The sequence below is a fragment of the Ancylothrix sp. D3o genome (assembly GCF_025370775.1).
Lineage (GTDB): Bacteria > Cyanobacteriota > Cyanobacteriia > Cyanobacteriales > Oscillatoriaceae > Ancylothrix.
On the sequence record NZ_JAMXEX010000005.1, the window covers coordinates 57672 to 237045 of the forward strand.

General features: G+C 43.7%; 152 protein-coding genes and 1 tRNA gene (1 of these 153 running past the window's edge). 78 read left to right on the forward strand and 75 right to left on the reverse strand.

The genetic code is table 11. The annotated features are described in order from the left end of the window. The 4 genes from NG798_RS11485 to NG798_RS11500 form a co-directional block, all read left to right on the forward strand. Positions 1 to 575 carry the final stretch of a chloride channel protein gene (locus NG798_RS11485; RefSeq protein WP_261222682.1) on the forward strand. Its footprint begins 1336 nt before the window's first position, so 575 of the gene's 1911 nt are visible here — the last part of the coding sequence; its start codon lies beyond the left edge, outside the window; the stop codon is at positions 573 to 575. A 190-nt stretch (positions 576 to 765) separates the two neighbouring features. After that, positions 766 to 969 carry a type II toxin-antitoxin system HicB family antitoxin gene (locus NG798_RS11490; RefSeq protein ID WP_261222683.1) on the forward strand — a complete coding sequence of 68 codons (204 nt, stop codon included), beginning with the start codon at positions 766 to 768 and terminating at the stop codon, positions 967 to 969. Between the two features lie 155 nt (positions 970 to 1124). Further along, complete coding sequence (locus NG798_RS11495) at positions 1125 to 4433, forward strand: tetratricopeptide repeat protein (RefSeq protein ID WP_261222684.1); 3309 nt, start codon at positions 1125 to 1127, stop codon at positions 4431 to 4433. Between the two features lie 71 nt (positions 4434 to 4504). After that, the gene (locus NG798_RS11500; RefSeq protein WP_261222685.1) at positions 4505 to 4951 is read left to right on the forward strand and encodes an aspartyl protease; all 447 of its coding nucleotides are present in this window, start codon (positions 4505 to 4507) and stop codon (positions 4949 to 4951) included. A gap of 134 nt (positions 4952 to 5085) precedes the next feature. On the opposite strand, the gene NG798_RS11505 is transcribed toward NG798_RS11500, so the two are convergent. Beyond that, complete coding sequence (locus NG798_RS11505) at positions 5086 to 5412, reverse strand: hypothetical protein (protein ID WP_261222686.1); 327 nt, start codon at positions 5410 to 5412, stop codon at positions 5086 to 5088. A gap of 362 nt (positions 5413 to 5774) precedes the next feature. On the opposite strand from NG798_RS11505, the gene NG798_RS11510 reads away from it, so the two are divergent. Further along, entirely contained in the window at positions 5775 to 6299 is a 525-nt protein-coding gene (locus NG798_RS11510; RefSeq protein ID WP_261222687.1) for an HPP family protein, read from the forward strand. A 195-nt stretch (positions 6300 to 6494) separates the two neighbouring features. Here NG798_RS11510 and NG798_RS11515 read toward each other — a convergent pair whose 3' ends face one another. The 3 genes from NG798_RS11515 to NG798_RS11525 form a co-directional block, all read right to left on the reverse strand. Further along, positions 6495 to 9230 carry a protein kinase gene (locus NG798_RS11515; RefSeq protein ID WP_261222688.1) on the reverse strand — a complete coding sequence of 912 codons (2736 nt, stop codon included), beginning with the start codon at positions 9228 to 9230 and terminating at the stop codon, positions 6495 to 6497. 74 nt (positions 9231 to 9304) lie between these two features. Continuing rightward, on the reverse strand, positions 9305 to 10273 hold the full coding sequence (msrP, locus tag NG798_RS11520) for a protein-methionine-sulfoxide reductase catalytic subunit MsrP (protein WP_261222695.1): 969 nt from the start codon (positions 10271 to 10273) through the stop codon (positions 9305 to 9307). A 202-nt stretch (positions 10274 to 10475) separates the two neighbouring features. Continuing rightward, positions 10476 to 10748: a hypothetical protein gene (locus tag NG798_RS11525; RefSeq protein ID WP_261222696.1), complete on the reverse strand. Its 273-nt coding sequence runs from the start codon at positions 10746 to 10748 to the stop codon at positions 10476 to 10478. 430 nt (positions 10749 to 11178) lie between these two features. On the opposite strand from NG798_RS11525, the gene NG798_RS11530 reads away from it, so the two are divergent. From NG798_RS11530 to NG798_RS11550, 5 genes are all read left to right on the forward strand, one after another. After that, on the forward strand, positions 11179 to 12993 hold the full coding sequence (locus NG798_RS11530; RefSeq protein WP_261222697.1) for an AAA family ATPase: 1815 nt from the start codon (positions 11179 to 11181) through the stop codon (positions 12991 to 12993). A 209-nt stretch (positions 12994 to 13202) separates the two neighbouring features. Next, complete coding sequence (gene hrcA / locus NG798_RS11535) at positions 13203 to 14285, forward strand: heat-inducible transcriptional repressor HrcA (RefSeq protein WP_261222698.1); 1083 nt, start codon at positions 13203 to 13205, stop codon at positions 14283 to 14285. 34 nt (positions 14286 to 14319) lie between these two features. Then, positions 14320 to 14970, forward strand: a complete 651-nt coding sequence (locus NG798_RS11540; RefSeq protein ID WP_261222699.1) for a DUF2834 domain-containing protein — start codon at positions 14320 to 14322, stop codon at positions 14968 to 14970. A 188-nt stretch (positions 14971 to 15158) separates the two neighbouring features. Further along, a complete protein-coding gene (locus NG798_RS11545; protein ID WP_261222700.1) occupies positions 15159 to 15479 on the forward strand; it encodes a hypothetical protein in 321 nt (106 codons plus the stop codon). A 238-nt stretch (positions 15480 to 15717) separates the two neighbouring features. Beyond that, positions 15718 to 16419, forward strand: coding sequence for a DUF2834 domain-containing protein (locus NG798_RS11550; RefSeq protein ID WP_261222701.1), 702 nt, complete (start codon positions 15718 to 15720; stop codon positions 16417 to 16419). A gap of 107 nt (positions 16420 to 16526) precedes the next feature. On the opposite strand, the gene NG798_RS11555 is transcribed toward NG798_RS11550, so the two are convergent. The 4 genes from NG798_RS11555 to NG798_RS11570 all read right to left on the reverse strand — a co-directional run bounded on the left by NG798_RS11555 (position 16527) and on the right by NG798_RS11570 (position 19230). Beyond that, positions 16527 to 16979, reverse strand: a complete 453-nt coding sequence (locus NG798_RS11555) for an SRPBCC family protein (RefSeq protein WP_261222703.1) — start codon at positions 16977 to 16979, stop codon at positions 16527 to 16529. Positions 16980 to 17044: 65 nt separating this feature from the next. Beyond that, positions 17045 to 17233: a CPXCG motif-containing cysteine-rich protein gene (locus tag NG798_RS11560; protein WP_261222704.1), complete on the reverse strand. Its 189-nt coding sequence runs from the start codon at positions 17231 to 17233 to the stop codon at positions 17045 to 17047. 113 nt (positions 17234 to 17346) lie between these two features. Then, positions 17347 to 18954, reverse strand: a complete 1608-nt coding sequence (locus NG798_RS11565) for a radical SAM protein (protein WP_261222705.1) — start codon at positions 18952 to 18954, stop codon at positions 17347 to 17349. A gap of 21 nt (positions 18955 to 18975) precedes the next feature. Next, positions 18976 to 19230 carry a SemiSWEET transporter gene (locus tag NG798_RS11570; protein WP_261222706.1) on the reverse strand — a complete coding sequence of 85 codons (255 nt, stop codon included), beginning with the start codon at positions 19228 to 19230 and terminating at the stop codon, positions 18976 to 18978. A 298-nt stretch (positions 19231 to 19528) separates the two neighbouring features. On the opposite strand from NG798_RS11570, the gene NG798_RS11575 reads away from it, so the two are divergent. Further along, positions 19529 to 19852 carry an STAS domain-containing protein gene (locus tag NG798_RS11575; RefSeq protein ID WP_261222707.1) on the forward strand — a complete coding sequence of 108 codons (324 nt, stop codon included), beginning with the start codon at positions 19529 to 19531 and terminating at the stop codon, positions 19850 to 19852. A 59-nt stretch (positions 19853 to 19911) separates the two neighbouring features. On the opposite strand, the gene NG798_RS11580 is transcribed toward NG798_RS11575, so the two are convergent. Further along, the gene (locus NG798_RS11580; RefSeq protein ID WP_261222708.1) at positions 19912 to 21105 is read right to left on the reverse strand and encodes a PP2C family protein-serine/threonine phosphatase; all 1194 of its coding nucleotides are present in this window, start codon (positions 21103 to 21105) and stop codon (positions 19912 to 19914) included. Positions 21106 to 21398: 293 nt separating this feature from the next. Here NG798_RS11580 and NG798_RS11585 point away from each other — a divergent pair, with 293 nt between their 5' ends. The 3 genes from NG798_RS11585 (at position 21399) to cysE (ending at position 23635) form a co-directional block, all read left to right on the forward strand. Beyond that, complete coding sequence (locus tag NG798_RS11585) at positions 21399 to 21875, forward strand: anti-sigma regulatory factor (RefSeq protein WP_261222710.1); 477 nt, start codon at positions 21399 to 21401, stop codon at positions 21873 to 21875. Positions 21876 to 22321: 446 nt separating this feature from the next. After that, positions 22322 to 22810, forward strand: a complete 489-nt coding sequence (locus tag NG798_RS11590) for a hypothetical protein (protein ID WP_261222712.1) — start codon at positions 22322 to 22324, stop codon at positions 22808 to 22810. 72 nt (positions 22811 to 22882) lie between these two features. After that, the gene (cysE, locus tag NG798_RS11595; RefSeq protein ID WP_261222713.1) at positions 22883 to 23635 is read left to right on the forward strand and encodes a serine O-acetyltransferase; all 753 of its coding nucleotides are present in this window, start codon (positions 22883 to 22885) and stop codon (positions 23633 to 23635) included. A gap of 115 nt (positions 23636 to 23750) precedes the next feature. Here cysE and NG798_RS11600 read toward each other — a convergent pair whose 3' ends face one another. The 3 genes from NG798_RS11600 to NG798_RS11610 form a co-directional block, all read right to left on the reverse strand. Next, on the reverse strand, positions 23751 to 24332 hold the full coding sequence (locus NG798_RS11600; RefSeq protein WP_261222715.1) for an Npun_F5749 family FMN-dependent PPOX-type flavoprotein: 582 nt from the start codon (positions 24330 to 24332) through the stop codon (positions 23751 to 23753). Between the two features lie 204 nt (positions 24333 to 24536). Continuing rightward, positions 24537 to 25160 carry a hypothetical protein gene (locus NG798_RS11605; RefSeq protein ID WP_261222716.1) on the reverse strand — a complete coding sequence of 208 codons (624 nt, stop codon included), beginning with the start codon at positions 25158 to 25160 and terminating at the stop codon, positions 24537 to 24539. A 40-nt stretch (positions 25161 to 25200) separates the two neighbouring features. Then, on the reverse strand, positions 25201 to 26514 hold the full coding sequence (locus NG798_RS11610; RefSeq protein WP_261222717.1) for a glycoside hydrolase family 10 protein: 1314 nt from the start codon (positions 26512 to 26514) through the stop codon (positions 25201 to 25203). A gap of 308 nt (positions 26515 to 26822) precedes the next feature. Here NG798_RS11610 and nrdJ point away from each other — a divergent pair, with 308 nt between their 5' ends. The 9 genes from nrdJ (at position 26823) to NG798_RS11655 (ending at position 41141) form a co-directional block, all read left to right on the forward strand. Then, complete coding sequence (nrdJ, locus tag NG798_RS11615) at positions 26823 to 32366, forward strand: ribonucleoside-triphosphate reductase, adenosylcobalamin-dependent (RefSeq protein WP_261222718.1); 5544 nt, start codon at positions 26823 to 26825, stop codon at positions 32364 to 32366. 133 nt (positions 32367 to 32499) lie between these two features. Beyond that, entirely contained in the window at positions 32500 to 32715 is a 216-nt protein-coding gene (locus NG798_RS11620; RefSeq protein WP_261222719.1) for a hypothetical protein, read from the forward strand. Between the two features lie 273 nt (positions 32716 to 32988). Continuing rightward, complete coding sequence (gene fbp / locus NG798_RS11625) at positions 32989 to 34059, forward strand: class 1 fructose-bisphosphatase (RefSeq protein ID WP_261222720.1); 1071 nt, start codon at positions 32989 to 32991, stop codon at positions 34057 to 34059. Positions 34060 to 34174: 115 nt separating this feature from the next. Then, on the forward strand, positions 34175 to 35314 hold the full coding sequence (gene tal / locus NG798_RS11630; protein WP_261223236.1) for a transaldolase: 1140 nt from the start codon (positions 34175 to 34177) through the stop codon (positions 35312 to 35314). A 142-nt stretch (positions 35315 to 35456) separates the two neighbouring features. Further along, complete coding sequence (zwf, locus tag NG798_RS11635; RefSeq protein ID WP_261222722.1) at positions 35457 to 36986, forward strand: glucose-6-phosphate dehydrogenase; 1530 nt, start codon at positions 35457 to 35459, stop codon at positions 36984 to 36986. A gap of 165 nt (positions 36987 to 37151) precedes the next feature. Continuing rightward, complete coding sequence (gene opcA / locus NG798_RS11640) at positions 37152 to 38513, forward strand: glucose-6-phosphate dehydrogenase assembly protein OpcA (protein WP_261222724.1); 1362 nt, start codon at positions 37152 to 37154, stop codon at positions 38511 to 38513. A 208-nt stretch (positions 38514 to 38721) separates the two neighbouring features. After that, complete coding sequence (locus NG798_RS11645; protein ID WP_261222725.1) at positions 38722 to 40164, forward strand: cobyrinate a,c-diamide synthase; 1443 nt, start codon at positions 38722 to 38724, stop codon at positions 40162 to 40164. Positions 40165 to 40201: 37 nt separating this feature from the next. After that, the gene (gene psb28 / locus NG798_RS11650) at positions 40202 to 40555 is read left to right on the forward strand and encodes a photosystem II reaction center protein Psb28 (protein ID WP_261222726.1); all 354 of its coding nucleotides are present in this window, start codon (positions 40202 to 40204) and stop codon (positions 40553 to 40555) included. A 289-nt stretch (positions 40556 to 40844) separates the two neighbouring features. Then, positions 40845 to 41141, forward strand: a complete 297-nt coding sequence (locus NG798_RS11655; RefSeq protein WP_261222728.1) for a DUF3288 family protein — start codon at positions 40845 to 40847, stop codon at positions 41139 to 41141. Positions 41142 to 41196: 55 nt separating this feature from the next. Here NG798_RS11655 and NG798_RS11660 read toward each other — a convergent pair whose 3' ends face one another. Continuing rightward, a complete protein-coding gene (locus NG798_RS11660) occupies positions 41197 to 42642 on the reverse strand; it encodes an MlaD family protein (protein WP_261222730.1) in 1446 nt (481 codons plus the stop codon). A 216-nt stretch (positions 42643 to 42858) separates the two neighbouring features. Continuing rightward, positions 42859 to 43641 (reverse strand): ABC transporter ATP-binding protein, encoded by a 783-nt coding sequence (locus tag NG798_RS11665; RefSeq protein WP_261222731.1) that lies wholly within the window; start codon positions 43639 to 43641, stop codon positions 42859 to 42861. 244 nt (positions 43642 to 43885) lie between these two features. Here NG798_RS11665 and yvcK point away from each other — a divergent pair, with 244 nt between their 5' ends. After that, a complete protein-coding gene (gene yvcK, locus NG798_RS11670; protein ID WP_261222732.1) occupies positions 43886 to 45256 on the forward strand; it encodes a gluconeogenesis factor YvcK family protein in 1371 nt (456 codons plus the stop codon). 239 nt (positions 45257 to 45495) lie between these two features. After that, entirely contained in the window at positions 45496 to 45963 is a 468-nt protein-coding gene (tsaE, locus tag NG798_RS11675) for a tRNA (adenosine(37)-N6)-threonylcarbamoyltransferase complex ATPase subunit type 1 TsaE (RefSeq protein ID WP_261222733.1), read from the forward strand. A 68-nt stretch (positions 45964 to 46031) separates the two neighbouring features. Here the strand turns inward: tsaE and NG798_RS11680 are convergent, their stop codons facing one another. The 7 genes from NG798_RS11680 to NG798_RS11710 form a co-directional block, all read right to left on the reverse strand. After that, complete coding sequence (locus NG798_RS11680; protein ID WP_261222734.1) at positions 46032 to 46220, reverse strand: hypothetical protein; 189 nt, start codon at positions 46218 to 46220, stop codon at positions 46032 to 46034. Positions 46221 to 46326: 106 nt separating this feature from the next. Next, positions 46327 to 46539 (reverse strand): TM2 domain-containing protein, encoded by a 213-nt coding sequence (locus NG798_RS11685; RefSeq protein WP_261222735.1) that lies wholly within the window; start codon positions 46537 to 46539, stop codon positions 46327 to 46329. 147 nt (positions 46540 to 46686) lie between these two features. Beyond that, a complete protein-coding gene (locus NG798_RS11690) occupies positions 46687 to 48246 on the reverse strand; it encodes a CPBP family intramembrane glutamic endopeptidase (RefSeq protein ID WP_261222736.1) in 1560 nt (519 codons plus the stop codon). Between the two features lie 169 nt (positions 48247 to 48415). Then, positions 48416 to 48694, reverse strand: a complete 279-nt coding sequence (locus tag NG798_RS11695) for a type II toxin-antitoxin system RelE/ParE family toxin (RefSeq protein WP_317619588.1) — start codon at positions 48692 to 48694, stop codon at positions 48416 to 48418. Further along, complete coding sequence (locus tag NG798_RS11700; protein WP_317619589.1) at positions 48684 to 48995, reverse strand: hypothetical protein; 312 nt, start codon at positions 48993 to 48995, stop codon at positions 48684 to 48686. The genes NG798_RS11695 and NG798_RS11700 overlap by 11 nt, the downstream gene beginning before the upstream one ends. Next, complete coding sequence (locus NG798_RS11705; RefSeq protein ID WP_261222738.1) at positions 48982 to 49341, reverse strand: DNA-binding protein; 360 nt, start codon at positions 49339 to 49341, stop codon at positions 48982 to 48984. Before NG798_RS11705 ends, NG798_RS11700 begins: the two co-directional genes overlap by 14 nt. Positions 49342 to 49345: 4 nt before the next feature. Beyond that, complete coding sequence (locus NG798_RS11710) at positions 49346 to 49471, reverse strand: hypothetical protein (protein ID WP_261222740.1); 126 nt, start codon at positions 49469 to 49471, stop codon at positions 49346 to 49348. Between the two features lie 179 nt (positions 49472 to 49650). Here NG798_RS11710 and NG798_RS11715 point away from each other — a divergent pair, with 179 nt between their 5' ends. Both NG798_RS11715 and NG798_RS11720 read left to right on the forward strand, forming a co-directional pair. Continuing rightward, positions 49651 to 51015, forward strand: a complete 1365-nt coding sequence (locus tag NG798_RS11715) for a histidine phosphatase family protein (RefSeq protein WP_261223242.1) — start codon at positions 49651 to 49653, stop codon at positions 51013 to 51015. A gap of 247 nt (positions 51016 to 51262) precedes the next feature. Then, a complete protein-coding gene (locus tag NG798_RS11720) occupies positions 51263 to 52522 on the forward strand; it encodes a dihydroorotase (protein WP_261222742.1) in 1260 nt (419 codons plus the stop codon). Between the two features lie 102 nt (positions 52523 to 52624). Here the strand turns inward: NG798_RS11720 and lepB are convergent, their stop codons facing one another. Then, complete coding sequence (gene lepB, locus NG798_RS11725; protein WP_261222743.1) at positions 52625 to 53248, reverse strand: signal peptidase I; 624 nt, start codon at positions 53246 to 53248, stop codon at positions 52625 to 52627. A 420-nt stretch (positions 53249 to 53668) separates the two neighbouring features. On the opposite strand from lepB, the gene NG798_RS11730 reads away from it, so the two are divergent. Continuing rightward, complete coding sequence (locus NG798_RS11730) at positions 53669 to 55018, forward strand: dihydroorotase (protein WP_375338959.1); 1350 nt, start codon at positions 53669 to 53671, stop codon at positions 55016 to 55018. Between the two features lie 41 nt (positions 55019 to 55059). Here NG798_RS11730 and NG798_RS11735 read toward each other — a convergent pair whose 3' ends face one another. From NG798_RS11735 to NG798_RS11770, 8 genes are all read right to left on the reverse strand, one after another. Further along, entirely contained in the window at positions 55060 to 56820 is a 1761-nt protein-coding gene (locus NG798_RS11735) for a diflavin flavoprotein (RefSeq protein ID WP_261222744.1), read from the reverse strand. Between the two features lie 187 nt (positions 56821 to 57007). Beyond that, positions 57008 to 58729, reverse strand: coding sequence for a diflavin flavoprotein (locus NG798_RS11740; protein ID WP_261222745.1), 1722 nt, complete (start codon positions 58727 to 58729; stop codon positions 57008 to 57010). Between the two features lie 187 nt (positions 58730 to 58916). Next, complete coding sequence (locus NG798_RS11745; protein WP_261222747.1) at positions 58917 to 62132, reverse strand: efflux RND transporter permease subunit; 3216 nt, start codon at positions 62130 to 62132, stop codon at positions 58917 to 58919. Between the two features lie 122 nt (positions 62133 to 62254). Continuing rightward, positions 62255 to 63904, reverse strand: coding sequence for an efflux RND transporter periplasmic adaptor subunit (locus NG798_RS11750; RefSeq protein ID WP_261222749.1), 1650 nt, complete (start codon positions 63902 to 63904; stop codon positions 62255 to 62257). Positions 63905 to 64096: 192 nt separating this feature from the next. Beyond that, the gene (locus NG798_RS11755; RefSeq protein ID WP_261222751.1) at positions 64097 to 64666 is read right to left on the reverse strand and encodes a PadR family transcriptional regulator; all 570 of its coding nucleotides are present in this window, start codon (positions 64664 to 64666) and stop codon (positions 64097 to 64099) included. Positions 64667 to 64856: 190 nt separating this feature from the next. Next, complete coding sequence (locus NG798_RS11760; protein WP_261222753.1) at positions 64857 to 65186, reverse strand: contact-dependent growth inhibition system immunity protein; 330 nt, start codon at positions 65184 to 65186, stop codon at positions 64857 to 64859. Beyond that, complete coding sequence (locus tag NG798_RS11765; protein WP_261222754.1) at positions 65183 to 65587, reverse strand: RNase A-like domain-containing protein; 405 nt, start codon at positions 65585 to 65587, stop codon at positions 65183 to 65185. Before NG798_RS11765 ends, NG798_RS11760 begins: the two co-directional genes overlap by 4 nt. A gap of 52 nt (positions 65588 to 65639) precedes the next feature. Then, positions 65640 to 66344, reverse strand: coding sequence for a Crp/Fnr family transcriptional regulator (locus NG798_RS11770; protein ID WP_261222756.1), 705 nt, complete (start codon positions 66342 to 66344; stop codon positions 65640 to 65642). Positions 66345 to 66466: 122 nt separating this feature from the next. Between NG798_RS11770 and hcp the strand changes: the two genes are divergently transcribed. From hcp to sppA, 6 genes are all read left to right on the forward strand, one after another. Further along, entirely contained in the window at positions 66467 to 68107 is a 1641-nt protein-coding gene (hcp, locus tag NG798_RS11775; RefSeq protein ID WP_261223249.1) for a hydroxylamine reductase, read from the forward strand. A 109-nt stretch (positions 68108 to 68216) separates the two neighbouring features. Next, a complete protein-coding gene (locus tag NG798_RS11780; protein WP_261222758.1) occupies positions 68217 to 68660 on the forward strand; it encodes an Rrf2 family transcriptional regulator in 444 nt (147 codons plus the stop codon). 33 nt (positions 68661 to 68693) lie between these two features. Further along, a complete protein-coding gene (cbiB, locus tag NG798_RS11785; RefSeq protein ID WP_261222760.1) occupies positions 68694 to 69713 on the forward strand; it encodes an adenosylcobinamide-phosphate synthase CbiB in 1020 nt (339 codons plus the stop codon). A gap of 182 nt (positions 69714 to 69895) precedes the next feature. Further along, a complete protein-coding gene (gene pyrR, locus NG798_RS11790) occupies positions 69896 to 70435 on the forward strand; it encodes a bifunctional pyr operon transcriptional regulator/uracil phosphoribosyltransferase PyrR (protein WP_261222762.1) in 540 nt (179 codons plus the stop codon). Between the two features lie 88 nt (positions 70436 to 70523). Next, entirely contained in the window at positions 70524 to 71567 is a 1044-nt protein-coding gene (gene fni, locus NG798_RS11795; protein ID WP_261222763.1) for a type 2 isopentenyl-diphosphate Delta-isomerase, read from the forward strand. A gap of 165 nt (positions 71568 to 71732) precedes the next feature. Continuing rightward, positions 71733 to 73541 carry a signal peptide peptidase SppA gene (gene sppA, locus NG798_RS11800; protein WP_261222764.1) on the forward strand — a complete coding sequence of 603 codons (1809 nt, stop codon included), beginning with the start codon at positions 71733 to 71735 and terminating at the stop codon, positions 73539 to 73541. A gap of 142 nt (positions 73542 to 73683) precedes the next feature. On the opposite strand, the gene NG798_RS11805 is transcribed toward sppA, so the two are convergent. From NG798_RS11805 to NG798_RS11820, 4 genes are all read right to left on the reverse strand, one after another. Further along, on the reverse strand, positions 73684 to 74325 hold the full coding sequence (locus NG798_RS11805; RefSeq protein WP_261222765.1) for a metalloregulator ArsR/SmtB family transcription factor: 642 nt from the start codon (positions 74323 to 74325) through the stop codon (positions 73684 to 73686). A gap of 149 nt (positions 74326 to 74474) precedes the next feature. Beyond that, complete coding sequence (locus NG798_RS11810) at positions 74475 to 75212, reverse strand: GDYXXLXY domain-containing protein (RefSeq protein WP_261222766.1); 738 nt, start codon at positions 75210 to 75212, stop codon at positions 74475 to 74477. A gap of 35 nt (positions 75213 to 75247) precedes the next feature. Continuing rightward, positions 75248 to 76711, reverse strand: coding sequence for a DUF2157 domain-containing protein (locus NG798_RS11815; protein WP_261222767.1), 1464 nt, complete (start codon positions 76709 to 76711; stop codon positions 75248 to 75250). Positions 76712 to 77057: 346 nt separating this feature from the next. Beyond that, on the reverse strand, positions 77058 to 78374 hold the full coding sequence (locus NG798_RS11820; protein WP_261222768.1) for a sorbosone dehydrogenase family protein: 1317 nt from the start codon (positions 78372 to 78374) through the stop codon (positions 77058 to 77060). A gap of 286 nt (positions 78375 to 78660) precedes the next feature. On the opposite strand from NG798_RS11820, the gene NG798_RS11825 reads away from it, so the two are divergent. The 6 genes from NG798_RS11825 to NG798_RS11850 all read left to right on the forward strand — a co-directional run bounded on the left by NG798_RS11825 (position 78661) and on the right by NG798_RS11850 (position 84995). Beyond that, complete coding sequence (locus NG798_RS11825) at positions 78661 to 79365, forward strand: dienelactone hydrolase family protein (RefSeq protein ID WP_261222770.1); 705 nt, start codon at positions 78661 to 78663, stop codon at positions 79363 to 79365. Between the two features lie 152 nt (positions 79366 to 79517). Further along, positions 79518 to 80891 (forward strand): serine/threonine-protein kinase, encoded by a 1374-nt coding sequence (locus NG798_RS11830; protein WP_261222772.1) that lies wholly within the window; start codon positions 79518 to 79520, stop codon positions 80889 to 80891. A 168-nt stretch (positions 80892 to 81059) separates the two neighbouring features. Then, positions 81060 to 81392: a DUF6825 family protein gene (locus NG798_RS11835; RefSeq protein ID WP_261222774.1), complete on the forward strand. Its 333-nt coding sequence runs from the start codon at positions 81060 to 81062 to the stop codon at positions 81390 to 81392. A gap of 229 nt (positions 81393 to 81621) precedes the next feature. Next, entirely contained in the window at positions 81622 to 83310 is a 1689-nt protein-coding gene (locus NG798_RS11840; RefSeq protein WP_261223251.1) for an AarF/ABC1/UbiB kinase family protein, read from the forward strand. A gap of 132 nt (positions 83311 to 83442) precedes the next feature. Continuing rightward, positions 83443 to 84204, forward strand: coding sequence for a PP2C family serine/threonine-protein phosphatase (locus NG798_RS11845; protein WP_261222776.1), 762 nt, complete (start codon positions 83443 to 83445; stop codon positions 84202 to 84204). Between the two features lie 593 nt (positions 84205 to 84797). Next, positions 84798 to 84995, forward strand: a complete 198-nt coding sequence (locus NG798_RS11850) for an NblA/ycf18 family protein (RefSeq protein WP_261222777.1) — start codon at positions 84798 to 84800, stop codon at positions 84993 to 84995. Positions 84996 to 85224: 229 nt separating this feature from the next. Here the strand turns inward: NG798_RS11850 and NG798_RS11855 are convergent. The 8 genes from NG798_RS11855 to NG798_RS11890 all read right to left on the reverse strand — a co-directional run bounded on the left by NG798_RS11855 (position 85225) and on the right by NG798_RS11890 (position 92650). Next, positions 85225 to 85306, reverse strand: a tRNA-Leu gene (locus NG798_RS11855). 94 nt (positions 85307 to 85400) lie between these two features. Further along, positions 85401 to 85637, reverse strand: a complete 237-nt coding sequence (locus tag NG798_RS11860; RefSeq protein ID WP_261222778.1) for an NfeD family protein — start codon at positions 85635 to 85637, stop codon at positions 85401 to 85403. A gap of 258 nt (positions 85638 to 85895) precedes the next feature. Beyond that, complete coding sequence (locus NG798_RS11865; protein WP_261222779.1) at positions 85896 to 86087, reverse strand: hypothetical protein; 192 nt, start codon at positions 86085 to 86087, stop codon at positions 85896 to 85898. Between the two features lie 807 nt (positions 86088 to 86894). Continuing rightward, positions 86895 to 87341: a hypothetical protein gene (locus NG798_RS11870; protein WP_261222780.1), complete on the reverse strand. Its 447-nt coding sequence runs from the start codon at positions 87339 to 87341 to the stop codon at positions 86895 to 86897. Between the two features lie 152 nt (positions 87342 to 87493). After that, a complete protein-coding gene (locus NG798_RS11875) occupies positions 87494 to 88645 on the reverse strand; it encodes an anhydro-N-acetylmuramic acid kinase (protein ID WP_261222782.1) in 1152 nt (383 codons plus the stop codon). Positions 88646 to 89534: 889 nt separating this feature from the next. Then, a complete protein-coding gene (ppk1, locus tag NG798_RS11880; protein WP_261222784.1) occupies positions 89535 to 91649 on the reverse strand; it encodes a polyphosphate kinase 1 in 2115 nt (704 codons plus the stop codon). A 61-nt stretch (positions 91650 to 91710) separates the two neighbouring features. After that, positions 91711 to 91917 carry a hypothetical protein gene (locus NG798_RS11885; RefSeq protein WP_261222786.1) on the reverse strand — a complete coding sequence of 69 codons (207 nt, stop codon included), beginning with the start codon at positions 91915 to 91917 and terminating at the stop codon, positions 91711 to 91713. A 127-nt stretch (positions 91918 to 92044) separates the two neighbouring features. Then, positions 92045 to 92650, reverse strand: a complete 606-nt coding sequence (locus NG798_RS11890; RefSeq protein ID WP_261222788.1) for a superoxide dismutase — start codon at positions 92648 to 92650, stop codon at positions 92045 to 92047. 259 nt (positions 92651 to 92909) lie between these two features. On the opposite strand from NG798_RS11890, the gene NG798_RS11895 reads away from it, so the two are divergent. The 3 genes from NG798_RS11895 to NG798_RS11905 all read left to right on the forward strand — a co-directional run bounded on the left by NG798_RS11895 (position 92910) and on the right by NG798_RS11905 (position 98780). Continuing rightward, positions 92910 to 95135 (forward strand): ATP-binding protein, encoded by a 2226-nt coding sequence (locus NG798_RS11895; protein ID WP_261222789.1) that lies wholly within the window; start codon positions 92910 to 92912, stop codon positions 95133 to 95135. A 323-nt stretch (positions 95136 to 95458) separates the two neighbouring features. Next, positions 95459 to 96787: a response regulator gene (locus tag NG798_RS11900; protein WP_261222791.1), complete on the forward strand. Its 1329-nt coding sequence runs from the start codon at positions 95459 to 95461 to the stop codon at positions 96785 to 96787. A gap of 214 nt (positions 96788 to 97001) precedes the next feature. Continuing rightward, on the forward strand, positions 97002 to 98780 hold the full coding sequence (locus NG798_RS11905) for an ABC transporter ATP-binding protein (protein ID WP_317619592.1): 1779 nt from the start codon (positions 97002 to 97004) through the stop codon (positions 98778 to 98780). 112 nt (positions 98781 to 98892) lie between these two features. Here the strand turns inward: NG798_RS11905 and NG798_RS11910 are convergent, their stop codons facing one another. Beyond that, positions 98893 to 99318: a cytochrome c gene (locus tag NG798_RS11910; RefSeq protein WP_261222794.1), complete on the reverse strand. Its 426-nt coding sequence runs from the start codon at positions 99316 to 99318 to the stop codon at positions 98893 to 98895. 211 nt (positions 99319 to 99529) lie between these two features. On the opposite strand from NG798_RS11910, the gene petG reads away from it, so the two are divergent. Beyond that, positions 99530 to 99643, forward strand: a complete 114-nt coding sequence (gene petG, locus NG798_RS11915; RefSeq protein ID WP_261222797.1) for a cytochrome b6-f complex subunit V — start codon at positions 99530 to 99532, stop codon at positions 99641 to 99643. A 17-nt stretch (positions 99644 to 99660) separates the two neighbouring features. Here the strand turns inward: petG and rsmD are convergent, their stop codons facing one another. Then, positions 99661 to 100203 (reverse strand): 16S rRNA (guanine(966)-N(2))-methyltransferase RsmD, encoded by a 543-nt coding sequence (gene rsmD, locus NG798_RS11920; protein ID WP_261222798.1) that lies wholly within the window; start codon positions 100201 to 100203, stop codon positions 99661 to 99663. A gap of 551 nt (positions 100204 to 100754) precedes the next feature. Here rsmD and NG798_RS11925 point away from each other — a divergent pair. Next, entirely contained in the window at positions 100755 to 101015 is a 261-nt protein-coding gene (locus NG798_RS11925; protein ID WP_261222799.1) for a histidine kinase dimerization/phospho-acceptor domain-containing protein, read from the forward strand. A 584-nt stretch (positions 101016 to 101599) separates the two neighbouring features. Continuing rightward, positions 101600 to 102301, forward strand: a complete 702-nt coding sequence (locus tag NG798_RS11930; RefSeq protein ID WP_261222801.1) for a hypothetical protein — start codon at positions 101600 to 101602, stop codon at positions 102299 to 102301. 152 nt (positions 102302 to 102453) lie between these two features. Here the strand turns inward: NG798_RS11930 and NG798_RS11935 are convergent, their stop codons facing one another. After that, positions 102454 to 102708, reverse strand: coding sequence for a helix-turn-helix transcriptional regulator (locus tag NG798_RS11935; protein ID WP_261222804.1), 255 nt, complete (start codon positions 102706 to 102708; stop codon positions 102454 to 102456). A gap of 354 nt (positions 102709 to 103062) precedes the next feature. Here NG798_RS11935 and typA point away from each other — a divergent pair, with 354 nt between their 5' ends. The 4 genes from typA to dcm all read left to right on the forward strand — a co-directional run bounded on the left by typA (position 103063) and on the right by dcm (position 108785). Further along, on the forward strand, positions 103063 to 104853 hold the full coding sequence (typA, locus tag NG798_RS11940; RefSeq protein WP_261222806.1) for a translational GTPase TypA: 1791 nt from the start codon (positions 103063 to 103065) through the stop codon (positions 104851 to 104853). A 157-nt stretch (positions 104854 to 105010) separates the two neighbouring features. Further along, a complete protein-coding gene (locus NG798_RS11945; protein WP_261222808.1) occupies positions 105011 to 106087 on the forward strand; it encodes a site-specific DNA-methyltransferase in 1077 nt (358 codons plus the stop codon). A 20-nt stretch (positions 106088 to 106107) separates the two neighbouring features. Continuing rightward, a complete protein-coding gene (locus tag NG798_RS11950) occupies positions 106108 to 107604 on the forward strand; it encodes a restriction endonuclease (protein WP_261222810.1) in 1497 nt (498 codons plus the stop codon). A 206-nt stretch (positions 107605 to 107810) separates the two neighbouring features. Continuing rightward, positions 107811 to 108785 (forward strand): DNA (cytosine-5-)-methyltransferase, encoded by a 975-nt coding sequence (dcm, locus tag NG798_RS11955; protein WP_261222811.1) that lies wholly within the window; start codon positions 107811 to 107813, stop codon positions 108783 to 108785. 91 nt (positions 108786 to 108876) lie between these two features. Here dcm and NG798_RS11960 read toward each other — a convergent pair whose 3' ends face one another. Next, positions 108877 to 110091 carry a type IV pilus twitching motility protein PilT gene (locus NG798_RS11960; RefSeq protein WP_261222814.1) on the reverse strand — a complete coding sequence of 405 codons (1215 nt, stop codon included), beginning with the start codon at positions 110089 to 110091 and terminating at the stop codon, positions 108877 to 108879. 353 nt (positions 110092 to 110444) lie between these two features. On the opposite strand from NG798_RS11960, the gene NG798_RS11965 reads away from it, so the two are divergent. The 3 genes from NG798_RS11965 (at position 110445) to NG798_RS11975 (ending at position 112508) form a co-directional block, all read left to right on the forward strand. Continuing rightward, positions 110445 to 111623 (forward strand): DUF58 domain-containing protein, encoded by a 1179-nt coding sequence (locus NG798_RS11965; RefSeq protein WP_261222817.1) that lies wholly within the window; start codon positions 110445 to 110447, stop codon positions 111621 to 111623. 55 nt (positions 111624 to 111678) lie between these two features. Further along, a complete protein-coding gene (locus NG798_RS11970; protein ID WP_261222819.1) occupies positions 111679 to 112041 on the forward strand; it encodes a ferredoxin-thioredoxin reductase catalytic domain-containing protein in 363 nt (120 codons plus the stop codon). 86 nt (positions 112042 to 112127) lie between these two features. Further along, positions 112128 to 112508: a DUF309 domain-containing protein gene (locus NG798_RS11975; protein WP_261222820.1), complete on the forward strand. Its 381-nt coding sequence runs from the start codon at positions 112128 to 112130 to the stop codon at positions 112506 to 112508. Positions 112509 to 112633: 125 nt separating this feature from the next. On the opposite strand, the gene NG798_RS11980 is transcribed toward NG798_RS11975, so the two are convergent. Beyond that, positions 112634 to 116218: a DUF4347 domain-containing protein gene (locus NG798_RS11980; RefSeq protein WP_261222822.1), complete on the reverse strand. Its 3585-nt coding sequence runs from the start codon at positions 116216 to 116218 to the stop codon at positions 112634 to 112636. A 639-nt stretch (positions 116219 to 116857) separates the two neighbouring features. Here NG798_RS11980 and NG798_RS11985 point away from each other — a divergent pair. The 4 genes from NG798_RS11985 (at position 116858) to NG798_RS12000 (ending at position 120766) form a co-directional block, all read left to right on the forward strand. Further along, the gene (locus NG798_RS11985; RefSeq protein WP_261222824.1) at positions 116858 to 117331 is read left to right on the forward strand and encodes an LptA/OstA family protein; all 474 of its coding nucleotides are present in this window, start codon (positions 116858 to 116860) and stop codon (positions 117329 to 117331) included. Positions 117332 to 117404: 73 nt separating this feature from the next. Beyond that, entirely contained in the window at positions 117405 to 118133 is a 729-nt protein-coding gene (gene lptB / locus NG798_RS11990) for an LPS export ABC transporter ATP-binding protein (RefSeq protein ID WP_261222825.1), read from the forward strand. A gap of 10 nt (positions 118134 to 118143) precedes the next feature. Beyond that, entirely contained in the window at positions 118144 to 119319 is a 1176-nt protein-coding gene (locus tag NG798_RS11995) for an LptF/LptG family permease (protein WP_261222827.1), read from the forward strand. A gap of 139 nt (positions 119320 to 119458) precedes the next feature. After that, on the forward strand, positions 119459 to 120766 hold the full coding sequence (locus NG798_RS12000; RefSeq protein ID WP_261222828.1) for a hypothetical protein: 1308 nt from the start codon (positions 119459 to 119461) through the stop codon (positions 120764 to 120766). Between the two features lie 48 nt (positions 120767 to 120814). On the opposite strand, the gene NG798_RS12005 is transcribed toward NG798_RS12000, so the two are convergent. Beyond that, complete coding sequence (locus tag NG798_RS12005; RefSeq protein ID WP_261222829.1) at positions 120815 to 122239, reverse strand: NADP-dependent isocitrate dehydrogenase; 1425 nt, start codon at positions 122237 to 122239, stop codon at positions 120815 to 120817. A 388-nt stretch (positions 122240 to 122627) separates the two neighbouring features. On the opposite strand from NG798_RS12005, the gene NG798_RS12010 reads away from it, so the two are divergent. Together NG798_RS12010 and NG798_RS12015 are read left to right on the forward strand one after the other, a co-directional pair. Then, on the forward strand, positions 122628 to 123098 hold the full coding sequence (locus NG798_RS12010; protein WP_261222830.1) for a hypothetical protein: 471 nt from the start codon (positions 122628 to 122630) through the stop codon (positions 123096 to 123098). Between the two features lie 7 nt (positions 123099 to 123105). Beyond that, entirely contained in the window at positions 123106 to 123978 is an 873-nt protein-coding gene (locus NG798_RS12015) for a 3'(2'),5'-bisphosphate nucleotidase CysQ (protein ID WP_261222832.1), read from the forward strand. Between the two features lie 116 nt (positions 123979 to 124094). On the opposite strand, the gene NG798_RS12020 is transcribed toward NG798_RS12015, so the two are convergent. The 6 genes from NG798_RS12020 to NG798_RS12045 all read right to left on the reverse strand — a co-directional run bounded on the left by NG798_RS12020 (position 124095) and on the right by NG798_RS12045 (position 130555). Continuing rightward, on the reverse strand, positions 124095 to 124739 hold the full coding sequence (locus NG798_RS12020; protein ID WP_261222834.1) for a class I SAM-dependent methyltransferase: 645 nt from the start codon (positions 124737 to 124739) through the stop codon (positions 124095 to 124097). Positions 124740 to 124751: 12 nt separating this feature from the next. Next, entirely contained in the window at positions 124752 to 126188 is a 1437-nt protein-coding gene (locus tag NG798_RS12025) for a DUF2142 domain-containing protein (RefSeq protein ID WP_261222835.1), read from the reverse strand. Between the two features lie 7 nt (positions 126189 to 126195). Further along, positions 126196 to 127611, reverse strand: a complete 1416-nt coding sequence (locus NG798_RS12030) for a DUF2142 domain-containing protein (RefSeq protein WP_261222836.1) — start codon at positions 127609 to 127611, stop codon at positions 126196 to 126198. Between the two features lie 61 nt (positions 127612 to 127672). Beyond that, complete coding sequence (locus NG798_RS12035) at positions 127673 to 128629, reverse strand: glycosyltransferase family 2 protein (protein ID WP_261222837.1); 957 nt, start codon at positions 128627 to 128629, stop codon at positions 127673 to 127675. Positions 128630 to 128686: 57 nt separating this feature from the next. Further along, positions 128687 to 129340, reverse strand: a complete 654-nt coding sequence (locus NG798_RS12040; RefSeq protein ID WP_261222838.1) for a bifunctional 2-polyprenyl-6-hydroxyphenol methylase/3-demethylubiquinol 3-O-methyltransferase UbiG — start codon at positions 129338 to 129340, stop codon at positions 128687 to 128689. 93 nt (positions 129341 to 129433) lie between these two features. After that, positions 129434 to 130555: a class I SAM-dependent methyltransferase gene (locus NG798_RS12045; protein WP_261222839.1), complete on the reverse strand. Its 1122-nt coding sequence runs from the start codon at positions 130553 to 130555 to the stop codon at positions 129434 to 129436. Between the two features lie 540 nt (positions 130556 to 131095). Between NG798_RS12045 and NG798_RS12050 the strand changes: the two genes are divergently transcribed. Continuing rightward, positions 131096 to 132406 (forward strand): MFS transporter, encoded by a 1311-nt coding sequence (locus NG798_RS12050; protein WP_261222840.1) that lies wholly within the window; start codon positions 131096 to 131098, stop codon positions 132404 to 132406. 63 nt (positions 132407 to 132469) lie between these two features. Here NG798_RS12050 and NG798_RS12055 read toward each other — a convergent pair whose 3' ends face one another. Then, complete coding sequence (locus NG798_RS12055; RefSeq protein WP_261222846.1) at positions 132470 to 133330, reverse strand: DUF6671 family protein; 861 nt, start codon at positions 133328 to 133330, stop codon at positions 132470 to 132472. A 105-nt stretch (positions 133331 to 133435) separates the two neighbouring features. On the opposite strand from NG798_RS12055, the gene NG798_RS12060 reads away from it, so the two are divergent. The 3 genes from NG798_RS12060 to NG798_RS12070 are packed head-to-tail and all read left to right on the forward strand — an operon-like array spanning position 133436 to position 134824. After that, positions 133436 to 133735, forward strand: a complete 300-nt coding sequence (locus tag NG798_RS12060) for a DUF433 domain-containing protein (protein WP_261222847.1) — start codon at positions 133436 to 133438, stop codon at positions 133733 to 133735. Then, on the forward strand, positions 133732 to 134100 hold the full coding sequence (locus NG798_RS12065; RefSeq protein ID WP_261222849.1) for a DUF5615 family PIN-like protein: 369 nt from the start codon (positions 133732 to 133734) through the stop codon (positions 134098 to 134100). Before NG798_RS12060 ends, NG798_RS12065 begins: the two co-directional genes overlap by 4 nt. Before the next feature lie 37 nt (positions 134101 to 134137). Continuing rightward, on the forward strand, positions 134138 to 134824 hold the full coding sequence (locus NG798_RS12070; RefSeq protein WP_261222851.1) for a hypothetical protein: 687 nt from the start codon (positions 134138 to 134140) through the stop codon (positions 134822 to 134824). Here NG798_RS12070 and NG798_RS12075 read toward each other — a convergent pair. Continuing rightward, positions 134788 to 135975 carry a DNA cytosine methyltransferase gene (locus tag NG798_RS12075; RefSeq protein ID WP_261222853.1) on the reverse strand — a complete coding sequence of 396 codons (1188 nt, stop codon included), beginning with the start codon at positions 135973 to 135975 and terminating at the stop codon, positions 134788 to 134790. The two genes, NG798_RS12070 and NG798_RS12075, sit on opposite strands and share 37 nt — an antisense overlap. Before the next feature lie 317 nt (positions 135976 to 136292). Between NG798_RS12075 and NG798_RS12080 the strand changes: the two genes are divergently transcribed. Beyond that, positions 136293 to 136508, forward strand: coding sequence for a hypothetical protein (locus NG798_RS12080; RefSeq protein WP_261222855.1), 216 nt, complete (start codon positions 136293 to 136295; stop codon positions 136506 to 136508). A gap of 56 nt (positions 136509 to 136564) precedes the next feature. Here NG798_RS12080 and NG798_RS12085 read toward each other — a convergent pair whose 3' ends face one another. After that, on the reverse strand, positions 136565 to 137287 hold the full coding sequence (locus tag NG798_RS12085; protein WP_261222857.1) for a tetratricopeptide repeat protein: 723 nt from the start codon (positions 137285 to 137287) through the stop codon (positions 136565 to 136567). A gap of 115 nt (positions 137288 to 137402) precedes the next feature. Between NG798_RS12085 and NG798_RS12090 the strand changes: the two genes are divergently transcribed. Next, the gene (locus NG798_RS12090; RefSeq protein ID WP_261222858.1) at positions 137403 to 137708 is read left to right on the forward strand and encodes an AbrB/MazE/SpoVT family DNA-binding domain-containing protein; all 306 of its coding nucleotides are present in this window, start codon (positions 137403 to 137405) and stop codon (positions 137706 to 137708) included. Continuing rightward, positions 137701 to 138138 (forward strand): PIN domain-containing protein, encoded by a 438-nt coding sequence (locus tag NG798_RS12095; RefSeq protein ID WP_261222864.1) that lies wholly within the window; start codon positions 137701 to 137703, stop codon positions 138136 to 138138. Before NG798_RS12090 ends, NG798_RS12095 begins: the two co-directional genes overlap by 8 nt. A gap of 35 nt (positions 138139 to 138173) precedes the next feature. Here the strand turns inward: NG798_RS12095 and acs are convergent, their stop codons facing one another. Next, entirely contained in the window at positions 138174 to 140144 is a 1971-nt protein-coding gene (acs, locus tag NG798_RS12100; RefSeq protein ID WP_261222866.1) for an acetate--CoA ligase, read from the reverse strand. A 156-nt stretch (positions 140145 to 140300) separates the two neighbouring features. On the opposite strand from acs, the gene NG798_RS12105 reads away from it, so the two are divergent. The 4 genes from NG798_RS12105 (at position 140301) to NG798_RS12120 (ending at position 141848) form a co-directional block, all read left to right on the forward strand. Continuing rightward, the gene (locus NG798_RS12105) at positions 140301 to 140582 is read left to right on the forward strand and encodes a hypothetical protein (RefSeq protein WP_261222868.1); all 282 of its coding nucleotides are present in this window, start codon (positions 140301 to 140303) and stop codon (positions 140580 to 140582) included. Next, positions 140579 to 141001: a putative toxin-antitoxin system toxin component, PIN family gene (locus NG798_RS12110; RefSeq protein ID WP_261222870.1), complete on the forward strand. Its 423-nt coding sequence runs from the start codon at positions 140579 to 140581 to the stop codon at positions 140999 to 141001. Before NG798_RS12105 ends, NG798_RS12110 begins: the two co-directional genes overlap by 4 nt. Before the next feature lie 146 nt (positions 141002 to 141147). After that, entirely contained in the window at positions 141148 to 141429 is a 282-nt protein-coding gene (locus NG798_RS12115) for a hypothetical protein (RefSeq protein WP_261222871.1), read from the forward strand. Further along, on the forward strand, positions 141426 to 141848 hold the full coding sequence (locus NG798_RS12120; protein ID WP_261222873.1) for a putative toxin-antitoxin system toxin component, PIN family: 423 nt from the start codon (positions 141426 to 141428) through the stop codon (positions 141846 to 141848). Before NG798_RS12115 ends, NG798_RS12120 begins: the two co-directional genes overlap by 4 nt. Here NG798_RS12120 and NG798_RS12125 read toward each other — a convergent pair. From NG798_RS12125 to NG798_RS12155, 7 genes are all read right to left on the reverse strand, one after another. Continuing rightward, entirely contained in the window at positions 141845 to 142114 is a 270-nt protein-coding gene (locus NG798_RS12125; RefSeq protein WP_261222875.1) for a TIGR02450 family Trp-rich protein, read from the reverse strand. The genes NG798_RS12120 and NG798_RS12125 overlap by 4 nt on opposite strands. Positions 142115 to 142128: 14 nt before the next feature. Continuing rightward, positions 142129 to 142287 carry a hypothetical protein gene (locus NG798_RS12130; protein WP_261222877.1) on the reverse strand — a complete coding sequence of 53 codons (159 nt, stop codon included), beginning with the start codon at positions 142285 to 142287 and terminating at the stop codon, positions 142129 to 142131. A 20-nt stretch (positions 142288 to 142307) separates the two neighbouring features. After that, a complete protein-coding gene (locus tag NG798_RS12135) occupies positions 142308 to 142892 on the reverse strand; it encodes a rhomboid family intramembrane serine protease (protein WP_261222879.1) in 585 nt (194 codons plus the stop codon). Between the two features lie 108 nt (positions 142893 to 143000). Next, the gene (locus NG798_RS12140) at positions 143001 to 143261 is read right to left on the reverse strand and encodes a Nif11-like leader peptide family natural product precursor (protein WP_261222881.1); all 261 of its coding nucleotides are present in this window, start codon (positions 143259 to 143261) and stop codon (positions 143001 to 143003) included. Between the two features lie 238 nt (positions 143262 to 143499). Beyond that, complete coding sequence (locus NG798_RS12145; RefSeq protein WP_261222882.1) at positions 143500 to 145434, reverse strand: S9 family peptidase; 1935 nt, start codon at positions 145432 to 145434, stop codon at positions 143500 to 143502. A gap of 94 nt (positions 145435 to 145528) precedes the next feature. Continuing rightward, positions 145529 to 146425, reverse strand: a complete 897-nt coding sequence (gene truB, locus NG798_RS12150; protein ID WP_261222883.1) for a tRNA pseudouridine(55) synthase TruB — start codon at positions 146423 to 146425, stop codon at positions 145529 to 145531. Between the two features lie 131 nt (positions 146426 to 146556). After that, on the reverse strand, positions 146557 to 148251 hold the full coding sequence (locus NG798_RS12155; RefSeq protein WP_261222884.1) for an alpha/beta hydrolase: 1695 nt from the start codon (positions 148249 to 148251) through the stop codon (positions 146557 to 146559). Positions 148252 to 148688: 437 nt separating this feature from the next. Between NG798_RS12155 and NG798_RS12160 the strand changes: the two genes are divergently transcribed. From NG798_RS12160 to NG798_RS12175, 4 genes are all read left to right on the forward strand, one after another. Then, positions 148689 to 153872 (forward strand): AAA family ATPase, encoded by a 5184-nt coding sequence (locus NG798_RS12160; protein WP_261222886.1) that lies wholly within the window; start codon positions 148689 to 148691, stop codon positions 153870 to 153872. A gap of 105 nt (positions 153873 to 153977) precedes the next feature. Beyond that, a complete protein-coding gene (locus NG798_RS12165) occupies positions 153978 to 155243 on the forward strand; it encodes a PAS domain-containing protein (RefSeq protein ID WP_261222888.1) in 1266 nt (421 codons plus the stop codon). Between the two features lie 478 nt (positions 155244 to 155721). Next, entirely contained in the window at positions 155722 to 156009 is a 288-nt protein-coding gene (locus NG798_RS12170) for a hypothetical protein (RefSeq protein WP_261222890.1), read from the forward strand. Next, positions 155999 to 156760 (forward strand): sensor histidine kinase KdpD, encoded by a 762-nt coding sequence (locus tag NG798_RS12175; protein WP_261222891.1) that lies wholly within the window; start codon positions 155999 to 156001, stop codon positions 156758 to 156760. The genes NG798_RS12170 and NG798_RS12175 overlap by 11 nt, the downstream gene beginning before the upstream one ends. A 26-nt stretch (positions 156761 to 156786) precedes the next feature. On the opposite strand, the gene NG798_RS12180 is transcribed toward NG798_RS12175, so the two are convergent. From NG798_RS12180 to NG798_RS12220, 9 genes are all read right to left on the reverse strand, one after another. Beyond that, a complete protein-coding gene (locus NG798_RS12180; protein ID WP_261222892.1) occupies positions 156787 to 157710 on the reverse strand; it encodes a DMT family transporter in 924 nt (307 codons plus the stop codon). A gap of 77 nt (positions 157711 to 157787) precedes the next feature. Beyond that, positions 157788 to 159824 (reverse strand): NAD-dependent DNA ligase LigA, encoded by a 2037-nt coding sequence (gene ligA / locus NG798_RS12185; protein ID WP_261222894.1) that lies wholly within the window; start codon positions 159822 to 159824, stop codon positions 157788 to 157790. Positions 159825 to 160011: 187 nt separating this feature from the next. Then, positions 160012 to 160593: a TIGR04376 family protein gene (locus tag NG798_RS12190; RefSeq protein ID WP_261222896.1), complete on the reverse strand. Its 582-nt coding sequence runs from the start codon at positions 160591 to 160593 to the stop codon at positions 160012 to 160014. A gap of 60 nt (positions 160594 to 160653) precedes the next feature. Beyond that, positions 160654 to 161940 (reverse strand): hypothetical protein, encoded by a 1287-nt coding sequence (locus NG798_RS12195; protein WP_261222898.1) that lies wholly within the window; start codon positions 161938 to 161940, stop codon positions 160654 to 160656. 236 nt (positions 161941 to 162176) lie between these two features. Further along, complete coding sequence (gene mnmG, locus NG798_RS12200; RefSeq protein WP_261222900.1) at positions 162177 to 164099, reverse strand: tRNA uridine-5-carboxymethylaminomethyl(34) synthesis enzyme MnmG; 1923 nt, start codon at positions 164097 to 164099, stop codon at positions 162177 to 162179. Positions 164100 to 164500: 401 nt separating this feature from the next. Continuing rightward, positions 164501 to 165121: a hypothetical protein gene (locus NG798_RS12205; protein ID WP_261222902.1), complete on the reverse strand. Its 621-nt coding sequence runs from the start codon at positions 165119 to 165121 to the stop codon at positions 164501 to 164503. A 150-nt stretch (positions 165122 to 165271) separates the two neighbouring features. Continuing rightward, complete coding sequence (locus tag NG798_RS12210) at positions 165272 to 166300, reverse strand: PleD family two-component system response regulator (protein WP_261222904.1); 1029 nt, start codon at positions 166298 to 166300, stop codon at positions 165272 to 165274. Positions 166301 to 166505: 205 nt separating this feature from the next. Beyond that, complete coding sequence (locus NG798_RS12215; protein ID WP_261222906.1) at positions 166506 to 170849, reverse strand: PAS domain-containing protein; 4344 nt, start codon at positions 170847 to 170849, stop codon at positions 166506 to 166508. A gap of 83 nt (positions 170850 to 170932) precedes the next feature. After that, on the reverse strand, positions 170933 to 175267 hold the full coding sequence (locus NG798_RS12220; protein WP_261222908.1) for an ATP-binding protein: 4335 nt from the start codon (positions 175265 to 175267) through the stop codon (positions 170933 to 170935). Between the two features lie 176 nt (positions 175268 to 175443). Between NG798_RS12220 and NG798_RS12225 the strand changes: the two genes are divergently transcribed. The 3 genes from NG798_RS12225 to NG798_RS12235 all read left to right on the forward strand — a co-directional run bounded on the left by NG798_RS12225 (position 175444) and on the right by NG798_RS12235 (position 177756). Then, the gene (locus tag NG798_RS12225) at positions 175444 to 175794 is read left to right on the forward strand and encodes a hypothetical protein (protein ID WP_261222911.1); all 351 of its coding nucleotides are present in this window, start codon (positions 175444 to 175446) and stop codon (positions 175792 to 175794) included. A 241-nt stretch (positions 175795 to 176035) separates the two neighbouring features. Beyond that, a complete protein-coding gene (gene psbB, locus NG798_RS12230) occupies positions 176036 to 177562 on the forward strand; it encodes a photosystem II chlorophyll-binding protein CP47 (RefSeq protein ID WP_261222913.1) in 1527 nt (508 codons plus the stop codon). A 95-nt stretch (positions 177563 to 177657) separates the two neighbouring features. Further along, positions 177658 to 177756: a photosystem II reaction center protein T gene (locus NG798_RS12235; RefSeq protein ID WP_261222914.1), complete on the forward strand. Its 99-nt coding sequence runs from the start codon at positions 177658 to 177660 to the stop codon at positions 177754 to 177756. 244 nt (positions 177757 to 178000) lie between these two features. On the opposite strand, the gene NG798_RS12240 is transcribed toward NG798_RS12235, so the two are convergent. After that, positions 178001 to 178372, reverse strand: a complete 372-nt coding sequence (locus NG798_RS12240) for a hypothetical protein (protein ID WP_261222916.1) — start codon at positions 178370 to 178372, stop codon at positions 178001 to 178003. A gap of 28 nt (positions 178373 to 178400) precedes the next feature. On the opposite strand from NG798_RS12240, the gene NG798_RS12245 reads away from it, so the two are divergent. Beyond that, positions 178401 to 179374 (forward strand): calcium-binding protein (locus NG798_RS12245; protein ID WP_317619590.1); only part of this gene is annotated, 974 nt, incomplete at its 3' end.

The window sequence follows — 179374 nt, forward strand, 5'->3', positions numbered from 1 at the left end:
TGAAGAAGCCGGCACAAACGGCGGCTTCTACTACGAATTTGCAGCAGATTGGTTTGAATATTGAGGGGGATAATAATAGGGAGGTTTTGGAGAAAATTCGGGTGTCGGAGGCGATGGATAAGTCGCCGTTGATTTTGTCGGGAAATACAGCGGTAGTTGAGGCGGGTTTGCGGTTGACTGAGTTACACCGGCATAGTGCTTTAATAATTAATGAGGCGGGACGTTTAATTGGGATTATTACTTTGCGTGATGTTAATCGGATTTTGTCGCAGGTAAAGGGGGATGATTTGTTGGGGTTGTTGTTGAATAAAAAAATTGCGGATATTTGTACGGCGGAGATTGTTTTGGCGTATGAAGATGAGCCTGTGACTGATGCTTTGGATCGAATGGCGGCGCGGGGTTTTCATCAGTTGCCGGTGGTTGAGCGTGATAATCCTTATGAGGCTTTGGGGTTGTTGAATGAGGATGATGTTTCTTTGGTTTGTCAGGTGGCGATGACGCGGGATGTTTTGCGGGGTTTTTGTGTTGTGCCGGTGGGGGTTTCTGAGGAGGAAAAGGAACGGTTGCCGGTGTGATTTTTGGGGGGTTGCAAATTAATGGTGCCGGCATTCGATCAATGGCATTTGGTGCCGGCATTCGTCACCGGTTAAAACCGGTGCCTACCCGAATAAAACCCCTTCGGGGTTCAACCACTAAAAGCGGCAACTTAAAAAAGTTTTGTTATGCTGAAAATAACAACTAAATTCAAAATACCAGAATCTATCTATGAAACTTAAAATCATTGTCCATGAAGCTGAAGAGGGCGGATATTGGGCAGAAGTTCCTGCTATTCCAGGGTGTGCGACTCAAGGAGAGACTTTTGAGGAATTACTGCAAAATTTGTATGAGGCAATTGAAGGGTGTTTATCTGTTGATCTGGAATCTATCGAGATGACGGATAAAGATAAAGTTATGGAGATTGCTGTATGAATTCTCTGTCCGGCAAAATAAGTCACCGGTTTTAACCGACGGCAAATACCGGCACAAACACCGGCATTTTTACCCGGCACCAACAAACACCGGCACCCCATAAACCTTTTAAAAATTTGCTATTATCTACAATAACGTCTCAATTTTTAACTCCTATGCCGGTACCACATTTAGGGCAAACTTCTATCCGCTTACTGTTGTCTAGTTCTGTCGTTGCTGCCAGTGCATTATGTCCGATAATAGGAGCATCAGTAGTAACAACAACAGCAGCAGCAGCGGTTGCAAGTGTCGCCGGCGGGGTACTTGCCAATGATGTCGGTGAGCATCTAAAATTAGCCCACCGGCTGCGGGAAAAGAAGAATAGTTTAAGAAACCATGACTTGACAAAAGCAGTAGGAAGTGCTATATCAATTGTGCTTTTTGCAGTGGCGGAAGAACACAAAGCCAGAAAAAATGACTGGCATAAAGATTTTGAAAACCTGGCAAAAGCAGCCCCGAATTATTGGAAAAATATTGCTGATAACCGGCAAGATGATTTTGCCGGCATTTGGGAAGAAAATCTACCGGCTGAATTATTTTCTACCAAAGCCTCGGAATTTGCCACAGTAAAAGCCTTAGATGAAAATAGCTGGATTGAGTTTCTCCAGGGGTTGTGTGCAGAAAATAAGGTTGGTTTAGGCGATGTTTTGATCCTAAATACAGCGCAAAAATGGGAGAGCATTTTTCCGAAGGCGTTGCGGGAAGTTTTGAAAGATGATTTTGAGCATGGCGGTAAAGCTTTTGCCTCGCTTACATTGTCGATGATGAGTGAAATTTCCGCCGGCATTAAAGAAAATCAAACAGCAATTTTACAATTGTTGCAAAATCAGGGAATTGCTCAACCTAATCAAGAATATAATGAGATTTTGAGCCGGTTGGATGCACTGGCAAACCAGCAAACAATTACCCCAGAAATTAAAAATGCTCTCAAGCAAGTATCCACGCAGATAGAATCTGGCTTTGAGGAAGTCTTGCGAGAAATGGGGGTGCAGTATGAGGAAATACGCAAAGAAATTGAAACGCTGCGAAATGAGATTTTAGATGCCCTTTCAAATATTTCTTCAAGAAAAGAAGATCAAGACCGGCATATAGAAATAGTAGAAGGCAATCAAAAAATATTAGAAGCGGTTGTAAAAATCACTCCCGCAAATTTGGCTAATTTGGATCATGCTTATCCAAGTATAACAGATTGGGTGGGGCGGGCCGGTGAATTGCAAACAGTGGGCGAATATTTGGCTAATTCAAACATTGCCCTCATTAAAATTATCGGCGTTGGCGGCATTGGCAAATCTACCTTAGCCGCGAAAGTTTTTGAAGTGGAAGGTAGCAAGTTTGAGGGGAAATTTTGGTGGGATCTCACCATCAGCCCCAACTTTACAGAGTTTGTCAGAAATGCACTGAGGCACTTAGGGCGTTTTTCGCTGCAAGATATCCAGCAAATTCCTGAAAAGGATGTCATAGATAGGCTGGTAAATTTGTTGCAAAAACAAGCGTTTTTAATTGTCATAGATAATTTGGAAACTGTGTTAAAAAGCGGCTGGGAGGGGAGTTTATGGGAGAAGTTTTTCTGCCGGTGGTTGGGGTGTGCGGGAAAAAGTAAGATTATTGTGACGAGTCAGGATGTACCAAATTTGACTGAGTTAAAAGGCAAAACTTTGCACTTAGAAGAGGGTTTAAATTGCACTGAGGGAGCCACATTATTACGCAATTTGGGGGTGCTGGGTGAGACAAGAGAGTTAGAGGATTTTGTTGAGTCGGTGGGGGGATATCCGCTGTATTTGATGCTGGTGGCGGGTTTGTTGGTGACGGAAGAGGAAGACGATCCGCAGATTAAATATTTGAGCCGGTATGGGAATTTGTATGAAATTAAGGGGATACACCGGGGTAAAAATTCGGTGAGTGTTAAGGATGTTTTTGAGGAGAGTTTTGGGCGGCTTTCTGATCAGCAAAAACAGTTATTGTTAAATTTGAGTGTGTATCGTTTGCCGTTTGAAAGTGCAGCGGCGTTGGTGATGTATGAGGGGACGGAAAGTGAGGCGGAAAATGATTTGAAGTTGTTGGCGAAACGGTGTTTTTTGTTGAAAGGAAAGGATGCGTCTGGGTTTAAGTTTCAGCCGGTGGTTTTGGCGTATTTGAAGTCGAAGGCGGGGGATTTAACGGAGGTGCATCGTAAGGCGATTGAGTATTATGGTTCGGTTCAAGAATCTGAAGGCTGGAAGACAAAAGAGGATGTTTCTGGATACATTGAAATTTGTTATCATTTGGGTGAGTTGGGAGAGCGTCGTGCTGCGTTTGATACGATTGGGATTTGCGATGAGTTTTTGAACTTTCAGGGTTTTTATGATGTTTTGATAGAAGTTTATGAACTAATTGTGCAAAATTGGCAACCAAAAGATGAGGATGAAGAGAGACTATTTGCTGCTTACCTCAATAATTTAGGTAGCGCCTACAATTCCCTTGGACAATACCAGAAAGCCATAGAATACCACGAGAAATCTTTAAAAATTAGAGAGAAAATTGGCAACCAGCCAGATATAGCCCGTTCCCTGAATAATTTAGGTAACACCTACAATTACCTCGAAAAACACGAGAAAGCCATAGAATACTGCGAGAAATCTTTAAATATTTGGAACCAACTTAACAACCATCAGGAGATAGCAGATACCCTGAATAATTTAGGTAATGCCTACCATTCCCTCGGACAATACGAGACAGCCATAAAATATCACAAGAAATCGTTAGAAATTAGAGAGGAAATTGGCCCCCAGCAGGATATAGCAAAATCCTTCATTAATTTAGGAATAGCCTATTATTCCCTTGGAAAATACGAGACAGCCATAGAATACTTAAAAAAATCTTTGACAATTAATCGTAGAATCGGCCACCAGCAGCAGATAGCCCTTTCACTCAATAATTTAGGGTCAGCCTACGATTCCCTTGAACGATACGAGACAGCCATAGAATACTATAAGGAATCTTTGGAAATTAGACAGAAAATTTGCAACCAGCAGGAGATAGCCCATTCGCTCCATAATTTAGGTTTGGCTTACCGTTCCTACGAAGAATACCAGAAAGCTATAGAATGCTTTGAAAAACTGCTAGAAATTAAACGCCCAACTAACGATAAAGAGGGTGAGGCGAAATGCCTGCAAATTCTCGCGGGTTTATACCACCAAACCGGCCAATTTAAAAAAGGCTATGCTGCCGGTTATCAAGCTAGTCAAATCTTACAAGAATCAAACCTCCCTCTCGATAGCCTGTATCCCAAATGGCTGCAATCTATCATCAAATTTGCTCAAAAAGGTAAAGGGCAATTTGTGTTATGTTTTATCACCGGCCTTTTTGCTTTTCCCTTTGCCCTTGTCTGGATAATTGTTGTCATGCTGTGGCGAATTATCCGCGCCAAAATCAACCGGCCACGATAAAATGAAAGCATTAAAACTTCAGCATCCAAACCACTTTATAACTGCAATAGATGGTAAAGTAAGACTTCATTATGTCAGCCACACAAACAAGCGAAAAAATAAGTCACGTCACCACCACAATTACCATCACTAATCTAGTCGATGAAATCTTAGCCGAACGAAATTTTATCACTTCGGATCAAATTCGTTCCCTCACCTTAGAAAACGTCCTCGTAGACACCGGCAACCCTCGCCTCTGCTTGCCGGCAAATATCATCGCCCAATTAGGTTTAGCTTTTGATACAGAAATTGAAGCAAAAACAGCAGCGGGAGTCAAAAAAATCCGTCTTTTCCACAGATTAAGCCTGACGATAGAAGGTAGAAAGGGAGTGTTTAATTGTTTAGAATTACCAGGCGGACAAGATCCCTTAATCGGTGTTCTCCCTTTAAAAGATTTAGGCTTACAACCAGATTTAATGAATCAAAAATTGATAGTGTTACCTAATCGCGGGCCAAATACCTATCACTTAATGTACTAACATCAGCATTCGTCACCGATTAAAATCGGATGTAAACAAAAATAAAACCCCCCTAGGGGGTTTTTTGATTCGTGTAGACTCCGGTTTCAACCGGCGGCAAATATCGGCGTTAAATACCGGCTTTCTATCATTAACTACCACCAAACGCGATTACCTTCTTCATCCATACGCGCCTGCCTAATAACATCAGAAATCTCATCAGCATCTTTAACGTGATGCAAAGCCTTTTTCTCACCATCCGGGTATTCAACAATAAAATAGGTAGGTACCTTAATATGGTCGCCGGTAATATCAGGAGCATCTACAGCAACCTGTTTCGCCTTTTCTTCAACACTCTTTCCTTCATCTATCCGGTCGCCCGGATTTGCCGTCAAATTTTGTTCTTTTGGACCCGGTTCACTTTTAGAATGCCAATCGACACTAACGGGTTGTAGCGGTTGTTGGTTGGGTTCGCGGCTCATAGTTTTTTATTCCTTTCTAAACTGTGTTTTTACTACTTTCACTATATAAATTAACCCCCCCTCTCTGTATCCTTCAAAGGAAATAATTTCTCCATATTACTAAAGACTATCTTTTCGCTAAACAAATGCCTCACCCCCCTATTTCGGCATTCCTTTAGGATTATTTATCAGATTTATTTCTCACCCTTGCGCCAGAACACATCTCAACAATTGCCCATATAAAGCCAATATTTGGAAAATGATAAGCAGAGGCCGGCAGCACTTCAACATTCAACAAAACCCAGCTAAAAGAAGAGCAACAACACCAGAACGCTTAAACAAAATAAAATAAATGCAACCCTTAAAAAACATTTACCTGCCTTATGACTGATAAACAAAGCTTAAAACCCCTAAAAGGTGCAAACCGCAAAATCCGCCGCCGGCTCACCATTCAAGGTGAACTATTACTCGCCTTATTACCAACCATAACTATACTAGGAGTGCTGGGGATGGTTGAAGTATTAAGCCGGCAACGTTTACTCTTCGCATCCCTCGCATCCAGCGCATTTTTAATATATCTCGATCCCCAACACGGCACCAACGGCATCCGCACCCTCATCACCTCTCAAATGCTTGCCGCCACCCTTGGATTTATCACTTATTTAGTATTTGGGCCCGGTTACATAGGCGCCGGCATAGCTATGATTATAACCATAATTTTGATGATAATTTTAGATGTCGTTCACCCCCCAGCCGTCTCCACATCTTTAAGTTTTGCTTTGCGGGCCGGTAATGAAACAAACATAATTTTATTCGCTCTCGCACTTGCCATCACATCAATTTTAGTTTTGCTACAACGCTGTAGTTTATGGTTACTAGCACGTTACAGCCAACGCCAAAATTCATAGGTTAAAAACCCTTAGCAACTTCTCTGGCCGCCTTTATGTTCAGTGAGGAACTATCTCAAATTCGCCGACTTTTTGCAGAACCAACCTTATCAAATTCCCGTTGTGAGTTTGTGGCTAAAAAATCAAAAACTAACTTGTTTTAAAGTTTTAGCCAAAGTTAATCAAAGCCTAGATGAACAAATTTATCCCTCACAACTATTTAACCGGCCTCTCCTGCAAATTAATAGCTGCAAAATGCTCTAAAAGCAGCCGGTGAACAAAAATATAACCGCCGCCAACCTTTTGTAAAAAAATCTTCCGCACCGCATAATCAAGAAACCGCGAATAATTCCAAGGCATGACGCCACTGGCACACAAAATCACCCGCAAAATAAAATGTTTAATACAAGCCTCTTCCCCACCGGCAGCAAAACCAAAAAGCAACCCAACCACCTGCCACACCACAGAATCCCACTGCAAAATCTTTACAGGTAGCCCCAACAAACAAAAACCAATCGTTGCAAAAAATAGCGAATTCTGGCCGGATTGAATAATACCTTGGTTGGGAAAAGTTTTGCGTTGAATAGCCGCACCCTTAAACCCCTGAATTAAGCCATAAACCAACCCCAAACTCATACCAAAAATAATCCCTCGGCCCAACGATGCAGTTTCCGGAATCACAACAGTAATCATTTTATGGTCTAATAAAGCTAAAAAAGACTCATACAAAATCTTAAAAGGAAAAAGCAGTAAACCCCCCAAGAAAACACCTAAAACTAAATGTTTACCGGCCTTTTTCCAAGACCATTGTAGCGTCTCCACCGGCTCAATTTTATCTAAACCAAAAATCAGCCAAAAAATCCCTGCCCCAAACATCAAAGCCAACGGTAACTGAGTTTTAGGCAACAAAGCATAGCCAACCGCACCCCCCACCGTAAAAAACACCAAAAACAAACTCAAAATATAAATCAACTTTTGGCGTTTTTTCGTTAACAAAATTGGCTGCATTTTCTCAATAAAAAACACAGTTTGAGATTGTTTAGACAAACTTTGTGCCAGCCAACTCAACCAGTAAATTGTTTGCTTTTTGGAATATTTAACATTTCGAGAGGGCTGGTGCAACATTCGCTCAATATAAGCATTAAACAAATGTTGTCGTCTTTCTTCAATCCCGCCAACAGAAAGCAAATCTTGCGCCGGCATTCCCCTATACGCCAAAGTCATAATACTCAACATCAAAGGAGAGTGAGCCAATTCTTGTAAAGAATTATCGTGTTGCAAAGCTGCTTTTAAACTTGTCAATTCTGAAGCTTGTTGTAAATACTCATCAATTTGTTGCAAAGTCAAAGGTTGCAAACAAATAGCCTCTTGCAATTGTAAGCGATTTTGCAAACTTTGATAATCTTTAATTCGACTGCAAACAACTAATTCTGTCGTCCCATGTTCCTGATAAAATCTATTAATCGCACTCACGCAAGCATCTTGCAACTTTGCACTAACCTCATCCAAACCATCCAACAACAAAAGCAACTCACCGCCAACAATCCACCGGCGAGCAATCTCCGAAGAAACTTGATATTGCGTTTTTAACTCAGCAATTAACCAATCTGCCAAAGATTGCTTTGGATTATTCCAAGAAGACAAATTAAAAACCACTGGAATTGTACAACTTGTGTTAGCTTGTGCTTCCTCCAACAAATCCCGCGCTAGTTGCAACAAAGTTGTAGTTTTCCCTGCACCAGGTTCGCCTAAAATTAACAAGGATCTCCCCTCTCCCAAAGCGCGAAACTTATCACTCACCCGCACTCCAGAAGGCAATAACTCGCCTTTTACCCCCAGATTTCCCCAGACAATCCCCCAAGGGCGCTCAATCAAATCTAAACGCGATTCTAACCCCAATTCTATCATCGCCCGACCGTGCAAAGAAGATTCCAAAACCCCCTTAATCCAAAAATTTGTTACCTTATTAATTAAAATCTGCCGGTGGCGTAAATCTGTACTATTAGCCACCAAAATCGGAGCCTTTTTTACCTGCGGTATCTGCGAAGGAAGCGTCAGCATTTCCTGCTTTATTCCAAATTTTAAACCCTGATTATTACTTGGTAAATTTGCTAAAGATTGGGTGTTAATTTTTAGCAAATCTGCTAAAGCCTCAGCCGCATTTTGATAGCGTTCTCGAAAATCATACCGCACCATTTTTTCAATAATTTCGAGAAGTTCAGATTCTACGACACCATTATCTAAACGATTACGCCAGAGTTTTTCTTTTGTCAAAGAATCTTCTGCTAAAAAATGTGGTAAAGTGCCGGTGAGAGCCTGAATAGCCATCATCCCCAACGCATAAATATCACTATTAAAATGAGGTTCCCCCCGCGCTTGTTCCGGCGAAACATACCCAGGAGTGCCGATAATCGTGCTTTGATTTTCATCACCGCCACAATTAACACTTTGTCCCAAAACTTCTTTAACCGCACCAAAATCAATCAACACCAACCGACCATCTTTTTTGCGACGAATTAAATTAGCCGGCTTCAAATCCCGATGAATTATATTACGCTCATGCAGCCAATTTAAAACACCTAAAACCTCGACTAAAAAACCCCAAACCGCATCAACATCCCATCTTTTCCCTGGCGCAAATTCCCCGCGTAAATCGCCACCCTCAACGAACTCCTCAACCAAAAAAAACTCGCCTTCCTCCTCAAAATGAGCCAATAAACGCGGCACAAAATCACACCCACCTAACCCATATAAAACCGTCGCCTCCCGCTCAAACAAACGCCGAGCAGTCTGCAAAAGCTCCCCCGAAAAACCCCCCACCCTCAAAACCTTAACAACACAAAAAGGCTCACCAGGCAAATCCCGATCTCGCGCCAAAAAAACCTCACCAAAACCCCCCGAACCCAAACCACTCAAAACCTCATATCTACCCCGTAAAATCCTCCCCAACATAACCAAAAACCCCCCATCCCTTCTTCTACCTAGCTGTGTTTACCTCCGTGTCCTCTGTGTTTAAAAAAAACACCTTAAACATAGAGTTTACCGACATAATCTTCATAGCCATTATAAAGCAAAGTCGGGCGTTTTTCCCAAGCCAGAGCCGGCCCTTTGCCAACAATTCGCTCCTCCGCTTGCGACCACCGAGGATGAGGCTTATTCGGATTAACATTCGCCTCAAAATCATACTCACTCGCCACTAAAGTATTCCAAAAAGTAGGCGGTTGCTTATCCAAAAACTCAATTTTTACAATTGATTTGGCGCCCTTAAAACCATACTTCCAAGGAATCACCATCCGAATTGGTGCGCCGTTTTGTTTTGGCAAAGAATGCCCATAAATTCCTGTTGCGAAAAACGCCAAATCATTCGCCATTTCATCAAGCCGCAAACTTTCATGGTAAGGCCAAGGATAATCGCCAAAACCCACCGGCCCAGGCGTAATTTTCTCATCATAAAACGATGTAAACCGCACAAATTTTGCCTTTGCAGTTGGTTCCACATCCGCGATTAAATTTTTCATAGCAAAGCCAACCCAAGGCACCACCATCGACCACGCCTCAACACAGCGAAAGCGATAAATTCTTTCCTCTATGGGAAACTTTTTCTGCAAATCATCCAAATCATAAATTTTAGGATTCTTCACCAAACCGGAAACTTCCACCTTCCAATTTTCTGTCGGTAAAGCTTGAGCATTTCGCCAAATACTTTTAGTTCCGCCAAACTCATAAAAATTATTGTATCTTGAGGCGAAACTCTCATCCGTGATGGTGCGGCCCACTTCCTGAAAATTAGGATTAGTCTTAACATCAAGCTTCACGGTTCCCGCAATTGGGTTTTCTTCTTTTTTGCTTTCACAACCAACTAAAGGTAAAGTTGTTGCCGCCAAACCGGCCCCTATTAAACTTTTCATAAACCGGCGCCGGTTAAAAAACAAATCCTCTGGCGTCACTTCACGCTCTGGAATTTCCCAACCCTTAAATTTCTTAATTAGAACCACAATTCATCAACTCCAATTATTAACTATTCTAAACAATCATACCAAATTTTTAGCCATTAGAGGAATTTCGCACTCACGCCGAGGCAAGAAACCGGGTTTTTTAGTCTCTATCTCGCTAATCATCTTCTATCTTTTATAGAAACCCGGTTTTTTTGCTTTAATAGATTAAAAAAGGTTGAGCCGAAAAACCAACCCCAAACTATCAAGAAAAACCCTTATCTTTAAACATCCTTTCACAACAAACCGGCATAACTTCCCTAAAACCCAAACTTTCCAAATAACTCCGCCAGCTTTCCACAGACTCCTCAACCGGCAAAAGCCCCAACACAACCGCCACCTCAGCCACCCAAGGAACCGTAGAAATCTTATAACCTTGCCAGTCCGCCTCAACCGTCAGCCAATCAGGGACAGAGTGCCGATCAAAATCTGATTTTTCATAACTTGCTCTGAAACAGTAGATTATATTCTTAACCATCCTTACACCAAAAATTTCAATGCAACAAACAAATATTTAACCTAAATGCCGATAATTGATGTCACAACCTCTTGACTTAAAGACTAAATCTCATCTTTTGCCAAGCCAAAAACCCCTACAAACACAAAAAACTCGGCTTTTTAGCCGAGCACTTAGGAGCATAAAAAAAAGGACTTCAACTGCAAACAAAACCCAAATACTAAAATAAATTACCAAAAGCAAGCAGTTAGAGAGAGGAGAGTAACTAACTTAATGCTTACAATTAAATATTAAACATCCACTTCAAACTAACATCAATGATCTAAATCGTAAAAACTTGTGATCCTCGTAAACATTATCAGCGATCTCTGTAGCCCCAACCCGTGACCGCTATCACATCCTTACCAAACTTGCTAAACTGAGAATCATCTCCTTATAAAAGCAAAAACCAATGAGCGATATATTTAAAGGCTTTGAAGAACTCCTAGAACTCGCCAAAACCCTAGAAGAAAAAATCCAACAAGGCGACATCAAAACCGATATCCGCATCAACACCGGCACCCTCCGCAGCATCCCCACCCAAGGGAATATTCCCCGCAACACCCAACCGCGATCACCATCCCCAGAAGTCATCATCACCCCCCCACCGCAAACCACCAACAAAAACTCCCAAACTTCCCCCAGCAAACTAACAGAAAAAATCGGAGGTTTAGGAGAAGTCATTAAAGAATTGCGAGAACTCATAGAAATTCCCTTAAAACGCCCAGAACTATTACAAAAATTAGGTTTAGAACCCACACGCGGCATCTTATTTGTTGGCCCCCCCGGCACCGGCAAAACCCTCACCGCCCGTACCCTTTCCGAACAATTAGGAGTTAATTATATTGCCATCACCGGCCCCGAAATTATCGGCAAATATTATGGGGAAGCGGAAACAAAATTAAGAGAAATTTTTGCCAAAGCAACCGCCTCCGCACCTTGTTTAATATTCATAGATGAAATAGACACTCTTACCCCCAACCGGCAACAAGTAGAAGGCGAAGTTGAAAAACGAATTGTTGGGCAATTATTAGGCTTAATGGATGGTTTTTCACCCAGCACCGGCGTCATCGTTCTCGCTGCAACCAACCGGCCCGACAGCCTCGACCCAGCCCTGCGTCGGCCTGGCCGGTTTGACAGGGAAATAACGTTTCGCGTCCCCGACAGACAAGGACGCCTAGAAATCTTGCAACTCCACACCCAAAGCATCCCCATCGATAACACCGTCAACTTATCCGAAATAGCAGACATCTGTGTAGGCTTTGTGGGTGCAGATATCAAAGCCTTGTGCCAAAAAGCCGCCTACAACGCCTTGCGCCGCAGCGTCCCCACGCCCGACAGCCCCACACCCGACAGCCTCAGCGTTACCCACAGCGACTTTCTAGCAGCCCTCAAAGACATCAAACCCTCGGTATTGCGTTCTTTGGAAGTTGAAACCCCCAGCGTCGCCTGGGAAGACATCGGCGGCTTGGAAGCAATCAAACAAACTCTACAAGAATCAATCGAAGGAGCGCTACTCTATCCCGAACTTTACCGCCAAACCCGCGCCAAAGCGCCGCGAGGCATCTTGTTGTGGGGGCCCCCTGGCACCGGCAAGACGCTCTTAGCCAAAGCCGTCGCCTCCCAAGCGCGGGCCAATTTTATCAGCATCACCGGCGCCGAAGTGTTGAGCCGGTGGGTAGGAGCAGCCGAGCAAGCCGTGCGCGAGTTGTTTACGAAAGCCGCCCAAGCCTCACCCTGCGTGATTTTCATCGATGAAATTGATACCCTTGTCCCCGCCAGAGGCGTAAATTTAGGAGACTCAGGCGTAAGTGACAGAGTGGTGGGCCAGTTGCTCACCGAATTGGATGGGTTGCAAGCTTCCCCGGATATCCTTTTGATTGCTGCCACAAACCGGCCCGAAGCCATAGACCCTGCAATCTTACGGGCTGGACGTTTGGAGCTACAAATAGAAGTGGGTTTACCAGATGTAAATAGCCGGATGTCAATTTTACAAGTCCACAACCAAGACCGGCCCCTGCAAGATGTCGATTTGGGCGAGTGGGCCGGTCGTACCGAGGGCTGGAATGGGGCAGATTTAGCCTATTTCAGCAATCAAGCCGCTTTGGAGGCAATTCGCAAATTTCGGGCCGGCGGCGGTTCAAATCCCCAAGAAATCCGCGTAAATCATGCCGATTTTGAGCACGCCTACGCCGTTGTCTGCGGGTCTAAAGGGGGGGATTGGTAAAAGTTGGAAAGGGGGATTCGGAAAATTTTTTCCTTATTCCCAATTTTTAATCTTGTGTTATTTTTGTTACTACTTTTGCCACTACTTGAGTGCAAAACTGCGTTATATTGTATTTTTAATCAATAAAGCTTCTAAGGATAACAATGCCGGTCTCACTCAGACTAACGGCTCCTAAAAAGTTTTTTTTACCTTGATAGAATTGCGATAATATGTCTCAAGTACAAATCCATCTCAATGACCGGCAACAATATATTCTCCGCTGCACTGTGCGGCATTATATCGCAACTGCGGAACCTGTAGGCTCAAAAGTTTTGGCAGAAGAATATAATTTAAACGTCAGTCCTGCTACGATTCGGTCTTGTTTGGGATATCTCGAAAAAGCCGGTTTGCTTTATCAACCTCATACCTCTGCCGGTCGTGTTCCTTCCGACTCTGGTTATCGCATTTATGTAGACCAACTTATCACACCTTCAGAAACGTTATCCCGCCGCATGGAAAATCTACTCCGTGACCGGCTAAATTTTGAAGATTGGAGTTTAGAAGCTTTATTGCGAGATGCAGCGCAACTTTTGGCAACCCTTAGCGGTTATATTACTCTGATTACTCTACCCCAAAGTAATACAAGCCGGTTGCGTCATTTGCAATTAATTACCGTTGATTCTCAGCGGGTGATGTTGATTGTTGTCACCGATGCGTTGGAAACAAAATCAACTTTAATGGAACTGCCAAAAACCCCAGAAGGAGAAGATTTAGACACGGAATTATTAGAGCGAACTTTGCAAATTTTATCGAACTTTTTAAATAGCAAATTGCGGGATCGACCTCTCAGTGATTTGTCTAAATTAGATTGGGGAGAACTTGACCGCGAGTTTCAAATTTATGCAGAGTGGTTGCGTGCTATGATCACAGATTGGACGCGCCGGTTTAAGACTCCAGCCGCCACCCGACTTGTGGTTAGTGGTGTTTCGGAAGTGTTGCGACAACCGGAATTTTCAGAACTAAATCAAGTGCAAACTTTGATGCAGCTTTTGGAAGAAGAACAAGAACAACTTTGTCCCTTAATTTTTGAAAATCCCGAACCAGAAAACTCAGGAAAGCGCGTAAATGTTCGCATTGGTAGCGAAAATCCTATCGATACTATTAGGACTTGTACGCTGATTTCTTCGCCTTATCGACGGGGTGGGGTGCCGGTGGGAAGTGTGGGAGTTTTGGGCCCGACGCGGATGCGATACGAAAACGCAATTGCTATGGTAGAAGCCGCCGCAGATTACATCTCGGAAGCCCTGAGTTAAATTGCTGTCATTTCAAATACAAACTCATAAAAATATGAAAAGAAAAAATCTATTTTGGGTACTTTGGTTAGGCGTGATTATTTATGCGTTTTTTCTCGCCCCGCCAGATAATTATGAAGAAACGTTTGAACTAATTAAAAGACTATCCACTGGCCAAATAGAAGGCATTAATCCTTTGATTGTTTCTTTGTTCAATATCATGGGAGTTTGGCCAATGATTTATGGCTGTGTGTTGTTTTTTGATGGTAGGGGGCAAAAGGTGCCGGCGTGGCCGTTTGCTGCTCTATCTTTTGGCGTAGGCGCTTTTAGCTTATTGCCTTATTTAGCCTTACGAGAACCTAACCCAGAATTCACCGGCCAAAAAAACCTCTTTCTCAAAATCCTCGACTCAAAAATCACCGCAATTTTGCTACTTTTAGGAAGTGCCGGTTTGGTTGCTTGGGGTTTAATTAATGGCGACTGGGCAGACTTTTTTGTGCAATGGCAAAACAAAAGATTTATTCATGTAATGAGTTTAGATTTTTGCTTGCTCTGCCTGTTATTTCCTGCTGTACTTGGCGATGATATGGCAAGAAGAAATTTAAAAAACCCGACATTATTTTGGGTTGTTTCTTTGATTCCTTTATTGGGGCCGGCTGCTTATCTTTGTTTGCGCGGGCCGGTGGCTACCCACACCGATTTATAATGCTGAGTAGAGTACCGGCCTAATACTTAAAAACTGATCAATAAGTGATAATTCTCTTGCCACCATGAGCTTGTCACTCCCTCTACAAGTCAGGTGGCAAAAATAGACAGTAATCTCCAACTTGAGTTAGATTTCAAGTAAAAATAACAGCCTTAAGATATGGGTTAAATAGCATTGAGGCAGAGCAGATGTCGTACCCATTGAACCAAGATTCCGAAAAACTTAAGGCACAGGAAAGCACCTTGTTTGATCGAACTTTTCGAGATAGCTCAGGCAACATTGTCATTGCTCAAGCCCCTAATTTACCCCTTCTAGTGGGGTTGACAGCAACTTTACTTCAATTCGTCCTACCCAGCGGTAATCTCCTGGCAGGATTTGATTTAGTGGCGTTTGGGGCTTTGTTTACCTGGGCATGGCAGGAGTTATTTGAGGGCGTAAACTACTTCCGGCGGGCGCTCGGTTTGGTGGCGTTGGTGGGTATAATCGCCTTCAGACTCCACATTGTTTGAGCTTGAATTCCCTCCGCAACCCGTCGGGGAAACTCCAGCAATTTTAAAGATGCGATTCAAGATTGGCTGGATGTTGCTAATAATTTATCAGCCAAGCCGGCCCTAAAATCTCAGCCTTAAAATCTCACAAACGACAGAGGAAATTTTCTCATCAAACTTCACCCCAGAGAGAGGGAGATTTCCTAACGTTTTTTTAAACTTTACGCTAATTAGGAAAGTTTAAAAGAGCATCAAAAAAATGAGAAAACTGGTTATCTTCTGCATTTGGATAACATTTGTTATCTACACCATAAAAGTAGCGCCCCTCGACCGGCCCGACACCGCAGAAATCGTCAGCAAATTATTAACATTACGCTGGGGAGAACTCAACGCTTACATCCCGGCGCTTTTCAGCCTCATGGGAGTATGGCCGATAATTTATGCCTGTTTAATGTTTGTTGATGGTAAAATGCAAAAAAAAGTCCGAGCATGGCCGTCTTTTATTGGTTCAAACGGGACAGGAATTATTTGCCTAACTCCCTATTTACTGTTGCGAGAACGGCAGCAAGAATTTGTGGGGGTAAAAGACAAATGGTTAGAAATGCTAGACCGAAGAAAAACCGGCCTAGCTTTGTTATTATCGACCATTGGTTGTATAGCCTACGCGGTGATTTTTGGAAGTTGGCAAGAGTATGTTCACCAATTCCAAAACGTTGCCTTTGTTCACCTGATCAGCATAGATTTTTGCTTGATGTGCGTGTTGTTTCCCCTCACAGAATTATTTGATGATGACATGGCAAAACGGGGAATAAAGGACCGGCGAATTTATTGGGCAGTTGCCTTAATTCCGCTGTTTGGGCCCTTAGTTTATTTATGTTTGCGTCCGCCGTTAGCAGAAACAACAAAACTCAGTTTAGAAAGAACCGGTTATCCTAATATATCTTTGCCGTTAGTGGAATAATAACCCTCGCAGTGCAGATCAATTATGCGCTACAGGCTGCTATAGGATGCGGTTTATAATCTCTTTGGTTTCAGGATCACAGGGCAATTTAAAAACAGTAAACCAGTTCAATATCCACCCTCACACTCACGTTTCGTCACCTGATGCCGGTACTTAAACATATCCTCCAAACGAGAATAAACCCACCATCCAATCACACCCTCAGCAACCAAACCCCCTGGTAACTCAAAATCAATCGCATCGCGTAGCTTTGTTCCCCCATTCCTCTCCTCAAAAACGTGCCGGTGAACCCAAGAAACCACCGGCCCCTCAACTTGAACATCCGTAAAAAAGCGATATTTTTCACACTCCGAATGTTCAGCCAACCACCTAACAGGAACTGGCCCCAACCAAAGCCGAAACTCAGAAATCGCCCCCACATCCAAACCCCCCTCCCGACGAATAACCTCAACCGGCTGCCAAGGAGGCGTCAAAACCTGCAAAATATCAGCACGTTCGTGAAAACCCCAAACCACCTCAACAGGAGCATTAATCAGCGTAGAACGTTCAAAATGTAACATAATTTGTGATTTCTCATTTGTGATTAGTTAATAGTCATTTCTTACAAAAGCCGCATTTATAATAATCAGCTTTCCGGTTCCGAATCAATCTCAATCTCAAGCGTATCCTCATCAACCCGAACATATAAAACATTCGGCTGACAACAAACCTGACAATCCTCAACATAAGACTGAGAAAACCCCCCACCAAAATCAACAACAGTATAATTAACCTCCCCACAAAAAGCACAAAAAAACTCAGCCGAACTATCCATAAAACCCCCTCAAAAAACCCCAAAAACCACCTTACCACACCCCAACCCCAAACGAAAAACCCATCCGCGTTAATCCGCGTAGCGCTACGCGCGGCTACGCCTAACATCTGCGGTTAAAAATACTCCATAGCCGACTCCAAATGTTTCTTCAAAACCCCAACCGGCAAAGGCCCATGCAAATGACCCCAAGGCAAAAACCCCTCCACATCCCAATTTTCAAACACATAAAAATCCAACCCCGGAAGCTTCCCCTTCAACTCCTTAAAAGCACGCCGGTAACTTCCCAAAGAATCCCCATAACCTCGCACCAACTCCAACAAAAAAGAAAGCCGTCGATCACCCCGTGAAATCAACCCCTGAATAACAGACCAATTATAACTTTCCGGGCGAAAATCAACCCCAACTTTACCCAAATCCTTATCCAATTTTTTCAAACGTTTCTCAGCATCCTTATTCACACCAAACCACTGAAAAGGAGTATGAGACTTAGGAACAAACGTACTGCAACCAAACGTCAAACGTAACCCCGGCGCCGCCTTTTTTAAATCCCGCATCATCCCCACAGTAGCCGCCAAATCATCCACACCCTCACCAGGCAAACCCACCATTCCGTAAAGCTTTAAGCCACTCAAACCCCCCGCCTTAGCATTCACCGCCGCCTGTATAATCTCCGAATTTTCCAACTTTTTATTAATAATCTTCCTAACTTGTTCCGAACCGCTTTCAACAGCAATCGTTAAAGATTTTGTCCCCCGTTGAGAAAGCGTACTTGCCAACTGTTCAGTCACCGTATTTGTTCTAACCGAAGAAATACTCAACCGCACATCATCAAACTGCGGCTTACTCAAATATTCCAACAAACCATGAAACTCAGGATGTTGAGTAACAGAAGCCCCCAACAAACCCAAACGATTAGTAACTTTTAAACCCCTCTCAATAGCCGGCATTAAACTCGATTCTACACTCGCAGTCCGAAACGGCAAAGTCAAATAACTAGCCAAACAAAACCGACACATTTCCGGACAACTGCGAACCACCTCCACCATAAAAATATTTTCCCAAGCCGCCTTTTCCGTCACCACAGAAGAAGCCGACAAAACATTACCCCGATACGTTTGTTTTTCCACAAAAGCCGGCACATCCGCATCCACCGGCACCACCGACTCCACCGGCCCGGAGGCGCTATACTTCACCTCATACAAACTCGGAACATAAACCCCAGGAACCTTAGCCAAACGCCGTAATTTTGTACCTCTATTGCTATTACGAACCTCCTTAAAAGCCTCAATAAAATTACCTAATAAATCTTCCCCATCCCCCAACAAAACCACATCAAAAAAATCAGCAAAAGGCTCAGGATTTGCCGTCAAAACCGGCCCCCCCCCAAACACCAAAGGATCATCATCCGTTCTCTCAGAACTCCGCAGAGAAATATTTAACTTTTCCAGCAAATTAAAAACATTCACATAATCCAATTCCCAAGACAAAGAAAAGCCCAACAACTCAGGAGAACTCGGCAAACTTTCAGAAACATCAGTAAAAAGTCGGCGCACATCAACATCAGAACGCATCGCCAAACTAGCCCAAACCACCTGATAACCAAGGCTAGTAATGCCAACCGTATATTCATTAGGAAAAGCAAAAATCACAGGAATCGCCCCAGCATCAGGCGTTACCGGGTCAAATAACAAACGTTCAGAAGCAAAAAAAGAAACACTCACAGGGTTTTTATTTTGATTAAATCACTCATATTTAATTTTAAGCCATAAAATAATCAAATTAAAAAACAAAGTCAAAAAATTAGCAAAAATCACCGGCTTTGAAGAAATCAAAATCCCATAAACAAACCACAAAAAAATCCCCAGACAAAACGTAACCAGCATAACCAGAGAGACATCCTTGGCAGATTTTGTTTGCCATACCTTATAAAGTTGAGGTAAAAAAGCAATCGTAGTCAGCGTTGCCGCAGCAAATCCCAAAATATTAATAAAATTCATCTTCTAACATAAGATTTTAGATAACCGCTCTAGCCGGTGTCTCCGCACGCCCGTTATGCCCAGATCGTGAGGGGCAAAATATAATCTTAATCTTGCTTGCACCCAGCATCCGCCCATCGCGGCATTGCAGCCCTTAAGCAATTGTGTCAGTCAAGACTAAACTGAGATAGGCTAGAGTCTCTAACAGGGTAGCACAGCACCGGCTCCCCGTATTTTGGCCGGCCAGTGGCGCAGCAACCCTGTCAAGACAAGCCTATTCAACAATTGCCGACCTATTCACGAACAATTGAAAACAACTATGACACCTGTTGTAAAAATCATTCAACCCTCTGGCCTTTTAGATGGAACAAAAGCCACACAAGTGCGAAAAGAAATTGATGAAATTATATCAAGCGGTGCCAGCCTCGTCTTAATAGATTTGCAAGAAGTAACATTTATAGATAGTTCAGGATTAGGAGCCTTAGTTTCAGCACTAAAAGCCGTGAGAGCCGCCGGTGGAAAGTTATTTATCTGCTCAATTAACGCCCAAGTCAGAATGCTATTTGAATTGACAAGCATGGATCGAGTCTTTCAAATCTTTGCAAACCGAGATGAATTTAATAAGGCGGTTATTTCCAATTAAAAACTTTAAATTTTGGATTTTGGATTTTCCAGACGGAAAATCTAAAATCTAAAATATCCTTATCCAAAACTCACTTTCACAACCGAAAGATCATCCTCAAAAGTCTCACAAGCGCCGGTGCGCCGAACCGCATCCAGCAGCCGATCCAAAGAAGCCTGCTCAGTTTGGCGATTTACCACAAGCTGCTTAATAAAATCATCTAAAGTCCACACATTACCATCAGGCAGATTAAGCTCATAAATTCCATCACTAAACACATACAAAGAACTGCCTGGAGTCAAATCACAAGAATCAAAAACATATTCAGCTTCAGGGAACATCCCAATAGGAAAACCCTGAGTTTTCAGCTTTTTAACTTGAAAATTGGTTGCCGAATTCCCCGACATCAAAACTGCTGGAGGGTGGCCGGCACTAGAATAAACCAACTTTCGCCTCGAACGGTGATAAACCCCATACCAAATCGTAAAATATTTATCCACATAATGATCCAATTGGTGATTCATTTGAAAAGCCTTATTCAGAGCCTTTAAAACCTCATGGGGTTGATAAAAATTAGTATTAGGAAGCGAACGAGAGCGCAAAATATTTAACATAGAAACCGAAAGCAAAGCAGCCCCCACACCATGTCCAGAAACATCCAACAAATAAATAGCCAAGCGCTCATCATCCAGCCAATAATAATCAAAACAATCGCCGCCCAACTGTTGAGAAGGAACAAACCGCCAATCAATCGATGCAGCTTTTCCATTCATAGGAGGAGGTACAAGAGACTGAACATAAAGAGCAGCATCCGCCAAATCCGCCTCTAAAATTTTATTTTGAGATTGTAACTTCTGAGTTAAACCCTCCAAAATTTGATTTTTCTTTTGCAAATCTTGATTCAATTCGTGAATACGAATTCCAGCCCGCACCCGCGCACTGAGTTCGTCAATTTCAATCGGTTTCGGCAAAAACTCATCAGCGCCGGTATCCAACCCCGTCACCCGATCCTCAACATCACCTCGCGCCGTCAGCAAAATAAAAAACGTCGTAGATAACTCCGCATTAGATTTGACCCACCGGCACACCTCCAGACCATCCATCAAAGGCATCATCCAGTCACTAATAATCAAAGCCGGTCGCAAAAGTTCCGCCTGAGAGATACCTTCTTTTCCATCCTTGGCTACGGCCACTTCATACCCCTGCTTTTTTAGAGCCTTAGTCAGCACCAACCGAATTGCCGGATCATCATCAATCACTAAAATTTGAGTCATAAGCGTTCAGCACTGCGAGGAGCCGCTTAAAAAGCCACCAATTAAAACATTAACATTTCACAAAAACCTATCAATGGTCGGGTTAACGAAAACGCCATCCATCGAACCAACCCCACATCGCTGAATGCACACTTATTTTCAAGCAAACTGCAACGCGACGCAGAACGCCAGAACTAAAGTCAAACGCATCGGGCGAGTGCACAAAATCATCGCTCATAATTTACATTTCGTGCAACAGCACATAACTCAGATAAAATTAAAACTATTCATAGCCAAATTTCAGCCACCATGTTATGGAGTCCAATGATTTGAACGATAGCCAACCCAGACGCGAAAGCAGCATTGCACAGTTAATTGAAAAAGCGAACCTTTGCGTGCCGACCCAATTGGGCGAGTTATCCAAAGTTTTATCATGGTTCGACCGATTTAACCATCCCCCACTGCCAAAATCTATTTGGATGGAGTGTCAGCTTGCCCTTGCCGAAGCCTTTACCAACGTCGTGCGCCACGCCCACAAAAACTACCCCCCAGAAGCCCCCATCGAAATTCAAGTAGCCCTCTACCCCCAAAAATTAGAAATTCGCATTTGGGATCGCGGACAACCCTTCAACCTAGACGAACGTCTCCAAACCTTACCCCCCCAAACCGATCACAATGCCGAAGGCGGGCGAGGTCTACCTCTGTTAAGCCGCATTGCGGACGATCTCAGCTACACCCAAACCTCCGATCAACGCAACTGTTTACTGATCGTCAAAAACTACACCCCATAAACCCCACCATAAAGCCTTCCCCCACAATAAACCTGTCAAAAAAGCCCCTCTTTTACATTTACATCTACATCCGCCCAACAGCCCGCTTTACCCCAAAAAACTCCCCAAACTTTTACTCCCCAAAAAACCAACTAAACCCCAAAAAAACTAAAACCAGCAACCCCCACAAAGGAAACTTAAGCCCCCCTAAAAAATAAACCACTGGAAACACAAAAAGCCCCATCAGCAACCAGCCAAGCCCCAGCAAAAATAGTAATAAAAAAACCGCATACATATCTCCATTCCCTCCACAAAAACATTAAAACTGACCTGTGGCAAAAATAAAATTGTCACCAGCCCCCAACTTCAAAAACCAATACCTTGTTAGAACTAAAATAACCTAGCCATCCATAATCCCCATCAGCAACAAAAAAAGAAAAACCCTCAAAAACAATCGGAGGATAGCCATGCGCTCCCAGCCATTAAAACAACTAAAACAGGCAACCATACTCAGCCTAACCCTGAGCCTGACCCTCCTTTTACCCGCCGGCGCAGAAGACCCCATCTTCGGTAAAATCAGCCTCCGCCCCGGCTTCACCCCACCGGCCGGCACCATCACCGGCTACACAAGTGGCTCAACCTCCCTACCCGCCGTCGTCGCCAACAGCGACTACAAAGGCAACAAATGCCTCGGCTTTGCAGACAAAGCCCCAGACTACAAAATGGTTTTAGAGCAAGACTTCCCCAAACTGCAATTCTCCCTCAACAGCGGCGGAAAAGACACAACCCTCGCAATTATGGGCCCCGACCGAAAAATCCGCTGCGGCGACGACACCGGCTCATCAAAAGACGCATCGATCACAGACACAAACTGGAAAGCCGGAGAATACAGCATTTGGGTAGGTTCCATCGACCCAGCCAGCCAGTGGAACTACAAACTCACCGTCCAGCAGTAGCCAAACCACACAGCAAAAACCCCAACAACGGTAATATAAAAAAAGGTCATATTACCGCTGGGTAATCTCTCGATGTTTAAAACACTCGCCGCCGACTTCCGCATCATCTTCGAGCGTGACCCCGCAGCACGCAACCCCCTAGAAGTCCTATTTTGCTACCCCGGATTGCAAGCCTTAGTCTTCTATCGCTTCGCCCACTGGTTAAAAAACCTCGGCCTCCCCTTCATTCCCCGCCTCATCTCTCACATCGCCCGCTTTTTAACCGGCATCGAAATTCACCCCGGCGCCACCATCGGCACCGGAGTTTTTATTGATCACGGCATGGGAGTCGTCATCGGCGAAACCGCCATCATCGGCGACTACGCCCTCATCTACCAAGGAGTCACCCTCGGCGGCACCGGCAAACAAAGCGGCAAACGCCACCCCACCGTCGGCGAAAATGTCGTCGTTGGTGCCGGTGCCAAAGTCCTCGGCAATATCCACATCGGCAACAATGTCCGCATCGGCGCCGGTTCAGTCGTCCTCCGCGACGTCCCCTCCGATTGCACCGTCGTCGGCATCCCTGGCAGAATCGTCTACCGCTCAGGAGTCCGCGTAAATCCCCTCGAACACGGTCAACTGCCCGACTCCGAAGCCGCCGTCATCCGTGCCCTCCTTGATCGTATCGACAGCCTCGAAGAACAACTGCAAACTATGCAAACCCAAATTTATGCCTTAAGTCCCGCCCATGTTTCCGTCCGCCGCACCCACGATCTCCCAATCTCACCCAAATGTCTCCTCAAAGACCGCGAAATCCAAGAATTCCTCGGTGGCTCAGGAATCTAAAATCCCCTTCCTTCCCCTTCCTTCCCCTTCCTTCCCCCTCTTTTTCAAGCCGAGGCTCACAGAGGTTTTCTCGGCCTTTCTCTGTATCCTCGCTTTGAAAAAGAACCTCCTAATCTCAAGGATTAACCTCCTCCTCTCGCCACAGTTTCTCCCCATCTAATTCATAAATGCGCCGGTTCTGCGGTTCCCCCCTCAACTCCAAATGCTCGACTTTTGTAGGTTCGAGCAAAAGCAAACAAAAATGCCCCAAAGGCTCAACAGCATCGGGAAGTGCCGGTGAAAACGCCTCAAAACTCGCCCTCGTCTTCCCCGGCTCAGGCCAAGCAAACTGAACTCTCGCCCCATCAGACAATTCTTGCCAAGCAATTTGACGCGCTTTCTGTAAATCTTCATCCCCATGATTTTCTCCCACTAAAATAAGCTCGCCAAACAGTCGAAACTGCTCTCGTGTTTTCGGGAAATACCAGCAAATTTCCCCCCAAGGATGGCTTTCAATTTGACCGGCTTTTTCGCTGCGAGCATCGGTGACAATTTTTAAAGTATTCGTCTCCCCTAAAAACCCCCGAAAAACAACCGTCCGGTTTGCCGGCATTTTCTCCGCCCTCACCGTTGCCAACTGACAATATCGTGCATTGACTAAACTACGATTGCGATGCAAAGCGCGAGCCAAAAAAGTACGCCAAGGAGCCAAAGACATAAAATTTTAGATTTGAGAATTTCCCGATTTTCAATTTTACTGCTAAACGCTGTTCTAAAAACCCTGTCTCTCACACAAACCCGGTTTTTCAAATAAAGCCTAGACTACAAACAGATAGCCTATCTGCGTTAATCTGTGGGGGGGCATCCTGCCTGTTTTACATCGGCGGTTAAAAAGACCTATTACTCAATCTAAAATCTAAAATCACCACTTACCAAAAACGGCATCTCGTAGCAGAATAATCAAAGCAATTCCTGTAATCGCCCCAACGAGTCCCCACGCTACTGTTAAACCTATCACTTCGGCTACAAATAGGCCGGTTGCTGCTCTCAAAACTCCCCCAAAAGTCCAGCCAATTGCTAACCCAATTGCCCATGCCATAGACATTGCTAATATCCAGCGCCAAGCTTGGGGAATTTGATGTTTTAAAAGCAACCATTGCGCGACTCCAATTGCCCCACCCACGAAAGTCCCATTGACAATTCCGTAAACCATTCTTAGGGGTATAATTTGAGTTTTTGGTGCCATCCAGCCGATAGCGCCGATGCCGGTGAAAGCCACCAACCCCCAACTAGCTATATTTACTAATACCCACCACTCACGACCTTTAAATTTCTTTCTGAGGGCAAAAGATTGAGCCAACCCTATGACTGCACCCCCCAACATCCCCTCAAGGGCATTAATTTCGCCTCGTTCGCCAATTTCAATCAGTAGTAAGCTGAATAAAAATCCCCCCATATTACACCCCACCCATTGCCACCAAAAGCCGGTTCCTAATTCTAATAATTTGACGTATTTATGATATAATGTTTGGCTTGATATTTCCATTTTCCAAAATCGCCGCGATTGGCATTAAAAATTTTTCTGGCTAATTTAAAACCTCCCTAAAAAATTCTAAAAAACCATCTACAAAAAGGCGCATTTGTTGGCTGAAATAGTGTTCTACTTCTGGCGGTGTGTCGGCAAAAGTTTTTTGGAAGCTGTTGCGGCGTTGCTGGGGAGACTCTGGGGTAAGATAACTCCATAAACTTTCCCAATAGAAAAATGAAACACCGGCAAATTTTTTATCTCTTACAATGTTGACTTGTTCTTGAATTTGCTTGACAGGGACGGGGTTTCGCCAAGTGCCGGTGGTGATTCCTATTATTACAGGGATTTTTTTACGGGCTTCTTGAATGGCGGGATCTTCTAATTCTCTGTTAAAACGTTTGATATCGTTGCGGTAAACTTGCAAGATTAATTCATCAACTAAACCTCGATTTACCCACGTTTGCCAATCTTGAAGATAGTTGTTATAAGAAAATCCCTGGGAGTTGGGGGAAAGGGAAATTTTTACATCTGGTTTTGTGGCTTTAATTTCTTTGTTTAGCTTGGCGATAAATTCAGTGATTTTATCAGCCCGCCAGCGCATCCATTCCTTATCTTTTGGGTTATTTGGTGGGTTTTTGCCTTCGTGTTCTTGTTGATAAAGTTTGACGGTAAGAGGATCATAGCCTAATTCCACCGGCATCCCAAAATGGTCATCAATTTGAATTCCTTGGATTGCATAATTATTCACTACTTCTAAAATTAAATTTTGCATAAAAGTTTGAACTTGGGGATGCAGAGGATTTAGCCAAACTTGTCTGACGGCCAACATTTCCGAAGGTAAAGAAAATAAAGGTTTTTGTTTTGCTAATTCTGTGGCTGCTTGCTCATCTAAAACTTCTTTGAAATCTTCTCTATTATCGCGGCGAGTTGTTAACCAGTCGGGATGACGTTTAGCTAACAAAGAATTGGCCGGTGTCATAAATCCATATTCAAACCAAGGAACGACTTTTAAGTTTTTTTCATTACCTTTCTCTACAATAAATTTTAAAATATCTTGAAAAGGTTTTGTCAAACTCAAAAAAGCGTTTTGTTGTCGCCCAGTAATTTGTCTGCCAACTTCGCTCGGATAAAATGTATGACCCCGGTTCCAAACTACGGGATAAATGGTGTTAAAATTCAAATTTGCTAACTGATTTAAAGCGCGATGGACTCCCCAAGGCACAAATAAGACTCCGCTGGCTACATTTGTTAGCCATACGCCGCGAATTTCAGGGCTGGAAGTGGGGGGGATTTGTGAATGGGTGATTGTGGTAAGGGTTAATAGGAAGGCTAGAAGACTGGAAAGGAAAAAAATTGTCCATTTTTTGGGCATTTAAAACTATCTCATTTCAGAAACAGCATTTTTATTTTAATCAATCTGCGGCTGCTCGATAATGGGGAGAAAACTAAACAGAAATAGTTAAACATCAACGCCGACGATTAGAGCAAATTTGCCCGCAATCATTCGCCTTTGGTAGCCCCTACAATTGGGCCGGATTTATATCTGTAGGCTTAAGCTAACAAAAAACCCATCCCTACCACTAGCGCAAAGTGTCCATTTTGACAAGCTTTAAACCCCATATCTAATGGTGTATATTCGTAGTCTACTCTCATGTCAGAACAGGACGAAGCCAAAAAGCAATGGTTCAAGAACTTAGTCTCACAGCCAAGGGCCAATTTCCCGAAAGCGCACCGGCAGCAAATCCGGTATTCTTCAGGACGTACAGCCGGCGTACCCCCCAAGGACGCGAAACCTGGCAGGAAGTGTCACAGCGAACCGTCTCTGGGTTAGCAAAACTTGGCAACCTCACCCCCGATGAAACCGAACTCATTTACCGGATGCAGTGCGAATTAAAATCGCTCACGTCTGGCCGGTGGTTGTGGGTTGGAGGCACAGAATGGATCGAAAAACCAGAGAACTTTTCCGGCGCTTATAACTGTTCATCCACCAATATTTGCGACTGGCGCGCCTTTGGATTATTGATGGATTTAGCCATGATGGGATGCGGCACCGGCGCCGTATTAGAACCCCGTTATATTAATCAATTACCTGCAATTCGTAACCGCATTAACGTCAAAATTCAAGGCGAAATAGGCTCTACCATTGCCCAAAATCGCCGACAAGAAACTGATGTGAAAATAACCGGGAACGAGGTATTAATTAATGTTGGAGATTCGCGGCAAGGTTGGGTAAAGTCTTATCAAACTTTGCTGGAATTGTCAACTGATGAACGTTTTTTAAAAGAAGTAAATGTCATCATTGATGTTAGCGATGTGAGGCCGGTGGGAGAACCCTTAAAAGGATTTGGTGGCGTAGCGAATCCTGTTAAATTACCAGAATTATATAGCCGGTGTGCCGGAATTTTGAATAAGGCAATAGGCCGGCAGCTTAATTCTGTTGAATGTTGTTTATTGATTGATGAAGCTGCGGTAGTTGTGGTTGCCGGTAACGTCAGAAGATGTTTACCTGCGGGGGCACTTGTTCATGCAGAATCAGGCTTAATTCCCATAGAAAAAATCAGAATTGGGGATCGAGTTTTGACGAGCAAAGGCTTTTACCCCGTGACAAACTTTTTCGACCAAGGAGTTCAGCCTTTATGCCGTATCAAAACTCAGGATGGATACTTGGAGTGTACTGCTGACCATAAAGTAGCGGTTTTAACCGATGTTTATGGGAACTACAAAATGGTCAAAGCGAAAGACCTAAAAGAAGGAGATCGCTTAATTTTTGTACCGCAAGCAATACCAGGGACAGCCACCGAATTACCAAGCTTTAAACCCAAAGAGGGTAAGAAAGCTAAATGCCTAACGGTACCAGCTTTAACCACCGAAGTCGCCTATTTTTTAGGTTACTTACACGGGGATGGTTCTGTGGCGTCTGATACATGGCGAGTCAGATTCAGAATTGCTCAAGATTCACCTGAGATTATTGAGAAATTAATCGCAGTTGGTCAACAGTTTGGTTTAGAAACTTATACGCTGCGTTCCCCCGAACAGTGCCAAGCAAAAGCTTTTGAACTGCAATTCAATAGTAGTGCTTTAAATGAGTACCTATCTCAATTCAAAAAGCCGTTTACTTCGATTTCGATTCCTGACTGTATTTTGATGGGAACGGCAGACATTCGTAAGGCTTATTTGGCCGGTTTAGCTGATGCCGATGGCTGTCATTCTCAAGGGGTTTTGGTGGCTTCGGTTTATCCAGACTTCCTCCGACAAGTTCAAACAGTCTATGGGTCTTTGGGAATTACGACACGCCTTTGTTCTTCAGTGCGGAAACGAACAGGTAAATGGGAAGGGGAACTGGTAACGGTAGGTGAGCGTGCTTTTGAAGCAGCAGAAACAATGCTGTTGAGTTATTCAGTATATTTTGCTCTGCGAAAACGCGAACGTCCTAAATCTTTCAAAGATCATGGTTTCCCGAAGGAAATGGTAAGACCTTTGGTGAATAGCTATCAATATGGATGGATCAATCAACAAACACAAATGATTGCTCCTACGTTGAAGAAATTTATCGCTGATGCAACAAATTTAATTCCTGTCAAAGTAGACGGCGTTGAAATGGATGTAAGGACGGCACACACCTATGATATTGAGGTTGCCAGCATCCATGAATTTGTCTGTGAGGGAATTTTAGTGTCTAATTCTGCCGGCATGAGGCAAGGGGTAAGCGATGATAATTTGTTTGCCGGTGCTAAAGAAAATCTCTGGCAGTGCGATGAGGCTGGCAACTGGCGAATTGACCCCGAAAGGGATGCTTTACGAATGGCAAATCATACGCGCGTTTTCCACCGCAAACCAACCCTAGAAGAAACAATAGAGGCTGTACGAAAGCAATATTATTCTGGGGAAGGTGCGATTCAGTGGGCCGGTGAAGCAATTGCCAGAGCTAATATTGATTTGTTGCCGAATCAAGAAACTAAAAAGGCATTTTTGAAGGCTTACCAAGAAGGAACAATTAAAGAATGGTTCCAGACAAACTATCCCAATATGCCCGAACAAGAAATCGAGCATCGGTTAGCCCGTGTGGGGTTGAATCCTTGTGTGACGGCTGATACCTGGATTCATACAGAATTTGGCCCCCGTCAAGTTAAAGATTTGCTTGGCAAGCAGCACGGAACCTACGTCAATGGTGAACTGTTTAGTACGACATCTGAAGGCTTTTTCTATACAGGAAACCAACCGGTTTTAAAGGTAACGACTCACGAAGGCATTTCTCTGCGATTAACCCCCAACCATCAGCTTTTACGCATCACCAGTCAAACCCAGAAACAGCAATACGTCGAATGGACAGCCACCGCAGATTTAAAACCGGGTGATAGGCTCTGTTTGCATAATCACCGGGATATTCAACCCTGGTCAGGAACGGGAACATTTGAAGAAGGCTGGCTTCTCGGCAGTTTGCTCGGCGATGGTTCACTTGCGGAAACTGCTTGGCATGACCAAGGCATTCTCCGTTTTTGGGGTGAATCTCAGGATGAAATGATTGCATTGGCGGTGGCGACGCTTCAAGCAACAGTGACTTGCGGTAGTCATCTAGCTGGGCATTACAACCCCCGCCATCATTTACAGCAAGTAACTTCCAGTGGCTTAGCCGTGCTGGCTGCTCAGTTTGGTCTTCGGAAGGGGCAAAAAGTTGTCACTCCTGAGATTGAGCAATCGAGCTATGCCTTCCACTGTGGCTTTTTATGTGGTTTCTTTGATGCTGATGGCAGTGTTCAAGGCAGCCAACAAAAAGGCATAAGTATTCGCTTGGCCCAAAGCAACCTAGCAACGTTGACGGCGGTTCAACGAATGCTCCTGCGTATGGGCATTGTTTCAACGATTTATCAAAATCGTCGCTTAGGGGGCGTGCGTTTTTTGCCGGATAGCAATCGCAACCCCGCGCCCTATTTCTGCCAAGCGCAGCATGAATTGGTGATTGCCAACGATAACTTAAGCTGGTTCCGAGATCGGATTGGCTTCCGTCAGCCCGACAAACAACATCAACTCAATGACTCACTGAGCAACTACAAACGCAATCTCAACCGTGATCGCTTCAGTGTCACTGTTGCCGCGATCGAACCCGATGGGGTGGAACCCGTTTATGACTGTACTGTTCCCGGCCCGGCACGTTTTGATGCCAACGGTCTTGTTGCTCACAATTGTGGTGAGATTATTGGAGCGAATTTTCACTGTGTTTCAGGAGAAACTCTACTCATTACTCGTGATGGCATCCACAAAATTAAAGATATTGTGGGACAAGAAATTGAAATTTGGAATGGGCTTCGGTGGAGTAAAGTTACCCCTTTTCAAACCGGCACCAATCAAAAGTTATATCGTGTCCGTTTTGGCGATGGTTCCTATCTGGATGCGACAGAATATCATCGATTTTTTGTGAAAGATAGGTTTGGTAAGACTTATAAAGAAGTTCAAACCAAAGATTTGATGGATATCAGCCCCTACGCGATTCACACCGAACCTTTTACTATTGAGTATGAGGATGGTTTGGATATTGATGCAAACTATGCTTATACTTTGGGGGTTGCTGTTGGGGATGGTACTACCAATCGAAATCAAGCTAAAATTCGGCTGTATGATAAAAAGTCGGATTTATTAGTTGCGGGAAATATATCTCCCGTTCGTGAATATGGCTATGCACCGGCTTTTTGTGATGTCACTGATTTAGGGTTTTCTGGGGAGTTTCTCAAATCTCTAAAGACGAATCCTGAAGCGTTGAGTTTAATCGCAAGTTGGAATGTTAAAGCAATTTTACATTTTGTTGCCGGTGTCGCAGATACGGATGGTTCTAATACGGCTGGAAATGGTATTCGCATTTATATATCCGACTACGATCGTGCGTACCGTTTTCAATTGCTGTTGACCAAATGCGGTATCCGTTCATCTCTAAATCTTTGCGCTCATAAGGGTTCTGTAACAAATTATGGTGTCAGAGCGCAGGATTTGTATTATCTACAAATCACAGATTGCCAGAAAATACCTTGTCAGCGTTTGGATACTACGAAGGGACGTAAATCAGTTGCTAAAGGTAAATGGCAAATTGTTCGTTCTGTTGAAGAATTGCCCGGATTGCATGAGACGTTTTGCTTTAATGAACCTGAGTTTCATAAAGGGGTTTTTGGGAATTCTCTAACAGGGAATTGCAATTTGGCGGAGGTTCACCTAAATCAAGTTAACCCGAAAAATGAAAAAGAAATTGAGGATGCTTTCAGCGCCGGCGCTCTTTCGGTAGCAGTTCTCCTCAATCACAAATTTATGGAACCTCGTTACCAATACAGTCGGGAATTAGACCCAATTGTAGGGGTATCATTCACCGGCCTTTTTGATTTCTTTGTTACTGCTTTCGGCGTCGATTGGTTGCGCTGGTGGGAACAAGGCCGACCGGCTACCATGCAAGGATTAGAATTTAAACAACAGGAAGCCGAATATTTAAGCCGGTGGAAAAAAATAGTCCATCGTGTGATTTGGGATTATTGTGATCGACACAATTTAAAACGCCCCAATCGTTGTACGACGGTTCAACCGGCCGGCACAAAATCTTTGCTCACCAGCGCATCCCCCGGCTGGCACCCGCCAAAAGCACAGCGCTTTATTCGTCGCATTACCTTCCGTAAAAATGACCCCGTAGCTTTAGCCTGTATTGACTACGGTTATAATGTCATCCCCTCGCAATCAGATAAAGATGAAAATGGTAATTTACTTAATGATCCATTTTCCGAACGTTGTACAGAATGGTTGATTGAAATTCCTGTCTCCGTTCCTTGGGCCGATTTACCAGGAGCCGATGAAATTGAAATCAGCAAATTTAACGCTCTTGCACAAATGGATTTTTACATGAATGTGCAACAGAACTGGACGGCGCATAATTCTTCAGCCACTATTGAGTTGCGTTCTGAAGAAGTCGAAGCCTTGGGAACGCGGATTTATGAGGCAATTCGGGATGATGAGGGGTATATTTCGGCGGCGCTTTTGGCTCGTTTTGATGACCTGCAATCTTTCCCCCGCTTGCCTTTTGAACCAATCAATAAGCAACAGTATGAGCAATTAGTCAAGGAAGTTAAAGAGCGCCGGCGTACAGAAGATTTCCACGCAGCGTTAGGGCGTTATGATCGCGGGGAAATGCCAGAAGCAGGGCCGGCCGGTTGCGACTCCGATAAATGTATGTTCCCAGAGCAAAAACCTGAATAATGCCCTTTGTCATTGGTCATTTGTCCTTTGCCCTTTGTACAATGACCAATGACTAGACCGGCCCCTTGTCGGTCATCCACCAGCCTTGAGGCGTTAGGATACCAGCAGAACGCTTATTTTAGGAGTTTCAAAAATGTTTCTTGACGAACTCAACCCGGTTTTTAAGGAATTTGTCCAGAATCCCGCTGCTTTTTTAGGGGGGTTCGTTTCTGGAGTTTTGCGCTTAAATCTGTCCGACGAGCCGGTGAAAAGCTGGTTAGAACAACAAACCGGCACTTCATCTTCTAGCTATACTACCGGCCCCGAAACTAATGGTAACAGTGGCCCTCAGTCGATCTCAATTGATTGAGCCGATTCTTAAACGGCCTTTTTGATCTTTCGCTATACACACCGGCAGACCCATCAAATGCCGGTTTTTTTATATCCCTAAGTACAAATACTCCCTCTGAAGAGAGAAGTTTCTTTAGTTGATCTAAAGTTAGAAGCTTTCAGAAAAATGCCTCCCTAAGATAGTAAGAGAAGGACGGTCGGCATCGTAAGCCAGCAGGCGGCCTTGCCGGTAGTCCCACAAAATGGTAGAGACGTTGACAGCAACCTCTCTACATAGAGGGAGGATCAAAAAATGGCAGACATCAAAGAGCCATCTTCTCAAGTACCAAGCTTAGATCGTGACTGTACAACCCTGTCGCGTCACGTTCTCCAACAACTCCAGAGTTTCGGCCCTGATGCTCAGGATCTCAGCGCTATTATGAACCGCATTGCCTTGGCGGCCAAGCTGATATCCCGCAGACTTTCGCGGGCCGGTTTGCTCGAAGGCGTTCTAGGCTTCACCGGCGAGGTGAATGTCCAGGGAGAATCTGTCAAAAAGATGGATGTTTATGCCAATGAGGTTTTCATTTCCGTTTTCAAGCAAAGCGGTTTAGTCTGTCGCTTAGCTTCCGAAGAAATGGATAAACCTTATTACATTCCCGAAAACTGCCCCATTGGACGTTACACCCTGCTCTATGACCCCATTGATGGCTCCTCAAATTTGGATATAAATTTGAATTTGGGATCAATATTCGCCATTCGTCAGCAAGAGGGAAATGATGAAGATGGGGAAGCCCTAGATTTGTTGCAAAATGGACGCAAACAAATCGCGGCGGGTTATGTCTTGTATGGCCCTAGTACGATGTTGGTGTATTCAATTGGCAAAGGCGTACATTCGTTTACCCTTGACCCCAGTTTAGGAGAATTTATTCTTTCTTCTGAAAATATCACCACACCCACACACGGCTCGATTTATAGCGTCAACGAGGGAAACTTCTGGCAGTGGGATGAATCGATTCGAGACTATATTCGCTATGTCCACCGGCATGAGGGTTATACAGCCCGATATGGTGGAGCCTTAGTGGGTGATTTTCACAGGATTTTGTTTCAGGGAGGAGTTTTCTTGTATCCAGGGACACTGAAAAAACCAGAGGGTAAATTACGCTTGTTGTATGAGACAGCACCCTTGGCGTTTTTGATGGAACAAGCGGGAGGACGGGCCTCCACCGGCACGCAAGATATCTTAGATGTAGTCCCTGATAAAATCCATGCTCGATCCCCGCTGATTATTGGCAGTACAGAGGACGTAGCAATGGTTGAGTCTTTTATTCACGAGCGAGCGAGGGAAGAAGCACTAAAAGCACAACCCTCCGCCGTCAGATAGTTGGAATCGTTTAGGGCATTGAATTCATAGTTAATTGTTTTTCTCACAACAAACTTTAACTATTGAATCATCAATACTACCCAGGAATTTTAGAAACAACAAAGAGAGTATGACAATGGCAAACAATCCTTTATTACAGATTGAACAAGATTACAATCAAAGCATCTGGATGGATAACCTGACTCGGAATTTAATTCAGTCAGGGGAACTTAAGGAAATGATCACGACTCGCGGCATCGTGGGGATCACTTCAAATCCGGCAATTTTTCAAAAGGCGATATCCGGTAATGTGGTTTACGATGCTGATATTGAGGCAGGGATTAAGGCCGGTAAATCAGTACAAGATATCTATGAATCTTTGGTGTTTGATGATATTCGCAATGCCTGTGATATTTTTCGCGGCATTTATCAGCAAAGCGATGGTTTGGATGGCTATGTAAGTATTGAAGTGCCACCCGATTTAGCACACAATGCCGAAAAAACAATTGCGGAAGCCAAACGTTATTACAGTGAGATTGGTCGGGATAACGTGATGATTAAGATTCCGGGGACACCGGAAGGCTTAAGGGCAGTAGAAGAGGTAATTGCGGCGGGGATCAATGTCAATGTGACTTTGTTGTTCTCGGTGCAAAGTTATGTGGAGACGGCCTGGGCGTTTATTCGCGGTTTGGAAGCACGGGCCGCTAAAGGCGAAGATATTTCTAATATTGCGTCAGTTGCCAGCTTTTTTATCAGCCGGATTGATATCAATGTTGATGCCCGGTTGGATAAGTTGATTGAGGCAGCCCAAGATGATGCCAAAAAAGAAGAACTGCGGGCGATGAAAGGTAAGTTTGCTATCGCTAACGCCAAAATTGCCTATCAGAAATACAAGGAGATTATTCAGACAGACCGCTGGAAAGCTTTATCGGCAAAAGGCGCAAAAATGCAGCGATTGCTGTGGGCATCCACCGGCACCAAAGATCCAAACTACAGCGATGTATTGTATGTCGATGAATTGATTGGGCCTAATACGGTGAATACATTGCCACCGGCCACTATCGAAGCTTGTGCGGATCATTGCGATGTGGCAAGTCGCATTGAAACCAATGTCGAAGAAGCTTATAAATTGGCTGAAGAATTACCGAAATTGGGCATTAACCTTGACGAAGTGATGGACGAACTGATTATAGACGGCATTGATAAATTTATTCAGCCGTTTGAATCATTGATTAAATCCTTGCAAGAAAAGGTCGATAAATTAATGCCGGTGTAAGCATAGTCATTAGTCATTGGTCAAGAGTCATTAGTGGCGCAGGCGTCCCGCCTGCCAAGGACAAAGGACAAAAGACAAACGACAAAAGACCAATGACTAATGACTCTTGACAAAAAAAGCAATAGAAGGAAAACAATAAAAAATGGTAACACTGTTAGAAAACCCCCTCCGCCTTGGCCTAACCCAAGAACGCACCCCGGAACCGTTGATTTTAGTTATCTTTGGCGCATCGGGTGATTTAACTCAGCGTAAACTGGTACCGGCCCTCTATCACCTCAAACGCGAACGCCGACTGCCTGCCGAAATTACGATTGTCGGTGTAGCCCGCCGGCCCTGGAGTCACGATTATTTCCGCGAACAAATGCGCGAAGGCGTCGAACAATTTTCCGATGGTATTGGTTCCGAGGAACTTTGGAAAGACTTCGCAGAAGGCTTATTTTACTGCTCCGGCGACATCGACAACCCCGAAAGCTACCAAAAACTAAAAACCTTCCTGAATGAACTCGACGGAATGCGGGGAACTCGTGGCAACCGTGTTTTTTATCTCTCGGTTTCTCCTAACTTTTTCCCCGAAGCTATTCGTCAGTTAGGAGGGGCCGAGTTGTTAAGTGATCCCACCAAAACCCGCTTAGTTATTGAAAAACCCTTTGGACGCGATCTGGGTAGCGCCAAATTCTTAAACCGCGTTGTTCAACAAGTTTGTAAAGAAAACCAAATTTATCGAATTGACCACTACCTAGGGAAAGAAACCGTCCAAAACCTCCTGGTCTTCCGCTTTGCAAACGCCATCTTTGAACCCCTGTGGAACCGGCAATTTGTCGATCATGTTCAAATCACCGTTGCCGAAACCGTCGGAGTTGAAGACCGCGCCGGCTACTATGAAACCAGCGGGGCCTTGCGAGACATGGTACAAAACCACCTCATGCAGCTTTTCTGCCTCACGGCAATGGAACCTCCCAACGCCCTCGACGCCGATAGCATCCGTACCGAAAAACTCAAAGTCCTCCAAGGTACTCACCTCGCCGATGTCCGCAACTTAGAACACTCCGCGATCCGAGGCCAATATAGTGCCGGTTGGATGAAAGGCAACCCCGTCCCCGGTTATCGTCAAGAACCGGGAGTCGATCCCAATTCTACGACTCCTACCTACGTCGCTATGAAACTGCTTATCGATAACTGGCGGTGGAAAGGCGTACCCTTTTATATGCGTACCGGCAAACGTCTCCCCAAAAAAGTCTCGGAAATTGCAATTCAATTCCGTGAAGTGCCTTATCTGATTTTCCAATCAGCCGCCCAACAAGCCTCTCCCAACGTCCTCACCCTCCGCATTCAACCAAACGAAGGTATTTCTCTACGCTTTGAAGTCAAAACGCCCGGTATCACCCTCCGCACTCGTCCCGTTGATATGGACTTCAGCTATGGTTCCACCTTCGGCAAAACCTCTGGCGATGCCTACGACCGGCTTTTACTAGACTGTATGCTAGGCGACGCCACTCTGTTCACCCGTGCTGATGAAGTAGAAGAAGCATGGCGTGTTGTCTCACCGGCCCTCAATGCTTGGGACGCCCCGGCAGATCCGGCAACTATCCCCCAATATGAGGCCGGTACTTGGGAACCCGCCGAAGCTGAACTACTCCTCGAACGCGACGGACGCCGGTGGCGCCGGTTGTAAAAAGCGTTTTTTGTCAAACAGTCATTTGTCAAACAGTCATTTGTACGAGTGTGCAATGAGTAATGAGCAATCAGCTAACTGTTTTTTGTTATTTGTACGAGTGACTAATGACTAATGACTAATGACTAATGACTACACCAATAACAAATGACAAAAGGATAAATTATGACAGTACAAACAGCACCAATTTATTCTCTGCAAGCGCCCAAAGATGTATCCATTGCCGACATTGAAGCCGAACTTAGTAAAATTTGGCAAAGTTATAGCGGTATGGGTGATGTGAATAACATCCCCACCGCCACTCGCGCCGCAACTTTTAGTTTACTGGTGTACGAACCTGAAGAAACTCAACAACTTTTAGCTGCTTTGGGTTATTACACCGGCCCTATTGATGGTATTGGTGGCCCGCGTATGGAAGCCGCTTTAGCTGCTGCTCAAAAAACCTTTGGTTTGCCGGTGACAACTAAACCCAATAACGAAACCCTCGTTAAACTTCGGGAAGCGTTTGCTCAAAGCTTCGATGGTGGTGATGGGAAAAATGGAAATGGCAAGAGCCGGTATTCGGCTGATGCCAAAAGTACCATCGCTGACGAAATTGCTTCCCGTAACCCCTGCCGTATTATTACTCTTTGCCCGGTTTCTGGGGAAGATGAAGGTGTCAGCGCTCAAGTTTCGGCCTATTGTCCTATCAATAAACAAAGCAGCAATACTCTGATCTGCTGTGAATACATCACTCTCAAAGGAACTGTAGAAGCTTTGGAACGAGTGGGGGGTATGATTGGAGCTTTATTAATTGGCGAGTTGCCTAAATTCCTGTGGTGGAAAGCAGCCCCGGATATTAATATGGGCTTATTCAAACGCCTTGCTGACGACAGCAACTCGGTTATTGTAGACTCCAGCGCTTTTAATGACCCAGAAGTTGGTGTGCGGCGCGTCCAAGCCCTCATTGATGCCGGTATTGCTGTGGCGGATCTCAATTGGCGCCGGCTGGCCCCCTGGCAAGAATTAACGGCTGAAGCTTTCGATCCCCCAGAACGTCGCTCTGCTATTTATGAAGTTGATCGCGTTACCATTGACTACGAAAAAGGCAATCCTAGCCAAGCTTTAATGTTTTTGGGTTGGCTGGCAAGTCGTCTGGGTTGGGTGCCGGTTTCTTGCCAACAAGAAGACGGCGATTATCAAATTAAACGCATTACATTCCAAGGTAAAGACAACAAAGAAATTGAGGCAGAACTTGCTGCTATCCCCACTGCTGACTGGGGTGATATTCCTGGTGATTTAATTAGTTTGCGTCTGACTTCTACTAACGAACAAGCCGACTGCTGTACTGTTCTTTGCTCTCAAACCACCGGCTGTATGCGGATGGAAGCTAAAGGCGGTGCCCAAGCTTGTCGCATTCAGCAGGTAGCGCCTCGCAGTGACCAAAAAGCTGAAATTCTCCTCAGCCAACAGTTACAACGTTGGGGACGCGAAATGCTTTATGAGGAAAGTTTGGCTGTGACTTCTCAAATTCTTAAGTGTCAATAGTCTTTTGTCCTTGGTCATTTGTCATTTGTCATTTGTAATGTAGGTTGGGTGGAGGAACGAAACCCAACTCTCTCAAGGCTTTGATGGGTTTCGCTTACGCTCTACCCATCCTACAAATAATTAAGTGCTTCTACTTACATCATGTTTACCCTTGACAAAAGACTCTTGAACAAAGGACAAATGACTATGGACTAATGATAAATGACAAATGAGTTTAATTATTGCCGGTGAACGCAGTGGGGCGGGAAAGACTACTATTACTCTGGCGCTTTTAGCTGCTTTGAAATCTCGTGGGGTGCCGGTGCAGTCTTTTAAAGTTGGGCCGGATTATATAGACCCTATGTTTCATCACTATGTTACTGGCCGGCCTTGTCGTAATTTAGATCCTATTCTCACTTCTGAAGATTATGTGAGGAAATGTTTTGCCAAATATACACAAGATTGTCAGAAACCGCCCCAATATGCGCTTGTTGAAGGCGTAATGGGCTTATTTGATGGTGTTAAAACTGCTCACCAACCAGACAAAAATGATTATGCCAGTACCGCACATATAGCTAGAATTTTAGATTTGCCTGTTATATTTGTGATAGATTGTTCGCGGTTGTCGGGTTCGGTTGCCGCCATCGCACACGGATATTGCACATTAGATAGTAGAATTAAAATGGCCGGTGTGGTATTAAATCGGGTGGGAAGTGACCGGCATTTAGAATTACTGAAGGATGCTTTGGAGGGGTTGAATTTGCCGGTTTTGGGGGTGTTAAGGCGTACTGATGAAATTAGCATTCCTGATAGGCATTTGGGTTTAGTTCCTTCTGAAGAGTTAGGGGATTTAGATGCGGTTATTGAGAGGCTTGCTGAGATAGGTAATGAGTGTTTTGATTGGGGAAGTTTGCTGCCGTTATTGGAGATTAAAACCGCAGATGTAGGGCAGGCAAGATGCCTACCCCACCAGTGGGGCGGGCAACATGAGCGCCATTCTACATTTAAGGGATTGGATTTAATAAAAATAGCTGTTGCGCGTGATAAGGCTTTTAATTTTTATTATCAGGATAATCTTGATATGTTGGAGGAGTTAGGGGCTGAGTTGGTGTTTTGGAGTCCGCTGGAAGAGAAAATGCCGGTTGATGTTGAAGGTTTATATTTTGGGGGTGGTTTTCCTGAAGTTTTTGCGGAAAAGTTAAGTGAGAATAAGCGGGGGTTGGAAGCAGTACGGGAGGCAATTTTGGGGGGGATGCCGGTTTATGCTGAGTGTGGGGGTTTGATGTATTTGTGTGAGGAAATTATCGATTTTGAGGGGAAAAATTGGCGGGGGGTTGGGGTTATACCGGCTTCTGCGGTGATGGGTAAAAGGTTAACTTTGGGATACCGGCAATGTGTGGCTTTACAGGATAGTCCGCTTTTAGCAAAAGATCAGGTGGTTTGGGGGCATGAATTTCATCGATCTTCTCTGACACTTTGCTATGAAGGGGAAGAAAAAACTCCCGCACGTTTATTTGAAATCCGGGGTATTTCTGCACAGAGTACAAGCGAGTTGGAAGGGTGGGGGATGCCTAATTTACACGCTTCTTATGTGCATTTACACTGGGGGGCTACGACTGAGTTACCGGCTCGTTTTTTAGAAAGTTGTGTGAAATTTAAGCAGCAAAAATGATAGGCTGGAGATAGGAGTTTATTTTGGGGTGGTTTTTATGCCGGTTGTTTCTGTGCAGTTTATTGATGGTTTGGAAGAGGAAATTAGCGGGGTGAGTTTACGGAAAAATCGCTTTTCTGCTAAAAAAACTGTGGTTTTGACGTTTAAACAAGTTCAGGCTTTGGAAAAGGGGCGCAGTTTTACGAATAAAATTGAAAATCTCTGGCTGCGGGATGAGGAGGGGGCTATTCAGGTTTATCCAAATGGGATTAAGTTTGTTTTTGTGGATGATGATAATTTGTCTGCTGCTGAGTGTTCTTTTGATGTAGAGGGTGAGGAGGCTTTTGAGCGTGTGATGCGGTTTTTACACCGCTATGCTGAGGTTCATGGATTTTCTTTTGAGCAGTCTTGAAAATTGAGGTTTTTTTTGATAAGATGCCGGTTAATTCGTGGCCGGTTAAATAGCCTCTAATTGACCTTTAATATTAATAAATCCGCCTTTACTCGTCAAAAAAACGGCTTTTGAATAATTAGCCAATTGAATTAAGTAAGTCAACTTAATTAAACTCTATATGTAATGTAGGTTGGGTAGAGGAACGAAACCCAACACTCTCGACGCTTTGATGGGTATCGCTTACGCTCTACCCATCCTACAAATAATTAAGTGCTTCTACTTAAAAACCCTCCCACAAAACATCACTATGGCACAATCCACCAATTTAGATCAAAAACACCCCCAAGAAAAAAAAGACAGCGACACCATCGCCACCATCCTAGCAGAAGAACCAAGCGAATATTATCAAGCAGAACTAGCCCGGTTAATCATTCGCTATAAAGGATTTCCCGGCGCCAAAGAAATTAAAAAAAGCCTCCAAGAAATCCTTGATAAATGGGGAATAACCGAAGAAAAACTATTTGAACTCACCCGCGAAATTCACGCCAACAAAAACATATTTAAAAGCTACACCCAACAAGGAGACGAGGAAGAATGGATCTAACACCAAAACTGTAGAAAAAGCCAAATAATTTTTCACCTTTTTTTCTTAATTTCTGTTACTCCTCACCCTGCGGTGAAGGCGTATTCACCGCCGCCCTCACCGGCAAAATCACCCTAACCGTCGGGAGTTGTTGCTTCTTCAAAACAGCCTCCCCGTTATCTTCCACAACATCTTGTGCTAACCTATCAACCGTCAACTGTAAAGGCGCCACACTCTTCGCAACCTCCACCTGCTGCTGTAACTGTTGAGTTGAAGAAACCAAGCCACTCAACCCATTAACCAAGCGGCGAATATTCCCTCGAAACTGCGGATCACCAGTCAACTCATCCAGATCAGAAGTAATCTTTTCAGCATTTTGAAAAACCACCCGCGCCGACTCCAAAGTTTGCTGTAAAGTGATCAAATTAGAAGGATCAGAAAGCTGGCGCAAATTCGCAGAAGCCAAAGCCGCATTCGCCGTCGCCGTCTCAATATTGCGAATTGTTTGCCCCTCAGAAAAAGTGCGAAAATTGGCAGAAGCCAAAGCAGCATTCGCCGATAAACTCTCCAAATTTCTAATAAACTCCGCCCCCTTCACCTGATCCAAAATTGGCGACAAACCACCCACAGCCGTCCGTAATTCCACACTTGTCGCACCCAAATTATCCAACGCCGCCACCAAATTTGAACTATTACTCATCACCAAATTATTCACATTTGTAATCAAACGATCTGCTTGCGCCGCACTTACACGAACTTGATTAGCCGTCAAAGTAAACTCATTCATACTCGAACTAAACTGATTAGTTAATCCCCCCACCTGATTAACAACCTGATCCACCGAATCGCCAATTTGATTAGCCTTCTGCGTCAAATTATTAGCATTTTCAGAAAAACCCCTCAACTCCTGACGAACCGACTGACTTAAACTCGAAAGTTCCCTTGTCAAATCACTCACCCCCGCCGTCGCCGTTGCACTATTTTCTACCAACGTATTAATATTTTTAAACAACTCAGGATTATTCACCACGTTAGTCAACTCAATCGTAGACTCAATCAGCCTCGTAAAACTCACCCCTGTTTCTCCTTGCACCTTAGAATTATTACAAATAATCAAATCCGAGTTACAATTTTTATCCAAAGGCTTAGTCACATTTGACCCCAAAGAAACGGGAATAGTCGAAGTAATATCAATATAAGTATCGCCAATCAAACCCGATTGATTGGAAGTAATTAAAACCCCCTCACGAGGAATCACCAAATCCGATGGAGTCACCTCCACCGTCACCGCTACCGTATTTGGACCCGGATTAATCGCTGTAATTTTACCCACACTAACGCCACGATAGCGAACCTCCGTCCCCACTTCCAGCCCTTCCGCTTCCTGAAAATTCACCACAAACCGATAATAATTTCTCCCCAAAGTCAGCCCGCCCAACCACAAAACCAAAGCCCCAAAACAACCCACCCCCAACAAGAGCAACAAACCCACAGATCCTTCTCGCACTGTTCGGGAACGCATAACTTTTTCCTCTGCAATGTTTTAAAATTAAATTTGTCCTGTGTCTTCTGTCCGGTGTCAACCGTCTTGCATTAATGGTCACTAGCGATAGACCCTGATCTTTTTGCAATCACTCTTGACCAATGACCAAAGACGATTATTTTTCGATGTTAGGTCTTCGCTTCTCCTTATTTTAAAACAAACCAAAATACATCTATCTAAAGATAGAAAATTATGTTAACCGGCAACAACAATCGGGCCGGTGACACTGCCGCTAAAAAATTGTCGAATTAACGGATCAGTTGTCGTATCAATGTCATCAATTGTACCTACCCACTGCACCTTACCTTGATAAAGAAATACAATTCGGTCAGCCGTGCGGCGAATTGTACTATCCTGGTGAGTCACCATCACATAGGTACTGCAACCCCCTTGATTTTGTTGCAAATCCCGAATTAAATCTTCTATCACCGTAGAAGCAATCGGATCTAAACCGGCAGTAGGCTCATCATAAAGCACCACCTCTGGCGTATCACGAGGATTATCAGGGTTACTCAAAATCGCCCTCGCAAAACTGACTCGCTTACGCATCCCACCGGAAAGCTGATCAGGATAGCGATCAGCCACCCCAGACAACCCTACTCTTTCCAAACTTTCCTCCACCAATTCCCGAATTTTATGGCGCGGAAGTTTGGATCGCTGGTAAAGTAAAAAACCCACATTTTCATCAACCGTCAAGGAGTCAAACAAAGCCGCTTGCTGAAACACCATACTAATGCGAATCGGGTCAAAAGCATCGCCAATCAAACCCTGTCGAAGCTGACCCTCCACATAAACCTCGCCGCTATCGGGCGCAAGCAACCCCGCCATAATTCGCAAAGATGTAGATTTCCCCGTCCCCGACGGGCCGATAATGGCCAAAGCCTCACCCCGGTAAACGGTCAGATCGACTTGATCCAAAATCAGATTGTCACCAAACGACTTAGAAATGCCCTTAAGCTCAATTACTCCCTCTTTCATAGAAAAAAACTCAACTTGCTAGTAAGCACCGGCAAACCGGAGATTGATTTTCAAAAATTTAAACGTCACTTTCTGGCAGTATATCTTGAGACAAACTCAATGGCAGTCCTGCCAACTGCAACATTAGACACAGAAACTTTGTCAGATTAACCTTAGAAGCGTAATTATTTTACTTGCCGCTACAGCATCAAAGCCGTGTAAATTGTCTGTTCATAGGTCTTAATCCCTTACACCCCTAAACCGTATGTCAATAGGATTATTCAAACAAGCGCTTTTCGTCCTTACCCACGAATCTCGAAACCATACACCGAACCGACTTAGCCAGTGGTTTAAATGGTTATCTCCGGGGTTATTTGTTAAACGCTGGTTACTAATGAGTGCCGGTGGCGTCCTCCTCACGAGTCTCGGCATTGCCATTTGGATCAAACTCACCCCCATTTTTTACCTGATCCAAATCATCGAAGAGATCCTCGAATACCTCACCACAGTCATTCCCAGCTACATCAGCGGCCCTTTTGTTCTCGCTTTTGGCCTGATCCTAATATTTTGGGGCCAAACCCGGACTGTCGGTTCGATCACCAAAGTTTTGATGCCAGAAGGCGAAGAAGAACTCATCGACTTGTTGATGTCTCACCGCAAACTACACCGAGGCCCAAAAATCGTAGCCATTGGCGGGGGCACCGGTTTATCAACGCTTCTCAGAGGACTGAAAAAATATAGCGCCAACATCACCGCTATTGTGACTGTTGCTGATGATGGTGGTTCCTCTGGCAGACTGCGCCGCGAAATTGGTGTGCTTCCCCCCGGCGATATCCGCAACTGTTTGGCAGCCTTAGCTGATGAAGAAAAACTGTTAACTGAATTATTCCAATATCGCTTTAAAGCCGGTAACGGTTTAATCGGGCACAGTTTCGGCAACCTTTTTCTCACCGCTATGAGTGACATTGAAGGCGATCTTGAACAAGCTATCGCGGCTAGTTCTAAAGTCCTGGCAGTACGCGGCCAAGTTTTACCGGCCACTCTCACTGATGTTAACCTCTGGGCTGTGCTGAGTGACGGAAGACGCATTGAAGGCGAGTCTAGCATTACTGAGGCCGGTGGTAATATCGTCAAAATTGGCTGCACCCCCGCCAACCCGCCGGCTTTACCCAAAGCTTTGCAAGCTATCCGCGAAGCTGATTTGATTATTATTGGCCCTGGCAGTCTCTACACCAGCGTCATCCCTAATTTACTGGTTCCCGAAATTGCCGAAGCTATTGAACAAACTAAAGTGCCCCGAATTTACATTTGCAATATTATGACCCAACCAGGGGAAACGCAAGATTACAGCGTGGGTGATCATATCAAAGCTATTGATAATGCTTGTGGTGGTAAACAATTGTTTAATTCTGTTATTGTCCAGCGAAAAGTACCCTCTGCTCAAGCTTTAATTCGTTATGCTCAAGAAAAATCTACACCTGTTTTTCTTGACCGAGAAGCGATTGCTAAATTGGGCCGACGTATTGTTTTAGCAAATATTATGGAAGAAGACACCGAAACTGGCTATGTTCGCCACAACCCTTACCAGCTTGCTCGCGTTTTGCTGCGTTGGTATAGCCGTGTTCAAGCTTTGTAATTGCTTTTGTCTGTGGCGGCTGTTTTCCTGACAGCTAGATTGGCTCTTTTTGATTATTTTCTGGAAATTTTATTAACTTCCAAGCTTTGATCTGTTTTCCCAATTAGCCTTTTTTTCTGTGAGGAATTTTTGGTAATTCTTTTCATGTTTACTGCTTTTGTGGTATGATAAATATCCTGTAATAAAGTTTATTCTTAGCTTAGTTTTAGAGTGCTTTTTTGTGTTTTGGTTAGTGTAAAATGACCCGAAAATCAACTATTCTAAATCTTCCTACTCCAGACTCAACTTACCGTCTGGGATTTTGTCTTGGCGAAACTTTAAAACCGGGGAGTTTGCTGTTATTAAAGGGCGATTTAGGGGCTGGGAAAACGACTTTGGTTCAAGGGTTGGCTGAAGGTTTAGGTATTGCGGATTTGGTTGTTAGTCCTACTTTTACGCTGATTAGCGAATATACTGATGGTCGTATCCCTCTTTACCATTTTGATTTATACCGGCTTGCGGAGGGGGAAGCGGCGAGTTTATACCCGGAGATTTATTGGGAAGGGGTGGAAGTAACACCGGGGATTGTGGCGATAGAATGGGCTGAGAGATTGTTATATAAGCCGGCTCAATATTTAGAAGTTTGCTTGACAGATTTAGGGGATTGTGGTAGACAGGCGGAGTTACTGCCGGTGGGGGGTTTTGATTTGAAAAATTTGGTTTTTTAAATGTAGCAATACCGATAAATTTATTTAAGTGCTAAAGGTTAAATTACCCTAGAAAAGTTAATGTCTGATTAAAATTCACGTCGGCGCCGGTAATACCCCAGATAAACTAAAGCAAACCCCGCTTGCAAAACCAAGATTAATCCATAGCATTTGAGCAAAACATTGGTTTCCAACTCGGCAAAAGTACCGAAGGCACCGGCACTCACAACTGTCAGCAAAAGTAGAAAAATGAGCTTTTTTGCAGTCAAATCCAGCATAATTTTTTCTTCTTATTTTTAGTGCTTGTTGAGTTGTGCCGGCTTTTTGAAGAGCGGTAAAAGAACGAGCCAAACAACACCCAGGATAAGGAACCAATGATTCTAATTAAACCAAACTGCGGCCCTTACTATCAGGTAGATTATCCAAAACCAACAGTATAAAATCAATTATCCACCAAATACCGAAACCGCCGCCGGTGAGAAGCTGAATCACTCCTATCGTCACATATCCCATGTAAAAACGATGGATGCCTAAAACACCCAGAAAGAAGCACAACAGTAGAGCCGCCGCTTTAGATTTCGGAGAATTATGGCTCATTTTAACCTCTCTTGAAAATCTGCACAGGTTGATTTCCTGTACTATATCTTACGTCTCTAAAATATCCTGCAAAAGACATAAAAATTTAATATTTTCGGTTGTCTACGCAGGAATACTTAGCGTTTTTGAAATAAGTAGCGATTTTTTTTAATTCGCTGCACTCCCCAAAACATACAAGCTCAACAAGGTGCCGCTATTCCATAAACTATGGAGAAACATCGAAGCCAGCAAATTACGAGATCGGCTATAAACGAAGCCTAAAATTATTCCCAGTGTTGCTAAAGGTAGCACTTCAGAAACATTCAAGTGTGCGACTGCAAAGATTAAACCGCTGAGAACAATTGCCCCCCAAACCGGCATATAACGAGTCAGGGATGGTAATAAAAAACCGCGAAACATGATTTCTTCAAAGATTGGTGCGCCGATGGAAGCGGTGAGAAAGAATATCGTCAAAGCCACAGCATCTTTGCTTTCTAAAGCTATGGGTAAAATAGCATTACTGCCACCTTGTCCTTGCCAGATTTTTTGGTTGATTAGGGATACTAAAACTACGAGCGGAAGCGCGGCTAAATAGCCACCTAAGCCCCAGAAAAACCATTTTCCTTTTAAATCAATGCGAAACCAATCTTTCGGCAGGGGAGTAAAGGGTTTGACGGAAAAATAAATGGCTAATATTCCGCCAGCGGCAAGAACAATATAGGTGAATAAGATGTAAATTGCTTTGCCTCGCACATCGAAGGTTCCGGGGTTAATTTTTAATAGTGCGTTGATGGTTTGGAGGAGTAAGGGAGCGGCAATTTGTGAGATAAAGAAGAAGCCACCAACTAGCACTTGCCAGATTATTTCCCAATCCCAGGGAGTTTCCCAAGCGACATCGCCATTGGTGGCTAAAACTGCTTGTTTGCCTTTGATTAATTGTTGAATGAGTAAGCCAATTAGTAAGCCGGTGCCGCCGATAAATCCTATGGTGGGAACTATGCCAATTATGCCGAGTTTGATTACAGCTTGTTCGGCAATTTTTTGTTCGTTTGCTTCGAGGGTGGCGAGGCTGGTTGTGTCTTTTTTAATTTGGTAATATTCGCTTAAGGCTTGATAGCGAAACCAGCCATCTAAGTTTTGTTTAATTACACTTTCTGTTTCTGGAAAAATGCGGGAATTTGCTAAATTTTCTAAGACTTGAGCGGTTTGGACAACCGGCCTTTCTATAGTTTCATTGGAGGCGTATTTGACAATGTTTTGCCAGCTTTGAATGGCTTTATCTTTTTGGTTATTTTTGAGTTGTAAAATGCCTAAGCGTAAATCAATTTCATCGAGGGAATTTTGCTGTTGGTTGAGTATGGATAGCAGTTTTTTTTGTTCTGTGGCGGTGGTTGGTTGCTCCGGCATTTCTGTGGAGGCCGGTTTTAGGGTTTGTAATTGCTGGCGTGTTTTTTGCAAGTTTTTTTCGCCTGACTCGCTGGCTTCTTGGTATTGCTTGAGTGCGCTTCCAAATAGATCGTCACCGAGTAAGGTTTGCTTTGCAGTTGCAATGTCTGCGCCTTCTAAATTTTCGCCTTTCCACTCGGCGGCGTGGAGGATGAGGTTGGTTTGATATAACTCTAAACGGCTTTGGATCTGGGGTTCATTCCAGCTTTCGATGAGGGAAAAGCTGACTAAACCAAGGGTTAAAACTGTGAGGATGGTTAAAATTATTCGTTTTATGGTCATTCGTTGTCTCCGTGCCGGATTTACCCCTATTAATCATACATGGGAGAGACACATAAATTCCTTGTCACTGTACCCACCACCGGCTACTCTTCACCCCCATAAAACTCATCCAAAATCCCCCTAATTTCATCCAAACTAATATCTTGCCGATCCGACTTTGAATAAATCGTTAATAACAAAACACTCGTGGGAGACTCAACAAGACAAAAATAAGCCGATAGCCGCCACTTTTGCCTTTTTGGATATCGCTGTTTTTCACTTGCACTTTCAAAACTTGATTTTCCGCACCCAAACCGGCAATCCGATCTCCGATAAAGTTACCAGCTTGCAGTCCTTGAATAATAGGCTCAATATCAGCGCGAATTCTGCGATATCTTTTGGACAAGATATATAACTCGCGCTCAAATTGATCAGCAAATCTGATGATCACTTCTGATTCATTCTGCATCGATTCTATCCCATAATTCAGAAATTGGCCGGGTTTTACCTTCCTTAGCTTCCTGCAAAGCACAGCGCAAACTTGCCTTTATTTCTTCGGTCGGCGTATCATCAGGATCATCTCCATTTTCCTCAAATAAAACAATCACCCGTACCTCATCAACTCCCGTTACTTTCAAAGGTTCATTTAACAACAACTGACCTTTTTCATCAATCTTGCCGGTGATTTCAATCGCTCTCATGTTTATATCTCCTCTTTTAACTTCTCGTTTGATTATTCTGCCATTATATGTCATTTTAAGCTTGCTCATCCCGCGCTTCTGTTGCAGTCACCGCCTCCTCTTTATCCTGCGAATTAACTGTTACTGTCAACTTCAAACCCAAAGCATTTAACCACAAACCCAACTGATAAATTTCTGCACTACCTTCTCCAGACAAAATTTTATCTAATTTTTGCAAATGTAACAAAGCATCTTCAGGAGACATATTCAATTCTCCCAAAGCTTCCGCCACATCTTGCAACGCGTGTTTTAATAACTCTCGTTCTGGGTCTTTTTCTTCCATTATAGCCTCAAGATAGCCGGCGGCATATTCCGAATCTTTTAAACGCTCAATTAAAGATTTGTGGTAGCTTACACTTTTAGTTGTTGTTTCCATTCTCTTAAATCCTGTAATTTTTCCAGTATTCTATAGCTAGGCGGATATCTTCTTCTGGAGTGCTTTTATCTCCCCCACAAAGCAAAAGCACAACATTTACTTCCTTAATTTCTTCCCAACAAATCATCACCAAACCCTAAAACATCCCCCATTCCTAACCTCAATTGCCTCAAAAAAAAACCAACCCTCGCCAAAATCCCAACACCAATAAATAAAATGGCCCAAAACCAGGTAAAATCAATTTGACCCAAAATAACCGGCCCCCTCACACACCAGAGGGAGAGCAACCGAAAAAAGGAGGACAAAACCCTGGCTACTCGCGTAATCATCGTTAGACACGGCAAAAGCAGCTACAACCTAGAACGCCGCATTCAAGGCCGGCTGGACGCATCCATCCTAACCGAACAAGGACAAGCCACAGCCCGACAAGTCGCAGACGCCCTGCGCGGCATAACCCTAAACGCCATCTATTCCAGCCCCCTCCAACGCGCCAAAGAAACCGCAAACATCATTTTTTCAGACTTACAAACCGATTCTCAAAATCCCTCCCTCGAAACCTCAGAAAACCTCCTGGAAATTGACCTGCCATTATGGGCAGGAATGCTGCGCGAAGACGTCAAAGAAAAATTCGCAGACGATTACAAAACCTGGCAACAAAGCCCCCACGAATTTTGCATGGCAGTGCCAGAAAAAACCGGCCCCCGTGAACACTTTCCCGTTTTGGCAATTTACCAACAAGCCAAAAAATTCTGGCAAGAAACCCTCCCCAAACACACCGGCAACACCATCTTAATTGTTGCCCACAACGGCATCAACCGCGCCCTGATTAGCACCGCCATCGGCATTCCCCCCGCCTATTATCAATCAATCCAACAATCAAACTGCGGCATCAGCGTCCTCAACTTCCCCGACAACTGGACACCCGACAACCCCAGCGAAGGTTTTGTTCAACTTGAATCAATGAACATCACCACCCACGTCGGTGAAAAATTTCCCAACACAAGAGAAGGCCATCAAGGCATCCGTTTATTATTGATCCGTCACGGCGAAACTGAATGGAACCGGCAAAGCAAATTTCAAGGCCAAATCGACGTTCCCCTCAACGATAACGGCAGAAACCAAGCGAAAAAAGCCGGTGATTTTCTCCAAGATGTCCACCTCGATTTTGCCACCACCAGCCCCATGCTGCGGCCCAAAGAAACAGCCGAAAATATTATTAAATTTCACCCTAACCTTACCCTCGAACTCCATGATGGATTAAGAGAAATTAGTCACGGCCTTTGGGAAGGCAAATTTGAAAGCGAAATTGAGCAATCATTCCCCGGAATGCTGCAAGAATGGAAAACTGCCCCCGAAACCGTTCAAATGCCAGAAGGCGAAAACCTCCAACAAGTTTGGGAACGAGTCGCCCCCACATGGCAAACTATCCTTGAAAACGCCACCCCCGGCACCACCGGCATTGTCGTCGCCCACGACGCCACCAACAAAGCCATCCTTTGCCAATTGTTTAATTTAACTCCTGAACACTTCTGGAAATTTAAACAAGGAAACGGCGCCGTGACTGTCATCGACTACCCCAAAGGGCCCCAAGGAAAACCAGTTTTGCAAGCCCTCAACATCACCAGTCACCTCACCGGCAGCATCCTAGACAAAACCGCCGCCGGTGCCCTTTAAAAGTTATTTGTCCTTTGTCATTTGTCCTTTGTCATTTGTCCTTTGTTAATGGTTATTTGCCATTGGCCCTGATCTTTTTCTAGTCACAAATGAGAAATGACAAATTTTGTCCTTAGTCCTTAATCATTTGTCTTTTGTTAATGGTTATTTGCCATTTGCCCTGATCTTTTTCTAATGACAAATGACTCTTGACAAATGACTCTTGACCAATGACAAATGACTCTTGACAAATGACCATTGACAAATTATGACCAGCGAACTACTCCAACAAGTCCGAATTTTAGACCCTCTCACCGGCACCGACACCACCGGCGACGTCCTCATTGTTGATCACATCATCAAAGACATCGCCCCCCAAATATCCAACCCGCCCCCCAACACTCAGCACCACAACTGCGACGGGCTTATTCTTGGCCCCGGCCTCACCGACCTCTACAGCTTGGGCGGCGAACCTGGATACGAAGACCGCGAAACCCTCGATAGCTTCTGGAAATCTGCTTCGGCGGGGGGGTTTACGCGGGTGGCTATGTTGCCGGCTACCCATCCACCCATCGATAACCCCGGAGCATTATCGCTGCTGCAAACGCGGGCAAAAATGCTACAACCGGCCTCGAATCTCTATTTCTGGGGTGCTCTTACCATCGCTATTGCCGGTCAGCAAATGACGGAATTTGCCGAACTCGCCAGCGCCGGCATTGTCGGTTTTGCTGATGGGGTGCCGGTGCAAAATCTCGCCCTCTTGCGTCGCATTCTCGAATATCTTAAACCTCTCAATATCCCCATTGCCCTTTGGCCCTGTGACCGCAAACTCGAAGGGAGCGGTGTCATGCGTGAAGGGCCAGACTCCATCCGCCTCGGCCTCCCTGGAAACCCGGCCATCTCCGAAACCACCGCCCTTGCTGCTTTGCTGGAAGTCGTCGCCACCACCGGCACCCCCACCCACATCATGCGCGTTTCCACCGCCCGCAGCGTCCAACTGATCCAACAAGCCAAAAACCAAGGCATCCCCATCACCGCCAGCACAACTTGGCTGCATTTAACCCTTGACACAAAAGCCATTGAATGCTATAATCCCAATCTTCGCATCGACCCGCCTTTACCGACTCCTCAAGATCGCTACGCTTTAATTCAAGCAATCAAAGAAGGCATTATTGATGCAATTGCTGTGGATCACAGCCCTTATTCTTATGAAGAAAAAACTGTGGCTTTTGGGGAAGCGCCGGCCGGTGCGATAGGTTTAGAATTAGCGTTGCCTTTGTTGTGGCAAAATCTTGTCGATGCCGGTTTACTTACTCCCTTAGAACTTTGGCGCAGTTTAAGCATTGGTGCAGCGGCTTGCTTAAATTTAAAATTGCCGGGGGTGACAACTGGGAAAGCAGCAGAATTGACTTTATTTAACCCAAAACAAACTTGGAAAGTAGAAGAAAAAACTCTGCAAAGTTTGTCGAGTAATACTTTTTGGTTGGGTCAACAAATAGCCGGTCGTGTTATTAAAGTTTGGAGTTAAGTAAAATTTAAGACCGATATTGTAGGGGCAACCCCCCTGTGGTTGCCCCCAACCCCCCTTTTTCAGGGAGATTTAGGGGGATCGAAAATAGAGATATGCAAATTAATTTGTCGGTGCCGGTGCCGGTGAGGGAGTAGAATACACCGGCTGATCGCCAATTTCGCCAACGCGGTTGGGAGGCCAAAAACGCACCACAGCGCGGCCTATAATTTTTTCGCGGGGGACAAAACCCCAGTAATGGCTGTCATAACTGTTATTGCGGTTATCTCCCAAAACCAAATATTGACCCTCTGGTACTGTCACCGGCCCATATTGGTAATTTGGCTCATCGGCAATATATTGTTCCCGCAGGCCTTTATCATTAATAAAAACCCGACCCCCTTTGACTTCCACCTTTTCACCAGGCAAACCGATCACCCGTTTAATAAACGCATCGTGGAAATTTTGCTTTTCCAGGGTTTCGGTTGGATCAAAGACCACAATATCACCGCGTTGGGGAATAGCAAAACGATAACTGAGTTTATCTACGATCAGCCGGTCATTAATTTGTAACGTTGGTTCCATTGAACCTGAAGGGATATAGCGCGCTTCAGCAACAAAAGCACGAATCCCAAAGGCCAAAATAACGCTCAGTCCGACAGTTTTAAATGCCTCTATCCAGGGGTTTTCTGTATTTTGTTGAGGATTGTTATTCGGTTCAGAGACGGGATCTTGCACAGGGGTCATAGGCGTTTAAGCAGGAGTTATTAGCAAGTTTAACAGCACTGGCACGAACATACACCCTAAAAAGTTCCCCACCCCGGACAACTCCAACTCTGTGAGGGTTTAAATTTACCCTTGTTTTTTGCATTCCCCGGATTGAGGAATGGGGGGTGGAGGCGAGGCGATTACTGGCTCTTTGGCTTTTGAGAGTATGAATGATGCCTTTATTGTTCCATCTTAGTCGATATATTTTCCCAGCACACCTCCAAGGCAGCGAAAAGCACGACCGCACCGGTCTGTAATCAATTTATACAAAGATTTAACAATTTTCCTGGCCGGTGATCTTTAAACAAATCTGGCTTGTGGTAATTTATACCACATACCGATGAGGGATTGATGCGGAATGATTGCTCATAGCTGTTCTGTAGAAATCTCTTTGCTCGGATGGAAATTTTACCCTTCACTGCTATGTCTTTTGCATCTAATTCTTTACTGCTTCGTCACGCTCAGATTTTAATGCCAGCAGGAGATTATCTGTTAGGCGATGTTCTCATTCAAGATGGCAAAATTGTTCAAGTTGCACCGGAAATTACCGCTACTGAGGCTTTAGAAATTGATGCTACAAATTTAACTTTACTGCCAGGAGTAATTGATCCGCAAGTTCATTTTCGTGAGCCTGGGTTGGAATACAAAGAAGATTTATTTACGGCGAGTTGTGCTTGTGCGAAAGGGGGGGTGACTTCGTTTTTGGAAATGCCGAATACAAAACCGTTGACGACTACGCAAGAAATGTTAAATGATAAGTTGCAACGGGCGGCGGCTAAAAGTTTGGTGAATTATGGGTTTTTTATTGGGGCGACGGCTGAAAATTTACCTGATTTGCGAACGGCTAATCCTACTTGTGGGATTAAAATTTTTATGGGTTCAATGCACGGGGCTTTGTTGGTTGATCAAGATAGTGCTTTGGAAGCAATTTTTGCTGAAGGAAGCCGGTTAATTGCTGTTCATGCGGAAGATCAAGCCCGAATTAATGAGCGCCGGAAATTATATGAAGGAGAAACTAATCCGGCGATTCATTCGGTGATTCAAGATGAAACGGCGGCTTTACTTGCTACGAAACAAGCGTTATCTCTTTCTAAGAAATATCAGCGACGGTTACATATTTTACATTTGTCTACCGGCATTGAAGCTGAACTTTTAAGAGAAGATAAACCAAGTTGGGTAACTGCGGAAGTTACGCCGCAACATTTGGTGCTTAATACCGAAAGTTATGAAAAAATTGGGACGCTTGCTCAAATGAATCCTCCTTTGCGTTCTCCAGAAAATAATGATGTTTTGTGGAAGGCTTTATTGGATGGGGTGATTGATTTTATTGCAACAGATCACGCGCCGCATACGTTAGAAGAAAAGGCAAAAGGTTATCCAAATACTCCCTCTGGTATGCCTGGGGTGGAAACGTCTTTGCCGGTGATGTTAACGCAGGCAAAAGAGGGAAAATGTACGGTTGCTCAAGTTGCAAACTGGATGTCTACGGCGGTGGCAAAAGCTTATAAAATTCCTAATAAAGGTTTAATTGCTCCTGGTTATGATGCCGATTTGGTGTTAGTTGATTTGGAGAATTATAAGCCGGTTTTGAAAGAAGAATTGCAAACAAAATGCCGGTGGAGTCCGTTTGAAGGGTGGAATTTAACCGGCTGGCCGGTGTTTACGATTGTTGGGGGTAAAATTGTTTATGAACGAGGCAAATTAAATACTGATGTGCGGGGAAAAGCTTTGAGGTTTGAGGAGAATTAAAAAAGGGGGTGGGTTGTTTCCCACCCTGCGGTTATTGATGCTTAATAATGGATGCCGGTTTTGCGATAATGGACGGCAGTTACACCTGTAGATTGCAACAAATGACCGTTATCTACGACTGCATAAACAATCCAATGATCTCCGGCTTCCATACGGTTTTGCACAGTGCATTCTAGGTATGCAAGGGCGCTTAAAATAATCGGACAACCATTTTCTGATTCCTTAGTTTCCAAACCGGCAAATCGGTCTTCGCCAGGGACAAAATTCTTCATAAAATGCTTACGAACTTGTTTACCCTCTGCCAAAACATTGAGGACAAATTTATCGCCGCTGTGGGATAAAGACTCCACTGCGCGGTCTTTTGCCACCGCAATTGTTAACCCTGGTGGGCTAAATGTTGCCTGCGATACCCATGATGCCAGCATCGCACTTGTGACATCGCCGCGCCGTGCCGACATAACACAAAGTGAGCCAACAATGCGACCTACCGCTTGAGCAGTACGGTCTCCCTGGCCGGCAGTTGCCCCCTGACGCGGGGCACGGAGACGCTGAGATTTTTTCAGGGCTTGGGCAAAATCAGTGCCGATTTCTTTACATTCTTGGATAATTGTACCGCTGGGTTTAAATTTAACTCGCAAGGGTTCAAAACCTAACTTATACCCAGAATCTCGCAACTTATCGGCCACTAAATCTACCGCTTCCCCACTCCAACCATAGGAACCAAATACCCCCGCTAACTTATTTTTAGAAGCGGTAGATAGCACAACGCCTAATGCGGTTTGTATCTGGGTTGGGGCATGACCGGCCAGGGTGGGAGTGCCAATAATAAAGCCATCGCACTTTTCCACCGCCGCCTGAATTTCGGAAGGTTCGGCAAACTCACAATTAATCGACTCCACCGCTACCCCAGATTTTGTTATACCTTTGGCGATAGCTGAGGCCAGAGTGGCGGTGTTGCCGTAGGCACTAGCATAAATTAGGGCAACTGTCAAGTCTTTAGTATTTTGATCTTCTGACCATTTGCGGTAGAGGTGCGAGAGTTCAGTGAGGCCATACTGAACCATTGGGCCATGACCGGGGGCACAGAAATTAACTAACATCTTGCCTTCGTTATTTGGCGTCAGGAATTCCGCTAATTTATCGAGGGCTGCGAGGGCTTGTTTGGCTTGAGAAGCGTGTAAGGAATCGTAGTAGAAACGCCGGTCTTCGCTATAAACTTCCCAGCCTTCATCAAATACCTGATCACCGCAAACGTGAGCCCCAAAAAACTTATCCGTAAATAAGATTTTTGTTTTTGGATCGTAGGAGCAAAGACTGTCTGGCCATTTAGGAGTGGCCGTAGTAATAAACTGCAATTCGTGGCCTTGTCCAAGATCGAGCCGGTCTTCCCCGCGCACAATTGCTATTTTTAATTCGATGTTTTCAAAATACTGCCGTAAGCTAATAGCGGCGGGGTTTGAACACACAAAAGTTATCTGCGGTGCTAATTTTAAAAGCGCCTTGAGAGTTGCGCCTCGGTTGGGGTTAAAGTGTCCGAGAATTACATAATCGATTTTGTTTAAATCGATGCGTTTTTGTAAAGCTTCCAGATAAATTTCTGTAAACGATTCACCTGGGGGATCAATGAGGGCAATTTTTTCGCGGATAATGGCAAAACTGTTTGCTGTAGTGCCTTTGGCAAGGGAGTATTCGACTTCAAATTTCAGTCTATCCCAAGTGCGGGAACGCAAAATTAAGGTGTCGGTGCCGAGGTACATTGCTTGTACATCGCGGGGTTTTGTGGCGGTGAGAGTTTGTGGCATAGGTTTGGGTGGGGTGTAATAAACCGCAGATGAATAGCAGGCAAGATGCCTGCCCCACAGATAAACGCAGATGAATAGGATAGATTTATGTCTTGATCTTGAAGTTTGTCTCCCACAGAAAACCCATCAGCGTTTATCTGCGTTCATCTGCGGTTAAAAATCTTTCAGAAAAAGGCCATAAATCACCTTAATAGTGATTACCGACTTTGCGGTGGTGGACTGCCGGCAAGGCGTCGGGGTTGGAAACTCGCCCTGTATCAACAGTCGCATAAACGATATGATGATCGCTTAATTCCATCCGGCTTTGCACTTCGCATTCGAGGTAAGCAACAGCATCGGTAAGAATAGGACAACCGTTATTTGCCGGCTGAGTTTTGATGCCGGCAAAGCGATCTGCACCAGGGGCAAAACGCTTTAAAAAGTGCTTCATTAAAGCTTGATAATTGTCTTCAGCAAGCACGTTTAAAACGAATTTATCACCAACGTGCATTAAGGCTTCAATTGCCCGATCTTTGGCAACAGCAATGCTTAATCCCATCGGTTGAAAACTGGCTTGTGCTACCCAAGACGCGAGCATGGCGCTATTAACTTCGCCTTTTTGAGCGGTAATAATATATAACCCGCCACTAAGCCGGCCCAAGGCTTTATCTAAGTCGCTATCAAGCGATTTCATTTGCTTAACAGCTTTGTCACGAGTCAGCCATTGTCCTAAGTCAGTACCGGCTTCATCGCAAAGCTGATAAGTTGGGTTGTGGGGCGTTTCTTTGATTAAAATTGCCGGGAAGGCTTCTTTTAATCCTAGTTCTTTGAATTTGTTTCGCAAGGGATAAACCGAGAGGTCATCGCCACCGCCCGATTCTAATAAACCAAAGGTTTGTTTATTGTTTGCACTCGCTAAAATAGTGCCGATTATTGCTTCAGCGTTAGTATCGGAAACGGGAGGGGCTGCAATTACAATCCCGGCAGCATTTTGGGCAAGTTCTCGTGCTTCTTGCGGTTCTGCTGCTTTTAAATCCATCATTTCTACTGCGACACCGGTTTTTGTAATACCGTGTGCAATTGCTTGAGAAAGCCGGTCACTGTAGCCGTAATCTGAATAGTAAAAAACGGCAACTGTTGTTTCTGCTTTTGTTTGTTCTTGGCTCCATTTTTTATAGCGTCCTGTTAGTTCAAGCAGGTTATGACGCAATAAGGGGCCGTGTCCGGTGGCAATGGTGGTGATTTCTCCCAAGTCTGCCATGCGTTTCATTGCACCGAGAACAGAGCGAGCATTTGGCCCCATTAAACACTCGTAATAAAAGTGATAATCGGCTTCGATATCGCTGAGGTTTTCGTCAAAGGTTTTATCTGAGCAGTAGTGCATTCCAAAGGCGTCGCAGGTGAATAATATCTGCGTTTTGGAATCGTAGGTAAAGATGGTATCTGGCCAATGTAAGTTAGGCGCTGAGACAAATTCGAGGATATGTCCGTTTCCTAAATCGAGTTTGTCTCCGTTTTTTACTTGGATGTTTTTAAACGGTTGATGTATGAGGTTTTCTAAGAATTGAATCGCAACTTTTGCCCCGACAATTGTTGCTTGAGGTGCGAGGTTTAAGACGTCTTTTACTAAGCCACTGTGATCGGGTTCGGTGTGGCTAATTACGATGTAATCAATGGTGGTGGGGTCAATTTCGCCGGTGAGAGTGTCTAGGTACAGTTGGCGAAATTTTTCGTGGGAGGTGTCTACAAGGGCGATTTTTTCACCGCGAATGATGAAAGAGTTGTAGGTTGTGCCGTTTTTTAGGCCAAATTCAATGTCGAAGCGATCCCGATCCCAGTCTAGGGAACGGATGGCGGTTGTCTCGCTGGCAATTTCGCTTTTTTCGATAGTGAGCCGGCGTTGTTGCACTCGGTCGGTGAGAGCTACCATATTGGCCTCCTTTTGGGGTTTTCGATTAGAGGTCTTTTCACATATTGTTACATAGTTTATTTGCGAAGGCTGATTGTATTTCCTATGGAAATTCCTATGGATTGGTTAAGTTGGACAAAACTCTGGTTATCGGTGGGCCTGGGGGGTACTATGTGAGGTTTTGAGGATATACCCGCGCTCATCGCAACTACATCCGGTTTGGGGGGGTGAGGTTTTTTACTGCTTCTTCTCCTGAAGGGTTTTCAATTTTTTTGCCGTTCAAGGAACCGTCACTTGAGGAATTTTGCGGCGGTTTTTGTTTTTTCATTCTTTCTCGTAAGGAGACAATTACAACATACAAAACCGGCACCACAAATAAGCTTAAAAATGTCGAAACTACCATTCCTCCAGCAATTGCATTTCCTAATGAACGCCGGCTCGCTGCACCGGCCCCTTCAGGATTTATTAACGGTGCTATACCTAAAACAAAGGCAAGAGATGTCATCAAAATTGGTCTTAAGCGTTCCTGTGATGCTTCCACTGCTGCTTTTGTAATCGATAACCCTTCCTGTCTTAATTGATTGGCAAATTCTACAATTAAAATCGCATTTTTGCTAGATAAACCAATCAACATCACTAACCCAATTTGGCAATAAACATCATTTGATAAACCTCTTGCCATCTGTGCCAACAACGCCCCAAAAATTGCCAGAGGAACTGATAACAAAATAATCAACGGATCAACATAATTTTCATACTGCGCCGCCAACACTAAAAACACAAACACTAACCCCATGCCAAAAATAATCGGCGCTTGTCCTCCTGATTCTATTTCTTCTAAAGATGTACCAGACCATTCATAGCCAAAACCCGGTGCTAATACTTGTTTAGCGACTTTTTCCATTGCTTGCAGTGCTTGTCCTGAACTGGTGCCAGGGGCCGGTGCTCCATTGATTTCTATGGAGCGAAACAAGTTATAGTGCGTAATAGTTTGGGCGCCAACTGTTGAGGTAACTTTTACCAAACTACTCAGCGGTATCATTTGTTGATTTTGAGCGCGAACAAACAATTTTCCAATGTCTTCGGGATTTGAACGAAACTGCTGGTCTGCTTGTACATAGACTCGATAATTTCGATCCTGCAAGGTAAAGTCATTTACATATTGACTCCCCAAGGATGTTTGCAAGGTGCTGAAAATATCATTAATTGACACTTGCAATGCTTTGGCTTTATTGCGGTCAACTTCTACTAATAACTGGGGAGTATTGGCGGCAAATGTGCTGAATACTGCTTGCAGTCCGGGGGTTTGATTGGCTTGTTTTAATATGCCTCCCATTGCTTGTAATAATGCTCCTAAATCGCTGCCGCCGCGCCGGTCTTGTAGTTGAAATTGAAAGCCTCCAAATTGTCCTAAGCCTTGAATTGCTGGCGGGTTAACCGGCATCACTCTTGCCTCGGTAATAGCCCCAAATTTAGCGCGTAACTTCCCTAAAATTGCTTGAATTGATTGCTCTTCGTTTTGGCGTTCTTTCCAAGGTTTTAAGGTTGTAAAAATAATCCCACTATTTGCAGTGCTACCACTAAAACCAAATCCTCCTACCGTAAAGGTTCCCAACACTTCGGGGAGTTCGAGAATTTCTTTTTCGACTCTATCCATTACTTGTTGGGTGTATTGCAAGGAAACGCCTTGTGGGCCTTGAATAATGGTCAGAAAATAGCCTTGATCTTCTTCTGGAATAAACGCGGTTGGTACGGTGACATAAAGCCAGGCTGTTAATCCTAAAGAAACAATAAATAAGCCGACAACAAATAACTTAATTTTGGTGAGAAAAATCAGCACTTCGCGGTATTTCCGGCGTGTCCAATCTAACCCATTATTAAATTTCTCAAACAACCAACCAACCGGCCCTGAATAAGTTTTTCTGCGGCGTAACATCAGCGCCGAAAGGGATGGAGTGAGGGTAATTGCCATAAAGGTAGAAATGGCAACGGAAAAGGCAATTGTTAAGGCAAATTGTTTATAAAGTGCGCCAGTGGTGCCGGGGAAAAATGCCACCGGCACAAACACTGCCATTAATACTAAAGATGTCGCAATAACAGCGCTGAAAAGTTCGCGCATTGCTTCGGATGCTGCTTCGCGCGGGTTCATTCCTTGATGAATTAGCCGGTCAATATTTTCGACGACAATAATTGCATCATCCACGACTAAGCCGGTGGCTAAGGTTAAGCCAAACAACGATAAGCTATTAATTGAAAAGTCAAAAGCCTTAATAAAAGCAAAAGTACCAATCAAAGAAATGGGAATTGCAATGGTGGGAATAAAGGTGGTGCGCCAATCTTGCAAAAATACAAAAATCACAATCACCACAAGCAAAATTGCTTCAAACAAAGTTTTCACAACTTCTGCTAAAGATGCTTCCACAAAAGCAGTCGTATCTAATGCAAGTTGATATTTCAATCCAGGGGGAAATCTTGTCGCTAGATTTGCCATTTCGGCTTTGACTGCTTTGGCAACATCTAAGGCGTTACTTCCGGGTAATTGATAAATTCCTAACCCTACTGCATCATTGCCACGAAATCGTAAAAACGAGTTATAATTTTCTGCTCCAAGTTCGGCACGTCCGACATCTTTTAATTTAACTAAGGTGCCATCTTCGTCGGTTTTTAAAACTAATTCTTCAAATTGTTTGGCATCAGTTAACCGGCTCACTGCTCGCAAGTCAAGCTGATACATTTGCCCTTTTGGTGCCGGTTCTGTGCCAATTCTACCGGCCCCAACTTGGATATTTTGCTCACTTAATGCTCTGCTAATATCTTGGGGTGTTAAACCTCTTGCAGCGAGCCGGTTTGGATCTAACCAAACTCGCATTGCATACCGGCGTTCCCCAAAAATTCGCACATCGCCTACACCTTTAACTCGCTTTACTGCATCAGCTAAATAAAGGTCAGCGTAATTACTTAAAAAGATATTGTCATATTCGTTATTTTCGCTAAATATGCCAATTGCTAATAAAATACTCGTGGATTGTTTTGTAACTCGAACTCCTGTTCTTTGGACGGCTTCAGGTAATTGCGGTTGAGCAACAGAAACACGATTTTGAATATCAACAGCGGCAATATCTTTGTTTCTCGAAGCGTCAAAAGTGGCGGTAATTGTGCTTGTGCCATCATTACTGCTACTTGATGTTAAATATTTTAATCCTTCTATGCCGTTGATTTGCCTTTCTAATATGTTTGTGACGGCATTTTCGACAACTTCGGCGCTTGCTCCTGTGTAGTTGGCTGTTACGCTAATTTGGGTGGGGCTAATGTCAGGAAAACGAGCTATCGGCAAGACTGTAATACTAATCGCACCGACGATTACTATTAGCAGGGCGCAAACAGTAGCAAAAACGGGTCTTTTGATAAAAAAATCTGCAAACATTAGTTTTTTTGGTGATTTTTATACTGTTATAAGGGTATTGCTCTGAGGTTTTTTTAACCGCAGATAAACGCGGATGAATGCAGATGGGATATGGGTTTGTTGCTGGGTAATGGGTTTTTTGGTTAGGGGTTTTGTTGGGGGCTAGGTGTTGGGGTTTCGGGCATTATTGGGGCTTTGTCTGTTAGGTTTAAAAGGCCAGAGGTGATGATTTTTTCTCCGGGTTTTATGCCGTCTAACACTTGGTAGTTGTTGCCTTGAATGCTGCCGAGTTTAACCGGCTTTTGACGAGCAATAAGTTGGTTTTTATCATTTGTTTCTGCTACAAAAACAAAGGTTTCTCCCCCCAGTCTGGAAATGGCATTTACAGGTACTACAATTCCGGGCCGGTTTGCCCAAATAATTCTGGTTTGAATAAATTGTTGATTCAGCAAATTACCGTTATAGTTGCCAAAGTTTGCCTTAACTAAAATTGATTGCGAATTGGCGTTTACTTCTGGAGAAATAAAGCTGATGATGCCGGTGGCGCTCGGTTGACCTTGGCTATCTAACATTTGCACCGGCAGCCCTTCGCGCAGTTGTTTACCTCGCTCAAGTGGGACGGCAATTCGTAATTCTAAAGCGCTATTTTGAGTCAGGCTGGTGATTTTATCGCCTTTTCTCGCATAATCTCCGACTTTGACGGGAAGATCGCCGATTTTTCCTTCAAAGGGTGCAACAACGGCGGCTTTTGCCAGCGCGGCTTCTATATTTCTCACTTGGGCTACGGCTTGGGCAACTTGCGCTTCAGCTTGCTCGATTTGTTCGGGACGGGTGCCGTTTTGAATTAAATTTAAGGCTTGTTGTTGTTGTTCAAGGGCTGCTTGGAGGCGCTCAATTTCCGAACCTCGGCTTTTGTTGAGTTCTTCTAGTCGTTTTTGGGCTTGGTTGAGTCTGGCTTCTGCGCTGCGATTTTCTTTGACGTATTGATCGAGGGTGTCTTGGGAAATCACCCCTTCTCCCGCCAATTCTTGATACCGGCTGACGCGCTGGCTCGCTAACTCGGCATCGGCTTTTGCTGATTCTAGTTGCGCTTCGGCTTGAGCGATCTCTGCGGGACGGGCTCCTGTGGTGGCGTCTTGCAGGCTGGCTTCGGCTTGGGCTACGGCGGCTTGGGCTCTGGCAATTTCTTCGGGCCGGCTGCCGGCTTGCAGTTCTCTGAGGCGCGCTTCGGCGGCAGCAACATTAGCTTTTGAGGATCGCAGTTGTGCTTCTAAGTCGTTGCTTTGGAGGCGAGCAATGACGGTGCCTTGTTCTACTCTATCGCCGGCTTTGACATAGATTTGCTGAATGTTGCCGTCGAGTTCGGCTCGCAGGTCTACGGCTTCTGTGGCTTCGAGGGTGCCGGGGTATTCGCTGCTGTCTTCGAGGTTGGTGGTTTGGGCTTCTTGCAGTTTGACGGGGATGGCTCGCGGCATACCGGCAGCGGCTGGCGGTTTGGCTGCGCTTTGGCTACGCTGCCACCAAAACCACCCTCCACCGCCACCGGCGGCTAACAGCAAGGCGGCGATCAGCGCTATCCACCAGTTTTTTTTCGGTGCCGGTTCTGGGTATTGTTCCTCATCATTGGCGGCAAGCTCACGATCCTGTAGGGCCAATTGCTCTGTAGTTTGCTCCAATGACACCGTAGGCACGGGGGTACTACCCCTACTATCCCTGATTTCTGGGTTTGCATTTTCTGCCATTTCAGCGGTGGTTTTATCTTCAGGAGGTAGATACTTTTTTATTTGTGTCATTTTGATGTTTCGGGTGTGTTTTTTAGTTGCGTGTTTAACTTTTATCGGTTTATTTTTCTCTTTTTTAGTTCTTAATTGATGGTTGTTTTATCTATCTGAGGGACTATCTATTAGGAAGATTTTTTGACTGTTGTGCGGAAGTCGGAGTTTTGGCCGGTTTTTCATCTTTGGATCTTAACTTTTAGCCAAAATTTATCGGGCAACTGTTTGTAGTAAATTTTTCGCTACATCAGACGCCGGCACGAAAGAGCGCTCTTTTGCCAGTTGCTCTTTTACCCATTCAATTTCAATCTTCATCTCTTTATAACATCTATTCATGGCTTCTATTTGATAGACTCCCACAGGAGGAAATTCTTCTTCTTGTTCCTGTAAATATTGTTCGCGCAACCGGCATTCTATGAGCCGGTGTTCTAATAAGTTGATGCGCTCTTCTGGTTCTAAGTCATTAAAAAAGAAAAATTTTATATAAAACCGTGAACGGCTATTTACCCAGCTTTCTTGGGGGTGAGTTTGCATGAGTTTACGCCACGCATTTCGTCCTTGTTCGGTTATTTGATACATTTTGCGGCTGGGGCCGGCTTGGGATGCTTCCTCGCCTCCTGCTTCAATTTCGCCGCGTTCTTCGAGGCGTTTCAGCAGGGGGTAGATCGCGCCGTAGTTGACGCTGATGCAGCTTCCCATAAAGACTTCTAGCTGTTTTTTTAGCCGGTAGCCGTGCAGCGGTTGACGTTGCAATAAACCCAAGGCGGATAGTTCAAGCATCTATATCAATCTGTCATAGCTGGAGGTATAAAACCAATCCTACAGGTTTTGCAAAAAATTTCAAGCAATCTTAACAATTCATTAAAATTACTTTCCGGTTGAGTTCGTTTTTTCGATTAGCTCAGGCTGGATTAATTTTTAAACTTGATTTTTTCTCTAGCTTTTCTTTCATAAAAGCCACTTTTTTTTATCAAACAATACAGTTAGGGAGAGATTTTTGACTTGTTTGTTTAAGAAAAGTTTGAATCCAGCACAGCCAATCTTGATAGGATATTCCATCAAAAGTAGGATCGTAGTTGCAGTGAAAGTCAAATAAGAGAATATTTTTCAATTCGTCTTCAGAGAATTTCATCTCAAGTAGTTGATTTATCTCTGTAATAGTTTGCTGTACAGAGATAAATGGTTCATCCTGTAGGTAGTTACGGATAACTCCCTCAGCATTTGGGGCTTCAAGATCCCAGTCTTGATGAAAATATGCGCCAAAAAAATGAGCCAGAGTGGGTAATTGTTCTCTAATCATGGTTGGGGATATGCTGTTAGAATGTAGTATCCCAATGGTAACGTAGAATCTCGCCTAAGTATGACTTCCACTTGGTAGACAAAAATGAGACCACTTGAACCGCGAATTTGACTAACTCCTACCGGAAAAGTAGCAATATATGGTAGAAGTTGCAGCTTTGTTTTGCTGCTACTCAACCAAGATAAAATTAATGGCTGGTTGGCATTGATAGCCTCTGATATTGCTTGTTCTGCTGTGCTACGGTCTCTAAAAGATGAAGCAATCAAAAGGCGAGGGTTAGTTGCCAACCGGCTCGCTAGTTCAGCCTCGGTTTTTCCAACGTGCTTTGCTAAAGTATGGCCTCCCGCTGCTTCGTGTGCGGTTAGTCCTCCGCCTGGGACTAGGTTGCTAAAGTTATTCACTGCTTATTTTTTGCATAATAGCTCCATCGCTTCCTATCATATTAAACCTCTATCAATTTTTAAATTTAATCTTACCCTGCGCTAAATCAGTTAACCGGCCCCGATTTAATAACTGAATTTTTGAGCCATTAATTTCAATTATTCCCTCCTGAGCCAACTTAGCAAAAACCCGTGACAAAGTTTCAGGAATTGTGCCTAAAAAAGCAGCAAGCTGAGTTTTTGTAATATCTAACTCAACCAAATCAGAATTATCCGCAGCCTCGCTTAAATAAAGCAAATAAGCCGCCAAACGCGCCGGCACTTCTTTTAAGGATAAATCTTCAATTAACATGGCAAAACGGCGCAAATGACGGGCAAATACTGCAATAATTTGAATAGCTAGGGTGGGTGTCTCTTCGAGCAATTTCAGGAAAGAAGATCGAGAAAAAAATAACACTTCGGCGGTGTCGAGTGCGGCGGCGGAAGCGGGGAAAGGTTGACCATCAAAGGCCGGTACTTCTGCAAAATGCTCGCCCATTCCAAAAATTTGTAAAATTTGCTCTTTGCCATCAGGCGAACTTTTAAAAACCTTCACTCTCCCAGAAACAACGATAAAAAAACCAACATTAGTATCACCTTCCCAAAAAAGCGTTTCCCCTTTGCGGTAACTTTGCACCTTAGCAATACTTGCCAGCGCTTCAAGTTGGTTGGTAGGTAAACCGCGAAACAGGGAATTTTGGGCCAAAATTAAAGTAATTTCAGGGGTTTTTGGATTCATTGTTAAAACACGCAAACAAACTTAACAAAAAAAATGAGTGAAAATTTGATTTAAGTCAAGGCGACGACAGGGGGGCCGGTCATACAGTGAGGGTAACAAGAAAAAAAGAGGAAATTGACATGATGTTTTGTAGCCAATGTGAGCAAACTGCCAAAGAAGACGCCTGCTTAGTATCAGGTGCCTGCGGAAAAAGCCCCGAAGTTGATGCACTCCAAGATTTACTCACATATACTTTACGCGGTTTAGGACAAGTGGCGCTGGCGGCTCGCCGGTATGGCATTATTAACCCAGAAGCCGATGCCTTCACAGCAGAAGCGCTTTTTTCTACCCTAACAAACGTCAATTTTGATGCTCAAAGATTTGTTGAATATATTTATCGATCCCTCGAATTAAGGGAAACTTTAAAAACCCAACTTTTGACCATTGTACCAGCAATTACATTTCCAGAAAAAGCAGCAAATTTTATTCCGGCAACCACATTAGAAGCCCTAAGACAACAAGGCAGAGATGTCGAGTTAGAATTTATCTCAAGTTCTGGGCAAAATATCGATATTTTCTCTCTTAAACTTACTGTAATTTACGGCCTCAAAGGTATTTCTGCGTACGCTTACCACGCCAAAGTTTTAGGCCAAGAAAGCACGGAAGTATATACATTTTTCTATGAGGCTTTAACTCAGCTTGAGCGCAATGATTTAACATTGCAAGATTGGGTAGCTTTGGCGTTAAAAGTTGGCGAAGTTAATTATAAAGCCATGCAGCTTTTGGATGCCGGAAACACAGAAACCTACGGTCATCCTGTCCCCACACCAGTGCCATTAAATGCCAGAAAAGGCAAAGCCATTTTAGTTTCAGGTCACGATCTCAAAGACTTAGAAGAATTGCTGAAACAAACCACCGGCAAAGGCATTGATATCTACACACATGGTGAAATGTTGCCGGCACATGGCTATCCAAAATTAAAAGAAAAATATCCCCATCTGTACGGACATTATGGCAACGCTTGGCAAAATCAGACAACAGAATTTGCTGCTTTTCCCGGTGCCATTGTAATGACAACTAACTGCTTAATGCCACCCCGTGAAACTTATAAAAACCGAGTCTTTACCTTGGGGCCGGTGGGGTGGCCAGACATGGCACATTTAGAAAATAACGACTTCACCCCAGCCATAAATAAAGCTTTAGAAATGCCTGGGTTTACAGCAGATGAAACACCGCGTCAAGTATTAACCGGCTTTGCACGCAATGCTGTTTTAGGAGTCGCCCCAGAAGTCATCAAAGCAGTTAAAGAAGGAGACATTCGCCACTTCTTTTTAATCGGTGGTTGCGATGGTGCAAAACCAACCCGCAACTACTACACAGAATTAGCTGAAAAAGTGCCAGAAGATTGCGTTATTTTAACTTTAGGTTGTGGTAAATTCCGCTTTTTTGATAAAGACTTGGGCGACATTCATGGTATCCCCCGCTTGTTGGATGTAGGACAATGTAATGATGCCTATTCTGCGGTGCAAATTGCCCTTGCTTTGGCGAATGCTTTTGAAGTTGGCGTAAATGATTTACCATTGTCGATGATTCTTTCTTGGTATGAACAAAAAGCTGTTTCTGTGTTGCTGACGCTGCTTTATTTAGGAATTCAAAATATCCGCTTAGGCCCAACTTTGCCGGCGTTTATTACTCCAAATGTCTTTAAGTTACTCTCAGAAAATTATGGCCTTAAAGCAATCACAACTCCTGATGCTGACTTAGCCGCTTGTTTAGCTCATTAATACGCAGTTATTTTTAAAAAAACACAGAGGATATACAGAAACAAGTCCTCTGTGTTTCTCTTTTTTGAAAATTAAGATATGCTAGAGGCGTTGTGTTTTTACACCGGCCATGAAACTCACCACTCGCGGACATTACAGCGTTAAAGCTTTGCTTGATCTGACGATGCAAAAAAATAAAGGCCCCGTCTCTGTTCGCGCCATTGCCAAAAGGCAAGAAATACCGGCACCTTATTTAGAAAAACTGTTAATTGAAATGCGGCGGGCCGGTTTGGTAGAATCAGTACGCGGTTCCCAAGGTGGCTATCAGCTTGCCAAAAGGCCAAAGCATATTTCGTTAGGGCAAATTCTCGAAGCAGTTGGCGAAACCATTGAACCCCTACCCCGCCTTTCTGCTGATAGTGAACAGGCAGAAGATTGGGTGACATTTACGGTTTGGAACAGGTTACACCAAAAAATTAAAGAAGCACTTTATAGCATTTCTTTAGAAGATTTATATTTTGATGCTCGCAGTTGGCAAGCTTCCCAAGGAGAGGAAGCCAGTTTTGTGATATAAACTCTATTAAATATCAAACTAATTTTAAGAAACGTGAGCCAAATATTACTGCATAATCTCTCTCTTTTACCCCTAGCAGCCACTCTTGATTATGTGATAGGAGATCCTTGGGGATGGCCTCACCCTGTGCGCGTTATGGGTTGGTTTATCACACACTACACACAGCTTATTTTTAAATTACCTATTTCTGAGAAAAATCGATTTTTTTCTGCATTCCGCCGGCTTGCTGGGATAATTTTAGGAATTAGTTTAATTTTCGGTTCTGGTTTTTTTGGTTGGGCGTTAATTTTCCTCAGCAACCGGCTTTCTCCTTGGTTAGGATTTTTGATTGAAATTATCCTTTTAGCTAGTTGTTTTGCTGGTCGGAGTTTGCGAAATGCTGCTGAAGATGTTTTACAACCACTTGCTGCTAAAGATATCATAACCGCCCGCCAAAAATTAAGTAATTATGTAGGAAGAGATACAGACAATTTATCGGAAAACGAAATTTTAAGGGCTGTCTTAGAAACCGTTACAGAAAATGCCGTTGATGGCGTTCTTGCACCGCTATTTTATGCGATTATTGGCAGCTTTTTATTTGGGGCCGGTGGGATAGCTTTTGCCCTTGCTTATAAAGCCGCCAGCACCCTTGATTCAATGGTGGGTTACAAAACAGAACCCTACAAAGATATTGGCTGGTTTAGTGCCAAATTTGAAGATATTATCACCTGGTTTCCTTGCCGGTTGGCTGTTTGTACTCTCGGTTTAATTTCGGGAAAACTTTTCTATGTTTTGCAACTTTGTCAACGCGATGCTATTAAAGATCCAAGCCCTAATTCTGGCTGGAGTGAATGCACCTATGCCGCCATTTTAGGCGTGCAAGTTGGGGGGATTAATTATTACAAAGGCGAAATTAAAGAAAAACCGCTTTTAGGTGAGCCGGTTTCCCCGATCACTCCAGCAAAAATTCAGCAAGCTTTACAACTGACTCGAAATTGTTTTTTGCTGTGGTTATGTTTTAGCATGATTATCCACTTTTTGGCTGCCTACGATAATTTATTTAAAATAACGTAGGGGCCGGTTTCATAAAAAAGAATTGCATAATACCCTAGAGATCATTGATAAACCCGCCCCTACAAAGGCAACCGGCATCAACAGCCCCCAAACACCGATAAAATACTGAAATAATAAAAAAGCCCTGTCAACAAACAACAAATTACGGCATACTAAATAAATATCAAATCAGTTCTTTAATTATGTCGCCAGAAATTGTAGAAATCTTAACAGAAGAAGAATTCCGCCGCACCCTCACGCGCATGGCATCGCAGATCATCGAAAAAGTTAGAGACCTCTCAAAACTCGTCCTACTTGGCATTTACACACGCGGTGTCCCCCTCGCACACCTGCTGGCACACCAAATACAAACCCTCGAACAAATAGAAGTCTCCGTCGGCGCTTTGGATATCACATTTTACCGTGATGATCTCGACCAAATAGGTATGAGAACACCGGCAAAAAGCGAGATCCCCTTTGACTTGGCCGGCAAAACCGTAGTATTAGTTGATGATGTCATATACAAAGGTCGAACTGTCCGCGCTGCCCTCAACGCCGTCCACGAATACGGAAGACCCGAAGCCATTTATTTAGCCGTCCTGGTTGATCGTGGACACCGAGAATTACCCATTCACCCAGACTTCACCGGCAAAAAACTTCCCACCGCCAAAGAAGAACAAGTCAAAGTTTTTTTACAAGAACTAGATGGACGCGACGCTGTACAATTAATTCGGGCTAATTAGTCATTTGTCATTAGTCATTTGTCATTGGTAAAACAACAAAAGACAAAGGGCTTTTGACAAATGATAAAGGACTTTTGACAAAGGACAAATGACAAATATCATTCCCCCAGAAACCCAAAACCGCAAAGCAGAACACCTGCGAATTTGCATCGAAGAAAACGTACAATTTCAAGACATCACCACCGGCCTTGAAAAGTACCGTTTTACTCACACTTGCTTACCCGAAATTAACCGCAGCGAAATTCACATTAGCACTCAATTTTTTAACAAAAAACTCAACGCACCCCTGCTCATTTCTTCAATGACCGGCGGTACCGACTACGCCAAAACTATTAACTACAGACTCGCCGAAGTCGCCCAACATTATAAAATTGCAATGGGTGTAGGTTCCCAGCGCGTCGCCGTCGAAAACCCCGATGTGGAAAATACCTTTGATGTCCGAAAAGTTGCCCCCGATATATTGCTTTTTGCTAACCTTGGCGCAGTGCAACTTAATTACACTTATGGTATCGAAGAATGCCGCCGGGTAGTTGATAGCCTCCAAGCAGATGCCTTAATTTTGCATATTAATCCCCTTCAAGAATGCGTCCAAACCAACGGCGACACAAATTTTCGGGGATTGCTTGACAAAATCAGCAAAATATGCAGTGTGCTTGAGGTGCCGGTGATCGCCAAAGAAGTCGGAAACGGCATCTCCCCCGCAATGGCCCAAAAACTGATAGAAGCAGGAGTTAGCGCCATCGACGTTGCCGGTGCCGGGGGAACATCCTGGGCCAAAGTTGAAGGGGAACGGGCCAAAGATAGCAAACAACAGCGCCTCGGACAAACCTTTACCGACTGGGGAATTCCCACCGCCGAATGTATAACCGGCATCCGAACACATCACCCAAATATCCCTCTGATAGCCTCTGGCGGCCTTAAAAACGGCTTAGACGTCGCCAAATGTATAGCATTAGGTGCAGACTTGGCCGGTTTGGCATGGGCCTTTTTGCAAGCCGCCGCCGAATCACCGGAAGCCTTACACAGTCTGACAGAGATACTTTTTGCAGAAATTACAACAGTATTATTTTGCACCGGCACTCTCAATCTTGAAGAGTTTAAACACGCAAATGCTCTACAGCGAGTAGGATAGAAGGTAATGGGTAATGGTGTATGGGTGAGGAGTTATTTTTGCGTCGTTTTGGGAATATTTAACCGCAGATAAACGCAGATGAACGCAGATTATTGATTGGAAAGGATAAATAGTTACCTTACCAATTATCGGTTTTTGATTACTAATCACATAGAATGGAAACTCATGCGAGATTTTCTTAAATATACTTTTGCTAGTTTACTTGGCAACCTTCTGGGATTGGTGTTAATTTCTAGTTTTGGAATTGGCGGCTTAATTTTTCTCGCTATCAGCGCCGCTAACCGCGAAGAACCAGGCCCAAGAGTTGAAAATAAATCGATTTTAGTGTTTGATTTATCGCTGAATATTACTGATAGCCGGCCCAACTCCAGCACCGGCGAAGCCCTTCAGGAAGCACTCTCTGATGAAAACAGCGACTCCCTGACATTGCGAAGCGTTTTAGACAGCATAGATCGTGCCACCAAAGACAACCGAATTACCGGCATATTTTTACAAGGAACCACCACCGGCAACGCCAATGGTTTAGCCACATTGCGAGAAGTCAGAGAAGCCTTAGAACGGTTTAGAAATAGCGGTAAACCGATCTATGCTTATGATGAAGACTGGTCAGAAGGAGAATATTATCTTGCCTCCGTTGCCAACACAATTTACGTCAACCCCCTTGGCGCTTTAGAAATCAATGGATTTAGCACCCAAACCACATTTTTTGCCGGTGCCTTAGAAAAATTTGGTGTTGGTGTACAAGTCGTGCGCGTCGGCAAATATAAATCAGCCGTCGAACCCTTTGAACGCACCCAAATGAGTCCAGAAAACAGACAACAAACCCAAAAACTTTTAAACGATCTTTGGGGAGAATATCGCGCCACCGTCGGCAAATCTCGGCAACTCACGCCGCAACAAGTCCAGCAAATTGCAGATAGCCAAGGCGTCTTTATGCCAAAAGATGCCCAAAAGCGCAAACTTGTTGATAAAGTCGCCTACTTTGATGAAGTTACCAGCGAACTTAAAAAAATCAGCGGCAAAGAAGACGACGACCAAAATTTCCGCCAAATTCCCATCACTACCTACGCCAAAGTTGGTGAAAATCAACGAATTTCTGCCGGCAGTTCTAACCGCATCGCCGTAATTTATGCGGAAGGCGAAATCGTTGATGGGCAAGGCACTGGGCGCTCTGTGGGCGGCGACAGGCTCTCCAAACAATTGCGCCGGTTACGATTAGATAAAAATATCAAAGCCGTTGTCTTGCGCGTCAACAGCCCAGGGGGAAGCGCCACCGCATCAGAAGTCATTCTCCGAGAAGTAAAACTCACCCGCAAAGTTAAGCCGGTTGTCGTTTCAATGGGAAATCTTGCCGCCTCTGGCGGATATTGGATCTCCACCGATGCTAACCAAATTTTTGCCGAACCCAATACAATTACCGGCAGTATTGGTGTTTTTGGATTATTGCCTAATATTCAAAAAATTGCCAATAATAACGGCATTAATTGGGATGTGGTAAAAACGGGCCGGTATGCAGACGCTCAAAGCAGCATTCGTCCCAAAACCGAACAAGAACTTGCCCTTTATCGCAAAGTCGTTCAAGAAATTTATGAGCAATTTCTCACCAAAGTAGCCGAATCTCGAAACCTCTCCAAACAAAGCGTCGCTCAAATTGCCCAAGGTCGAGTTTGGTCAGGTTTAGAAGCCAAAAAAATCGGTTTAGTTGATCAAATTGGCGGCATCCAAGATGCCATCGCCGAAGCCGCAAAAATTGCTAAATTGGAAAAATGGGAAATTGACGAATATCCCAAAACCCGAAGTTTAGAAGAGCGAATTCTTGAAAAATTCATCGGAGTAAAAACAACTCCCCCAAACCCTCCAGACATGATTACTGCCGAGTGGCAAAAATTCCAAAAAGAGTTAGAAATTATCAGCAATTTAAACGATCCTAAAGGCATTTATGCCCGTTTACCGTTTAATTTTCGCGTTGAATAAACGTAGAGGCTTCCCCCCTCTAGCGCAGGCGTCCCCAGTGGCGCAGGCGTCTCGCCTGCGATTATTGTGCCAAAAGCAGGCGGGACGCCTGCACCACTGGTGATTGCTGTGATTGCTGCGATTGCCCGCCCCACACTAATAACTAATGACCACTAACTCGATACGCACACCGGCGATCACCCTGCATAATATGTTCCACTCGTTCCACAGAAACCGCCGGCCCCAACAAAGTTTTAAAAACCTCCAACTCAGACCGGCATAACAAATTACAATTTTTGGCCGCAGAAGAAATCGGACAATGATTTTCTACCAAAAGCACACTACGATCCGACAATTCAATCATCTCCGCCATATAGCCTTCTTGATTGCGAAACTGCGCCAACAAAGCCACTTTTTCCCGCCAATTTCCACTTTTTCCTAACGTTTCTAACCGCAAAGAATAATTTTGAATTTGCCTTAAAGTTCTTTCAGCCAGCAACTTTTCCAACCCCGACTCACCAAAAAGTACCTCCACACCTCGCAACAAATCCACCATCAAATCGCCATGAGAATCGGGGAAAAAATGCCGGCATTCCTCCGTTAATTGCCATAACTTCACCGGCCGGCCTTGCGGACGCCTCTCCTCCTCATAAGTCACCCAATGCTCAGCCTGTAACACCTGTAAATGTTGACGTACAGCCATAGGTGTCACCTGTAAATGTTCCGCCAGCGCCGTCGCTGTTTGGGCTCCTTGCATTTTCAATAGGCGTAAAATTTGACTTTTTGCTTTTTGCTTATCGTCCATAGTTTTTTTTAAAATTAACCAACTTTCTTTAAACATAGCTTGCCCGAAAAACTTTTAAAAGTATCATTTATAACGACTGGTGATTAAGGATAGGCAAGAAATGAGGTTTAAAAAAAGCCGGCTTCTTCAAAAAACCGGCCTCTACTCCCCTAAAATCGATAATTTCGATCCTTCACCCACAAACTCACCGGCACCGCATGACCGTTTTTATCCACCTTCACCTCCACAACAAAAGGCTGTTTCTGCCGGTTTTGTCCGCCTTGACTTGTGGCTTGATTAATATCATCATTAATCTGCTCACGTTGGTCTTCAGGCATATAATAACTCTCTAACCCATACTCTGTTTGCCATCCCAGATGTTTACCCCGAATTGCAATTTGATTTGCCGGCAAATTTTGCGGCAATTTCTCACTCACCCGCACCGGCTTCCAAGCAAGCGGTAAACCCGACGTTTTTTGCGTTTTTGGTTGTTCCAAAATTACATAAAAAACCGTCCCCGTAGTCACATATTTCTCTGGCTTGCAAGTATTTTTGGCCGGCGGTTTAGGGGCCGGTGGACAAGTGATCATCGTCCCCGGTAAATCATACCAACCAGGCAAAACTTTCAAAGTATTTTGTTGAGAAATATCATAACTAAGCGTTTGATAATACCCCCGCAACAAATCATAAGGATCAACCGGCATCGTTTGCAAAACCACCGTTTTTCCCGTCATAAACGTATAAGCAGACTGCGCCGGCACCGCCGCAATCAAAATCGTTTGCAACACCAAAGGAACCCATAAGCGCCAACTTTTTAAAGCTTCCCTTGGAGCTTCCCAACTAATGGCCGGTTCAGCTATCGGCTTTTCTTCAACTAAATTTTGAGGATTTTCCACATTTTCAGTCATTGACTTTTCTCCTTTTTCAAAAAAAACATTCGTTCTTAAACTTTCCCTTTCTGTTCAGAAGGCATCAAGTGATGCGAATAACGCTCAAACCACAAACCGGCAACAATCACCCCAACCCCACACAAAAAGAACACAAAAGCCTTAAACAACAAACCAGTATCATATTCCAACATTCGGCTGAGAATTTGTAAACTCAAAACCCCCAAACCACCCCAAAAACTGCGTCGATTGCCAATAGCCAAACCTTCTCGAATCAAGCCGGTACCAAGCAAAAACAACAAAACATTATAAAGAAAAATCGCCAAAATTCCAATCGGAAAAACATTAAAATGCCACACCGGCACCAAAGTTGCAATCGCAATCAAACAAGCCACCACATTTGTTGTTAAATCCACCACTTGACGTTTAGGAGATTTGCGTTGCCGGCGGCTTAAATGTAACCATTCATAAATTGTTAAACCTGCCAATAAAACCACCGAAACAAAAGGAGTCCAGCCCAAAACTGACTCAGCACTATTATTAATGCCATCCGTCGTATAATTCCACCATTTAAACGAACCAAAATAAAACAAAACAGCCAAGAAAAACAACGCCAAATTACGGGCAAGTGGTTGAAACAAACGACTGTGAATATTCGGCCACATCACATCATCATACCCCCACAACAGAGCCGGTGGAAGCGCACAAACCGAGACAATAAAAATCCATTCCGGTATATTTATCGAAGCACTAGCCAAAATCGTAATAATCAGCGAATTAACAACCCCAATAGCAGCCAAGAAAAAAATAGCCCGTGAGCGACACCAATAAGCCAAAGGAACAAACGCCAAGCCAGCAAAAATTGGCATATAATCCAGCAAGAGTTTTAAATAGCTAAACTCTTCTTTTGAACTCCAATCACCCACACCCAAAAGATAGCCAAAACCAATTAAAAGAATCGATAAAACCCCCAAAGAAGTTAAGCGCAAACTATAAGCCATTGCCAAAACACCCAACCCCCAAACCAGGTATAAGCCATAAGGAGAGCCGGTGATATGGAACATTTGCGCCATCAGCCCCATATTTGCGCCTAAAATAATCGCCCCTAACAGCAACAAACCGTGACCCAATCTTTGTTTCCAACCGCTTCTTGTCGGGTATATTTTGCCGTTTTTTACCCCATCTTTTCCACCCAAAAACTCAGAAGATTTTGCAGGAGTGCGCCATAAATAAAAACCGGCAGCATTCACCCCAATAAATAAACTTAACAACAAAACTACCCGAAATTCCCGTGACCACGCCTGCCAATTTGCCGCCACAAACGTAATCACCGCCAAACCAACCAAAACCCCACCCAAGCCAATAAAAATCGCAATAAAACGATTTTGCGCCGAAGTTTCCAAAGCATCAAACTGATAGCGTTGAGATAATTGACGAAACAAATCTTCATCAATCACACCCTCAGCCTTCCATAACTTCGCCTCATGGCGTAGCTGGTGGCGAAACTTGTCTGAAGCCATATTATTACCCTCAACGTTTCTGCAAACACAGCAATTTCATTTCATTTATAACCTCTCACATAATTTGTTGCCAGAGCAAAAACCTATGACACCCTGTCGGTTGTCACATAAACTTAATATTCCCCCTTTTAAAATTCCCATCAAAACAGTAGACAACCCACCGACTGCCACAATCAACCAAACTAAACCTAATTATAAATAAGTAACCTATCTGTGGGGCCGGCATCACCGCTGCTTTACAGAGAGGTTAAAAAAATCAAACCTCTTCCCCAAATCCCAAAAAAACCTACTATAAATCATATATTTTATAATTCACCTCCTAAACCATTAAACCAGAAAAAACCCATTACTTCCCTTCATATTGCACCCGATAAATCCGGTTATTTCCCTCATCCGTAAAAAGCAAACTTCCATCAGGTAAAACCAACAAACCTACAGGCCGGCCCCAAGTTTTCGGCCCCTGCGGGTCTACCAAAAACCCAGTTACAAAATCCTCATAAAAACCCAAAGGTCGGCCTTGATTATTAAACGGAATAAACACAATTTTATACCCCGTGCCGGTGTTGCGATTCCAACTGCCACGAAACGCCACAAAAGCACCATTTTTGTACTTTTCAGGAAACGTTTTTCCATCATAAAACTGTAAACCCAAAGCCGCCGAATGAGCTTGAAACAAAACATCAGGAGTTTTAGTTTTTGCCACTAAATCAGGACGCTCACTTTTACCATCACGCATCCGTCGGGGGTCAAGATTTTTAGGAGACAAATAAGCATAAGGCCAGCCATAAAACTCACCCTGTTGAATTCGGGTAAAATAATCAGGAACCAAATCATCCCCCAAACCATCCCGCTCATTTACACTCGTATAAAGTTCCCCAGTTTTTGGGTGAAAATCCAACCCCACAGGATTCCGTAAACCAGAAGCAAAAACTTGATTTCCCCCCCCATCCAAACTCATCACCGAAACCGCCGCACGCGGTGGCAATTCTTCCTCAACATTACTTTCCGAACCAACCGAAACATAAAGCTTCTTACCATCAGGAGAAACCACCACATTTCGCGTCCAGTGTTGATTATAACCCCGTCCCGGTAAATCAGCAATTTTTTCTCCCTTTCCTGTTATTTTATCCTCACCGGCCTTATAAGGAAACCTCCGCACCTCCCCCGTATTGCCAACAAAAAAATATCCCCCAGCAAAAGCCATCCCCAAAGGTAAATCTAAATTATTTTCTCTCGAAGCAAACACCTCCCTAAAATCCGCCACCCCATCACCATTTGTATCTCGCAACAACCGAATTTGATTATCCGGAGTTTCCGTCACCAAAACATCCCCCGTCGGCGTTAAACCTAACCACCGAGGTTTATTCAAATTTTCCGCAAAAACATTAACCGTAAACCCCTGTGGAACCTGTAAAACAGCATTAGCAGGCACCGGCACAACCTGCGGAGATTTAGAAGCACTATTTGTCGCAAAAGGTTGAGGCAAACTCTCCAAACTCACCTCAATCCTTTCAGGCGAAAAAGGCTGAACTTTAACAAACTGATTAGCCGCCATCACCGTTGCAGTTGACTTATCTTCAACTTGATTTTGCTCAACGTTATTGTTACAACCAAAACCCCCTAATAGAACCAAAAAACTCAACCAAAAAAATATTATCCTCATAACTCCTCCTAAAAAACTTGCCAAGCCAAAAAAACCACTTTTCCCGAAAAAGCAGACAAACCATCTGCGTTCATCTGCGTTCATCTGCGGTTAAAAAACTCTTTTCCCATCTTAAAGACCAAAAAGCCCAAAAAAATCCTTTATAAATTGAATTACCAAGCCCTGGGCCTTCCCCCGCACAGCCGGCAGCAACAAAAAAAAGCTTATATTACCCATCATAACCCATAGCCCTTGAAACCCCCGTAAAAATATGATAAAACACCCATAACCAAAACAAAAATCCCCCATGAACAGCCAACAAATAACCATAAAAAGCGCAGATAGCGGAAACTTCAGCGCCTACCTCGCCACCCCCACAACCAGCAAAAAAGCCGGTTTGATCCTCATTCAAGAAATCTTTGGAATCAACGCCACAATGAGACAACTCGCCGACAGCTACGCAGAAGCCGGCTACCTGACAATAGTCCCAGATTTATTTTGGCGTATAGAACCCAACATTGAACTCAGCGACCAAAACGAAAACCACTGGCAAAAAGCTTTTGAACTTTACAACAAATTCGACGAAAACAAAGGCATAGAAGACCTAATAGCCACCCTCAACACCCTCAAACAACAGCTAGAAAACAACACCGGCAAAATCGCCAGCGTCGGATATTGTCTAGGCGGAAAACTCGCCTATCTCATGGCAACACGCTCCCAAGCAGACTGTAACGTAAGCTATTACGGAGTAGCAATAGAAAACAACCTCAACGAAAGTCAAAACATCAAAAAACCCCTCCTCCTCCACCTAGCCGGTAACGACGAATACGTTTCTAGCCAAGCACAAACCCAAATCAGCAGCCACCTCAAAAACAACCCCCTGATCACCCTCCACAGCTATCCCAACCTCTCACACGGTTTTGCACGAGTCGGAGGCACTACCTACAACCCCGAAGCCGCAGAACAAGCCAATCAGAGAACCCAAGCCTTTTTGCAAAAACACTTAAACTAAACCGGCAACAGTACCCAATCCTATCCCAATCCCAAAAAATTGATTTGATCCCATCCAAACAACCCCCACAAGGCGCAAAACCAAGCCAGCGAGGCATTTGCGCGATATATTTTTAACCAAAAAAATCTTAAAATCCCCACAGCAGCAAAAACATGACCATCCCATTAAAAGCTGGCACAGTCTTACAAAACGGCAAATACACCATAGACGCAATATTAGGCACCGGCATCATCCTCACCTGCGAAGCCACACAAACCGACTTAAACTTACCCGTCATCATCAAAACCCTCAATATCTCCTCCCATCGCAGTGACTTTGACCGGCTGCAAACCCAATTTCAATCCCTCAGCCAAAAACTACGACAATGCCAACATCCCAACGTTGTCAAAGTTTTAGACAATTTTTCCGAAAACGGCCAAATTTATAGCGTCATGGAATATATACGCGGTCAAACCCTACAAGAACTCCTAGACACCGGCCTAGAAATTTCCCCCACACTAGCCCTAGACTATATCCGCCAAATCGGAAACGCACTCACAGAACTGCACCACCAAAGCATCCTCCACCGCAACATCAAACCCCAAAACATCAAAAAACGCCAAGGCAGCAACACCGTCATCCTCATAGACTTTGGCATTCTCGATTACCTCCGACAAGCAGAAGGCCATCAACTCATCCCCAAAACAGACACCAACGATGAAAAAACACTCTTTGGCGGATATGCACCCATCGAACAATACCTTCCCCACACCGAACTGACAACCAAAAGCGATATCTATTCCCTCAGCGGCACATTGTATTGCCTGCTCACCGGTTCGGCACCCCTAGCAGCCCCCCTCCGCGAACGCATCACCTCCCCAAAAGCAATCCGAACATTTCCCACAGAAGAACCCTCACCCCCTCCCCTGCGTGAAATCGTCCAATCAGCAAACGCCCTGGGAGTCAAAAGTGCCGGCACCCTGAGAACCTATAAAAATGCCAAACGACTTATCCAACGTCAAAGCCGGATCGAAGAATGGTTACAGAGATGGAATGAATTCCCCTCTAACCTTGACCCCAGCCTGGAAGTAGCCCTAAAACGAGGTTTAGAAATAGACGACCTCAACCGGCCCGCCAGCATCGAAGCCTGGTTAGCCCTATTGCCGCAAACTGAACAAGAAAAGCAAACACCGGCCATCACCATTGAAGTACCCCACTCCAACGAAACAACCAACCCCAACCCACTTACCCCACTTCTTTTTGGATGGCTTAAATCTCCAACCAAACGAGCCTTTGCCCTTACCGCTGTCATTGCCGGTTTTTTTGGCATCAGTTTGGGGTTATCCCTCCGCGTTGGTTTAGTCGGCCAAATTAGTGTAGAAATTTTCGACGTCGAACAATCTTTTCCTCCCCTCGAAGATTGGCCAAGCAGCGAGCCGGTGGAAGTTTATGGAGACTTCGAGACATCCCCAGAGGAAGACTTGCCAACCCAAACAGAACAAGACTTAGAAACTGTTAGAGGAGCGGACTTAGAGACTAATCAATAACCAATCCCCAGTCGTCTCTCTTCCTCTTTACAGGGATCGGGCCTTTCGCCTCTCCAAAGGCCAATCACCCATGACAAATCACAAATGACAAACGACAAAGGACTTTTCAAGCAATCACCGTTGAAACATCGCGTTATAATTCTTTACGGATAGGCGCAATAATTATCTATGAATAATAATTCTTCCGTTCACGCTTTTTTTGTCGGCAGAGCAATCGCTCAGGCTCTTTACCAACAACTCGAACAAAACTTAACCACCGCCCTCAGCGAACTCGGCAAATTTGATGCCGAACAGCGCGAACGTTTGCGCGATTTCGCCACCACTGTTATGCAGCGGGCTGACATGGAAACGCAAAACACCCCCGTTTCCACACCATCCTCTGCCTATTCCCGTACCTCTGCCCCCAACTCAGACCTCCAAGCCACCATTGACGAACTGCGGGCCGAAATTGCCGAAATGCGCGTTCAACTCCAGCGCTACCGCAGCACCCGCATTAGTTAATTGCTCAGCGTCCTTAAACTCTGAACGCTTAACACAACTCGTTTAAAAAGTCAAGTCCCACCAACATTTAGGAAATCTCGTGTCTGCTCTACCTGATGAACCTGCGACCAGCAAGCGTAATTCCGCCGGCCATAACGAGCCGGCGGATCACGCCCTAGGCGACGCAAAGCGAACAGCCGTTGTAAAACCAGGCAGTGTAGCGCTCGCCTCCCCCTCCCGAAACGAACAAATCGGCGGTTTATTGAAATCGAAAGACAAGGCATACCGCTGGAGTCGGGAAAATTACTCGCACAAACGGCGTTTTATCGAGATATGGGCCTTTGTATTAACCTTGATGGCCAGCGTGTGGTGGGACGGCAAAGCCTGGACTTATCCAGGGGGAATGACGGAAGCCAAAAAACAAGCCCGCCGGCGCAGACAAGCAATTTGGATTCGAGAAACTTTTTTAGAATTAGGGCCAACTTTTATTAAACTTGGTCAATTGTTCTCAACTCGCGCTGATATTATCCCCGTCGAGTATGTAGAAGAATTAACAAAATTGCAAGATAAAGTACCGGCTTTTAACTATGAAATTGCTAGGCGGATTATTGAGCAAGATTTAACAAAGCCGGTTAATGAATTATTTGCCAGTTTTGATCCTGTTCCTCTAGCAGCCGCTTCTTTAGGTCAAGTTCACAAAGCTGAACTCCACACCGGCGAAACAGTTGTGGTGAAAGTACAGCGCCCCGGTTTGCGGCGATTATTTAATATCGATTTAGATATAGCAAAAGGTATCGCTCGTTATTTCCAAAACCATCCCCGATGGGGCAAAGGGCGCGATTGGATGGGCATCTATGACGAGTGTTGCAAAATTCTTTATGAGGAAATAGACTACCTCAATGAAGGCCGCAATGCTGATACGTTTCGTCGCAATTTTCGCCCCTATGATTGGGTGAAAGTACCAAGGGTTTATTGGCGTTATGCTTCGGCGCGGGTTTTAACTTTGGAATATGTACCAGGGATTAAAATTAGCCATTATGAAGCTTTGGAAGCGGCGGGACTTGACCGCAAACACTTGGCAAAATTAGGTGCAACGGCTTATTTACAACAATTGCTCAATGATGGCTTTTTCCACGCAGACCCCCACCCTGGAAATATTGCCGTCAGTGCGGAAGGATCGCTGATTTTTTATGATTTTGGCATGATGGGTAGAGTCAGAAATGATGTCCGCGAAAAGTTGATGCAGTTGTTTTTTGGCGTTGCTCAAAAAGATGGCGACCGTGTGGTGGCGACTTTGGTTGAGTTGGGCGCCTTGTCAGCAATGGATGATATGGGGCCGGTGCGCCGGTCTGTGCAATTCATGCTCGACAATTTTATGGATCAGCCCTTTGAAAATCAATCGGTAGCCTCGATTACCGATGATTTGTACGAAATTGCCCATGACCAACCGTTTCGATTCCCAGCCACGTTTACGTTCGTGATGAGAGCTTTTTCAACCCTCGAAGGCGTAGGCAAGGGCCTTGATCCGGATTTTAATTTTATGGAGGTTGCAAAGCCTTTTGCAATGGAAATTATGACAGATGGCAATTCTTTTGATGGCAACGGTTTTCTGGGTGAGTTGGGCCGGCAAGCAGTTCAAGTCAGCAGTACGGCTTTGAGTCTCCCCCGCCGCATTGAAGATACGATTGAAAAGTTGGAACGGGGCGACATTCGCGTTCGCGTTCGTTCAACGGAAACTGACCGAGCTATCCGCCGGCTCAGTAATATGCAATTAGGTACAAATTATGCTCTCCTCGCCACTGGTTTCACTTTGTCGGCTACGATTTTATTAGTGAGTAACTATGCTTGGCTAGCAATCCCTGTGGCCGGTGTGTCAGGACTCCTGCTCCTGGCGTTTTTCCGCCTGTTAATGCGCGTTGACAGATCGGATCGGTTTTGAGAATCTATAATAATCTCTTGGTTGCTGCTTTGCTAAGCACGCTCAGGTAAAAAAGGGAAAATTTGCTGAGTTTTAATGCCTTTTTCCCTATTCCCCCACCGCCCTACAGCATTTAAAAAACGAGTTTGTTACATGAAACGTTATTCTGTCGGTCTGACTGACCAGGGACTCATTCGATCTGTTAACCAGGACTCCTACTACATTGATCCCAAGGGACGCTTTTTTATTGTCGCCGATGGCATGGGAGGTCATGCCGGAGGTCAAGAAGCCAGCCAAATTGCTACCTCTGTGATGCAGGCTTATTTGTCAGACCATTGGGAGTCGGCTTCTTCTCCTATTGAACTGCTCGAAGGCGCTTTTTTTAAGGCCAATCAGGCTATCCTTGATGATCAGCGCACTCACCCTGAACGTTCGGATATGGGAACAACGGCGGTGGTGTTGATTTTTTGGGAAGATCAAGCTGACAACTCTAGTTTAAGTTGGGTGGCTCATGTTGGTGATTCTCGGATCTACCGGCTGCGCGGTTCTAAGTTAGAGCAGGTGACTGAGGATCATACTTGGATTGCTAGGGCTATGAAAGCTGGCCATCTCTCTGTTGAGCAAGCTCGCTCTCACCCTTGGCGTCATGTTTTGTCTCAATGTTTGGGCCGGCAGGATCTTCAAGAAGTCGAAATTCGTTCTCTGGAAGTTAACCCCGGCGACCGCTGGTTACTTTGCACCGATGGCCTCACAGAGGAGTTATCGGACAGTATGATTTTGTCTCATCTTAAGTCGATTCGCGCTTGTGACCAAGCTGCTAAAAATCTAGTTAATGCGGCTAAGGATAAGGGCGGACGCGATAATATTACGGTGGTAATTGTGGCCTCGGAAACTCGCCCTACGGGTGAAGATTAAGGTTTTTTGTCAAAGGTCATGGCTCAAACCTCCTTTTTCCGTTGTCTTTTGTCCCTTTTCTCCCTCTTGGGGTGTTTTTATTCCTTTTGATTGATTAGCCAGCTAACCTAAAATCCGTTGGAAAACTTCTTTTATAAGAAGCCAATCGGTAAGCTTTTTACTAAAAACCTGCTACATTTTAAAGCTATCAATCCTTGCGGTGCATAGGTTATAAAGTTTATATTCGCTTCGTTTTTAAAGTAATTTATTAAACAACCTCTTCATTAAATCTGAGCCAGGCTTCAGCAAATATTTATCGCTGGCCAGAATTTTTGTTCTCTCTGAGCATTTTTACTTAATACAATTTGATACAACCGTACTACCGGAGTTATAAAACCGGTGGAACGACTACACCTTATCACCCGTCAAATTCCCCATTCAGAAGGATGTGCGTTTTGTCAAATGTTTGTTATCTTTTTTAACATAAGAGAACAAACAAACGGAAAGGGCTTGTCCTGATAACGTTTGGACAACTCTGAAACAAGCGTGATAATTCTGTCTTATCCACTGCTGAACTTTAGATCAGCCTAAATTTTCTTAAATACGAGGACGTTATGAGCAACAACATCAATCTCAGCTTAGAGCAACAATTCAGCATCCGCGCTTTTGCCACCCAAGTCCAAGAAATGAACCAGCAACAAGCCCAAGACTTTTTAGTGAAACTCTATGAACAAATGATGATTCGAGAAGCCACTTACCAGCATCTTCTCAAACATCAGTGGGGTTTAGAGCAGGCTACAGGTCTTGAGTAGAAGCTGCCCTCCAAGTGGGCGACCTCCATCTCGTGCTGAGTTCCACGCCTGGAAAAAAGCAAGGGGTGCCGGGGCGTCACTTTAAATACATTCCGCTGTTGGTTTGATTAATTGCAATTTTATCGTTTTGGCGCTGTTGGGGCGAAAGCCACCAGTGATATCTATTGGCTTTTGGAATTGATTAATTTTTATAAGAGGCTTAGGAGCTAATGCTCTCGAAGCCAATGAGTGCGGATGATAGGACTTGAACCTACACTCCTTACGGAACCAGAACCTAAATCTGGCGCGTCTGCCAATTTCGCCACATCCGCAGGCATACCATCATTTATAATAGCACGGCTTTTGATAAACCGGCAACTTTTGGTAGCCAAATTGGAAAATTTTTTTTGCCTGTCGGCTTTCCAGTTAAGGTGTGGAAGCAAAAGGCCGGATCAGCAAAGTCATTTTCTCCATCCCTACTACCAACACCGGCTCGCCTGGTGAGAAAATTATGTGACAGCTAGGGGGGTATAGGCTCGCCGGCCAATATTTTCCAATACATTTTACTCTACCTCGTTTCCCAGGGGCAATTTCCTGCTCAACAATAGCGGGGATTGTTTCGGAGAATAGCTTAATTTTTGCAGAGTCAAGCAAATGTGGCATGGTTTTTTTAGATTTTCGTTGTCGGGAAAAGTTCAAAACACAATCAACCCCCACCCCCTATTTTGGGAGACTTTTGCGCGCAAGTTTTCTCAACAGAATGACTGCTGACTTGCTTTTATGTAATTGGGAAAAGATTGATTAAATTATGCAGATGCACTCGAAAAAATCTGCTATTTCGGTTTGAGGCGTTGTTGAATTCTAATTTGAGCAAACAAGTTTTGTGTTGCTACTCGTGCTGTGTTGATGGTAATGTAAAACCTAGGGACAGACGGTTCCATTCGGGCAAGTAGGTTGACTTGGTGGGGTATTTTCGGCGTTTTTCACCGCAACTTCTATTACATTTGGGGGGAGTTGAAGAGGAGTTGAGGAGGCTGAGACGGCGGTTTTATAGTTGGTAGAAATAAGAGAAACAGTTAAAACAATTGGGAAGATGGCATCTCTGACTGACATGGCTAGAAAACTCCGCTGATCAAGGTTATAGAGGAAAGTTAATTTGCAGAATTTGCCTTAGCATAAGAGAATTTATTTTTATGCTTGAAAAGGCGTTTTCCGTTGTTTGCTTTCTTACTAATTTGTTGGAGTCATCAGCGAGAAATTATGCAGAGTAGCAGTTAAATTTTTTGTGGAGTTTGCCGGTGTGCTTTGCGCCGGTTTAGTTTTGAGGAAAAAATTAGGTTTTTTTGCAGTCTTAAGAGTGGGATGCCATAGGTGAACCTAGTCCAGATCAAGATTAATGGTTTTTGCACCGGCCTCTGCTTTTTGGAGATGGGGCTATATTTGGTTGAAATCACAAATAAAAGAATTGTGCGAAAAGTTAAATTTTTGTATTAATCGCGTAAACGTCGACTACAAGAGAGAAAATCAAATATACAAAACAGATAAATTTCTGGAAGAGGCTTTACTTAACAAAGTTTGTGGGTGGTGTGGTGGAGGGTAGCCGACAAAGGTTGAGTTGTTGAATTTTTTATTGTTGTGGCTGGTGGCTTGTCGGGGGTATTAGAGATGGAGGTTTTAGCTGGGGGTAAGATTGATGGTTTTTGCACCGGCCTCTGCTTTTTGGAGGGTTTTTATATTCGTTGTGAGCGAATAAGTGTAATTTTTGTGTGAAAAATTAAAGTTTTGTATTAAGCGCGTAAACGCATACTTGCTTTACATTAGAAGCTTATACTAAACAGATAATTTTCCAGAGAGGATTAAATTACAAAGTTTGTGTAATCTAGGATAGCGGATAAGGCATGAGGGATGAGGGATGAGGTATTAATTTCTTTGGCGCTCATAGGTAGCTTCCATCGTGCTACTTAAATAATGACCGGCCATGATACCACTCGAATGAAAATATTTATTATTATCAACTCGGTGGAGTACCTCAAAACCGCTGCGGCGTTCCTTGTCTCCCAATACCCAATAGCGTTGAACAATGGTTTGGGGGGCTATCCAGCCTTCGCCTTCCACTTTTCCCAGTTCGCTGTGTTGGAGGACAAAAGTGTAAAGTCGTTCCTCTTCGTCGAGATGTCCGCGATACTGAAACGTAATTTCCTCGCGTTCACTGCCGGGAAAAACCAGCTTTGTCACCATTGTAAACCAGTTATCTTGGTTCCAAGCGACCAAAGTTTTGCCTTTGACAGGGATAGGCATTGCATTACGTTCTAGCCAGGTTCCTTCTAGTGTCCAGCGACCAGGTTCTATTAAAAATGTATGACTCATTGGATGTTAGAGTTTAGAGTTTAGAGCTTAGATTTTAGGTTTTAGATAGATTCAACAAAGGCAGGTAGGGTTTCGGAAATATTGATGATGGCGTGGGGAGGCTGGATGAGTTGGATCGTTTTTGTCAACAGGGGATCACTTGCACGTTGACTTTATTCGCTACCAAAATGAATCTCGCCTAAAAGCACCGATTTTTTTGCGCCGGTGACTTGAGGTAAGTTTCCCACAATTCCTTGATTTCGCCAATAAGCAAGAACAGCAAACGCTATGGCTTCTTTAAAATCTGCGTTTAAACCTACCTCATCTGTAGTCAAGACCGGCACCACTTTTAAATGGTATTCCAGTCTGGATTTCAAGTAAAGGTTACGCGAACCTCCCCCACAGAGCAAGACTTGTTCTGGCATTTGGGGTAAAAAGGTTTGGTAGCTATGGGCAATGGAAATGGCGGTAAGTTCGCTGAGGGTGGCGAGGATGTCTGCGGGGGTGAGGTGATAAGTTTTGGCTTGTTCTAGGCATTGCTGGAAATATTGGGGGCTAAATAATTCTCTGCCGGTTGATTTTGGCGGCGGTTGGTGGAAAAAGGAATGCTGCATCCATTTTTGGATTAATTCCTGGCAGGGTTTGCCGGTGCTTGCCCATTGGCCGTTTTTGTCGTAGGTTTGTTTTGAGTTGCTGAAATGTTGTACGGCTAAGTCGATTAAGACGTTTCCAGGGCCGGTGTCCCATCCTAAAATTTTTGTTTCCCAGGTTTGGTTGTCTTTTGTTTGCGCCGGCAGGTAGGTTGTGTTTCCTATTCCACCCAGGTTTTGTACACACCGGCTTTTGGTAGGATGGCTGAGTAGGTAAGCGTCTACGCGGGGAACTAAGGGGGCACCTTGTCCACCGGCATTAATATCGGCGGAACGAAAGTTACTGATGGTGGTAATTTTTGTTAGGGTGGCGATCTGGCTGCCTCTTCCGAGTTGCAGGCTGTATCCGAGTTGTTCTTTTTCGGGGGGCCGGTGATAGACGGTTTGGCCGTGTGAGCCGATTAATTCGGGTTTCGGGTGGCCGGTGTTTATTTGGATGGCTGCTTTGGCAAATTCTTGGGCGATGTCGTCATCAAGGCTGGCTAGTTCGGCTAAGCTGATTACAGAGCCGCTGCATAAGTCTAGGATTCTCTGTCTGAGGGTTTCTGGGTAGGGATAGGTGTTCGCTTGTAGGAGTTCTATTTTGAGAGCCGCTTGGCTGCCGGTGATTTCTACCAGGGCTGCATCAATTCCGTCTATCGATGTGCCACTCATTAAGCCGATCACTTTTGTCATTATTCTAGGGTTTGGCGATGGGGGGATGCAGAGATTTTAGATTTTTAGGCCGGTGATGGGGGAAAAAATGGCCGTTTTTTTAAGAGTGTTTTTGTCAAAGTTGTTAAATTTTTGTTGATGGCTGGGAGTTTCCTTTGTTGGAGATGTTTTTAGCAAGCGCTCTCATGTTTAGTCCATACCATATTTTTGCTTTTTTGTCAAATGGCCGATTTTTGAGGAAAAAATTTTTTCAGAGGTTTGGGGAGAGAAGCGAAAAATTCGTACACCGGCAACAGGCGTTTTTTGAGGTTTTCGGGCAAAAAGTTACGGAGTAATAAGGCTATTCGGCGTTTTTTCTGCGTTTGCACACACCATGCCTGTGATGCTAGAAATTTCACTTTACCACGAAAACGTTGTTTTTTCGTAAAAAAATTGAGATAAAATCAATAAATCGGGGGGTTCTCAAGCGCTGCTTTTTCTAAAAGCAATACAAATATTTGAATAAAATTCCTTGAACTATTAGTTTAGCTTATATGTTGGCCAAAACACGACCCCTAAATAGCAGACAGACTCGTGTATAGGACAGATGGAGAAAAACAAGATGGTAGGAGTGGGAGAGGTAGTTTTAGGGAAGCTGTAAAAGCGAGGAAGGAAAGAGAGAAGAATTGCCCTGAAAACTGGCTGGCAAGAGAAAGAAAAATCCTAACCAAACCATACCGCTAAGTAGAAGCACTTAATTATTTGTAGGATGGGTAGAGCCTAAGCGAAACCCATCAAAGCCTCTGTTGGGTTTCGTTCCTCTACCCAACCTACAATACATCCTTAGTTTAATTAAGTTGACTTACTTACCAACTCCAAAAAGGGGGAAAGAAAGGGAAAAACCAGCTAAAAGGAAAGAAAACAAAGCCCTTTAAGAATTAGCCATATCCAGCAAAACTTTTTGGCAATTTAACTCACGGGAACGCTCAGGAGAACGGCGCTGAACATAACTTCCATCCGGTTGTAAATCCCAAGCATGACGATGGTCAGCTAACATAATACCGAGAATTTCTTCGAGATCCTTAATAAGTTCCGGGTCTTCAATAGGAGTGATAGCTTCGACACGGCGATTAAGATTGCGAGGCATCCAATCAGCACTACCGATATAAACCTCTTGCTTAGAAGCATTATGGAAATAAAAAATCCGAGAATGTTCCAAAAACCGGCCTACAATACTGACGACGCGGATATTTTCACTAAGCCCCGCTAAACCTGGACGCAGACAACACATCCCGCGAATAATTAAATCAATTTGCACCCCAGCAATCGAAGCCTCATAGAGAGTTGCAATAATTTGGGGGTCAACCAAAGCATTCATTTTCGCCACAATACGACCGGCACGACCGTTTTTTGTATGTTCAATTTCGCGGCGAATTAAAGCAATCATCCGTTCGCGCATATTCACCGGCGCGACTAAAAGCTTACGGTAAGAACGTTGTCGAGAATAGCCGGTAAGATAATTGAACAAATCCGTTAAATCAGCAGCCAAATCATCTCGACAACTTAACAAGCCTATATCGGTATAAATGCGAGCGGTTTTTGGATTGTAATTGCCGGTGCCAATATGAACATAACGACGGATACGGTCTTCCTCACGGCGGACAACCATAGCCACTTTTGTATGAGTTTTTAACCCTACTAAACCATAGACAACATGAACACCGGCTTTTTCTAAACGGCGAGCCCAGTGGATGTTATTTTCTTCATCAAAACGAGCCTTTAACTCCACCAAAACTGCCACTTGTTTACCATTTTCTGCTGCTTCAATCAAAGCTTGAGGAATAGGAGAATCGCCGGTGGTACGATAAAGAGTCATTTTAATAGCTAAAACCGCCGGATCGTGAGCAGCATCAGTAATAAAACGCTGAACTGTCGCCGAAAAAGAATCATAAGGATGATGTAACAATAAATCGGACTGACGAATCAAAGAAAAAATATCCTCGCCCTCATCAGCAAGGGTGCCCGGATCAGCAAGCCGGCGGAAACGAGGAGGGATAGCCGGTGTAAAAGGAGCATCTTTCAAATCAGGTAAAGGCAGAGACATAAAAGACATCAAATCGCCCAAACCCAGCGTCCCATCAACTTCATAAACATCCTTATCCGCCAGAGAAAGCTCTTCTTTGAGCATTTGCAAAACCGGCAAAGGCATAGTAGCTTGAACTTCCATCCTCACTACCGAACCACCAAAACGACGCTTGCGTAACTCTTGCTCAATAGCCACCAACAAATCATCAGCCTCATCTTCTTCTAACTCCAAATCAGCATTACGAGTAATGCGAAAAGGATGATATTCTTGAATATTCATCCCCGGAAAAAGAGACTCTAAATTGTGAGCAATTACTTGTTCAAGAGGAACAAAAACAAACCCGCCGCCCCAATCTTGATCGGGGAGACGAACAAAACGAGGTAACAACTTCGGAACCTTAACACGAGCAAATAATTCCTCATCAGTCTCCGGATCTTTAACAACCACAGCCAGATTGAGACTTAAATTAGAAATATGAGGAAAAGGGTGCCCCGGATCAACAGCTAAAGGAGTTAAAACCGGAAATAACTGCTCTTCAAAATACCGCTGGAGATAGAGCCGCTGTTCTTGATTAAGATCGACATACTCAAGAATATGAATATTCTGCTGAGACAAAGCCGGACGAATTTCCTGTTCAAAATGCAGGTGTTGGAGACTCACCATCGGACGCAATCGCTCGCTGATCGCATCTAACTGTTCAGTTGCCACCCGACCATCAGCGGATAACTTGCGGACTTTTGCTTCAACCTGCTGCTTGAGAGCAGCAACCCGAACCATAAAAAACTCATCCAAATTAGAACTAAAAATCGCTAAAAATTTTAAGCGCTCCAAAAGAGGAGTCCGCGCATCGAGAGCCTCATGCAAAACCCGATAATTAAACTCCAGCCAACTCAACTCGCGGCTGAAATAAAACTCAGGAGCATTCAAATTAAACTCTGTAGCTTGGTTGATCGCGTGCATAACTGTCCCAGGTGGCGTTGAGAACTATTATCTAACGTCGGCCTGACTTTAAAACTACTATTTAAAAAACTTCATCTTCCAGCCCAATCCACCATTCGCCAAGACTCATCAAATCTTTGTGTATATCTGCCAGTTCTGTAGCGTACTGTTCTGTAGAAAGCTCGGCGCGGCGTTCGGCTAATTTTTGTAACCGAAGTTGAGCTAATAGCCAGGGTTTGCTGATGCTGCCGGTTTGTTCAATATAGTTTGCTAGGTCTTTGCTGTTCATTGGTTTAGGTTGGGAGAGTTTGGCGTAAGATTTTAAACCGCAGATGAACGCAGATAAACGCTGATGGGTTTTTTGAAGAGGAAGACACAGAGATATTTATTTCTGTGTCTTCTGTGTTTAAAAAGGGTTAGGAAGCTTTGGCAAGATTTTCGGCTACAAAGTCCCAATTGACGAGTTTATCGAGGAAGTTGCTGATAAAGTCGGGACGTTTGTTTTGGAAGTCGAGATAATAGGCGTGTTCCCAAACGTCGAGGGTGAGGAGGGGAGTTTTTCCGTGTACTACGGGGTTTTCGGCGTTGGGGGTTTTGGTGACTTTGAGGGTACCATTATCTAAAACTAACCAAGCCCAGCCGCTTCCAAATTGGGTAGCAGCAGCGGTTTTGAATTCTTCTTTGAATTTGTCGAAGCTGCCGAAGTCTGCGTTAATTTTGTCGGCGAGGGCTCCGCTGGGGGCTCCGCCACCACCCGGTTTCATGCAATTCCAGAAGAAGGTGTGGTTCCAAACTTGAGCGGCGTTGTTGAAGATGCCGGCTTTGGATGGGTCTTTGTAGGATGTGGTAACGATTTCTTCTAGGCTTTTGTCCGCTAGTTCGGTTCCTTCAATCATTTTGTTGAGGTTGGTAACGTAGGCGGCGTGGTGTTTGCCATGATGGAAGGAAAATGTGTTTGCTGACATCCCTGCCGATTCTAGGGCATCGGGGGCGTAGGGCAGTTCGGGTAGTGTAATTGCCATTGTGTTCTCCTCAGTTTCGGTTTGGCAGGCTTTTTAAGCGTGTTCTATCCTCCGGCATTTTTGGGGCCGGTGGTTTTTTTGCTTAATGATAGGATTTTATATCAAAAGTCCCTTTTGCGAAAGAGATTTGAGGATCTGCCTTGGTTGGACGTTTTTGTTACACTTTGTAAACTTAGGTATTGGAGACGACTGAGGTGGTAAGTCGAGTGTGTCATCTCTAATCTTTAATCTCTAATCTTTAATCTTTAATGCCCTAATTATGAATCAAGAGCAAATTGAAAAGCGTTTACGGCGATTGAAGGAAGAACAGGAACTTATCCTCAATCAAGTGGATAATGCGATTGCTTTGTTTGATTTGTCGGATCATCTAATTTTGTTTAATCGTCGTCTGGCTGACATTTGGGGGATTTCTTCTGAATGGTTGCAAACTCAGCCTCATTGTGATGTACTTTTGGCTAAGTTGGCGGAGAGGGGTTGTTGGAGTTCTGCTCAAGGTCAGCAGCTTAGGGAGGCGATGGTTCAAACGGAAACGGAAAGCGTTTCGTTTTATTTAGAACAGGCTAACGGTATTTGTCTTGAGGTGTATAGCACTCTGACTTCTGATGGGGGGCGTTTGTTTACTTTTCGGGATGTGACTGTTTACCGGCAGTCTCAAGATAATTTAAATGCTGAGGTGCGCCGGTTACGTTTTTTGTTAGGGTTGACTGAACGTTTGCAGGCTTCGGTTGAGTTGCGCGAAATTGGTCATTTTGCTTTGAGTTATTTGGTGGAGGCGATGAATGCGGCGTTTGGCGATGTGAAGGTGATTAATGGTGAGGGTGTTGATCGTTATGCCGGTGTTTTGACTAATCAAATTTCTACTCAGTTTATTGCAACCTATGGCGCGCCGGCGGTTGCTGATATGCAAACTTTACTTAATCAAGGTATCCCCTACGGACAGGGTTTGCTTTGGGATGTGATCGAAAGTGGTGTACCGTTGTTTGTTGATGACTATCAAAATCACCCAAAGGCGGTTAAGGCGTTTCGTCATCCTGCTATTGGTCAGTTGGGGGTTTTTCCGATTCCTTCGCCAACGGGTACGATTATTGGTGTGCTGACTTTGGAGTCTCGTAATCTCCAAAAACTTCAAGATGCTCCGAATCAAGATATGCTTTTGGCTGCTTGTCGGACTTTGGGTGTGGCTATTGAACGGGCTAGGGCTCAAGAACATCTTACTCAAGTGAATAAGGATCTCGAACGGGCTTCGCAATTAAAGTCTGAGTTTTTGGCTTCGATGTCCCATGAGTTGCGAACTCCTCTCAATAGTATTATTGGTTTTTCTGATTTGTTGCAACGCCAAACTGCCGGTTCTCTCACTCCGCGTCAAATAAATCACGTTAAGGCGATTGAAACGAGTGGGCAGCATTTGTTGCAGTTAATTAATGATATTCTCGATTTGTCGAAAATTGAGGCCGGTAAGGTTGAGTTAACTTTAGAGCCGGTTGCTATTCAAGAGTTATGCACTCAGTGTTTGCGAATGATCCAACCGCGAGCAGAGGCGAAAAGTCTGGCTTTGGCTTTGGAGTGGGATTATCGGCTTGATCGGATGTTGCTTGATGAACGCCGGGTTAGTCAGATGTTGATTAATTTGCTCTCGAATGCGGTTAAGTTTACGCCGGAACGCGGTAAGGTTAAGCTGGCCGGCAGGTTGGCTTATGGTGTTCAACTTTGTGAAGATGTCCGTCCTGATCAAAGTCCGGTTAATCCTGGGACTGCTTATTTATGCTTGGAGGTAAGTGATAGTGGGATTGGTATTCCTCCTGAAAAATGGCATTTGTTGTTTCGTCCTTTTCAACAAATTGATGCGTCTCTTTCCCGCCGCCATGAGGGTACCGGTTTGGGTTTGGCTTTAACTAAACGTTTGGCGGAGTTACACGGGGGGACGGTTTCTTTTCAGTCTGTGGCTGGTGAGGGTAGTGTTTTTCGTGTCTGGATACCGATGAGTGAGTTTCTTTCTCCACCGGCTGCTGGACAAAAGCCGGTTTCTCGGTTGAGTATTTCTACTCCCGCCGCAAAAGTGCCGCCAATGTTGTCGAAGCGTATTTTGGTGGTGGAGGATCAGCCGTCCAATCAAGTTTTAATTGCTGAGTTTCTGGAGTCTGAAGGTTATATGGTGGAATTGATATCGGATGGTAATACTATGTTACAAACGATTCATTCGCCTCTGCTTAAGCCTTCTTCTCTGCCTGATTTAATTTTAATGGATGTTCAGCTTCCGGGTGTGGATGGTTTTGAGTTGATGCGCCTGTTAAAGGCTAATTCTCTTTGGCAAACTGTGCCGGTGGTGGCGGTGACTGCTTTGGCAATGTCTCGTGATCGTGAGCGTTGTTTGGCTGCTGGTGCTGATGAATATTTGAGTAAGCCTTTAAATTTGGAGCAGGTGATTTGTACGGTTCGCTCTTTGATTGGTATCGCGCCGGCGCCCGATTCTGGGCAAAAAGATTAATATAGAAAAAACCCACCGATTTAATTTCGTGGCTTTTTTGCTTCTTAATTGCGGCAACTTTTCAGGGGTATCTTAATCATTTAGATTTGAGGTGGCAACAGTTTTAAACATCAAACCCAAGCTGGGTAAGGCTTGGCGTTGTTAAAATTTGTAGCCCTAAAAAAGTGTAACAACAGGGAAAGGTAAGCCAAATTGCTTTTTTTAACTCCGCTAGTTTAGCTTAAAAAGTTAGAAAAAGTGATAGTTTGGCGGTGTATTATTATTTTTGACTGTTGTCAACACTCTCGCGGATGACAAAAATTAATCTATCTTTGATGAGAAGTATGTCTAACTCTACCCCGCGCATATTACTTGTAGATGATGAGCCGGTGAATTTGTTTTTACTTGAAGAAGTCTTGCAATTACAAGGTTATGAAACAATTTCTGCTTTATCGGGTGCTGAGGCTTTGCGTTTGGCGAAAGCTTGCGAACCGGCTTTAATTTTATTGGATGTAATGATGCCAGAGATGGATGGTTTTGAGGTGTGCCGTCAATGTCGTGAAGATCCACAATTGCAAACGGTGCCGGTGATTTTTTTAACAGCACTCGATGATGATGAGTCTCGTCTTAAGGCTATAGAAATGATGGGAGATGATTATATTACAAAACCAATTCAAACTAAATTTTTAATTGCCAAAATCTCAAGTATTTTCCGCTTGCAAGCGATGAGAAATGAGAAATACAAAGCCCAAGTAACGGAAAAAATCCAAGAAAAAAACCAAAAAAGTTTGTCGGCTGCTTGGCAAATTAATCAGGCTTTAACAGAGAAGTTTCGATTATTTGTACCGGAACAATTTTTACAAAGAATTGCGCCGCGAGGAGTCGAGTCTATTGAGTTGGGAAATGCTAATGAAGAGGAAATGACGATTTTATTTTGCGATATTCGCGGCTTTACTTCGATGGCAGAAGAAATGCCGGCAATGGAAACATTCAAATGGCTAAATTCTTTTTTTACGCAAATGAATGAGGTTATTTGCTCGAACTATGGCTTTATTGATAAATTTTTAGGAGATGCGATTTTAGCTGTTTTTGACCGGCCTAATCACCATGCTGAGGATGCGGTAACGGCGGCAGTAATGATGCGTCAAACGTTGCAGGATTTTAATGCCAGCCACGATGCTGTAGCCTGTGAGGGGCCGGTGAATATAGGGATAGGCGTTCATACTGGACGCGGTTTAATTGGCACTTTAGGGGCTGATTCTCGCATGGATTCTACGGTAATTGGGGATGTCGTGAATACAGCTTCTCGCTTACAAGATTTAACAAAAGTCTATGGTTGCCAAGTGATTGTTAGCCAAGCCACGATTTCTGAATTAAATAACCCCAATTCATATTATTATCGATTTATTGATCAGGTCACACCGCGAGGTAAACAAAAAAGTTTATTTCTCTACGAATTGTTAGGCAGTGCTTTACTTCCCCTCGATGAAGCCAAAATTACTAATTTGCCGATCTATGAGTTGGGTTTAGAGGCTTGGCAAAACGGAAAACCAGAAATTGCAATATCATATTTCGCTGAAATAGTCAAGCAAAATAGCGCTGATTCTCTAGCGGTTTTCTATTTAAAGCGCTGTCAAGAAGAGCCGATTCGGGATACCCTAAAAGTGGGATAAAAACAAAAATTTCAGACAAGCTTAATTTCTCAAACTCCTCTGTGGCTAACTCTTGTATCTACTGATGTCTAAAAACGCCTTTTTAACGGGGAATGCGGGTTTGAGCATCCGTTAATTTTACCACGATAAATTATATATTTTTATTTTTTAATTCATCAATACTCTTCTGCTTTAATTATTAATAATACTTCGCTCTGAGATTAGTCTAAAAATGTTGAAACGGCGCTCTAGCTATTGGCAACTTTTGCCTTATATTCGCCCCCAGTGGGCTACAATTTCTCAAGCTTTCGTCTGTACTTTAGGTTTTACTGTATTTTGGCCGGTGTTGGCTGTTCTGGCCGGTCGGATGGCCGCTTATGTCGGCGAAGGAAATTTACGCGCTATTGCCGAATTAGCTGGCTTGGTAGCTGTAATTTTTTTAATCCGGGGAACTGTGCAATATGGTCAAGATTCTCTGATGGCAAAAGCCGCCTTAAAAATTGCCCTAGAATTGCGCGTTAAAGTCTTCTCTCACCTCCAAAACTTGAGTCTGGGTTACTTTGCTTCTGCCCAAACCGGCGACCTCTCTTATCGTCTCACAGAAGATGTTGACCGCATTGGCGAAGTAGTGAATAAAGTTTTCCACCAATTTATTCCCTGCATTTTACAACTGATTGTCATTTTTGCTTATATGATTTGGCTAAATTGGCAACTAACATTTGCCACTTTAATAATTGCGCCGTTGATAGCGGTTTTAATTGGTTGGTTTGGGGAGAGACTGTTGTTTTTCTCTCGCAGCAGCCAAGATCGAATGTCTAATTTATCTTCGCTTTTAACGGAAATTTTTTCTGGTATTCGTTTAGTGCGAGCCTTTGGTGCTGAAAATTATATGCTATCGCGGTTCCGTTTGGAATCAGAACAAAACCGGCAAGCAAAATATTTGGCGGAAAGAATGAAGGCTTTGCAATTTGTGGTGGTCGGTTTTTTAGAAGCCCTAAGTGTGTTATTACTCTTCTTTTTAGGGGGTTGGCAAATCTCAACCGGCAATTTAACCGGCCCAGGTTTTATTAGTTATGTAACTGCTGTGGCTTTGCTGATTGATCCAATTGCAATTACCACCAGTAATTATGGCGACTTTAAACAAGGTGAAGCCTCTTGTGAGCGAATTTTTGAACTTTTGCAAATTCCCCCGGCTGTCATCGAAACCCCCAATGCTTTGCCACTTCCCCCCGTCACCGGCAAAGTAGAATATCGCCATGTCACGTTTGCTTATGATATCCAGCGAGGCGCAGAATCTAAAAACTCTCCCCAACCTTCAATTCCTAATTCCCAGTTTCCTGTTTTAAATAATCTTAATTTGTTGGCTTTACCCGGAGAAGCTATTGCCCTGGTGGGATCTTCGGGCGCGGGGAAAACAACTTTAGTTAATTTGTTACCGCGTTTTTATGACATCCAAGGCGGGGAAATTTTAATTGATGGGGTACATATCAAAGATGTAACTTTAAGTAGTTTACGCCGGCAAATTGGGATTGTGCCGCAAGATGTGACGTTGTTTTCTGGCACGATTGCTGAAAATATTGCTTTTGGCCAAACACATTTTGATTTAAAAGAAGTGCAAAAGGCGGCAGAAATTGCCAATGCTGATCAGTTTATTACTCAAATGCCAGAAGGCTATCAAACTTGGGTAGGAGAAAGGGGTATAAATTTATCGGGAGGACAGCGGCAAAGAATTGCAATTGCGCGGGCAGTTTTGTTAAATCCGCGTATTTTGATTTTGGATGAAGCGACATCGGCGCTGGATTCGGAATCGGAGGCTTTGGTACAAGAAGCTTTGGAACGATTGATGCAAGATCGAACGGTGTTTATTATTGCCCACCGGCTTGCTACGGTTCGGCGTGCCAGCCGCATTTTAGTGATGGAAAAAGGGTGTATTGTGGAAGAAGGAACTCATGCAGAATTGTTAGAAAAAGAAGGCCGATATGCCCGTTTTTATGCTCAACAGTTCAGCCAATAATTAACTTTTTTGAAAAATTGGGAATTGGGATCTAGGGTTGAGGGGGAAGATTTGAAAAGTTTAATTGTTGGCCGGTCAATCACCAGCCCCCTGTCTCTACTTCCCAATTATTTTAAAGCGTTTCCAAAAATCCCAAAAGATCGGCCATTTCTTGAGGGTTGGGTTGAAATTGAGGCATGGGAGGGGTGTCGCCGCTGATGACTTGGTGGATGAGGCTGACACGAGACCGGCGTTTAGAGATGTGCCCTAGACTTGGCCCTACTCTACCTTGGGCTTCTAATCCATGACAGCCGGCGCAATTAATTTGAAAGATGGCGTGGCCTTTGATCGGATCGCCACTGAGGGTTAATACGTTTTTGATGTAGGGATCGGCGGTTTGTAATTGGTAAAAAGCCAGAACGCCGGCGAGGATTAACCCCAAAATCCCAAACGCCCAAAGTACGCCCGGATGGAGTGTTGTTTCGGTTTCAGGCTGCTGCTTGTCCAAATGGTTTGTTTTTAAAGAAAAATGTCGCAAAAGTTTATCGTTTAATAACATACCTTAAAATTTTGAACGAGCGCCGGCAGGTTTGATGAATTTAGCTGTGGCCGGTCAGCAATACTTTGTTACGTTAGCACAACTGACGAAAGCCGGCAGGTAATCTCGAAAACTTCTGTGCCGGCATGATTGATTGGTGCCTTGCAGCTTGTAGGATGAGAAACAGCTAATAATTTTTAATCTATTGCAGGCAAGCAAAAGGAGTCTAATCGTGGTAGAACCTTTACTCTCTGGGATTGTTTTGGGTTTGGTGGTGATCACCTTGGCCGGTTTGTTCTTTAAGGCTTACGAACAATACAAACGCGGCAACCAGTTAGGTCTGTAGGGCCGTTTTTGGTCTTTCTACGGTACGATGGGCCGGTAGAAAGTTAAGGCGGTGTTGCCATAGACTTTCTGCCGGCATATTTCTAGGGCTGTTACCGCCGGCACTTTTTCTTTGCGGTGTTCGACGGCCATCTCGCCGGTAGGACTCAATAACCGATATTCTGCCACTGCTTCTAACACCGGCGCGTATAAGTCACTCGCATAAGGTGGATCAAAATAGATGCAGTCAAATTCTTTACCCTCAAGGCTTTTAATTCTTTGATCTACCGAACCGCGCAAAACCACAAAAGTTTGATTTTCTCCACAAACTTTTTGCAAATTTTCCCGAATTATGCTAATAGCGCGGTTTGATTGTTCAATAGCAGTGACTTCGGTAGCCCCCCGACATAAAGCTTCGGCACTCATGGCACCAGTGCCGGCGCACAAATCTAACCACCGACAGCCGGCTATCGAGTCTTGCCAAATATTAAACAAAGCTTCGCGTACCCGTGCGGGGGTAGGGCGGGTTTCAAGGCCGGGTAAAGTTTTGAGTAGTCGGTTGCCGTAAATTCTCAAACTCATAAATAATAGAAAATAAGAGCGAAGGGTTTAATTTTTCACTGCTTTTGAAGCAGATGTCAAAGACAGCTAAAATCCATGACTGCCTTTATTTTAAACCCTCCTGAAAATTCTCCTCTAACTGACGAGCAATTTTATCAGCTTTGTTTAGCCAAGCGATCTTTAAGGCTTGGAGGGAGGCAAAAAAGAAATTATTAACCAGTCGTGTGCCAACTTTTTAAGGGCTAAGGCAACCTAAAAATTGCTCAACTTTCAGATAATTAGACCGATGCAGATGGCACAGGAATTGCCTTCGATTCGTCCATAGGCTTTATAGTTCCAGATAATGCAAATTATGGGCGGAATGCTGCCGATGACGGCGATGGCTAAAGCAAGATAGGGAACGACCGAACCGAAGAGATTAAGATCACCACTCTAAGTTGATTCTGTCACCCTGCTTAAAAGTTTGCTATCACTCTGATTAGCTTTACTAATCACGCTGGTAGCCGGTGTGTCATCACCGAAAATGCGTTAAAAATTATTGATATTAAAAATAGCCATTCATCCAAACGACCATGCAAACACAAATTTCTGTTTCTCAAGACAACGCCTCCGAAGAGCTTAAGGCTCTCAAATCACGGTTCATTAATAGAATCTCGCACGATTTTCAAGAGCCTTTATCGATTATCATACTTTCAACAGAATTGCTCACGCATCACAGCCATACCTGGGACGCTGAAACAAAGCTTCAGCATTTACACCGCATCCAAGCGGCTGTTTTGGAAATGACGCAGATGTTAGAAGAATCACTGAATCAAAGTCTTGAGTCTGACTGACCGGCAAATTTTGGTTTGACTTCCCCACTCCCCCCTTTTTTAAGCTTGTTGGGGGGGAATATCGAAACTTGGAATTTAGGGAGGCGGTTTTGTATTTTTTGGCAAGACCACCGGCCCAACTCTACCTATTACTGATACTAGCGACCGGTTGACTGGAATTTGTTAAATGTTGCGGTGATATCTTGCGACTGCAAACGTTATTCATTGCTCATTTGTTGGTCTGATCACTTGCTTTTGTGAGGTTCAGGGAAAAGCCCTAAATTTTTTCTTCTCAAATTTTCCGGATTTGTTTATTTAGAACTGAGAAAACCTAATTTTTATAAATAAGTTGGGCGGAGGATTTTCTAATTCAGCAACAAGCCTATTCAAAAAGAGTATAACTTGGCACAAACTAAATCTCTCTGCTGGGAGAGGCGAGAGGGGGCCAAGGTTTTATAGGATGAGAATAGCAGATAAAAGGTGCTTGGCTTAGGAAAATTTCAACTGGGAAAAAAGCTCAAAGGCTGATAATTAAAGCTTTTGATAACTGCAAATAAACTAAGCCAAAAACAAGAAAATTTTGGCAAAAATTGGCGAGGAAAACTATGAAATCTAATGAAGGCAACAACTACGGTAGTAATGTGAAAAGCACGAGCGTCCCAGAGACTCCGGGTGAAATTCACAAGGTCGATACTTCTAAGCAGTCAGCTTACCATGACGGCTATGTTCACGGTCGTGTTTCCGAACACAACCGCGATGTTGTGAGGCAAGAAGTGCGGGATAACGATAATGCAGCGCGTGGCTTGTTGCTGGGCATTATTTTGACTTCGCTGGTGGGATTAACGGCAGGCGCTTTATATTTTATGAACCAGCGCAATAATCAGCCGGTGCCAGCTTCAGCCCCGGTGATAGTACCGGCAGCACCTACAGCCTCACCTAGTCCAGCGGCAACAACTAGAACGGACACAACGGTAATTGAAAGAGAAGTGCCGGTTAGTTCGCCTGAACCGACGATTATTGAAAGAACGGTGCCGGTGCCGGTGCCGGTGCCTTCTAATTCGCCGAATCAGACGACAATTATTGAGAGGGAAACAGTGGTGCCGGTGCCTTCTAATTCCTCACCGGATATCAATATTACGGTTCCTAATGGTCAGTCGAACCCGGCTTCAACTACAGAACCGCGTGGCAGTCTGGAAAAACCGGCATCGTCGGGTGGCGAGTCCAAAGGTTCGTCTCCATCAAGAGCAACTGAGAGTCAAGAAGCCTCACCGGATGGCAATAGCGATACCAGTGGCGAAAACCGTTAACACTGTCTTTGTTGAAAGCCACGTTTTCGGCAGCCCAGATGCCCGCCCTTTAAAATTAATGGTCGATGTCTATTGTGGGAAACTTGTTTGTTTTTTCTTTTTGAGCAATGACCCCTAACTGTTGAGGCGTGCGGGCATCCCCAACAATTCTTTTAGCTATCGACGACTTCAAATAAATCCTCAATCATCACATCAAACGTCCGGGCCAGCTTAATCAGGGCCATCAAATCCGCCATTGCCATCCCCGGAGACACGGCATAAGTTTTAACCGTGCTGTAAGCCACCCCAGATCGATCCGCCACTTCCTTGAGCGTCCATCCCTCTCTGGCGGCCAATTCTCTGATCCGCAACTTTACTAATTTATCTCTTGACATAAAGCTGAGAGACCGGCTGATTTTAAATAACATAGAAGCGACCGCTCTGTGAGATAGCAAGCCAAGAGCGATCTCTGCTGATCAAAGGCCCATTCGGGGTTTGACAGAAATATGATAACAATTCTTCTTGGTGAAGGGACAATCGCCTTTCTGTTGGCTAGACTTCCAAAAAAAGCAAAGCAAAAAACTTTGGTGATTTTAAAGAGTAAATATACTCAAAAAAGTCTGGAAAACCTTTATTTTAACTAACAAGCTGCCGGTTACAACCTTTAAATTAAAAATTTCTTGACAAGGTAGAGCGTCTTAGTGGTTCAAAAATAATATACAATTATTAACATAAGTTCACTTAAACCGCTGCTCAAGAAAAGCAAGTCCAAGACGCAATATATGAGTCTTCCCATTCGTAACGTAGCCATCATCGCCCACGTCGATCACGGCAAAACCACTCTCGTAGACGCTCTCCTCAAACAATCCGGTATCTTCCGCGAAGGCGAAGACATTCCAGATTGCGTCATGGACTCGAACGCCATTGAACGGGAGCGCGGCATTACCATTTTGTCGAAAAACACCGCCGTTAAATACAAAGAAACTCTGATCAATATCGTGGATACTCCTGGCCACGCTGACTTCGGCGGTGAAGTTGAGCGGGTTTTGGGGATGGTTGATGGTTGTTTGTTAATTGTGGACGCCAACGAAGGCCCGATGCCGCAAACGCGCTTTGTGCTGAAAAAGGCTTTGGAAAAAGGCTTGCGTCCTATTGTGTTTGTTAATAAGATCGACCGGCCCCAAGCAGAACCATACAGCGCTATTGATAAGGTGTTGGATCTGTTCCTAGAATTGGGTGCGGATGAAGATCAGTGTGATTTCCCGTATTTGTTTGGTTCGGGTCTTGGCGGCTATGCCAAAAAAGATTTGGATGGCGAGTCTGTGGATATGCAGCCGCTATTTGAGGCGATTTTAGATCATGTTCCGCCGCCGGTGGGTGATGCGAGTAAGCCTCTGCAATTGCAGGTGACGACGCTGGATTATTCTGAGTATTTGGGTCGGATTGTAATTGGTCGGATTCATAATGGTACAATCCGCACCGGCCAGCAAGCGGCATTGGTAACAGAAGACGGTACGATTGTCAAGTCTAAAATCACAAAATTAATGGGCTTTGAGGGTTTGAAGCGCATTGATATTGAGGAAGCGACGGCGGGGTATATTGTGGCGGTGGCCGGTTTTGCCGGTGCGAATATCGGGGAAACGATTACTTGCCCGAATGAGCCGCAAGCTCTACCTTTGATTAAGGTGGATGAACCGACTTTGCAGATGACTTTCTCGGTGAATGATTCGCCTTTCTGTGGCCAAGAAGGTCAGTTTGTGACTTCTCGTCAGGTACGGGATCGTTTGATGCGGGAGTTGCAAACGAACGTTGCTTTGCGGGTGGAGGAAACGGACTCTCCTGATAAGTTCCTGGTTTCGGGACGGGGTGAGTTACACCTGGGTATTTTGATTGAGAATATGCGCCGTGAGGGGTATGAGTTCCAGGTTTCTCAGCCGCAGGTGATTTATCGTGAGGTAAGCGGGCACCCGTGCGAGCCGTTTGAGTGTCTGGTTTTGGATGTACCAGAGGCGGCGGTTGGCGGTTGTATTGAACGCCTTGGTCAGCGCAAGGGTGAAATGCAGGATATGCACGTTGGTGGAAATGGACGGACTCAAATTGAGTTTGTGATTCCGGCGCGTGGGTTGATTGGTTTCCGGGGTGAGTTTATGCGCTTGACTCGCGGTGAGGGGATTATGAATCATAGTTTCCTTGATTACCGGCCTTTGAGTGGTGAGATTTCGGCACGTCGAAATGGGGTGTTGATTTCTTTTGAGGAAGGTGTGGCGACGTATTATGCTTTGCAAAATGCTGAGGATCGGGGGGTGTTTTTCATTACTCCTGGGACGAAGGTTTATAAGGGTATGATTGTCGGGGAGAATAACCGGCCTCAAGATTTGGAACTTAATATCTGTAAGTCGAAGCAGTTGACTAACCACCGCGCTTCTGGTGGTGAGGAGTTGGTTCAGTTGCAGGCGCCGGTGGATATGAGTTTGGAACGTGCGCTTGAGTACATTGGCCCGGATGAGTTGGTGGAGGTTACTCCGAAGTCGATTCGTTTACGGAAGTTAAGTAAGAAGTTGGTTAAACGGTAGATAAATACGGTGGGCTGAAGCTTGCCGGTATTCAGAGATAGCCCGCCTAGGCGGGCTTTTTTTATAGGTAGGGTTTTTTTGGAGGGGGATTAAATGTTTATAAAATTGGATAAATTTAGATGTTAATATGGGTAAGGCTGTTCGTGCAAAAGAGCCCATGAATATTAATTTTGAACCTTACTATACGACGGATTTCGGTGCGGCTTATTTACGAGATAGCCTGGAATTATTAACTAAAGTTCCTGATGAAAGTGTTGATTTAATTTGTACTTCTCCGCCGTTTGCATTGCTACGAAAAAAAGAGTATGGAAATGTTGATGCGGATGAATATTTAGAATGGTTTACACCTTTTGCAAAGCAGTTTTACCGAATTCTTAAACCGCAGGGTTCCCTAGTAATTGATATTGGCGGAAGCTGGATTAAAGGCTATCCGGTGCGTTCTCTTTACCATTTTGAGTTGGTTGTTAATTTATGCAAGCCACAACATAAAGGGGGGTTGGGTTTTTATTTGGCGCAGGAGCTATATTGGTATAATCCTGCGAAATTACCGACACCCGCAGAATGGGTGACTGTGCGGCGGGAACGGGTTAAGGATGCTGTTAATACAGTATGGTGGCTGTCTAAAGATCCCCACCCTAAAGCCAATAATAGACGGGTTTTAAAGCCTTATAGTGAGGCAATGAATCAGCTTTTAAAGAATGGTTATTCGGCAAAGCTTCGTCCTTCGGGCCACAATATTTCTACGAAGTTTCAAAAGGATAGCGGAGGGGCTATTCCTCCTAATTTGATAGAGGGTCGGTTGGAGGAGGATAGAATAACAGAAATGGGTGCGCCGGTTTTGTTTTTTTCTGATGATGTGGAGATGAGTAGTTTTGTTCAACCTGTGAATGTTATTTCTGCTTCTAATACTTCTTCTAATGATTCCTATCAAAAAAGATGTAAACAAATGGGTATAAAACCTCATCCGGCCAGGTTTCCGGCGGCGTTACCAGAGTTTATTATTAATCTTTGTACGGAACCTGGGGATTTAGTGTTAGATCCCTTTGCGGGTTCTAATACGACTGGTTGGATGGCTGAGAAGTTAGAAAGAAAATGGCTGGCTTTTGAGATTAATAAAGATTACTTGGAGGGGTCTAAGTTTAGATTTGAAAAACCAGGGTCGGCTGCTGTTGAGTCGGTGCGGGAATTTCAGCAAGGTAATTTGTTTGATTTGCTGCACCCCGGTGAAAATTAACTGACCAATACAGGAAAAATATGGAAAATTCAAAACCCAAAAAGTTTACCTACGGCCATCAATTTGAGCCAACTAAGTTTGATTTGGGAGAAATTATAGAAATTTGCTTGGAGTGCGAACCAAAGCGAAATAGAGTAGAAGAAGTCATTTCTATGAGATACTTTTCTGAGCATTCGCAGCAAGGAAATAGTCAAGCAAAGGCTGCTTCTAATATCCAAAAGCTGGCAATGAATTGTTTTTTATCGTTGCGAGCCTACAAAATTGTCGAGGATACTGAGGTTAACCGGCAATATAAAGTCACTGAGCTTGCTAGAGAGATTTTAGCAGCTAAAGATAAGCAAGATTTAGTGTACAGGATATTTGCGCGTCATATCTTAACCAATTTAACAGGATTAAGCCTGCTCAAAGCAATAGAGGCTATCAATGCTAGAGGCGAAACGCCGAATTTAGAGATCATTGGGGAAGAATTAAATGCGATGGGTTTTTCTATCTCCCCAAATGCGGTTTATGTCAGTACGATGCGAAGTTGGCTTTCTTTAGCGAAAGTTTTTGAAAGAGAGTTTGAAGTTAACTGGGATGTTGTTAATGATATTCTCGGCATAGATAAAGATTATATAGATGAAATTTACAGCCTAACACCGGCTCAAAAACATTTTTTATTAAGCATGATCAATCTTTCGATCATAGAGTTTACGCCTTGGAATCAAATTGCTAAACATACGACCAGCGTCTATAAGGTGAGGTTAACTTCTAAGCTTTTTGTAAAGCAGATGATTGAGCCGCTTGTAAATTTAGGATTGATTGAAACGCAAAAATCAACGGAGGGGAGAGGAGCAAAGCCTAATTTGGTTAAGCTGAGTGAAAAAGCGCAAGTAGAGTTAGTTCAACCTTTACTGAAAACGATTGCTGATTTAGCACAAATTTCTGAGACAGAACTGAATCGCAGTTTTGATGATGTTCTTGGAGATATTGACAGTAAAGATAAGCATATTAAAGGCAAAGCTTTAGAACTTTTGGCAATTTGGATGATTCGTTTAACGACTTTAAGATTTACAAAATGGAGAAAACGCGATGCGGAAACAGGTCAAGGGGAGGTTGATGTTTTAGCTGCTTCGGATAGGTTTGTTTACAGTCGGTGGCAAATTCAGTGTAAAAATACTAAGAAAGTAGATGTGGATGCTTTGGCGAAAGAAATAGGCATGACTTTTGTTACCGGCGCCGATGTGGTGATGGTAGTAACAACGGGAGAATTTACGAGAGATGCTTACCAATATGCCTATCGTATGATGGAAGTGTCTCGATATTATATGATTTTACTGCAAAAGGATGACCTTGAGCAAATTAGGCAAGATAAAACAAGTATTATTAATATTTTGGATAAGAAGGCGAGAAGAGTATTTGCCAAGAAAGAACTATTGATGATTGATGAGGAGGTTGATGAGATTGAAGAAGAAGAGGATACTATTTCTGATTTGGCGCTTGATAGAGAGGATTTTGGGGAGATGTCTGAGAATTAAGAAACCGGGATTGCTGAATGACTGATGTAGCTTTTCTCAATGGAGTGAGATACTCAGTAAAATTATCATATTATTTTTTTAACCGCAGATGTTAGGCGTAGCCGTCACCGAAGTGCGTACGCAGATAAACGCAGATGGGTTATCGGTTTTACGGGAGGTTTTATGATATATTTTAAAAATGTTTTTTATGGAATTTGGGCGTTAAGATGCGGTTTATCGATCTGTTCGCCGGCATTGGTGGTTTTAGACTGGCGTTTGAAGAGGCGGGCTTTCAATGTGTTTTTTCTTGTGAAATTAACAAACATTGTCGAGAAGTTTATAGCAATAATTTTAATGAAATTCCTTTTGGCGATATTCAAGAGTTAAAACCGGAAGAAATAGCTGATTTTGATGTGTTGGTTGCCGGTTTTCCTTGTCAGCCTTTTAGTATTTGTGGCAAAAAGCGTGGTTTTGAAGACACGCGAGGTACTCTATTTTTTGAAATTTGTCGAATTATTGAAGTTAAACAGCCTAAAGTTATTGTTTTAGAAAATGTCAAACATTTGATTCATCACGATGGCGGCAATACTTTAAAAGTTATTTTAGAGAGTCTTAGAGATTTAGGCTACAACGTCAATTATAAAATTTTGAATGCTAAAAATTTTGGCCTTCCTCAACACCGGGAAAGAATTTTTATTATTGGGACGAAAGGCAAAGAATTTAGCTTTGATAACTTGAAACCTAAAGTTACACCCAAATTAAGAGATTTTATTGATAAAAGTGATGATTTTGAGTTTTTAGATAAATCAGAATACACTTTAATTGATAGTCCGCGCCGGCAAGATTCGGGTTTATTATTTGTGGGTTATAGAAATAAAGGAATTTGGAAAACCGGCATTAGACCAAATACAGAACATTTGTCAAGAGTTCACCGGCAACCTAACCGTATTTACTCTATTGATGGCACCCATCCCACTCTCCCCTCACAAGAAACATCTGGGAGATTTTTTATCTACATTCCTGAACAAGATCAGGTGCGAAAATTAAGTTTGAAAGAATGTTACCGGATTATGGGTTTTCCTGAAACCTTTAAAGTTCATTCAAATGTTAGCGAAAGTTATAAGCAAATTGGGAATTCTATTTGTGTGCCGGTGGCTAAGGCTATTGCTAAAGAAATCACAATAAATTTTGCGAAAACATAGAAATACCAAAATTATTTTAATAAAAAATACCGCATCTGCGTTCATCTGCGGTTGAAATTTAAACCGCAGATAAACGCAGCCTATAGCAGATTTAAGCCCAATCACGGGGAGATTTGGAAGAATCGTAACCGCCGGTTCTCATGCGGCGTTCCAGGTCGTTTGTATCGGGGGAAACTCCTAAAGCATCTTCGATAGTAATGCGACCATTGATGACTTGTTCATAAAGAGCAACGTTCATAATTTGCATTCCTTCAATGGTATCGGTTGCCATTAAGCGGAAAGCATCATCTTCATTACCTTTCATTAGGTAATCTTTCATGGCCGGTGTGTTAATTAAAATGTCGTGAACAGCGGTTCGTTTTCCGTCGGTTGTTGGTAATAATAATTGGGCGATCACCCCAACTAACGATTCCAAAATTTGCACCTTCATCGGTTCTTGTTCTTCGGGCGGATACATATTTAACAGCCGGTTGATGGTGCTAATAGCGCTGCGGGTGTGCAATGTTCCTAAGACTAAGTGACCGGTTTGTGCGGCTTGCAGTGCCGTTCCTATGGTGATCCGGTCGCGCATTTCTCCAATCAAAATAACGTCGGGATCTTCGCGCAAAACGGAGCGTAACGCTGTATAAAAATCATGCGTATGTAATCCTACTTCCCGCTGACTAATCAGACATTTTTGCGAGGCATGGACGTATTCGATGGGGTCTTCAATGGTGACAACGTGCTTGGTTTCGCTTTCGTTTAAGTAGCGCATCATTGCTGCCATTGTTGTTGATTTACCGGAACCTGTCGGGCCGGTGACGAGAATTAATCCTTGATGAGCCAAAATCATTTTTTTAAGGACTTGTGGCAGTTTTAACTCATCAATGGAGGGAATAGTTAAGCTGATTAATCGTAAGACAATGGCCCCGCCGTTAAGGCTATCAAAACAGTTGACCCTACATCTGACTAACCCCGGATAAAAAATTGCTGTATCCAGTTCTTTTGTTTCTGCAAAGGTTTTTCTTTGCCCTGGAGTTAGAAGTTCTGAAAGATACTGCTCAAAAAGTTCTTGCGTGGTTTTGGGGTGTTCTCCTGCTGGTAAGAGTTCGCCGCGAAGCCGAAATCTCGGAACATGACCCACGCGAATATGTATGTCAGAACATTTATGAGCATAGGCATCTTTTACCATTTGCTCAATTGTGGTAGCTGTTGCCGGTGGTTTGGCCGGCGTTCTCATTGGTGGTGGCGGTACTTTCGGTGGTGGTGCTGGTGGGGTGTTTTGTGGTGTTTGCGGACTTGGTGCAGCAGCGTTTACTGGGTTCATTTTTTTCTCTAAGAGGTGTTGGTAAATTGCCTGATTTATTTGAAAAAATCAATACTTTTTTGGCTTTTTTCGTGGGGAATTTCCCCGTCCTAGTTTGCGGTCAAACCTGGTTTAATTATAAAATAGGTTCGGTCTGGTTGCCAAACTATATATTTTTTTGCTGGCCAAAATTTTTTTCTTTTTCTTCACCGGCTGGGGGTTTCAGGCACTAACGGCTTTGAGTGTTTGTTACAATTTTTAATCAACAAAAGCCAAGCCCCTACCAATGACAGAACGGTAAAATTTTTGTGAGGATTTGTTTTTTTAATCTGAAAACGGTTTATCTTAGTAAAAATAACTAAAATGCTGTGTTTATGAATCTGGCTCACCTGTTGGCCGGCTGGCTGAAGAAAATCAACAATCGGCTGGAAACTCGCATCTGTGCCCCCGCCTATGCAGGGTGGATGTTAACTGCTTTGGCATTGTTTTATTTTGCTGCCGGCACAAACACGATGGCGGGATGGCTTTATGTTATCAGTGGCGTTAGTTTGGCGATTTTAGCAGTGGCGGCGACTTTGCCGGTGCGTTCGTTGCGATCTTTACAAGTGCGGCGGCATTCCGTAGAGCCGGTGAGTGCGGGAGATTGTCTGACAGTGGAGGTTGAAATTGAAAATATTTCCGATGAAACCAAAACTTTATTAGAAGTTGCAGACATTTTACCTGCGGTTTTAAGCCGGCCTACTAAAGCGGTTATCGAAAGCATTCCTCCCCAGAGTAAATATTTGTGGGTATATTACCCGGAAACGAAGCGGCGGGGTATCTATCGTTGGGAAGAAATACAATTGCGAACAGGTACGCCCTTGGGCTTATTTTGGTGCCGGCGTTCGCGTTTTGCGAAAGCGTGTGCGGTAGTTTATCCCACAGTTTTATCGTTAAATATTTGCCCAATTATTGATGAAATTGGCAGGCAACAAAGCGCTCAAATTCGCAGCGAACGCCGGTCACAAATGGCAACCGAAGGTATTACCCGCACCTTGCGACCTTATCGTTTTGGAGACCCCACTCGTTTGATACACTGGCGCAGTAGTGCGCGTTATGGAGAGTTGCGAGTCAGAGAGTTGGAATTGGCAACAGGAGGACAGGAAATTATTATTTGTTTAGATACGGCGGGAGTTTGGAAATTTGATGATTTTGAGCAAGCGGTAATTGCGGCGGCATCGTTATTTTTTTATGCCAGCCGGTCACAGTTGCAGGTTAAACTTTGGACAGCAACAACCGGCCTTGTACAATGTCACCAAACAGCTTTGCAAACTTTGGCAGCAACAACTTCTCAAGAAGAAAAAACTGGGGGAGAACCGCCGGAACAGCCGTTAATTTGGCTGACGCAAAACCGGCAAAGTCTTAATTCTTTACCAACAGGAAGCCGTTGGATTTTGTGGCCACAAGAAGATATCCAAAAAGAAGATAAAATGCCTGCCAATTACAATTTAAACGGCTTTGAAATTCAGCCAGAGCAACCGCTAGAATTACAATTGCAACAAACTTTGAAGTAATTTGTCATTTTTCTTGTAAAATTCAAAAAATAAGCTCCCATCCAGAGGCAGATTAATGAACTCAACCGAAACCGCAAGCACATTCAGCGATAAAACCCTAGAGGCGATGCGGCAATTTTCCCAAACCTATGCCCAGCGCACCGGCACTTATTTTTGTTCTGAACCTTCTGTTACTGCTGTTGTGATTGAAGGTTTGGCAAAAAATAAAGAAGAACTTGGCTCACCGTTGTGTCCGTGCCGGCATTATGAAGACAAGCAAGCCGAAGTTGCTGCTGCTTATTGGAATTGCCCTTGCGTTCCCATGCGTGAGCGCAAAGAGTGCCACTGTATGCTATTTTTAACACCTGATAACGATTTTGCCGGCCCCTCTCAAGAAATTTCTCTCGAAACGATTCAATCTGTCAGAAATAGTATGTAAAATTGGTCATTTGTCTAGGGCAGACACAGGGGTACTGCCCCTACATTTGTCCCTTGACGAATGACAAAGGACTTAGGAAAAATGACATGACGACAAATGAATTTTGGCAAGGAGTTGAGCAGTTTAATCAAAAAGATTTTTATGGCTGTCACGATACCTTAGAGGCGTTGTGGATAGAAGCAGAAGAAAGCGATAAAAAATTTTATCAAGGCGTTTTACAAATTGCTGTGGCGATTTATCATCTAGGTAATTCTAACTGGCGGGGGGCCGTGATTTTGTTGGGGGAAGGTATTAGCAAATTGCGGAACTATGAGCCGACATTTTTTGAAATCGACGTAGAAAAACTCATCGATGAAAGCGCAGAATTATTAAGAGAATTGCAGCAAGCTGGGCCCGAAAATGTGGGTGATTTTGTGGAAAAAATGAAAGCCGGAGAGTTGCTTATCCCCTATATTTACAGGTTTTAAAAAACCCAAATCTCACACCAACCCGCTAAACATCTGCCTACATCTGCGTTAATCAGCGTCCATCTGCGGTTAAAAATAAAAACCCAGTAACGCAGAAGTTACCGGGTTTTTAATGCCACAGATAATTATATCAAACTGAAGTCTTGCTGAGTCAGAGTGGTAACATCAACACCGGCAAGCGTTGCCAATAATTCCCCAGTACCGGCAACCCCAATTAAAGCAGTATTGCCACTTTGAGTAAAGCTTAATTGCCCAAAACTTAACCCACTTCCCAAAACCAGTAAATCTTCACCTTTTCTAAAATCCGTAATCAAATCACTGTCTTTTCCAGATACCAGCGAAAATCGATCTAAACCATCACCACCAGTCAGCGTATCATTGCCAATATCTCCTACTAGAAAATCATTGCCCAACTCTCCATTTAAAACATCATTATCTTTCCCGGCATAAACCGAATCATTGCCATCACTACCACGCAGAAAATCAATACCCATATTGCCATACAGCAGATCATCTCCCAGATCGCCATTAACAATATCATTGCCGATGTTACCTTTGAGAGTGTCATTATTTTTGCCACCATAAAGCGTATCATCTGCCGCACAACCATCAATTAAATCATTTTCCGTATTGCCAAAAATCAAATCATTGCCATCTCCCCCACAAATTGTATCTGCGCCAATATCTCCCAACAAAACATCATCGCCAAAATCGCCTTTTATCGAATCATTATCTTTGCCCCCAAAAACTGTATCATTGCCAATTCCAGCATCGATAAAATCATTCCCAGCATTGCCAAAAATTAAATCATTGCCATCGCCAGCTATCACCGTATCAATGCCAATATCTCCCATCAAAATATCATCACCGATATTTCCCAAAACGATATCATCGTCTTTGCCGGCAAAAATCGTATCATTGCCGACACCGCCATCTAAAAAATCAGTGCCGGTGTTGCCATAAAGCAGATCATTGTCATTTCCGCCATTAAAATTGTCATTTCCCCCCATTCCATATAAACTGTCATTTCCACCTAAGCCAATGTAACCTTCACTGATATCAATTCCTACAAAAATATCGTTAGTTTCTGTGCCGGTTAAACTTTGCTGTAGAGTATTATAATTGGCAGGAATAGGGCTAAAACTTGGAGTCGGCATTTCTTCACAAAGACAAGACGGATCTGTTGGTGTGGGTGCCGGTGTGGGTGTGGGTGTGGGTGTTGATGTTGGTGGTGGTGTTGGTGGTGGTGTTGGGGTTACATCCGTAACGTCACCGGCAATAGCAAAATTAAAGGGATTTTCATCACTATCATTTGTCGTAAAAGAAATTTCCCCATTAAAACTACCCACAGTTGCAGCATCTAATTGAACTTGTAAAATAGCTTCTTGTAAAGCAGCAATTGAAGCCGGTAAACTCCCCACCAAACTAAACCCTGCCGGCAATTGCAAATTACTTAAACTAAGCGCCGCATTGCCTAAATTTTTAATCGTAAAAGTTTTAGAAAGCGGTGTACCGGCAGAAGTGCTGCCAAAATTAAGCGCCGTTGTTGTGCCATCTGCAATATCAATTGTGGTTTCTAAAACTTGAATTTCTGGAGTTGCCGCCGGAAATTCATAGGCACCAATATCAGCTAAAACTGTGCCATTGTTATCACCATCTTGAGGACGACTGACACCATTAGCAGAAGTTGCCGGTGCGCCATTATTTGTGCCGGCATCAATAGCAGGACTTCCTAACCCTAACGCCATTGTGGGAACACCGCCACCATTATCTTGCAACGGCCCTAATAAGGGGTCAACTTGCAAAACAGTAGCCGTAATATTACCGTTATTAAAATTATCGGAAATTGCCGGCCATTGTATATTATTTCCCCCATCTGTAAAATAGGGTGCGGGGTTTGCTTGGAAACCTTGGAAATTACTCGCATTTTGCTTATTTCCAAACTGGTTATTAGCGGTGTTGTTGGCAACAATTGTATTTGTGAGGGTGATATTATTTCCCCCAACAATTCCCCCACCTTCACCACCGGCCTGATTATTAGCAATCGTTGTATTGCTAACAGTTACAGGGTTAGAACTGGCAATCAGTAACCCACCGCCCTGACCGCTCGTACCGCTTGCAGAAACCGCTTTATTGCCAAAAAAGGTAGTATTAGTAATGGTGCCCGGCGATAGTTCACCAACCCATAAACCCCCACCTTGACTTTCGGCTATATTATTAGCAAAAGTTGTATTTGTAATCGTATATTGTCCGTTTCCAATTCGCAAACCAGCCCCTAAAGAATCTCCATTTGAGGCGGCGACTACTTGATTATTTTGAATCAGCGTTTTTTCGACTACAATATTATCTGGCGGATAGACATATAAAAACATGGCTCCGCCTTGTCCCCTGCCTTTGTTCCCATCAAAAACGCTATTTCTAACCGTAATTGTTCCGCCGATGCTATCATTCCTTAAAGCACTGGCTCCATCCGTATAAATAGCGCCGCCATAACCATTTGTATTTGTGCCAGTTCCAGTTGTAGTGTCGTTATTAATAAACCTCGAACCATCAACCGTCAGCACTCCTAAAAGAGTGTTAATTGCTCCGCCATTAATGCCTTTGTTGTTGCTAAAAGTAGAGCCGGTAACGGTGAGGCTGCCTTCGCTTTTCGTAGCAATTGCACCGCCGCCGCGTTCTTGGTTGCCGGCGCTGCCATCATTGCCATCAAAGCTACTATTAATAACTGTGGTTTGGCCTCTAAAACCGGCGAATATTCCCCCACCTCCGTAGCTGGCAAAATTATTATTAATTTGGCTATTTTCTACCGTTAAAATTGTGTTAGAAGCCGTTTTAATTCCACCACCGGCCCCGCTTTCATCACCGGCTGTTACCCTACCATTGCTGATAATTAAATTACGCAACGTAACGGTTGATGGTTGAAAGCTGGGATTAGCTATAATTTCAAATACCCGAAAAGCATTATTGCCGCTGATTTGAATTCCGGGTGCCCCGCTACCATCTATTATCAAATTTTTATTAACGGTTAATTGTTGCGATGTCAAAGTAATCGTTTGACCGGCAAGATTAGAAGCAAATTGTATAGTATCTCCCGCTTGTGCATCGGCAATTGCTTGGCGCAAAGAACCGGCACCGCTGTCGCCAGTATTGCTAACAGTAATTATCGCCAAAATTCCTGTATAGGAAGCGAGAGTTTCCGGTTTAAATGCTGTTTTGGTTGTTAAAATACCAGTTCTAAAATCTAAATTCCAATTTCTGCCTTTTTTGCAATTGCCAATTAACTGCGTAGATGCTGCAATAACAGCGCCCGTGTATTCACTGAGTTGGCGGACAAAACCGCTACCTTTACCTTTTGCCACCTCACAACTGTAAAGCAAAATTTCCGCATTTTTACTTAAAATATCTTGCCACTTTTTAAATTGATAATCATAGGCAGGGAGATTCTGCGAATTTAAAACACCAGAACCAAGTTGCAATTCACCGGCACTACCATGAGTAACAATTTGAACAGAATTAATACTGCCATAAAGGCCGACATATTTTTCAAGCGCAGCGCTAATTTGCTCGATACCGTCTTGGTTTGAGTGTAGGGCAATTGCTGTAAAACCCGGTTGGATGCCGGTGGCCAAGGTTTGCCAATTTTCTACGGAACTATCAATAAAAACCAGCCCACAATCAGAATGTGAAGATAAAATTTTGGCAAGCGTCATTTTTAATACTCCCAAGTCATCTATTAACAAATACGCAGATAAACGAGAAAGTCAGGAATCTTTTTATAGTCCTGAGTACATTTTTCCTTACTTAGGTAGTTATAAATTAATTCTGCTTCTCCGCAAAAATACGGAAGCGGCGCTTAAACGCTGCATTAATGGTATTATCTGTCTAAATTAATAAAAGTTAAAAATGGCAATATCTCACCCGGCAGTAGGCCGAGTTTCTCTGTTAATTCACCGCTGCTAAGACAATTTCACTCACCGGCACGTTTGAAACATCTTCCAAGCTAGGATATCTCTATATTCTCTTTTTAACTTTTTTTGATAACCATCTTCACCACAGCTTGCTGGCAAAAAAAGATTGCTTTTTATAAAAAAATATTCTTAATTTTTGAGTATAGCACTACTCAAAGCAGCCCCCATTTTTCAATCAACAATCTCAGCCCCTACCCGCCAAAACTCCGAGGGCTTGGGAAGTTTCGCGGCAACAGCCCATCCCTAGAACCCCCCTACTGCTTAGAAAAGGGGGAGGGGAGAGTTTAAGCCCAAAAAGGGAAACAAAACGGATAGGAGTGAGTATCATAAACTAAGAGCAGTTTTATTTTTCCTGCAAAGATCGCCAAGCCCTCACATCGTATGAAATTGAAAACGAAACTTTCGCGCTTATCCGTTAAAAGTCTTGCACTGGTTTTGATGTTACCGACGGCGGGCTTATTTATGCTGGCCGGCAAAACAATTGCCCAAAACCAACCGGCCACCCTCGACCGGCCTCTAACTTTGCGTTCCGATATCCAAGAAGCGGATGCGAAAACCGGCGTTGTTACCGCAAGGGGCAATGTTCAAATTGATTATCCAGCCCGTCAAATTCAAGCCACAGCCGCCCAAGCACAGTATTTTAGCAAAGAAAAAAGGATTGTTTTGAGTGGCGATGTCTATGTTTTGCAAGAAGGAAATAGCTTGAGAGGAGAAACAATTGTTTATTTAATTGATGAAGGCCGGTTTATTGCCTTGCCGAAAAACAATCGCCAAGTAGAATCAATTTATCTAGTACCAGAAGATAATGCAGCCATCCCCGGAACACAACAACCGGCTGCGCCGCCGGCTTTTTAAAAAAGTCGATAGTTCATTGTCCTTCGTAAATTTTTCCCATGAATGTTGACTAATGACTTTTGACTTCTGACAAATGAAAATAAGGCTGGAAAACGTACATAAATTTTATGGAAAGCGCGTGATTGTTAATCGCGTGAGTATTTCTGTGGGGCAAGGAGAAATTGTGGGGTTGCTGGGGCCAAATGGGGCCGGTAAAACCACAACATTTTATATGACGACCGGCCTAATTAAACCAAATTCCGGCAAAGTTTGGCTGGATGAGCAAGATATTACAAACTTATCAATGCACAAACGGGCGCGATTAGGAATTGGCTATTTAGCGCAAGAAGCGAGTATTTTTCGACAATTAACAGTCAAAGAAAATATTTTGCTAGTGATGGAACAAACGGGGGTGCCAAGACGGCAATGGCAAAGACGTTTAGATTCACTGTTGCGGGAATTTCGCCTCGAAAAAGTCGCGTCAACACTGGGAATTCAGGTATCGGGAGGAGAACGCCGGCGAACAGAATTAGCGAGATCCTTAGCTGCTGGGCTCACCGGCCCGAAATTTTTACTGTTGGATGAACCGTTTGCAGGAGTCGATCCGATAGCGGTTGCCGAAATTCAACAAATTGTGGCCGGTTTACGCGACCGAAATATGGGAATATTGATTACCGATCACAACGTCCGCGAAACCCTTGCCATTATAGATCGAGCGTATATCATGCGCGATGGAGAAATTTTAGCTGCCGGCAGTGGCGAGGAACTTTACAGTAATCCTCTTGTCCGTCAGTATTACTTAGGCGACAGTTTTCAGCGTTAAATTAGGTCAAATGAAATTAACTTTATCCAAGTCTTTTGATTCTCTAAGCTGGCTGACTCCCAGAATTTCGGTGATGGATCGTTACCTGATGATGCAGCTTTTACCGCCCTTTTTGTTTGGGGTGGGGGCATTTTCATCGCTGGGGGTGGCGATTGGAACGATGTTTGATTTAATGCGAAGAGTCGCTGAATCGGGTTTGCCGATGATGATTGCGGTAAAAATTTTAGCTTTAAATTTACCTTTTTTCATCGGTTTGTCTTTTCCGATGTCGATGTTACTTAGCACTTTGCTAACTTATAGCCAGCTTTCCAGTAATAGTGAATTAATTGCTTTACGCAGCACCGGCGTTAGTATTTACCGATTAGTTTTGCCGGCAGTGTTAATGAGTTTGATTGTCACCGGCATGAATTTTGTTTTAAATGAATTGGTAGTGCCGGCGGCCAATTATGAAGCGGCTGTTACCTTAAAAAAAGCGATCAGAGAAGAAGCGCCAGATTTACCAGAAAGAAACATTATTTATCAACAATTTAATAAAGTCCCCCAAGAAAATGGAGAAAAAGAAGATGTCCTGAGTTATTGGCTTTATGCCAAAGAATATGATGGAAAAAAATTAAAAGCCTTAACAATTGTAGATTTATCCCAACCAGATTTTACCCAAATTTTAGTAGCAGAATCGGCAAGTTGGAACCCAGAGAACAATACAGCAAGATTTTTTAATGGAACCAGCTATTTAGTAGCGCCGGATGGGTCTTACCGTAATATTGGAAAATTCAGTGAGCAAGAGCTATTTTTTCCGCGTGCTGCTATTAATTTAGCGAGAAAAAAACGAGAGCCTAACGAAATGAATATTGTGGAAGCTCAAGAGTATTTAAAGTTGCTATTGCCCACCGGCGAAGAAAGAAAAATCCGCAAATTTATTATCCGCATTCAACAAAAGTATGCGCTACCTTTTGCTTGTGTGGCGTTTGCTTTGGTGGGGGCAACGATGGGCACTAAACCGCAACGGACGAGTAAAGCTACAGGTTTTGGGGTGTGTGTGTTGTTGGTGTTTGGATATTATTTATTGATGTCGGTGGGGGATGCTTTGGGGTTAAGTGGGGTAATGTCGCCTTATCTTGCCGGTTGGTTGCCCACGCTGTGCGGTTTTATCATGGGTATGGTCTTGCTGGTAAATTCTTCTCGTTAGCTGCAAGATTATGATATTGGGGATGGTTGAGTGGTGAGAAAGAAAAAAGAAGGATAATAATAAGGTAAGCATCTATAATTCGCAATTCCCCCATCCTAACGGCATCAGCGACCAAATTACCCATTACCAATTACCGATTATGTCACTAAACGAATTTTCAACAAAACTGCGCTATTTCCGAGCTAAGATTCGACCGCTTTCAAAACCTCTGGTTTGGATACCGGCACTGCTTGTTTTGCCGGCAGGTTATTTTTTGACAGAGTATTTGACTTCGCCAGAGGCGTTTTCTTTTTGGGAGGAGTGGCAAACCGAGCAGCAGACGGAAGCTGTTTCTGAGGCGGAAGTGCCGCAGGTAAAGGAGGAAAAACCCAAGGAGCAATCTAAGCAGCAAAATAAATTGCCTGGGGATCAAAAATTGATGGATCAGCTTCGATTGGCAAATGGTCAAGCAGCCGCACGGAATGGCACAAATGCGCCGGTGCCAAATCAATCACAGTCATTGCTGGAGGGGGGACAAGCTGGGGGTTTGGATTCGCTGTTGTTACCTGCGGGCGCTAGTTATAATCCGAGTTTGGGTATGAATGGGCTTTCTGGTAATAAGCAAGCTGGAACGCTGGTGCCGGTGAATCCTTTACAAGCGGCTTTGGAGAGATACCAGACTGTGCCTTCTGAGAATTCGGTGGCGGGGGGGATTCCTGCGGGGGTGGGGGTTTCTAATACGGGTACGGCAACGAGTAACCTGGATGCTACCGGCACGGTTCCTTCGAGTCCTAACCCTAATGGGGCGTCTTATTTGGAAGCTGCAACGGGTATGCCAACGACGCCGGTTTCTCCGTCGAGTCCGGCAATAAGCAGCGAACCGACAAATGCAACGAGTGTAACGACAGGCGCGCAAGGAAATTCTTATTCGTATTTAACCGGCTCTCAACCGGCGACTACTAACCCGGTGATGGCGAACCCTGTGCCGGTGGTGCAAGTTGTAACGCCAGCTTTGCAAAATAGTGGGAGTTTTTTACAGACTCCGGGGAATGCGACTGTCACGCAGCCGTCTGTGAGTGTTCCGCCACAGTCAACGGTGCCACAGTCTACGCCGCCGGTGACGCAGGTGCCGATGACTCCTGTGCCGGTGGGGCCGGTGAATTATGGGCCTTCGGCGGTTTCGGGGGGTAGTGCGCCGGGGATGCCGGGAACTGTGGGCAATTATGGGCAAGGTGTTTCGCCGATGAGTCCAGGTGTTGGGGTGGTGCAGCCGGTGATGCCTGCGGCGGGGAGTTATGGTTCTGCAACGTATCCAAATGTGCCTTCTGCAACGTCTAACCCTGGTTATCCCAGTAATTTCATTAATCCGGGGGTGCAGCCGGTTGTTCCTTCTCAACCAAATGGCCTACCTTCGGCGATTGGTGGGGGAAATATTAATACTTTTTCTAATCCTACGGGCAATCCGTAGCGAACAGAAACCCGGTAACTTTATCGAGTACCGGGTTTCTATGTTTGTTTAGCCAAAATGTTTGATGATGGCGTCGGCAAATTCAGAACATTTGAGGGGAGGTTCCACCGGCGGTTCCATTAAACGGGCTAAATCGTAGGTAACTTCTCGGTTAGAAATGGCATTGCCAAGACCTTTTTTAATTAAGTCGGCTGCTTCTTGCCAGCCCATATATTCTAACATCATCACACCGGAAAGAATGACGGAACCGGGGTTAATGCGGTCGAGGCCGGCGTGTTTGGGGGCGGTGCCATGTGTAGCTTCAAAAATTGCACAGCTATCGCCAATATTTGCGCCTGGGCCCATGCCTAATCCGCCGACAATGGCGGCAGCAGCATCGGAAATATAATCGCCGTTGAGGTTCATTGTGGCGAGGATGGAATATTCCGCCGGCCTGGTTTGAATTTGTTGGAAAATGCTGTCGGCAATGCGGTCATTTACCATGACTTTTTGTTTCCATTTGCCATCGCCGTGTGTTTCCCAAATGCTGTTTAAAACGCTTTCAACTTCTTGGCAAATTTTCTCTTTTTTCTCGGTCGTAAGTGAGTCGTAACCCGGTTCAATTTCGCGGGCGTTGTCTTCTATCGAAATATCAGGATTACGTTCTTTGTTGCTTAAAATCCATGATTCGCGTTCGGTGACGCATTGGCTGCGAAATTCTGTGGTAGCGACTTCGTAACCCCAATCTCGAAATGCACCTTCGGTGTATTTCATAATATTGCCTTTGTGAACTAATGTCACCATTTGTTTATTTTGGGGCAAACGAAGGGCGTTTAAAATGGCACTGCGGACAAGGCGTTGTGAGCCGGTTTTGCTGATAGGTTTGATGCCAATTCCTGAGTCGAGGCGTATTTGTTTATTTTTGTGTTCGGGGGAGTTGGGGATGAGGTCGTTGTTGAGGAGATTAATAATTTTGTCGCACATTTCTGTGCCTTGTTTCCACTCAATTCCGAGATAAATATCTTCGGTATTTTCCCGATAAATAATTACGTCTAATTTTTCGGGGTTTTTGTGGGGAGAGGGGGTGCCTTTGTAGTATTTGCAGGGACGAACACAGGAATAAAGATCGAATATTTGCCGTAAGGCGACGTTGAGGGAACGGATACCGCCGCCGACGGGGGTGGTGAGGGGCCCTTTGATGGCGACGCCGTATTCTTTGATGGCGGTGAGGGTGTCTTGGGGGAGGTATTGATAGGTGCCGTATTGTTCGCAGGCTTCGTCGCCGGCGTAGACTTTAAACCAGGTGATTTTGCGTTGGCCGGTGTAGGCTTTTTCGACGGCTGCATCAAGGACTTTTTGGGCTGCGGGCCAGATGTCGATGCCGGTGCCGTCGCCGCGTATAAAGGGGATGATGGGGTTGTCGGGGACTTGAGGTTGTCCGTTTTCAAAGGTGATTTTTTGGCCGGTTGTTGGGGAAGTTAGTTTTTCGTACATAGTTCTGTCTGATGAATCGTTTTTGATTTTATCGTTAGTTGGTGTCAAAAGCGAGATAGTGGTGATGATTTTTTTGTGGGGATGTTGTGGGGAGAGTTAGGGTTTTTTCTGTTAAAATTGTAACCATAAAGAAAGTTGGGCTATAAAAACAATAGATTTTAAAGGTTGTCTTTTTATAAAAGTACCGATGCTCTAATCCTTTGATACCCAGATATTATCCGACATAATCTGTTTGAGGGGTGAGGGATTTTTAACAATGCTTATAAACCCCAAAAAAGTACCTACATTAGTCCTGTTTATGATTAAATAAAATAAAAATATCTAAACCTAGTGCAAGTTAGGTTTTCTGTTCGGCTATAATAAACAAAATGTTCAGGAAATTATCACGATGGAAAACACACAAACAAAAACCGGCCTCTCTCGTAGTCAGCATCTTTGGATTGCCGGCACTCTTTGGACATTGGTAGGCACCGGCCTATTTATGATGGGTTTAGTATTTTGGTTTCATTTTCCCTATTTGGGGTTTTTAGATTCTAAGCATATTCTTGGCGGGATGGCGGCGTTGAGTGTGGGTTTAATTAAAGGCAAATTTATTTTAGATAAAACTGCCGGCAGAGTGATTGAAAGGGTGGAGGTTTTGCAAGAACCAAATCCGTTTAAAAGCGTGTTTCAAATGTTTGGCGGTAAAACAATTGCGCTGATTTTGGCGATGATTGGTTTGGGAGTAGTTTTGCGAATTGCTGGGGTGAGTTTTGAGGTTCGGGGGTTGGTTTATATTGCGGTGGGGATTGCTTTGTTGTGGAGTTGCCGGCGTTATTGGGTGGCTTCTTTTTCACCGGCTATACAAATAAAGGAGTAATAAGTTAATGAGTGTTTTGTTAGCAGAAAAAACTCTGGCAGAACTTGCAAAAATTGCCGGTTGGGTGGGATGGGGGGCTGGGGAGATTATTTTGGATTATTATTATGGAAGTAAGGAAAAGTTAGGGATTCAAAATAATAAGGATGGGCCGGTGACGGCTGCGGATTTGGCTGCAAATGAGTATATTTTAAAGCAGTTACGAATTGCTTGCGGTTCGCAGGAGTTTGGTTATTTAACTGAGGAGACTTATAAACTAGAAAAAGACAAGAGTTTTTTGCCTTTACCGCAGCCTTTTGTCTGGATTATTGATCCGATTGATGGAACACGAGATTTTATTGAACATACAGATAATTTTGCGCTGCATATTGCTTTGATTTACCAAAATAGGCCGGTGGTTTCGGTGGTGGCGTTGCCGGCTTTGGGTAAGCTTTATTCGGCTTATTTGGGTGGGGGTACTTTTGTAGAAAACCAGGAGGGAATAGCCAGACGTTTACCAGTTTTGGATGGCAAGGGAATTGAGGCTTGTTGTTTGGTGGGAAGTCGGACGCATCGCAATGAAAGATTTAATCAATTATTGAAAAGATTTCCTTGCCAAAATCAAACTTATGTGGGAAGTATTGGCTGCAAAATGACTTTAATTGCGGAAGGAAAGGCGGATGTTTATATTTATTTGTCGGGGAAAACGGGGGCGAAAGATTGGGATTTTGCGGCGCCAGAGTTGATTTTAACGGAGGCGGGGGGCCGGTTTTCTCATAGCAATGGGGGGCCGGTTCTTTATAATACGGGGGATGTGAGTCAGTGGGGTTGTTTGGTGGCGAGTAGTGGTAAGTTTCACGAGGATTTGTGCAGGGAGGCGGAGAAAATTTTGGCGGAATTGTAGGTTTTTTAACCGCAGCCTTTAGGCAGGCAGGATGCCTGCCCCACACGGATAGGGTATCTGCTACAGGCTGCTATAGGATGCGGTTTTTTTTAACCCCCTATAATCAAGGAGATAACTTATAATTTTGTGGCAATAACTGCATAAAATGGATCTCCCCCACCCATTCCTAACATTTGCAAAAAGGCGGGAACGGTGGAAGGGCGAAATATGATTTCGGGTTGGCTAAATCCGGGGACGGATTTAAAATAATTTTTGACTAATTCAACGCGGTTTTGTTCGCTACTGTCTCGCCATGCTTGGATGGCTTTTTGATAAAACATTCGATTGGAAAAGCTGATGATGGCGATTCCACCAGGTTTTAAAATACGGTGGATTTCGTGAAAGATGGCTTCTGGATATTGCAAATATTGTACGGAAACGCAGTTTAAAACGGCGTCAAAATCGGCATCGGGAAGGGGAAGTTTTGGGTTTTCGTTGAGGTTTTGCAGAAAATAATGATTGAGTCGCCGGTTTTTTGCGAGTTCTTCTTCATTCATTCCATGTCCTTCTACATGGGCAAATTCTATGTCGTCTGGTAGGTGTGATACCCAGCTACTCATCATGTCAAAAATGCGGGTGTTTGGTTTAAGACGTTCGCGGTAAAGTTCGGTGAGTTGATCAATAAAGTTTTCGTCAACATGGGTAACAAATCGCGGATCAGCATAAAATTGGGTGTCGTCGGTGTCGTCTAGCTTTGTCCGCTGCGTGGGGTTGAGGTTCATGGTTGTTAAGTTTTATTGCAAATAATATCTCTTTAATAATAGCGTAGCGGTGAGTGTGCAAGAAAAAATGACGTAACTGCTAAGGATGGTGGGCGTAATTTTGAAGTTAAATTTAATTTTTTGGTTATAAAATAGAAGCAGAAAAAGTGGGGCGAGGGGGATAAAATACCGACCTTGGATGCCTTGAATTATTTGGGCACCTACGGGCATCCATGATAAATATAGCATGGTGGCGATGAATATGCTATTGGAAATTAGAATAATTATTAGCAGAATTTTTTGGGGTAAGGTAATAATAATGTTGGGCCGGTTGCTGTTGGTTGCTGTGGCGATTAATAGTATTCCGTAGGTTAGTAAATGAGGTTTTGGTAAGGCGGTGTCTATCCATCCCAGCCGGCCTATGAATTGTTCGAGATAGTCTTTTCCATAGGTGAAGAATGTTCGGAAATTAATCTGGAAATATTGCAGGGGATGGTTGAGAATGTAGGCTAGTTGGCCGGTGGTGGAAACGTTGGCTACTCTGAGGTTTAGGCTGGAAACGTTGAGGTGTTTTACGAGGCTATACCAGAGGAGAATCAGGCCGGTGTTTAATAGCATAATTGTGATGAAAGTTAGCCAGTATTTTTTGGTGTTAGTAAATTTTTTGATGGGAATGAAGAGAAAGATAAATAATAGGGGAAAATATGAGCCAAGTTTGGAGAGAGAAAGTAAAATAGAGATGGCGGTGAGAAGAAATATATCGTTTTTTTGGATAGTTTTTTCTGGGTTGAGGGCTAAATTTAAAATCAGGGAAATGAGGAGGAAAGATAGACCGTTTGTGATGGCGTCGGCGGAGAGGGAGGCGGCTTGAAATAAGGACATTGGCATTAAGGCTAAGAGAAATAGCCATATTTTGCCAAGGGGGGCTATTTTGATGGCGAAATAAATGCAGATTATCCAGATAATAAGGTTTGTTATTCTGCCGAAATATAAAAGGATGACTGGGGGGAGGTGAAAGAGTCTTCCTATGGTGATTCCGATGGCTTGGGGGAGGTAGGAAATGGGGGAATATATGGCGGAGTTGGGAAACCGAACAAAGACGCGATTTTGTGGGTTTAAGGGTATGTTTAGTTTGGCGAGGATGTTGGAGAGTTTCTGTTTTCTTTCGGGGTGATATTCGAGTTGCAGTTGGGAAGTTTGTTTGGCGGTTTTTACAAGGCTTTTGGGTAGCATTCCGCCAACGCATAGGGTGGCAGGTAGATAGGTTTCAAATTGGTGACCGTAGCAGTCTGTAATTTGTTTTTTGGCGATAATTTCTCCTTGGGAAATTTGAAAGGAACGGTAAAAGTGTTGATATTCTGCTTCTGCTTGAAAGGGGGGTGTTATTAAAAGGAAGATTAAGCCAAAAGTTAGGGCGATGGCGACGAGGACGTTTTCGGGGAGTTTGAGGTTTGGTAAGGAAAGTTTCATGGAGATTTTACCAATATCTTTTGAAGAGAATTAAGGTGGTTATGGTAGAGGAAAAGATTGTGTAGGAAGCAAGCAGGAAGGTGGGTAGTTTGAAGGGTATTTTGATTTTTTGATTGTATAGCAATAGGAAAAAGAGGGGGGCAATGGGGATAAAATACCGGCCTTGTACGCCTTCTATGAGTTTTGCTCCTACGGGTGTCCAGGTTAGATACATGGCAAGGGCTATTAATAGGCTGTTGAAAGTTGCTATCAGGAATATGATTATTTTTTGATAGAAAGATAGCAATATTTTGCTATTCAAACTTGTGATAGCAACGAGTAAGAGAATGGTGAGATAAGATGCTATTAAAAATGGGGGCAAAGTGGTATCTAACCAACCTAGCCGGCCTATGAATTGTTCGATGCCAAAGTTTCCGTATTTTAGAAGGGAATTTATTAGGATAGTGGCAAATTCTATGGGGTTTTTTAAGATGGAGGCTAGTTGCAAATTTGGGGAGACTGGAGCCCCCTCATTGAGGGGTACATAAACGGTAGTTTTTACGAGGATAGACCATGCTGCAAGAGGGGTAAAGGTTGTGGTTAAGAGTAAGGCGAAGGTTGTCCAGTATTTTTTGGGGGTTTCAAGTTTGGAAATGGGGATGATTAAGAATAAGAAGAGGAGACTAAAATAGGCGGATTTTGAAAGTCCTAATAAGATGGATAGGATGGCTAAAGCGATAATTTGGCGGGTTTGCACAAACTTGGTTTCGGAAAAGCTAAAGTTTAAAATTGTGGCAATGAATAAAAATGATAGGCCGTTGGTGAAGGCGTCGGCGGAGAGGGAGGCTGCTTGAAATAAGGACATGGGAGTTAAGGCTAGTAAAAAAATCAGCCATTTGTAAAAGGGGATAATTTTAATGGTTAGGTAAATTAGGGTTGTCCATGTTAAAAGGTTAGATAGCCGGCCTAAATATATTAATACAATTGCTGGCTTTTTTAAGAGTCTGCCGGTTGCCATTCCCAAGGCTTGGGGTATGTAGGGAACTGGGGAATATATGGCTGTGTTGGGAAAGGAAACAAAGCGGCGATTTTTTGGGTTTAGGCGGTAGTTTAGTAAGGGAAGAAGATCGGCTGGATCTTGTTTGTTTTCTGGCTGAAATCGTAATTCTACATTTGATGAGTTTTTTGCTGTTAAAAAAACGCCTAGGGGTAAGGTTCCTCCGACGCAAATGCTGTCGGGTTTTGTGGTTTCTCTGCCGTGACAGTCGGTGATGTTTTTTTGGGAAATTAATGTTAGTTCGGAGATTTGATAGGAACGAAAATAATGCTGATATTCGTCGGCTACTTGAAAGGGTGGGGTGATTAGTAGGTAGAGGCTTCCGAATATTACGGCTATTAGGGAAAAGGTTTTTTCTGGGTGTTTGAGTAGGTTGGTTTTTGGCATGGTAGGTTTTTTATTTAACCGCAGATAAACGCAGATGAACGCAGATGAATACTGATGTTTTTTAGGGTTCTAGGATTTTGTGGATGGGGATGCGGGGGATGTTTGTGACGTCGTAGTTTATGGCTGCTAGTAAGGATTGAAAGCCTAGGATGATGGGGAGGGATGCTAACATTACTGTTCCGCTTGTGGCGGGGATGTTTTTTGTTAGGCTGAGATGCCAGTTATAGATGCCAAAAATTGTACCTAGGGTGATTAGAATTATGGCGGCTATGAGTTCAACTGAACCGATGTTAAAGTCTCTTAGAAAGTAGTTATAGAAGATTCTTTTGAATATTCGTTTGATGTATTTTCCGGGGAATGTTAGGATGATTCGGCTGATTTTCATTTGGCTTTTTTCGTCTTCATATTTGGCTGCCATTGGAAGGTCATAGACGACGGCGCGGATGGTGTTTAGTCGAAATAGCATATCGCTTTCAAAGAAATATCTTTTGTCTATTTTGTGGAGGGGAAGCATTTTTAGGACGCTGCTATGTATTGCGGTGTAGCCGTTTGTTGGGTCCATTATGTCCCAATATCCGCTGGCTATTTTGTTGATGAATGATAGGCCGGCGTTTCCTATTAAACGCAGTTTTGGCATGGAGGTTATTAGGTCGAGGTCAAAGAATCTATTGCCTTTTACATAGTCGGCTATTCCGTTTTTTATGGGTTTGATAAATTGGGGTATTAAGGCGGGTTCCATTTGTCCGTCGCCATCGATTTTTATGATGATTTTTGCGCCGTCTGCTATGGCTTCTCGGTATCCTGAAATAACAGCGCCTCCGACTCCTTTGTTTGTGCTGTGGAAGATGATTTTTATTCGGGGGTCTTGGGTGTTTTTTTGCACATAGAGGCCGGTTTTTTCTGGGCAATCATCGTCTATTATGTAGATGTTATGCACATCGGGGGGAATTTTAGAAAGGACTTCTAAAATGTGTTTTGTGACTCGGTAGCAGGGGATGACTACGGCGATTTTTTGCATTTATTTAACCGCAGATGTACGCAGATGTACGCAGATGAATAGGATGGTTTTTTGGGTTTATTTGTTTGGTTTCCAAGCGGTGACAAGAAAGAGGGGAAATAGGTTGAAGTATAGGGGGACGAATGTGCGGCGTGTTGGTTTGAAGCCGTTGGCTTTTAGGTAGGTTTCTACTTGGTAGCCGGTGTGGTAATGATCTTCGGGTTTTGTGATGTTAAATATTTTACGCAATAAGACGTAAACCCAGTTTTCTGTGGGGAGGGATGTTAGTAATATTCCGTCGGGTTTTAACCACCGACTTAAGGCTGTCACCGGCACTGATAAGTCCTGAAAATGCTCTAAGACGTCGGCTGCTATAATTACATCAAAAAACTCATCGGGAATTTCGGCAATGGCTATATCTTGTTTGATAATTTTGACGTTTGGCAGTTGATATTTCTCTACGACTTGTTTGGCTTCGCTGTCTTCTAAGTCGAGAAAAAATACGCGGTTAAATATTTGGGTGAGGGTGGGTAAGAATACTCCACCACCACCCCCAAAGTCTAGGCAGTTATCTTTGGCTACCGGCAATTTTTTGAGGTGATGATGAATCATTTTTAATCGCATCCAAAATACCTCGCGCACCGGCCAGTAATTTGAGTAATATAAGGTAGGGACTCGATCTGAGTCGGTGGCGATATGGCGGAGAAAGTTGCGCTCTATTTCCAGAAACATAAAACGGGCCGGTGGTTGTTGAACTTTGTTAGATAAGTTTTCAGCAGTTTACCATGTTTGCCGGCCTTTTTCTCGATGCACAAGACAAGTTTTTTACTTACTTAATCCCTCAATTGACAAAACCTGTAATTGCGATGCCCAGGTTTGGATCGCCTCCTGATTTTCATATTCTAAAGCGACGCGAGCAAAGGTAAAATTAAGCAACGCTTCCCACTGCACCGGCATTAATTCATCTACTAAACAAATTTCCGGCTCTTCTGTCATATCAAAATCTTCTTGTGAGAGCAATTCCATCGTTATGGCTGATAACATTAACTCGGCATCCTCCCTGGAAATGCCGCTAGTATCCAGCAGCAATGTAATTTCTGCTTTGCGCGGATGAGACAAAATTGTTTTCAACAACGGTGCTAAACTTTCAAACAAATTTTCTTCACTTTGATTCCAGTCGGGAAAGCCAATGAGATTAATTTGGCGCAAATTTATCGTTTCAGGAAGCAGTGACAATTGCTTTTCCACATACATTTTTTTTAGCTGTTGTTGATACCAACTCACTACCCGTGTATAAGTACCAGGATGAACTAAGGTTAACTGATAATTTTTTCGCTGTTTATATTCCTGTTCGAGTTGCGGATAATTTGGCAAAGCTTCTTGGCGCACAAAAAAGAAAAGGTTTTGCGCGTACCAGGCTTTCACTTTTTCATTATTCCAAATTTTATCTCGCAAACAATCAACCACTACATAGCCTTTTTTCTCAAACAATGTCACCCAGTAATCTTGCCATTGTTCATTGATGTGACCGTCGCCTCCTTGAAATGGAATTGCGGCTGAAAATAATACAACTTCTGCCAATTCTGTCAAGGAATATACAAAATTTTCGGCGCAATTTTCAGGTAAATGTTCTGCTACTTCCAGCGAAACTGCTAAATCAAATTTACGGTTAATTTCCAGCGGTTTTTTTAAATCGCGGGCTAAAAATTCAGAGGGAGAAATCTTCAACATAGTCATGTCTACATACTCTCCATCCATCCCCAAACAGTCTTTGACTCCCAACTCTTTAAAAACCGATAACCAAGTTCCAACCCCGCAGCCTACATCGGCCACGCTTTGCGGTTGAATATACTCTAAAACTAGGGGGATTGTTTCGCGGGCCGAAAGTAGAGAACCTTCTTGCTGCCACTCATAAAAATTTTTGGTATAAAGCTCTTTTTCTCTCATTTTATTTTCCCCTAATGTCGCCTTTTTTGTTATTTATTAATATACCTATTTTTGGCGGGTTATGTCAATTTTAAAACTTTCACCTTTTACCGGCCATCGCCCTGCAACTGCGCGAAGAAGCCCTACAAGGCATCTCCATTGCGACCAAAAACCCTTTTCTCACATCCTCAACCAAATTCTCGCTAATCTTTCCTAAGACAGGCCGGCCCTCTGGCTAAAATCCCTCATATAGGTCATGGCGTCGCACCGGCTTTTATGCCAAAATAGTACGCATAAAAACCATTGTTTTTATTTCTTTCTAAAAAAGCCAAAATACTACGCACTCTAACTAAATGCCTGCCCATTCAAAATCTCCGGTTAATTAATTGCACAATTAGTAAAGGATAAAATCAATAATATGCAATTAAACTGCTATCAAGTCAAATTCCCTATGAAACTCCTATTGTGCCGGGGATGTCGGCGGTGGTTTCGGTGAGGGTTCGGTAGGTTTTATTTAACCGCAGATAAACGCAGATAAACGCAGATGAATAGGATGGTTTTATGAGGTTGAGTTTGCAAGGTTTGAGGCCGATTTTGCGCTCTTTTGAGTCTCGAAATTTTAGACTTTTTTTTATGGGGCAGGGCATTTCTTTGATCGGTACTTGGATTACTCAAGTTGCAAGTATTTGGCTAGTTTACCGCCTTACTCATTCAGCTTTGCTGTTAGGTTTGGTGGGGTTTGCTAGTCAGTTTCCTAGCTTTTTTATGTCTCCCTTTGCCGGCATTTTTGTAGACCGCTGGAACCGGCACCGCATTTTAATTATTACGCAAGTGCTTTCGATGTTTCAGTCTTTGGCGTTGGCGTGGTTGGCGTTGACAGGAGTTATTAGCATTTATCAAATTATTATTTTAAGTGTTTTTCAAGGACTTGTAAATGCTTTTGATGTGCCGGCACGCCAAAGTTTTGTCACGGAAATGGTGGAGAAAAAAGAGTATTTGGGGAATGCTATTGCTTTGAATTCTTCTCTGTTTAATGGGGCGCGATTAATTGGGCCGGCAATAGCGGGTTTATTATTAGCGGCTGTTGGGGAAGGCATTTGTTTTTTAATTGATAGCGTGAGTTATATTGCAGTAATTTATTCGCTTTTAGCAATGCAGTTAAAACCCCGAAAAATTGCCCCCACAAATTCCCGCCCCTGGCAACAATTGAAAGATGGTTTTGTTTATGCCTTTGGCTTTCCTCCCATTCGAGCAATTTTATTTCTCTTGGCATTAGTAAGCTTTGTTGCTATGCCTTATACCATTTTAGTGCCGGTTTTTGCTACCGAAATTTTGCATGGAAATTCTCAAACTTTAGGATTTTTAATGGCCGGTTCTGGTTTAGGGGCTTTTTGCGGTGCTATTTATTTAAGTTCGCGGCAAACTGTGCGGGGTTTAGGCAAAATTATCGCCTTTGCACCGGCCATTTTAGGCATAGGATTAATCGGATTTTCTCTGTCGCGTAATTTTTGGTTTTCTTTTCTTATGATGCCCGTCATTGGATGCGGCATTATTTTACAAGTCGCCTCCAGTAATACCCTTTTACAAACCATTGTAGAAGATGATAAACGCGGACGAGTGATGAGTTTGTTTACCATGTCTTTTATGGGAACCGTACCGCTGGGAAACTTAGCTGGCGGCACTTTAGCGCACTATATTGGTGCCCCAAATACATTAACTTTAGGCGGGATTTGCTGTATGATAGGCGCTTTTATTTTTGCTAAACAACTGCCCCGTTTAAAACCTTTCATTTTGCCGATTTATACAAATCTCGGTATTATTCCTGAAAAACCTTCCCCAGAGGTGCCGGAGTCGAAACAAAATATTTCTTAATAGGGAAAGCAAAAAAGCAAATTTTGGCTAAAATAACCGCCAGAATATAACCCAAATTGTACCCTACGGATTGCAATATTGACACATTCCGGGGTCTGCCGTTTTTATGCCATCAGGAAACAATTTCTCTTGACAAAACTCGCATTTTTTGCATTGATAAACTACAGATTTTGTCAGGTGAGTTGGCAAATTACACAAACTGCAAGGTAAGCCTTTTTTGCGTTCGATAATTTCAAATCCAGGGCAAGAACATTGCGGGCAAACTGTCTTAATTTTTTCAATTAAATTCCGCGTGGCGCGTTCAATTGCTCTCATGCGTGTGGGGTTGTACATCGCTCGCATATCCGTTTCAATATGCACAGCACCGGCAGATTTTTTTAAGGCATAATTCACCGCATCGCTGAGGTTTTCGGGCGTGATGATGCCTTTGATAATTTCACCTTGGCCGGTGGCCGATTCGCCAATAATAACTACTAATCCATGTTCCGGAAAACCGGCTTTTTTGGCAAATTTTTCTGCTTCTTCTAAATTGTTGACAAGTTCGTGGCTGTAGTTAGTATCAGTTGTGAATTCTTCTCCGATAATTTCCAGGTTGTTTTCTTTATCTAAAAATAAAACAATTTCCCGGTTATGAGGCAAAAAGGGAATCGCTGGATGGGGGCCAAAACTTCCCTCGCTGGCAATTCCTAGGGATGTGCCGGTTATTTCCATTGCTTTTTCAGCCTTTGCTCTGGCTGCTTCAATTTGTGTTCCCCGGCGTTTCACATCTCTGCTGAAAGTTCCGAACAAATCGGTATTAAAGTTATCAGGAATAACCGTTTTTAAAAGCAATTCTTGTTCCACAAGGGGAGCAATAGCTTGTTCTTTTTTGTGCATCGTGGCGATGACAGCGGTGCGGTTTTTAAATAACGAGAGTGAGGTCATAGCGGGGTAAAATTAAAACATTAATTATTACTATACAAAATTCTTGAAAAATGATAAAACTGAATTATAATACAAGAAACCCATTTGAAAAAGTAGCCAGGAAAAATGACAACGGTAGTAGATATTGGGACGTTGATTGAACGCAGACCAGAAATTCGGGGAGGCCGGCCTATTATTGCCGGTACTGCAACTTCTGTCCGTAGTATTGTTGTATTATACAAGGAAGGTTTAAACGCAGAAGAGATTGTTTCACAAAAAGATCACCTCACTCTAGCACAAGTCTATGCGGCCTTGACTTATTATCATGCTAATCGAGAAGAAATTGAGGAAGATTTGGCAGCAGAGGAGGCGGAGTATTGGCGTTTAGCAGCATTACACGGTAGAAAAAAACACATAAAACTATGACTGAGATTCGTTTATATTTGGATGAAGACTCTAGGCGTAAAGCACTCTTCCAAGCTTTACTCTCTCGTGGCGTAGATGTTATTACTGTATCAGAAGCGAAAATGCTGGGACGCAGTGATGAAGATCAACTAAATTGGGCGTTAGTAAATAATCGTGTGATTTACACCTTTAATATGAGAGATTTTTACCGGCTGCACACGACTATTTTGCAGGAGGGAGGAACTCATGCCGGCATCATTCTAGGCTTCCAGAAAACTTTCTCAGTAGGCGCACAAATGCGGGGAATTATGAGATTAATTGCTGCTAAATCTGCCGAAGAAATGCAAAACTCTCTGGAATTTATAAGTGATTGGATAGAGGATTAAAGATGATGAAAAAACAATCTTTACAGGGAGATAAAAAGTGACCGTTCAAGACGACCGGCGAGAAAAAGAACTCATCGCCTTATTCCAGCTAAAAAAACCTCAGAACGCCACCCGCAGCGGTACTGACGCTATACTCGATTTAAATGGTTTAGAAATACCCTTTGAATTGAAATCCACCACAAGCTCTTCTGTAACAACGGTTCGAGATTTTGGCTTAGATCATATTAAAAAGTGGCAGGGCAAACATTGGTTGTTTGGCTTTTACAATAAGGAAGGTACAGAACTGAAATACTGCCTTTATGCTTCTCCTTTAGCGATGGCTAAATGGATTAGCGAGAAGGAAGCCTATATATTATCGGATTATAAATTAGCCCAAATCACCCCCGAATTGCTTACCATTGATATTCTTTATGAAATTATCGGACAAAAAGATTCGTACACTCTTGAAGACGCTAAAAGTATCCAAAAAAAACAGTACACAGCCCAGCAGTATCGTGCAAAAATGGATTTGCCAAACGCCTACTCGCCTCAAAAAATGCTTGCCATTTTAAAAGATAGATGCCGCTATTTAATTGAACGGGGATCAACTTTAAATAATCCGCACATTTTAGCATCTTATTTTCAAGGCTGGGAGCAAATTACAACCAATCACGCCCAACGTTTGCGAGAACTTGTCCGCGATGCACTTCAAGATAATACCCCCCAAAGAGATCGCGCAACCTGATAAGCCATCGGCGGAGGAACGGCATTACCAATTTGACCTAAAGCCATATAAACTGCACCGGCAATCGGCCAAGAATCAGGAAATCCTTGCAGAATTGCACAGTCAGGAACAGACAATCTAAAATGATTATTCTCTGGAACAAATAAACGCGCTTTTTCACGATCTAGCGCTACTCCATTCGGCCAAATTTGCAATTTTTCCCAGATTTTTTGAGCCGAAACACTGCTTAAAATAGACGTCGTATGACGCGGGCCGGTTAACGAACTCCGCAGCGTCGGTGCTAAAGTATCAAATCCGATATCTGGCAATCCTAATGCTTCGCGTACTCCCATACAACGCTTTAAAAGCTGTGACTCAGTGAGAAAAGAAAATAAATTCAGTTGCACTGATTCTTGTCTCTGAGAAGCCGCTACATTTTCCCAAGCATAAGTTGGTTTTGGTATCTCATATTTTTCTGCAATTTTTTCATCTCGAAAACCCACAAAGAAAACCCGTTTTCTAACTTGCGGTATTCCAAAATCCGAAGCATTAAGAATAAACTTAGTTAACTTATATTTGCCGGCCAGTGGTGCTTCTATAACTTCCTTCACATATTGATTAAATTTTTCGCTTGCCAAAGCTGTAACATTTTCCGCAACAAAGGCGAGAGGTTCAACTTCCAAAACAGCACGAATAAACTCAGGAAACATATCGCGGCTGTCTTCCCTTCCTTTTTGACGACCGGCAATTGAAAAAGGCTGGCAAGGTGGGCCCCCTTGGATAACATCAACTAACCCCCGATATGGCCGCCAATTTACTTTTGTCACATCGCCTTCTTCCCCAGCAAATACTTTCCAATTTGGGCGAACATTACGCAAAGTCACCCCAGCGCCGGCCAAAATATCGTAAGAAGCAACATGAGAAAATCCTGCTCTCTCAAAGCCAAGATCCAACCCGCCACCCCCGCTGAAAAGCGACAGCGCACGAATTCCATTTCTAGGCAATTGTGGCATTAAATCTTCAGGATTTAAGCGCGGAATATTAACAGCATGAATTGGCTTTTTCCCTTCTCCCCGCAGCGCGTTTGCTTTAGCTTTGCTTGATTTTTTAGAACGCTGTCTGTAAATCTCTCTTTGCTCTTCTGTAATTTCCCAACCCTGATAAGCTGACATAATTCAAACCTCTTTACTCAACTTTCCTTTACCCAACATTTTATTATTTCTTCGGCTCGTTCCATCGCTTTATCTAACAACCTAACACGACATTTTTAACATTGCACTATTCCCGAACCCACCCCAACCACCCTGAAACCCATCATAGTCACTGGTTCTTCAAAAAAAACACCGGCCTCTGGTATTATTTAAGACAAAATATGGCAAAATATTCAGTATTTCTACTGGTGCCAAAATGAATAAGACAGGTGACAATAAAAAACAGTTAAGCAATTATTTGACATCTATCTATGGATAGAAAAACGCCTCGCCTTTTTATGTTTGTCCTCGCTTGCAGTGCTGTGGGAGTCGTCCTCGGAGGAACTGCCAGCCAAGCCGAAATCAACCAATGTCAAGCGGCTCCCAGCCTCAGCAATGAATGCCTCACCCAAGATCCTCTCTACAAAACTGTGGAAGGCATGAGCGTAGGTTTATTGGCAGGTGCCGGTGCCGCCCTGGGTGCCACCGTCGAGATATGGAAAAAGAAAATTTGAACTAATATAGCATTCCTAACCTCACAGAAACCCGTTTTATTAATCAAGCGGGTTTCTTAACTTTTTGACGAGACCGGCAGCCCAGAAATTTCTTGCTTATCTTTGTACACTTGTTCCAGCAGTTTATCAACCTGCCGAAGCTCAGAAAAACGACCGCGTTCTTTAAATAAATTTTTAGCTTTTTCTAAAGGCGGGATCGCTTCATTTGTTTTACCTTGTTTCCACAAAGCCACGCCCAAATTATAAAGCGCATCTGGATAATTCGGATTAATTTCTGTGGCGCGGCTATAGTGTTTGGTCGCTTCTTCCCACCGGCCTTGTTCTGCGCTAACACTTCCCAACGCATTATAAGCCACCGCATAATCAGAATTCAAACGAATTGCCTCTTGATATTCCGTCACCGCCTCCTCAAATTTCCTTTGAGCCGCCAGAGCATTTCCTAACTTATAATGCCAGATTGGATCATTTTTTCTTAGTTCGAGAATCTGCCGAAAAACGGCCTCAGCCTCCGCATATTTATTTCTCTCAAAAAGGTCATTGCCTTTTTGAATCAAAAACTGTAATCGCTGTTGAGGATTAAGTTTTTCCAAATCAGGATCTTCTTGTTCTTCCTGCTTAGGTTCTTCTGGCTTGGCGTTTTGTTTTTGAGTATAAAATTGAGACTCCACCGGCACCGCAAAAACCGGCAAAACCGGCCCCATCACCCCCCAAGTTATCCCTCCCCACAACAGCGCCACTGCGGGAAAGAAAATTGATTTTTGTTTGTAATTTCGCTGCATAAACCCCTCAGACTGAACCATTTATTTTATGATAGCGCCCTTGTTGCCGGTTGTTTTTTCCAAAAATGATAAAATATAGCTGATCAAAAAACAACCCTCATAAAAGTTTAAGCCGGTGACACCCACAACAGAAAACGCCAACTTTGAAACGAAACTATTTCCCGTTGTTTTACAAGAAGAAGGACAGATATCTCTACCTGCCGCAGTGCGGGAACATCTCAACCTCAGCCAAGGAGATAGACTAACCATTATTCAAGTCGGCAGACTTGTATTGCTGACCGCAAAACCGCCTCAAGTTCCCCAACTCATCGATCAGATTGTAGATTTAATGGAAAATGAAGGTTTAGAGTTGAGTGATTTGTTGGCCGGTTTAGAAGACGAACGAAACGCGATTTGGCAAGAGCAGCAAAATAATGCGTAGAGTTTTTGCCGATTCTAGTATTATAATCGCTGGGGTCGGTTCGCGCACGGGTGCGAGTCGGGCTGTGCTGACAATGGCTGAAATAGGCTTATTTAAACTTCTGGTTTCCCAGCAGGTTTTAGAGGAGTGTAAGCGTAATTTACGCAAAAAATTACCCGCAGCTTTACCCGATTTTACCCAGCTTTTAGATGCTATAGATCCAGAAATTTTGCCGAATCCACCCCAAATAGAATCGCAACAGTATCATCCTATTATCGAAGCAAAAGATGCCCCAATTTTAGCGGCGGCTGTCTTAGCTAACCCTGACCGGCTACTTAGTTTAAATACAAAAGATTTTACGGCTGAAGTCGCAGCCCAAACTAACTTAATTATTCAAACCCCGGCTGAGTTTGTAAGAGAAATTCGCTCAATTGTAGAAAGGGAAATGTAGCAGGTTAGATTAATTAACCCAACCTGCTGATTTCCTTAAGCGCCTTCGCGTAACTTATCTAAAACGCTGCGATCTTCGAGAGTAGAAGTATCACCGGCCACCTCTTGACCAGCAGCCAGACTCCGCAAAAGCCGGCGCATAATCTTACCAGAGCGAGTTTTTGGCAACGCCTCCGTAAAGCGAATTTCACCCGGACGAGCTATCGCCCCAATCTCACTCACAACGTGCTGCTTAAGTAGCTTATTCAACTCCTCACTAGCCGTCGCGTTGCCTTCCAACGTAACAAACGCTACAATTTCCTCACCCTTGAGGTCATCCGGTTTGCCCACCACAGCCGCCTCAGCAACCGACGGGTGAGAAACCAAAGCAGACTCAATTTCCATCGTCCCCAGACGATGACCGGCCACGTTAATCACATCATCCACACGGCCCATCACCCAGAAATAACCATCCTCATCGCGCCGTGCCCCATCACCGGCAAAGTATAAATACTGCCCATCCTTCGGCGCAATATGTTCCCAATAAGTGCGACGGAAACGATCCGCATCTCCATAAACAGTCCGCATCATCCCCGGCCAAGGATGCTTAATTGCTAAATACCCGCCTTCATTGTCACCCGCTGGGTTGCCATCAAGATCCACCACTTCCGCCAAAATACCAGGGAAAGGAAGCGTCGCCGAACCTGGTTTCGTAGGAATAGCCCCCGGCAATGGGGTAATCATAATACCCCCGGTTTCCGTTTGCCACCATGTATCAACAATCGGACAGCGCTCACCACCGATAATCCGATGGTACCACATCCAAGCCTCCGGGTTAATCGGTTCACCAACCGTACCCAGCAAGCGTAACGAAGATAAATTGCGCTTATTCGGGTGATGCTCACCCATTTTGATAAAAGCACGGATGGCGGTCGGAGCAGTATAGAAAACCGTCACGCCGTATTTTTCAATTACATCCCAGAAACAGCCAGGGTTTGAGGCTCGCGGTGCACCTTCATACATGACGGTGGTGGCACCGTTGGAGAGAGGGCCATATATAATGTAGCTGTGGCCTGTGATCCAACCCACATCGGCTGTACACCAGTAAACATCCGTATCTTGGAGGTCAAAAATCCACTTGGTCGTGATGTGAGTATATAAATTATACCCAGCGGTGGTATGGACAACGCCTTTGGGTTTGCCGGTGCTCCCAGAAGTATAAAGTATAAACAGCAAATCTTCGCTGTCCATTGGTTCAGCGGGGCAGTCGCCAGAGACGCCTTGCTGCAAGTCGTGCCACCAATGGTCGCGTCCGGGTTCCATGTGGACTTGCTGGCCGGTGCGTTTGACCACGAGTACATCTTTGACGCTGGGAACGCCTTCGGAAAGGGCTTTATCCACTTGCTCTTTGAGGGGAACGGTGGCATCTTTGCGCCAGCCGCCGTCTGCGGTGACGACGAGTTTGGCTTCTCCGTCAATGAGGCGATCCCGCAAGGCTTCCGCGCTGAAACCGCCAAAAACAACGCTGTGGGGAGCTCCAATGCGGGCACAAGCCAGCATGGCAATGGCGGCTTCGGGGATCATCGGCATATAGATCCCGACGCGATCTCCTTTTTTGATGCCGAGTTGTTTGAGGACGTTGGCAAACTGGCAGACTTCGCGGTGCAGTTGGGCGTAGGTGAGGGTGCGCGAGTCTCCGGGTTCGCCTTCCCAGATGAGGGCGGCTTTGTTTTTGCGCCAAGTGGTGAGGTGCCGGTCGAGGCAGTTGTAGGATATGTTGGTTTGGCCGCCGGTGAACCATTTGGCGAAGGGTGGGTTTTCCCAGTCGAGGACGCTTTCCCAAGGTTTAAACCAGTGTAGTTCTTTTTCGGCGAGTTCTGCCCAAAAGGCTTGGGGGTCGGCTTTGGCTCGGTTGTAGAGTTCTTGGTATTGTTCTAGGCTTTTGATGTGGGCGTTTGCTGAGAATTCGGGGCTGGGATCGAAGTGCCGTTTTTCTTGGAGGATTGATTCTATTGTCGGTTGTGACATTTTTGTTTTTTTGGATCTGCGGTTTCTCTTTTTACTATTTTTTGCACCTTTTGCGACAAAAATATTTGAAGTTTTTTAAAGTTCTCTGGGGTTGGGGCCGGCTGTGGGGGTTGGGTTGGTTTGTGTTAACATTGTAGTTATATTTTTGTTTAAAATATGGGGTTTAATTTTATGGAAACCGGCATCGCTAAAGTAACGGCTGATAGAAAATTAGAGTTGCCCGAAGAATTGCAGCAGAAACTTAATCCTTTAACGGAGTATGAAGTTTCCCTCAGCGATGATGAAATTGTTTTGAAAAAAATTGAAAAACCTGTGGTAGATTTAGATAAATTTCTGCTGGAACTTGAGCAACTTGAACTTGATCCCGATCAACCGAGTTTAGAAGAAATTAGTCAAATTGTCAAAGAAGTGAGAAAGGATTTATGGTCTAAAAAATGAAAGTTGTTTTAGATGTTAATGTGTGGGTTTCTGCTTTGCTGTGGGGGGGTGTGCCGGCTCGAATATTTGCTTTAGCACGAAATCAACAAATCACTATATTTGTTTCTGAACCTTTGTTGATTGAGTTAGAAACTACCTTGAGGCGCTCCAAATTTCAGCAACGAATAGAACAGCGAGGCTATACTGTGGAGTCTTTGCTGTTTGTAACAAAGGCTCTTTCTCAAATGTGTCCGACAATTTTGGTGGAGGTTCCCCAATTGCGGGATCAAGATGATGCGAAAATATTGGCTGCGGGGGTGGCTGCGGGGGTGGAAGTTATTGTCACCGGCGATCTTGATTTACTCACGCTTATTGAATTTCAAAATATCGCTATTCTCACCCCGCATCGTTTCCTAGACTGCTATTTTAGGCCGGCTTAACATTCCAATAATTGCCCTTTTTACTCTTCAATTTTGCACGTTTGGCGACAAAAATATTTGAAGTTTTTTAAAGTTCTCTGGGGTAGGGGCCGGCTGTGGGGGTTGGGTTGGTTTGTGTTAATATTGTAGTTATATTTGATTGAAATATGGGGTTTAATTTTATGGAAACCGGCATTGCTAAAGTAACGGCTGATAGAAAATTAGAATTGCCCGAAGAATTGCAACAGCGGCTTAATCCTTTAACGGAGTATGAAGTTTCCCTCAGCGATGATGAAATTGTTTTGAAAAAAATTAAAAAGCGGTTGACTTTGGATGAATTATACTGGCGTATCGACGCATTAGAACCCGATCCCAATCAGCCGACTCTCGAAGAAATTAGCCAGATAGTTAAGCAAGCACGACGCGAAGAAAAAACTCAGAATCTATGAGAGTTGTACTGGATGTAAATGTCTGGATTTCTGGCTTACTTTGGCGAGGAATTCCGAGTCAGATTTTATTTTTGGCTCAAAATCAGCAAATTACTGTTTTTGCTTCGGAACCGCTTTTGTATGAACTTAAAACAAGGTTAGTTCGCCCGAAGTTTGCTTCTAAAATTATGGCTTTAAATTTAACGGTAGATGATTTGATGGAGGTGGTAGAATACTTGGTGCAAATGTGTCCGACAACTTTGGTAGAGGTTCCCCAATTGCGGGATCAAGATGATGTGAAAATATTGGCTGCGGGGGTGGCTGCGGGGGTGGAAGTTATTGTCACCGGCGATCTTGATTTACTCACGCTTATTGAATTTCAAAATATCGCTATTCTCACCCCACAGGATTTAATCGACCGCTATTTTAGGCCGGTTTAACATTCCAATAATTGCACATCTTCCTCTTCAATTTCGTTCATTTCTTGCAAAGTTTGCCAACCGGCCATCCATTGCGCTCGGTCTTTTAAAGATTTGGCATTTAACCAAAAACGCACATTTTCATCACAAGAAGCAACCATTTCCGCAAATACCCATTCCCCCTCATTTTTGCGGTTGACAACTTGAAAATGCCGCCATCCCCAAGTTTTTTGTTTTGCTGTCCATTTTGAACCGACTAAATGCGGAAATTTTTGCTTTTTTGGCATTGGTGCTTACTCCTTTAAGTTTCTGTTGGTGGGTCTTCGGTTTCGGTTTCTGTGGGCATTGGTTCTTGTGTTTCTTCGGCTTCTTGGCTGTTGACTTCTTCCATCTTTTCTTGCCATTCGGACAGTTTTTGAAACAAAGATTGGTTAACGTTAAATACAGGTTCCTCTGTCATAGTTTCGTCCTCTTTTTTATTTAAACTCGCTTACGTTTGGGCAAAATGCGGGCTGCTAAAATGCCGCCTATGAAGCCAAATAAATGTCCTTCCCAAGAAACTCTGGGCATGGAAGGTAAAACGCCCCAAATCAATCCTCCGTAAAAAAAGGCTACAATTAATGATAACAAAATTGAAGAAAAGTTGCGCTGAAAATAGCCGCGAAATAGCAAAAAACCCAGATAGCCAAAAATGACGCCACTGGCACCAATATGAACGCTATAAGGTGCGCCAAATAACCAAACGCCTAAACCACTAACGAGGATGGTGATGGCAGAAACTACAAAAAAATAGCTGATTTCTTGCAGCATTACCAGCCAACCGAGGATTAAAAACGGGCCGGTGTTGGTGGCTAAGTGTAAAAAATTTCCGTGCAGAAAAGGTGCAAACAAAATGCCACGCAACCCGACAGGACTGCGTGGGATAATTCCGTAACTATTTAATGCGCCGCGATAAAAAAAGATGTCGATAATTTCTATAATCCAAAAGCAAGCTACTAACCCGCCTAAAATAAGGGCTTGGGTTTTAAACTCACCGACCATTGTCTTAAATTCACCGTTACTCATCTATGTACCTCTGGGGGTAGTGCGTACAGGTTGTACTCCCAGAGTAATATAAATTTTAAGTTTCCGGCTACAAAAAAGGGTCAGAAAGAGAGATTTTTTTAAAGAAGGTTAAATCCACTTGACACTCCGCAGCCACCGCCAGACGCCGGTTTGCCTTCTAACTTTTACGCCTTCGCTGTTTTCTTTGACAACGGCTTTTAATTCTTCGGGGGTGAAGTCAAACCCCAAGGCTTCGGCAATTTGCATAAACTCTTGAGCGTTGGCCGCTTGTTCAAATTTCTGCTGAAATTCTCGGTCGTGGGCTGCTTGGGATAAAAATTGATAGGCGCTTTCTGTTGACATGGTGATAATCTCCTTTTTAATTGCCATTGTTGGGTTTTTCGAGCAGAAAAATTTTGCTTAACTGCCTTTAAACCGGCCTATAATCTAGTTTAAGAAAAATTTTTCTGGATTTGGGCTAATTACTGACGGGGCTATCTTTATAAGATAGCTTGTGGGGTTGGGAAATGGAAAGAGGGAGGGCAAAAATTTAAGGTTTATTGATTAGGCGTTTCCCCCCGTGACGGGGGGATTTTTGCTATCTAAAAAAGCGGATAGCAAGCAAAGTCTACAAGTTAAATATTTCTACCGGCTCAATATTATCTGCCGGCAAAAAACCAAAAACCCGTGAATAGAAATAAAATTCTCCATCCAAGGCGCGTTTTATGTTTTCTGCACGGCGAAACCCGTGTTGTTCTCCTTCAAAAGGTACATAAGCAACGGGTAGTTTTTTAGCTTTTAAAGCTTCTACCATGCTTTCAGCTTGATTGGGGGGGACGACTTTATCTTCGAGCCCTTGAAAGAAAATTACGGGGCAGGAAAGCCGGTCTGTATAATGGATAGGTGAGCGTTGTTGGTATAAATCTTGGCGGTCGGGATAGGGGCCAATGAGCCGGTCAAGATAACGGGCTTCAAACTTATGGGTATCGCGTGCAAGGGCTTCTAAGTCACCAATGCCATAGTAACTTGCACCGGCCTTAAAGACATTGTAAAAAGTGAGAGCGCAAAGTGTTGTATAGCCTCCCGCACTACCGCCGGCAATGGCAAGCCGGTTGTTATCAACTATATTTTGTTGGGCTACATAGCGAGCGGCATTGACGCAATCATCGACATCCACAATCCCCCAAGCGTCATCTAACCGCCGGCGGTAGTTGCGTCCGTAGCCGGTGCTACCTCCATAATTGACATCTAAAAATGCAAATCCGCGACTTGTCCAATATTGAATGCTTAAACTGAACCGACTACTGGCGGCTGAAGTTGGCCCGCCATGACTTTTGACTAATAACGGCGGTTTTTCGCCATCTGGGGCTTGATAGTCGCGGTTTTGTGGTAAATACAAGAAAGCATGAGCGGTGAGGCCGTTTTCGGTTGGAAATTCTATGGCTTGCGGCTTGGATAAGTAGCCAGAATCCAGATTAACTTCACTAGAACGGCGCAACACTTTAATAGAGTTGGATGTGAAATCAAGCTGCACGATGGCTGTGGGTTCCACTGCTGAACCGGCCAGTAATAAGGCAGTATTGCCTACCACCACCAACTCAGTAATGTCGCTATAGGTTGTATCAACCGGCTGTAACTGTTTTGTGCCGGTATCCAAAATTGCCAGATGCCAAAGGCCGTTTTTTGTATAGGTACAAAGAAGCTGCTGAGGCGCGATGAAAGTATAAGTTTGCATCCCAAAAATCCATTGAGGCCGGCCAAACTCAGCTTCCATTTCGCAGAGAGGCTCTATTTTTTCGTCAACGTAGCGATACAAATTCCACCAGCCGGTACGGTCACTCACAAAATATAGAATTCCATCGGGCGACCATTCTGGCTGAAAAATCGACTCTTCGCGGCCACCGGCAATCAATTGTTTTTCTGCCAAACTGCCATCAGGGAGAATTTCTGCTACCCATAATTCGGTTCCATCCCAAGGTAAATTAGGATGATTCCAACTTATCCAACACAGTTTTTTTCCGTCTGGACTTAAACGCGCTGAGGCATAAAAATCATCGCCAGAAACTAATATTTTGCCACTATTCTCGGTGTCTAATGTTATGCTGACAATTGTATTAACAGGTTCGTGACTGTTAGCGCTGTGGTCTTCGCGGACGCAAATTAAGCGGTTATTTTGCTTATCAAAAATTGCATCTGCATACCGCAAGTTTACGCCTTCGGGTGTCAGGGGTTGCGGTTGAGTATCGCTGGTTTGTTGATAAAGCCGGCCATCGGCAAAGTTAGAAAAAAAGATGTTTCCTTCTGCTACTAAACAAGCACCGCCGCCGTATTCGTGAACGCGACTCCGAATGTTAAAACCTTCGGGGGTGAGGTCTGTGGTTGTTCCGTCGGGGGTGCGTTTAACTAGGACGTTTCTCCCGCCTTCTTTTGGCCGGTTTTCTATCCAGTAAAGGTTTTCACCTTCCACAGCAATTCCCCCTAAACCGATGGTTTCACCAACAATTAAATCGCTGGTGATGGGAGATTTCCATGAACCGTAAGAGGCAATTTTTGCTTGAGTCATTTTTTTAGCTTTTTTTGATTCCTTTTCTATTATAAATTGTAGGCTGGGTTGAGCGAATGCGAAACCCATCTTTCTGTTTTATGGAATATTTAATTTAATTAGCTTCCAGTACAACTTCAGGAATTAACACCGGCCCATTTTCCCTCACCTCAATTTTTCCAATCCCTAACAAAGTTGAATTTTCATTATAAACCTGTACAGGAAAGTTGTTATTTTCGCCTTCAAATTCAACAATTTTCTGACCTTGGCACCAACGCCGGGCCGGTGTTTCTGCGAGGGTAATGGCGGCTAAATGCGAGAGAACTTTGGCGGGAGAAATTAGTTGAAAATTTCCTTGATTGAGTGATTCTTCTATTTTTTCAAAAGTCACACTTTCTGTTATCTCAAATCCGCTGCTTTCTGTCCGAGTTAAATGAGCAAGAGTTCCGCCAACTTTAAGGGCACTTCCCAAGTCGCGGGCAATGGATCTAATATAGGTGCCAGGGCCACAAGAAATGCTGATATCAATTTCTGGATAATCTGCCGGTCTCCAGTCTAAAATTTCAATTTTATAGATATTTACTTCGCGGGCCGGTACGTTTATTTCTTCTCCTTTTCGCGCTAAATCATAAAGACGTTTGCCGCCAATTTGAATCGCGCTGTAGTTGGGGGGAATTTGCTGGATTTTGCCTATAAAGGACTGATTTAAAATGTCTTGGATAGTTTCTAAACTTAAATTATTAACCGCTATTTGGGAAATAATTTCTCCTTCGAGATCGTCGGTAGTTGTTTGCACTCCCAGGCGAATTGTAGCGCGGTAGGCTTTATCATCGCGCAAAAATTGTAAGAGTCTGGTTGCTTTGCCAATGGCGACCGGCAAGACACCAACGGCGGCGGGGTCTAATGTGCCGGCGTGACCAATTTTTTTGATGCGTAAAAGCCGGCGTAGTTTGGCTACACAGTCGTGAGAAGTCATTTGTAGCGGTTTGTTTAAGTTTAAAAATCCTTGCACGGCCCCAATTTTAAAAAAGCAACAACTCTCCTATTTTATCGCACTGTGCTTATCTCAGCATTCACTCCAACCCTATTTTCTTGAAAAACCTAGGTTTTTTCTTAGAATTTTTGCTGATAATTTTTCTCTCGCTATCTCCCTTGAAAAGCTTGCAATAACTGTTCTGCTGTCAGAGATTGAATCAGACTTAAAGGCATAGGTTCTCGGCTGATTAATTTGGCATAAGAGGCTTGTAAATAGGGGCGATATTCTTCACGATTTGCCAAATATGTTTGAAAAAAAGCTAAACCCAAAGCTTGCACATAACGACGGGCTAAAGATGGGGAAGGGCCAATCACTTCTGAGGGAATTGGGACGACTCCTCCCCCCCCTGGTAAGTCTGCTTCTGCTAGGGTAGAAAAGTGGGTACTGTTGTTAATTAAAACTAAATATTTGTTGATGGTTTTTAACCAGGTAAACGGTTCGATTTGTTCGGGTAAAGCGGGGGCTGCGGTATCGGCACTGCCAGCAATTAACATCACCGGCACTTTGATTTGTTCTATGCTTTTTTGTCCCAAAACACTGCTATTAATGGGGTTGATAGCAATAATAGCTTTAATTCGGGAATCATTCAGCGAATACTCGGCGGGGGGCAATATTTGGGCGCGACATTGCAACAGTAAAGAAATATTCCAGCTTTCGTTAGGAAGTTCGCAGTCTTTTTGTAGTTCTTGAAAATCTATCGGTGCACCGGCTAAAGCTAAGGCAGTATAACCTCCAAAAGATTGCCCCACCACACCAACTTGCTGTAAGTTTAGTTTGCCGGTGAGGCTGAAATCGGTTTTTTCTAAGCTGGTGAGGCTGTCGAGTAAGTATTTAATATCAAGGGGCCGGTCTAAAAATTCGGTGGGTTCTGCTACCTCAGAAGCGGTACCATTAATTAAGGCTTGTAATTGATCGACATCGCTACCGGGGTGTTGGGGAACTGCAACAAAAAAACCATAAGATGCCAGATGTTCTGCTAAGTATTGAAATGTCTTTCTGGCAGAACCTAAACCATGCGAAATGACAATCACGGGGGCCGGTTGATTTAAGCCTTGAGGGATATAAAGATCGACGGGAAAAACTCGATTTCCCTGGGCTGTTGGTGTGGTACGATTTTGGACGCTGATATTAATTGATTGAGTTGTCCAATTCACCGGCCCCTGTTTGGATAAGTCAAGGGGCAAATTTTTGGCAGCCGCTAGATCGGTAGATGAAATAGCTGTCAATGGCAAAAAGGGATTCGCCGCTGCTTCGGCTGTGGAAAGCCGGTTAATTAAAGCCGTTGCTTGATTGGTTTGATTAACGATTTGTTGCAGTTCTCTTGCAATTTGGGAAGCGCGGGTTAAGTCAATGCGGATGCCTTCGGTAGGAAATTTTTTCAAGAAATTTAAAAGCGTTAAACCTTCTGAATCAGAAGCAGCTAAAATTAAAGCAGCGCGAATTGCATATAAACCCGGTTGTCGCGTCCCTGTTTTAATCACTTCCCCTAATCTTTGCAGGGCTATTTCTCCTTGAGGGGTATAAAGAAATTGGGAAATAATAACTGGGTTAACATCGGCTCGCAAAAGCAATATATTTCGCAATTGTTCAAGCTGTTCTGGTGTTGCATACTGAGCATAAACGGCTAAGTCTTCATCGAGAATTCCTTGTTTAGCATAGGCTTCCAAGGAGGCTACAGAAATGGAACGCTCAACGACAGCATAATTGGCAAAAATTCGTTCTGCTGCCAAAGTTTGAGCCGGCATCAGCAAATTAAATGCCAATAATAAAAAGTAAAGGACGTTTGGTGTGTTTTTTGTCATAGTGAGAGGGTATTTTTTCAGCTTTGATAAAACAGAATTAGAGCAGTTCATCTTTAAAACCTCTTCTAAAAATTTAACATTCAAGAACCTCCTCCTAGCCTTCCCCTTGCGTGGCGAGGGAATAATCTTCTGCCCCTCCCTTACCTGGGGAGGGGGTTGGGGAAGAGGTGGTGGAAGGTAGTTTTTTATTGATTATCTCTGGTTTTTCCCCTGGTTGCCAACTGTTCTTTTCTTCTTTTGTCCTAAACCTCTGCTTTTTTGCCCCCGCAACTATGCCTCAAACAACCAGACGCTCCCCTTTTTAAAGAAAATTTAAAGACCCTCTTCTTGAATTTTTTACCTTAATTTGCTAAAATTAGATAAACAGATATTTTAATTTTAGTTTCTGGTAGAAAAAATTTCAACACTTTTATAAACATTTAGAAGGGGTTAAGAGTATGTCAGCCTACAGCATTAGCGAATTACTCCACGAAACGGCAAAAACCCTGGTTTATCGCGGCTACAAACAACCAAATCGGCAACCAGTTATTTGCAAAATTATTAACAGCGAGTTTCCGACTCTCGAAGAAACAAGCCGACTTAAGCAAGAATATCAAATTCTCAGCCAACTTAACCTAGCAGGAGTAATCAAAGCCTATGCTTTAGAAACTTTTGATAGCCGGTTAGGTTTGGTTTTAGAAGATATTGGGGGAAGTTCGCTGAAAAGTTATTTAAAACACCAAAAAATCACTTTACAAGATTTTTTAAAAATCTCCATTCAAATTACGGAAGCGCTTTCGGGACTGCATTTAAACCACATTATTCACAAAGACATCTCGCCAAAAAACATTATTTTAAATCCTGATACATTTCTCTTGAAAATAACCGATCTTGGCATTGCTTGCCGGCTTTCTAAAGAAAATCCTCTTCTGAGCAATACTAATTTTTTAGAAGGAACAATTGGCTATATTTCTCCTGAACAAACAGGTCGAATGAACCGGCCAATCGATTATCGCACAGACCTTTATTCCCTGGGTGTAACATTTTATGAAATGCTCACCGGCCAACTGCCATTTCACGGCAACGATCCCCTCGAATTAATACATTGTCACATCGCCATCACCCCCAAACCTCCCCACCTATTAAACCCAGAAATTCCCGATGTTATTTCTGAAATAATAATGAAACTGTTAGAAAAAAATCCCGAAGACCGATATCAAACAGCATCGGGAATAAAAGCAGATTTAGAAAAATGCCTTGCCCAACTGCAATTAGCCAAAAAAATTGAGAACTTTCCCCTGGGTAGAGAAGACGCATCAGGACAGCTTTTAATTCCTCAAAAACTCTACGGAAGAGAAGCAGAAGTCGCCGAATTAATAGCAGCATTTCAAAGAGTTTGTCAGGGGGCCGGTGAAACGCTTTTAATCAGCGGATATTCTGGCATTGGCAAATCTGCCTTAGTCAACGAAATACACAAACCAATTGTCGGACAGCGGGGCTATTTTATTGCGGGTAAATTTGATCAATTCAAGCGAGATATTCCCTACGATTCCTTGATCCAAGCCTTCCAAAACTTAATGCAGCAATTGTTAGCAGAAAGCGCGGAAAAACTCAAAATTTGGAAAGAAAGAATCCTCCTAGCTCTTGGCAATAACGGACAAGTTATTATTGAAGTCATACCCGAAGTAGAATTAATTATTGGCAAACAACCAGAAGTGCCAATACTGGGGCCGGCGGAATCGCAAAATCGATTTCATCGCGTTTTTCAGGAATTTATGAGAGTATTTGCCCGCGAAGAACACCCTTTAGTATTATTTTTAGATGACTTACAATGGGCCGATAGCGCTTCCTTAAAACTCATTCAAACTGCCCTGGCCGGTGCCAAAAACCCCTATTTTTTGATGTTGGGAGCCTATCGAGATAACGAAGTCAATTCCTCCCATCCCCTCATGCAAACATTAGAAGCAATTAAACAAACCGGCACCCCCGTCAAAAACATCACCCTCACTCCTTTAAAACCCCAGAACATCAGCCAATTAATAGCCGATACCCTCAACCATCCCCCCCAAATTCAACCGCTTGTGGATTTAATTTTTAACAAAACAAATGGCAACCCGTTTTTCTTCACACAACTTCTTCATTCACTTTATCAAGAAAGCCTCATTACCTTTGATTATTCCCAGCAAACTTGGCAATGGGATATCCAACAAATTCAAGCAGTGGGAGTCACCGATAACGTCGTTGATTTAATGATAGGTAAAATTCAAAAACTCCCCCAAACAACGCAAAAATTACTTAAATTGGCCGCTTGTATTGGCAACAAATTTGATTTGCAAACCCTTTCAGTTATTTATGAAAAAATATTTATAGAAACCGCCTCAGACCTGTGGCCGGCCCTCCAAGAAGAACTAATTTTGCCCCTCAGCAAAAGCTACAAAATACCCCTTGTTGTAGGCGAAGACACCGCCGCCGCCTTTGAATTTGATACACGAGTAACTTATAAATTTTTGCATGACCGCGTTCAACAAGCAGCCTACAGCCTCATTCCCGAATCAGAAAAACAATCAACCCACCTAAAAATAGGCCGTTTATTACTGCAAAGCCTCACAAACGAAGAACAAAAAGAAAACATTTTTGAATTAGTCAATCAACTTAACTACGGCGTAGACTTAATTCAATCGCAAGCCGAAAAAAATCAACTTGCCCATCTTAACTTAATTGCCGGTCGCAAAGCCATCTCCTCCACCGCTTATCAAAGCGCAGCCATCTATTTAAACACAGGTTTAAAACTGCTCGCAACCGATAGTTGGCAAACTCAATATGACTTAACCCTCGACCTTTACGACACCGCCATTGAAGCCGAATATCTAATCACAAACTTTCAACAATCAAAAGCCCTCATTGATATTGCCCTTCAAAAAACCCAAACCGCTTTAGACAAAGTTAGAATCTATAAACGCCAAATCCAATTTTATATCAGTCAAGGCGACTTGCCCGCTTCCATTGATACGGCCTTAAAAAGCGTAGAAATTCTCGGAATTCCCATTCCAACCGACCCCGAAACCATCAAGGAATATTGTGGAGAATTGCAAAAAAAATTACAGTTTGAAAAATATCAAATCGCTGAATTTATTAACCTTCCCCCCATCACCGACCCCAACAAACAAGCAGCAATGGAAGTCTTAAACACCATGCCGGGGCCGGTTTACATTGCTAAACCCGAACTTCTTATGCCCATGATGATGACCTTAACCAGTCTATCTATTGAATACGGAAATTGTGGGCCTTCCTCCTATGCTTATATCATTTATGGATTGCTTTTAGTCGGAGCTTTCAAGCAAATTGACTTGGCATACGAATTTGGACAACTTGCCTTAAAAGTCCTCGAAAAATATAACGAAAAAATTTTTAAAAGTAACGTTTTAAAAGTTTATGCCAGCCACATACACAGCGGCAAACATCACCTCCGCGAGGCGGTTGACTATATGCAAATGGCCATCGAAAGCGCCCAAGAAATCGGCAATCCAGAATATATTGGCTATGGATGTGCGGAATATGTTATCTACCTATTTTTTAGCGGCGAAAACTTGGAAATAGTCAATCAAAAAGCCGCTGTCTATGCCGAATTAGTGGAAAACTATAAACAACCTTTAGGCAATTTTTATATCAAAATAGCCCATCAAATTGTCCTCAACTTACTCGATCAAGCACCCGACAAATTAAACCTCATCGGCAGCAGTTTTGATGAAAAAACTATGCTTAGCCCCGTTAAAAAAGCCGGTTGGGCAACCTTAATGTTTTGTGTTCTTTTGTTTAAATTAATCTTGGCTTATCTATTCAAAGAATATGACAAAGCCACCGTCCACGCAGCCGAAGCCCCAATTTATTACAGCGGTGTCGCCGGCATGATGATGGATCACGAATACAACTTTTATCACTCCCTGCTTTTGCTGCAAACTTGTCCTGACGACTTCCTCAATCAAATTGAAGCGAATCAAGCAATTATGCAGGAAAAAGCCCATTATGCCCCCATGAACTTTTTACATAAATATCACCTTATAGAAGCAGAAAAAGCCCGTGTATTGGGGCAAAAACTTGAAGCAATGGAGTATTACGACCAAGCAATTCAAGGCGCAAAAACCCAAGGATATATTCAAGAAGTCGCTTTAGCGAGTGAACTTGCCGGCGAATTTTACCTTACCCTGGGGCGAGAAAAAATAGCAAAAACTTATCTCACCGACGCTTACAAAGCTTATCAAAGTTGGGGTGCAAAAGCTAAACTACAAGATTTAGAAAGCCGGTACTCCCACTTAATTATGAAACGAATCTCTCTGCCTTATTCTAACACAAACGGCCCCATAAATGCCACCGCCACATCCACCGGCATCTCAGACCTACTCGATTTATCCACCGTCCTCAAAGCCTCCCAAGCCATTGCCGGCGAAATTGTTTTAGACAAACTTTTAGACAAATTAATGAATATTGTTTTAGAAAATGCCGGCGCTCAAACAGTCTTCCTCCTCTCTCCCAATAACGACAACTGGATCGTCAAAGCCAGCTACTCAATTGAGCCTAATAAAGTGCTTAATTCTCACTGCCAAGAACGCAACTCGGATCTCCCCCTATCTCTGATTAATTACGTTGAAAGAACCGCGCAAACGGTCGTATTAAGCAACGCATTAGAACACGACATTTTCAGCAGAGATCCCTACATTCAAAATCGCCAGCCGAAATCTATTTTATGTATGCCGGTGCTGCATCAAAGCCAACTTAGAAATATCCTTTATCTCGAAAGCAATATTCTGAGTGCTTTCACACCCAAACGAATCGAAATCCTCACCTTACTCTCTACTCAAATCGCCATTTCTCTCGAAAATGCCCAACTTTATAGCAACCTTTCAGAAGCCAAATCTCAACTAGAAGAATACTCCCGCACCCTTGAAGAAAAAGTAACAGAAAGAACCCAACAATTACAAAGAGCCAACCAAGATTTAAGCGATTTTGCTCACGTCGTTTCCCACGATCTCAAAGCACCCCTCCGCTCAATTTCTACCATCGCTCAATGGTTAAAAACCGACTACAACGACCAACTCGACGACGATGGACGCGAACAATTAGACTTTTTAAACGAACAAGTCAAACGAGCCCAAAACCTCATAACCGGCATCCTTCAATACTCCCGCCTTGGCAAAAACAAAAGCGAAAACATAGAAATAAACTTAACCGAAATTGTCAGCGGAGTAATTCAAAGTTTAAGACCCCCCGCCCATATTTCCATTACCATTATAACCCCACTTCCCACCCTACTTTGTGACCCTATCCAAATGCAGCAAATTTTTCAAAACCTAATCAGCAACGCCATCAAATACCACAACAAACCTCAAGGAAAAATCCTTATTGCTTGCACAGAAACAGAAAAATTCTGGCAATTCAGCATCACAGATAACGGCATTGGTATCGAATCAAAACACTTTGACCGCATCTTTAAACCCTTCCAAACTGTCAACACCACACCCCAACCAGACAGCACCGGCATCGGACTTGCCACCGTCAAAAAAATTATCGACCTCTACAGCGGAAAAATCTGGGTAGAGTCTCAACCAGGCGCCGGTTCTACCTTCTTCTTTACCCTAGCAAAATAACGGCCACCCTGAAAATACAACTTTCATCCTACCTGTTATAATCACCCCTAGTCTCAGCAAAAAGCTCAAAACAAAATTACCCATTCCCAATCTTAAATCACGGCGATGCAATATAAAGTATTAGTCATAGAAGATAGCAAAATAGACCAACTTATCTTTAAACGAGTCGTCAAAGAAAAAAAACTTCCCTACGACTACACCATCGCTAGTTCAGTCAGCGAAGCAAAACAAATCTTAGCCCAACAAAAATTTGACATAATTCTCACGGATCACCAACTCGGAGACGGCACCGGCCTCGAAATATTAAGCTTAAAAATAAACGCCCCCGTCATAATGATCACCGGCGGCGGTAACGAAGAAATTGCCATTCAAGCCCTGCAACTCGGCGCTTACAATTACCTCCTCAAAGACACCGAACAAAACCACCTCAAAATTTTACCCCTCACCATCGAAAACACCCTCCAAAGATGGAAAGCTGAGGTAACATCAGCCTTGCTATCTGAAGCCATGATCAAAATTAGAGAAAGCGTATATATTATTAACTGCGAAGACGACCAAATTATTTTTGTCAATCAAGCATTTACAGAAACCTATGGCTATCAAATCGAAGAAATAATCGGCCAAACCAGCAAACTATTATGGGCAGAATCTCCCTGCAACGCTATCGAAAAAAACCTACCTTGCACCACCGGCATATTACAAGAACGAGGTGAATATAACCACAAGCGCAAAGACAAAACAGAGTTTCCCGTTTCCCTATCTTGTTCGCAAGTCGAAACCAATGGCAAAACTGTTCAAGTCTTCGTCACCCATGAAATTACATCTCGAAAACAAGCCGAAAGGGAAATTCAACAACTCAACAAACAATTACAGGAACGCAGTCAACTTTTAGAAACCGCCAACCAAGAACTCGAAAAAGAAATTAAGCTCCGCAAACAAACCGAAGAAACCCTAAAATCTACCCTATCACTACAACAAGCCATTTTAGCAAGCGCCGGCTATGCCATTATTTCCTATACCCTTGATGGCGAAATAATAACCTTTAATAAAGCCGCCGAAAATCTCCTTGGATACAGTGCCGAAGAAGTGATAGGTCAAAACGCTCTCACCCTTTTTCACGACCCCCAAGAAGTCAGCACCTACATCACGGAATCATCAAAAAACTTAGAAATAAAAAGCGAAATATTAGGCGAATTATTTTGCCACCAACTCCGCATCAATCACCCCATAAAACGCGAATGGACTTATCTACGCCCAAATCAAACAAAAGTGCCGGTATTGCTTTCGGTTAGCGCCTTGCGCGACCTGCAAGAAAACATCATCGGCTGTTTAATAATTGCCAGCGACATTAGCAAAAGCAACTACCCTTAAAAAGAGCGACAAAATTTGTTTACCTCGTTTAAATTTTCATTCAACACAGACATTTTTAACGCTTTGGAAACATCAATATCAGCCTAAGCCTAGAGATTGGCTGCTGCAAATTTGCTTTTCAAACATCAAATATAGCCGTTTTCAGTGCCATTAACTAGAGTGCGTCCGGTCTTTAAACTACTCTATAAAGTCGGGTTTTTCCTGTACGCAGTTCGATAAAAAACCCTAGCAATTATGAAGCCAATTGCTAATCACGTTTCTCTAACTTTTTTAGGGAAATTTAAAAAGGCTAATCGCTTAGGAAATGGTCGTAATTTGCCTTATTTAATCGCTGTGTTTGGCTATTCGTATATTCCTGGCAATTTCTTTAAGTTTTGTCCAAAAAATGCGCCTATTTGAGTAGAGACAACACCAGAGATAGAGCCTTAAAATTATTAATAGATAACTTAAAGCATTTTCATCTGCTTTGCCAACAACTATGAAGTATTTTAAAGGTTGTTACCCTTCCTTAAAAAAAATTGCTCATCATTTAAGCATTCGCCCAAAAACAAGCTTTCTTTTTGGGGTAATGATGGTGGGCAGAATGGCTGGCCGGTTGCTAGAAAATAGCTCTTGGCAAAACCAAAAGCAGCATACAGAAAAAAGCGACCGACAAGGGCAGTTGTTGATGGAATTGCAGGCGATTTTATTGCAAGTTAAACACACCAGACAAAAATTAACAACTTCAGCAGATAATATCAGCCAAGGTAAATTTTATGAATACTGACTTCTCTCAACAACAAAAATATAGCCCTAGCAACTCACCCTCAAACTATGATCTGATCAATGATGATTCTCTCAATCAACTTTGCCACGAACTTCGCACCCCTTTAGCAAGCATGAAAATGTGGCTTGTTTTCTTAGAAGCAGCCTTAGAACAAGAAGACTTGTTTGATGCAAAAACTTGCGAGCGTTTGCCAGTCCTAGACAAACTAATTTTTTATCTCGAAAATTTAAAACAACATTGCGACGATCAGCTTAATTTAATTAATAACTGGCTAGAGTTACAACGCTTAGAAAACGGCACCGAACCTTTAATGTTAAGCGAAATAAAATTGCAAAATTGGATTCCTTATATGCTGGAGGTGTGGAAGGTACAAGGCAACTCTCAGAGGCAGCGTTTTCAAACCAAAATTAAGGAAGCACTCCCCACATTTGTCTCAGATGTCTCCTATTTAGAAAGAATTTTAACAGAGTTGCTCAAACACGCTTGTAAGAGCAGTTCACCCAACGCAGAAATAACCATTAGCGCCAGCGAAAACAAAGGCAAAATAAGCCTAAAAGTAAGTTATTCTCGGTTTCAAGAAAGAGGTTTTAATAAAATTTATCCCTTTCCCAAGCAAACCAAAATCGGCAATGAAAGCGCCAGTGTATTCCCCTTAGCCAAAAAATTAGCTAACTATATCGGCGGTTCAATTTCCGTCATAAACAACCTAGATAACACTTGTTTAATGGTAGAAGTACCCATCAAAATGTAGACAGTTGCTTTGCCCACCAAAAAAGATTACCGGCTTTTTCCTAACGCAATCGTCATCGAACCGGCAACCACAAAAACAGCCCCCAAAACGGCTAAAATTGTAATACGTTCCACCGGCAACAAACCAGGCACCCAAAACGCAACCAGGGAAACAGAAATTAAAGTAACAATGGGAGTCAAAGCCAAAACAGCACTAACCCGCGACGCCTCCCAATGTTCCAAAGCCTCAGCAAAAGCGCCATAAGCACACACCGTATTAAGCGCCGCAAAAATCAACATTCCCCACTGCAAAGGCGAAAGCAAAAATAAACGAGCCGGTGTTGCAAAAGGCATAAACAAAAACGCACAACTACCATAAATAATCAACATCACACTAGCTGATGGCAACTTTTGCAACAATTGCTTTTGCGCCAACGCATAAAACGCCCAAGTTAACGATCCCAAAACCAGCGCTCCAGAGCCAAGCAAATATTTACCCTGCGCCGTAACTAAACTTCTCAATTGCTCATTAAAAAACAAAACAAACCCCAAACTCAAAACACTCAAACCCAACCACTGACGCAGCGTATAACGTTCTTTAAAAATCACCAAACCCCCCAACCCCATCAACACCGCAGCCAACTGAATCAAAACCTGAGCATTCCCCGGAGTAGTCAAACTTAAACCCAACATAAAAAACACATAATTAAGTGCCAAACCCACCACTGCTACCCCCAACAAAGAAAGCGGAATTAGCCTTAACTTTGCTGGCGACGGCAATTGTTTTCTCGCCGCTAAATACGCCCCCAAAACCCAAAAAGAAACAAAAAAACGAAACCAAATCACCGTATAAACATCAAGTTTTTGCAAAGTCACCGACAAAGCAACCGGCAAAACTCCCCACAAAAAAACCGTCATTAAAGACAACGCCAAACCCAAGCGCCAGCGCCCCGAAGTTGTATGTAATTGCATTTTTTGTCCCAAAAAAATAACCTTTATCTACAAGCTGATGTGCATTTTTCACAACAACACTTTTTTTAAAAATCCATTCAATCTTCCAACAATTGCAACAACTGCGCCTCATCCAATTGGCTGATTCCCAACTCTTCAGCTTTTTGTAACTTCGAGCCAGCATCCTCACCCACAACTACATAATCAGTCTTTGCACTCACAGAACCTGTTACCTTTCCCCCCGCATTTTCAATCCTAGCCTTAGCTTCATCCCGCTTTAAACTTGGCAGCGTGCCGGTGATCACAAAAGTTTTCCCAGACAAAGCTAATTTCGCCGGTTTCCCTTCTTTAACGCCTGTGGGTTCTTGATTTGCCAATTGCAAACCGGCCCCTTTTAAACGCTCAATTAACTGCTGATTTCCCTCCACCCGAAACCAATCAAAAACCGCCTGAGCAATTTCAAACCCAATCCCATAAACCCCCTCAATCTCACTAATTTTCGCCCCAGCTAATTGATCCACATTTTTAAACTTTTCCGTCAAAGTTTTAGCATTCACACTCCCCACATGACGAATACCCAACCCATACAAAACCCGCGCCCAAGGCTGCTTTTTAGAAGCAGTTATCCCATCAATTAATTTTTGGGCGGATTTTTTCCCCATGCGTTCCATTCGCGCAATATCATCCACACTTAAATAATACAAATCCGCCACAGAAGTCACCACTTTTTTATCAACAAACTGCGCCACAATTTTCTCACCCAAACCATTAATATCCAGCGCATCTCTACTTGCCCAATGTACCAAAGCACCCCGTAAAATTGCCCCACAAGAAGCATTCACACATCGTGTCACCGCTTCCCCCCCTTCCCGAAACACCGGCTCACCACAAACCGGACAATGATTTGGCATTTCAAAAGGCTTAGTTTTCTCTGGACGCAACTCTTTTAAAACCCGCACAACCTCCGGTATAATTTCCCCAGCCTTGTGAACAATCACCGTATCCCCAACCCGAATATCCAGCGATTGAACATAATCAATATTATGCAAAGTAGCCCGCGAAACCGTTGTCCCCGCCAATTGCACCGGCTTTAATTCTGCCAAAGGAGTCAGAGCCCCCGTCCTCCCCACATTCACCGAAATATTTTCAACCAATGTCGGCGCTTCTTCCGCAGCATACTTTAATGCTACCGCCCAACGAGGAAATTTTTGCGTAAAACCCAGTCGTTTTTGTAGGGCTACGGAATTAATTTTAACCACCACCCCATCCGTCATATAAGGTAACGTTAACCGGCCCGTATTCCACTCATCATAATACTCTGCAACCTCCCCCAAAGATTGACAAAGTTTACGATTTGGATTAACCCGAAACCCCATTTCTTCTAACTTTTCTAAACATTCCAATTGCCTAGCCGCCACCGCCTCATCATCAGTATCAGGAATTTGCAAAGTATAAGCAAAAAAATCTAATTTTCGCTCCGCTACAATCCTTGAATCAAGTTGTCGCAAAGTTCCCGCCGCCGCATTCCGAGGATTGGCAAACAACTGCTCACCTTTTTTAGCTCTCTCCTCATTAATTTTCTCAAAAGTTGCCAATCCCAAAAACGCCTCTCCCCGCACCTCAATTCGTGGCGGAGGATTATCTAAATTCAACCGCAAAGGGATAGAACGAATAGTTTTAACATTTTGAGTAATTTCTTCGCCGGTGATGCCATCACCTCGCGTAGCCCCCCGGATAAGAATGCCATTTTCATAAGTTAAAGCAAGGGCCGATCCATCAATTTTTAACTCACAAACATATTCAAATTTATCAGCAGAATACACCCGTTGCCATCGTTCTTGCCATCGCGTAAATTCTTCAATATTAAAAGCATTTTCTAAACTATAAAGAGGAATATTATGTTTAACCGAATTAAATTGAGAAGCCGGTTTTTCTCCCACCCGTTGAGTCGGACTATCGGGAGTGATAAGTTGGGGATATTGAATTTCTAAATCTTGCAATTCCCGATAAAGCCGGTCGTACACTTCATCGGCCATAATCGGGTTATCCAGCACATAATAAGCATAGCTTGCTTCTTGAACTTCCCGGCGTAGTTTTTCGGCTCGTTGTTGTATTTCTGCTGTTGGTTGTGCCATAAATTTTTACCCCTGTAGGATGAACTTTGCCCACCGGCTTTTTTGCATCTTATCGTAACTGCATTGTAGCTTTACCCCCCCGCACAATAACATCAAATCATCAGATATTCCTAAGCTCACCCCCACCCCACTCAACGGGGTCATAACAATTTTCTTAACAAATTCTCCCCTCTCAAAAAATTAATTTTTATTTCTCCATATTCCGCTTCATATTATTAAGCTCTTCCTCAGCTTCCCAGTTTTTAAACTCTTGTTCCAAAGAATCAGGCCCACTACTAAAACTATACTTCTTAGTATTAACATTCCAGCCCGCATCTTGAGCAGATTCTTGAGCTTTTTGAGCCGCTCGTGATGCCGAAACCTCTGCCATTTTTCGCTTTAATTCTTGGCGCGAAGTATGAACTTGTTTATAAAGTTCTTTAGCCTTCACCATCCGCTCTTGAAACCCCTTCATTTGCCCCCAAAGTTGATTGCCTTGCCGCAACAGCGCCGACTCTCTTTCTTGCGCCGCCTTCACCAAATCTTGACGGTTTCCGGCTTGCGCTTTTTGAATACGCTCATGCCAGCGTTGGATATCGGTTGCCGTACCGAGAATTTGGTCTTTTACCGCTTTTTCTTTCTTTTGCAAATCCAAAATTAACCGCAAGGTATCTTCTTCTTGTTCGCGCAATTGTTCATCTAATGCTTGAAATTCTAAATGAGGATTATTTTTCAAAAATTCATCTAATCGCATTTGCAGAAATCGGCTTACATCATCAAAAACACTCATCTTAAAAACTCCCTCTGGGTGACTGGGGGCGTAGGGGCAATGCCCCCATGCCCGCCCCTTTTACAACTGTTGACCAACACCAATCGAGCGAACTTCACCATTACGGCGAATTGTCACGCCGTCTTGAGAAACTTCTCCAAGCGTCCAGCCACTTGAACCAATGCTCTCACCGACATAGACACGGCGGGGAACACCATCTATATCAAACAAAGCTGCCGAGCGCTCTCCGAATTCCAAAGTCCCGCGCAGGATAGACACCGACAGCGGCGTGCTGGCAACCGGCGGAGCAGTCTCCGTTGGGATTGGATCCAAAGTCGGCAACGCCTGTAAAGTAATAGACGGTGCCGGTATTGATGCGGTATTGGCTTCGGGAGAAGCTGTCACCGTAACTGTCACTGTCGGGCTCGGTGTGGGAGAAGCTGTCACCGTTTGTGTCACCGTTGGAGTTGGTGTAGCCGTGACGGTTTGTGTCACCGTTGGAGTCGGCGTCGGGGTTTGCTTCGTGGTGGGAGATGACGAGGCTACCGGCTTGGTGGTGGGTGCCGGTGTTGGTGCTTTGGCAACCGTCGTGGCAGAAACCACCGGCAAAGGAGAAGCAACTGGCGGTTTTGCTGGTGCTGAAGTTGAGGCCGGTGGCTGCACCGCTACTTTGTTGAGTGAGTCTGCCAGCCTGTTGAGTGCTTGTGCCAAAGAAGGCGCATCCGCCAAATTCAAAGACATCGGCAACGGCGCTAAATTAATCGTCTGCGATGGCACTACACCGGGCTGCTTGGCTGCTGTCTGCACAGCAACTTGTTTTGAGGTAATAGCATCAAGCGACTGAATCAGATATTGAGAAAACTTTGCATCCGCCTCAGCTTTGGGGTTGGGGGGTGCCGGTGGTGCTGCCGGTGCCGCTGCTGGTGAGGGTGCTGGAGCCTTCACAAACAGTTGTTGTAACTCGCTGCGACTTGCCAACCACAACAACAAAGTGATTGCCAAAGCTCCACAGGCGCCACCAAACAACCATTTATCAAAGGAGTTACCGTCTTTTTCATCAGACTTGACGGCTTTTGCCTCAACGGTTTTGCCTTTAGCAGGCTCCTCTTTGGGAGGGATGACTACGGTTGTCGGCAAAACTATCGGCGGAACGGTTACGGTTTGTACAGAGACATATTCGGTGCGGATCGGTTGTTTTGGCAAGCTGCCACCTTCAAGCACTCGCTCGACGTCTTCAAATACCTCATTAATCAAGCGCTCGGCATAGGATTCTACAATCTCTGGGCCGGTGTGTTGTCCTTGCAGTTGGGTTTGTGTCCCGCTGCCGGTGGTCATTTTTATCGGTTCTGTACTAACTTTCCTTGACATAAGCTTCCCAATTAAACTGCTCCTCAACTTACCCCAGCCCACACACTTTAATAAATTTATGACACCGGGGACTCTTAAAATTTACCAATTCAATTTACTCAAGAGTTAGATTTTCGCCAACTCTTTTAAAGATTATGACATTTCGCCTCTCCCCTAACCTTCTAGCAGGGTTCCCTCGTCGGCAAGGCGCGAATTTCCCCCTACCTGACGAGGGCAGGGGGTTGGCGGGGAGAGGTTCACACGGGCACTAATTCGCCACTGCCGCTGCGCCGATTCCGCAATTCTAAATAAACCAACAAGGCATTAACATCCGCCGGATTGACGCCCCCAATACGGCAAGCTTGTCCAATTGTCAAGGGTTTAACTTTGGCTAATTTTTCCCGCGATTCTTTGGAGAGGGTATCAATGCTGGCATAATCTAAATCTGCCGGCAGTTTTCGGTTTTCATGGCGAGCAATTTGCTCGATTTGGTGTTGTTGGCGTTGGATATATCCGCTATATTTGATGTCTATTTCTGCTCCTTCTTTTTCGGCTGAATTTAATTCAGGATTTCCTAAACCATGCCGTTCTAAGGTGGTATAATGTACCCCTGGCCGGCGTAGTAAATCTGCGAGGGTAATTGCGCCTTTGATTGCTTGTTGAGTTTCGGCGAAGACGGCTTTACCAACATCCTCATGTTCTTTGATTCGGGTTTGTTGGAGGCGTTGTTTTTCGGCTTCAATATTGGTGTATTTGCGGGTGAAAATTTCCCAGCGGCGGTCATCAATTAAGCCAATTTCTCGCCCTAAAGGTGTTAAGCGTTCATCAGCATTATCTGAACGCAAAATTAGCCGGTATTCTGAGCGAGATGTCAGCATTCGGTAAGGTTCGCGTAGGTCTTTTGTACAAAGATCATCGACTAAAGTGCCGAGGTAACTTTGTTCTCTCTTAAAGATGATCATTTCTTGGTTTTTTGCCAATCGCGCCGCGTTAATTCCTGCTACAAGCCCTTGTGCGGCGGCTTCTTCATAGCCGGTGGTTCCGTTAATTTGACCGGCACAAAATAAGCCTTGAATTTTTTTGGTCATCAAGGTTGGGTAACATTGGGTGGCCGGTAAATAGTCGTATTCGACTGCATAAGCCGGTCGTAACATGGTGCAATTTTCTAACCCTGGAAGACTCCGCAGCATTTGTAGTTGCAGGTTTTCTGGGAGGCCGGTGGAAAATCCTTGAATGTATAATTCGGGGATATCTCGACCTTCGGGTTCAATGAAAATTTGATGACTTTCTTTGTCGGCAAAACGGACAATTTTATCTTCTATGCTGGGGCAATATCGCGGCCCTTTGGCGTCAACCCAACCACCATAAACAGGTGATAAATGGAGGTTTTCGCGGATCAGCCGGTGTGTTTCGCTGGTGGTGCGAGTCAGGTAACAATTCATTTGCTCGCGTTCGATCCAAGCTTCAGGATCGAAGCTAAACCAGCGTACTTTTTCGTCGCCTGGTTGCGGTTCCATTTTGCTGTAATCTACGGAACGCCGGTCAACTCTGGCGGGGGTTCCTGTTTTTAACCGGCCGGTTTCAAAGCCTAAACGATTTAAAGTTTCGGTTAAACCAACGGCGGCAAATTCTCCGGCGCGTCCTGCTGCCATTGATTTATTTCCTACCCAAATTTTGCCGCCTAAAAATGTGCCGGTGGTGAGAATTACGGCTTTGCAACCAAAGGCGACACCAAAGTAAGTTTCGACTCCAATTATTTCATCGTTTTTGCCTAAAACCAAGTCTGTAACCATGCCTTCGCGGACAGATAAATTTTCTTGGTTTTCGATGATTTTTTTCATTACGGCGGCGTATTCCCGCTTATCGGTTTGGGCGCGTAAAGCCCAGACTGCCGGCCCGCGTGAGGCGTTTAAAATGCGTTTTTGCAGATAAGTGCGGTCGGCCATTTTGCCAATTTCGCCACCGAGTGCATCTACTTCGTGAGTGAGTTGTGATTTGGCCGGCCCCCCAACGGCAGGGTTACAAGGTTGCCAAGCAATTTTATCGAGATTCAGCGTTAGTAACAATGTGCGACATCCTAGACGTGCGGTAGCGAGTGCGGCCTCACATCCAGAGTGGCCGGCACCCACCACCACCACATCAAATTCATCCATAAATTCAATTGTTGTTTGTGGGGTCATGGGTTGGGTTTGAGCGATAATATATTGTTTTATTTTAGCTCTATAATCGGCTTTAGTGGGAAGTTAAAAATTAGAAAGTCTAGGAAGTTAGAAACATAGATGCAAGTCAAATTCAAGCATAATTCTCATAAATTTTGACTCGTGGAAAAAACCAAGGCGAAAAAATGGTGAGTGAGAAAGAAGAACAAGCGATTGCTGTTATTATTAATTCGGTTGATTTATAGCCGGTTTCAGTTGCAGGAAGTACCCGCCGGAATTTTAAAAAACCGATTCCTAAAAGAAACCGGCTTTTTCAGATTTCCAGTCCTAATAAAAAGGCTAGATAGCAATTATGAAAAGTCTTTTACAATCTTTCAATGTGAGGTAGGGGCGGGTATGTTTACCGCAGGCGACGCAATCAACTACCGGCCTGGAAGTTGCAAAGTTCCCATAATTTTACCTACCGTTGTTTGTCTATCTCCATCTGAAATACCATCGCCATTATCATCAAACAAATTCGCCGCAAAAAAACCACATTCAATTTCAACCTTATTAGAATTCGCCACAGGATTAATTAACAAATCACCGCTTAAAGTCGCACATTCAAATTCATAGTCTTTAAGTTTTTGAGCATATTGGCCTCGCAATTTTGCCAAAGTATCCTTACAAACTTTATCCGAACATTGCCACTCACTTTTAAATTTTGATTCGTGACCCGGAAAAGGCAAAACTCCCAAAACATTACCCATCCGAGAATTATTTGCATTTTTTGGTTCCCAACAATTAAAAGCCACCCGCTTATTTTGAGGGGAATTTGCATACACTTGTAAACCTAAAGTATTTTTGCCGGTACACTGAGATTGATATTTTCTCACCCAAACCGGCCAGCGGCGCTGTAACTGGGTTAATAACTGCTCACATTTTTGTCCGCCACAATCACCTAAAATCCGATTTTGCCCCACAGCAACGTCAGAAAAAATCAAACTCCCCACAGCAAAACCACCCATCAGCAAAGCATTTAAATTCAAAAAATTAAACTTCATAAAAGCCTCTTAAAAATTTGTTACAACAAGCGACGCTCTGAAAAATCCTAGCTGAAGAAAAGCCAAGTATCACGCAAGCATTTGATTTGCTTTCTCATCTTGTCCCTGGTTTTTTCAACATTTTATATTATCATGTAGAGCTAAATTTTACTAAGTTAAGCTTAGGGGATGTTCTAGGTAGGCACAGTAACGATTTCGGCCCTCTTCCTTAGCACGATAAAGCGCATTATCAGCTTCTTTAATTAAGATTTCAGGAGATTGTTGGCCATAGGGATTTTTAGCAGAAATTCCCAAACTCACGGTAATAAAATTGCTGACACGAGAGTGAGAGTGAGAAATTTTTAACTGTTGCACCTCGAACTGAATATTGCGAGCAACTTGCTCCGCACCGGCCAAATTGGTATTAGGAAGAAGGACGACAAACTCCTCTCCCCCATAACGCGCCACCAGATCCGCAGGACGTTTTATCGCCGCCTTAATTGCTTGGGCAATTTGATGTAAACAAGTATCACCCGCTAGATGGCCATAAGCATCATTATAAAGCTTAAAATAATCCACATCACACAAAATTAAAGATAAAGAAAATTGCTCTCGCGCTGCTCGCAGCCATTCTCGGTTTAAGCAATCATTAAAATGTCGGCGGTTAGAAATTGCCGTCAACCCATCTAAACAAGCAATTTGTTGTAATCTTTCGTTAGCTTCTTGTAAAGCTTGTTCAGCATAACGGCGTTTTTTGATCTCCTCACGCAGCCGAGAATTTTGTTTTTTTAATTGCATTTGTAACCTTTGTAGCGTTAGTTGATTTTCCACCCTTACCACCACTTCTTCGACATGAAAAGGCTTAGTGATGTAGTCAGAACCTCCACACTTGAAACCTTTTACAATGTCAAAAGCATCGGTTAATGCGCTAATAAAAATAATCGGGATATCTTGCGTTTCTTTCCGAGATTTTAAATATTCACAAAGTTGATACCCGTTCATTTCCGGCATATTAATATCCAGCAAAATAATATCAGGCAAGAGCTTCTCACAAGCGATAAGCGCCATCTTTGCATCCAAAGCTTTACGAACCTCATAGCCGCGAACTTTAAAAATTGAAGATAAAACCCGCAAGTTATCGGGCGTATCGTCAACCACTAGAATGTTGCTTTTTGGTAGCAGTTCAGCATTGTTAATCATTTGGCATTTCAAGGGGATTTAAAGGATTAATAGCAATCTTAGAGAAAGCAATTTTGATGCACGGGGTAGCCAAACTTAGTTAACATAGATTATAACTTTTTTGTTAGTCTGTTTCAAATATATTTTAGCTAAGCCAAACCAAATTAGTTAGCAAGCAAGTTGACTTCTCGACAGGAAACTCAGAGTTAGATAGGTAAAGGATGATTCAATCGTTTCTAACCTCCGTCACTTCCATAATGGTAGTAAACTGGAAATCCTCTGCTAAATATGTAAGAGCCTGTGCCAGATCAGACTTGGCGGAGGGGATTTTTTTCAGCAATTCTAAAACCTTATCATCGCTGCACTCAGAAGCAGCATCGTAAAGCTGCGCCACCCAGGGAGCCGGCATTTCAGATAATAACAACCTTAAATCAGAATCGGTCAAATTTGGCCTATTTTTTGTATGGCATTCAACCTCCTCGCTTTCTTCGTCCCATAGATATTGAATGCCTAAATATTGGCCAATTTTATCTAATAAAAATTCTACCTGAAAAGGCTTGCTTAGAAAATCATCACAGCCGGCAGATAAAACCTTTTGGCGTTCTTCCTCAAAAGCATTAGCCGTCAAAGCAAAAATTATCGGAGAAAAGCTAGTTATCTCCTTTTTTTCCTGCTCCTTGGCTCTAATTTGTCGCGTTGCTTCATAACCATCCATCACCGGCATTCTCATATCCATTAAAATCAAATGAGGCTGCCAATCTTGCCAACGTTGAACTGCTTTTGTGCCGTCTTCAGCTTCCCACACAGAAAAGCCAATTGAGCCGAGAATTTTCACAAGCAAATCGCGGCTTTCTGGCACATCATCTGCAATTAAAATGCGATATTCAGGTTGATTTGGGGCTAAATTTATTACCTTGCGATCAAACTTAGGATTCTGCTGTTGCTCAGCCTCAGTTCCTAAATCAATCTCAAAACTAAATAAACTTCCCTTACCAGGCGTGCTTGTGACACTGATATTGCCCCCCATTAATTGCACATATTTTTGACTAATGGGCAACCCTAAACCGGTTCCTTGCTGAGATTTTAAACCGCTATCTGTTTGCCCGAAAGCTTCAAATAAAAGATGAATTTCTTCAGTATCAATTCCTGGGCCGGTGTCTTCTACCTCAAAATGAAGGCGGAGTTTTTGATTGGGGCTTAATTCTGGTGTTTTTGAAACAACAGAAACGCCAAGTCTCACCCAGCCAGTTTGGGTAAATTTAATTGCATTTCCCAACAAATTCAGCAAAACTTGGCGTAACTTCCGCTCATCGGTTTTAACATACTTTGGAATGCCGGCATCGCATTGAAAAATCAGTTGCAAATTTTTCGCCGCCGCTTTTAATTCCAACATTTTTAGAAGCATATTCAAAAGTTGAGTTAAATCAAAACTGATTTCATTAAAAGTCGTTCTCCCGGCTTCAATTTTAGAGAGTTCTAAAATATCATCAATCAAAGCTAGTAAATGTTCTCCCGCCCGATTAATAATTCCTAAATTTTTTTGAGATTCCGCCGATAAAGACTTGTCCGCCGTCAATAGTTGACTAAAACCCAAAATCGCATTGAGCGGCGTTCTCAATTCGTGACTCATATTAGCGAGAAACTCACTTTTTGCTCTATTGGCCGCATCCGCAGCTAAAACCGCTTTTTGCAAAGCTTCTTCGGCTTTTTTGCGAGCAGTGATATCGATTAAATACCCAACAAACTCAATAGGATTGTCGTCCGCATCTCGCAATAATTTTAATTCGCTATAAAGCCAAATATAATTACCATTTTGATGTCGAAAGCGATATTCGGAACCGATAAAACTGTCATCCAAAAAAGCAGGTTTGGACTGAAGGAAATTCAAATTTTCTGGATAAACATGATTTGCCCAAAAATCAGGATTATTGACAAAATACTCGGCCTCGTAACCGAGAATGGCTTTAACATTTTCCCCCATAAAAGTTGGGGCATAATTTCCATCAGCCTTGCAGCTAAAAATAACCGCAGGACTAGCAGAAAGGAGATATTGCAAGCGTTCTTTTGCCAGCCTTAATTCTAATTCTGAGCGTTTGCGATCTGTAATTTCAACCACAACAGATCCCAAGTTAAAAGGCTCTTTACCTTTAACAGCAATCGGGAAATAAGATACAACCCAATGGCGCATTACTCCCGGTTGGTTTGGCAATTCTGTGCTGATTTCCTGATTAAGAATTGGTAGGCCGGTTTCCAAAACTTGCCTATAGATTGATTCAACAGTCGGGGCCATTTTAGGCACAACTTCCCACAGCGTTTTGCCAATATGCTCCTCTGCCGGCACACCATTAATTTCTGCCAAGGGTTCATTAATTTGCACAAATCGCAGTTGCCGGTCTAACATATTCATACCTACAGGAGCACAGTTGAAAAAAGCATTTAATCGTGCTTCTCGCAAAGCAAGTTCTTGTTCTAAAGCTTTGCTATCACTGATATCTTTGTGCGTCCCAGTTATTCGCACCGGCCGGCCCTGACTATCACGCTCAGAAACTTTGCCTCGGTTGAGAATCCATTTCCACTCACCCGACTTTGAGCGCATCCGAAATTCCACTTCATAAAACCTTGTTTCGCCTCGTAAATACGCATTTAAAAGTTCATTTACCATCGCCACATCTTCGGGATGTATCAACTTTTCAAAGCTTTTTAAATCATCATAAGTTTCGCTTTTTTCATAACCGAGCATTTGCTTCCAAGCCGCATCTCGATAAATTTTGCCGGTCTTAAGATTCCAATCCCACAAACCTAAATTACTGCCTTCTAAAGCCAGTTGTAAACGTTCTTGACTTGTCCGCAAAGCATCTTCGGCTTGCTTTCGCCCAATCAACGAACTAACCATCGCCGCCACGCCACCCGTTAAATTTAGCAAGCGCTCATTTTTAGCAATCATCAGCCGCTTAAAAAACACTAAAACCACTAACACTTTGTCATTCATTACCACCGGCACCGCAAAAGCAGATTTTAACCCCACTTTTGCCGCAATTTCTCTTCGCAAAAAAGCCGAATTTTTTACCCTCGTAACATCTTCCATCCATTCCGCTTCTCCAGACAACCAAACTCGCCCTGCTAGTCCTTCGTTGGCAGCAAAAGTCTGATTTTCACTCACACGGCGGAATTCTTCTAAAGCCGGTTCACAGCCATACCATCCCCAACTAGGCTCTAAAACCTCACCACCTTCTGCCGGCACCCAAGCTTCTGCAAAATCCCAATTAATAGCCCGACAAATTAAATTTAAAACAATCGCTAAAGCACTATCAACATCAGGAGCTTGGCTAATAGCTTTCGTTGCTTTCAACAACAGCCGCATTTCATCTTCTGCTTGCTTACGAGTTGTAATATCTAAAACCGTTCCAAAAAGCTTTTTGGCTTTTCCTTTTTCATCACTAATTCTTTCTGCTCTTGCTTCAACATTTCTTATAGACCCATCCGGTAGCAAAATCCGCAAATCTAATTTCTCAGAACTTGTCGATTTAATTGCTAAGGAAATGCTTTTCTTAAAAATTCCTCGCTCCTCACGATGAATGAGCTGCAAAAGATTTGCAAAAGTGGGTTCACCATCGGCAGCCTCAAGACCAAAAATGCGAAAAGTTTCCTCAGACCAAATAACTTTTCCCGTATCAAGATCCCATTCCCAATTACCAACATGAGCCACCCTTTGAGCCGCCGCCAAATTTGCCTCACTTTTTTTGAGATTTTCTTCGGCACGAAAACGTTCACTAATATCACGCGCCACCCACGCCACTGTATTATCTGAACTCGGCACAATGCTCGCAGAGAACCACACGTCCTCCTCATCCAATCTTAAACTATATTCCCAATTAACAACCTGCTGTTTTTCTAAAGCACGCCTAACGTGTCGCCTGCATATTTCCCGATTTTCTCCAAAAAATTGTTCCACCGTTTGATTCAAAATATTAGCCCCCGGAGGATATAATTTGTCGGGATTTGTTGGAGCCACTTTGATCGCATTTCCATCCGCATCCACAATCAAGACAATATCGGCCATCGCTTCAAAAAAAGCGCGAATTTCCTGCTGGGAAGACCGCAACTTTTCTTCCATTAAATGACGATCTTTAATCTCCTGTTGTAACTGCTCATTTTGTGCTTGAAGCTGTTTTTGCAGCCTACAAAATTTTAATTGATTCTCAATCCTAGCGATTACTTCTTCTACTTGAAAAGGTTTTGTTATATAATCTGCTCCCCCTTTAGAAAAAGCTTTCACTTTATCAAACGCTTCGGATAAAGCACTCAAAAAAATTACTGGAATATTGCAGGTTTTTTCCGAATCTTTTAGCTGCGAACAAACTTCATATCCCCCTATATCAGGCATCATAATATCTAATAGAATTAGATCAGGAGCCTCCGCCAAAACTGCTTTTAAAACCAACTTCCCATCGGCGATAGGCCGAACCACATAACCCCGTCGGCTCAAAACATCTGTCAACAAGCGTAGACTATTTAAGTCATCATCAACCACTAAAATATTGCCTTTTTCTTGGCTCTTAATTTGTCTCATAGTTTCAGCACCTTTAACCTAAAAATTACCGGAAATTTAACTACTTTGCTCAACTTCAATGCCACCACCCAAGAATTTTAAATTTACTCCTTAATTGTTCGTGATATTTCAATGGCTTTTAATATACTGGTGTAATCAAAATTGTCTGCCAAACCCTTCAGCTTTGCAGCTAACTGAACATTCCTAAGAGAAATCTCATCAATTACCTCATAAATTTCGTGCAAACTAGCGCGGATCGTCGCTATTTCTAAACGATCAACTAAACCCGCATTTACACCAGTAAAATCGGCTGAATTTAAACTTCGCCAATTTGTTATTACTGAAACTTTTTCTGGGTCTTTTGACTCCCAAACATAAGACACACCCAAATGTTTAGACAAACTCTCAAGAATCTCCAAATCTCGAAACGGCTTGCAGATCACCTCATCACAACCCACTTCTAACATCGCCCTTTTTTCTGCCTCAAAACTGCCGGCAGTAACCGCCACAATTACCGTTTTACTCCTTAACAAACACCAACTCCCAACAGAAGACTCTGAAAAATCTTCTTGCTCTCCCATTTCGCTGTTTTTTGGTTCCCCTGCCACCACACCGGCACCCATCCCCAAATTACTCCCTATTTGCGCCTCCCTCGCTCTAATCAAACGAGTCGCCTCCAAACCGTGCATCCCTGCCATTCGCATATCCATAAAAATGATCTGCGGTTCCCACTTTTGCCATAATTTTAACGCCTCAGAGCCATCTTTGGCTTCTTTAATTTTAAAACCAAGCGGACAAAGCAATTTAACCAATAATTGCCGGTTATTCCATTCATCATCAACAATCAAAATGCGATAATCAGGTTGATTCGCCGCCAAACCAATCGCTCGCCGCCTTGGCATTTCCCCCACATCCTGATTCCCACTCTCTACCAAACCCACCTCAATATCAAACTTAAAAATACTCCCGCTTCCCACCTGACTGCTAACCGTCATTTTACCCCCCATCATCTCTACAAACTTGCGGCTGATCGGCAAACCCAAACCCGTACCTTCTTGTGATTTTTGGCCGGTTCTTGTCTGCAAAAACGGCTCAAAAATTCTTTCCAATTCCCTCTCAGGAATACCACAGCCGGTATCTTCAATCTCAAAACCAAGTCTTATCTTTTCCCTCTTTTCTATCCGTTGTTTTTCCTCTTCAGCTTCAGCCGATATATCCACCGGCAAACCTAAAAATTCCCCCACCCCTACACGCAGACAAACACCCCCATCTTTCGTAAACTTCATCGCATTTCCCATCAAATTAATCAAAACTTGCCGCAATTTAATTTCATCCGTCCGTACCCATTCAGGAACCTGCTCACCAACCGAAAACATTAACTGTAAATTCTGCTCTCTCCCCCGCAAACTAAACATCTTCTCTAAATCATTAAGAAAAGCGAATAAATTAAAACTTTCTTCATAAACCGTCGTGCGATTCGCTTCAATCTTAGCCATATCTAGCACATCATTAATCAGCGTCAGCAAATGTTCACCACTACGGTTAATAATCCCAATATTTTCTCGGTGTTCCTCCGAAATATCCTGACTATCGCTCATTAATTGAGCAAAGCCAAGAATCGCATTTAAAGGCGTTCTCAACTCATGGCTCATATTCGCCAAAAAAGCACTTTTAGCAAAAGAAGCAGCATTAGCAGCCTCCACAGCTTCTTGCAATTGCAAAGATTGATTTTGAACCTTTGCAAACAATTCTGCTTGTTGAACAGCCACCCCTAACTGAATACCCACTTGAGCCAGCATTTGCACTTCAGGCTCTTTCCAATCGCGGGGCATATTATTTTGATAAGCAGTCAATAAACCCCATAAATTTTCAACAGCAGCCACAGGAACCACAGAAAAAGAACGCGCTTGAAACTGCTCTAATAATTTAATATGACAATCAGTTAACCCCGCATTATAAATATCCTTCACCGCCAAAGTTTCCTGATAGCGATAACGCCCACCTTGAGTTTCTTGTAAATAAGAATCTTCCCAAACCTGCTTAATATTATCACCCACCAGCGGCACCCAGCCCTCAGCAACAGACTCCGCAATAAATTCGCCACTATAATCAGCAAAAAAGCGGTAAACACTAACACGCGAACATCCCAACGTTTGGCGTAATTCCTCAGTCACAGTCCGAAAAATAGTGTCCAAATCAAAAGTTTCTCGCATTTTTTGTGTCACTTGGCGCATCGTTTTTTCGCGTTCTAAAGCTTCTCGTAAAGCTATCTCTGCACCTTTGCGAGCCGTTATATCTAAAGAAATAACAGTCACAATCCAGCCGTTTTGCCCTTCATCCCAGCGGGAATTATTTGTTTGAGAAATCCAACGTAAACTGCCATCTTTATGCAAAAATCGATATTCATAATTTCCCGTTCGCTCCGCGAAAATATCAGCATATAAAACCTCTGACACCGCCTGCCAATCTTCCCTCACAATCCGACTTGCCCAGAGGTCTTTATCAGCTATTAATTCTTGGGAAGTATAGCCAGAAATCGCCTCACAGCCGGCAGCAATATGAGCAATTTCCCAATTCTCATCCTCAAACACCCGCAAACTGCTAATCGCGGCAATCGCATTATTCAAAATATCATTTAACTTCGCTTTTGATGCCTCAATTTGAGATTCACTCCGCTGTAAAGCCTCAGTTCTATCTTGTACTTGCGCTTCTAAAGTGCGATTGTAATCTGCCAAAATTTGCTGCGTTTTTCTGCGTTCGCTGATATCCACAAAAGCATTAATTGTATAAATCACAACCCCTTCTTTATTAAACACAGGACTAGCCCGTACTTCCAAAGGAATCACTACCCCATCACTGCGCCGAACTTCAAGATCATCCGCCACAACAATTTCCCCAGCCAAAGCCCGGAAAGCCGGCAATTCCTCAGCAGGATAAAGCTCATTTGTCCCACTTTTGTATATTTGATAAGCTTGTGAAATTGCCGCCGCTGGCAAATCAAAAACCACGCCCTTATCAAGAATCTTTCGGCCTATATTATTAACAACAATAATCTGCCCCTTTGCATCAAAAACCGATACACCAATAGGAACCGCCTCTAAAAGCGTAGAGAACTTTTTATGACTTTCTTTAAGCGCCTCAAAAGACTCCTTAAGCGACTGAGCCATGCGATTAAAAGAAACCGTTAACTCCCCCACTTCCTCAGCACCCATCACCGGAATATTGCCTTGAAATTCCCCAAAAGTGATATTTTTTGCCGCCGCATTTAAACGCAAAATCGGTCGCGTTATCCAGCGAGCCGTTAAAATCCCAATAACAATCGCCCCCATAAACGTAGCAAAACAAAGCAAGATTGTCAGGCGAGTATTGTCATTAATCCGCCCCATAAAATCCGACTCAGGGACAGTAATAATCATTATCCAATCTAAACCAAACCGATCTCGATAGGGAAAAATCTGCACAAATTGTCTTTCCCCATTGCTGCTGACAAAAGAAAATTTTTTTGGTTGTTGTAAATTTTCAAAACCAAATTTGCTTGCTAATTGTTCGGCAATTTCGCGCGTTTGCCTATCTTGACTATTCAGCATAGGTAATCTCTGAGAATCAGCCGGCGTTGGCAGATAATAAGCCTTTTCTAATGTAGATGTCGCCACCAAATCACCCGAACGCTCAATAATAAAAGCTTTTCCTGAGCGAGAAAAACGCAATTGATTGAGAAAGGTACTAATATTACCTAGAGGAACATCCGAAGTAAAAAAGCCTTGCAATTGTTCCCCCCGATCATAAACCGGCATTGCAGCGATCATTCCTAAACTAAGCCCTGCTCGGTAAACAAAAATCGGTGTCCAAGTTTGCTTTCCCACAGCTTTTGCATGGCGATACCAAGGCAATTTCCGAAAATCGTCAGCCAATGTATAAAGCAATTTTTCAGGATTACCAAAAGAGTCAACCGAATAAAATTTCCGTAGACCGGCTTCGGCATTTGTCATTTTACTCAAGTAGCGGCTACCAATCGTCGCATTATGTCCCATTAAGCTTCGGACTTGTTCGCGTATTTCCTCAGAATGAATCCGTGCATAACTAATATATTCTTGTTGCTCATTCCAGAAAGTAATCGACGAAATCGATTGATACACGATCATCTGCTGCCAAAACTGTTTTCGCAATTGCTCAAAATCTTTTATATTTAAAGTCTCCTGCTCTACAGCAAGCCGGTTTGCTTCAATAACTTGGTGTGGTGCCTCAAAGTATCTATCAAGGCGATCAGTGATTCGTCCTGATACCTCATTCATCAATTGATTAGCCAAGTCTTCAACAGCTTGCTGCCCGTTTTTATAAGAAAAATATCCCACCAATCCAACCGCCGCCAGCGTTTGCAGCACAAAAGGAACGATTAGAACGGTTCGTAAATTAAATTTAACAATCTTGCTACCAACCACGAATTGTCATTTTTTTTAAAGATAATAAAAGTGTAATTGGATTTTTCCAAAAAAATCACTTTCCCCAACTCATCCAAAAGCCTTGAAACCCTCTCCCACCCAAAGCCGGCAAAAACCTGACTCTTGAACAATGAAAAGCGATAATTTTAGGAAACCAACTTCAAACAACAACACTTGTGAAATACTTTTTCTTAACCGAAGGATGGACAATCGGGCGAGTATGGACAGCCGAAGGACTGTGGAACGAACTCGCCTGGAGACGACCAGCCGACATCCAACGACTCAACCTCTGCTTACTCGAAACCGGCGAAAAACTTTGGCTTTACCGCGTTGAAGAAGCCGTTCTCATGGTAGAAGTCAAACCCATCTTACCGCCCAGCGATCCAGAAGCCCAACCCTTCGCCCAAGTCGTCCTCAAACGCCTAATCACCGCAGATCAAGTCATTGAAAGACTTTGCTCAACAGCCGCCCTTTGCCAAACCGGCGGCATCCTTGAATTTATCGACAACCCCAAACCGCAAAATTAATAAATAGAGTAAAAATCCCGATCCGAGCCACGAAAATAAACAACCGGCTTGCATTCGAGCCCCTCAATGGTTACACTTCTTTAAATACTACTCATTTTCGAGCGTAGTCTTGTCAAACAGCCCGCAACCAAACCCAAGCAAAACTTGCGGTAAAAATTGCCGACAGTTAAGACAGCCGCGCATAATCAGAAAATTGATAAAGTTTAACCAAACATCGCTAATTGAGGAGGAGTCGTAGTCAATGGGACTACCCTGGTACCGAGTACACACAGTCGTCCTGAATGACCCAGGCCGGTTGATTGCAGTACACTTAATGCACACCGCCCTCGTCGCGGGCTGGGCCGGCTCTATGGCCCTCTATGAACTCGCCATTTTTGACCCCAGCGATCCCGTCCTCAACCCCATGTGGCGTCAGGGGATGTTCGTCATGCCCTTTATGGCACGTTTGGGAGTCACCGGCTCTTGGCGTGGTTGGAGCATCACCGGCGAAACCGCCGTTGACCCCGGCTTCTGGAGTTTTGAAGGCGTAGCCGCCGCCCACATTATCTTGTCCGGGTTGCTATTTTTAGCCGCCTGCTGGCACTGGGTATATTGGGATCTCGAACTCTTCAGAGACCCCCGCACCGGCGAACCGGCCCTCGACCTGCCGAAAATGTTCGGCATTCACCTGTTTTTATCCGGTCTACTTTGCTTCGGTTTCGGAGCCTTCCACCTCAGCGGTCTATTTGGCCCCGGTATGTGGGTTTCTGACCCCTACGGACTCACGGGCCACGTTGAAGCAGTCGCACCCGCTTGGGGGCCAGAAGGTTTTAACCCCTTCAACCCCGGTGGTATCGTCGCTCACCACATCGCCGCTGGTATTGTAGGCATTATTGCTGGTTTGTTCCACCTCAGCGTCCGTCCCCCAGAACGCCTCTACCGCGCTCTGCGGATGGGTAACATCGAAACTGTGCTCTCCAGCAGTATCGCTGCGGTTTTCTTTGCAGCCTTTGTTGTCGCCGGCACCATGTGGTATGGCTCAGCAGCCACCCCCATCGAATTGTTTGGCCCCACCCGCTATCAGTGGGATAACGGCTACTTCCAACAAGAAATTCAGCGCCGCGTAGAAACCAGTCTGGCAGAAGGCCAAAACCAAGCCCAAGCCTACGAAGAAATTCCTGAAAAACTGGCTTTCTATGACTACGTTGGCAACAACCCCGCAAAAGGCGGTCTGTTCCGTGTAGGCCCAATGAACAATGGCGACGGCTTAGCCAAAGGTTGGCAAGGTCACGCCGTATTTAAAGATGGTGAAGGACGCGAATTATTTGTTCGCCGCATCCCCAACTTCTTTGAAACTTTCCCCGTGCTTTTGGTTGACAAAGACGGTGTACTCCGCGCCGACATTCCTTTCCGTCGCGCTGAGTCTAAATACAACTTTGAGCAAGCCGGTGTAAGTGTCAGCTTCTATGGTGGTGAACTCGACGGTCAAACCTTCGATGACCCCTCCACAGTCAAGAAATTTGCCCGTAAAGCTCAACAAGGCGAAATCTTCGACTTCGACCGCGAAGTTTTCAACTCTGATGGTGTGTTCCGCACCAGCCCTCGCGGTTGGTTCACCTACGGCCACGCTTGCTTTGCGTTGTTGTTCTTCTTTGGACACATTTGGCACGGCACCCGCACCATCTTCCGCGATGTGTTTGCTGGTGTTGACCCCGAACTCTCCGAACAAGTCGAGTTTGGTCTGTTCCAGAAACTCGGTGATACCACGACTCGTAAGCAAGAAGTATAGACCCTGTTTGATTGGTGTAGAGGCGCTCTTGGTAGTGTCTCTACACTCAAATAAAAGTATCTTGGTAACTAATTAGCTCCTGAGAGAATCCGCAAATGGAAAGCTTTGTTTACGTTCTAATTTTGGCAATGACTATCGGCTTACTATTTTTTGCTATCGCATTTCGGGAACCCCCCCGGATCGAGAAAAAATAAGCCTCTTCTCTGTTTTCTGATTATTCCTGACTCCCTCTATGAGGCCGGTTCAGGAATACAATTTTGGAAAATACCCCGCCAGAGCAGTGCAAAACCGGCTCTGGTTTTTGTTTGTTTGGTAAAATATCTTTTCTATTAAATTCTCTCGGCAAGCAATGGTGGAGGGAGGCTGTCGCACTCTTCTTTTGTTTGCAAGATAGTTCTTCCTTATCAATTTTAGCATAGCATGGCTGGGGGATGGATGTCAAGCCTTCTCCTCTTCTTTATTAGAGGCCGGTTTTTCAAAAATTAATTTGTTTTGTCTTTCTGTTTGCTTATTCTTGATGACAATCTTTTTGCTTATTAACAAGATATTAGACGATTTGTCAAGAGTATTTATACTTAAAATTAGTCCTTTTTCCAAAAGATCCGACAATTCCGACATCTTTGCCCAAAAAGATCCGACAATTCCGACATCTTTTTTGTTGTCATCTTCCCAAAGACTGAGTAATAATATGTCTAAAGGCAGAAAAACTGAGAAATTCAGCAAACGTACAAGCTTAAGCGGTAAATTTAAGAGCTTTTGAGGTTTGACTTTCCTTTCGTCCTGCTTGTTAGGTGCATTTAAATTGTTCAAAATCTTACACTCTACACTCGACAAATTCATGTCTCAACAACAAAGCACCGGCAATAACGATATTTTAATAGGCACAATAGATGCAGATATCCTTAGTGGAAAAGCCGGCAATGATATCTTACTCGGCTATATTAATGACGATCTGCTGTTTGGCAATGCAGACGATGACTTAGTATTTGGCAATCAAGGCAATGATACCCTACGGGGGGGACGCGGAAACGACCTCTTACAGGGAGGCGCGGATAATGATCAAGTTTCTGGCGATCTTGGCAATGATACAGTTAATGGTGAGCTAGGCAACGATACTTTATTTGGCGGAAGTTCTGACGGCAGCAATAATGATAGTAACGGGCAAGACGTACTCATCGGCGGTGCCGGGGATGATTTAATTTTCGGTAATGGTGGAGAAGATCAACTTTTCGGAAACACCGGCACCGATACCCTAGCCGGTGGAAAAGGTAATGATACGCTTAATGGTGGAGCCGGTAACGATATCTTATCAGGAGATATGGGAGACGACCGGCTTGTTGGAGACTTAGGGACAGATACCCTAACAGGCGCTTCTGGAAATGATACCTTTGTGATAGGCTTACGCAGAGATATCGCTGGAATTTTATCAACAGGCGGAGCTTCAATAGAGCAGGCAGACTCGATCACAGATTTTGTCAAAGGTCAAGATAAAATTGAAATCCTGGGTGGATTAACTTTTGAGCAATTAAGGATTTTTGCCGGTACTGGTGAGTATGCTGGGTTTAGCATTATTCAAGAAACGGTTTCCGGGCACTATTTATCAATTTTACGGGGCATAGAAGCGGCTACAATTGAGCGTAGTGATTTTGTAGGGTTGGCTGCTTCAACACCGGCACCGGCACCAAACCCAACACCGGCACCAACACCAAACCCAACACCGGCACCCACACCAGATCCCACACCAGATCCCACACCAGATCCCACACCAGATCCCACACCAGATCCCACACCAGATCCCACACCAGATCCCAC

Coding starts and splice junctions, on each gene's coding strand:
- NG798_RS11665 (WP_261222731.1), bottom strand. CDS start 43,641: ATGAAAGAGGGAGTAATTGAGCTTAAGGGCATTTCTAAGTCGTTTGGT.
- NG798_RS11925 (WP_261222799.1), top strand. CDS start 100,755: ATGCAAACACAAATTTCTGTTTCTCAAGACAACGCCTCCGAAGAGCTT.
- NG798_RS11845 (WP_261222776.1), top strand. CDS start 83,443: ATGAAACGTTATTCTGTCGGTCTGACTGACCAGGGACTCATTCGATCT.
- NG798_RS11585 (WP_261222710.1), top strand. CDS start 21,399: ATGGAGTCCAATGATTTGAACGATAGCCAACCCAGACGCGAAAGCAGC.
- NG798_RS11970 (WP_261222819.1), top strand. CDS start 111,679: ATGAACTCAACCGAAACCGCAAGCACATTCAGCGATAAAACCCTAGAG.
- NG798_RS11810 (WP_261222766.1), bottom strand. CDS start 75,212: ATGACTGAAAATGTGGAAAATCCTCAAAATTTAGTTGAAGAAAAGCCG.
- NG798_RS12130 (WP_261222877.1), bottom strand. CDS start 142,287: ATGACAGAGGAACCTGTATTTAACGTTAACCAATCTTTGTTTCAAAAA.
- NG798_RS11730 (WP_375338959.1), top strand. CDS start 53,669: ATGGAAATTTTACCCTTCACTGCTATGTCTTTTGCATCTAATTCTTTA.
- NG798_RS11945 (WP_261222808.1), top strand. CDS start 105,011: ATGAATATTAATTTTGAACCTTACTATACGACGGATTTCGGTGCGGCT.
- fbp (WP_261222720.1), top strand. CDS start 32,989: ATGGCAGACATCAAAGAGCCATCTTCTCAAGTACCAAGCTTAGATCGT.
- NG798_RS12205 (WP_261222902.1), bottom strand. CDS start 165,121: ATGAAGTTTAATTTTTTGAATTTAAATGCTTTGCTGATGGGTGGTTTT.
- NG798_RS11555 (WP_261222703.1), bottom strand. CDS start 16,979: ATGTTACATTTTGAACGTTCTACGCTGATTAATGCTCCTGTTGAGGTG.
- NG798_RS12110 (WP_261222870.1), top strand. CDS start 140,579: ATGAAAGTTGTTTTAGATGTTAATGTGTGGGTTTCTGCTTTGCTGTGG.
- NG798_RS12120 (WP_261222873.1), top strand. CDS start 141,426: ATGAGAGTTGTACTGGATGTAAATGTCTGGATTTCTGGCTTACTTTGG.
- NG798_RS11885 (WP_261222786.1), bottom strand. CDS start 91,917: ATGAACAGCAAAGACCTAGCAAACTATATTGAACAAACCGGCAGCATC.
- NG798_RS11755 (WP_261222751.1), bottom strand. CDS start 64,666: ATGCTTGAACTATCCGCCTTGGGTTTATTGCAACGTCAACCGCTGCAC.
- NG798_RS12035 (WP_261222837.1), bottom strand. CDS start 128,629: ATGCAAAAAATCGCCGTAGTCATCCCCTGCTACCGAGTCACAAAACAC.
- NG798_RS11760 (WP_261222753.1), bottom strand. CDS start 65,186: ATGATTAGAGAACAATTACCCACTCTGGCTCATTTTTTTGGCGCATAT.
- NG798_RS12040 (WP_261222838.1), bottom strand. CDS start 129,340: ATGTTTCTGGAAATAGAGCGCAACTTTCTCCGCCATATCGCCACCGAC.
- NG798_RS12175 (WP_261222891.1), top strand. CDS start 155,999: ATGAATACTGACTTCTCTCAACAACAAAAATATAGCCCTAGCAACTCA.
- NG798_RS11655 (WP_261222728.1), top strand. CDS start 40,845: ATGGCACAATCCACCAATTTAGATCAAAAACACCCCCAAGAAAAAAAA.
- NG798_RS11705 (WP_261222738.1), bottom strand. CDS start 49,341: ATGGAAACAACAACTAAAAGTGTAAGCTACCACAAATCTTTAATTGAG.
- NG798_RS11490 (WP_261222683.1), top strand. CDS start 766: ATGAAACTTAAAATCATTGTCCATGAAGCTGAAGAGGGCGGATATTGG.
- NG798_RS11750 (WP_261222749.1), bottom strand. CDS start 63,904: ATGACACAAATAAAAAAGTATCTACCTCCTGAAGATAAAACCACCGCT.
- ligA (WP_261222894.1), bottom strand. CDS start 159,824: ATGGCACAACCAACAGCAGAAATACAACAACGAGCCGAAAAACTACGC.
- hcp (WP_261223249.1), top strand. CDS start 66,467: ATGTTTTGTAGCCAATGTGAGCAAACTGCCAAAGAAGACGCCTGCTTA.
- NG798_RS11605 (WP_261222716.1), bottom strand. CDS start 25,160: ATGGAAATATCAAGCCAAACATTATATCATAAATACGTCAAATTATTA.
- NG798_RS12105 (WP_261222868.1), top strand. CDS start 140,301: ATGGGGTTTAATTTTATGGAAACCGGCATCGCTAAAGTAACGGCTGAT.
- pyrR (WP_261222762.1), top strand. CDS start 69,896: ATGTCGCCAGAAATTGTAGAAATCTTAACAGAAGAAGAATTCCGCCGC.
- NG798_RS12180 (WP_261222892.1), bottom strand. CDS start 157,710: ATGCAATTACATACAACTTCGGGGCGCTGGCGCTTGGGTTTGGCGTTG.
- NG798_RS11700 (WP_317619589.1), bottom strand. CDS start 48,995: ATGAGCAAGCTTAAAATGACATATAATGGCAGAATAATCAAACGAGAA.
- psb28 (WP_261222726.1), top strand. CDS start 40,202: ATGCCGGTTGTTTCTGTGCAGTTTATTGATGGTTTGGAAGAGGAAATT.
- NG798_RS12140 (WP_261222881.1), bottom strand. CDS start 143,261: ATGGCAATTAAAAAGGAGATTATCACCATGTCAACAGAAAGCGCCTAT.
- NG798_RS12085 (WP_261222857.1), bottom strand. CDS start 137,287: ATGCAGCGAAATTACAAACAAAAATCAATTTTCTTTCCCGCAGTGGCG.
- hrcA (WP_261222698.1), top strand. CDS start 13,203: ATGTCTCAAGTACAAATCCATCTCAATGACCGGCAACAATATATTCTC.
- NG798_RS11680 (WP_261222734.1), bottom strand. CDS start 46,220: ATGCTGGATTTGACTGCAAAAAAGCTCATTTTTCTACTTTTGCTGACA.
- NG798_RS12080 (WP_261222855.1), top strand. CDS start 136,293: ATGTTTGTCCTCGCTTGCAGTGCTGTGGGAGTCGTCCTCGGAGGAACT.
- NG798_RS11895 (WP_261222789.1), top strand. CDS start 92,910: ATGAATCAAGAGCAAATTGAAAAGCGTTTACGGCGATTGAAGGAAGAA.
- NG798_RS11600 (WP_261222715.1), bottom strand. CDS start 24,332: ATGTCTTTGGCTCCTTGGCGTACTTTTTTGGCTCGCGCTTTGCATCGC.
- NG798_RS11975 (WP_261222820.1), top strand. CDS start 112,128: ATGACGACAAATGAATTTTGGCAAGGAGTTGAGCAGTTTAATCAAAAA.
- NG798_RS11525 (WP_261222696.1), bottom strand. CDS start 10,748: ATGGTTAAGAATATAATCTACTGTTTCAGAGCAAGTTATGAAAAATCA.
- NG798_RS12170 (WP_261222890.1), top strand. CDS start 155,722: ATGAAGTATTTTAAAGGTTGTTACCCTTCCTTAAAAAAAATTGCTCAT.
- NG798_RS11515 (WP_261222688.1), bottom strand. CDS start 9,230: ATGTTGGGGAGGATTTTACGGGGTAGATATGAGGTTTTGAGTGGTTTG.
- NG798_RS12010 (WP_261222830.1), top strand. CDS start 122,628: ATGGAAAACACACAAACAAAAACCGGCCTCTCTCGTAGTCAGCATCTT.
- NG798_RS11505 (WP_261222686.1), bottom strand. CDS start 5,412: ATGAGCCGCGAACCCAACCAACAACCGCTACAACCCGTTAGTGTCGAT.
- NG798_RS11815 (WP_261222767.1), bottom strand. CDS start 76,711: ATGGCTTCAGACAAGTTTCGCCACCAGCTACGCCATGAGGCGAAGTTA.
- NG798_RS12145 (WP_261222882.1), bottom strand. CDS start 145,434: ATGACTCAAGCAAAAATTGCCTCTTACGGTTCATGGAAATCTCCCATC.
- NG798_RS11735 (WP_261222744.1), bottom strand. CDS start 56,820: ATGCCACAAACTCTCACCGCCACAAAACCCCGCGATGTACAAGCAATG.
- NG798_RS11870 (WP_261222780.1), bottom strand. CDS start 87,341: ATGAGTCATACATTTTTAATAGAACCTGGTCGCTGGACACTAGAAGGA.
- NG798_RS12050 (WP_261222840.1), top strand. CDS start 131,096: ATGAGGTTGAGTTTGCAAGGTTTGAGGCCGATTTTGCGCTCTTTTGAG.
- NG798_RS12015 (WP_261222832.1), top strand. CDS start 123,106: ATGAGTGTTTTGTTAGCAGAAAAAACTCTGGCAGAACTTGCAAAAATT.
- NG798_RS11985 (WP_261222824.1), top strand. CDS start 116,858: ATGAAATTGAAAACGAAACTTTCGCGCTTATCCGTTAAAAGTCTTGCA.
- NG798_RS11695 (WP_317619588.1), bottom strand. CDS start 48,694: ATGCAGAATGAATCAGAAGTGATCATCAGATTTGCTGATCAATTTGAG.
- NG798_RS12025 (WP_261222835.1), bottom strand. CDS start 126,188: ATGAAACTTTCCTTACCAAACCTCAAACTCCCCGAAAACGTCCTCGTC.
- NG798_RS11540 (WP_261222699.1), top strand. CDS start 14,320: ATGAAAAGAAAAAATCTATTTTGGGTACTTTGGTTAGGCGTGATTATT.
- NG798_RS11660 (WP_261222730.1), bottom strand. CDS start 42,642: ATGCGTTCCCGAACAGTGCGAGAAGGATCTGTGGGTTTGTTGCTCTTG.
- NG798_RS12135 (WP_261222879.1), bottom strand. CDS start 142,892: ATGAGTAACGGTGAATTTAAGACAATGGTCGGTGAGTTTAAAACCCAA.
- sppA (WP_261222764.1), top strand. CDS start 71,733: ATGCGAGATTTTCTTAAATATACTTTTGCTAGTTTACTTGGCAACCTT.
- fni (WP_261222763.1), top strand. CDS start 70,524: ATGACAAATATCATTCCCCCAGAAACCCAAAACCGCAAAGCAGAACAC.
- NG798_RS12155 (WP_261222884.1), bottom strand. CDS start 148,251: ATGACAAAAAACACACCAAACGTCCTTTACTTTTTATTATTGGCATTT.
- cysE (WP_261222713.1), top strand. CDS start 22,883: ATGTTTAAAACACTCGCCGCCGACTTCCGCATCATCTTCGAGCGTGAC.
- mnmG (WP_261222900.1), bottom strand. CDS start 164,099: ATGACCCCACAAACAACAATTGAATTTATGGATGAATTTGATGTGGTG.
- NG798_RS11830 (WP_261222772.1), top strand. CDS start 79,518: ATGACCATCCCATTAAAAGCTGGCACAGTCTTACAAAACGGCAAATAC.
- opcA (WP_261222724.1), top strand. CDS start 37,152: ATGACAGTACAAACAGCACCAATTTATTCTCTGCAAGCGCCCAAAGAT.
- NG798_RS12115 (WP_261222871.1), top strand. CDS start 141,148: ATGGGGTTTAATTTTATGGAAACCGGCATTGCTAAAGTAACGGCTGAT.
- dcm (WP_261222811.1), top strand. CDS start 107,811: ATGCGGTTTATCGATCTGTTCGCCGGCATTGGTGGTTTTAGACTGGCG.
- NG798_RS11980 (WP_261222822.1), bottom strand. CDS start 116,218: ATGACGCTTGCCAAAATTTTATCTTCACATTCTGATTGTGGGCTGGTT.
- NG798_RS11550 (WP_261222701.1), top strand. CDS start 15,718: ATGAGAAAACTGGTTATCTTCTGCATTTGGATAACATTTGTTATCTAC.
- lptB (WP_261222825.1), top strand. CDS start 117,405: ATGAAAATAAGGCTGGAAAACGTACATAAATTTTATGGAAAGCGCGTG.
- rsmD (WP_261222798.1), bottom strand. CDS start 100,203: ATGAGTTTGAGAATTTACGGCAACCGACTACTCAAAACTTTACCCGGC.
- tsaE (WP_261222733.1), top strand. CDS start 45,496: ATGACCCGAAAATCAACTATTCTAAATCTTCCTACTCCAGACTCAACT.
- NG798_RS11950 (WP_261222810.1), top strand. CDS start 106,108: ATGGAAAATTCAAAACCCAAAAAGTTTACCTACGGCCATCAATTTGAG.
- NG798_RS11645 (WP_261222725.1), top strand. CDS start 38,722: ATGAGTTTAATTATTGCCGGTGAACGCAGTGGGGCGGGAAAGACTACT.
- NG798_RS12095 (WP_261222864.1), top strand. CDS start 137,701: ATGCGTAGAGTTTTTGCCGATTCTAGTATTATAATCGCTGGGGTCGGT.
- NG798_RS11850 (WP_261222777.1), top strand. CDS start 84,798: ATGAGCAACAACATCAATCTCAGCTTAGAGCAACAATTCAGCATCCGC.
- NG798_RS11820 (WP_261222768.1), bottom strand. CDS start 78,374: ATGAGGATAATATTTTTTTGGTTGAGTTTTTTGGTTCTATTAGGGGGT.
- NG798_RS12000 (WP_261222828.1), top strand. CDS start 119,459: ATGTCACTAAACGAATTTTCAACAAAACTGCGCTATTTCCGAGCTAAG.
- NG798_RS12125 (WP_261222875.1), bottom strand. CDS start 142,114: ATGCCAAAAAAGCAAAAATTTCCGCATTTAGTCGGTTCAAAATGGACA.
- NG798_RS11825 (WP_261222770.1), top strand. CDS start 78,661: ATGAACAGCCAACAAATAACCATAAAAAGCGCAGATAGCGGAAACTTC.
- NG798_RS11560 (WP_261222704.1), bottom strand. CDS start 17,233: ATGGATAGTTCGGCTGAGTTTTTTTGTGCTTTTTGTGGGGAGGTTAAT.
- NG798_RS11935 (WP_261222804.1), bottom strand. CDS start 102,708: ATGTTATTTAAAATCAGCCGGTCTCTCAGCTTTATGTCAAGAGATAAA.
- yvcK (WP_261222732.1), top strand. CDS start 43,886: ATGTCAATAGGATTATTCAAACAAGCGCTTTTCGTCCTTACCCACGAA.
- NG798_RS11620 (WP_261222719.1), top strand. CDS start 32,500: ATGTTTCTTGACGAACTCAACCCGGTTTTTAAGGAATTTGTCCAGAAT.
- NG798_RS11570 (WP_261222706.1), bottom strand. CDS start 19,230: ATGAATTTTATTAATATTTTGGGATTTGCTGCGGCAACGCTGACTACG.
- ppk1 (WP_261222784.1), bottom strand. CDS start 91,649: ATGCACGCGATCAACCAAGCTACAGAGTTTAATTTGAATGCTCCTGAG.
- NG798_RS12215 (WP_261222906.1), bottom strand. CDS start 170,849: ATGAGACAAATTAAGAGCCAAGAAAAAGGCAATATTTTAGTGGTTGAT.
- NG798_RS11900 (WP_261222791.1), top strand. CDS start 95,459: ATGTCTAACTCTACCCCGCGCATATTACTTGTAGATGATGAGCCGGTG.
- NG798_RS11965 (WP_261222817.1), top strand. CDS start 110,445: ATGAATCTGGCTCACCTGTTGGCCGGCTGGCTGAAGAAAATCAACAAT.
- NG798_RS11580 (WP_261222708.1), bottom strand. CDS start 21,105: ATGACTCAAATTTTAGTGATTGATGATGATCCGGCAATTCGGTTGGTG.
- NG798_RS11590 (WP_261222712.1), top strand. CDS start 22,322: ATGCGCTCCCAGCCATTAAAACAACTAAAACAGGCAACCATACTCAGC.
- NG798_RS11995 (WP_261222827.1), top strand. CDS start 118,144: ATGAAATTAACTTTATCCAAGTCTTTTGATTCTCTAAGCTGGCTGACT.
- NG798_RS12160 (WP_261222886.1), top strand. CDS start 148,689: ATGTCAGCCTACAGCATTAGCGAATTACTCCACGAAACGGCAAAAACC.
- NG798_RS11740 (WP_261222745.1), bottom strand. CDS start 58,729: ATGGTAGCTCTCACCGACCGAGTGCAACAACGCCGGCTCACTATCGAA.
- zwf (WP_261222722.1), top strand. CDS start 35,457: ATGGTAACACTGTTAGAAAACCCCCTCCGCCTTGGCCTAACCCAAGAA.
- NG798_RS12195 (WP_261222898.1), bottom strand. CDS start 161,940: ATGTCAAGGAAAGTTAGTACAGAACCGATAAAAATGACCACCGGCAGC.
- NG798_RS11690 (WP_261222736.1), bottom strand. CDS start 48,246: ATGACCATAAAACGAATAATTTTAACCATCCTCACAGTTTTAACCCTT.
- NG798_RS11835 (WP_261222774.1), top strand. CDS start 81,060: ATGAATAATAATTCTTCCGTTCACGCTTTTTTTGTCGGCAGAGCAATC.
- NG798_RS11865 (WP_261222779.1), bottom strand. CDS start 86,087: ATGTCAGTCAGAGATGCCATCTTCCCAATTGTTTTAACTGTTTCTCTT.
- NG798_RS12060 (WP_261222847.1), top strand. CDS start 133,436: ATGACAACGGTAGTAGATATTGGGACGTTGATTGAACGCAGACCAGAA.
- NG798_RS11910 (WP_261222794.1), bottom strand. CDS start 99,318: ATGTTATTAAACGATAAACTTTTGCGACATTTTTCTTTAAAAACAAAC.
- NG798_RS11875 (WP_261222782.1), bottom strand. CDS start 88,645: ATGACAAAAGTGATCGGCTTAATGAGTGGCACATCGATAGACGGAATT.
- NG798_RS12055 (WP_261222846.1), bottom strand. CDS start 133,330: ATGACCTCACTCTCGTTATTTAAAAACCGCACCGCTGTCATCGCCACG.
- NG798_RS11745 (WP_261222747.1), bottom strand. CDS start 62,132: ATGTTTGCAGATTTTTTTATCAAAAGACCCGTTTTTGCTACTGTTTGC.
- NG798_RS11530 (WP_261222697.1), top strand. CDS start 11,179: ATGAGCGATATATTTAAAGGCTTTGAAGAACTCCTAGAACTCGCCAAA.
- NG798_RS12190 (WP_261222896.1), bottom strand. CDS start 160,593: ATGAGTGTTTTTGATGATGTAAGCCGATTTCTGCAAATGCGATTAGAT.
- NG798_RS12030 (WP_261222836.1), bottom strand. CDS start 127,611: ATGCCAAAAACCAACCTACTCAAACACCCAGAAAAAACCTTTTCCCTA.
- NG798_RS11770 (WP_261222756.1), bottom strand. CDS start 66,344: ATGAATCCAAAAACCCCTGAAATTACTTTAATTTTGGCCCAAAATTCC.
- NG798_RS11510 (WP_261222687.1), top strand. CDS start 5,775: ATGACTGATAAACAAAGCTTAAAACCCCTAAAAGGTGCAAACCGCAAA.
- NG798_RS11575 (WP_261222707.1), top strand. CDS start 19,529: ATGACACCTGTTGTAAAAATCATTCAACCCTCTGGCCTTTTAGATGGA.
- psbB (WP_261222913.1), top strand. CDS start 176,036: ATGGGACTACCCTGGTACCGAGTACACACAGTCGTCCTGAATGACCCA.
- NG798_RS12075 (WP_261222853.1), bottom strand. CDS start 135,975: ATGTCAGCTTATCAGGGTTGGGAAATTACAGAAGAGCAAAGAGAGATT.
- NG798_RS12020 (WP_261222834.1), bottom strand. CDS start 124,739: ATGAACCTCAACCCCACGCAGCGGACAAAGCTAGACGACACCGACGAC.
- NG798_RS11545 (WP_261222700.1), top strand. CDS start 15,159: ATGTCGTACCCATTGAACCAAGATTCCGAAAAACTTAAGGCACAGGAA.
- NG798_RS12045 (WP_261222839.1), bottom strand. CDS start 130,555: ATGAGAGAAAAAGAGCTTTATACCAAAAATTTTTATGAGTGGCAGCAA.
- acs (WP_261222866.1), bottom strand. CDS start 140,144: ATGTCACAACCGACAATAGAATCAATCCTCCAAGAAAAACGGCACTTC.
- typA (WP_261222806.1), top strand. CDS start 103,063: ATGAGTCTTCCCATTCGTAACGTAGCCATCATCGCCCACGTCGATCAC.
- NG798_RS11685 (WP_261222735.1), bottom strand. CDS start 46,539: ATGAGCCATAATTCTCCGAAATCTAAAGCGGCGGCTCTACTGTTGTGC.
- NG798_RS11805 (WP_261222765.1), bottom strand. CDS start 74,325: ATGGACGATAAGCAAAAAGCAAAAAGTCAAATTTTACGCCTATTGAAA.
- NG798_RS12165 (WP_261222888.1), top strand. CDS start 153,978: ATGCAATATAAAGTATTAGTCATAGAAGATAGCAAAATAGACCAACTT.
- NG798_RS11500 (WP_261222685.1), top strand. CDS start 4,505: ATGTCAGCCACACAAACAAGCGAAAAAATAAGTCACGTCACCACCACA.
- NG798_RS12235 (WP_261222914.1), top strand. CDS start 177,658: ATGGAAAGCTTTGTTTACGTTCTAATTTTGGCAATGACTATCGGCTTA.
- tal (WP_261223236.1), top strand. CDS start 34,175: ATGGCAAACAATCCTTTATTACAGATTGAACAAGATTACAATCAAAGC.
- NG798_RS12065 (WP_261222849.1), top strand. CDS start 133,732: ATGACTGAGATTCGTTTATATTTGGATGAAGACTCTAGGCGTAAAGCA.
- NG798_RS11780 (WP_261222758.1), top strand. CDS start 68,217: ATGAAACTCACCACTCGCGGACATTACAGCGTTAAAGCTTTGCTTGAT.
- NG798_RS11720 (WP_261222742.1), top strand. CDS start 51,263: ATGACCAGCGAACTACTCCAACAAGTCCGAATTTTAGACCCTCTCACC.
- NG798_RS11930 (WP_261222801.1), top strand. CDS start 101,600: ATGAAATCTAATGAAGGCAACAACTACGGTAGTAATGTGAAAAGCACG.
- nrdJ (WP_261222718.1), top strand. CDS start 26,823: ATGGTTCAAGAACTTAGTCTCACAGCCAAGGGCCAATTTCCCGAAAGC.
- lepB (WP_261222743.1), bottom strand. CDS start 53,248: ATGACCCCTGTGCAAGATCCCGTCTCTGAACCGAATAACAATCCTCAA.
- NG798_RS12210 (WP_261222904.1), bottom strand. CDS start 166,300: ATGATTAACAATGCTGAACTGCTACCAAAAAGCAACATTCTAGTGGTT.
- NG798_RS11960 (WP_261222814.1), bottom strand. CDS start 110,091: ATGAACCCAGTAAACGCTGCTGCACCAAGTCCGCAAACACCACAAAAC.
- NG798_RS11890 (WP_261222788.1), bottom strand. CDS start 92,650: ATGGCAATTACACTACCCGAACTGCCCTACGCCCCCGATGCCCTAGAA.
- NG798_RS11495 (WP_261222684.1), top strand. CDS start 1,125: ATGCCGGTACCACATTTAGGGCAAACTTCTATCCGCTTACTGTTGTCT.
- NG798_RS11860 (WP_261222778.1), bottom strand. CDS start 85,637: ATGCCACATTTGCTTGACTCTGCAAAAATTAAGCTATTCTCCGAAACA.
- NG798_RS12005 (WP_261222829.1), bottom strand. CDS start 122,239: ATGTACGAAAAACTAACTTCCCCAACAACCGGCCAAAAAATCACCTTT.
- NG798_RS11610 (WP_261222717.1), bottom strand. CDS start 26,514: ATGCCCAAAAAATGGACAATTTTTTTCCTTTCCAGTCTTCTAGCCTTC.